General features: G+C 70.5%; 196 protein-coding genes, 2 tRNA genes and 6 pseudogenes (1 of these 204 cut by a window edge). 116 read left to right on the top strand and 88 right to left on the bottom strand.

The features are described from left to right. Positions 1-223: 223 nt before the first annotated feature. A complete protein-coding gene (locus tag PBV52_RS15260; RefSeq protein ID WP_274238905.1) occupies positions 224-583 on the bottom strand; it encodes a hypothetical protein in 360 nt (119 codons plus the stop codon). A 406-nt stretch (positions 584-989) separates the two neighbouring features. Next, positions 990-2,564: a recombinase family protein gene (locus PBV52_RS15255; protein ID WP_274238904.1), complete on the bottom strand. Its 1,575-nt coding sequence runs from the start codon at positions 2,562-2,564 to the stop codon at positions 990-992. A gap of 331 nt (positions 2,565-2,895) precedes the next feature. Here PBV52_RS15255 and PBV52_RS15250 point away from each other — a divergent pair, with 331 nt between their 5' ends. The 14 genes from PBV52_RS15250 to PBV52_RS15185 all read left to right on the top strand — a co-directional run bounded on the left by PBV52_RS15250 (position 2,896) and on the right by PBV52_RS15185 (position 24,913). Beyond that, complete coding sequence (locus PBV52_RS15250) at positions 2,896-4,008, top strand: hypothetical protein (RefSeq protein WP_274238903.1); 1,113 nt, start codon at positions 2,896-2,898, stop codon at positions 4,006-4,008. A 48-nt stretch (positions 4,009-4,056) separates the two neighbouring features. Next, positions 4,057-4,839 (top strand): TIGR03936 family radical SAM-associated protein, encoded by a 783-nt coding sequence (locus PBV52_RS15245; RefSeq protein WP_274238901.1) that lies wholly within the window; start codon positions 4,057-4,059, stop codon positions 4,837-4,839. A 262-nt stretch (positions 4,840-5,101) separates the two neighbouring features. After that, positions 5,102-9,232: a ribonuclease E/G gene (locus tag PBV52_RS15240; RefSeq protein WP_274238900.1), complete on the top strand. Its 4,131-nt coding sequence runs from the start codon at positions 5,102-5,104 to the stop codon at positions 9,230-9,232. 266 nt (positions 9,233-9,498) lie between these two features. Further along, the gene (gene rplU, locus PBV52_RS15235; protein WP_007381993.1) at positions 9,499-9,819 is read left to right on the top strand and encodes a 50S ribosomal protein L21; all 321 of its coding nucleotides are present in this window, start codon (positions 9,499-9,501) and stop codon (positions 9,817-9,819) included. A gap of 14 nt (positions 9,820-9,833) precedes the next feature. Next, complete coding sequence (rpmA, locus tag PBV52_RS15230) at positions 9,834-10,088, top strand: 50S ribosomal protein L27 (RefSeq protein ID WP_030051735.1); 255 nt, start codon at positions 9,834-9,836, stop codon at positions 10,086-10,088. Positions 10,089-10,225: 137 nt separating this feature from the next. Further along, the gene (obgE, locus tag PBV52_RS15225) at positions 10,226-11,671 is read left to right on the top strand and encodes a GTPase ObgE (RefSeq protein ID WP_274238899.1); all 1,446 of its coding nucleotides are present in this window, start codon (positions 10,226-10,228) and stop codon (positions 11,669-11,671) included. 296 nt (positions 11,672-11,967) lie between these two features. Then, positions 11,968-13,341, top strand: coding sequence for an FG-GAP-like repeat-containing protein (locus tag PBV52_RS15220; protein WP_274238898.1), 1,374 nt, complete (start codon positions 11,968-11,970; stop codon positions 13,339-13,341). Positions 13,342-13,391: 50 nt separating this feature from the next. Next, entirely contained in the window at positions 13,392-14,906 is a 1,515-nt protein-coding gene (locus tag PBV52_RS15215; RefSeq protein ID WP_274238897.1) for an FG-GAP-like repeat-containing protein, read from the top strand. A gap of 93 nt (positions 14,907-14,999) precedes the next feature. Beyond that, positions 15,000-16,484, top strand: coding sequence for an FG-GAP-like repeat-containing protein (locus tag PBV52_RS15210; RefSeq protein WP_274238896.1), 1,485 nt, complete (start codon positions 15,000-15,002; stop codon positions 16,482-16,484). Positions 16,485-16,651: 167 nt separating this feature from the next. Further along, positions 16,652-18,211: an alkaline phosphatase gene (locus tag PBV52_RS15205; RefSeq protein ID WP_274238895.1), complete on the top strand. Its 1,560-nt coding sequence runs from the start codon at positions 16,652-16,654 to the stop codon at positions 18,209-18,211. 111 nt (positions 18,212-18,322) lie between these two features. Further along, positions 18,323-19,531, top strand: a complete 1,209-nt coding sequence (locus PBV52_RS15200; protein ID WP_274238894.1) for a hypothetical protein — start codon at positions 18,323-18,325, stop codon at positions 19,529-19,531. Between the two features lie 181 nt (positions 19,532-19,712). After that, positions 19,713-21,212 (top strand): bifunctional cytidylyltransferase/SDR family oxidoreductase, encoded by a 1,500-nt coding sequence (locus PBV52_RS15195; protein ID WP_274238893.1) that lies wholly within the window; start codon positions 19,713-19,715, stop codon positions 21,210-21,212. 147 nt (positions 21,213-21,359) lie between these two features. Continuing rightward, positions 21,360-23,438 (top strand): hypothetical protein, encoded by a 2,079-nt coding sequence (locus PBV52_RS15190; RefSeq protein ID WP_274249394.1) that lies wholly within the window; start codon positions 21,360-21,362, stop codon positions 23,436-23,438. A 248-nt stretch (positions 23,439-23,686) separates the two neighbouring features. Next, complete coding sequence (locus tag PBV52_RS15185) at positions 23,687-24,913, top strand: glycosyltransferase (protein WP_274238892.1); 1,227 nt, start codon at positions 23,687-23,689, stop codon at positions 24,911-24,913. Here the strand turns inward: PBV52_RS15185 and PBV52_RS15180 are convergent. Further along, positions 24,882-26,930 carry a hypothetical protein gene (locus tag PBV52_RS15180; RefSeq protein ID WP_274238891.1) on the bottom strand — a complete coding sequence of 683 codons (2,049 nt, stop codon included), beginning with the start codon at positions 26,928-26,930 and terminating at the stop codon, positions 24,882-24,884. The genes PBV52_RS15185 and PBV52_RS15180 overlap by 32 nt on opposite strands. Positions 26,931-27,050: 120 nt before the next feature. Further along, positions 27,051-28,427: a polysaccharide pyruvyl transferase family protein gene (locus PBV52_RS15175; protein ID WP_274238890.1), complete on the bottom strand. Its 1,377-nt coding sequence runs from the start codon at positions 28,425-28,427 to the stop codon at positions 27,051-27,053. 214 nt (positions 28,428-28,641) lie between these two features. Between PBV52_RS15175 and proB the strand changes: the two genes are divergently transcribed. The 5 genes from proB (at position 28,642) to PBV52_RS15150 (ending at position 33,872) form a co-directional block, all read left to right on the top strand. After that, positions 28,642-29,769 (top strand): glutamate 5-kinase, encoded by a 1,128-nt coding sequence (gene proB / locus PBV52_RS15170; protein WP_274238889.1) that lies wholly within the window; start codon positions 28,642-28,644, stop codon positions 29,767-29,769. Positions 29,770-30,018: 249 nt separating this feature from the next. After that, positions 30,019-30,483, top strand: coding sequence for a hypothetical protein (locus PBV52_RS15165; protein ID WP_274238888.1), 465 nt, complete (start codon positions 30,019-30,021; stop codon positions 30,481-30,483). 101 nt (positions 30,484-30,584) lie between these two features. Further along, positions 30,585-31,871 (top strand): glutamate-5-semialdehyde dehydrogenase, encoded by a 1,287-nt coding sequence (locus PBV52_RS15160; RefSeq protein ID WP_274238887.1) that lies wholly within the window; start codon positions 30,585-30,587, stop codon positions 31,869-31,871. Between the two features lie 176 nt (positions 31,872-32,047). Then, on the top strand, positions 32,048-32,650 hold the full coding sequence (locus tag PBV52_RS15155; protein WP_274238886.1) for a hypothetical protein: 603 nt from the start codon (positions 32,048-32,050) through the stop codon (positions 32,648-32,650). Between the two features lie 121 nt (positions 32,651-32,771). Further along, positions 32,772-33,872 (top strand): hypothetical protein, encoded by a 1,101-nt coding sequence (locus tag PBV52_RS15150; protein WP_274238885.1) that lies wholly within the window; start codon positions 32,772-32,774, stop codon positions 33,870-33,872. An 87-nt stretch (positions 33,873-33,959) separates the two neighbouring features. Here PBV52_RS15150 and PBV52_RS15145 read toward each other — a convergent pair whose 3' ends face one another. Further along, positions 33,960-35,069 carry a M48 family metallopeptidase gene (locus PBV52_RS15145; RefSeq protein ID WP_373921870.1) on the bottom strand — a complete coding sequence of 370 codons (1,110 nt, stop codon included), beginning with the start codon at positions 35,067-35,069 and terminating at the stop codon, positions 33,960-33,962. A gap of 124 nt (positions 35,070-35,193) precedes the next feature. Between PBV52_RS15145 and PBV52_RS15140 the strand changes: the two genes are divergently transcribed. The 8 genes from PBV52_RS15140 (at position 35,194) to PBV52_RS15105 (ending at position 40,251) form a co-directional block, all read left to right on the top strand. After that, a complete protein-coding gene (locus tag PBV52_RS15140; protein ID WP_167364390.1) occupies positions 35,194-35,352 on the top strand; it encodes a hypothetical protein in 159 nt (52 codons plus the stop codon). Between the two features lie 131 nt (positions 35,353-35,483). Further along, positions 35,484-35,648 (top strand): hypothetical protein, encoded by a 165-nt coding sequence (locus PBV52_RS15135; protein ID WP_086869378.1) that lies wholly within the window; start codon positions 35,484-35,486, stop codon positions 35,646-35,648. Between the two features lie 80 nt (positions 35,649-35,728). Then, entirely contained in the window at positions 35,729-36,367 is a 639-nt protein-coding gene (gene nadD, locus PBV52_RS15130; RefSeq protein ID WP_274238883.1) for a nicotinate-nucleotide adenylyltransferase, read from the top strand. Between the two features lie 26 nt (positions 36,368-36,393). Then, positions 36,394-38,091 carry an LCP family protein gene (locus PBV52_RS15125; protein WP_274238882.1) on the top strand — a complete coding sequence of 566 codons (1,698 nt, stop codon included), beginning with the start codon at positions 36,394-36,396 and terminating at the stop codon, positions 38,089-38,091. 107 nt (positions 38,092-38,198) lie between these two features. Beyond that, positions 38,199-38,645, top strand: a complete 447-nt coding sequence (gene rsfS / locus PBV52_RS15120; RefSeq protein WP_274238881.1) for a ribosome silencing factor — start codon at positions 38,199-38,201, stop codon at positions 38,643-38,645. Then, entirely contained in the window at positions 38,642-39,313 is a 672-nt protein-coding gene (locus PBV52_RS15115; RefSeq protein WP_274238880.1) for a histidine phosphatase family protein, read from the top strand. The genes rsfS and PBV52_RS15115 overlap by 4 nt, the downstream gene beginning before the upstream one ends. Positions 39,314-39,441: 128 nt before the next feature. Then, positions 39,442-39,514, top strand: a tRNA-Ala gene (locus tag PBV52_RS15110). 503 nt (positions 39,515-40,017) lie between these two features. Next, positions 40,018-40,251, top strand: coding sequence for a hypothetical protein (locus PBV52_RS15105; protein WP_003976229.1), 234 nt, complete (start codon positions 40,018-40,020; stop codon positions 40,249-40,251). On the opposite strand, the gene PBV52_RS15100 is transcribed toward PBV52_RS15105, so the two are convergent. Beyond that, positions 40,241-41,449, bottom strand: a complete 1,209-nt coding sequence (locus PBV52_RS15100) for a glycosyltransferase 87 family protein (protein ID WP_274238878.1) — start codon at positions 41,447-41,449, stop codon at positions 40,241-40,243. The genes PBV52_RS15105 and PBV52_RS15100 overlap by 11 nt on opposite strands. 112 nt (positions 41,450-41,561) lie before the next feature. Here PBV52_RS15100 and PBV52_RS15095 point away from each other — a divergent pair. After that, positions 41,562-41,634 (top strand) — tRNA-Ala (locus PBV52_RS15095). A 143-nt stretch (positions 41,635-41,777) separates the two neighbouring features. Here PBV52_RS15095 and PBV52_RS15090 read toward each other — a convergent pair. Both PBV52_RS15090 and PBV52_RS15085 read right to left on the bottom strand, forming a co-directional pair. Next, a complete protein-coding gene (locus PBV52_RS15090) occupies positions 41,778-43,391 on the bottom strand; it encodes an NADH-quinone oxidoreductase subunit NuoF family protein (protein WP_274238877.1) in 1,614 nt (537 codons plus the stop codon). Beyond that, positions 43,388-44,704 (bottom strand): cytochrome b/b6 domain-containing protein, encoded by a 1,317-nt coding sequence (locus PBV52_RS15085; protein WP_274238876.1) that lies wholly within the window; start codon positions 44,702-44,704, stop codon positions 43,388-43,390. Before PBV52_RS15085 ends, PBV52_RS15090 begins: the two co-directional genes overlap by 4 nt. Positions 44,705-45,171: 467 nt before the next feature. Between PBV52_RS15085 and leuS the strand changes: the two genes are divergently transcribed. The 10 genes from leuS to PBV52_RS15035 all read left to right on the top strand — a co-directional run bounded on the left by leuS (position 45,172) and on the right by PBV52_RS15035 (position 57,877). Beyond that, positions 45,172-48,045, top strand: a complete 2,874-nt coding sequence (gene leuS, locus PBV52_RS15080) for a leucine--tRNA ligase (protein ID WP_274238875.1) — start codon at positions 45,172-45,174, stop codon at positions 48,043-48,045. Positions 48,046-48,283: 238 nt separating this feature from the next. Next, entirely contained in the window at positions 48,284-49,021 is a 738-nt protein-coding gene (locus PBV52_RS15075; RefSeq protein ID WP_274238874.1) for a hypothetical protein, read from the top strand. A 93-nt stretch (positions 49,022-49,114) separates the two neighbouring features. Beyond that, on the top strand, positions 49,115-49,960 hold the full coding sequence (locus PBV52_RS15070; protein WP_274238873.1) for a DegV family protein: 846 nt from the start codon (positions 49,115-49,117) through the stop codon (positions 49,958-49,960). A 639-nt stretch (positions 49,961-50,599) separates the two neighbouring features. Next, positions 50,600-51,484 (top strand): ComEA family DNA-binding protein, encoded by an 885-nt coding sequence (locus PBV52_RS15065; RefSeq protein ID WP_274238872.1) that lies wholly within the window; start codon positions 50,600-50,602, stop codon positions 51,482-51,484. Then, complete coding sequence (locus PBV52_RS15060; RefSeq protein ID WP_274238871.1) at positions 51,481-54,312, top strand: ComEC/Rec2 family competence protein; 2,832 nt, start codon at positions 51,481-51,483, stop codon at positions 54,310-54,312. Before PBV52_RS15065 ends, PBV52_RS15060 begins: the two co-directional genes overlap by 4 nt. Positions 54,313-54,316: 4 nt before the next feature. Next, on the top strand, positions 54,317-55,156 hold the full coding sequence (locus PBV52_RS15055; RefSeq protein WP_274238870.1) for an arylamine N-acetyltransferase: 840 nt from the start codon (positions 54,317-54,319) through the stop codon (positions 55,154-55,156). Positions 55,157-55,312: 156 nt separating this feature from the next. Beyond that, a complete protein-coding gene (locus PBV52_RS15050; protein WP_274238869.1) occupies positions 55,313-55,558 on the top strand; it encodes a hypothetical protein in 246 nt (81 codons plus the stop codon). Between the two features lie 101 nt (positions 55,559-55,659). Then, positions 55,660-56,649 carry a DNA polymerase III subunit delta gene (gene holA, locus PBV52_RS15045; protein ID WP_274238868.1) on the top strand — a complete coding sequence of 330 codons (990 nt, stop codon included), beginning with the start codon at positions 55,660-55,662 and terminating at the stop codon, positions 56,647-56,649. A 282-nt stretch (positions 56,650-56,931) separates the two neighbouring features. After that, on the top strand, positions 56,932-57,327 hold the full coding sequence (locus PBV52_RS15040; RefSeq protein ID WP_274238867.1) for a nuclear transport factor 2 family protein: 396 nt from the start codon (positions 56,932-56,934) through the stop codon (positions 57,325-57,327). 154 nt (positions 57,328-57,481) lie between these two features. Beyond that, positions 57,482-57,877, top strand: coding sequence for a nuclear transport factor 2 family protein (locus PBV52_RS15035; RefSeq protein WP_274238866.1), 396 nt, complete (start codon positions 57,482-57,484; stop codon positions 57,875-57,877). A gap of 187 nt (positions 57,878-58,064) precedes the next feature. On the opposite strand, the gene rpsT is transcribed toward PBV52_RS15035, so the two are convergent. Beyond that, entirely contained in the window at positions 58,065-58,331 is a 267-nt protein-coding gene (rpsT, locus tag PBV52_RS15030) for a 30S ribosomal protein S20 (protein WP_274238865.1), read from the bottom strand. A gap of 220 nt (positions 58,332-58,551) precedes the next feature. Between rpsT and lepA the strand changes: the two genes are divergently transcribed. Together lepA and PBV52_RS15020 are read left to right on the top strand one after the other, a co-directional pair. Then, entirely contained in the window at positions 58,552-60,420 is a 1,869-nt protein-coding gene (lepA, locus tag PBV52_RS15025; protein ID WP_274238864.1) for a translation elongation factor 4, read from the top strand. A 273-nt stretch (positions 60,421-60,693) separates the two neighbouring features. Then, positions 60,694-62,568, top strand: coding sequence for a long-chain fatty acid--CoA ligase (locus PBV52_RS15020; protein WP_274238863.1), 1,875 nt, complete (start codon positions 60,694-60,696; stop codon positions 62,566-62,568). A 99-nt stretch (positions 62,569-62,667) separates the two neighbouring features. Here the strand turns inward: PBV52_RS15020 and PBV52_RS15015 are convergent, their stop codons facing one another. Next, on the bottom strand, positions 62,668-63,228 hold the full coding sequence (locus PBV52_RS15015; RefSeq protein WP_274238862.1) for a two-component system response regulator: 561 nt from the start codon (positions 63,226-63,228) through the stop codon (positions 62,668-62,670). A 12-nt stretch (positions 63,229-63,240) separates the two neighbouring features. Then, entirely contained in the window at positions 63,241-67,374 is a 4,134-nt protein-coding gene (locus tag PBV52_RS15010) for a HAMP domain-containing protein (protein WP_274238861.1), read from the bottom strand. A 102-nt stretch (positions 67,375-67,476) separates the two neighbouring features. Here PBV52_RS15010 and PBV52_RS15005 point away from each other — a divergent pair, with 102 nt between their 5' ends. From PBV52_RS15005 to PBV52_RS14995, 3 genes are all read left to right on the top strand, one after another. Then, positions 67,477-69,417, top strand: coding sequence for a SpoIIE family protein phosphatase (locus PBV52_RS15005; protein WP_274238860.1), 1,941 nt, complete (start codon positions 67,477-67,479; stop codon positions 69,415-69,417). A gap of 53 nt (positions 69,418-69,470) precedes the next feature. Then, positions 69,471-70,703, top strand: a complete 1,233-nt coding sequence (hemW, locus tag PBV52_RS15000) for a radical SAM family heme chaperone HemW (protein WP_274238859.1) — start codon at positions 69,471-69,473, stop codon at positions 70,701-70,703. Positions 70,704-70,802: 99 nt separating this feature from the next. Next, positions 70,803-71,381 carry a Uma2 family endonuclease gene (locus PBV52_RS14995; protein ID WP_274238858.1) on the top strand — a complete coding sequence of 193 codons (579 nt, stop codon included), beginning with the start codon at positions 70,803-70,805 and terminating at the stop codon, positions 71,379-71,381. On the opposite strand, the gene PBV52_RS14990 is transcribed toward PBV52_RS14995, so the two are convergent. Beyond that, complete coding sequence (locus PBV52_RS14990; RefSeq protein ID WP_274238857.1) at positions 71,359-72,174, bottom strand: DUF3097 domain-containing protein; 816 nt, start codon at positions 72,172-72,174, stop codon at positions 71,359-71,361. The two genes, PBV52_RS14995 and PBV52_RS14990, sit on opposite strands and share 23 nt — an antisense overlap. Before the next feature lie 43 nt (positions 72,175-72,217). Beyond that, on the bottom strand, positions 72,218-72,952 hold the full coding sequence (locus tag PBV52_RS14985) for an MBL fold metallo-hydrolase (protein WP_274238856.1): 735 nt from the start codon (positions 72,950-72,952) through the stop codon (positions 72,218-72,220). 162 nt (positions 72,953-73,114) lie between these two features. Between PBV52_RS14985 and hrcA the strand changes: the two genes are divergently transcribed. The 5 genes from hrcA (at position 73,115) to PBV52_RS14960 (ending at position 77,628) form a co-directional block, all read left to right on the top strand. Next, a complete protein-coding gene (gene hrcA, locus PBV52_RS14980) occupies positions 73,115-74,131 on the top strand; it encodes a heat-inducible transcriptional repressor HrcA (RefSeq protein WP_274238855.1) in 1,017 nt (338 codons plus the stop codon). Further along, positions 74,132-75,271, top strand: a complete 1,140-nt coding sequence (gene dnaJ / locus PBV52_RS14975) for a molecular chaperone DnaJ (protein ID WP_274238854.1) — start codon at positions 74,132-74,134, stop codon at positions 75,269-75,271. Between the two features lie 122 nt (positions 75,272-75,393). Further along, entirely contained in the window at positions 75,394-76,479 is a 1,086-nt protein-coding gene (locus PBV52_RS14970) for a nitronate monooxygenase (RefSeq protein ID WP_274238853.1), read from the top strand. Further along, positions 76,476-77,216 (top strand): 16S rRNA (uracil(1498)-N(3))-methyltransferase, encoded by a 741-nt coding sequence (locus PBV52_RS14965; protein ID WP_274238852.1) that lies wholly within the window; start codon positions 76,476-76,478, stop codon positions 77,214-77,216. The genes PBV52_RS14970 and PBV52_RS14965 overlap by 4 nt, the downstream gene beginning before the upstream one ends. Positions 77,217-77,235: 19 nt before the next feature. Further along, entirely contained in the window at positions 77,236-77,628 is a 393-nt protein-coding gene (locus PBV52_RS14960; RefSeq protein WP_274238851.1) for a VOC family protein, read from the top strand. Here PBV52_RS14960 and PBV52_RS14955 read toward each other — a convergent pair. Further along, positions 77,570-77,962: a hypothetical protein gene (locus PBV52_RS14955; protein ID WP_274238850.1), complete on the bottom strand. Its 393-nt coding sequence runs from the start codon at positions 77,960-77,962 to the stop codon at positions 77,570-77,572. The two genes, PBV52_RS14960 and PBV52_RS14955, sit on opposite strands and share 59 nt — an antisense overlap. Before the next feature lie 9 nt (positions 77,963-77,971). Further along, positions 77,972-79,600, bottom strand: coding sequence for a hypothetical protein (locus PBV52_RS14950; RefSeq protein ID WP_274238849.1), 1,629 nt, complete (start codon positions 79,598-79,600; stop codon positions 77,972-77,974). Positions 79,601-79,710: 110 nt separating this feature from the next. Between PBV52_RS14950 and PBV52_RS14945 the strand changes: the two genes are divergently transcribed. The 5 genes from PBV52_RS14945 to PBV52_RS14925 all read left to right on the top strand — a co-directional run bounded on the left by PBV52_RS14945 (position 79,711) and on the right by PBV52_RS14925 (position 85,990). Next, positions 79,711-80,289, top strand: coding sequence for a hypothetical protein (locus tag PBV52_RS14945; protein ID WP_373921869.1), 579 nt, complete (start codon positions 79,711-79,713; stop codon positions 80,287-80,289). Between the two features lie 74 nt (positions 80,290-80,363). Next, a complete protein-coding gene (locus PBV52_RS14940) occupies positions 80,364-83,576 on the top strand; it encodes a S41 family peptidase (protein WP_274238848.1) in 3,213 nt (1,070 codons plus the stop codon). Between the two features lie 120 nt (positions 83,577-83,696). Further along, positions 83,697-84,050 carry a histidine triad nucleotide-binding protein gene (locus PBV52_RS14935; RefSeq protein ID WP_274238847.1) on the top strand — a complete coding sequence of 118 codons (354 nt, stop codon included), beginning with the start codon at positions 83,697-83,699 and terminating at the stop codon, positions 84,048-84,050. Between the two features lie 21 nt (positions 84,051-84,071). Beyond that, positions 84,072-84,977 (top strand): ribonuclease Z, encoded by a 906-nt coding sequence (locus PBV52_RS14930; RefSeq protein ID WP_274238846.1) that lies wholly within the window; start codon positions 84,072-84,074, stop codon positions 84,975-84,977. Between the two features lie 20 nt (positions 84,978-84,997). Continuing rightward, positions 84,998-85,990, top strand: a complete 993-nt coding sequence (locus PBV52_RS14925) for an adenosine deaminase (protein WP_274238845.1) — start codon at positions 84,998-85,000, stop codon at positions 85,988-85,990. Here PBV52_RS14925 and PBV52_RS14920 read toward each other — a convergent pair. Then, on the bottom strand, positions 85,983-87,206 hold the full coding sequence (locus PBV52_RS14920) for an MFS transporter (RefSeq protein WP_274238844.1): 1,224 nt from the start codon (positions 87,204-87,206) through the stop codon (positions 85,983-85,985). The genes PBV52_RS14925 and PBV52_RS14920 overlap by 8 nt on opposite strands. Before the next feature lie 174 nt (positions 87,207-87,380). Further along, positions 87,381-88,175 carry an IclR family transcriptional regulator gene (locus PBV52_RS14915; protein WP_274238843.1) on the bottom strand — a complete coding sequence of 265 codons (795 nt, stop codon included), beginning with the start codon at positions 88,173-88,175 and terminating at the stop codon, positions 87,381-87,383. Between the two features lie 6 nt (positions 88,176-88,181). On the opposite strand from PBV52_RS14915, the gene PBV52_RS14910 reads away from it, so the two are divergent. Both PBV52_RS14910 and PBV52_RS14905 read left to right on the top strand, forming a co-directional pair. Then, entirely contained in the window at positions 88,182-88,379 is a 198-nt protein-coding gene (locus PBV52_RS14910; RefSeq protein ID WP_274238842.1) for a hypothetical protein, read from the top strand. Between the two features lie 115 nt (positions 88,380-88,494). After that, positions 88,495-89,652 carry a carbohydrate kinase family protein gene (locus PBV52_RS14905; protein ID WP_274238841.1) on the top strand — a complete coding sequence of 386 codons (1,158 nt, stop codon included), beginning with the start codon at positions 88,495-88,497 and terminating at the stop codon, positions 89,650-89,652. A gap of 27 nt (positions 89,653-89,679) precedes the next feature. Here the strand turns inward: PBV52_RS14905 and PBV52_RS14900 are convergent, their stop codons facing one another. The 3 genes from PBV52_RS14900 to PBV52_RS14890 form a co-directional block, all read right to left on the bottom strand. Continuing rightward, positions 89,680-90,480, bottom strand: coding sequence for a VOC family protein (locus PBV52_RS14900; protein ID WP_274238840.1), 801 nt, complete (start codon positions 90,478-90,480; stop codon positions 89,680-89,682). A gap of 128 nt (positions 90,481-90,608) precedes the next feature. Continuing rightward, positions 90,609-90,962 carry a cytidine deaminase gene (locus PBV52_RS14895; protein WP_274238839.1) on the bottom strand — a complete coding sequence of 118 codons (354 nt, stop codon included), beginning with the start codon at positions 90,960-90,962 and terminating at the stop codon, positions 90,609-90,611. A 29-nt stretch (positions 90,963-90,991) separates the two neighbouring features. Further along, a complete protein-coding gene (locus tag PBV52_RS14890; protein ID WP_274249392.1) occupies positions 90,992-91,816 on the bottom strand; it encodes a helix-turn-helix transcriptional regulator in 825 nt (274 codons plus the stop codon). 148 nt (positions 91,817-91,964) lie between these two features. On the opposite strand from PBV52_RS14890, the gene PBV52_RS14885 reads away from it, so the two are divergent. Further along, on the top strand, positions 91,965-93,413 hold the full coding sequence (locus PBV52_RS14885; protein ID WP_274238838.1) for an MFS transporter: 1,449 nt from the start codon (positions 91,965-91,967) through the stop codon (positions 93,411-93,413). On the opposite strand, the gene PBV52_RS14880 is transcribed toward PBV52_RS14885, so the two are convergent. The 5 genes from PBV52_RS14880 to era form a co-directional block, all read right to left on the bottom strand. Next, positions 93,375-93,734, bottom strand: a complete 360-nt coding sequence (locus PBV52_RS14880; protein WP_274238837.1) for an MmcQ/YjbR family DNA-binding protein — start codon at positions 93,732-93,734, stop codon at positions 93,375-93,377. The two genes, PBV52_RS14885 and PBV52_RS14880, sit on opposite strands and share 39 nt — an antisense overlap. After that, a complete protein-coding gene (locus PBV52_RS14875) occupies positions 93,731-95,038 on the bottom strand; it encodes a hemolysin family protein (RefSeq protein WP_274238836.1) in 1,308 nt (435 codons plus the stop codon). Before PBV52_RS14875 ends, PBV52_RS14880 begins: the two co-directional genes overlap by 4 nt. Further along, entirely contained in the window at positions 95,035-95,532 is a 498-nt protein-coding gene (gene ybeY, locus PBV52_RS14870) for an rRNA maturation RNase YbeY (protein WP_274238835.1), read from the bottom strand. Before ybeY ends, PBV52_RS14875 begins: the two co-directional genes overlap by 4 nt. A 15-nt stretch (positions 95,533-95,547) precedes the next feature. Next, on the bottom strand, positions 95,548-96,615 hold the full coding sequence (locus PBV52_RS14865) for a PhoH family protein (protein ID WP_274238834.1): 1,068 nt from the start codon (positions 96,613-96,615) through the stop codon (positions 95,548-95,550). Between the two features lie 163 nt (positions 96,616-96,778). Then, a complete protein-coding gene (gene era / locus PBV52_RS14860; RefSeq protein ID WP_274238833.1) occupies positions 96,779-97,741 on the bottom strand; it encodes a GTPase Era in 963 nt (320 codons plus the stop codon). Between the two features lie 153 nt (positions 97,742-97,894). On the opposite strand from era, the gene PBV52_RS14855 reads away from it, so the two are divergent. Beyond that, entirely contained in the window at positions 97,895-99,226 is a 1,332-nt protein-coding gene (locus PBV52_RS14855; protein ID WP_274238832.1) for an ammonium transporter, read from the top strand. Further along, positions 99,223-99,561 carry a P-II family nitrogen regulator gene (locus PBV52_RS14850; protein WP_274238831.1) on the top strand — a complete coding sequence of 113 codons (339 nt, stop codon included), beginning with the start codon at positions 99,223-99,225 and terminating at the stop codon, positions 99,559-99,561. The genes PBV52_RS14855 and PBV52_RS14850 overlap by 4 nt, the downstream gene beginning before the upstream one ends. A 50-nt stretch (positions 99,562-99,611) precedes the next feature. Here PBV52_RS14850 and PBV52_RS14845 read toward each other — a convergent pair whose 3' ends face one another. Then, positions 99,612-100,088 carry a hypothetical protein gene (locus tag PBV52_RS14845; RefSeq protein WP_274238830.1) on the bottom strand — a complete coding sequence of 159 codons (477 nt, stop codon included), beginning with the start codon at positions 100,086-100,088 and terminating at the stop codon, positions 99,612-99,614. Positions 100,089-100,310: 222 nt separating this feature from the next. Next, the gene (locus PBV52_RS14840; RefSeq protein ID WP_274238829.1) at positions 100,311-101,177 is read right to left on the bottom strand and encodes a helix-turn-helix transcriptional regulator; all 867 of its coding nucleotides are present in this window, start codon (positions 101,175-101,177) and stop codon (positions 100,311-100,313) included. Positions 101,178-101,300: 123 nt separating this feature from the next. Here PBV52_RS14840 and PBV52_RS14835 point away from each other — a divergent pair, with 123 nt between their 5' ends. Then, on the top strand, positions 101,301-102,155 hold the full coding sequence (locus tag PBV52_RS14835; protein ID WP_274238828.1) for an NAD(P)-dependent oxidoreductase: 855 nt from the start codon (positions 101,301-101,303) through the stop codon (positions 102,153-102,155). Position 102,156: 1 nt separating this feature from the next. On the opposite strand, the gene PBV52_RS14830 is transcribed toward PBV52_RS14835, so the two are convergent. Genes PBV52_RS14830 through PBV52_RS14815 form a run of 4 tightly spaced genes read right to left on the bottom strand, consistent with a single transcriptional unit; the run spans position 102,157 to position 106,125 of the window. Then, positions 102,157-103,395, bottom strand: a complete 1,239-nt coding sequence (locus PBV52_RS14830; RefSeq protein ID WP_274238827.1) for an MFS transporter — start codon at positions 103,393-103,395, stop codon at positions 102,157-102,159. Beyond that, on the bottom strand, positions 103,392-104,720 hold the full coding sequence (locus PBV52_RS14825; protein WP_373921867.1) for a GH1 family beta-glucosidase: 1,329 nt from the start codon (positions 104,718-104,720) through the stop codon (positions 103,392-103,394). Before PBV52_RS14825 ends, PBV52_RS14830 begins: the two co-directional genes overlap by 4 nt. 46 nt (positions 104,721-104,766) lie before the next feature. Further along, the gene (locus PBV52_RS14820; protein WP_274238825.1) at positions 104,767-105,033 is read right to left on the bottom strand and encodes a protealysin inhibitor emfourin; all 267 of its coding nucleotides are present in this window, start codon (positions 105,031-105,033) and stop codon (positions 104,767-104,769) included. Between the two features lie 21 nt (positions 105,034-105,054). After that, positions 105,055-106,125, bottom strand: coding sequence for a M4 family metallopeptidase (locus PBV52_RS14815; protein WP_274238824.1), 1,071 nt, complete (start codon positions 106,123-106,125; stop codon positions 105,055-105,057). 339 nt (positions 106,126-106,464) lie between these two features. On the opposite strand from PBV52_RS14815, the gene leuA reads away from it, so the two are divergent. Beyond that, the gene (gene leuA, locus PBV52_RS14810; protein ID WP_274238823.1) at positions 106,465-108,204 is read left to right on the top strand and encodes a 2-isopropylmalate synthase; all 1,740 of its coding nucleotides are present in this window, start codon (positions 106,465-106,467) and stop codon (positions 108,202-108,204) included. 262 nt (positions 108,205-108,466) lie between these two features. Then, positions 108,467-109,165: a TerB family tellurite resistance protein gene (locus PBV52_RS14805; protein WP_274238822.1), complete on the top strand. Its 699-nt coding sequence runs from the start codon at positions 108,467-108,469 to the stop codon at positions 109,163-109,165. Here PBV52_RS14805 and PBV52_RS14800 read toward each other — a convergent pair. Continuing rightward, positions 109,057-109,572, bottom strand: a complete 516-nt coding sequence (locus PBV52_RS14800) for a DUF6234 family protein (protein WP_274238821.1) — start codon at positions 109,570-109,572, stop codon at positions 109,057-109,059. The two genes, PBV52_RS14805 and PBV52_RS14800, sit on opposite strands and share 109 nt — an antisense overlap. Positions 109,573-109,769: 197 nt before the next feature. Between PBV52_RS14800 and PBV52_RS14795 the strand changes: the two genes are divergently transcribed. The 4 genes from PBV52_RS14795 to PBV52_RS14780 are packed head-to-tail and all read left to right on the top strand — an operon-like array spanning position 109,770 to position 115,061. Continuing rightward, positions 109,770-111,857 carry an MMPL family transporter gene (locus PBV52_RS14795; RefSeq protein ID WP_274238820.1) on the top strand — a complete coding sequence of 696 codons (2,088 nt, stop codon included), beginning with the start codon at positions 109,770-109,772 and terminating at the stop codon, positions 111,855-111,857. A gap of 53 nt (positions 111,858-111,910) precedes the next feature. Continuing rightward, positions 111,911-113,146, top strand: a complete 1,236-nt coding sequence (locus PBV52_RS14790) for a sensor histidine kinase (protein ID WP_373921866.1) — start codon at positions 111,911-111,913, stop codon at positions 113,144-113,146. Next, positions 113,143-113,802, top strand: coding sequence for a response regulator transcription factor (locus PBV52_RS14785; RefSeq protein ID WP_274238819.1), 660 nt, complete (start codon positions 113,143-113,145; stop codon positions 113,800-113,802). Before PBV52_RS14790 ends, PBV52_RS14785 begins: the two co-directional genes overlap by 4 nt. Before the next feature lie 47 nt (positions 113,803-113,849). Beyond that, on the top strand, positions 113,850-115,061 hold the full coding sequence (locus PBV52_RS14780; RefSeq protein WP_274238818.1) for an exo-alpha-sialidase: 1,212 nt from the start codon (positions 113,850-113,852) through the stop codon (positions 115,059-115,061). On the opposite strand, the gene PBV52_RS14775 is transcribed toward PBV52_RS14780, so the two are convergent. Then, a complete protein-coding gene (locus PBV52_RS14775; RefSeq protein WP_274238817.1) occupies positions 115,058-115,666 on the bottom strand; it encodes an IS630 family transposase in 609 nt (202 codons plus the stop codon). The two genes, PBV52_RS14780 and PBV52_RS14775, sit on opposite strands and share 4 nt — an antisense overlap. 130 nt (positions 115,667-115,796) lie before the next feature. Continuing rightward, a pseudogene (locus PBV52_RS14770) lies at positions 115,797-116,099 on the bottom strand (maleylpyruvate isomerase N-terminal domain-containing protein); the annotation flags it as partial. A gap of 170 nt (positions 116,100-116,269) precedes the next feature. Here PBV52_RS14770 and PBV52_RS14765 point away from each other — a divergent pair. After that, positions 116,270-117,172, top strand: coding sequence for a hypothetical protein (locus PBV52_RS14765; protein ID WP_244320555.1), 903 nt, complete (start codon positions 116,270-116,272; stop codon positions 117,170-117,172). A 127-nt stretch (positions 117,173-117,299) separates the two neighbouring features. Beyond that, positions 117,300-118,358: an IS630 family transposase gene (locus PBV52_RS14760; protein WP_274238815.1), complete on the top strand. Its 1,059-nt coding sequence runs from the start codon at positions 117,300-117,302 to the stop codon at positions 118,356-118,358. Between the two features lie 75 nt (positions 118,359-118,433). Here PBV52_RS14760 and PBV52_RS14755 read toward each other — a convergent pair whose 3' ends face one another. Genes PBV52_RS14755 through PBV52_RS14735 form a run of 5 tightly spaced genes read right to left on the bottom strand, consistent with a single transcriptional unit; the run spans position 118,434 to position 125,023 of the window. Further along, a complete protein-coding gene (locus PBV52_RS14755) occupies positions 118,434-119,417 on the bottom strand; it encodes a dihydrodipicolinate synthase family protein (RefSeq protein WP_274238814.1) in 984 nt (327 codons plus the stop codon). Further along, positions 119,417-120,436 carry an ABC transporter ATP-binding protein gene (locus PBV52_RS14750; protein WP_274238813.1) on the bottom strand — a complete coding sequence of 340 codons (1,020 nt, stop codon included), beginning with the start codon at positions 120,434-120,436 and terminating at the stop codon, positions 119,417-119,419. Before PBV52_RS14750 ends, PBV52_RS14755 begins: the two co-directional genes overlap by 1 nt. Next, a complete protein-coding gene (locus PBV52_RS14745; RefSeq protein ID WP_274238812.1) occupies positions 120,433-122,421 on the bottom strand; it encodes a dipeptide/oligopeptide/nickel ABC transporter permease/ATP-binding protein in 1,989 nt (662 codons plus the stop codon). The genes PBV52_RS14750 and PBV52_RS14745 overlap by 4 nt, the downstream gene beginning before the upstream one ends. Continuing rightward, positions 122,418-123,377: an ABC transporter permease gene (locus PBV52_RS14740; RefSeq protein ID WP_274238811.1), complete on the bottom strand. Its 960-nt coding sequence runs from the start codon at positions 123,375-123,377 to the stop codon at positions 122,418-122,420. Before PBV52_RS14740 ends, PBV52_RS14745 begins: the two co-directional genes overlap by 4 nt. 17 nt (positions 123,378-123,394) lie before the next feature. After that, positions 123,395-125,023 carry an ABC transporter substrate-binding protein gene (locus PBV52_RS14735; RefSeq protein ID WP_274238810.1) on the bottom strand — a complete coding sequence of 543 codons (1,629 nt, stop codon included), beginning with the start codon at positions 125,021-125,023 and terminating at the stop codon, positions 123,395-123,397. Between the two features lie 258 nt (positions 125,024-125,281). Between PBV52_RS14735 and PBV52_RS14730 the strand changes: the two genes are divergently transcribed. From PBV52_RS14730 to PBV52_RS14715, 4 genes are all read left to right on the top strand, one after another. Beyond that, positions 125,282-126,016: a FadR/GntR family transcriptional regulator gene (locus PBV52_RS14730; protein WP_274238809.1), complete on the top strand. Its 735-nt coding sequence runs from the start codon at positions 125,282-125,284 to the stop codon at positions 126,014-126,016. Between the two features lie 142 nt (positions 126,017-126,158). Further along, positions 126,159-126,569, top strand: a complete 411-nt coding sequence (locus PBV52_RS14725) for a VOC family protein (protein WP_274238808.1) — start codon at positions 126,159-126,161, stop codon at positions 126,567-126,569. A gap of 65 nt (positions 126,570-126,634) precedes the next feature. Beyond that, positions 126,635-128,998 carry an excinuclease ABC subunit UvrA gene (locus PBV52_RS14720; RefSeq protein WP_274238807.1) on the top strand — a complete coding sequence of 788 codons (2,364 nt, stop codon included), beginning with the start codon at positions 126,635-126,637 and terminating at the stop codon, positions 128,996-128,998. Positions 128,999-129,121: 123 nt separating this feature from the next. Continuing rightward, entirely contained in the window at positions 129,122-129,592 is a 471-nt protein-coding gene (locus PBV52_RS14715) for a helix-turn-helix transcriptional regulator (RefSeq protein WP_274238806.1), read from the top strand. Positions 129,593-129,647: 55 nt separating this feature from the next. Here PBV52_RS14715 and PBV52_RS14710 read toward each other — a convergent pair whose 3' ends face one another. Both PBV52_RS14710 and PBV52_RS14705 read right to left on the bottom strand, forming a co-directional pair. Then, entirely contained in the window at positions 129,648-130,583 is a 936-nt protein-coding gene (locus PBV52_RS14710; RefSeq protein WP_274238805.1) for a hypothetical protein, read from the bottom strand. Continuing rightward, a complete protein-coding gene (locus PBV52_RS14705) occupies positions 130,580-131,104 on the bottom strand; it encodes a SigE family RNA polymerase sigma factor (RefSeq protein WP_274238804.1) in 525 nt (174 codons plus the stop codon). The genes PBV52_RS14710 and PBV52_RS14705 overlap by 4 nt, the downstream gene beginning before the upstream one ends. A 90-nt stretch (positions 131,105-131,194) precedes the next feature. On the opposite strand from PBV52_RS14705, the gene PBV52_RS14700 reads away from it, so the two are divergent. Continuing rightward, positions 131,195-131,635, top strand: a complete 441-nt coding sequence (locus tag PBV52_RS14700) for a protein-tyrosine phosphatase family protein (protein ID WP_274249390.1) — start codon at positions 131,195-131,197, stop codon at positions 131,633-131,635. Here the strand turns inward: PBV52_RS14700 and bla (PBV52_RS14695) are convergent. After that, positions 131,628-132,506: a class A beta-lactamase gene (gene bla, locus PBV52_RS14695; protein ID WP_274238803.1), complete on the bottom strand. Its 879-nt coding sequence runs from the start codon at positions 132,504-132,506 to the stop codon at positions 131,628-131,630. The genes PBV52_RS14700 and bla (PBV52_RS14695) overlap by 8 nt on opposite strands. 171 nt (positions 132,507-132,677) lie before the next feature. Here bla (PBV52_RS14695) and PBV52_RS14690 point away from each other — a divergent pair, with 171 nt between their 5' ends. After that, positions 132,678-133,835: an abortive phage infection protein gene (locus PBV52_RS14690; RefSeq protein ID WP_274238802.1), complete on the top strand. Its 1,158-nt coding sequence runs from the start codon at positions 132,678-132,680 to the stop codon at positions 133,833-133,835. Here PBV52_RS14690 and PBV52_RS14685 read toward each other — a convergent pair. Together PBV52_RS14685 and PBV52_RS14680 are read right to left on the bottom strand one after the other, a co-directional pair. Then, entirely contained in the window at positions 133,823-135,304 is a 1,482-nt protein-coding gene (locus PBV52_RS14685; protein ID WP_274238801.1) for an alpha/beta hydrolase, read from the bottom strand. The two genes, PBV52_RS14690 and PBV52_RS14685, sit on opposite strands and share 13 nt — an antisense overlap. Positions 135,305-135,370: 66 nt before the next feature. Further along, on the bottom strand, positions 135,371-135,940 hold the full coding sequence (locus PBV52_RS14680) for a GNAT family N-acetyltransferase (protein ID WP_274238800.1): 570 nt from the start codon (positions 135,938-135,940) through the stop codon (positions 135,371-135,373). A 180-nt stretch (positions 135,941-136,120) separates the two neighbouring features. Here PBV52_RS14680 and PBV52_RS14675 point away from each other — a divergent pair, with 180 nt between their 5' ends. The 6 genes from PBV52_RS14675 to PBV52_RS14650 all read left to right on the top strand — a co-directional run bounded on the left by PBV52_RS14675 (position 136,121) and on the right by PBV52_RS14650 (position 142,694). Next, positions 136,121-136,918, top strand: a complete 798-nt coding sequence (locus tag PBV52_RS14675) for an SCO2525 family SAM-dependent methyltransferase (protein ID WP_274238799.1) — start codon at positions 136,121-136,123, stop codon at positions 136,916-136,918. 71 nt (positions 136,919-136,989) lie between these two features. Continuing rightward, on the top strand, positions 136,990-138,840 hold the full coding sequence (locus PBV52_RS14670) for an SCO2524 family protein (RefSeq protein WP_274238798.1): 1,851 nt from the start codon (positions 136,990-136,992) through the stop codon (positions 138,838-138,840). Between the two features lie 3 nt (positions 138,841-138,843). Next, positions 138,844-139,761, top strand: a complete 918-nt coding sequence (locus tag PBV52_RS14665) for an SCO2523 family variant P-loop protein (RefSeq protein ID WP_274238797.1) — start codon at positions 138,844-138,846, stop codon at positions 139,759-139,761. Next, the gene (locus tag PBV52_RS14660) at positions 139,758-140,738 is read left to right on the top strand and encodes an SCO2522 family protein (protein WP_274238796.1); all 981 of its coding nucleotides are present in this window, start codon (positions 139,758-139,760) and stop codon (positions 140,736-140,738) included. The genes PBV52_RS14665 and PBV52_RS14660 overlap by 4 nt, the downstream gene beginning before the upstream one ends. A gap of 1 nt (position 140,739) precedes the next feature. Beyond that, positions 140,740-141,711, top strand: a complete 972-nt coding sequence (locus PBV52_RS14655) for an SCO2521 family protein (RefSeq protein ID WP_274238795.1) — start codon at positions 140,740-140,742, stop codon at positions 141,709-141,711. 101 nt (positions 141,712-141,812) lie between these two features. After that, the gene (locus tag PBV52_RS14650) at positions 141,813-142,694 is read left to right on the top strand and encodes a DUF6879 family protein (protein ID WP_274238794.1); all 882 of its coding nucleotides are present in this window, start codon (positions 141,813-141,815) and stop codon (positions 142,692-142,694) included. On the opposite strand, the gene PBV52_RS14645 is transcribed toward PBV52_RS14650, so the two are convergent. Beyond that, positions 142,678-142,956: a DUF397 domain-containing protein gene (locus PBV52_RS14645; RefSeq protein ID WP_274238793.1), complete on the bottom strand. Its 279-nt coding sequence runs from the start codon at positions 142,954-142,956 to the stop codon at positions 142,678-142,680. The two genes, PBV52_RS14650 and PBV52_RS14645, sit on opposite strands and share 17 nt — an antisense overlap. Then, a complete protein-coding gene (locus PBV52_RS14640) occupies positions 142,938-143,771 on the bottom strand; it encodes a helix-turn-helix transcriptional regulator (protein WP_274238792.1) in 834 nt (277 codons plus the stop codon). The genes PBV52_RS14645 and PBV52_RS14640 overlap by 19 nt, the downstream gene beginning before the upstream one ends. Positions 143,772-143,885: 114 nt before the next feature. Here PBV52_RS14640 and PBV52_RS14635 point away from each other — a divergent pair, with 114 nt between their 5' ends. The 7 genes from PBV52_RS14635 (at position 143,886) to PBV52_RS14605 (ending at position 147,303) form a co-directional block, all read left to right on the top strand. After that, positions 143,886-144,092 carry a hypothetical protein gene (locus tag PBV52_RS14635; protein WP_079052616.1) on the top strand — a complete coding sequence of 69 codons (207 nt, stop codon included), beginning with the start codon at positions 143,886-143,888 and terminating at the stop codon, positions 144,090-144,092. Further along, entirely contained in the window at positions 144,089-144,304 is a 216-nt protein-coding gene (locus PBV52_RS14630) for a hypothetical protein (protein WP_274238791.1), read from the top strand. Before PBV52_RS14635 ends, PBV52_RS14630 begins: the two co-directional genes overlap by 4 nt. A gap of 84 nt (positions 144,305-144,388) precedes the next feature. Further along, the gene (locus tag PBV52_RS14625) at positions 144,389-145,012 is read left to right on the top strand and encodes a DUF1266 domain-containing protein (protein WP_274238790.1); all 624 of its coding nucleotides are present in this window, start codon (positions 144,389-144,391) and stop codon (positions 145,010-145,012) included. A 4-nt stretch (positions 145,013-145,016) separates the two neighbouring features. After that, positions 145,017-145,148, top strand: a complete 132-nt coding sequence (locus PBV52_RS14620) for a recombination protein O N-terminal domain-containing protein (protein ID WP_274238789.1) — start codon at positions 145,017-145,019, stop codon at positions 145,146-145,148. Then, on the top strand, positions 145,145-145,891 hold the full coding sequence (recO, locus tag PBV52_RS14615; RefSeq protein WP_274238788.1) for a DNA repair protein RecO: 747 nt from the start codon (positions 145,145-145,147) through the stop codon (positions 145,889-145,891). The genes PBV52_RS14620 and recO overlap by 4 nt, the downstream gene beginning before the upstream one ends. 22 nt (positions 145,892-145,913) lie before the next feature. Beyond that, entirely contained in the window at positions 145,914-146,747 is an 834-nt protein-coding gene (locus PBV52_RS14610) for an isoprenyl transferase (protein WP_274238787.1), read from the top strand. A gap of 37 nt (positions 146,748-146,784) precedes the next feature. Further along, positions 146,785-147,303 carry a YcxB family protein gene (locus tag PBV52_RS14605; protein WP_274238786.1) on the top strand — a complete coding sequence of 173 codons (519 nt, stop codon included), beginning with the start codon at positions 146,785-146,787 and terminating at the stop codon, positions 147,301-147,303. Between the two features lie 90 nt (positions 147,304-147,393). Here PBV52_RS14605 and PBV52_RS14600 read toward each other — a convergent pair whose 3' ends face one another. From PBV52_RS14600 to PBV52_RS14585, 4 genes are all read right to left on the bottom strand, one after another. After that, entirely contained in the window at positions 147,394-147,804 is a 411-nt protein-coding gene (locus PBV52_RS14600; protein ID WP_274238785.1) for a Fur family transcriptional regulator, read from the bottom strand. Positions 147,805-147,865: 61 nt separating this feature from the next. Continuing rightward, positions 147,866-148,768 (bottom strand): metal ABC transporter permease, encoded by a 903-nt coding sequence (locus PBV52_RS14595; protein ID WP_274238784.1) that lies wholly within the window; start codon positions 148,766-148,768, stop codon positions 147,866-147,868. Continuing rightward, on the bottom strand, positions 148,768-149,535 hold the full coding sequence (locus PBV52_RS14590) for a metal ABC transporter ATP-binding protein (protein ID WP_274238783.1): 768 nt from the start codon (positions 149,533-149,535) through the stop codon (positions 148,768-148,770). Before PBV52_RS14590 ends, PBV52_RS14595 begins: the two co-directional genes overlap by 1 nt. Before the next feature lie 19 nt (positions 149,536-149,554). Beyond that, a complete protein-coding gene (locus tag PBV52_RS14585; protein ID WP_274238782.1) occupies positions 149,555-150,517 on the bottom strand; it encodes a metal ABC transporter solute-binding protein, Zn/Mn family in 963 nt (320 codons plus the stop codon). A 162-nt stretch (positions 150,518-150,679) separates the two neighbouring features. Here PBV52_RS14585 and PBV52_RS14580 point away from each other — a divergent pair, with 162 nt between their 5' ends. Continuing rightward, the gene (locus PBV52_RS14580) at positions 150,680-152,062 is read left to right on the top strand and encodes a glycine--tRNA ligase (protein ID WP_128428331.1); all 1,383 of its coding nucleotides are present in this window, start codon (positions 150,680-150,682) and stop codon (positions 152,060-152,062) included. 104 nt (positions 152,063-152,166) lie between these two features. Here PBV52_RS14580 and PBV52_RS14575 read toward each other — a convergent pair whose 3' ends face one another. After that, complete coding sequence (locus PBV52_RS14575; RefSeq protein ID WP_274238781.1) at positions 152,167-153,273, bottom strand: endonuclease/exonuclease/phosphatase family protein; 1,107 nt, start codon at positions 153,271-153,273, stop codon at positions 152,167-152,169. A 195-nt stretch (positions 153,274-153,468) separates the two neighbouring features. On the opposite strand from PBV52_RS14575, the gene PBV52_RS14570 reads away from it, so the two are divergent. After that, on the top strand, positions 153,469-154,080 hold the full coding sequence (locus PBV52_RS14570) for a LysE family translocator (RefSeq protein ID WP_274238780.1): 612 nt from the start codon (positions 153,469-153,471) through the stop codon (positions 154,078-154,080). Here the strand turns inward: PBV52_RS14570 and PBV52_RS14565 are convergent. Then, entirely contained in the window at positions 154,077-155,033 is a 957-nt protein-coding gene (locus PBV52_RS14565; protein WP_274238779.1) for a serine hydrolase, read from the bottom strand. The two genes, PBV52_RS14570 and PBV52_RS14565, sit on opposite strands and share 4 nt — an antisense overlap. Then, entirely contained in the window at positions 155,030-155,935 is a 906-nt protein-coding gene (locus PBV52_RS14560; protein ID WP_274238778.1) for a LysR family transcriptional regulator, read from the bottom strand. The genes PBV52_RS14565 and PBV52_RS14560 overlap by 4 nt, the downstream gene beginning before the upstream one ends. Before the next feature lie 145 nt (positions 155,936-156,080). Between PBV52_RS14560 and bla (PBV52_RS14555) the strand changes: the two genes are divergently transcribed. Next, complete coding sequence (gene bla, locus PBV52_RS14555; RefSeq protein ID WP_274238777.1) at positions 156,081-157,022, top strand: class A beta-lactamase; 942 nt, start codon at positions 156,081-156,083, stop codon at positions 157,020-157,022. Positions 157,023-157,045: 23 nt separating this feature from the next. Here the strand turns inward: bla (PBV52_RS14555) and PBV52_RS14550 are convergent, their stop codons facing one another. Further along, positions 157,046-158,101: a chitinase gene (locus PBV52_RS14550; protein ID WP_274238776.1), complete on the bottom strand. Its 1,056-nt coding sequence runs from the start codon at positions 158,099-158,101 to the stop codon at positions 157,046-157,048. Positions 158,102-158,284: 183 nt separating this feature from the next. Here PBV52_RS14550 and PBV52_RS14545 point away from each other — a divergent pair, with 183 nt between their 5' ends. Together PBV52_RS14545 and PBV52_RS14540 are read left to right on the top strand one after the other, a co-directional pair. Continuing rightward, entirely contained in the window at positions 158,285-159,298 is a 1,014-nt protein-coding gene (locus PBV52_RS14545; RefSeq protein WP_274238775.1) for an aldo/keto reductase, read from the top strand. A 25-nt stretch (positions 159,299-159,323) separates the two neighbouring features. Further along, positions 159,324-159,920, top strand: coding sequence for a TetR family transcriptional regulator (locus PBV52_RS14540; RefSeq protein ID WP_274238774.1), 597 nt, complete (start codon positions 159,324-159,326; stop codon positions 159,918-159,920). 4 nt (positions 159,921-159,924) lie between these two features. Here the strand turns inward: PBV52_RS14540 and PBV52_RS14535 are convergent. The 3 genes and pseudogenes from PBV52_RS14535 to PBV52_RS14525 all read right to left on the bottom strand — a co-directional run bounded on the left by PBV52_RS14535 (position 159,925) and on the right by PBV52_RS14525 (position 162,274). Further along, positions 159,925-160,483: pseudogene (locus PBV52_RS14535) on the bottom strand (GNAT family N-acetyltransferase). Beyond that, positions 160,480-160,698 (bottom strand): hypothetical protein, encoded by a 219-nt coding sequence (locus PBV52_RS14530; RefSeq protein WP_274238773.1) that lies wholly within the window; start codon positions 160,696-160,698, stop codon positions 160,480-160,482. The pseudogene PBV52_RS14535 and the gene PBV52_RS14530 overlap by 4 nt, the downstream one beginning before the upstream one ends. Before the next feature lie 145 nt (positions 160,699-160,843). Beyond that, positions 160,844-162,274 (bottom strand): MFS transporter, encoded by a 1,431-nt coding sequence (locus PBV52_RS14525; protein WP_274238772.1) that lies wholly within the window; start codon positions 162,272-162,274, stop codon positions 160,844-160,846. Positions 162,275-162,396: 122 nt separating this feature from the next. Here PBV52_RS14525 and PBV52_RS14520 point away from each other — a divergent pair, with 122 nt between their 5' ends. After that, complete coding sequence (locus PBV52_RS14520; protein WP_274249389.1) at positions 162,397-163,311, top strand: helix-turn-helix transcriptional regulator; 915 nt, start codon at positions 162,397-162,399, stop codon at positions 163,309-163,311. A gap of 51 nt (positions 163,312-163,362) precedes the next feature. On the opposite strand, the gene PBV52_RS14515 is transcribed toward PBV52_RS14520, so the two are convergent. Next, positions 163,363-164,808: an MFS transporter gene (locus tag PBV52_RS14515; RefSeq protein ID WP_274238771.1), complete on the bottom strand. Its 1,446-nt coding sequence runs from the start codon at positions 164,806-164,808 to the stop codon at positions 163,363-163,365. Between the two features lie 64 nt (positions 164,809-164,872). Here PBV52_RS14515 and dusB point away from each other — a divergent pair, with 64 nt between their 5' ends. Continuing rightward, entirely contained in the window at positions 164,873-166,027 is a 1,155-nt protein-coding gene (gene dusB / locus PBV52_RS14510) for a tRNA dihydrouridine synthase DusB (protein WP_274238770.1), read from the top strand. On the opposite strand, the gene PBV52_RS14505 is transcribed toward dusB, so the two are convergent. The 3 genes from PBV52_RS14505 to PBV52_RS14495 form a co-directional block, all read right to left on the bottom strand. Continuing rightward, positions 166,028-167,803, bottom strand: a complete 1,776-nt coding sequence (locus PBV52_RS14505; RefSeq protein ID WP_373921865.1) for a CDP-alcohol phosphatidyltransferase — start codon at positions 167,801-167,803, stop codon at positions 166,028-166,030. It abuts the gene before it with no gap. 284 nt (positions 167,804-168,087) lie between these two features. Beyond that, positions 168,088-170,025 (bottom strand): glycogen debranching N-terminal domain-containing protein, encoded by a 1,938-nt coding sequence (locus tag PBV52_RS14500; protein ID WP_274238769.1) that lies wholly within the window; start codon positions 170,023-170,025, stop codon positions 168,088-168,090. Continuing rightward, complete coding sequence (locus PBV52_RS14495; protein WP_274238768.1) at positions 170,022-171,509, bottom strand: hypothetical protein; 1,488 nt, start codon at positions 171,507-171,509, stop codon at positions 170,022-170,024. The genes PBV52_RS14500 and PBV52_RS14495 overlap by 4 nt, the downstream gene beginning before the upstream one ends. A 120-nt stretch (positions 171,510-171,629) precedes the next feature. On the opposite strand from PBV52_RS14495, the gene PBV52_RS14490 reads away from it, so the two are divergent. Next, positions 171,630-172,859, top strand: a complete 1,230-nt coding sequence (locus PBV52_RS14490; RefSeq protein ID WP_274238767.1) for an ROK family protein — start codon at positions 171,630-171,632, stop codon at positions 172,857-172,859. 431 nt (positions 172,860-173,290) lie between these two features. Further along, positions 173,291-176,011 (top strand): pyruvate, phosphate dikinase, encoded by a 2,721-nt coding sequence (ppdK, locus tag PBV52_RS14485; protein ID WP_274238766.1) that lies wholly within the window; start codon positions 173,291-173,293, stop codon positions 176,009-176,011. A gap of 559 nt (positions 176,012-176,570) precedes the next feature. Here ppdK and PBV52_RS14480 read toward each other — a convergent pair. Beyond that, the gene (locus PBV52_RS14480; protein WP_274238765.1) at positions 176,571-176,861 is read right to left on the bottom strand and encodes a hypothetical protein; all 291 of its coding nucleotides are present in this window, start codon (positions 176,859-176,861) and stop codon (positions 176,571-176,573) included. Between the two features lie 278 nt (positions 176,862-177,139). On the opposite strand from PBV52_RS14480, the gene PBV52_RS51715 reads away from it, so the two are divergent. Next, positions 177,140-178,117, top strand: a complete 978-nt coding sequence (locus tag PBV52_RS51715) for a DUF6602 domain-containing protein (protein WP_373921864.1) — start codon at positions 177,140-177,142, stop codon at positions 178,115-178,117. Positions 178,118-178,273: 156 nt separating this feature from the next. Here the strand turns inward: PBV52_RS51715 and PBV52_RS14475 are convergent, their stop codons facing one another. The 3 genes and pseudogenes from PBV52_RS14475 to PBV52_RS14465 form a co-directional block, all read right to left on the bottom strand. Further along, entirely contained in the window at positions 178,274-178,936 is a 663-nt protein-coding gene (locus PBV52_RS14475) for an HNH endonuclease (RefSeq protein WP_274238764.1), read from the bottom strand. Between the two features lie 484 nt (positions 178,937-179,420). Continuing rightward, on the bottom strand, positions 179,421-180,095 hold the full coding sequence (locus tag PBV52_RS14470) for a YdcF family protein (RefSeq protein ID WP_274238763.1): 675 nt from the start codon (positions 180,093-180,095) through the stop codon (positions 179,421-179,423). Then, positions 180,092-180,631, bottom strand: a pseudogene (locus tag PBV52_RS14465) (UTRA domain-containing protein); the annotation flags it as partial. The gene PBV52_RS14470 and the pseudogene PBV52_RS14465, both read right to left, overlap by 4 nt. A gap of 21 nt (positions 180,632-180,652) precedes the next feature. Here PBV52_RS14465 and PBV52_RS14460 point away from each other — a divergent pair. Together PBV52_RS14460 and PBV52_RS14455 are read left to right on the top strand one after the other, a co-directional pair. Beyond that, positions 180,653-181,015: a hypothetical protein gene (locus PBV52_RS14460; RefSeq protein WP_373922009.1), complete on the top strand. Its 363-nt coding sequence runs from the start codon at positions 180,653-180,655 to the stop codon at positions 181,013-181,015. A gap of 532 nt (positions 181,016-181,547) precedes the next feature. Then, positions 181,548-183,230, top strand: coding sequence for a cellulase family glycosylhydrolase (locus PBV52_RS14455; protein WP_274238762.1), 1,683 nt, complete (start codon positions 181,548-181,550; stop codon positions 183,228-183,230). A 65-nt stretch (positions 183,231-183,295) separates the two neighbouring features. Here the strand turns inward: PBV52_RS14455 and PBV52_RS14450 are convergent, their stop codons facing one another. Beyond that, entirely contained in the window at positions 183,296-183,742 is a 447-nt protein-coding gene (locus tag PBV52_RS14450; protein ID WP_274238761.1) for a transposase, read from the bottom strand. On the opposite strand from PBV52_RS14450, the pseudogene PBV52_RS14445 reads away from it, so the two are divergent. The 3 genes and pseudogenes from PBV52_RS14445 to PBV52_RS14435 all read left to right on the top strand — a co-directional run. Continuing rightward, positions 183,650-183,859, top strand: a pseudogene (locus PBV52_RS14445) (hypothetical protein); the annotation flags it as partial. The gene PBV52_RS14450 and the pseudogene PBV52_RS14445 overlap by 93 nt on opposite strands. A 58-nt stretch (positions 183,860-183,917) precedes the next feature. Then, the gene (locus PBV52_RS14440; RefSeq protein WP_274238760.1) at positions 183,918-184,442 is read left to right on the top strand and encodes an ATP-binding protein; all 525 of its coding nucleotides are present in this window, start codon (positions 183,918-183,920) and stop codon (positions 184,440-184,442) included. 167 nt (positions 184,443-184,609) lie between these two features. Further along, positions 184,610-184,999 carry a hypothetical protein gene (locus PBV52_RS14435; RefSeq protein WP_274238758.1) on the top strand — a complete coding sequence of 130 codons (390 nt, stop codon included), beginning with the start codon at positions 184,610-184,612 and terminating at the stop codon, positions 184,997-184,999. A gap of 115 nt (positions 185,000-185,114) precedes the next feature. On the opposite strand, the gene PBV52_RS14430 is transcribed toward PBV52_RS14435, so the two are convergent. From PBV52_RS14430 to PBV52_RS14405, 6 genes and pseudogenes are all read right to left on the bottom strand, one after another. Further along, positions 185,115-185,276, bottom strand: coding sequence for a hypothetical protein (locus tag PBV52_RS14430; RefSeq protein ID WP_274238757.1), 162 nt, complete (start codon positions 185,274-185,276; stop codon positions 185,115-185,117). A 233-nt stretch (positions 185,277-185,509) separates the two neighbouring features. Next, a pseudogene (locus PBV52_RS14425) lies at positions 185,510-186,292 on the bottom strand (LacI family DNA-binding transcriptional regulator); the annotation flags it as partial. Between the two features lie 648 nt (positions 186,293-186,940). Continuing rightward, positions 186,941-187,414: an excalibur calcium-binding domain-containing protein gene (locus PBV52_RS14420; RefSeq protein WP_274238756.1), complete on the bottom strand. Its 474-nt coding sequence runs from the start codon at positions 187,412-187,414 to the stop codon at positions 186,941-186,943. An 85-nt stretch (positions 187,415-187,499) separates the two neighbouring features. Further along, positions 187,500-188,657: an alkaline phosphatase PhoX gene (locus PBV52_RS14415; protein ID WP_274238755.1), complete on the bottom strand. Its 1,158-nt coding sequence runs from the start codon at positions 188,655-188,657 to the stop codon at positions 187,500-187,502. 239 nt (positions 188,658-188,896) lie between these two features. Next, a complete protein-coding gene (locus tag PBV52_RS14410; protein ID WP_274238754.1) occupies positions 188,897-190,381 on the bottom strand; it encodes an ATP-binding protein in 1,485 nt (494 codons plus the stop codon). Beyond that, positions 190,378-191,205 (bottom strand): response regulator transcription factor, encoded by an 828-nt coding sequence (locus PBV52_RS14405; protein ID WP_274238753.1) that lies wholly within the window; start codon positions 191,203-191,205, stop codon positions 190,378-190,380. The genes PBV52_RS14410 and PBV52_RS14405 overlap by 4 nt, the downstream gene beginning before the upstream one ends. Positions 191,206-191,398: 193 nt before the next feature. Here PBV52_RS14405 and PBV52_RS14400 point away from each other — a divergent pair, with 193 nt between their 5' ends. Then, a complete protein-coding gene (locus tag PBV52_RS14400) occupies positions 191,399-192,004 on the top strand; it encodes a carbonic anhydrase (protein WP_274238752.1) in 606 nt (201 codons plus the stop codon). Further along, positions 192,001-193,752 carry a SulP family inorganic anion transporter gene (locus PBV52_RS14395; RefSeq protein ID WP_274238751.1) on the top strand — a complete coding sequence of 584 codons (1,752 nt, stop codon included), beginning with the start codon at positions 192,001-192,003 and terminating at the stop codon, positions 193,750-193,752. The genes PBV52_RS14400 and PBV52_RS14395 overlap by 4 nt, the downstream gene beginning before the upstream one ends. Before the next feature lie 29 nt (positions 193,753-193,781). On the opposite strand, the gene PBV52_RS51710 is transcribed toward PBV52_RS14395, so the two are convergent. Beyond that, positions 193,782-197,003, bottom strand: coding sequence for a WD40 repeat domain-containing protein (locus tag PBV52_RS51710; protein ID WP_346283452.1), 3,222 nt, complete (start codon positions 197,001-197,003; stop codon positions 193,782-193,784). 109 nt (positions 197,004-197,112) lie between these two features. Continuing rightward, positions 197,113-198,000 (bottom strand): annotated as a pseudogene (locus PBV52_RS14390) (trypsin-like peptidase domain-containing protein); the annotation flags it as partial. Between the two features lie 257 nt (positions 198,001-198,257). Here PBV52_RS14390 and PBV52_RS14385 point away from each other — a divergent pair. Next, complete coding sequence (locus tag PBV52_RS14385; protein ID WP_274238749.1) at positions 198,258-199,184, top strand: oxidoreductase; 927 nt, start codon at positions 198,258-198,260, stop codon at positions 199,182-199,184. A 14-nt stretch (positions 199,185-199,198) separates the two neighbouring features. Here PBV52_RS14385 and PBV52_RS14380 read toward each other — a convergent pair whose 3' ends face one another. From PBV52_RS14380 to PBV52_RS14360, 5 genes are all read right to left on the bottom strand, one after another. Continuing rightward, positions 199,199-199,963 carry an SDR family NAD(P)-dependent oxidoreductase gene (locus tag PBV52_RS14380; protein ID WP_274238748.1) on the bottom strand — a complete coding sequence of 255 codons (765 nt, stop codon included), beginning with the start codon at positions 199,961-199,963 and terminating at the stop codon, positions 199,199-199,201. Between the two features lie 69 nt (positions 199,964-200,032). Continuing rightward, positions 200,033-200,617, bottom strand: coding sequence for a TetR/AcrR family transcriptional regulator (locus PBV52_RS14375; protein ID WP_274238746.1), 585 nt, complete (start codon positions 200,615-200,617; stop codon positions 200,033-200,035). A 54-nt stretch (positions 200,618-200,671) separates the two neighbouring features. Next, positions 200,672-201,022: a nitrite reductase small subunit NirD gene (gene nirD, locus PBV52_RS14370; protein ID WP_274238744.1), complete on the bottom strand. Its 351-nt coding sequence runs from the start codon at positions 201,020-201,022 to the stop codon at positions 200,672-200,674. Continuing rightward, the gene (nirB, locus tag PBV52_RS14365) at positions 201,019-203,625 is read right to left on the bottom strand and encodes a nitrite reductase large subunit NirB (protein WP_274238743.1); all 2,607 of its coding nucleotides are present in this window, start codon (positions 203,623-203,625) and stop codon (positions 201,019-201,021) included. Before nirB ends, nirD begins: the two co-directional genes overlap by 4 nt. Further along, entirely contained in the window at positions 203,625-204,836 is a 1,212-nt protein-coding gene (locus PBV52_RS14360; RefSeq protein ID WP_274238742.1) for an NAD(P)/FAD-dependent oxidoreductase, read from the bottom strand. Before PBV52_RS14360 ends, nirB begins: the two co-directional genes overlap by 1 nt. Before the next feature lie 214 nt (positions 204,837-205,050). On the opposite strand from PBV52_RS14360, the gene PBV52_RS14355 reads away from it, so the two are divergent. Further along, complete coding sequence (locus tag PBV52_RS14355; protein ID WP_274238741.1) at positions 205,051-205,833, top strand: TSUP family transporter; 783 nt, start codon at positions 205,051-205,053, stop codon at positions 205,831-205,833. Positions 205,834-205,870: 37 nt separating this feature from the next. Here PBV52_RS14355 and PBV52_RS14350 read toward each other — a convergent pair whose 3' ends face one another. Then, on the bottom strand, positions 205,871-206,773 hold the full coding sequence (locus tag PBV52_RS14350) for an NAD(P)-dependent oxidoreductase (RefSeq protein ID WP_274238740.1): 903 nt from the start codon (positions 206,771-206,773) through the stop codon (positions 205,871-205,873). Positions 206,774-206,871: 98 nt separating this feature from the next. Here PBV52_RS14350 and PBV52_RS14345 point away from each other — a divergent pair, with 98 nt between their 5' ends. Further along, entirely contained in the window at positions 206,872-207,273 is a 402-nt protein-coding gene (locus PBV52_RS14345; protein ID WP_274238739.1) for a helix-turn-helix domain-containing protein, read from the top strand. Here PBV52_RS14345 and PBV52_RS14340 read toward each other — a convergent pair. From PBV52_RS14340 to PBV52_RS14320, 5 genes are all read right to left on the bottom strand, one after another. Next, a complete protein-coding gene (locus PBV52_RS14340; RefSeq protein ID WP_373921863.1) occupies positions 207,211-207,978 on the bottom strand; it encodes a class F sortase in 768 nt (255 codons plus the stop codon). The genes PBV52_RS14345 and PBV52_RS14340 overlap by 63 nt on opposite strands. Before the next feature lie 83 nt (positions 207,979-208,061). Then, a complete protein-coding gene (locus PBV52_RS14335) occupies positions 208,062-208,580 on the bottom strand; it encodes a hypothetical protein (protein ID WP_274238737.1) in 519 nt (172 codons plus the stop codon). Between the two features lie 336 nt (positions 208,581-208,916). Next, entirely contained in the window at positions 208,917-209,855 is a 939-nt protein-coding gene (locus PBV52_RS14330; RefSeq protein WP_274238736.1) for an aminoglycoside phosphotransferase family protein, read from the bottom strand. Between the two features lie 170 nt (positions 209,856-210,025). Then, complete coding sequence (locus PBV52_RS14325) at positions 210,026-210,628, bottom strand: hypothetical protein (protein WP_274238735.1); 603 nt, start codon at positions 210,626-210,628, stop codon at positions 210,026-210,028. 103 nt (positions 210,629-210,731) lie between these two features. After that, a complete protein-coding gene (locus PBV52_RS14320; RefSeq protein ID WP_274238734.1) occupies positions 210,732-212,378 on the bottom strand; it encodes a M4 family metallopeptidase in 1,647 nt (548 codons plus the stop codon). 110 nt (positions 212,379-212,488) lie between these two features. On the opposite strand from PBV52_RS14320, the gene PBV52_RS14315 reads away from it, so the two are divergent. Next, positions 212,489-212,923 (top strand): gamma-glutamylcyclotransferase family protein, encoded by a 435-nt coding sequence (locus tag PBV52_RS14315; RefSeq protein WP_274238733.1) that lies wholly within the window; start codon positions 212,489-212,491, stop codon positions 212,921-212,923. Between the two features lie 94 nt (positions 212,924-213,017). Here PBV52_RS14315 and PBV52_RS14310 read toward each other — a convergent pair whose 3' ends face one another. Beyond that, on the bottom strand, positions 213,018-215,174 hold the full coding sequence (locus tag PBV52_RS14310; protein WP_274238732.1) for a molybdopterin oxidoreductase family protein: 2,157 nt from the start codon (positions 215,172-215,174) through the stop codon (positions 213,018-213,020). Between the two features lie 406 nt (positions 215,175-215,580). Between PBV52_RS14310 and PBV52_RS14305 the strand changes: the two genes are divergently transcribed. From PBV52_RS14305 to PBV52_RS14290, 4 genes are all read left to right on the top strand, one after another. Next, positions 215,581-217,125 (top strand): amino acid adenylation domain-containing protein, encoded by a 1,545-nt coding sequence (locus PBV52_RS14305; RefSeq protein WP_274238731.1) that lies wholly within the window; start codon positions 215,581-215,583, stop codon positions 217,123-217,125. Next, complete coding sequence (locus tag PBV52_RS14300; protein ID WP_274238730.1) at positions 217,122-218,369, top strand: hypothetical protein; 1,248 nt, start codon at positions 217,122-217,124, stop codon at positions 218,367-218,369. Before PBV52_RS14305 ends, PBV52_RS14300 begins: the two co-directional genes overlap by 4 nt. A 28-nt stretch (positions 218,370-218,397) precedes the next feature. Next, positions 218,398-219,165, top strand: coding sequence for an enoyl-CoA hydratase-related protein (locus tag PBV52_RS14295; protein WP_274238729.1), 768 nt, complete (start codon positions 218,398-218,400; stop codon positions 219,163-219,165). 203 nt (positions 219,166-219,368) lie between these two features. Continuing rightward, entirely contained in the window at positions 219,369-220,718 is a 1,350-nt protein-coding gene (locus PBV52_RS14290; RefSeq protein ID WP_274238727.1) for a cytochrome P450, read from the top strand. A gap of 57 nt (positions 220,719-220,775) precedes the next feature. On the opposite strand, the gene PBV52_RS14285 is transcribed toward PBV52_RS14290, so the two are convergent. Further along, positions 220,776-221,462, bottom strand: coding sequence for a vancomycin high temperature exclusion protein (locus tag PBV52_RS14285; RefSeq protein WP_274238726.1), 687 nt, complete (start codon positions 221,460-221,462; stop codon positions 220,776-220,778). Positions 221,463-221,686: 224 nt separating this feature from the next. On the opposite strand from PBV52_RS14285, the gene PBV52_RS14280 reads away from it, so the two are divergent. The 5 genes from PBV52_RS14280 to PBV52_RS14260 all read left to right on the top strand — a co-directional run bounded on the left by PBV52_RS14280 (position 221,687) and on the right by PBV52_RS14260 (position 228,844). Further along, a complete protein-coding gene (locus tag PBV52_RS14280) occupies positions 221,687-222,574 on the top strand; it encodes a sirohydrochlorin chelatase (RefSeq protein WP_274238725.1) in 888 nt (295 codons plus the stop codon). Between the two features lie 78 nt (positions 222,575-222,652). Then, positions 222,653-223,906, top strand: a complete 1,254-nt coding sequence (locus PBV52_RS14275; protein ID WP_274238724.1) for a deoxyguanosinetriphosphate triphosphohydrolase — start codon at positions 222,653-222,655, stop codon at positions 223,904-223,906. Between the two features lie 182 nt (positions 223,907-224,088). Further along, a complete protein-coding gene (locus PBV52_RS14270; protein ID WP_274238723.1) occupies positions 224,089-225,354 on the top strand; it encodes an NAD(P)/FAD-dependent oxidoreductase in 1,266 nt (421 codons plus the stop codon). Positions 225,355-225,484: 130 nt separating this feature from the next. Then, on the top strand, positions 225,485-227,401 hold the full coding sequence (dnaG, locus tag PBV52_RS14265) for a DNA primase (RefSeq protein ID WP_274238722.1): 1,917 nt from the start codon (positions 225,485-225,487) through the stop codon (positions 227,399-227,401). A 114-nt stretch (positions 227,402-227,515) separates the two neighbouring features. Further along, the gene (locus PBV52_RS14260) at positions 227,516-228,844 is read left to right on the top strand and encodes an RNA polymerase sigma factor (protein WP_274238720.1); all 1,329 of its coding nucleotides are present in this window, start codon (positions 227,516-227,518) and stop codon (positions 228,842-228,844) included. A gap of 155 nt (positions 228,845-228,999) precedes the next feature. On the opposite strand, the gene PBV52_RS14255 is transcribed toward PBV52_RS14260, so the two are convergent. Beyond that, positions 229,000-230,686, bottom strand: the 3' portion of a protein-coding gene (locus tag PBV52_RS14255; protein ID WP_274238719.1) for an ABC transporter ATP-binding protein. It continues 242 nt past the right edge of the window; only the last 1,687 of its 1,929 coding nucleotides appear in the window; the start codon falls outside the window, past its right edge — the gene reads right to left on this strand; it ends in the stop codon at positions 229,000-229,002.

Below are 230,686 nucleotides of genomic sequence, written 5' to 3'. Positions count from 1 at the left end.
GGCCGGGAGGCCGCCCCTTGCTGCCTTTCTCTGCGCCGTTGTCTCTCCCTAATGGGGGCGCTGCCGCGCCCCTACTTGCCCTTGAAGCAGGCTGCTTCCTTCAGTCGGTCTCGACAGAGGCCGGACTGGGCCAAATAGATAAGAGAGGGCGCGAACGTTTTCGCAGGTCGGAGGCTGTGCCGGTACACCCCGGACGTGCTCTGACTACACGCAGCGCGTGTACTCATCGATCCTGGTGGAGGCGGCAGGGGACCGGCGCGCCCTTGCCCTTCTGGAACAGGTGAGACGGAAGCACAAGGCACGCGGCCCCGGAACGGGACGACACGAGGTCCAGTTCCTTGGCGCGGGCCACCGCGTTGCGGGTGCTCTGGTCGGACAGTGGTTTGCCCTCCTTGCCCTCCTTGCCCAGCAGCACGGCCAGCCGGCCAGGCTCGAAGGCTGCGTGGCCTTGCCGGTCTGCCCAACCGATGGCGGCGAAGTGGACACGGTAGGCGAGAGGGTGCCCGGGGTGCTGTGCCATGCGCCGGTACTCGTGCTGGGAGACACCACCCCACGGACGGTTGTGGCCGAAGCTGATCGTCACCGGCTGCCCCCTTCCTGCGGGGAGCGGCTGCACTCGTGCGCTTCGTTGTCGACAAGAGGCGACGCGCAGACCTCACAGGTCCAGACGACTTCGATCGTGATGTTCAAGGGCTGGCGACTCCTGGCGCTGGCCGAGGGCAGCACGGAGCCGCGCCTCAGCGTTGGGTGGAAGTCGCGCAGTACCGTCCTGCGCTTCGGGACGTCCTCGACGTCCCTGCGAGCCCCTCGGGATCGCGGCCCCTCACGGAGTGGCCAGCTCTACCGCCGCTGAACGGCGGGAGCTACGGTGTCCGCTCCCAGAAGGAGCGGGAGAGTCTTCCTATCCGGAGCCCGGCCCGACCGTCAAGCCGGAACACCTCCGGGCCTGGCTGCTGAGCCGCCCGGAGATGTCTGTCCCTGCTCCTTCGTCAGAGCCTTGCGGCGAAGTCGTCACCCTTGATGACCAGGCGTTCGCGTACGTCGCGCGGGATCTTGAGCCGCAGGTGTACGGACGGGGCTCGCACTCCCTTCACCTTCGTGCGGGTCACATCGCACGTGACGCCCACGCGGCGCAGGTCCTCAGCCATGGCCTCCATACCGCCGGCTTCCCACATCTCCCGGAAGGTCTTGCCGTTGTGCACGAGTACCCAACGGTCTTGCGTGGTCTCGGGATCGATGGCGCTCAACTCTTCCGTGAGCTTGTCGAGCGTCTTCTCCGCCCGCTCGCGAGTGAACCGCGTCTTCGAGAAGCGGCCCTCTGGTTCGAGCTCCGCCATGTAATAGGAGATGGCATCTTCGAGCCGCTTGACTTCGGCGCGTGCCTCGGCTCCCTTCGCGTACTCCCGGACCTGGACGGGGAAGTCGCCGAGGACCCGCAGTGCATCGCCCACGAGGACGTCGTACACGTCCTGCGGGTTGGGTGCGCCGAGCCCGCCGCCCTTGCACTTCCCGCAGCGCAGGTAGGTGTAGCTCCGGCCGTTGCTCATGTTCTTCTGCACGGTCATGTTGGTCGAGCAGTCGACGCAGATGAGTACGCCGAGGAACTGGGTCGCTCCGCCCGCCTGTCGGGTGGGCTGGCTCTTACCCCGTCGGTCGAGTGCCGCTTGAAGGGTCTCGAACTCCTCCTTGGTGAAGATCAGGGGGCCGACTCGCATCGGCTTGCCATTGTTACCGAGGACGAGCCTGCTCCGCCGCTTCCCGCCCTGCTTGTTCTCCTCGACCCGGTAGCCCATGAGCGCGGGGTTACGAAGGCGTCGGAGGAGAGTCGACGTGGTGAGTCCTGCCGACATGAGTCCGGAGCGGACGAGACAGAGGGCCATACGTCGGGCGGAGACGCCCCGGAGCGCCATGCGCCGGGCCCAGTGCAGTGCCTTGTGTGCGCTCGGCTCGATGGCGAGCGTCGGCTTCCCGTCCGCCTTCGTCGTGACGTATCCGTACGTCGGCTTCCCGACGAGCCACGAGTCCTGCGTGCGTGCGTAGTCCCACAGAGACGTGACGCGGGTCGACGTGTTCGCCGCCTCGATCTCGGCGATGCCGCCGATGAGCGTGACCATGATCCGGCCCACGGTCGTACTGAGGTCGATCGCGTCGTTCTTCGATACGAGGTTCTTCCCGTACCGCTCGCACCACTCGATCATCGTGGACAGGTCCGTCATGCGACGGATGAAGCGGTCGAGCTTCCAGAAGAGCAGAGCATCGAACTCTGGGGCCCGGTTGTTGAGCCACTCCCCGAGCTCCTTCCGCTTCCACGGCGGAACCTTCGTCGCCGACACGTTCAGATCGGAGGCGACACCGACGACGCGGTACCCCTTCTCTCTGGCCAGGAGACGCAGGTCGAGTTCCTGTCGTACGGGTGAGGTGGTGTCTTCCGTAAGTACGGACAGGCGGACGGAGAGGAGCGCGCGCGGAGCATCCTCGGGGAGCAGAGCCTCCGCCCGCTTCAGGTCCTTCAGGAGAGCCAGGTCCGAGGCGGTCCACTCGCTCTCGATGTCGTACGTCTTCATGGTCGCGGAGCGTACAGGTTAGATGTGGAGCTGTCTTGCTATGGCCGCAGATGGACACGCACATCCAGATCGGGCCGACCGGTAAGAAGCTGCTGCCTCTTACGGTCAAGAACGCCGCGCCGGCGCCTGCGTCGAGTGGTCACGCGCACTGAGGTGAGCGAGTCGCTCGTGTGAGGACCTCTGAGCCCCCTCTTGATCGGAGGGGGCTCAGCTGCGTCCGGCGGGCTGACCGGCTGCGGTCAGCGCGCGCTCGTCGCGCGGTCCGAGCAGTTCCGCGAGATCTCCATCCCCGATCCGCATCCGCCCGGCCCGTTCCGGCGTCTACGACGACATGGACCTCGAAAAACCGCCACCGCAGCGCCAGGACCCCGAAGGGTGCCTGGTCGTCGCGATCCGGATCCCGGTGCGGATCGTCGTGCTCGTGCTGGTCGTGCCGGTGCGGATGGTGTGGGACGCGCTCGTCGTCGGCGGGCGCTTCCTGAACGACACGGTGCTCCGGCCGCTGGGGCGGGCGTTGCTGTGGCTCGGGCGGGCGGTGTTCGTCTGGCCGTTCGTGGCCTTGTGGCGGTACGTCGTCGTGCCCGTCGCGAAGGGGCTCGCCTGGCTCGGGAACGTGCTGTTCGTCATACCTGCGGTGTGGCTGTACCGGTACGTGCTGACTCCCGTCGGGCACGCGTGCGCGTGGCTGGCGCGAGGGATCGGGGCCGGGCTGGAGTGGCTCTACGCGCGCGTGCTCACGCCGGTCGGGCATGCGGTGATGTGGGTCCTCCGGGGGCTCGGTGCGGTACTCGCCGCGATCGGGCTCGGGGTGTTCGGCGCGGTGGCGTGGCTGGTGCGGTATCTGCTCGTCGTCCCCGCCCTGTGGGTGTACGAGTGGATGCTCGCGCCGGTGGGGCGGGCGATCGCCTGGTGCGCGAGGGGCCTTGTGTGGCTCGTGAGCACGGTCGTCACCGGGATCGGGATCGCGCTGTACTGGATCGCGCGCGTGCTGTTCGTGCTGCCCGCGGTGGGCCTGTACCGGTGGGTGCTCGCGCCCGTCGGCCGTGTGCTCGCCGTCATCGGCAGGGAGATCTGGGATGGGCTCGGGCACGCGTGGCGGGTCGCCGGGCGGATCTCGCTCGCCGTCGGACGGTTCCTCGCGAGCCTCTTCCGGTGGATCTTCGTGGAGCCGGTGCGCTGGGTGTACCGGACGGTGCTCACGCCGGTCGGGCACGTCGTCCGGGACGCGGTGCTGCGGCCCGTCGCCGAGGCCGCCCGCAGTGTGGGGCGCGCCACCCGGCAGGCGCTCAGCGCCGCCCGCGAGTCCGTACGGCAGGCGCGGGCCGACTTCCGGCGGATGCTGTTCGGGGAACCGAAGCAGCGGGAGGTGGTGGCCCGGCGGGAACCTCCGGGCCGTGAGACACGTACTCTTGGTAGCAGTACGACCGCTCTCACGAAGGACTGAACGACACTGGGCAAGCGACAGCCCGAAGGCCCGCCGCCCGCACCCGCGGTGCAGCGCATCCGACTGCGCTACACCAAGCGCGGCCGCCTCCGGTTCACCAGCCACCGTGACTTCCAGCGCGCCTTCGAGCGTGCGCTGCGCCGTGCCGAGGTGCCGATGGCGTACTCGGCGGGGTTCACGCCGCATCCGAAGGTGTCGTACGCCAATGCCGCACCCACCGGTACGGGCAGTGAGGCGGAGTACCTGGAGATCGCGCTCACCGAGGCGCGCGATCCGGAGCAGTTGAGAGTGCTCCTCGACGAGTCGCTGCCCGCCGGGCTCGACGTCACCGAGGCGGTCGAGGCCCGGATCTCCGGGCTCGCCGACCGGCTCACGGCGTCGGTCTGGGAGCTGCGGCTCGACGGCGTGGACCCGGCCGACGCCGAGCGCGCGGTCGCGGCCTTCAACGCCGCCGAAACGGTCGAGGTCCAGCGCATGACCAAGAACGGCGTGCGCACCTTCGACGCCCGCCCGGCGGTCGTCCACCTCGAAAGCACCGACGGAACGGAAACGCACAGTTCGGCAGCTGATAGGCCGACCGACCAGGCCTGTGCGATACTGCGGCTGGTTGTTCGGCACGTGACGCCTGCCGTACGACCCGACGACGTCCTGTCCGGTCTCCGCGCCGTGGCCGACCTGGCGCCGCCGGTCCCCGCAGCGGTGACCAGGCTGGCGCAGGGGCTGTTCGATGAAGAGACCGGCACGGTGACCGACCCGCTCGCGCCCGACCGCGAGGCAGCGACGGCCCCAACCGAGGCCGAGACCGCTGCCGCCGCGACGGCGCCGGCGTAAGGAAGGTCCCGCGTAGGGACGCACGTCGAAGCGCCGCCCTCGTACTCGGGAGCCACCTGGGTCGGGCAGCGCACCGACCAGAAGACTTTCGCCAGGCCGTACGCATTCGGCGTACGGAACCGGCGAGACAGGACACAGAGAGCTCCCGTGCGGCGCCCGCGCCCCGGACGGCGGCAGTCGCGCAATGCGCGAGCCGCGGACGTCACCGGCATATCGCCGGACCAGGTGCGGCGCCCGGGAGCCTGACGGGAGAAACGCCCGCATGCTCGAACCGACCGAACCCACCGAGGGTTCCGAACTGAACACGCCCAGCGACACTCTGCCGCCGCGCCGTCGGCGCCGCGCCGCGTCGCGCCCGGCTGGGCCTCCGACGGCCGCCGCCGAGGCACAGCCCACAGAGGTGGTCGAGCCGGCCATACCGGTCGCCGAGGCCGCCGAGGCCGAAGTGACTCCTGAGGCTGCAGAAGCCCAAGAGACCGCAGAGTCCGAAGAGACCACGGAGACCGCAGAGACGGTCGAGGCTGCGCCCGCCGGTCGTACGCGTCGGCGCGCGGTGCGTCGTGCGTCGGCGCCCGCCGGGGCCCCCGCGGCTGCCGAGGTGGCCGAGACAGCCGAGACCGTGGTGCCGGTGGCTGCCGCCGCGTCCGTCGCCGAGGAGAGCCCGGCCGCTGCCGAAGTGCCTGCGGCTGAGAGCGCCGAGGTGACCGAGGAGGCCGCGCCTGCCGGTCGTACGCGTCGGCGCGCGGTGCGTCGCGCGTCGGCTCCTGCCGGTGCTCCGGCGAAGGCGGAGGCCGGCGAGAAGGCTGCCGAGACCGTGGTCTCCGGGGCCGAGAGCGCTGCCGCCGTCGAGGTGCCGGCCGCTGCTGAAGCGCCTGCGGCTGAGAGCGCCGAGGTGAGCGAGGAGACGGCGCCGCGTCGTACGCGTCGGCGTGCCACGCGTCGGGTTTCCGCGCCTGCCGATGCCGAGGCGGCGGTGAGTGCCGAGATCGCCGCCGAGGCGGAGGAGCCTGCCGAGGCTGCCGCGCCGGTTGCGGCTGCCGACTCCGGCGAGGCCGCCGAGGCTGCCGCCCCGCGTCGTCGGCGTCGTGCCACGCGGCGTGTGTCCGCGGCCGACGAGGCCCCCGAGGCCGCAGTTGCCGAGGCTCCCGCCGAGACGTCGGTGACGTCGGAGACCCCCGTGACCCCCGGTATCGAGGCGGAGACCGCCGCGGTCACCGGTGTCGGAGCGCCCGCCGAGGCGCCCGCGGCCGAGACCGACGAGGAAGCGGCCCCCCGCCGCCGTCGTCGTGTCGTCCGGCGGGCCGCCGCCGGGTTCGCCGCGCCCGCTGACGCCCCCGCCTCCGAGGCGCCCGAGGCCCCGCGCCCGGCGCGGCCCGCCGTGGCCGTGTTCCAGGCGCCCGTGTTCACCGAGCCGCAGTTCCAGACGCCCCAGCGGGCCGCCGCCGAGGCCGCCGCCGAGGCGGAGACCGAGGACGTCGAGGAGACCCCGGAGGAGCAGGCGGGCGCGTCGCGGCGTCGTCGCCGGCGCCGGGGTGGCGCGTTCGGTGAGGACGCCGAGGCCCGGGGCGTCGAGGCCGCCGCCGAGGACGAGACCGAGGAGGCCGAAGAGGCTGCCGCGGACGTCGTCGAGGGTGAAGAGGCCGAAGAGGCCGATGAGTCTGAGGAGACCGAGGAGACCGGGTCGCGTCGGCGTCGTCGGCGTGGTGGCCGGCGTCGTCGTCGCGGTGAGGCCGCGGAGGCCGAGGGCGGTGACGGCGAGGAGTTCGCCGCAGCGCAGGCCGCGCAGGACGCCGAGGACACCGCCGAGCAGGAGGAAGAGGACGCCGAGGAGGCGGGCGCCGAAGAGGGTGGCGGTTCCAGCTCCAGCCGGCGCCGGCGTCGCCGTCGTCGTCGCGCCGGTGACACCGGTGTCGAGAGCGAGCCCGGCGAGGGCGACCCCGAGCGCACCGTCGTCAAGGTCCGCGAGCCCCGCCCCGCGCGGGAAAGGGGTGCCGAGCCGTCCGACGAGGTGCAGTCCATCAAGGGCTCCACGCGCCTGGAGGCCAAGAAGCAGCGCCGCCGGGAAGGCCGTGAGCAGGGCCGTCGTCGCGTTCCGATCATCACCGAGGCCGAGTTCCTCGCCCGCCGCGAGGCCGTCGAGCGCGTGATGGTCGTCCGTCAGCACGGCGACCGCACGCAGATCGGCGTCCTCGAGGACAACGTGCTCGTCGAGCACTACGTCAACAAGGAGCAGTCGACCTCGTACGTCGGCAACGTCTACCTGGGCAAGGTCCAGAACGTGCTGCCGTCGATGGAGGCCGCCTTCATCGACATCGGCAAGGGCCGCAACGCCGTGCTCTACGCCGGTGAGGTCAACTTCGAGGCGCTGGGCATGGCCAACGGCCCGCGGCGCATCGAGTCCGCCCTGAAGTCCGGCCAGTCCGTCCTCGTCCAGGTCACCAAGGACCCGATCGGGCACAAGGGCGCGCGTCTGACCAGCCAGGTCTCCCTCCCGGGCCGCTACCTCGTGTACGTCCCCGAGGGCTCCATGACCGGCATCAGCCGCAAGCTGCCCGACACCGAGCGCGCCCGGCTGAAGACCATCCTCAAGAAGATCGTCCCCGAGGACGCGGGCGTCATCGTGCGCACCGCCGCCGAGGGCGCGAGCGAGGACGAGCTGCGCCGGGATGTCGAGCGGTTGCAGGCGCAGTGGGAGGAGATCCAGAAGAAGTCGAAGAACGGCAACGCTCCGACGCTGCTGTACGGCGAGCCGGACATGACCGTCCGGGTCGTGCGCGACATCTTCAACGAGGACTTCTCCAAGGTCGTCGTCAGCGGTGACGAGGCCTGGGAGACCGTTCACGGCTACGTCTCGCACGTGGCGCCGGACCTCGCCGAGCGGCTCTCGAAGTGGACCTCCGAGGTCGACGTCTTCGCCACCTACCGGATCGACGAGCAGCTCGCCAAGGCGCTGGACCGCAAGGTCTGGCTGCCCAGCGGCGGTTCGCTGGTGATCGACCGGACCGAGGCGATGGTCGTCGTCGACGTCAACACCGGCAAGTTCACCGGTCAGGGCGGCAACCTCGAGGAGACGGTCACCAGGAACAACCTGGAGGCGGCCGAGGAGATCGTCCGCCAGCTGCGGCTGCGCGACCTCGGCGGCATCATCGTCATCGACTTCATCGACATGGTGCTGGAGTCCAACCGGGACCTGGTGCTGCGGCGCCTGCTGGAGTGCCTGGGCCGGGACCGGACCAAGCACCAGGTCGCCGAGGTCACCTCGCTGGGCCTGGTCCAGATGACCCGCAAGCGGGTCGGCCAGGGCCTGCTGGAGTCCTTCTCCGAGACCTGCGTCCACTGCAACGGGCGCGGTGTCATCGTGCACATGGAGCAGCCGACGGCTGTCGGTGGCGGCGGCAAGCGCAAGAAGCGCGCGCGTGCCGGTGCCGGTCCCGAGCAGGTGCACGAGGCCTCCGTCGCCGTCGAGCCGGTCGAGACGGCCGAGGAGGAGGCGGAGACCGAGACCGAGGTCGCTGCCGAGATCGCCGAGCCCGCCGCGCTGCCCGAGCCGGCCTTCGCGCCGGACGAGGAGCTGTACAGCAGCGTCGCCGAGGCCGAGGCCGCGGCCGGTCGCGGTGGTCGTTCGCGGCGCCGCGGTGGCCGACGGGTGTCTGCTCCGGCGGGTGCGCCCAGGAAGCCCGAGGCGGTTCCCACGGCTCAGGACGTGACCGTCGCCGAGGAGGTGGCGCGTCCGGTGCAGCCGGAGTCGGCCGCCGAGGCGAAGGCCGAGCCCGTGGCCGTGGAGGACGCGGTCGTCGAGGCCCCGGCCGCTGAGGCTCCGGCCACCGAGGTCGCGGCCACCGCACCGGTCGCCGAGGAGGCCGCGCCCAAGGGACGTACGCGGCGTCGTGCGACCCGCAAGGTGTCCGCGCCCGCCGGATCGCCCGCGGGGGCCGAGGCCGCCGTGGTCACGGTCAGCGAGGCCGCGCCCGAGCCGGAGGCCGAGGCCCCGGCCACGGCTCCGGCGGAGCAGGCCGAGGAGGCTGCGGCCGAGGCGGTCGCCGAGAGCGCCGCTCCGGCTCGTCCGCGGCGCCGTGCCGTGCGCAAGGCCACCGCGCCGACCGCGTCCGAGGAGACGGCCGTCGTGGTCGTCCCGGCCGCGGAGGCCGAGCCCGGCGCCGCTGCTCAGGCCCCGGCCGCCGAGGAGGGCGTCGAGGAGACGGCTCCGGCCAAGAAGACGGCCCGTAAGACGGCCAAGAAGGCCACGGCGAAGAAGGCCGCCACCAAGAAGACCGCGGCCAAGAAGACGGTCGCGAAGAAGGCGACGGCCAAGAAGGCGGCGAAGACCACCAAGACGGCCGCGGCCAAGTCGACGGCGAAGAAGACCACGGTCTCGGCCGCCACAGACGAGTGATGGTCAGCGAAGAGTGACGCTCATCAACGAGTGATACGCCGTGCGGCCGGTCCCTGTGACCGGCCGCACGGCGTTGGGGCCCGGCCCGGTTTGACCCCCTCGGCCACGGCCCCGTAACCTTGACCGTCGGCGTGTCCGTGGATATAGGCACGCCACATCCCCGTAAACCTCTTCCTCCGGAGCACAGGGTGTTCTGGAGAGGCCGCCCGCGTGCGTGGTGGCTGGACTTCGGGGGTGCCGTTTCCGAGCGAGAGAGTGAGATCCGCGTGTACGCCATCGTGCGCAGCGGTGGTCGCCAGCACAAGGTTGCTGTCGGCGACATCGTTGAGGTTGACAAGATTTCCACTGCCAAGGTTGGCGACACGGTCGAGCTCTCGACCCTGCTCGTTGTCGACGGCGACGCTGTGACCAGCGACCCGTGGGTGCTGGCCGGCATCAAGGTCCAGGCCGAGGTCGTGGACCACCACAAGGGCGTCAAGATCGACATCCTTCGCTACAAGAACAAGACCGGCTACCGCCGTCGTCAGGGCCACCGCCAGCAGTACACGGCGATCAAGGTCACTGAGATCCCCGCGGCTGCGAAGTAAGGGACTGAGGAGAAATGGCACACAAGAAGGGCGCATCGTCCACCCGGAACGGTCGCGACTCGAACGCCCAGCGGCTCGGCGTGAAGCGCTTCGGCGGTCAGGTCGTCAACGCGGGTGAGATCCTGGTCCGCCAGCGCGGCACCCACTTCCACCCCGGTGCGGGCGTCGGCCGTGGCGGCGACGACACGCTGTTCGCGCTGCAGGCCGGTGCGGTGGAGTTCGGCACCAGCCGTGGCCGCAAGGTCGTGAACATCGTTCCGGTCGCCTGAGTCCCCTGACTCAAGGCTTCGACCGAACTTTTCGCGAGGCGGACCTCACTTCCCGAGTGGGAAGGCGGGTCCGCCTTTCGCGTGTTACGTAGAAGACAAAGCTGTACGAACCTTTCAAGTGCTGGAGGCACCCCACCATGACCACCTTCGTGGACCGCGTCGAGCTGCATGTCGCCGCGGGTAACGGAGGCCACGGCTGTGCCTCCGTTCACCGTGAGAAGTTCAAGCCGCTCGGCGGGCCCGACGGCGGGAACGGCGGGCGCGGAGGGGACGTGATCCTCACCGTCGACCAGTCGATCACCACGCTGCTCGAATACCACCACTCCCCGCACCGCAAGGCCACCAACGGCAAGCCCGGCGAGGGCGGCAACCGGTCCGGCAAGGACGGCCAGGACCTGATCCTGCCGGTGCCGGACGGCACGGTCGTGCTGGACAAGGCCGGCAACGTCCTCGCCGACCTGGTCGGGCACGGCACGTCGTACGTCGCCGCGCAGGGCGGCCGGGGCGGGCTCGGCAACGCGGCGCTGGCGTCGGCGCGGCGCAAGGCGCCGGGGTTCGCGCTGCTCGGTGAGCCGGGGGACCTCCAGGACATCGTCCTGGAGCTGAAGACGGTCGCCGATGTGGCGCTGGTCGGGTACCCGAGCGCCGGCAAGTCCTCGCTGATCTCCGTGCTGAGCGCCGCCAAGCCGAAGATCGCGGACTACCCCTTCACGACCCTTGTGCCGAACCTCGGCGTGGTGACCGCCGGTTCGACCGTGTACACCATCGCCGACGTCCCGGGGCTCATCCCGGGCGCCAGCCAGGGCAAGGGCCTCGGCCTGGAGTTCCTGCGGCACGTCGAGCGGTGCAGCGTGCTCGTGCACGTACTGGACACCGCGACGCTGGAGTCCGACCGCGACCCCGTCTCCGACCTGGACATCATCGAGGCGGAGCTGCGGGAGTACGGCGGGCTGGACAACCGGCCGCGGATCGTCGTCCTGAACAAGATCGACGTACCGGACGGCAAGGACCTCGCCGAGATGGTGCGGCCGGACCTGGAGGCCCGTGGCTACCGGGTCTTCGAAGCGTCCGCGGTCGCGCACATCGGGCTGAAGGAGCTGTCGTTCGCGCTGGCGGACCTGGTCGGCAAGGCACGGGCCGCGAAGCCGAAGGAAGAGGCCACGCGGATCGTGATCCGGCCGAAGGCCGTCGACGACGCGGGCTTCGCCGTGACGCGCGAGGAGATCGCGGGCGAGCCGCTGTTCCGGGTGCGCGGTGAGAAGCCCGAGCGCTGGGTGCGGCAGACCGACTTCAACAACGACGAGGCCGTCGGCTACCTCGCCGACCGGCTCAACCGCCTTGGTGTGGAAGAGGAGTTGATGAAGGCGGGGGCCCGCTCCGGTGACGGCGTCGCCATCGGGCCCGAGGACAACGCCGTCGTCTTCGACTGGGAGCCGACGGTGGTGGCCGGTGCGGAGATGCTGGGTCGCCGGGGCGAGGACCACCGCTTCGAGGCGCCGCGCCCTGCCGCGCAGCGTCGGCGTGACAAGCAGGCCGAGCATGATGAAGCGGCGCAGGAGTTCGACGACTTCGAGCCGTTCTGAGTCTGAGCGGCGTTCTGAGTCTGAGCAGCGCGCGGCGTTGCCGTGACTGTGGGCCGGGGGCTGTTGCCCCCGGCCCTTCGCGTCTCCTGAACGTCCTGTCTGAACGACGGGAAAATTCCCGGCGTATCTCAGGGCAACCCCTTCGTCCCTCTGTGAGTCGTACTGGGCGGCGTGGATGAGGATCTTGATTTTTCGGGACCCCGCCACCGTCAACTGCCCATCGGATTCCCGGAGTCGACGTGGTCGAGGCTGTTTCACGCAGGACACGGCGTACGGTTGCCATAGCTGTCGCCCTGGTGGCTGCGAGTGTCGGTGTGCTGCCGTCCGGGTACGCCCAGGCGGCGACCGGCACCGTGCGGCAGGACTTCAACGGCGACGGGTACGGCGATCTGGCCGTCGCCGCTCCCAACGCCACGGTGAACGGCAAGGCCAAGGCCGGCTACGTCGCCGTGCTGTACGGGTCCGCGAACGGGCTCCGCGGCACGGCCAAGAAGGTGTACACGCAGGCCTCCGCCGGCATTCCGGGCACCGTCGAGGCCGGTGACCGCTTCGGCTCGGACCTCGTCGTCGCCGACCTGGACGGCGACGGATACAGCGACCTGCAGGTGTCGGCCGACGGCGAGCAGTGGGAGCAGGGCGGCATCGCCCGGCAGGGCAGCCGGACGGTGCTGTGGGGCGGCCCCGGCGGCCTCACCTCGGGGAAGGTGCGGCCCGCCGTCGGCGACGGCAGGTACCAGAGCGGGGGCGGGACCGTCACCGGCGACTTCGACGGCGACGGGCATCAGGACCTGCTCGACAACGGCCGCGTGGAGTACGGACCCTTCGGGCGTGACGGTGTGCCCGCCGACGTGACCGGGGCGGAGCTCGTCGACGGCGACCTCGACCTGGTCGACGTGGTGGCCGGTGATGTGGACGGCGACGGCGTCACCGACATCGTCACCGTCGCCCGCTCGTTCGACGCGGACGACGAGGGCGACCGCGGCGAGCACCTGAACTTCCTGCGCGGCAGCCGCGACGGCCTGCGGCCGCTGGTCGTACTCAGGGACGCGCAGGGCGAGAGGATCAGACCCGGTTACTCCCTGGCGATCGGCGACGTCAACGGCGACCACCGCGAGGACATCGTCATGGGCGGTGGACGGCTCAGGTTCCTCTACGGCACGGCGAACGGCCCGGCCGACTCCGTCGCCCCCCGGAGCATCACCCAGGACACCCCCGGCATGCCCGGAGTCGACGAGCCCGAGGACATGCTCGGCCACGACATCGCGGTCGGCGACGTCAACGGCGACGGCTACGGCGACGTCCTGGCCGGTGACCCGTACGAGGACCTGGGCACGCTGAAGCAGGCCGGCGCCTTCGTCGTCGTACCCGGCGGACCGGACGGACCCACCGGGGCCGGCGGCAGACTCCTCAGTCAGGACAGTGCCGGCGTTCCCGGCACCGCCGAGACGGGTGACCGCTTCGGCGAGCGCGTGCATCTCGTCGACGGCAACGGCGACGGGCGGGCCGAGCCCGTGGTGGCCGCGTTTGCGGAGGACTCGTACGCCGGTGGCGTGTGGGTGTTCCGGTCCGGCTCCAGCGGCGTCACGGCCGAGAACTCCTTCGCGTTCGGCGCCCGCACCCTCGGGACGGTCGCGAGCGGGGCGTGGCTCGGCCACCGGTTCCCGCGCTGATCAGCTTCCCTTCTCGCCGGCCCACACTCCTTCCCTGCGTCAGGAATCACATGGCTTCGCTTTCCCACCGCCGTACTCCGCTCACCCGCCGCAGACGCCTCGCCCTCGCCACCGGCGTCGCGGTCGTCGCCGGGGTGCTGGCGGTGCCCGCCGTCAACGCCGCCACCGGGGCCACGGCCACGACGCCGAGCGTCAAGCGGCTGCACGACGACTTCAACGGGGACGGGTATCCCGACCTGGCGATCGGCGCGCCGGGCACCGCACCGGACGGCGAGACGAGGGCGGGTGCGGTCAGTGTGCTGTACGGCGCCTCCGGTGGGCTGTCGACCTCGCGCAGGCAGGTGCTGAACCGGGCGGCCGACGAATACAACGGCGGGTACGGCACCCGGCTGCAGAGCGCCGACCTGGACGGGGACGGGTACGCGGACCTGCTGTCGACCGTCGGGCAGTACATGATGGACGTCGACAACGGATACGCTCTCCTCGTCAACTGGGGCGGCCCGCAGGGGCTTTCGGCCACGGCGACGACCCTGACCTGGGCCCCGCAGCACGAGTGGCAGGGGGGATTCACCGTCGCGGACGTGGACGGCGACAAGCGCCCGGACGTGGTGACGGGGAGCGCCGACGACTGGAACAGCGACACCCCCGACCAGGACAACGGGGACGGCACGGTGTGGCACGGTCCCTTCACCCGGGCCGGACAAGCCGCGAAGAAGGACTACTTCCGCGTCTTTCCCGACCGGGCGACGAACTTCCACTCGCTGACGGCCGGTGACGTCAACGGCGACGGGGTCGCCGACGTGGTCGTGCGCCTCGGCAGCAACGGGTCGCCCGACTCCCGTGCGGCCGCCCTCCTCACCGGCGGCAGCGGCGGGCTCACCCTCAAGGGCTGGCTCAGGGACGCCCAGGGCCGCATCATCGGCGGCGAGGACGCCGCGATCGGCGACCTGAACAAGGACGGATACGGCGATATCGTCGTCGGCCGCCCCAACGACATGTACGACAGCGCCGAACCCCCCTTCCGCGGCGGCGGGTTGGCCGTCGTCTACGGCGGCCCGGGCGGCGTCTCGACCACCCGCAAGCCGGTGTGGATCAACCAGGACACGGCCGGTGTGCCGGGTGCGGCCGAGCAGGGGGACGGCATGGGCTCGGGCCTGTCCATCGGCGACACCAACGGCGACGGCTACCTCGACGTGGCGACCGGGCTGCCCGGCGAGGACTTCGACGGCCTCACCGACGCGGGCACCGTGCTCGTGCTGCGCGGCAGTGCGAACGGCCTGACCGCCACCGGATACAAGTCGTTCAGCCAGAACACCAGCGGCGTGCCCGGCACCGCCGAGAAGCTGGATCGTTTCGGCGCGGAGACCGCACTGGTCGACGCCAACGCCGACAACAGGGACGGCCTGGTGGTGGGCGACCCCGCCGAGAACGCCAACAACGGTTCGGTATGGGTCTTTTCGGCCACCTCCGGAGGCATCACCGCGGGCGGCTCCTTCTCCTTCGGCTCGGCCACCATGGGCCTGCCCGCGACCGGGGCCGAATTCGGTGCCTCACTGGCGGACTGACGGCGACGACTTCCTCGTACGGCGCATAGATCCCTCTCTTACGACAACTCTCCGTACGACCATCCCCCCACGCAAACGACAGGAGACAGCACCATGAACAGGCGCAAGGGAACCTGGCGCACGGGACTTGCCGTCGTCATGGCGGTGACGGGAGCGGCCGTTCTGCCCGCCGCCCACGCCTCCGGGGACACTCCGTCCGCCACGGCGAAGCCCCAGGACGACTTCAACGGCGACGGCTACGCCGACCTCGCCGTGGCGGCGCCCGAGGCGACCGTCGACGGCAAGACGCGCGCCGGGTACGTGGCCGTGGTGTACGGCTCGGCGAGCGGGCTCAACACCGCCTCCAAGCAGGTCATCAGCCAGAACACCGCGGGTGTCACCGACTCCGCCGAGACCGACGACCGGTTCGGCAGCGCGGTCAGCACCGCCGACCTCGACCGGGACGGGTACGCGGACCTGATCGTCGGCGCCACCGGCGAGGACTCCGTCGAAGGCGGCGCCGAGACGGGGCTCGTGCAGGTCGTCTGGGGCGGGGCGAACGGACTGTCGGGCGGCGCCGCGCTGGCGTACGGGCACAACACCTACGACCGGCTCAGCGCCAAGGACCAGCTCACCGTCGGTGACGTGAACGGTGACGGGGCGAGCGACCTGGTCGTCGTGGAGAGCCTCATCAAGCTGCGGGTCGTCAAGGGTCCCTTCGGACGGGACGGTTCCGCGAGCGGTGGGGAGCAGATCGTCCAGGACGACTCCGACCCCCGCTTCCTGGACCTGGCCACCGGTGACGTCAACGGTGACGGTATCGACGACGTCGTCGGCACGATGAACGACGGCGACGAGTACGACGCCCGGCGCGTCACGTACTGGCAGGGCACGCAGGACGGCCTCGCCGAGGGGGTCGTGCTCCGGGACAGCAGGGGCTGGCGGGTGCAGGGCGGCGAGTCGCTCGGCCTGGGTGATGTGAACGGCGACGGCTACGCGGACATCGTGGTGGGGCGTCCTGTGGACGGTTACGACAGTGACCTCGACACCCCGATCCCGAAGGGCGGCCGGGTCGCCTTCATCCCGGGCTCCGCGAGCGGGCCCATAGGCACCAAGGCGATGTACGTCAACCAGGACAGCGCCGGAGTCCCGGGCGCCGCCGAGCGGATGGACGGATTCGGCTCCGACATCTCGGTCGCCGACGTCAACGGCGACGGGTACGCCGATGTCTCGACGGGCGTGCCCGGCGAGGACTTCGACGGGCTGAGCAACGCCGGCGGCGCCATCGTGCTGCGCGGCAGCGCGAGCGGTCTGACCGGCACCGGCGCCACGGGGGTCAACCAGGACACCACCGGCGTGCCGGGCGCGGCGGAGACCAACGACGCCTTCGGCCGCACCACCCACCTCGTGGACGCGGGCCACGACGGCCGCGCCGAACTCGTCGTCGGCGCACCGGGGGAGAACGCGAACGCCGGGTCGGTGTGGGTGTTCAAGTCCACGTCGGCCGGGATCACCCCGACCGGCTCGTTCACCTTCGGTGCCGGCACCCTCGGCACGGTCGCCGCGAACGCGAAGCTGGGCTCCGGGTTCAACTCCTGATCGACCGCCGGACCCGTTGTGGCAAGGGCACGTTCCCGTGCCGCAACGGGTCTTCTGTTGTCTCCCTATTTGTCATGCACGCGAAGCTCGTAGTTCAGCAGCCAGACCGCCCACGGGCGTGAGCATCCGAAGTGTCCAAGAGGCCAGCGAGGCAGGGGAGTTCGCCGATGACCGGTGTTTCCGGATCCGTATCGCCCGACCGACGTCGCTTTCTGACCGCGGGCGCCGCGGTGCTCGGCGCCGCGGCCTCCGCCCAGCTGTGGCTGCCGACCGTGGCCCGAGCCGCCGAAACACCGCTGCCGGAGGGCGTGTTCAGCCTCGGCGTCGCCTCCGGTGACCCGCTGCCCGACGGCATCGTGCTGTGGACGCGGCTCGCCCCGGACCCGCTGAACGGCGGCGGCATGCCCGACCACGACGTCTCGGTCGAGTGGGAGCTCGCCGAGGACGAGCGGTTCAAAAAGCCGGTGCGCCGCGGTGTCGCGCAGGCCCGGCCCGAGCTGGGACACAGCGTTCACGTGGACGTACGGCGGCTGCGCCCGGGCCGTACGTACTGGTACCGCTTCCGCGCGAGCGGCCAGATCTCGCCCACCGGCCGCACCCGCACCGCGCCCCACCCGCACAGCTCCGGCGGCCGGCTGCGCATGGCGCTGGCCTCCTGCCAGAACTGGCAGCACGGCTACTTCACGCCGTACGCCGACATGCTGGCCCAGGACCCCGACTTCGTCCTCTTCGTCGGCGACTACATCTACGAGTCGACCCCGTCGGCGACGGGCGTGCGCCGGCACGAGGGCACGGGCGAGCCGTACAGCCTGGTCCAGTACCGCAACCGGTACGCCCAGTACCGCACCGACCCGGACCTCGCCGCGATGCACGCGAACGCGCCCTGGGTGGTCACCTTCGACGACCACGAGGTCGACAACGACTTCGCCGGCGAGATCCCGCAGGACCCGGGCAAGCAGCCGCACGACGCGTTCGTGGCCCGGCTGACCGCGGCTTACCAGGCGTACTACGAGCACATGCCGGTCCGTGCGAGCGCCATCCCGAACGGCCCGCACATCCAGATGTACCGCCGCCTGGAGTTCGGCCGCCTCGCCCGGCTCAGCGTGCTGGACACCCGGCAGTACCGCAGCGACCAGGCCACGAGCCAGGAAGGCGCCCAGGACCCCGGGCTCACCATGCTCGGCGCCGAGCAGAAGCAGTGGCTCCTCGACGGGCTGCGCCACTCGCCGGCCCGCTGGAACATGATCGGCTCGCAGATCATGATGGCCGAGACCGACCTCCAGGTCGGCGAGGGCAAGCTCTGGTACTACGACGCCTGGGACGGCTACCAGGTCGAACGAGACGCCCTGATGCAGGAGTTGAAGCAGGTCCGCAACCCGGTCGTGTTCACCGGCGATCGCCACCTGACCATGATCAGCGACCTCAAGGAGGACTACGCCGACCCGAACTCGGCCGTGGTTGGCGCGGAGTTCGTCGGTACGTCCATCTCCAGCAACGGCGACCAGGACCAGGCAGCCTTCCACCAGGAGTGGGACCCGCGCGTGCCGGACAACCCGCACTGGAAGCTGCTCGACGCCCACCGCGGCTACCACCTCTTCGACATCCGCCGCGACGGCATCGACGCGCAGGTGCGGATCGTCGACACGGTGCGCCAGCAGACGGCTACGCCGAGCACGCTGGCGAGTCTGCGGGTCGAGGCGGGGCAGCCGGGCGTCGAGGTCGTGTAACTCCTGTCACTCTGGTGACTCCCGTAACACCCGGTGGGGGACCTGGGACTCATCCGTGTCCCAGGTCACTCTCAGCACAGTCTCAGGAAGCCCTCTTACCGTCCTCTGACCATGGAGACGGACTGTACGAGAGACGAACCCCAGGCCGACGGCAGCGTGATCACCCCGCTGCCCACCGGGACCCGCCTGCTGCACATCGGCCCGCACAAGACGGGCACCACCTCGATCCAGGGCGCGCTGTTCGCGGCGAAGGACGAGATGGCCCGGCACGGCGTCGAGTGGCCGGCCGCCACCCGGCACCCCATGGAGGCGGTCCTGGCCGCCTGCGCCCGCACCGGCATGATGGGCGACACCCCGCCCACCGAGCGGCACTGGGAGCGCCTGCTGGAGCAGGTGCGGGCCACGGGGCGGCGCACGTCGGTGATCAGCAGCGAGTTCTTCGCCGACGCCCCCGACGACGCGACGATCGCGCGGATCGTCGGGCAGCTCGGCGGTGACCGCGTACACGTCCTGGTCACGCTGCGCCCGTTGGCGCGGATCATGCCCTCGCAGTGGCAGCAGTACGTGCAGAACGGCCTGCGCATGGGCTACGGGGACTGGCTGGAGCACCTGCTCAAGAAGCCGCCGTACGACAAGCCCAACCCCAGCTTCTGGCGCCGGCACCGGCACGACCGGCTGGTCGAGCGCTGGGCCCGGGTGGTCGGCCCGGAGCGGGTCACCGTCGTCGTGGTCGACGACCGGGACCGGGAGGGCCTGATGCGCACCTTCGAGGCGCTGCTCGGACTGCCCGCGCATCTTCTGCGGCCCGTTCCGGACGCGGCGAATCGCTCGCTCACCCTCGCCGAGACCGAAATGCTGCGGAATCTTAATAAGGAATTCCGCGCCAATGAACTGCCCGAGGAGCTCTATTCGCAGCTCGTCCGGAACGGCGCCGTGATGCATATGAAGAACACGTGCACTCCCGGTCCCGGCGACGTGAAGATCCGCACCCCGCAGTGGGCCGTCGAGGCGGCCGCCGAGATCGGGGCGGAGATGGCGGAGAGTATCGGGAGGGCGGGGGTGCGGATCCTCGGCGACATGCGCCTTTTGTCGGCCGTGCAGCTGTCCGCCGTGCAGAAGCCCGCGACCCGAACCGACAGGGAGCCGCGCATCGCCCCCGAGGCCGCCGCGCAGGCGCTGTACGGAGCTCTCGCCGCCGCGGCAGCAGCGCCCGTACGGCACACCGCGGCCGCCAAATCGCGTACCGTCCACCAGACGTCGTCGACGGAACTCGTGCGCGTCCTCGGCCACCGCTGCCTCAAGCGGCTGCGCCTTCGGTGACCCTGTGCGGTTACTCACAGCAATTCACCAGGACGTCCGCAGGGCCGCTCGACAATGACCATGCGTACAAGGTGAATGACAGGTTGCGCGCACATATGCAGCCGGGGACGCTCACCTTGCACTGCGGTAACCCCAAGTGGGACCATTTCGAAGTTCCCAGTCGCCACAAGGTAGGTCACCTGTGTCCCAGCACATAGCCAAGCCCCGTACCACCGCAGTGATCCTGGCCGGTGGCACCGGTCAGCGGGTGGGTCTGTCGATCCCCAAGCAGCTGCTGAAGATCGCCGGCAAGGCAGTCATCGAGCACACGCTGACCACCTTCGAGAAGGCCGACTCGATCGACGACATCATCGTGCTGATGGCGCCCGGTTATGTGCCGGACATCGAGAAGATCGTCGCCAAGGCCGGATTCACGAAGGTCAAGAAGATCATCGAGGGCGGCTCGACCCGGAACGAGACGACCGAGCGCGCCATCGACGCCCTCGGCGAGGGCCTGGCCGAGGGCGAGGACCTCAACGTCCTCTTCCACGACGCCGTGCGCCCCCTGCTGTCACAGCGCGTGATCGACGACTGCGTCGTGGCGCTGGAGCGCTTCCAGGCCGTCGACGTCGCCATCCCGTCCGCGGACACCATCATCGTGACCCGCACCCACGGCGAGGACGGTGAGTTCATCACCGAGATCCCGGACCGCTCCCGGCTGCGCCGCGGCCAGACGCCGCAGGCGTTCAAGCTGTCCACGATCAAGCGGGCCTACGAGGTCGCCGCCGGTGACCCCAACTTCCAGGCCACGGACGACTGCTCCGTCGTGCTCAAGTACCTGCCGGACGTGCCGATCCACGTCGTCGCGGGTGACGAGTACAACATGAAGGTCACCCAGCCCGTCGACGTCTTCATCGCCGACAAGCTCTTCCAGCTGGCCTCCACCGCCGCTCCCGAGCAGGTGAGCGAGGAGGCCTACCGCCAGCTGCTCACCGACAAGACCTTCGTCGTCTTCGGCGGCTCCTACGGCATCGGCAAGGACATCGCCGAACTCGCCGAGTCCTACGGCGCCAAGGTGTACGCGCTGGGCCGCTCCACCACCGGCACTCACGTGGAGAACCCGGAAGAGGTCGACGACGCGTTGTCCAAGGCGTACGCCGAGACCGGGCGCATCGACTACGTCGTCAACACCGCCGGTGTGCTGCGCATCGGCAAGCTCGCCGAGACCGACAACGCCACCATCGAGGAGGCGCTGAAGGTCAACTACCTGGCCCCGGTGCAGATCGCCCGCTCCTCGTACAAGTACCTGTCCGAGACCAAGGGTCAGCTGCTGCTCTACACCTCCAGCAGCTACACCCGCGGCCGCGCCGAGTACAGCCTGTACTCCTCGACCAAGGCCGCCATGGTGAACCTCACCCAGGCCCTGTCCGACGAGTGGGCCGGCGACGGCATCCGCGTCAACTGCATCAACCCGGAGCGCACCGCCACCCCGATGCGCACCAAGGCCTTCGGCCAGGAGCCCGCGGGCAGCCTGCTCTCCTCCGAGGCCGTGGCCCGGACCTCCCTCGACGTGCTGCTCTCCGAGCTGACCGGCCATGTGATCGACGTCCGCCAGCAGGACCCGACGGCGCCCGCCGGAAAGGCCTCCGGCTTCGAGCAGGCGCTGGCCAGTGTTCTGGACCGCCAGGACGGCGTGGCATAATCAGCAGTCAATAGCCTTATGGAATTCAGGCCTCTGCGATTCTTCGTTCACGAAGAATTCACAGGGGCCTGAGTCCTTAGCCCCTCAGACCGGCCCCTCTCCCTGAGCAGGTTCTCCGTGATATCCACCGCTATTCGCGTCGCCCGGGTGGGCAGCCCGGCCGAGCTGGCCGCGGCGGCCCTCATGATCCTGGGCTTCCCGGCGCTCATGCTGGCCGCGCTCGTCCCGAGCGTTCCCGCCTTCGCGGCCGCGGCCGCCGTGACGTACCTGGCGGACCACTATCTGCACCGCAAGAGCAGCTATCTGGTCAACCGCCTGAGCAAGGTCCGGGCCGGTCTGTCGATCCGCTTCCTGATCAGACAACTGCTGCTGATCCTGCTGCTGGCCCGGCTCGGTTTCGCGGACGACCTGATCTACTACGGTGCGATCGCCTGCTTCATCGCCTTCTACGGCCTCCAGGCCCCGCACGGCGCGCTGGTCACCCTGATCCGCAACCGCCGCCGTATGCCGGTCGCCACCCGCAACATCGACCTCGCCTCGCGCATCCGCATCCCGGACGCCCCGCCGCGCAGGCTGCTGCACCGTTCCGCGGAGAAGATGCTGCACCTCGACCTCGCGGCCGTCGCGGGCATCCTCGTCTCGGCGTCCCTGGAGTCGGCCGTGGCCGGCTTCATCGGCATCGGCGTCACGGTCGGCCTGGGCTGCCTGTACGTCGGGGCGCTCGTGCCCTACGTCCGCGGCCGCAAGGTCCCGCCGAAGGCCGACACCGTGCTGGCCGCCGTCGACGACTGGCTGGCCGAGTACCGGCCCGAGACGGTGCTGTACTTCTCCGGCTCCAAGGACTCCGCGTACCAGGTCAACATGTGGCTGGAGACCATGGAGCAGCTGGACTCCAAGCCGCTGATCATCTTGCGCGAGCGGGTCATCCTGAACAACCTGGCGCCCACCACGGTCCCCGTGATCTGCGTGCCCGGCGGCGTGCACCTGATGAACCTGGACCTGTCGAACGTGCGCGTCGCGCTGTACGCGGCGAACGTCGGCAAGAACATCCACCTGCTGCGCGTGCCCACCATGAAGCACGTCTTCATCGGCCACGGCGACAGCGACAAGCTGGCCAGCGTCAACCCGTACAGCAAGGTCTACGACGAGGTGTGGACCGCCGGGCGCGCGGGCCGCGACCGGTACGCCATCGCCGACGTCGGTGTCCGCGACGAGGACATCGTCGAGGTCGGCCGCCCGCAGCTGGCGCCGATCCAGACCTGGCAGGGCGTGCCGGAGGGGCGGATCCCGACCGTGCTCTACGCCCCCACCTGGGAGGGCTGGGACGGCAACCCCGGCAACACCTCGATCGTGCTCGCCGGCGAGAACATCGTGAACAAGCTGGTGACGGCCGACCCGCCGGTCCGCGTGCTGTACAAGCCGCACCCCTTCACCGGCACCGTCAGCGCCGAGGCCAAGGCCGCCCACCAGCGGATCTCCGCGCTGGTCCAGCAGGCCGGCACCGAGCGTGCCACCGACCCGCGCTTCACGGCCGACGCCGCCGCGCAGACCGCCGCCAAGGCCGAGCTCGCCCGCATCGAGGCCCGCCTCGCCGAGCTGTCCGGCAAGGGCAAGGGCAACGGCAACAGCAAGGGCGACGAGGCCGAGGCCACCCGCGACGGGCTGGTCGACGTCGCCAAGCACGAGGAGATCGCCCGGCTGCGCGCCGAGTGGAACACCGCGTACTGGCGCTCCTTCGGCAGCTACGAGCACCGCGTCATCACGGGCGCCGAGCCGCGCCTGTACGACTGCTTCAACGTCTCCGACGCGATGGTCTCCGACATCTCCAGCGTGGTCTCCGACTTCATCGCCAGCGGCAAGCCGTACGCCGTCACGGACTCCGCCGAACTGGGTGTGGAGGAGTTCAAGCGGCAGAACACCGCGGTGCGCGCCGCGACGATCCTGTCGAACAGTGCCGCAGAACTGGGCGGCCTGCTGGACGCCGTACGCGACCCGGCGTCGGACCCGCTGGCCGAGGACCGGGGGGACCTCAAGCGGTACCTGCTCGGCCCGGACGAGCCGACGTCCATCGAGCAGTTCAACACCGCGGTGGCGAACCTCGCGATCAAGGCCGACGCGCGCAACGTCGGCCAGGAGTCACGGGCGGCGGCCGGAGCCGCCGAAGGCGACCTGGCGGCCGTACCCGGGCAGCGGTTGTCGGCGGCCGAGGACGATGTGACGGCCTGACCCGCAAGGCCACTTGAAAGGCCATTTGAAAGGCCCACGGCGCGGCCCCCGAGGAGCAAATCCTCGGGGGCCGCGCCGTTTCTAGTGGGCCTCTTACGTTGCCCGAATAGCGTGACTCCATGTCAGTTCCCTTTTGTGATCTGACTCACCAAACCCTGGCCGTGAGGCAACCGCTTGCAACGCCCAGCCGTCTACCAGGTAGCGAATGATGCGATACGGGGGAAATATCCCGTTGACAAGGGGGAAACGTGACCGTCACGCAGCCTGATGTGACTGTGATCATCGGGGCGTACGAAGCGATGCCGTACCTGGTCGAGTGCCTTGCGTCCGTCGAGGCACAGACCATCGACCCAGGGCGCATCGAAGTCATCGCGGTGGACGACGGCTCGACGGACGGCACGGGGGAGTGCCTGGAGGAATTCGCGGCCCGCGCGCCCATGCCGGTGACCGTGATCCGGCAGGACAACTCCGGTGGCCCCAGCGGCCCGCGCAACGTCGGTCTGGGGAAGGCGACCGGGCGCTACGTCTTCTTCCTGGACGCCGACGACCGGCTGGGCCCCGAGGCCCTGGAGCGCATGGTCGCGATGGGCGACAAGAACGGCACGGACGTCGTCCTCGGCCGGGTCGAGGGCGTCAACCGCACCGCGCCGAAGTCGATGTGGGGCAAGACGCTGGACCGGACCGACGTCTTCTCCTCCAACATCAAGTTCACGCTGAGCGCGCAGAAGCTGTTCCGCCGCGAACTGCTGACCCGGCACCACATGCGCTTCGACGAGTCCCTGTGGACCGGCGAGGACGCGCTGTTCACCATGGAGGCCTATCTGCGGGCGGACGGCGTCTCCGTGGTCGCCGACTACACCTGCTACTACCTGGTGGGCCGCGACGACGGCAAGCACGTGACCAAGAGCGGCGGCTACGCCCTGCGCTTCGACTCCGCGCGCGCCCTGATGAACCTGATAGCCGAGCACGTCCCCGCGGGCGACCGGCGCGACCTGCTCATGGTCCGCCCCTTCCTCATCACCCTGCTGCCGCAGTTCGGTCCCAAGTACGCCAAGGACAGCGAGAAGGTCAGGCGGCACAAGCTCGAACTGGCCAAGCCCTTGATGGACGCGCACTGGACGCCGGACATCGCCCGCCGCCTCAAGGTCGAGGAGCGCCTGCGACTGCACCTGGTCGCCGAGCAGCGCCCCGAACTCCTGCTGCCCGTCGTGGAGTTCGTCAAGGCCAAGAAGCAGCCGGCGGCCCTCCTGGAGAAGAAGGGCCGCCGTGTCTACCTCGCCTACCCGCACTTCCGGGACGCGGCGGCCGGCATACCCGACTCCGTGTACCTCGCCGAACCGCGCGAGGCCCGTGTCTTCCCCGGCTATCGGGAGGGCGGCGCGGACTCGTTCCTGCGGCGGGGGGTGCGCAAGGTGCGGCGGATGCTGAAGTCCTCGCGTGAGGCTACGCCGGGTGGGCGGGCTGCTCCCGCGTAAGGGACCGGCGCTGATCCGGGATCTCGGCCGGGAGTTCCGCCGCCAGCCGCTCCTCCATCCGCGCCCGGTGCTCCCGCGCGGCCGAACACAGCGCCTGTACGGCCTCGTTGAAGCGCACCTGTGACGTGGGCTCGGCCGGCCCCAGCAGATGCTGCTTCAACTCCTCCCGTGCCTCGGCGAGTTGGTCCTTCTCCGGGTGCCGGACCGCGTCCAGCAGCTCCGGCACCCCGGTCGCGTCCGGCGTCAGGACGGTCGCCGCGCGCACGGTCGGGAAGGCCTTGCGGAACACGTCCTCCGCGAGACCGCTGGTGTTCGCCACGGCGTACGGCTTCCCGCTCGCCAGGAAGTCGCTGATCACGCTCGACACATCGCTGATGAGCAGATCGGCCTGGTTGAAGCAGGCGTACAGCGTGGGCCGCGCGGCCGTCACCACCTGGTGCTCCCACTCCGGCAGCGAGGCCCAGTACGCCTCCTCCCAGGCGGCCGTGGCCCGTGCCACCGCCTCCGCCCGCCCCGGCTCCGGCGCCGACTGGAGCATCATCCGCTCGACCTGATCGGCGCTCACCCGGACCTCGGTCGTGGTGAGGTGGTCCAACTCCTTTGCACGAAGGGCGAGTTCACCGGTGTCGCGAGGCCGCTCAGCTGCCCGCTCCCGGTTCGCCACCCTGATCAGCTCGCGGATGCGCAGATCGGCCGCCCCGGCTCGCGGATCCACCGACCCCGTCAGCGGATGCGGCTTGTACAGCAGCCGTACACCGGGGTCCGCGAGCAGCTCCCGTACGAGGTTCTCGCCGGCCTCGACCACCGAGGTGTTGCCGGGGTTGCCGTCCCAGCCCTCCCAGGTCGGCGCGTACAGGACGGTCGTGCGCGCCCCGGCCGGCGGGCCCGCGTACGGCTGTACGGCGTCCAGCTGCGGACGGCCGATCTCCACGACGTCCTTGTCCTCGACGCCGACCTCGGCATACGCATACCGCTCGCGCGCCGCGGGACCCGCCACCCACACCTCGTCGTAGGCCTTCGCGTACGGGTTGCAGGACGACAGCTTGTCGCTCTCCCCGTGGTTGACGAAGGTGTGCTTGAGCGTGGGGATGCGCAGGACCTGGGAGGTCTTGCCGGAGTTGGAGGGGTGGATGAGCATCTGGAGCGAGGACTGCTCCAGGTGCATCAGGGTGGAGACCTTCGGCAGGCAGAGGATCGGGACGTCGGTCGGCGCGATCTTCTGCACCATGAACCGCTCCCGCAGCACGATCAGCGGACGGCCGTCCAGCTTCGCGAGCGGCTCCAGCCACATGTTCGCCTGGTACGCCGAGGACGCGCCGCCGGAGAAGTACAGGCCGACCGTCGGCCGGTACTCGGCCAGCCAGGCGTCCAGCCACTCCAGCGCCGCCCGCTCGCCCGCCGGGCGACGGCTCGGCAGCAGCCGTACGAGAAGGTCGTGCAGGCCCAGCAGGGCGAGCCCGAGGGACAGTGCGATGCCGAGGGCCGCGCAGCGGGGGTCGTCGGTGGCCGCCGTGGTCAGCAGGCCCACCGTGGCCGGGAGCCCGAAGACCAGCAGGCGCGGGCCGGGGCGGCGCAGCAGGAGGGGCGGGGCGGGGGAGAGGCGCAGCGCACTGGCGTCGATGTTGCGGGTGACCACCGGCAGGGTGCGGGTGCGGCGGACCAGCACCGAGACCGCCTGGATCGCGCAGTGCAGGGCGTAGAAGGCGAGGAGGCCCGCGACCAGCGGGGCGTACACCGTCTCCCGGTGCTGCTCGCCGAGCCGCAGCAGGCCCACGACCAGCAGCAGGTCCCGCAGCACATGCCGCACGGTGATGTCCGCGTGCGACTTGGCGAACACCGACAGCATGCCGCGCTGCCAGCGCAGCAGCACACCCTCGACGGCCAAGGACGTGACGGTCGCGGCGAGCAGCAGCGGGACGTGCGGGCGTAGCGCTGCCACGGCCTGGGCACCGAAGGCGGCGGCCAGGAGAGCCGTGACGAGCGCTCTCACCGGGAGGCGGGACAGGGGTGTGGGCAACTGCGGTCACTCCAAGGTCGGGGCGGGACGTGGTGCGCCCGGGTTAACGCGCACCGACCTCCGGACGACACGCGAGTGTCCGGATGGTTTGGAGTGACCGAGGCTGCCGGAACGTCGCCCCTACCGTCCCGACTGCAGCGCCCGGCGGATCGGGCCGCCCACCACACGGCGGGCCCGGCGGTAGACGGACGCCGTGGGGAGCCCTGCGCCCGGCTTGCCGGTGCGGGACAGTTCGCGCCTCAACCGGTCGTTGTCCGTGGCGAGTTCGCTGATACGGCTCTGCAGCCAGCCGAACCTGGTGGTGAGCGAGGTGAGGTCGGCGTCGTTCCAGGGGCGGATGCCCGCCGGGAAGGGCAGCGACCGCATGCGCTCCTCGAAGGCGGCGCCGCCGTCGCCGTGCGTGAACGTGTTCTCCAGACCGTTGCCGTCGAGGAAGCCCGTGAACCGCTCGAACCGCTCCTGGTGGCCGCTCATCAGGGCGCCGAAGTCGGCCTCCTCGTACAGCGACGCCGGGTCCAGGTCCTCGGGCAGCTTGTCGATCCGGCGGTGCGGGATGCCGAAGTAGCGGCACAGCTCCAGCGTGCGCGAGTCGCCGCACAGCACCGTCGCGGGTGTGCCCGCGAGCAGCGCGGCGATGTTGCCGTGGATGCGGGAGCCGAAGGAGAAGTCGAACGCGCGCAGATCGTCGATCCAGGTGACCGGGTCGACGTAGACGCGGACCTTGTCCTCCCGGTACATCGGGTGCTCGGGGTGCGTCGGCATCGCCGTCACCAGGCCGTTCGGGTCGGACAGGTCCCGCCAGTGCAACTGCCGTGCGTCGCTGATGTTCTGGCCGATGAAGCGCAGGTTCGGGTAGCGGGCGTGGGCGCCGGCGATGACCCGGTCCAAGCCCTGGGACCTCACCGCGCTGTGCGAGCCGTTGACCGCGATCCGGGAGCCGGGGATGAGGGCCGGCTCCCGCTTGGTGACGGTGAGTTCCTTGCCGTACATGAAGAGCGACGGGCAGCCGATGACCTCGACGTCCCGGAAGCCCAGGTCCTTGAGGTACTTCTCGGTGAACTCGCCCCGGACACCGATCGAGGCACTGCGGTCGAGCACGGTGGAGACGAACTCGCGCACCGCGGGCTCGATGCCCTTCAGCCGTGCCGCGTTGTAGCCGAGCCCGGCCTGCGCGCCGACCCCCACCACGACCACCGGGATTTTCAGCTTGCTGATCAGCCGTGTCAGCCGCTTCAGCTGTGCCTCGAACGAAGGCCGGAAGGCGTTGGCGAGCGGGACGACGAAGGCGTCGTACTCCTCGTTGATGCGGCCGGCCGCCGAGACGTCGGTGCGGATGCCGTTCGAGACGACCTCGGTGCGCGGGGTTTCGAGGATCTTGTGGGTGGCGTCGCTGAAGATCAGGTTGCCGGAGTTGGTGGCGATGACGTCCCGGTGGAGGGCCTCCTCCACGGAAAAGACGTCGTAGGGGCTCTTACCTGAGCGGAGAAGGATGCGCACAGCGTTCAAAATAAGTTTGCCCTGTCGTTGTTTTCTATAGGCAACCAACGCAACCTTTTTGCCGTATGCGACCCGTGAGCAAACAGTTACCGCATGCCTGTCCGGTCACTTGTCCGGTCGCCTGTCCGGGGGCTGGAATCCCCGCGCGCCGAACGATCCGCTTCGCGTAGATTGCCGATCAGGGAACCGGACCACGTGAGGGGAAAGAGCACAGGTGGCAGGGGCAAGGCAGGGTGTGCGCGAGGCCCGCAGGATCGTCGTCAAGGTGGGGTCCTCGTCGCTGACCACCGCGTCCGGCGGTCTGGACGCAGACCGGGTCGACGCGCTGGTCGACGTCCTGGCCAAGAGCCGCAGCGGCGGGGAGCGGGAGATCGTCCTCGTCTCCTCCGGCGCCATCGCGGCCGGACTCGCCCCGCTGGGCCTGCGCCGGCGCCCCAAGGACCTGGCCCGCCAGCAGGCCGCCGCCAGCGTCGGCCAGGGCCTGCTCGTCGCCCGCTACACCGCCTCCTTCGCCCGCTACGCCGTACGCGTCGGCCAGGTGCTGCTGACCAGCGACGACATGAGCCGCCGCGTCCATCACCGCAATGCCTCCCGCACCCTGGACAAGCTCCTCGCGATGGGCGCGCTCCCGATCGTCAACGAGAACGACACCGTCGCCACCGACGAGATCCGCTTCGGTGACAACGACCGGCTCGCCGCCCTCGTCGCCCACCTCGTCCGCGCCGACCTGCTGGTGCTGCTGTCCGACGTGGACGGCGTCTACGACGGAGACCCCAGCAAGCCGGGGACCTCGCGGATAGCGGAGGTGCGCGGGCCGTCCGACCTGGCCGGGATCGAGATCGGCAGCGCGGGCAAGGCCGGCGTCGGCACCGGCGGCATGGTCACCAAGGTCGAGGCGGCCCGGATCGCCGCCGCCGCCGGCATCCCCGTGGTCCTGACCAGCGCGATCCACGCGGCCGAGGCGCTGCACGGCGGCGACACCGGCACCTACTTCCACGCCACCGGCAAGCGCTCCGCCGACCGCCTGCTGTGGCTCCAGCACGCGTCCACTCCACAGGGCTCGCTGACGCTGGACGACGGCGCGGTACGGGCGGTCGTCGAGGGCCGCAAGTCGCTGCTCCCGGCCGGAATCGCCGCCGTCGAGGGCGAGTTCAGCGCGGGCGACCCGGTCGAGCTGCGCGACAGCGCGGGGGACGCGATCGCGCGCGGGCTCGTCAACTTCGACGCCAAGGAGATTCCGCAACTGCTCGGACGGTCGACGCGGGAACTGGCGCGGGAGCTGGGGGCGGAGTACGAGCGTGAGGTCGTACACCGGGATGATCTGGTGATCCTGCAGCCCTGAGCGGTGGGGCGGCAGCCCTGAGCGGTGGGGGCGGCAGCCCTGAGCGGTGGGGGCGGCAGCCCTGAGCGGTGGGGGCGGCAGCCCGGCCCGGCTTCCCGGGCCGAAAACGGGGTGAACGCCCTGCAATCGGAGTCGCCCTGAGGTGGACGTTCCGCAAAAGCGCCCCGCGAGCCCTTGCGGCCTGCTCAACTTTGTCTCAGGGACATTCCGTACGACCACCGAGTCGGTCACTGCGTAAAGGAGGCCGTTGTGAGACGAGTGCGCCCTGGGACGGCGTCCCGCGGTGCCGGTGGGGCCTCGTCCCGTGCGGCCGGTGAGGAGCGCGCATTGACGAGCGTCGCGGCCGGCGACCGGTACGAGGAGCCCGCGGACCTGCCCCGCCTGTGGCACGTCACCCTCAGCGTCTCCGGCCAGGAGGCCCCGCTGAAGGAGCTGCGGCGCGCCCTCGAGCAACTCGCCCACGACCACCCCTTTTTGCTGACCAGCAGGTACGCCACCGACCACGCCGAGATCCGCTACTGGGAAGAGGCCCGCGACCTGCACGACGCGGCCGCCGTCGCCCTGCGCCTGTGGGGCGAGCACCGGCAGAGCGCGGGGCTGCCGCCCTGGGAGATCGTCGGCCTGGAGGTCATCGACCGCGAGACCTACCACCAGCGGATCGCGGAAGGCTACGGGCCACCACCGGCGACCCCCGTCGGCGTCCATCCCTTCTAGCGGCGCGTAGGGGCAAAAGAGGGCGAGAGGCGCGTATCTGTTCCGTCTCGGGAGGTGGGACAGCGGCAGGACGCCGGCCCCGGTCGCACTACCCTTCTTTCATGACCACGCTTTCGCCGTACGACTCCATGTCCCCGGTCACCCAGGCCGCCTACCGCGCCAAGGCCGCCGCCGCCGACCTCGCCCCCCTCCCGCGGGCCGAGAAGGACGACGCGCTGCTCGCCATCGCGGACGCCCTGGAGGTCCGTACGAGCGAAATCGTCGAGGCCAACGCCAAGGACATCGCCAAGGCCCGCGAGGCCGGCACCAGCGAGGCGATCATCGACCGGCTGACGCTCACCCCGGAGCGCGTGCGGGCCATCGCCGCCGACGTGCGGGACGTCGTCGCGCTGCCCGACCCGGTCGGCGAGGTCGTCCGCGGGTCCACCCTCCCCAACGGCATCGACCTGCGCCAGGTCCGCGTCCCGCTCGGCGTCGTCGGGATCATCTACGAGGCCCGCCCGAACGTCACCGTGGACGCCGCCGCCCTCTGCCTGAAGTCCGGCAACGCCGTGCTGCTGCGCGGCTCGGCCTCCGCGTTCGAGTCGAACACCGCACTCGTCCGGGTGATCCGGGACGCCGTGGGCGGGGCCGGGCTGCCCGCCGACGCCGTGCAGCTGGTGCCCGGGGAGAGCCGGGAGAGCGTGCGCGAGCTGATGCGGGCCCGCGGCCTGGTCGACGTGCTGATCCCGCGCGGCGGCGCCTCGCTGATCCAGACCGTCGTGTCGGAGTCGATCGTTCCCGTCATCGAGACCGGCACCGGCAACTGCCACGTCTACGTCGACGCCCAGGCCGACCTCGACATGGCCATCGACATCCTGATCAACTCCAAGGCCCAGCGCGTCAGCGTCTGCAACGCCGCCGAGACCCTCCTGGTCCACCAGGACATCGCCCCCGAGTTCCTGCCGCGCGCCCTGGACGCCCTCGCGGAGGCCGGGGTGACCGTGCACGCCGACGAGAGGGTGCTGGCGTACGCCAAGGACTCCAAGGCGACCGTCGTCGAGGCCACGACCGAGGACTGGGAGAGCGAGTACCTGTCGTACGACATCGCCGCCGCGGTGGTGGACTCGCTGGACAAGGCCGTCGAGCACATCCGCCTGTGGACCTCCGGCCACACCGAGGCCATCGTGACCACCTCGCAGCAGGCCGCCCGCCGGTTCACCCAGCTGGTCGACTCCACGACGGTCGCGGTGAACGCCTCCACCCGCTTCACGGACGGCGGCCAGTTCGGCTTCGGCGCGGAGATCGGCATCTCCACGCAGAAGCTGCACGCCCGCGGCCCGATGGGGCTGCCGGAGCTGACCAGCACGAAGTACATCGTCACGGGAGACGGGCACGTGCGGCGCTGAGCCGCGCCGGCCGCCATGCGCGCCGTAAGCGGTGCTGCAGGGGGGCGTGTCGGAGGCCTGGACGGCGCACGGCGCGCGGCCAGGGCATATGCGCCCGACACGCGCTCCCGGACTGCCCCTGTGCCGCACCAGAGGCGTCTCACAAGGCGGATGAATCTCCATACCGTCTGCCCAAATTGACCCCCCAGGACTACTCTGGATCCGTGCCGGAGGACGTGGGGGGCACGCCGTTCCCTGACGGCTGGGAGCCCGACGACGACCACGACCGCGGGGTGTCGGACGAAGAGTTCGCCTCCGTGGTCTTCGACGAGGCCTTCGTACGGGCGGCCGTGGTGCACGAGCCGACCGCCGTCGAGCGCCTCCTGGCCGCCGCCCAGGCGAGAGCGGAGGCCTCCGAGGCGGAAGCGCGCCGGGCACACGGCCGGGGTGAGCGGTTCGACGACGGGTACGGCCCCGAGGACCGCGCCGGTTTCGGCCATGATCCCGAGCTCGACGATCTGGACGACACGGACATACTCGAGGACCGCTACGGCGCCCCCGGGATGTACGGCAAGCAGGTCCGCTGGCACCGTCCCGTCGCCTGGGTGCTCGCCCTCGTGATGGGGATCGGCATGGTCGCGCTGGCTTTCGCGGCGGTCTACCGCGGGGCCTCCTCCAGCGGCCGGGACCAGATCACGCCGCCTGCGTCCACCGGGCTCGAACAGGGCAGTGGAGTGGCTCCCTCCGCCTCCGCCGATCACTCCCAGCCGGCCATATCGGCCACCCCCCGCACGCCCTGAACGGACCTGATCGCGGGCCTGAGCGTTGCTGAGAGCTGCCTGACCATCCTGGTGAGAACCTGTCAGAACTTGTCGTGTACCAGGGCGTTTACCGGGGCTCCCCGCGACCTACCCTGAAGATATGGGAGGGCCTGGAGACCCACCCGAGGGGACACCCGAGGGCGGCCCCGGAGGTGGCGAGGACGAGTACCGATCCGTCGTCTTCGACGAGTCGTTCGTCCGTGCTGCCCGCCTTCAGGAGTTCTCCGCGCAGGAGCGCATCGCCGACCACGCGCCCGCCGTACGCCGCCGCCCACCGCTGCGCCGGGGCCTGTCCCGGCAGGCGCTGATCCTGGTCCTGTTGATCGCCGTGGCCTTCGGTACGGCGATCTATATGGGTGTACGGCATCCCTATCAGAACCCCGACGGTTCCGGGCCGCTCGCCGAGCCCCTGCGGATGACCGTCATCCCGCTCGCCCCGCAGGGCAAGGTGCCCGGGACGAGCGACACGAACCACCTGTACGCACAGAGCCCCGCCGCGCAGTTCCGCATCGGCGCGGAGGGCATTCCGCTGCCGGCCGCGCGGCGTACCGCGCACTTCTCGGACAGTCAGGTGACGAACGCGCTGAGTATCGCGAAGGACTACATCGTGCGGTCCTCGCTCTATCCCGAGGTGCTCACCGCGGACCAGATCCGTCCGGTGCGGGTGCTGCTCGATCCCGACCAACTGGATCAGTTCGACCAGAGCTTCAGCCATCCTGCCGCGGACGGGCGGCATGCGCCGACCGGGTGGCTGGTTCGGTTCGATCCGGCTCAGGCCGAGCTGGCCGATCGCAAGATCCGGGTGCAGGGGACGCTGCAGGCCGCCGAGACCGACTCGTCGACGCTCGAGGTCACGGCCGATCACACGTTTGTGTATGCGCTGCGGGCGGTGGAGGCCGGTGCGGATCAGACGGCGCGCGCAGATAAGCAGGCTGCTGAGGCGTCGCTGTTCACCGTGCGCCGGGAGCTGCACTTCCGGTTCGACCGTGAGGACCTGCGGCTGAACCAGGCCCAGCTGGTCGTCTCGTATGTCCAGGCGGGGCCGCTGTCGTGTGCCGACGACTCCACGAACCGGCTGCATCCGCTGCTGGCGGGACAGACGGCCAAGGAGGGCGGGCCGGCCGGGACCGACCCGTATGCCACGGGCGGCGCGACGGCGCTGTGCGGGTCGCTGGCCGCGGGGTCCCAGCCGAAGGTGTGAGCCGGGCGGCCCGCGGCGGAGCCGCTGACAAATGCAGCCGCCCCCGCCGCCTCTACCCGTCCCATCCTGCGTCAGGAAGCGGTTCCGTCAGTTCTCGGTGCCGCGGTCGTCCGTGTCGTCGCGCCTCGGCTCGTCCTTCGGCGGGGCGCTCGTGAACCCGCCGAAGCCCCTTCGTACCCGGCCGCCCAGGTCTCCCGCACCGCCGGCGATGTCCGTGACCAGCTTCATCAGGGGGTCCTTGGAGGACTTCACGTGGGTGGCGTAGTGGGACGCGGACTCACGGAAGGAATCGGTGACGGACGTGTCCTTGTCCTCCGCGCGGCGCGGGTAGTGGCCGTCCATGATCCGCTGGTAGTCGCGGGACTCGGCCCACTTCTTCAGCTCGGCCGCGCGGACCGTGGTGAAGGGGTGGGAGCGGGGCAGGACGTTCAGGATCTTCAGGACCGAATCGCGCAGGTCGCCGCCCGCCTCGTACTCCTCGGCCTGCTTCAGGAACGCGTCCACGTTCATCTCGTGCAGGTGGTGGCCGCCCGCGAGCTTCATCAGGCCGCGCATCGAGGACTGGAGGTCCTGGCCGACGAGCAGGCCGGCCCGGTCGGCGGAGAGCTCCGACTTGCGGAACCACTCCCGCAGGGCCGTCACGATCGCCATGATCGCGAGGTTGCCCAGCGGGATCCAGGCGACCCGGACGGCCAGGCTGGTCAGGAAGAGGAGGATCGTGCGGTAGACCGAGTGGCCGGAGAGGGCGTGGCCCACCTCGTGGCCGACCACCGCCCGCATCTCCTCCTCGTCGAGCAGCTCCAGCAGCCCCGTCGTGACCACGATGATCGGCTCGTCCAGGCCGATGCACATCGCGTTCGGCACCGGGTCCTGGTTGACGTACATCGGCGGGACCTTCTCCAGGTCCAGGATGTAACAGGCGTCCCGCAGCATGTCGTTGAGGTGCGCGAACTGCTGTTCCGACACCCGCACCGAGTCGGACAGGAACAGCAGCCGGAGGCTGCGCTCGGGCAGCAGGCCGCTCAGGGCCTTGAAGACCGTGTCGAAGCCGCTGAGCTTGCGCAGGGCGACCAGGGCCGAGCGGTCCGCCGGGTGCTCGTACGCACGCGAGGAGATCCCCGGGAAACGCCTGCGCTGCCTGCTCGGTACGTTCTCGTGCCCGTTGTGCTCGTGGCCGTCGGACATGTCTTCCCCCATGTGCGTGTGGATGGCTCTGTGCGGCCCTTTGCGGAGCCTTGTGCAGCCCTTTGCGCCCCCGAAGCAGAGCCCAGCCTAGGCGGAGTTACCGTGGACGGGCACTACAGCGAAGGAGTTCCGCGCCATGGAGCACAACCCCGCAGCCTGGCTCACCGAGGCCGCGAGCGCAGCCGAGCAGCAGGGGGCGGGGAATCTGCTCCGGGTCGTACTGATCGTGATGGTCGTGGGCTGTGTGCTGACCGCGTGGTTCCTGTTGCGGGGCTACAGGCGGAAGGACGAGTGAGCCCCCGGGAAGGTTCCCCGCGGGCCGTCGGAGGCGCCCCAACGGTGGAGTCGGCGTGATCGCCGTCATGGCGCCCGCTTACGATGAGCCGACATCTTTATCCCGCCCACACCCGATAGGTCACGCCGAAGATGAGCTTCCACAGCGCAGCTGCCCAGTTGGTCACCCTCGCCGCCGAGGGCGAGGAGCACGGGGGCAACCACGACAGCATCAGCCCGTTGCTCACCGGGGGTGGCGCCTTCGTCATCCTGCTGCTCCTGCTGTGGATCACCACCCGCTTCAACCGCGACCGCTGAGTCCCGACCAGGCCCCTCCCGGTCCGCCCGGGCAGCTGTCGGCCGAAGCCCCTCAGGCGGGGCCGGTAGGGTCTGCACGCATGGGAGAGCAGGACATGCCTACCGGCCCCGGAAGCGGCCCGTCGAGCCCCGGCAAGCGCCGCCTCGGCGTCATGGGTGGAACGTTTGACCCGATCCACCACGGCCACCTCGTCGCGGCCAGCGAGGTCGCCGCGCAGTTCCACCTCGACGAGGTCGTGTTCGTACCGACCGGCCAGCCGTGGCAGAAGAGCCACCGGCACGTCTCCCCGGCCGAGGACCGCTATCTGATGACGGTCATCGCCACCGCCGAGAACCCGCAGTTCTCCGTCAGCCGCATCGACATCGACCGGGGCGGCCCGACGTACACCGTGGACACCCTGCGTGACCTGCGTGCGCTCAACCCGGACACCGATCTCTTCTTCATCACCGGCGCCGACGCCCTCGGCCAGATCCTGACCTGGCGGGACTCGGTGGAGCTGTTCTCCCTCGCGCACTTCATCGGGGTCACCCGGCCCGGCCACCACCTCGACGACTCCGGGCTCCCGGAGGGCGGCGTGTCGTTGGTCGAGGTTCCCGCGCTGGCCATCTCGTCCACCGATTGCCGCGCGAGAGTCGCAAAGGGCGACCCCATCTGGTATCTGGTGCCGGACGGAGTCGTGCGCTACATCGACAAGCGCGAGCTGTACCGCGGCGAGTGAGGCGAGTGAGCCGAGAGGGGCAACCGGTGAACGACCGATACGACGCGGGGTACGGGGATGACCAGTACGAACTCGTCGGATACGACGAGTACGGGCGGCCGGTGTACCGACAGGTCCCGCCACAGCAGCAGCCGCCCCAGCAGTCGTACGACCCCTACGCACAGCAGGGGTACGGCTACGACCCGTACGCGACCGGCCGGCAGCAGCCGGTCCCGCCGTACGACCCCTACGGCAGCGGCGACACCGGTCAGCAGCCGGCCACGCCCGCCTACGACCCGTACGGCACCGGCACGCACCACCAGCAGCAGGCCGGCGGGCACTCGGCGGCGTACGACCCGTACGGCCGTACCGCCACCAGCGGTCAGCACCGCGTCGCCGAGCAGACCGCGTACATCCCGCACCAGGCCGGGCCGGTCGAGGAGCCGGTGGCACAGGACCGGGGCGAACGGGACTACCGCACCGAGCAGTTCGCCTTCGTCGAGGAGCCCGACTCGGACTCCGAGGACGTCATCGACTGGCTGAAGTTCACGGAGAACCGCACCGAGCGCCGCGAAGAGGCCCGGCGACGGGCACGCGCGCGTGTGATCGCGCTCGTGGTCGTCCTGGCGGTCGCCGCGGCCGGCGGCGTCGGCTACCTCTGGTACGCCGGGAAGCTGCCCGGCCTGTCGTCGTCGGACAGCAAGGAGGGCACCGCGACGGCCGTGGGCGCCCAGAAGCGGGACGTGATCGTCGTCCATCTGCACAACACCAAGAAGGGCGGCACCTCCACGGCGCTGCTCGTCGACAACACCACCACCAACCGGGGCACCAGCGTCCTGCTGCCCAACTCCCTCGCCCTGGCCGGTGACGACGGCAGTACGACCACCCTCGCCAAGTCGGTCGACGACGACGGATCCTCCGGGACGCGCGACGCGATCGACACCGTCCTCGGCACCGAGATCCAGGGCACCTGGCGCCTGGACACCCCGTACCTGCAGAACCTCGTCGACCTGGTCGGCAACATCGAGGTCGACACCAACGCCGACGTGCCCGACCCGGACGCCAAGTCCAAGGGCGCAGCGCCCCTCGTACGCAAGGGCCAGGACCAGTCCCTCAGCGGCAAGATGGCCGTCGCCTACGCCACCTACAGCGGCTCGGGCGAGGCCCCGAACGCCCAGCTGGAGCGGTTCGGGCAGGTCATGCAGGCCGTGCTGCGCAAGCTGACCTCGGACACGCAGGGCGCGACGACCACCGTGCAGACGCTCGGGATGATCATCGAGCCGCCGCTGACCGACAAGGACCTCGGCGCCTTCCTCGCCAAGCTCGCCGACCTCGCCAAGGGCGGCGACTACAAGACGGCCCTGCTGCCCGTCCAGACCGACGGCACGCTGAGCGCACAGGCGAGCGCCGGCGTCGTCAAGGACGTCCTCGGCGGCACCGCCAAGAGCCCCGACAAGGACGCCGCCGTCCGCGTGTCGGTCCGCAACGCCAGCGGCGTCAAGGGCAACACCGACAAGGCCCGGGTGGTGCTGCTGAACGGCGGCTTCACCTTCCTGGAGGGCGGTTCGGCGTCCACCGCGGCCACGTCCGAGGTCGTCTACGCCGACGCCGCCGACAAGGACAACGCCACCGAGGTCGCCAAGACCCTGGGCCTTTCCTCCGCAGCGGTCACCAAGGGCGACGTGTCCGCGAACGCGGACGTCACGGTGGTCCTCGGCCAGGACTACGAACCGTCGTCCTCGTAGCAGGCGAAGCGCCGGGGCACTCCACGTCAGCCGTTAATCACGTGGGGTGCTGTCGGCGGTCCATGAGACCCTTGAGGTCAACTGACCGCCGACCCGAAAGCCTTGTAGTGACCGCTACCGACCGTTCTCTCGAGCTCGTCACCACCGCCGCCCAGGCGGCCGCCGACAAGCTCGCGCACGACATCATCGCCTACGACGTCAGCGACGTCCTGTCGATCACAGATGCCTTCCTGCTGGCCTCCGCGCCCAACGACCGCCAGGTCAAGTCGATCGTCGACGAGATCGAGGAGCGGCTCCTGAAGGAGCTCGGCGTCAAGCCGGTGCGCCGTGAGGGCGACCGCGAGGCCCGCTGGGTGCTGCTCGACTACGTCGACATCGTCGTGCACGTCCAGCACAGCGAGGAGCGTGTCTTCTACGCCCTGGAGCGGCTGTGGAAGGACTGCCCCGAGCTCGAGCTGCCCGACGACGCCAAGGCCACCCGCGGCAAGGCCGCGGAGCACGCCAAGCTGCAGGCCGACGAGGAGGCCGCCGAGCTGGGTGGTGAGTGGCGGTGAGCGCCACCGGCGAGGTGACCGCGGGCGGGCCCGGCCGGGGCCGCCGCGTCATCCTGTGGCGGCACGGCCAGACCTCCTGGAACGTGGAGCGCCGCTTCCAGGGCACCACCGACGTCGCCCTCAACGAGGCCGGCATCTCCCAGGCCCGCCGCGCCGCCCGGCTGCTCGTCTCCCTCAAGCCCGACGCGATCATCGCCTCCGACCTTCAGCGCGCCGCGAACACGGCCGCCGAGCTGGCCGCGCTCACCGGCCTGGAGGTGACGCACGACGAGGGCCTGCGCGAGACCTACGCGGGCGTCTGGCAGGGCCTGACGCACGACGAGATCATCGAGCGCCACGGCGAGGAGTACGCCGCGTGGAAGCGCGGTGAGCCGGTGCGCCGCGGCGGCGGCGAGCTGGAGACCGAGGTCGCCGAGCGCGCCGCCCCGGTGGTCCTCCGGCACGCCGAGAAGCTGCCCGACGACGGCACGCTCGTCGTGGTCAGCCACGGCGGCACGATCCGGACGACCATCGGCCGCCTCCTCGGCCTGGAGCCCCGGTACTGGGAGAGTCTCGGCGGCCTCACCAACTGCTGCTGGTCCGTCCTGGGCGAGGGCGCCCGCGGCTGGCGTCTGCTGGAGCACAACGCCGGCACCCTGCCGGAGCCCGTGCTCGGCGACGACGACTGACGCCGGAGGTCCCGGCCGGGACGACCCGGGACCCGGATTTCACTTTCCGGCAGGTCGCAGGCTAAAGTTCTTCTTGTTCGCCCCGCCGAGCGGGAGCGGAAACATCATGCGGCTTCGCCGCGTGACCAGGGGCTATAGCTCAGTTGGTAGAGCGCCTGCATGGCATGCAGGAGGTCAGGAGTTCAATTCTCCTTAGCTCCACAGCGAGACAATAAGATCCCGCCGATCCCTTCGATCGGCGGGATCTTCTGGTATCCGCGGCGGGCGCCCGGATCAACGGCCGGGCTTCCGTGGCCGGTTCACGCGCGGCACTCGCCTCGCTGAACTGTTCGGGTCCGGCTTGAGTCACTTGGGCCTCGCAGGCGTATACCTCTCAGGAGACGCTCGGGGTGCGTGTTCGCTCGGTTCGTACGGTCGCGGAGGCTGCCGTGTCCGGACTGGTACTGAGGCGTCGCTGACCGTATTGGTCCGGCCGTGGCAGAATCAAACGGCCGGAAGGGAGCGCGGCCCGACGGGAGGGAGTAGTGATGCCTGCGAGCATCCTCGGAGAGGTCGGTCACCTCTTCGAAGCAGCCTTGACACGGGATACGATCACCCGCCTCAGCTGCCCTTCCTGCGGCTCCGTCCATGTCGCCCAGCTCCTCGGGGACAACGGCGGAATTTCCTACGTGTGCACGGCCTGCGGCCACAGCTGGAGCTGATCGATGGGTGCACACAGGCGAAAGTGCGACTGGTGCGGCAGCGGAACGCCGATCGTCCGTGACATGGAACCGGTGAACCCCGACTACCAGTACTGGTGCGAGGAATGCGCGCGGGCGCTGATCATAAAAGGCGATCCGATCGAGACGTACCGTGAACTCGAGGGCGAACCGATCTACGGCCGTCTCCTCGAAGAACACTGCACGCTCAAGCGCTTCTATTCCTTCGTCACGGCTTGATCTTCGGCGCGTCCTGACCGGGGCCGGGGTCCCTGAAAGCGACCCCGGCGATCACGAGGAAAAGGCAACCCGCTGTCCCGTAGAGGGCGGACAACGTCAACTCGATGCCGCTTTGGCGCAGTTCGTGCCGCCCCGGGCCGTGCGGCACCCACCACAGGGCGTACGAGGAGAAGACCAGCAGCGCGCTCACGGCGGCGGCCCGGTACGCGTGCGTGCCGAGGAGCAGGACGACCGGCAGGCACCAGACCCAGTGGTGCGACCAGGACACCGGGCTGACGAGCAGCGCCGTCACCGCGCATGACGTCACCGCCCAGGACCGCCGTCCGCGCAACTCCGCCGCCACGGCCACGCCCAGCCCTGCCGCGCCCACCACGGCCGCCGTGAGGATCCAGGCGGCCCCGGGCTCCGGAGTGTGCAGCAGCCGCGCGAGAACGCCGCGCAGGGCCTGGTTCGCGGTGTCCTCGGCGTGCCCGACGCGCCCCGCCGCGAACACCATGCGGCTCCAGAAGTGCCAGGAGTCGTACGGCAGTACGGCCGCGGTCGGCAGGGTCGCCCCGATGAACCAGGCGGCCGCCATGCGCGCGTGGCGCAGCCAGGGCCCGCCGGAGCCGTGCCGGTGCCGGGCCACGAGGCCGGTGACGAGCAGGAACACCGCGAACAGGGCGGGCGTCAGCTTGACGGCCGCCGCGAGCCCGATGCCGATGCCGGCCCAGCGGTCTCCTGGGCGCCGTGACAGATCCCACAGCACCAGGACGGCGAGCAGCAGGTTGATCTGCCCGTACCGCAGTGTCGTCCACACCGGCTCGCACCACACGGCCACCGCCGCGACCCACCAGACGCTCTCCACGCGCGCGTGCCCGACCAGTCGTAGCGACAGCCGGACGAACACCACGAGCAGCGCGAGGTTCCCGGCCGTGCCCAGGGTGCGCAGGGCCGCCGTGTCGAGGAGCGTGAGCGGAGTGAACAGCAGGGCCGCGAACGGCGGGTAGGTGGTCGGCAGTCGGGCGGCCGTCGTCCGCAGCGCGTACAGGTCGCCTCCGGCCCTTACGGTCGCGCCCTCGGCCCGGTACACCATCAGGTCGATCATCGACACGTGCGCGGCCCGCTGGGTCATCCAGAACGCGGCGAAGGAGACCAGGCAGGCACCCATGGCGACCGGCGCTCGACGGTGCACTTTGGGTGGCGCGATCACGGTCACGGAACCCGACATTAGTGCCCGTATCGGCGCGAACTGGAAACGATTTGGTGCTGCACCAGGTCGACCGGTAATGTTGGCGTCGCCGCCGGGGAAGCCCGGAGGAACATGGCACGGGGCTATAGCTCAGTTGGTAGAGCGCCTGCATGGCATGCAGGAGGTCAGGAGTTCAATTCTCCTTAGCTCCACAGCAGATCCCGCCGGATCGGTTCGATCCGGCGGGATCTTTTCGTTTGTTCGCAGCCCGTCGCTTTCAGATGCGGTCATGGAAATGAGGGGCCGTCCGGATCGGATGGCCCCTCTACGCGTGCGTGCCCGGGTTCGGGACGCCTCAGCGGCCCAGGGCGCGCCTGCCGCGGCCCTGGGAGAGGACCGGCAGGTTGTTGCGGGAGGAGTCCTGCGCGCGGGTGTCCTCCTCGATGCGCAGGGCGAGGGCGGGGCAACGGCGTACCGCACGCAGGGCCTTGGCCTCGGCGTAGCGCGGCACCTTCGCCTGGGCGACGGTCGGGAAGCCGTCGGCGCCGAGCTGGAAGACCTCCGGGAGGATGTCCGCGCACAGGCCGTGGCCGCGGCACAGCGTCCAGTCGACGTAGATCTTCTGGCGGCTGGGGCCGTTCTCCTCCGCCTCGGCGCCGCCCGGGATGCCCGAAGGCGCCCTGCCGCCCTCGAAGAGCGGCAGAACGCCCTCCACGGGCCGTCCGCAGCCGTTGCCGAGGACGTGTGCCGCGAGGTCGTCGGTGAATGCCTTGATGGTCGACTCCAGGAACATCGCGGAGCCGTCCGGGTGCGAGCACGCGCCGCGCCGCTTGACGTTCTTGGCGACCTGCTTGAGCGCCTCCAGGGCGGCGGGGCCACCGCCGTTGAGGATGTCCTCCAGGCCGCGCGCGGCGGCCGGCAGACCGAGGTAGCAGGGGCCGCACTGGCCCGCGCTCTCCTCGGCCAGCCACTGCGCCACCCGCAGCGACTCGCCCAGCGGGCAGGTCTCCTGAGTGATCGGCAGGATCGCGCCGGCGCCGAGTGCGCCGCCCACCGCGTCCAGGGAGTTGCGGGAGACGATCGCCTCGTTGACCGTCGCCGCGTCGATCCACTTGCCGTGGTAGCCGCCGGTCAGCACGCCCTGCGGGACGGGCGGGGCGCCGGCGAGCTGGAGGACGTAGCGCAGCGGTACGCCCGTGGGCACCTCGATGACCATCGGGCGGGCGACCGCGCCGGAGACCGTGAGCATGACGGTGCCCGGCTCGTCGTACAGACCGGTGTTGCCGTAGCGCTCCGGGCCGATGCGGGCGGCGATGGCGAGCTGCGCGAACGTCTCGGCGTTGGACAGCAGGGTCGGGGCGCCGCCGACGCCGTTCTGCGAGGCGCTGACCTTGCGGCCGGGCGGGATGGCCGGGCCGCCGTCGATGGAGCGGATCAGGGAGGCGGCGGCGCCGGTGACCATGCGCACGGGGTTGCGCTGGACGAACGCGCGTAGCGCGGACCGACGGCTGTTGCTGAGACCGCGCTCGGCGAGGGCGGCTTCCATGGAGCGCTGAGTCGATTCCCGGGTGACCCCCACCACGAGCGTGCGGGCACCCAGGGCCTCGGCGCACAGCAGCGCGCCGTCCAGGATGAGATGCGGGGCACGGTTGATCATCACCGTGTCCTTGCGGCAGGCCGGTTCGTCCTCACTGCCGTTGACGACGACGACCGGCCGTACGCCGCGCTTGATCGCCGCCTCGGCGACCGAGCGCAGTTTCTTGTGGAAGGGGAAGCCCGCGCCGCCGCGGCCCTTCAGGTTGATGTTCTCGGCGAGCTTCGCGAGTTGCTCGCCGCCCATCGGTTCGAGCGGCCCGTGCACCTTCAGATGCATGGGCAGATCGAGTCTTTCGACAAGGTCGAAGCCCGACGTCAGCTGGGGAAGGCCGACGACGCGGACTTCGGGGACGTCGGGCAGGGCCTCGTTCACTTAAAGCCTCCGGAAGGCGTGTTCCAAGGTTCGCCCGAACCCGGTGCGTCGAAGTCGTAGGGGGCACCGGGGAATGTTTCAGTGGCGGGACCGCTGTTGTTGTACGTGTCGTCCTGGTTGTACGTACCGAAGACGGCGTTCGTCTCAGAGGTGTCGTACACATCACTCGAGCCGTAGCCCGAGGCGCCCGAATTGCCATAGACGGGGATGTTGTATCCCGTGTCGTTGAGCGGGTCGTAGGACGACCGGGGCGCCTCGCCCACGGGTGGCGGGGACGGGATCGGCCAGCTGCCCGAGGTGCTGCCCGAGCCGTCGACGCGCGGGATCGCCTCCGTCGGCTGCATGTCCAGGGGCAGGTCCATGCGTGAGGTCTGGTCGGTCATGTAGGGCTGCTGCCGACCCTGGGAGCGGGGTGAGACGGCGCGGTAGGCGGCGGCGAAGCCGCCCGTGGACTCCGCCGCGGAGGGAGCCGTGGAGGGCATGCCGGGCAGCGGGCCCGTCCGCTCGTCGCGCGAGGGCCGTGACGGGCGCTGGTTGTCGTAGCCCGGCAGCGCGGACCCGGACGCGGCCCGCGCGCGGCTCTCCTCCAGGTCCTCGCGGGCCCCGGCTTCGTTGCCGATGATCTGGGCGAGCCGGTCGGCGAACTTGCGCTTGACGGGGCGCGGGGAGGCGCGCAGCGCGAGGGCCGCGGCGACGGCGACCACGCACAGCTCGTAGCAGACCATGAAGAACGTCTTCGCGGGACGGCCGGCGAACAGGCCGTGGATCAGGGCCGCGCACCAGGCCGGGTAGGCCAGCATGTGCATCGCGCGCCAGCGCGCCGCGACCGGCGCCGGGGAGGCGAACTGGTTGCGCAGGGCGCCGGTGACACCCACGAAGATCATGAGCAGGGCGGCCAGGGACCCCAGGCCGATGAGGAAGGCGCTGCCCGGGATCTCGTCGCCGCCGGCGAACACCAGGCTGAAGGGGATCAGCGCGGCGATCGGGCTGGCGTGGTCCAGCGCCAGCTTCACGCCGATGTGCACCAGGAGGAACGCGATCGAGGCCACGGCCGTCACCCGGTGGATGCCCTGCGCGATGATCCGCTGGCGGGTGTTGAGGATCATCCGGTCCTGGGCGACGAGGCCCCAGATGACCGAGCAGGTGAGGCAGACGAGTGACAGGACGCCGGCACCGAAGTTGAGGAACTCCTGGAGCCAGGTGCCGCCGAGCAGCACAACCAGGGGGATGAGCAGCAGAACAGCAGCGGTCGCCACCCCGTAGGCCGACCGGCCCGTCCTGGGGAGCGAACTGTTACTACGACGAGGGTTCATGGGGGCAACTCCGAGCGGTTCGGGAAGGCGGTCCCGCTGCCGCACTCTAAGTGGCTCCATACCGGGGGGTACGGCGTTTGAGTTATTGCGTTGTTATCTACGGGCTGCGAGGGGCTTGCGTTGTCCCTTAGCGACTGTTACGCCAGGTAACAATTGAAGGTTGTTCAGCTTTTCCAGGTCTTCACAACCCTCAGGTACGGAACTCAGGGTGCGGTTGTTCACGCGCACCCCCGTCCGGAAGCCGTCGCGCCCCCGCTGAAAGGTCGTCGCGACGCGCTCCGGCGCTGCGGTACCCTGACGCCATGCGTGCCGTACGCCTTCTGCTTAGCGAGCCGCGCTGATCAGTCCCGACCCCGGGCCACCCGGATGGTCGGAATCGGCGCGGCGTCCCCTCCTGTGCGAGGGGTTTTTTCGTTTCCGGAGAACCGCAGCCGCTGGCAGAGACGACCGATGGAGCTTTGAGGATCATGAGCGAGACGAACCCTGCTGTCACCGCCGAGGTGGCCGCGCCGCACCGCTACACGGCGGCCATGGCCGCCGAGATCGAGGCGCGCTGGCAGGACTTCTGGGATGCCGAGGGTACGTACGCCGCTCCGAACCCCAAGGGCGACCTGGCGGGCGACTCCGAGGTCGTCGCCCGGCCCAAGAAGTTCATCATGGACATGTTCCCGTACCCCTCCGGTGCGGGCCTGCACGTCGGTCACCCCCTGGGGTACATCGCCACCGACGTCTTCGCGCGCTTCCAGCGCATGACCGGCCACAACGTCCTGCACACCCTGGGCTTCGACGCCTTCGGCCTGCCCGCCGAGCAGTACGCCGTGCAGACCGGCACGCACCCGCGCGTGTCCACCGAGGCCAACATCGAGAACATGAAGTCCCAGCTGCGCCGGCTGGGCCTGGGCCACGACAAGCGCCGGTCGTTCGCCACGATCGACCCGGACTACTACAAGTGGACCCAGTGGATCTTCCTGCAGATCTTCAATTCCTGGTACGACGACGAGGCGAAGAAGGCCCGCCCGATCTCCGAGCTGGTCGCCGCCTTCGAGTCCGGTGAGCGTGCCGTACCGGGGCACACGCGCGCGTGGAGCGAGCTGAGCGCCACCGAGCGCGCCGACGTCCTGAGCGGGTTCCGCCTGGCGTACGCCTCCGACGCGCCGGTCAACTGGTGCCCCGGCCTGGGCACCGTGCTGGCCAACGAGGAGGTCACTGCCGACGGCCGCTCCGAGCGCGGCAACTACCCGGTCTTCAAGGCCAAGCTGCGCCAGTGGAACATGCGCATCACCGCCTACGCCGACCGGCTGCTGGACGATCTGGACGCGCTGGACTGGCCCGAGGCCATCAAGCTGCAGCAGCGCAACTGGATCGGCCGCTCCGAGGGCGCCCGCGTCGACTTCCCGATCGACGGCGAGCACATCACCGTCTTCACCACGCGCCCCGACACCCTGTTCGGCGCGACCTACATGGTGCTGGCGCCCGAGCACCCGCTGGTCGAGAAGTTCACCCCGCAGGCCTGGCCCGAGGGCACCCACGACGTCTGGACCGGCGGTCACGCGACCCCTGCCGAGGCCGTCGCCGCCTACCGCGCCCAGGCCGCCTCGAAGTCCGACGTCGAGCGGCAGGCCGAGGCCAAGGACAAGACCGGCGTCTTCATCGGCTCGTACGCGACCAACCCGGTCAACGGCGAGAAGATCCCCGTCTTCATCGCCGACTACGTCCTGATGGGCTACGGCACCGGCGCGATCATGGCTGTCCCGGCGGGCGACCAGCGCGACTTCGAGTTCGCGCGCGCCTTCGAGCTGCCGATCCACTGCATCGTCGAGCCGACGGACGGCCGGGGTACGGACACCTCGACGTGGGAGGACGCCTTCGCGTCGTACGACGCGAAGATCATCAACTCCACCGGTGAGGGTGTCTCCCTGGACGGCCTGGGCGTCGCCGAGGCCAAGGCGCGCATCACCGAGTGGATGGAGCACCAGGGCATCGGCGAGGGCACGGTCAACTTCCGGCTGCGCGACTGGCTGTTCAGCCGTCAGCGCTACTGGGGCGAGCCCTTCCCGATCGTCTACGACGAGGACGGCATCGCCCACTCCCTGCCCGAGTCGATGCTGCCGCTGGAGCTGCCCGAGGTCGAGGACTACTCGCCGCGCACCTTCGACCCGGACGACGCCGACACCGAGCCCGAGACGCCGCTGTCGCGCAACGAGGAGTGGGTCAACGTCACGCTGGACCTGGGCGACGGCCCGAAGCGGTACCGGCGTGAGACCAACACCATGCCCAACTGGGCCGGTTCCTGCTGGTACGAGCTGCGCTACCTGGACCCGCACAACAGCGAGCAGCTGGTCGACGCGGAGATCGAGCAGTACTGGATGGGCCCGCGCGAGGGCCAGCCGCACGGCGGCGTCGACCTGTACGTCGGCGGCGCCGAGCACGCCGTCCTGCACCTGCTGTACGCCCGTTTCTGGTCCAAGGTGCTGTTCGACCTGGGGCACGTCTCGTCCGCGGAGCCGTTCCACAAGCTGTTCAACCAGGGCATGATCCAGGCCTATGTCTACCGCGACAGCCGTGGCATCGCGGTGCCGGCCGCCGAGGTGGAGGAGCGCGACGGCGCGTACTACTACCAGGGCGAGAAGGTCTCCCGGCTGCTGGGCAAGATGGGCAAGTCCCTGAAGAACGCGGTCACTCCGGACGAGATCTGCGCGGAGTACGGCGCCGACACGCTGCGCCTGTACGAGATGGCGATGGGCCCCCTGGACGTGTCCCGGCCGTGGGACACGCGCGCGGTGGTGGGCCAGTTCCGGCTGCTGCAGCGGCTGTGGCGCAACGTCGTCGACGAGACCACCGGTGAGCTGACGGTGGCCGACGCCGAGCCCGACGAGGACACGCTGCGTGCCCTGCACAAGGCGATCGACGGGGTGCGCGGGGACCTGGAGGGCATGCGGTTCAACACTGCCATCGCCAAGGTCACCGAGCTGAACAACCACCTGACCAAGGCGGGCGGGGCGGTGCCGCACTCGGTCGCCGAGGCGCTGGTGCTGATGGCCGCGCCGCTGGCCCCGCACATCGCCGAGGAGCTGTGGCGCAGGCTGGGCCACGAGGACTCGGTGGTGCACCAGGACTTCCCGGTGGCCGACCCGGCGTACGTCGTCGACGAGACCGTCACCTGTGTCGTGCAGATCAAGGGCAAGGTCAAGGCCCGCCTGGAGGTCTCGCCGGCCATCTCCGAGGAGGAGCTGGAGAAGGTCGCGCTGTCCGACGAGAAGGTCGTGGCGGCGCTGGACGGCGCGGGGATCCGCAAGGTGATCGTGCGGGCACCGAAGCTGGTGAACATCGTTCCGGCGTAGGCCTTCGGCGATCGGGCCGGTTCGGACGTGGGCTCGGTGGTCGCCGTGAGGGTGGCGGACGGCTCAGGGGCTGCCGTGAGCGCAGCGGAAGGCTCAGGGGCTGCCTGAGCGTGGTGATTGGCTCGGGGTGATCCCCTACGGGCAGGTTCGGGGTTCTGTTGGAACTCCGGGCCTGCCCGCTGCGTTTACCGTTGAAGAGTGACGCGGTGTGCGTCGCGACCGGTCGGAGGAGGAGCTCGTGGAAGCAGTGATCGCAGTTGTCGCCCTGCTTTTCGTGCTCTTCGTCGTGCTCGGCGCGTATGCCACGGTGAAGGTGGTCGGTGCCGCCAAGCGCCGCGTCGACGAAACCATCACCCACGCCCGGCGTACGGTCGAGGACCACACCCTGCGGGCCAAGTCCTTCGCCCAGCCGGGCCCGGTCGGCGAGATCGCCCAGCTGCGGCTGAAGCTGCGTACCTCCATGCGGGCCACCCAGGACGCGCTGCGCGCGGGCGAGGACGAGTCCCTCAAGGAGTCCCTCGGCCTCTTCCAGCGCCTCAGCGCGCACGGGCACGAACTGGACGCCGAACTGCGGCGCCTGGAGTCCGAGCCGGACCGCGCGACGCTCGGCGAGCGGCTGCCCGACCTGCGCGAGCGCACCGAGCGCATCGTCCAGTCCGCGGATGCGCTGCGCTGGGCGGCCCGCGACCGGGCCCACCGCTTCGCCGGCGACGACCTGGACAGCCTCAGCGCGCAGATCGACGTGGAGACCGGCGCCCTGCGGCACTGGCAGACCACGGAGCCCTCGTCGTCGACGCCGCCGCCCCCGTGGCCGGAGGCCCCGGCCACCGAGGCCGCCGCGACGACCGAGCAGACCTGGCCGGACAGCCCTCAGTCCCAGCGGGCCGAGGAGCCTACGCGGCCCGCCATCACGCCGCCCGGCCCTCGCCCGACCTACCCCTGGCAGAAGAAACCCCGCCCCGAGAGCACGACTTGAGGACGGCTGAGCACGCGCTGATCCGGTCAAGGCATTCCCAGGTGAACGGGGTCGGTCTGCCGCCCGGGCGCTACGCCAGGTAACCTCCAGCTCATGTCCCGCCATGTCGCGATCGTCACCGATTCAACGGCCTACCTGCCGCCGCGGACGATGGAGCGCCACGGCATCACCGCGGTACCCCTGACCGTGGTCGTCGGCGGCCAGGCGCTGGACGAGGGCACCGAGATCTCGACCCGTTCCCTCGCCCAGGCGTTGCAGAAGCGACGCCCTGTCACCACCTCGCGCCCCAGCCCTCAGGTCTTCGCGGAGCATTACCGCAAGGTCGCCGAGTCCGGCGCCACCGGCATCGTCTCCCTGCACCTGTCCGCCGAGCTCTCCGGCACCTACGACGCGGCGGTCCTCGCGGCGCGCGAGGCACCGGTGCCGGTGCGGGTCGTGGACACCGGGATGGTCGCCATGGCGCTCGGCTTCTGCGCGCTCGCCGCGGCCGAGGCGGCGGAGACGGGCGGCACGGTGGACGAGGCCGTCACGGCCGCGGAGAAGCGGGCCGGGGGTACGGCCGCCTACTTCTACGTCGACACCCTCGACTATCTGCGCCGCGGTGGCCGTATCGGTGCCGCACAGGCGTTGTTGGGGTCCGCGCTCGCGGTGAAGCCGCTGCTGCAGCTGGAGGGCGGCCGGATCGGACCGCTGGAGAAGGTACGGACGGCGTCCCGGGCGATCGCCCGCCTCGAGGAGATCGCGGCCGAGCGGGCGGGCAGCGCGCAGGTCGACATCGCGGTGCACCATCTCTCCGCCCCTGACCGGGCGTCGGCGCTGGCGGATCGTTTGCGGGCGCGGGTGCCGGGGTTGGCTGAGCTGCATGTGAGTGAGGTCGGGGCGGTGATCGGGGCGCATACCGGGCCCGGGTTGTTGGGGGTTGTGGTTTCGCCGCGGTGAAGGGGTTGGTCGCGGTGGCGGGCTCTTTGGGGGCCGTCACTCGTGTGGGTGGTGGAGATATCCACAACTGGGCGGTAATCCCCGGGAATTGAGCAAGATCATCGCGAGTGTGGCGAGGTGTCCGATCCTCGTCGCATGGCACTTCGATCACGCACTTGCACCACGACGCCAACCAGTGGCCCGGGCCGAGGCCCCCACTCCGACGGCCGCGCCCGCCACCGACGACGCATGCATGTCCGGGGGCGGGCACGGCAGAACCACGCGTCGGCGGAGGAGTTACGGCGCAGGGCGGAGGTGATTTTCGCCGAACGGGCCGGAGAGTGGCGGGAGTCGGGAGCGGGGACGCCGTCGAGCGGGGAGGAGTATGCCCCGGGTTCGGGTTCGGGTTCCGGTTCGGGGGTGGGGACGGGGGCGGGGGCGGAAGCTGCCTCGCGTGGACCGCGTGGACTCATTTGGGAGGCGCCCGGTTGGCGTGCGGGGGCTGAGGAGTCGGAAGCGGACCTGAGTGGCGCGCCGCGCGCTCGGGCGGCCGTGGGCATGGATGATCGGTACGCCGACTGGTCCGCGGGCTTGGGTGGGCCGCGTGTTGGTGCGGCGAGGCGTACGGATGTTTCGCGGGCTGATGTTTCGCGGGCTGATGTGCCGCGCTCTGAGGTGGCGCTGGGCTCTGGTGTGCTGCTGGGCTCCGGTGTACCGCGCGGTGATACGGCGGTCGGCCCGGACGTGCCGGATGCCGGCGAGGGTGCCGGTACCAGTGCCAGTGCCGGTGCCGCTGCCGGGGCCGGTGACGTGGGTGCTGGGGACTGGCGGGCGCGGGTCGGGCCGGCTCTGCGGGAGCGGATGCCGGTGTGGTTGCAGGCGAGGTGTGGGTTGGAGCGGCGGAGCGTGGTCGCGCTCACCGTGGTCCTCGTCCTTGCCGCCGGGTTCGCCGTGCAGCACTTCTGGGCCGGTCGGGCGCAGTCCGTGCGGGCGCCCGAGGTGGTGCGGGCTGTGGCCCCGCTCGCAGGAGGGGAGCTGGGCAAGGAGGCCGTGGCGGGTGCGTCGAAGGCCGATGCGCCGGGTGCCGTGGGCACGGCCGCGGCGGAGATCGTCGTGGACGTCAGCGGCAAGGTGCGCGAGCCGGGGATCCATCGCCTGCCGGCCGGCTCGCGGGTCGCCGACGCACTGCGTGTGGCCGGTGGGGTGCGTCCCGGCACGAACACCGACGGCCTCAACCGGGCCCGGTTCCTGGTGGACGGCGAGCAGGTGCTCGTCGGTGGTACGGCTGCCGCCCCCGGGGCCGCTGCGGGCACGGGCTCGGCAGGTGCGGCGGTCGCCGGGGCCGCACCTGCCGGGCCGGTCTCACTCAACACGGCCACCGTGGACCAGCTCGACACCCTCCCGGGCGTGGGCCCGGTGCTGGCCCAGCACATCATCGACTACCGCACCCAGCACGGTGGCTTCCGTTCGGTGGACGAGCTGCGCGAGGTCAATGGCATCGGCGACCGCCGTTTCGCCGATCTACGGAATCTCGTACAGCCATGAGGCACGACGTCCGCGCACCCGACCTCGTGCCTTCCCGCGCCGCCGTTCACGCCGCCTCGGGAAACCGGCTCGGCGCCTCCCACCCTCGACAGGAAGGACCGACGGACCTCCGACTCGTCCCACCCGCGCTCGCCGCCTGGGCGACGGCGGCGCTGATGCTTGACGCCCCCACGGTGTGGGTGGGGGGTGCGGTGGTCGTATGCCTGGTCACGGCGGGCGTACTGCTGCTGGTGCGGCGCGGTGGGGTGGGTGATGGTCGTGCGGCGGGGTCTGGGGTGGGTTCCGTGGCCGGGCTGGACTCCGTGCATGGGCGGGATTCCGTGCACAGGCAGGACTCCGTGGCCGGGCGGGATTCCGTGCCCGGGCGGGATTCCGTGCCAGGGCACTTCACGCGGCCGCGTAGGCAGGGCTCAACGCCCCTGCGACTCACTTGGCCGCGTACCTCCGTCGCCGCTGTCCTGCTCTGCGTCGCCGCGGCCGCCGTCTCCGCCGGGCTGCACGGGGCCGATCTGCGGCGGGGCCCGGTGCCCGGGCTGGCGCGGGAGTACGCCACCGTGACCGCCGAGGTCGAGGTCACCTCCGACCCCCGGCTCACCCGGCCCCGGGTCAAGGGGGATCACATGGCGCCGACCGCCGTGCTGATCAACGCGGACGTACGGCGCGTAGAGGAGGCGCACGGCACGGCGGTGATGACGCGGGCCCCGGTGCTGATGATCGTCGACGCGGCGCCGAGGTCCTCTGAGGCGGGGGACGTGGACGGGATGCCGAGGCCCTATGGGTCCGGGGATGTCGACGGGGCGCCGAGGTTTCCTGGGTCTGGGGATGTCGATGGGGCACTGAGGCCCCCTGGGGCTGAGGACGTCGACGAGGCGTCGCCGCCTGGTACCGGCCGACGTTCGCCCTGGCTGAGGCTCCTGCCCTCCACGCGGCTACGGGTGACCGCGACGCTGGCGCCCGCGCTGGCCGACGGGGACCGAATCGCTGCCGTACTGCGGGTGCGGGACCCGGCGGTGCCGGAGATCGTGGGGGAGCCGTCGGCGGCGCAGCGGCTGGCGGGGCGGTTGCGGGCCGGGCTGCGGGAGGCGACCGACGGGCTGCCGGCGGACGCGCGGGCGCTGCTGCCGGGGCTGGTGGTGGGCGACACCTCGCGGATCACTCCGGAACTGGACGAGGCGTTCAAGGAGACCGACCTCGCGCACACGCTCGCCGTCTCCGGCAGCAACCTGACGATCATCCTCGCCCTGCTGATCGGCCCGCCCGGCATGTCCCAGCTGGTCGAGCGCCGTGGTCTCGCGCCCCGCCTCGGCATCTCCCTGCGGACGACCGCGCTGCTCGGCGGAGTGCTCACCCTCGCGTTCGTCGTCGTGTGCCGACCGGACCCGAGCGTGCTGCGGGCCGCGGCCTGCGGAGCCGTCGCCCTGCTGGCCCTGGCGACCGGACGCCGTAGATCACTGATCCCGGCGCTGGCGACGGCCGTACTGCTGCTGGTGCTGTACGACCCGTGGCTGGCCCGCAGTTACGGCTTCCTGCTCTCCGTGCTCGCCACGGGCGCCCTGCTCACGCTCGCGCCCCGCTGGAGCGCGGCGCTGCGGCGGCGCCGGGTGCCGCCGCGGTTGGCCGAGGCGCTGGCCGCCGCGGCTGCCGCGCAGGCGCTGTGCGCGCCGGTCGTGGCGGTGCTGTCGGCCCGGGTGAGCCTGGTGGCGGTGCCGTGCAATCTGCTCGCGGAGTTCGCGATCGCACCGGCCACTGTGCTGGGATTCGCGGCGCTGGCGGCGGCACCGCTCGCGATGCCGTTGGCCAAGGTGCTGGCCTGGTGTGCGAGTTGGCCGACCGGGTGGATCGCGGATGTCGCCCGTACGGGCGCCGCACTGCCCGGGGCGGGAGTGGACTGGCCCGGCAGCTGGACCGGCGCGGCGCTGCTCGCCGTCGCGACGGTGGTCCTCCTGCTCGTCGGCCGACGACTGCTGCGGCACCCCTGGTGGTGCGGTGTCTGCGGGGCGCTGCTCCTGCTGGTGGTCCTGCAGCCGCCACCGCTGACCAGGGTGGTCACGGGGTGGCCGCCGCCCGGGTGGCGGTTCGCGATGTGTGACGTGGGGCAGGGCGATGCGACGGTGCTGGCGGCGGGCGAGGGGACGGGCGTGGTCGTGGACGCCGGACCCGACCCGACACTGGTCGACCGGTGCCTGCGCACGCTCGGGATCACCAGGATCCCGCTCGTCGTGCTGACCCACTTCCACGCCGACCATGTGGCGGGCCTGCCCGGCGTGCTGCGCGGGCGTGCGGTGGGCGCGATCGAGACGACGGGGCACGAAGAGCCCGTGGACCAGGTGGAGTTCGTACGTGGGGAGGCAGCCGCCCGGCGCATTCCGGTGACGCGGGCTGCCGCCGGGGAGGAGCGGCGTACCGGGGCACTGAGCTGGCAGGTCGTCTGGCCGCCGGCACACCCCGCCCTGGCCCCGGACGGCCCGAACGACTCCAGTGTCACCCTGCTCGTCCGCTCGGCCGGGCTGCGGCTCCTGCTGCTCGGGGATCTCGAACCCCCGGCCCAGCGAGCGCTGTTGCGATCGCCGTCGGGGGCGCTGCTGGGCGGCGTGGACGTGCTCAAGGTCGCCCACCACGGCTCGGCGTACCAGGACCCCGAGCTCATACGCAGGGCGGCGCCGCGGCTGGCACTGATCAGTTGTGGTGAGGACAACCCGTACGGACACCCGGCTCCCAGCACCGTCGCGGCGCTGCGGGCGCAGGGCGCGGTGGTGCTGCGGACGGACGAGGACGGGGCGCTGGCGGTCGCGGGTACGGGCGCGGAGCTGCGGGTGGCGGGAGACTGAGGGCATGGATTCCGTTGTGGTTGATGCCTATCTCCGCCGCCTGGGGGTCGAGCACCCGGCGTGGCCTACCGTGGACGTGCTCCGCGAGCTGCATCTGCGCCATCTGCAGACCGTGCCCTTCGAGAACCTGTCGATCCACCTCGGCGAGGAGATCGTGCTGGAGGAGAAGCGGCTGCTGGACAAGGTGGTGGGGGCTGGACGGGGCGGGTTCTGCTACGAACTGAACGGGGCGTTCGGGGCGTTGCTCACCGCGCTGGGTTTCGATGTGACGCTGCTCGCCGCGCGGGTCCACGGGAAGGAGGGGCGGCTCGGGATTCCCTACGACCACATGGCGCTGAAGGTGCGCACGGTGGACGGGGGCACATGGCTGGCGGACATCGGTTTCGGGGCGCACAGTCACTATCCGCTGGCGTTCGAGGCGCGGGGTGAGCAGGTGGATCCGGCGGGTGTGTTCCGGATCGTCGAGGCCGGGCCGGACGCGGCCGGGGTGCGCGGTGGGCACGACGTGGAGGAGGCGGCGGACCTGGACGTCGTCATGGACGGCAGACCGGAGTACCGGCTGGAGCGGCGGCCGCGGGTGCTCGGCGACTTCGTGGCCGGGGCGTGGTGGCACAGCACCTCGCCGGGCTCGCACTTCACGCAGTCGCTGGTGTGCTCGCGGGTGACGGAGGAAGGAGGGCGGATCACGCTCAGCGGGCGCACGTTCAAGGAGACGGCGGCCGACGGGACACGTGAGGAGCGGGAGTTGGGCACGGACGAGGAGGTGCTGCGGGTGTACCGGGAGAGGTTCGGGATCGAGCTGGACCGGGTGCCGACGGTGCGCAAGCCCGACCGGGACGGTTGATAGCGGCCAGTGAGGCTACTCAGGTCGCTCAGGTCGCTCAGGTCGCTCAGGTCGCTCAGGTCGCTCAGGGCGGCGCAGGGCCGCTCGGGGCCACGCCGGCAACTCGTGCGGGGCCCGGCGCAGGTTCGTCTCTCGTGGGTGTCCGAGAATTGCTCCGTGAGTGATGTGAGACATGTGCTGGTGCTGCCCGATCGTGACGCGGCGGAGGAGGTCGCGGAGGCGCTCAGGGAGCGGTTCGGGATCGATGAGGAGCCGCGGCTGGTGCGGGATGCGCTGGCTGGGGAGGACGATGCCGAGGATGCGCAGTGGCTGGTGGTGCTGCGGGACGAGGAGGGGCGGCTGGATCCGGGGAAGCTGGACGAGTTCGCGGGGGAGTGGGACGGCTGGCGGGAGGAGCCGTAGGCCGATCGGTGCCGGTGCCGGCGCAAGCTGGGGGCACGGGTGCAGGCCGGCGGTGACCCGGACGCGCCGCGTTGTCAGTGGCCCGTGCCATGCTTGTCGCGATGGCCAGGAAGACTGCGACTGACGACCTCCTCGCTCCCGTGACTCTCGCCGTGGGTCAGGAGGAGCTGCTGCTCGATCGTGCCGTGCGGGAGGTGGTGGTTGCCGCCAGGGCCGCCGATGCGGACACGGATGTGCGGGATCTGACTCCGGAACAGTTGCAGCCGGGCACGCTGGCCGAGTTGACCAGCCCCTCGCTGTTCGCGGAGCGCAAGGTCGTGGTCGTGCGCAACGCACACGATCTGTCGGCCGACACGATCAAGGACGTGACGGCGTATCTGGGGTCGCCGGCCGAGGAGATCACCCTCGTGCTGCTGCACGCCGGTGGGGTCAAGGGCAAGAAGCTGCTCGACGCCGCGCGCAAGGTGGGGGCGCGGGAGGTCGCGTGCCCGAAGATGACCAAGCCGGCGGATCGGCTGGCGTTCGTGCGCGGTGAGTTCCGGGCGACCGGGCGGTCCGCGACGCCCGAGGCGTGTCAGGCGCTGGTCGACGCCATCGGTAGTGATCTGCGGGAGCTGGCGTCCGCGGTGAGTCAGCTGGTCGCCGATGTCGAGGGGACGATCGACGAGGCCGTCGTCGGACGGTATTACACCGGCCGAGCGGAGGCGTCGAGCTTCACCGTCGCCGACCGGGCGGTCGAGGGGCGGGCGGCGGAGGCGCTGGAGGCGCTGCGGTGGTCCCTTTCCACCGGCGTGGCGCCCGTCATGATCACCAGCGCGCTCGCGCAGGGCGTACGGGCCATCGGCAAGCTGTCCTCCGCACGCGGCGGCCGCCCTGCCGACCTCGCTCGCGAGCTGGGCATGCCGCCCTGGAAGATCGACCGCGTCCGGCAGCAGATGCGGGGATGGACGCCCGACGGAGTGGCGATCGCTCTGCAGGCGGTCGCCGAGGCCGACGCCGGCGTGAAGGGCGGCGGGGACGACCCCGAGTACGCCTTGGAGAAGGCGGTCGTCGCCATTGCGCGAGCGGCGCGGTCGAGGGGGCGGTCCTAGGTCCGCCCGGCGGATCATGCCGTGGCCGCGGGCCTGGCACGCTCTCCCAGCTCTCCCAGCTCTCCCCGCCCTCCCCAAGCTCTTCGAGCGGGGGGCATCCCCCAGCTGCGTCGCCGCCCGTCTCTCACGACCTGATCCGCCGGACAGGCCCCGAGGCCCCGTCGACTCCGTGATCGAGGCGACCGTGGGGACCGAGGTGATCGAGTCGACGAGGTGTCGGTGGAGAGGAGAATCGGGGTATCAGCCGTAACGCATCCATGCGATGGAGAGGTGGCGACGGCCATGGCTGAACACCCGCACGCGGCGCTCGTCCGCAAGGGCTACGACGCCTTCACACGTGGTGACCTGGACAGCATGCGTGGGCTGCTGGCGGGGGACTGCACGTATCACTTCCCCGGCAGCAATGCCCTGTCGGGCGATTACAAGGGTCAGGACGCGGTTCTCGACATGTTCCGGCGGATCTTCGAGGAGACGAACGGGACGTTGCAGGCGGAGCTGCGGCACGTCCTCGTCGACGGCCGGGGGCACGCGGTGTCCCTGCACCACTCCACGGCTGAGCGCCGGGGCAAGCGCATCGAGCAGAACGGGAGCATCGTCTTCCGGATCGTCGGGGACAAGGTCACCGACCTCGACGAGTGCTTCGAGGACCTCGACATGTTGAACAACTTCTGGTCCTGAACCCCTGCCCTGCTCCCACCTGCCCCCACCTGCCCCCCCTGCCCCCCACCTGTCCGAGGGGCCGACCGAGTGATCCAGTGGCCCTTGCCTCCCGGCGGAGGAGAATCGTGCGTATCAGCCGCACCTCGCCGAACTGGGAAAGGTGGCGATCGCCATGGCTGAACACCCTCATGCACAACTCGTCCGCAAGGGCTACGAAGCCTTCTCACGGGGTGACATGGACACCCTGCGCACCCTGCTCTCCGGAGACTGCACGCACCACGTGCCCGGCAGCCACCCGCTCTCGGGTGACTTCAAGGGGCAGGACGCGTGTATCGACATGTACGGTCGGCTGTTCACCGAGACGAACGGGACGTTCCGCGTCGAACTGCGCAACATCCTCGTGGACGGCCGAGGCCATGCCGTGTCCGTGCACGGCTTCACCGCCGAGCGCCAGGGCAAGCGCATAGACGAGAACGGCGCCCTCGTCTTCCGGATCGTCGGAGACAAGGTCACCGACATCGACGAGTGCGTCGAGGACATCGAGAGGGGCAACGAGTTCTGGTCGTGAGCCGTACCCCGTGCATGCCGAAGGCCCCGGCACCCACCCTGGGGAAGGGCGAGGCGCCGGGGCCTTCGGTTGAAGCTGCTGAGCCCGTACCCGCGTGGCGAACGCAGGCCGCGTACAGGCTCGGGGTGCCGGACGGGAGCGGATGAGAGAGGGCCCGCTCGAGTCCCTCCGGCGATCAAATCAAGTGTCAGCCCTTGAGAGCAGAGACCTTCGAAGCCAGCGCCGACTTCTTGTTGGCAGCCTGGTTCTTGTGGATGACGCCCTTGGAGACGGCCTTGTCGAGCTGACGCGCGGCAGCGCGCTGGTACTCGGTGGCCTTCTCGACGTCACCCGCGGCAGCAGCCTCACGGGCCTTGCGGATCGCGGTCTTCAGGGAGGACTTGACGGCCTTGTTGCGCAGCCGAGCCTTCTCGTTGGTCTTGATCCGCTTGATCTGGGACTTGATGTTCGCCACGAATGAGCCTTTTCAGGTTCTGGTACGGGGCCGCACGGGACCCGTACCGGTGATTTTCTGGAGTGTGCCTCGTGCTGAGAGGGCATGAGACACAGCCACCCAGACTACCAGTGGCCCAGCGGACGGCCCAAAACGGTCCCCGGTCGCCGCCCGTGGGACCATGGAAGCTACGTATCGATCCGACCCGAGGCATAAGGCGCCTCAAGAGACAGGACCCTGCGTGCCCGCGACCCCTAACAATGTGCCCGAGCCGAGCCGTACCGACCCGGCTCTGATCCGCAATTTCTGCATCATCGCGCACATCGACCACGGCAAGTCCACCCTCGCCGACCGGATGCTTCAGCTGACCGGCGTGGTCGAGCAGCGGCAGATGCGTGCTCAGTACCTCGACCGGATGGACATCGAGCGCGAGCGCGGCATCACGATCAAGTCCCAGGCGGTGCGCCTGCCCTGGGCTCCGACCCACGAGCCCGGCAACACGCACATCCTCAACATGATCGACACCCCGGGGCACGTCGACTTCACCTACGAGGTCTCGAGGTCGCTCGCCGCCTGCGAGGGCACCGTCCTCCTCGTCGACGCCGCCCAGGGCATCGAGGCCCAGACCCTCGCCAACCTCTACCTGGCGATGGAGAACGACCTCACGATCATCCCGGTGCTGAACAAGATCGACCTGCCGGCCGCGCAGCCCGAGAAGTTCGCCGAGGAGCTCGCCAACCTGGTCGGGTGCGACCCCGACGACGTGCTGCGGGTCTCCGCCAAGACCGGTGTCGGTGTCGACGCCCTGCTCGACCGGGTGGTCAAGGAGGTCCCCGCGCCGGTCGGCGTCAAGGACGCCCCCGCCCGCGCGATGATCTTCGACTCGGTCTACGACTCCTACCGCGGTGTCGTGACGTACGTCCGTGTCATCGACGGTCAGCTCAACAAGCGCGAGCGCATCAAGATGATGTCGACGGGCGCCACGCACGAGCTGCTGGAGATCGGGACGAACTCGCCCGAGATGCTCGGCGCCGACGGCCTCGGCGTCGGTGAGGTGGGCTACCTCATCACCGGTGTGAAGGACGTCCGCCAGTCCAAGGTCGGTGACACCGTCACCAGCCAGCAGAAGGGGGCGACGGAGGCCCTCGGCGGGTACAAGGACCCGAAGCCGATGGTCTTCTCCGGTCTGTATCCGCTGGACGGCTCCGACTACCCCGAGCTGCGCGAGGCCCTCGACAAGCTCCAGCTCAACGACGCCGCGCTGGTCTACGAGCCGGAGACCTCCGCCGCGCTCGGCTTCGGCTTCCGTGTCGGCTTCCTCGGCCTGCTGCACCTCGACGTGATCCGCGAGCGGCTGGAGCGCGAGTTCGGGCTCGATCTCATCGCCACCGCACCCAACGTGGTCTACCGGGTCGTGATGGAGGACGGCAGCGAGCACACGGTCACCAACCCGAGCGAGTTCCCCGAGGGCAAGATCAACGAGGTGTACGAGCCCGTCGTACGCGCCACGATCCTCGCGCCGACCGAGTTCATCGGCTCGATCATGGAGCTGTGCCAGACCCGGCGCGGCACCCTCCTCGGCATGGACTACCTGTCCGAGGACCGGGTCGAGATCCGCTACACCCTGCCGCTCGCCGAGATCGTCTTCGACTTCTTCGACCAGCTGAAGTCCAAGACCCGCGGGTACGCCTCGCTCGACTACGAGCCCACCGGCGAGCAGACCTCCAGCCTGGTCAAGGTCGACATCCTGCTGCACGGCGACAAGGTGGACGCCTTCTCCGCGATCACCCACAAGGACGCGGCGTACGCGTACGGTGTGCGGCTCGTCGCCAAGCTGCGCGAGCTCATCCCGCGGCAGGCCTTCGAGGTGCCCATCCAGGCCGCCATCGGCTCCCGGGTCATCGCCCGCGAGACCATCCGCGCCATCCGCAAGGACGTCCTCGCCAAGTGCTACGGCGGCGACATCTCCCGTAAGCGCAAGCTGCTGGAGAAGCAGAAGGAAGGCAAGAAGCGGATGAAGATGGTGGGTTCCGTGGAGGTTCCGCAGGAGGCCTTCATCGCCGTACTGAGCAGCGATGACAGCGCGGGGTCGGGCAAGGGCAAGAAGTAACCGCTGGTAACGCCGGGTGGCCTGGCAAACCGGTGCAACAGGGGCCCGTCGTACGCAAGTGCGGCGGGCCCCTGCGTGTACGGCGGGTAGCCCTCTGGAGGAAGTGACAGGCCGCTGCCCCTTACGCGGTGGCCGGTCGGCCTTTACTCTGATCCCTGCTCGATAGTTACTCGCGAGTTAAACAACGGCTCGCGAGTGAAAACCGCCGTTATGAGCCGGCCGAAAAGCCGGCTATTGAGCCAGCCGCACAGTCGCGGGCCCCCGGAGGATGTCGTGAGCGACACACAGACACTGATCGAGAACCGTCCGCCGAGCGTGGCGACCCTCTTCCTGGAGCGCGTGGCGGCCACACCGGACGCAGAGGCATATCGCCATCCCGTGCCGGCGGCCTCCGGGCAGGGCCCGGACGAGTGGAAGTCGCTGAGCTGGGCGCAGGCCGCCGAGCGGGTCTACGCGATCGCGGCCGGCCTCATCGAGCTGGGCGTCCAGCCCGAGCAGCGGGTGGCCCTCGCCTCCTCGACCCGGATCGAGTGGATCCTCGCCGACCTGGGCATCATGTGCGCCGGCGCGGCCACCACCACCGTGTATCCGCAGACCAACGCCGACGAGTCGGCGTTCATCCTCTCCGACTCCGAGAGCCGGGTCCTCATCGCCGAGGACGCGGCGCAGCTGGCCAAGGCGCGGGAGAAGCGCGCCGAGCTGCCGAACCTGACCCACGTCGTCGTCATCGACTCGGCCGGCGTCGAGACCGCCGACTGGATCCTCACCCTCGACGAGCTGGAGAAGCGCGGCGCGGCCCGGCTGGAGAAGGACGCCGACCTGGTCAAGGAGCGGGTCGGCGCGATCACCAAGGACCAGCTCGCCACCCTCATCTACACCTCCGGCACCACCGGCCGCCCCAAGGGCGTACGGCTGCCGCACGACAACTGGTCCTACATGGCGAAGGCCATCGCCGCGACCGGGCTCGTCAGCCAGGAGGACGTGCAGTACCTGTGGCTGCCGCTCGCCCACGTCTTCGGCAAGGTGCTCACCTCAGGGCAGATCGAGGTCGGCCACGTCACCGCCGTCGACGGCCGTGTCGACAAGATCATCGAGAATCTGCCGGTCGTGCAGCCGACGTACATGGCCGCCGTCCCGCGCATCTTCGAGAAGGTCTACAACGGGGTCGCCGCCAAGGCCCGCGCGGGCGGTGGCGCCAAGTACAAGATCTTCCAGTGGGCCGCCGAGGTCTCCCGCGAGTACGCCAAGGTCACCCAGGACAACTTCCGGCGCACCGGCACGCACTCCGCGCCGTTCGGGCTCGCGGCCAAGCACAAGGTCGCCGACGCGCTCGTGTACGCCAAGATCCGCGAGGCCTTCGGCGGCAACCTGCGCGCCTGTGTGTCGGGCAGCGCCGCCCTCTCCCCGGAGATCGGTTACTTCTTCGCCGGCGCCGGCATCCACATCCTCGAGGGCTACGGGCTCACGGAGTCCTCGGCCGCGTCCTTCGTGAACCCGGGCGAGGCCTACCGCACCGGCACGGTCGGCAAGCCGCTGCCCGGCACGGAGGTCCGCATCGCCGATGACGGGGAGATCCTGCTGCGGGGTCCCGGCATCATGGAGGGCTACCACGGGCTGCCGGACAAGACCGCCGAGGTGCTGGAGAGCGACGGCTGGTTCCACACCGGCGACATCGGCGAGCTGTCCCCGGACGGGTACCTGCGCATCACCGACCGCAAGAAGGACCTCATCAAGACGTCGGGCGGCAAGTACATCGCGCCCGCCGAGGTCGAGGGACAGTTCAAGGCGGTGTGCCCGTACGTCTCCAACATCCTGGTGCACGGGGCCGACCGGAACTTCTGCACGGCGCTGATCGCGCTGGACGAGCCCTCGATCCTGGCGTGGGCCGAGGAGAACGGGCTCTCCGGGAAGCCGTACGCGGAGGTCGTCGCCGCCCCGGCCACCGTCGAGATGGTCGACGGGTACGTCAGGAAGCTCAACGAGGGGCTTCAGAAGTGGCAGACCATCAAGAAGTTCCGGCTTCTGCCGCGGGACCTCGATGTGGAGCACGGGGAGATCACGCCGAGCCTGAAGCTGAAGCGGCCGGTGGTGGAGCGGGAGTACAAGGGGCTGATCGAGGAGATGTACGCGGGTACGCGCGAGGCGTAGCGCCGTAACGGAGGGGTGGCGGAGGACTGCCGGCGGCTGCGGGTGGTACGTGGTTGCTCGCGCAGTTCCCCGCGCCCCTTTGGGTCGGGACGCGCATCCCTAACCGACAAGTCGGCGTATCTCGTGGACCCTGGCGCGCAGGTCCGTCAGGTTCGCGGGAGTGTCACCGGAGAGTTGGTCCTCCAAAGCTGCCAACTGAGCGCTCAGCTCTCGGCTGTGTACGTGCTCGCGACTCAGCAGGCGCTCCAGCTGCCTGTTCTTGCGGTGCAGGTCGAGGAAGACGCTGACCTTCGCGCGCAGCACCCACGGATCGAACGGCTTGGTCAGGTAGTCCGCGGCGCCCGTCGCGTAGCCGCGGAAGGCGTAGCCCGGTTCGTCCTCCGCGCCGGTCAGGAAGATGATCGGGACGTCCTTGGTCTGGTCGAGCCGTTTGATGTTCGTGGCGGTCTCGAAGCCGTCCATGCCGGGCATGCGGACGTCGAGGAGGACGAGGGCGAAGCGTTGCCGTAGCAGCGCCTTCATCGCCTCCTCGCCCGAACGGGCGCGCACGAGCGGCTCGTTGAGGGACCCCAGGACGGCCTCCAGCGCGATCAGGTTGTCCTCCATGTCGTCGACGAGGAGGATGCCGGCACGCTCGTCGGTCGTTGCCTCAGCGGTCATGGTGAATTGGCCTCATTCAGTCGTCGGCGGTACCGCCGGTTCCTCGGTGGGGGCGTCCTTCGCCGTACCGTCCGCGCCCTCGGGGTCCAGGAGGTCGCAGACGACGGTCAGGAGCTGATCCACGTCCACCGGCTTCGGTACGTAGTCGTTGGCGCCCCGCGCGATGGATTTCTCCCGGTCTCCGGGCATGGCCTTCGCCGTCAGCGCGACGATGGGCAGGTCCGTCCAGCGCGGGGTGCGGCGGATGGCGGAGATCGTCTCGTAGCCGTCCATCTCCGGCATCATGATGTCCATCAGGACGAGTTCGACGTCCGGGTTCCGTTCCAGCGTCTCAATGCCCTCGCGGCCGTTCTCGGCGTACAGGACCGGCATGCCGACCCGGCCCAGGACATGGGTGAGCGCGAAGACGTTGCGGATGTCGTCGTCCACTATCAACACCCGTCGGCCGGGGAGCACCCGGCCTGCCCGGCCCGTCTGCCACGTCTCCAGCTTGGTCGGCGTCGGCCAGGAGTCGTCCGCGTCGTGGGTGCTCGAGAAGCGCTCGGTCGACAGCTGCTCCGGCACCGGCAGCGGACGGTCCTCGGGCACCGGGCCGGTCGCCGCGTGGCCGGGGCTGACGACCGGGACGTACAGCGTGAACGTGGAGCCCTTGCCGGGCTCGCTCTCGGCGACGATACGGCCGCCCAGCAGGCCCGCGATCTCCCGGCTGATGGACAGGCCGAGGCCCGTTCCGCCGTACTTGCGGTTGGTCGTGCCGTCGGCCTGCTGGAACGCCTCGAAGATCACCGGGAGCTTCTCCTGCGCGATGCCGATACCGGTGTCGGACACCGCGAACGCGATCACCTCGTCGCCCTCGCGGACGTAGTGGTGCTCGGGGTCCTTCAGCCGGTTCACCCGTAGCTCGACCCGGCCCGTCGCGGTGAACTTGATCGCGTTGGACAGGAGGTTGCGCAGGATCTGCTGGAGGCGCTGTTCGTCCGAGTACATATCGCGCGGCACGTCCTCGCCGACCGACACCTCGAAGGCGAGCCCCCGGTCCAGGGTGAGCGGGCGGAACGTGGCGTGGACGTAGTCCAGCAGCTTGATGAGCGGCAGCTTCTTCGGGCGTACGTCCATCCGGCCGGCCTCGATCTTCGACAGGTCCAGGATGTCGTTGATCAGCTGGAGGAGGTCCGAGCCGGAGCGGTGGATCGTCGTCGCGAACTGCACCTCCTGGTCGGAGAGATGGCCGTCCGGGTTGTCCGACAGCAGCCTCGCCAGGATCAGCAGCGAGTTCAAAGGCGTGCGCAGCTCGTGCGACATGTTCGCCAGGAACTCCGACTTGTACTGCGAGGACGTCGCGAGAAGTGCTGCCTTCTCCTCCAGTTCGGCGTTCGAGCGCTGCAGCTCCGCCTGCTGCATCTGGAGTTCGTCCGAGCGTTCCTGGAGCTGCATGGCCAGGCGCTGGGACTCGCCGAGCAGGGACTCCGTACGGGAGTTGGCGATGATGGTGTTGATCGCGACGGCGATGGTGTTCACGAACTGGTCGAAGAACGCCAGGTGCACGTCGGAGAAGCGGGAGAAGGACGCCAGCTCGATCACGCCGAGGAGCTTGTCCTCGAAGAGGATCGGGATGATGACGACGCTGGTCGGGGCCGCCTCGCCGAGCCCGCTGTTGATCTTGATGTAGTCCGGCGGGGCCTCCTCGACGAGGATCCGCTTCTTCTCGCGGGCCGCCTGTCGGACCAGGCCGTGCACCGGGAGGCCGCCGGTCTCGATGGTCGTGCCCTGGGCCGAGCCGTACCCGGCGATGAACGCCAGCCCTTTCGTGGGGACGGTGGGGCGCAGAGAGGTGCTCTCCTCGTCCGGATCGGCCAGGAAGAACGCCCCGTACTGGGCGTTCACCAGCGGCGTCAGCTCGCGCAGCAGCAGGTCGGCGACCTCCATCAGGTCGCGGTGGCCCTGCATCAGGGCGGCGAGGCGGGCCAGGTTGGACTCCAGCCAGTCCTTCGCGCGGGTCGTCTCGCGCAGGTTGGCCACCATCAGGTTGATGTTGTCCTTCAGCTCGGTGACCTCGCCCTGGGTCTCCACGGTGATCGAGCGGGACATGTCACCCTGGGCCACGGCGGAGGCGACCTCGGCGATCGCGCGGACCTGGGTGGTCAGGTTCAGCGCGAGCTCGTTCACGTTCGTCGTCAGGCGCTTCCAGGTGCCGTAGACGCCCTCCACCCGTGCCTGGCCGCCCAGTTGGCCCTCGGAGCCCACCTCGCGGGCCACGCGGGTGACCTCGGAGGAGAAGGAGGAGAGCGTGTCGACCATCGTGTTGATGGCGGTCTTCAGCTCCAGGATCTCGCCGCGCGCGTCCACGTCGATCTTCTTGGAGAGGTCGCCGTTGGCGACTGCGGTGGTGACCTGGGCGATGTTGCGCACCTGGGAAGTGAGGTTGTCGGCCATGTAGTTGACGTTGTCCGTCAGGTCCCGCCACACGCCGGAGACGCCCAGCACCTGGGCCCGGCCGCCGAGCCGGCCGTCGGTGCCGACCTCGCGGGCGACCCTCGTCACCTCGTCGGCGAAGGCCCGCAGCTGCTCCACCATCGTGTTGACGGTGTCCTTCAGCTCCAGGATCTCACCGCGCGCGTCGACGGTGATCTTCTTGGAGAGGTCGCCGTTGGCGACGGCCGTCGTCACCTGGGCGATGTTCCGTACCTGCGAAGTGAGGTTCAGCGCCATGAAGTTGACGTTGTCGGTGAGGTCTTTCCAGACGCCGGAAACTCCCCGGACCTGGGCCTGACCGCCGAGGTTGCCTTCGGTGCCGACCTCGCGGGCGACGCGGGTGACCTCGTCGGCGAAGGCGGAGAGCTGGTCGACCATCGTGTTGATGGTCGACTTCAGCTCCAGGATCTCGCCCTTCGCCTCGACCGTGATCTTCTTGCCGAGGTCGCCCTGGGCCACGGCGGTGGAGACGAGGGCGATGTTGCGGACCTGGGAGGTCAGGTTGTCCGCCATGAAGTTGACGTTGTCGGTGAGGTCCTTCCAGACGCCGGAAACTCCCCGGACCTGGGCCCGGCCGCCGAGGTTGCCTTCGGTGCCGACCTCGCGGGCGACGCGGGTGACCTCGTCGGCGAAGGCGGAGAGCTGGTCGACCATCGTGTTGATGGTCGACTTGAGTTCGAGGATCTCGCCCTGGGCGTCGACGGTGATCTTCTGGCTCAGGTCGCCGTTGGCCACGGCGGTCGTCACCTGGGCGATGTTGCGGACCTGGGAGGTCAGGTTCGACGCCATGAAGTTGACGTTGTCGGTGAGGTCCTTCCATACGCCGCTGACGCCCCGCACCTGAGCCCGCCCGCCCAGCTGCCCTTCCGTGCCCACCTCGCGGGCGACACGGGTCACCTCGTCGGCGAAGGCGGAGAGCTGGTCCACCATCGTGTTGACGGTCAGCTTCAGTTCGAGCAGCTCGCCGGTCGCCTCGACGGTGACCGTGCGGGTCAGGTCGCCGCGGGCCACCGCCGTGGTCACCAGGGCGATGTCGCGCACCTGCGCCGTCAGCCGGGACGCCATCGTGTTGACCGCCTCGGTCACGTCCCGCCAACTTCCCGACAAGCCCTGCACCTTGGCCCGCCCGCCCAGCCTGCCCTCGGTGCCGACCTCGCGGGCGACGCGGGTGACCTCGCCGGTGAACAGGGAGAGCTGGTCGACCATCTTGTTCACGGCCCGGCCAAGGCGGCGCAGGTCACCGCGCAACTGGCGGCTGCCGTCGTGCAGATCGACGCGCTGGGTGAGGTCGCCGCCGGCCACCGCGTCGAGCACGCGCGTCGCATTCGCCGCCGGGGCCACCAGGGCGTCGAGCACGTGGTTGACGTCGTTGACCCGGGTCGTCCAGTCGCCCGGCCCCGGGCTCGCCGAGAGCCGCTCGTCGAGCCGGCCGTGCCGCACCAACTCCCGCTTGACTCGCTGCACTTCACGGTTGAAGTGGGTGCTGCGGTCCATGATCTGGTTGAAGACCGCCGTCAGCTCGGCCACCACTCCCTCACCGGCCTCCGGCAGCCTGCGGAAGTCGCCGTCGCGGGCCGCGGTCATCGCGGCGAGCAGCGGGCGCAGTTCCGATGCTCGAATTTGACCGTCTTTCTGTCCGTCTTCGAGCACACGCGTAGCACGGTTCTCACTCATGGCGGCCCACTTCGGTAACTCGGTGCTTATGGGCGTGGCCAGTCTGTCACTCTGTCGGCGTCGACTGAGGCGTATTCGTCCGAACCGTTCGGGGAGCTGTCCATGGGGGCCATTCCGGCGCAACGGGAGACCGTTACCCGTGCCTCTGATGTGCCCGCGCACGGGCGAGGGGGCTCCGAAACCCACACCACCCTCCCCGGCAGCCCGCTCTCCCCGGGCTCCGCCCGCACCCTCGTGCGCAGCGCCCTGACCGAATGGGCCGCCTCCGGTCTCCCCGGCACCGAACACCTCACCGACCGTCTCGTCGACGACGCCGTCGTGGCCGTCAGCGAGCTGGTCACCAACGCGGTCGTGCACGCCGGTACCGATGTCGAGCTCACCTGCCGGCTGGAGGAGGACACCGGCGCCCTCGTCGTCGAGGTCCTGGACCACCACCCCTCGCGCGCCCCGCGCGACGCGGAGATCGAGGCGCCGTACGAGACACCGGAGTACGGGCGCGGCCTGCGGCTGGTGTCCCGGCTCGCCGAGTCCTGGGGCGTCACCTATCGCACCGGCGCCAAGATCGTGTGGGCGCGGCTGCCCGCCGAGGACCCCATCGCGGCCAGGGACGACGTCGAGGCGTACGCCGAGGAGCGCGCGCTGGAGCGCGGGCTGCGCGTCGCCGAGATCCTCGCCCCGGAGCCCCAGCGCGCCGAGCGGGACCGGGACTGGCTCAACCGGGGCGCCCTGTCCTTCCTCGCCGAGGCCTCCGACCTGCTCGCCGGGCAGCTCGACGAGAACCTGGTCGCCGCCCTCGCCGGCCAGCTGATCGTGCCGCGGCTGGCGGACTGGTGCGCGGTGTGGCTGGAGGACGAGATGGCCGGGCGCTGGGGATACCCCCGATCCGGTGACACCGAGGGCGGGGGAGGCTGGACGGCGGACGTCGTCGCGGGCGCCGGGCCCCGGCTCGCCCGTGTCTGGCACGGCTCCGAGAACCTCATCGAGGAACTCCGGCGCGCCCTGGAGAAGGAGCCCCCGCAATCCTCCGACGGCCACCGCACCGGCCCCGTCCCCTATCCCTGGCCCGGTGAGGCGCTCGGCGTGCGCGGGGTGCGCGGCACGGCGCTCGCGTACCGGCTGATCGCCGGCGGCCGCCCGCTGGGCACGCTGGTCATCGGGCGGGCCGACCTCATGCGCTTCCCCGACGAGGTCACCGGGCTCGTCGAGGACCTCAGCCGCCGGGTGGCCCTCGCCATCGGCGCGGCCCGCCAGTACGCCCGGCAGGCCACCATCAGCCGGGTCCTGCAGCGCGGGCTGCTGCCCGGCGCCGTCGCGGAGATCCCCGGGGTGGTCAGCGCCCTGGTGTACGAGCCGTACGACAAGGGCGGCCCGAGCGGCGACTTCTACGACCTCTTCCCGGCCGGCGACGGCCGCTGGTGCTTCGCCATCGGCGACGTGCAGGGCAAGGGCCCCGAGGCGGCCGTGGTGATCGGCATCGCGCGGCCCTGGCTGCGGCTCCTCGCCCGCGAGGGCTACCGCGTCGCCGACGTCCTCGACCGCCTCAACCAGCTCCTCCTCGACGACGCCACGGAGGCCGCCGACGCCGCCGCCCGCGCCCTCGTCGGCCCGGTCCCACCCGGCGACGGCCCGCAGACCCGCTTCCTGTCTCTGCTGTACGGCGAACTGACCCCCTTCGACGGCGGCATCCGCTGCACCCTCGCCTCCGCCGGACACCCGCTGCCCTTGCTGTTGGGCGCGGGCGGCGAGGTCCACACCGCCGCGCACCCGCAGACCCTCCTCGGCGTCGTCGAGGACGCGACCTACACCAGCGAGACCTTCGAGCTGCGCTCCGGCGACACCCTGCTGTGCGTGACCGACGGGGTGACGGAGCGGCGCAGCGGCTCCCGCCAGTTCGACGACGGCGACGGCCTCGCGACCGCGCTCGCCGGGTGCGCGGGCCTGAACGCCCAGCTGATCGCGGAACGCATCCGGAGGCTGGTGCACGAGTTCAGCGGCCGTCCGCCGGAGGACGATCTGGCGCTGCTGGTGCTTCAGGCCGAGTAGGCGGTTTCCCGGGGGCCGGGGCGTACGCGCGCGCGTGCTGGACAATGGAACCCATGCCCTCCGCACTCCCCGACGGCGAGCCCGTCCCCGACGACGGCACGCTCCCCGCGTCCGCGCTCGCCGGGTCCGCCGACCGCCCCCTCGGCTTCTACCTGCACGTCCCGTACTGCGCGACCCGCTGCGGCTACTGCGACTTCAACACCTACACGGCGACCGAGCTGCGCGGCACGGGCGGCGTGCTGGCGTCCCGCGACAACTACGCCGAGACGCTCATCGACGAGATCCGCCTGGCCCGCAAGGTCCTCGGCGACGACCCGCGCGAGGTCCGCACGGTCTTCGTCGGCGGCGGTACGCCCACGCTGCTGGCCGCCGACGACCTCGTACGGATGCTGGGGGCGATCCGCGACGAGTTCGGGCTGGCGCCGGACGCGGAGATCACCACGGAGGCGAACCCGGACTCGGTGGACCCGGCGTATCTGGCCGTGCTCCGCGAGGGCGGCTTCAACCGTGTCTCGTTCGGCATGCAGAGCGCGAAGCAGCACGTGCTGAAGGTCCTCGACCGCACGCACACGCCGGGGCGCCCGGAGGCGTGTGTCGGGGAGGCCCGCGCGGCGGGCTTCGAGCACGTCAACCTGGACCTGATCTACGGCACCCCGGGCGAGTCGGACGACGACTGGCGGGCGTCGCTGGAGGCGGCGATCGGCGCCGGGCCGGACCATGTGTCCGCGTACGCCCTGATCGTCGAGGAAGGCACCCAGCTGGCCCGTCGTATCCGCCGGGGCGAGGTCCCGATGACGGACGACGACGTCCACGCGGACCGGTACCTGATCGCCGAGGAGACGTTCACGGCGGCCGGTTTCGACTGGTACGAGGTCTCCAACTGGGCGACCTCGGAAGCGGGCCGCTGCCTGCACAACGAGCTGTACTGGCGGGGCGCCGACTGGTGGGGCGCGGGTCCGGGAGCGCACTCCCACGTGGGCGGGGTGCGCTGGTGGAACGTCAAGCATCCGGGCGCGTATGCGGCGGCGCTGGCGGCGGGGAAGTCGCCGGGGGCGGGGCGGGAGCTGCTGTCGGAGGAGGACAGGAGGGTCGAGCGGATCCTGCTGGAGCTGCGGCTTCGGGAGGGGGTGCCGTTGGATTTGCTGCGGGAGGAGGGGCTTGCGGCTTCTCGGCGGGCGCTGGGGGAGGGGCTGCTTCAGGAGGGGTCGTACGAAGAGGGGCGGGCCGCGCTGACGCTGCGGGGGCGGTTGTTGGCGGATGCGGTGGTGCGGGATCTGGTGGATTGATCACTCGGGGGAGTGAATCCCCCCGGAACGCCGGTTCGGTCCCTAACCTGGTTCGTAGGCTGCCGCCGACAGGACGCGGCGGATGTGGAGGCCACGGAGATGACCGCTGTGGACGAGCGTGGGATTGCCAAGTTCTTCGAGGAGTTCGAGCCTCCCGAGGGCATCAAGGCCGAGCTTCTCCGGGGGGAAATCGTGATGATGGCGACTCCCGATCTGGTGCACAACCGGATTGTGGCGGACGTGGTGGACCAGATCCCGCGTAAGCGCTGGGAACGGCTCCAGGTGACGGACGTGGACATCATCGATGAGACCAGCGAGCCCATTCCGGACTTGGTGGTGGTGGAACGCGGTGTCGCCCCGGACTCAGGCCGTCTGTTGCCGTCCCAGTTGGTCACGATGGTGGTCGAAGTGGTTTCCAAGACCAGCGTCCAGCGGGACTACGAAATCAAGCGGTCGATCTACGCCGCCGGCCAGGTGGCCGCCTACCTCATCGTGGACCCGATCATGGCGCAGTGCGTCCTGCTCACGAGGCCCGTCGGGAAGGGGGAGAACGCCGACTACCAGAGGCAGCAGATCACCAAGTTCGGGGCGCCGCTGCCGCTGGAGGATCTAGAGCTCGAACTGGACACCAGCGAGTTCGGTACCTACCCCAACGTCAAGCCCCACCGCCACCCGTAACGAAGTCGATCAGCTCCTCCACCCTCCCCAACAACTCCGGCTCCAGGTCCTTGTAAGACCCCACCCGCCCCAGAATCGCCTGCCACACCGCCCCGGTGTTCTCCGACGGCCACCCCAGCGCCCGGCACACCCCCGTCTTCCAGTCCTGCCCGCGCGGCACCCGCGGCCACTCCGCGATCCCCAGGGACGACGGCTTCACCGCCTCCCAGATGTCGATGTACGGGTGGCCCACCACGAGCGCGTGCTCGCTGGTCACCGCCTCCGCGATGCGCCACTCCTTGCTGCCCGGCACCAAGTGGTCCACCAGTACACCCAGCCGCGCGTCCGGCCCGGGCGCGAAGTCCGCGACGATCGACGGCAGGTCGTCGACGCCCTCCAGGTACTCCACCACCACGCCCTCGATGCGCAGGTCGTCGCCCCACACCTTCTCGACCAGCTCGGCGTCGTGCCGGCCCTCGACATAGATACGGCCGGCGCGGGCCACGCGCGCGCGTGCCTGCGGAACGGCGACCGAACCGGATGCCGTACGGGTGGGACGTACCGGAGCGGAGGACGACGGCCGGACGAGGGTCACCACCTTGCCCTCCAGCAGGAACCCCCGCGGTTCCAGCGGGAACACCCTGTGCTTGCCGAAGCGGTCCTCCAGCGTCACCGTGCCCGCCTCGCAGCGGATCACCGCGCCGCAGAAGCCCGTGCCCGGCTCCTCCACCACCAGACCCGGGTCCGCCGGTACCTCGGGGACGGGCTTGGGCTTCTTCCAGGGCGGGGTCAGGTCCGGGGAGTACTGGCGCATTCGGATGACGATAGGAGAAGCGCGGCACGCGCGTCCCGCGAAATCACCGCGACACGCCGAAACGGGCGGCCAAGGCGTCGCGCTGGCGGCGCACGAACTCCGCGTCCACCACCGCTCCGTGACCGGGCACGTACAGCGCGTCCTCGCCGCCCAGGTCCAGCAGCCGGTCCAGGGCCGCCGGCCAGTGCGACGGTACGGCGTCGGGGCCGGCCTGGGGTTCGCCGGACTCCTCCACCAGGTCGCCGCAGAAGACCACCTCGGGAGAGCCGGGAGCGCCCGGCACGAGCACGACCAGGTCGTGGGCCGTGTGGGCCGGGCCCACGTTCGCCAGGAGGACCTGGCGGCCGCCGTCCAGGTCGAGGGTCCACTCGCCGCTCACCTGGTGGTGCGGGCGGACCAGGGCGTCGATCGCCTCGTCCGCCGCGTCCTGGTCCAGGCCGTTGCGTACGGCGTCCGCGCGCAGTTCCGCCCGCTCGTGCGCGAACACCGTGTCCATGCCCACCGCCCCGTACACCTGCGCGCCCGCGAACGCCGCCGCTCCGAAGACATGATCGAAGTGGGGATGCGTCAGAGCGAGATGAGTCACACGGTGACCCGCGAGCCACTGTGCCTGCGTACGCAGGCGCACGCCTTCCGCGAGGCTCGACCCGGCGTCGACGATCAGCGCGCCGCCCTCCCCGACGACCAGCCCCGCCGTGCAGTCCCAGCCCGGAAGCCGGCACCGTCCCACCCCGGCCGCCAGCCGCTCCCACCCCAGCTCTTCCCAAGTCACCGTCATAGGGCGACGCTAACCAACACACCACCGTCGGGCACGGTGGTGCTGACCGGCCTTGCCCGGGGCGTACCCCACCGCCGTACACTGGGCCGGGGACGGCTGGCACTCGGGCGGACAGAGTGCCAGGCAAGGCGCCAAGGGGACGAAACTGGAGGTGTGCGCGAGATGCTGAGTGAACGCAGGCTTCAGGTGTTGCGCGCCATCGTCCAGGACTATGTCGGGACCGAGGAGCCGGTGGGCTCCAAGGCGCTCACCGAGCGGCACAACCTCGGCGTCTCCCCGGCGACCGTGCGCAACGACATGGCGGCCCTGGAGGACGAGGGCTTCATCGCCCAGCCGCACACCAGCGCCGGGCGGATCCCGACCGACAAGGGCTACCGGCTGTTCGTCGACAAGCTCGCCGGCGTCAAGCCGATGAGCCCGCCGGAGCGGCGCGCGATCCAGAACTTCCTCGAGGGTGCCGTAGACCTCGACGACGTCGTGGCGCGCACCGTACGGCTGCTCGCGCAGCTCACCCGGCAGGTCGCCGTCGTGCAGTACCCGTCGCTGACCCGGTCCACCGTCCGGCACGTCGAGCTGCTCTCGCTCGCGCCCGCGCGCGTGATGCTCGTGCTGATCACGGACACCGGGCGGGTCGAGCAGCGGATGATCGACTGCCCGGCGCCCTTCGGCGAGAGTTCGCTCGCGGATCTACGCGCGCGGCTCAACAGCCGGGTCGCGGGCCGGCGCTTCACCGATGTGCCGACGCTCGTCGAGGACCTTCCCGAGGCCTTCGACATGGAGGACCGCGGCACTGTCTCGGCGGTGCTCTCCACCCTCCTGGAGACGCTCGTCGAGGAGAACGAAGAGCGGCTGATGATCGGCGGCACCGCCAATCTCACCCGCTTCGGGCATGACTTCCCCCTCACCATCCGGCCCGTCCTGGAGGCCCTGGAGGAGCACGTCGTCCTCCTCAAACTCCTTGGCGAGGCGGGGGATTCGGGCATGACCGTGCGCATCGGGCACGAGAACGCCTATGAGGGACTCAACTCCACGTCTGTCGTGTCGGTCGGCTACGGTTCGGGCGGCGAGGCAGTCGCCAAGCTCGGCGTGGTCGGACCGACCCGCATGGATTACCCGGGAACGATGGGAGCGGTACGCGCAGTGGCACGGTACGTCGGACAGATCCTGGCGGAGTCGTAAGTGGCCACGGACTACTACGCCGTTCTCGGCGTGCGTCGCGACGCGTCGCAGGAAGAGATCAAGAAGGCCTTCCGGCGGCTCGCGCGCGAGCTGCACCCGGACGTCAATCCGGATCCGAAGACCCAGGAGCGGTTCAAGGAGATCAACGCCGCTTACGAGGTGCTGTCGGACCCGCAGAAGAAGCAGGTCTACGACCTCGGCGGCGACCCGCTGTCCCAGGCGGGCGGCGCGGGGGCCGGCGGCTTCGGCGCGGGCGGCTTCGGGAACTTCTCAGACATCATGGACGCGTTCTTCGGTACGGCGTCGCAGCGCGGGCCGCGCTCGCGCACGCGCCGGGGCCAGGACGCGATGATCCGCCTCGAGATCGAACTCGACGAGGCGGCCTTCGGTACGACGAAGGACATCCAGGTCGACACGGCCGTCGTCTGCAACACCTGTAACGGTGAGGGGGCTGCCCCCGGCACCTCCGCCCAGACGTGTGACATGTGCCGCGGCCGCGGTGAGGTGTCGCAGGTGACGCGGTCCTTCCTGGGCCAGGTCATGACGTCCCGTCCCTGCCCGCAGTGCCAGGGCTTCGGCACCGTCGTCCCGACGCCGTGCCCGGAGTGCGCGGGCGACGGGCGCGTACGGTCCCGCCGGACCCTGACCGTCAAGATCCCGGCCGGTGTCGACAACGGCACGCGGATCCAGCTCGCCGGTGAGGGCGAGGTCGGGCCGGGCGGCGGTCCCGCCGGTGATCTCTACGTCGAGATCCACGAACTCCCGCACCCGACCTTCCAGCGGCGCGGCGACGACCTGCACTGCACGGTGACGATCCCGATGACCGCGGCGGCCCTCGGCACGAAGGTGCCGCTGGAGACGCTGGACGGCCTCGAGGAGGTCGACATCCGGCCCGGCACCCAGTCCGGCCAGTCGATCCCGCTGCACGGCCGGGGTGTCACACACCTGCGTGGCGGCGGCCGCGGCGACCTCATCGTGCACGTCGAGGTCACGACACCGACCAAGCTGGACCCCGAGCAGGAACGCCTGCTGCGCGAGCTGGCCAAGCTACGGGGCGAGGAGCGCCCGCAGGGGCAGTTCCAGCCGGGGCAGCAGGGGTTGTTCTCGCGGTTGAAGGATGCGTTCAACGGCCGGACGTGAGCTGCGGGTCTCGCGGTCGAAAGACGCGTTCAAAGAGCGCTGACCCCCTTGGGAATGTGTTGGCCTATGCCAAGGGGAAGGGTCGATTCGGACTTGTTCGGAGGACGTGACAACATGCCGTCATGTCCTCCGCACTGACCGATCTTTTCCCGCTTCCGATCGTGCAGGCCCCCATGGCAGGCGGCGTCTCCGTGCCGCAGCTCGCCGCTGCCGTGTCCGAGGCCGGTGGGCTGGGATTTCTCGCCGCCGGGTACAAAACCGCCGACGGGATGTACCAGGAGATCAAGCAGCTGCGGGGGCTGACCGGGCGGCCCTTCGGGGTCAATCTGTTCATGCCGCAGCCGGAGTATGCCGACGCCGCGGCCGTGGAGGTCTACGCCCATCAGCTCGCCGGCGAGGCCGCCTGGTACGAGATCGAGCTGGGGGACCCGGACAGCGGGCGGGACGACGGGTACGACGCCAAGCTCGCCGTGCTGCTCGACAACCCCGTGCCCGTCGCCTCCTTCCACTTCGGTGCGCCCAGCAGTGAGGTGCTGGAGGCGCTGCGGCGTGCCGGAACCTTCACTCTCGTCACCGCCACCACCCCGGACGAGGCTCTCGCAGTGCAGCGGGCCGGTGCCGATGCCGTGATCGTGCAGGGGGTCGAGGCGGGCGGCCACCAGGGCACCCATCGCGACAACCCCGAGACCGACGGCACCGGCATCGGGCTGCTCTCGCTCGTCGCACAGGTCCGTGAGGCCGTGAGCCTGCCCATCGTCGCGGCCGGCGGCATCATGCGCGGCAGCCAGATCGCCGCCGTACTCGCCGCCGGCGCCAGTGCCGCCCAGCTCGGGACCGCCTTCCTGGCCACCCCGGAGTCCGGCGCCAACGCCCTGCACAAGCAGGCGCTGACCAACCCCCTGTTCGTACGGACCGAGTTGACGCGCGCCTTCTCCGGGCGGCCCGCCCGCGGCCTCGTCAACCGCTTCCTGCGCGAGCACGGGCCGTACGCCCCCGCCGCCTATCCCGAGGTCCACCACCTCACCTCGCCCCTGCGCAAGAAGGCCGCCGCGTCCGGCGACGCGCAGGGCATGGCGCTGTGGGCCGGGCAGGGGCACCGGATGGCGCGTGAACTGCCCGCCGGGCAGCTGGTGGAGGTGCTGGCCGCCGAGCTGGACGCCGCGGCGACAGCGTTGTCGGCTCTGCCCAAGGGCGGTGCGGGCGCATGACCGCTCCCGTGTTCGTGGTCGAGCACCTCCCGGCCGGCGGTGGGCAGCGCTACGTCCTCGACGGGCCCGAGGGGCGGCATGCCGTCTCCGTCAAGCGGCTGCGGGCGGGGGAGTCCGTCGTCCTCACGGACGGCGAGGGCCGCTGGGCCGAGTGCGAGGTGGTCGACACCGAGGGCAAGGACCGGCTGGTTCTGCAGCTGGGTGCGGTGGCCGAGGAGCCCGTGGAGCAGCCTCGTATCACCGTCGTCCAGGCCCTTCCCAAGGGCGACCGCGGTGAGCTGGCCGTCGAGACCATGACCGAGACCGGCGTCGACGCGATCGTGCCCTGGGCGGCCGCCCGGTGCATCACGCAGTGGAAGGGCGAGCGGGGCGCGAAGGCCCTCGCCAAGTGGCGGGCCACCGCCCGCGAGGCCGGCAAGCAGTCGCGCCGGGTGCGCTTCCCCCAGGTCGCGGACGCGGCCACGACCAAGCAGGTCGCGGCACTTCTCGCCGAGGCCGACTTCGCCGCCGTACTGCACGAGAGCGGTGACGAACCCCTGGCTACGGTCGAACTCCCCGCCGAGGGCGAGATCGTGCTCGTCGTCGGGCCCGAAGGCGGCGTGTCCCCCGAGGAGTTGGCGCTGTTCGAGGAGGCGGGGGCGAAGGCGTACGTCCTCGGGCGTACCGTGCTGCGTACATCGACCGCCGGGACCGCCGCGAGCGCCGTGCTCCTTGCCCGCACCGGCCGCTGGTCCTGACCCCCCGGGGGGAAGCGCCATGGAACTCGCACAGGTGCGGCTGCTCGTCACCGACTTCGCCGCCTGCTGCCGCTTCTACGCCGAAGTACTCGGCCTCAAGCCGCAGTCGGGGGCGGCGCAGGGGCCGTACGAGAAGTTCACTCCCGCCACCGGCTCGGCCGGGATCGCCCTCCAGGACCGGGCCATGATGGCCGGGATCCTGGGCGAGCTGGGCGACGAGGCGAGCGGGTACCGGTCGTTGGTCGTGCTGCGCGTCGACGACCTGGACGCCTACTGCGAGCAGATCGCCTCCCGCGGCGCGACCCTCCTGCACGGCCCCGCCCCCATGACCGACCGGATGCGGGTCGCCCACCTCAAGGACCCGGAGGGGAACCTGGTGGAACTGCAGGAGTGGCTGTTGCTGCGCGGCTGAGGACGGCGTCGAACAGCTCCCAGCCGTCCAACTCGGCGCTCCCCGGCAGGAGTCCGCGGGCTGTCGCCTCGTCGACCAGGCCGCGTACGACACCGGGTTCGCGCAGGTTGAGCAGCTTCCCGGGGCCGGTCGCCACGCATCCGACGTACGAGTAGCCGTCGGAGATGCCCCGGCCCTCGCCCTCCCGGAAGACGATCCGCGTGCGCACACCGTCCAGGGTCAGGTTGAGGACGTCGCGGCGCACGTCACCGTCCCCGTGCTTGTGCCGCACGCTCCAGAGATACGTCGTCCGCTCGTCCACGACGAGCCTGCGCAGCCGGCGGTCGTTACTCATTCGGCCACGCTACGGCGCCGGGCAGAGCTTGGTCTCGGGGTTTTCCGCGGGGATGAGCTGGACGTCCTCGCGGCGGACGGCGAAGGACTCCTGGACCTTGCCGTTGTTGCGGGCCGGGTCCCAGAGCCAGATCCAGTCGCCGGAGGTGCCGAAGGAGACCACCGGGTGGCCGGTGGGGACCGGGCCGTTCTCCACCGCCAGGGGGTGGGAGGCGTCCACCGGGCGCACGCACATGAAGTGGCCGTAGACACCGAAGTAGTCGGACGGCTGGACGCCCCGCCGGGCGGCGTTCTCGGCGGCCCGGCCTGCCGCGCTCGCCGCCTGTCCGGTGCCCAGCGCGACCGCGCTCAGGGCGTAGACGACGATGACCAGCGTCGCCAGCGCGATGGCGAAGAAGCGGTTGCTGGCGTCGCGGCCCAGGTGGAAGTGGCGCAGCCAGCCCACGACCGCCACGAAGAACAGCGCGCTGCCCAGTGCTAGGCCCATCGGCTCGGCGGCCACCAGATAGGTGCCGAGCCGCGGTGAGGGCACCGTCTCCGCGCGGATGTCGAACCGGTCCAGGTAGGCGTCGTGCATCTGCCGGCCCAGCCAGCCCACCATCGACCACAGCACCGGCACGGACAGCGGCACCAGCCAGGCGGCGTGCCGGGTGAAGACGGTGCGGCGCAGCGCGAGGACCACGCCCGCGCCCGTGAACACGCCGACGGCGAGCACCAGCGCGCCCGCCCACAGCACCCGGGGCTGGGTGCCCTGGCCCACCAGGGCCCCGAACGCGGCCAGCGCCGTGGTGCCCGCGGCTCCGGCGGCCCACTGGACCCCGCGGCCGCTGGCCCGCGTCTCCTTGAGCGTGCGGCCCAGCGGCAGCGCCCCCGCCGGGCTGAGCAGCGCGGGCAGCAGCTTCCAGGCGCCCTCGGCCCAGACGACGTACATGCCGCACAGGACGGCGAGGACGACGCCGGCCACCCCCGCCGCCAGCCAGACCAGCCGGACCCGGCGCTCGTGCGGGGTCTCGTCGCGCGGCGGGTCCGCGTCCGAGTGGCCCGGCACCCGCAGTCCGTGCGCCTGGGCGTCGAAGGGGCGGCCACCCAGCGGGCGCGCCGCCAGTTCCGCCGCCGCCTCCTCCCGGGAGCGCGGCCCCGCCGACACGGTCACGGCACGCTGCTCGTCCGCCCCGCCCAGCCAGATCCACACCCGCCCCAGCGTCGGCAGCGCGCGGTGCACGTAATACGTCGTGCGGGCCGGCCGCTCGTACTCGACCAGCGCCGCGTCCCGCACCCAGGCGCCCAACTCGGCCTGTCTGGCGAGCCGTTCCACATCGAGGGTGGCCGTACGCAGGGCGCCGAGGCGGGCTCCGTGCAGGCGGACCTCGACGACGAGCGTGGCGCGGTGCGCCGCGCCGGGTGCCGCCTCGTCGCCCTCCGCCGGCCGTACGGCCCAGCCGCGCTCCTCGAACAGGGCCGTCACATAGGCCACTTCATCCGGATGGTCGACCACGTCGACGAGCATCCGCACGCGGCGCCGACGCGGCGGCGCGGGCGGTCCGGCCGGGTCCGTCACCGTGTCCGCGCCGCTCTGGTCGGCGTCGTCCGGGGTGCGCGGCGCGGGCAGGGCGCGGGCGGGGATCCGTGAGGAGGTCAACGGTGCTCCGGGCGGGATGGGTTGGGCGACACCCGATTGTGCCGTGCGCGAGCAGGGAGTGGCCGTATGTGCCCTACCGCGTCGGCGGGGACAGTGGCAGGCTGCCCTCCATGGGGGCGTTCAGGAGGGTTTGGGGTCGTGCCGGTCGCACGGAGCGCACGCATGTGGCGCGGGTGGCAGGCGTGGCGGGTCTCGCCGTGGTCGCCGTCGGCGGGGTGGTCGCCTGTGATCCGGGCGGGCTGAGCAGCGCGACCGTGGCGTTCACGACCGACCAGACCGTGACCGCGGAGCTGGAGCGGCAGAAGGCCGACGTGCAGTGGCTCAACTGCACGGGCTCGTACGACGACGGCAATGGCAACGGCAATGGCAAGTCCGCCGCACCGACGGCGAGCGAGAACACCGTGGTCAAGGTCGACTGCGAGGGCGAGACCAAGGACGGCAAGGACATCACCGTCACCGGCAGGATCACCCGGGCCGTCAGCGGCGCCTGTGTGCGCGGCGACCTCGTCGCCAAGATCGACGGCAAGGAGTGGTTCCACGTGAACGGGCTGGGCAACTGCGATGCCACGCCCTCGCCCGTCAACCCGCCCGGCAACGGCGGACAGCAGCCCGGGCCCACGGTCACGGTGACCGTCACCAAGACCGTCTACTGCCAGGAGCGCCCGAACTGCTGGCCGGAGGGCAAGTGACCGCATCCAGCCGGGAGTTGGGCAAGTGATCCAAAGGTCTGTCCCCGGACGCCGCCCCTGCTTAAGGTGATCGGGTGACTCAGTCCGCGACGCCCGGATCGTCTTCGTATCTCCGGTATCCGCATCTGCACGGCGACCTGGTCGCCTTCACTGCCGAGGACGACGTTTGGCTCGCTCCTCTCGACGGCGGCCGGGCCTGGCGGGTCAGCGCCGACAACGTGCCGGTCAGCCTGCCGCGCATCTCGCCCGACGGCACGACCGTCGCCTGGACCTCCACCCGCGACGGCGCCCCCGAGGTGCACATCGCGCCGGTCGACGGCGGCCCCGCCAAGCGCCTCACCCACTGGGGCAGTTGGCAGACCCGGGTGCGCGGCTGGACCCCGGACGGCGAGGTTCTCGCGATCAGCACCCAGGGCCAGGCGGGCAGCCGCCGCACCTGGGCCCACACGGTCCCGCTGGACGGCGGACCGGCCACCACGCTGCCGTACGGCCCCGTCGCCGATGTCGTCCAGGGCCCCCACCTGGTGCTCGCCTCGGCGCCCATGGGGCTGGAGGCGGCACGGTGGAAGCGCTACCGGGGCGGTACGGCGGGCAAGTTGTGGATCGACCGTGCGGGCGACGGGGACTTCGTACGGCTTCATGAGGAGCTGGACGGGAACATCGAGTACCCCATGTGGGTGGGCGAGCGGATCGCCTTCCTCTCCGATCACGAGGACGTCGGGGCCGTGTACTCGTCCCTGGCCGATGGGTCCGATCTACGCCGTCACACCCCTGTCGACGGTTTCTACGCCCGGCACGCCGCGAGCGACGGCACCCGTGTCGGCTACGCCTGCGCCGGGCAACTGTGGCTCCTGGACGACCTCGACGGGGCCGAGCCGCGCCCGCTCGACATCCGGCTCGGCGGGCAGCGCACCGACCGGCAGCCGTACCCGCTGAACGCCGCCCGCTCGTTCGGGGCGGCGGCGCCCGACCACACCGCGCGCGGCAGCGCGGTCTGCGTCCGGGGTGCCGTGCACTGGGTCACCCATCGCTCCGGTCCCGCCCGTGCGCTCGCCGCCGAGCCCGGCGTACGGGCCCGGCTGCCGCGCACCTTCCGGGCGGAGGGCGAGGAGTGGGTGGTGTGGGTGACGGACGCGGAGGGCGACGACGCGCTGGAGTTCGCGCCCGCGACCGGGCTCGCTCCGGGTGCCACGCCGCGCAGGCTCGGCGCCGGGCAGCTGGGCCGCGTCCTGGAGCTCGCCATGGCGCCCGACGGGAGCCGGGCGGCGGTCGCCGCGCACGACGGGCGGCTGCTGCTCGTCGAGCGGGAGTCCGGCGAGGTCCGCGAGGTCGACCGCAGTGAGGACGGGGACGTGTCCGGGCTGGTCTTCTCGCCCGACTCGGCCTGGCTCGCCTGGTCGCACCCCGGCCCGCGCCCGCTGAGCCAGCTCAAGCTCGCCAACACCACCGACCTGTCGGTCTCCGAGGCGACCCCGCTGCGCTTCCAGGACTACGCGCCGGCGTTCACGCAGGACGGCAAGCACCTGGTGTTCCTGTCGACGCGGTCCTTCGACCCGGTCTACGACGAGCACGTCTTCGACCTCGCCTTCGTGGTCGGCTCCCGCCCCCACCTGATCACCCTGGCGGCGACGACCCCGTCCCCCTTCGGCCCGCAGCGGCACGGCCGACCCTTCGACGCGCCCGACAAGGACGAGACCCCCGACAGCGAGGGCACCCCGGCCACGCGGATCGACCTCGAAGGGCTCGCCGACCGGATCGTGCCGTTCCCGGTCGAGGCCGCCCGCTACACCAACCTGCGGGCCGCGAAGGACGGCGTGCTGTGGCTACGGCATCCCGTGCGCGGCGCCCTCGGCGCCTCCCGGGCCACGCCCGACGACCCCGAGCCCAAGACCGAGATGGAGCGCTACGACCTGCTCCAGCGGCGCCTGGAGCATCTCGCCGACGACGCCGACCACTTCGAGGTCAGCGGCGACGGCAAGCGGCTGCTGTTGTGGACCGACGGCCGGCTCAAGGTCGTCCCCAGCGACCGGCGGGCCTCCGGCGACGACGACAGCGACTCGAACATCACCGTGGACCTGACGCGCGTACGGCAGAGGGTCGACCCGTCGGCGGAGTGGCGGCAGATGTTCGAGGAGACCGGCCGCATCATGCGGGACCACTTCTGGCGGCCGGACATGAACGGGGTGGACTGGTCCGGGGTGCTGGACCGCTACCGCCCGCTCGTCGACCGGGTGGCCACCCATGACGACCTGATGGACCTGTTGTGGGAGGTGCAGGGCGAGCTCGGCACCTCGCACGCGTACGTCGCGCCGCACGGCGGGTACGGCGGCGGGGCCCGGCAGGGTCTGCTCGGCGCCGACATCTCCCGCCATCCGGACGGCAGTTGGCGTATCGACCGCATCCTGCCGTCCGAGACCTCCGACCCCGAGGCGCGGGCACCGCTGGCCGCGCCGGGGGTCGCGGTGCGGGCCGGGGACGCGATCGTGGCGGTGGCCGGGGTGCCGGTGGAACCGGTGACGGGGCCCGGGCCGTTGCTCGTCGGTACGGCGGGCAAGGCGGTGGAGCTGACGATCTCGCCGGCCGGGGGCGGGGACGCACGGCATGCGGTCGTGGTCCCGATCGCCGACGAGCAGCCCCTGCGGTACCACGCGTGGGTGGCCGACCGGCGGGCCTACGTCCACGAGAAGTCCGGCGGCCGGCTCGGCTACCTCCACGTGCCGGACATGCAGGCGCCGGGCTGGGCCCAGATCCACCGCGACCTGCGGGTCGAGGTGGCCCGGGAGGGCCTCGTCGTGGACATCCGGGAGAACGGCGGCGGGCACACCTCGCAACTGGTCGTGGAGAAGCTGGCGCGCCGGATCGTCGGCTGGGAGGTGCCGCGCGGGATGCGCCCGTACAGCTATCCGCAGGACGCCCCGCGGGGTCCTGTGGTGGCGGTGGCGAACGAGTTCTCCGGCTCCGACGGGGACATCGTCAACGCGGTGATCAAGGCGTTGGGCCTGGGGCCGGTGGTGGGGACCCGGACGTGGGGCGGCGTGATCGGGATCGACAGCCGGTACCAGCTGGTCGACGGCACACTCATCACCCAGCCGAAGTACGCCATCTGGCTGGAGGGCTACGGCTGGGACCTGGAGAACCACGGCGTCGACCCGGACGTGGAGGTGGTGCAGCGCCCGCAGGACTGGGTGGCGGGCCGGGACGCTCAGCTGGACGAGGCGATCCGGATCGCACTGGAGGGTCTGGAGACCAGTCCGGCGAAGACACCGCCGACTTTGCCAACCTCTTAGGGGCGCGGGGCTGTGTCGATATGCGGCTCCGCCGCGTGGGCGCGACCAGCCACGATGCACCCGCACCCGACGACGATACGATGCCCCCCGTAAACCCACCGCCCAACCCCCGGAGGGAAAATGGCAGGGGAGCCGCAGGACGACTGTCTGTTCTGCAAGATCGTCGAGGGCCATGTCCCGGCGACGATCGTGCGGGAGACGGACACGACCGTCGCGTTCCGGGACATCAACCCCCAGGCGCCCACCCACGTCCTGGTCATCCCGAAGGCGCACTACCGGGACGCCGCCGCCCTCGCCACCGCCGAACCCACCCTCGCCGCGGACGTCCTGCGCGAGGCCCGGGCCGTCGCCGACGAGGACAAGCTGGAGAGCTACCGCATCGTCTTCAACACCGGCGCCGGCGCCGGTCAGACCGTCTGGCACGCCCACGCCCACATCCTCGGCGGCCGCGGCATGCAGTGGCCCCCGGGATAGTCGAGGTAGTTCGAAGTCGCCGTGTCCGTACGTGAATTGGTTGTCCTCGGGACAGCGAGCCAGGTGCCGACCCGTCACCGGAACCACAACGGGTATCTGTTGCGCTGGGACGGGGAGGGGATCCTCTTCGATCCCGGCGAGGGCACGCAGCGGCAGATGCTGCGGGCCGGAGTCGCGGCGCACGACCTGAACCGGATCTGCGTCACCCACTTCCACGGGGACCACTCGCTCGGCCTCGCCGGCGTCATCCAGCGGATCAACCTGGACAAGGTTCCGCATCCCGTCACCGCCCATTACCCGCGTTCCGGTCAGCGCTTCTTCGACCGGCTGCGCTACGCCACCGCCTACCGCGAGACCGTCGACCTCGCGCAGGCCCCGGTCAGCGCCGACGGCGTCATCGCCGACACCGGCGGCTACCGGCTGGAGACCGCCCGGCTGTCGCACCCCGTCGAGTCGTACGGCTACCGCCTCGTCGAGCCCGACGGCCGCCGCATGCTGCCCGAACGGCTCGCCGCGCACGGCATCAAGGGGCCGGACGTCGGGCGCATCCAGCGGGAAGGGGTGCTCGGTGGGGTCTCCCTGCAGGACGTCAGCGAGGTCCGGCGCGGACAGCGGTTCGCGTTCGTCATGGACACGCGGCTGTGCGACGGGGTGTACACCCTGGCCGAAGGCTGCGACATGCTCGTCATCGAGTCCACCTTCCTGGACGAGGACGTCGAACTCGCCGTGGAACACGGTCATCTGACCGCCGGTCAAGCCGCTCGCGTCGCGCTCGACAGCGGCGTACGGCATCTCGTGCTCACCCACTTCAGCCAGCGCTACACCGAGCCCGACGAGTTCGAGCGGCAGGCGCGGGCCGCCGGTTTCGACGGGGAGTTGACGGTCGCGCACGACCTGCTGCGGGTGCCGCTACCGAAACGTCGGTAGGACCGCCGTACGATGCTTTGATGTCCGTCCCGAAAGCAGAACTGCACCTCCACATCGAAGGCACCCTCGAACCCGAGCTCGCCTTCGAACTGGCCGACCGCAACCGCGTCGAGCTGCCGTACGCCGACACCGACGAGCTGCGCAAGGCCTACCAGTTCGAGGACCTCCAGTCCTTCCTGAACCTGTACTACGAGCTCATGGCCGTCCTGCGCACCGAGCGCGACTTCGAGGACCTGGCGAACGCCTACCTCGCCCGCGCCGCCGCGCAGGGTGTGCGGCACGCGGAGATCTTCTTCGACCCGCAGGCCCACACCAAGCGCGGGGTGGAGCTGGGGACGGTCGTCGAGGGGCTGTGGCGGGCGCTGGGCAGCAGCGAGGCGAACCACGGCGTCTCCACCCGGCTCATCATGTGCTTCCTGCGCGACGACTCCGCCGAGTCGGCCATGGAGACGCTCCGGGCCGCCGAGCCGTATCTCGACCGGATCGTCGGCGTCGGCCTCGACTCGGCCGAGGTCGGCCACCCCCCGGTGAAGTTCCGCGAGGTGTACGAGGCCGCCGCCGCCCTCGGCCTGCGGCGCGTCGCGCACGCCGGCGAGGAGGGGCCGCCCGCCTACATCACCGAGGCCCTCGACGTCCTCGGCGTCGAGCGGGTCGACCACGGGCTGCGGTGCATGGAGGACCCGGCGCTGGTCGAGCGGCTGGTGCGGGAGCGGGTGCCGCTGACGCTGTGCCCCTTGTCGAACGTACGGCTGCGCACCGTCGACGTCCTCGCCGAGCACCCCCTGCCCGCGATGCTCGACGCCGGGCTGATGTGCACGGTCAACTCCGACGACCCGGCCTACTTCGGCGGGTACGCCGGCGACAACTTCGACGCCGTACGCCAGACCCTCGGCCTGACCGAGGAACGGCTCCGAGAACTCGCCCGCAACTCGTTCCTCGCCTCCTTCCTGGACGACGACGAGGCGCTGCGGGCGCGGTATCTGGCCGAGGTGGAGGCGTACGAGTTCAGGTAGCCGCGGTGAGGCGGTCGGGGGCGGCGGGGGTGGCTTCGGCGCTGTCCAGGGGGATCTCGACCACCTCGACGCCTTCCGCGACTTCGACGGTCTTCTGCGGCCGCCTGCCCAGCGCCACCGCCGTCATCGGTACGGCGATCACCAGCAGCCCGGCCGCCAGCACCGCGCCCATGACCGGGAACCCGGCCTGCGCCGAGAGCACGCTCCCGGTCAGCGGGCCCGCCGCCGTGCCCAGCGACGACGCCGAGCCGACGAGGACCGCCCAGCGGCCGCGCCTGTCGAGGGAGGCGGCCAGGCCGATGACGTACGACAGGACGATCGGGTAGAGCGTGTTCCAGGCGATCTCGCCGGTCGCGAAGGTCGGCAGGTCGGTGGCGGACGCGCTGAGCGTGATGCAGGCCGCGATGAGGGCCGTACCCGCGCCGATGGGCAGCGCGCGACCCAGGCGCGGGCCGAGCGCGCCCGCTCCGGTGACGCCCAGCAGCCCGGCGCCGAGCGCCACGGCGAACACCGCGCCGACCGTGGCCTCCGTCAGATGCGCCTGGGTCAGGCCGATCCGGCCGCTGACGCCCCAGAGGGAGTTCTGGGCGAGGGACCAGCACAGCATGCAGGCGGCGAGGGTCAGGCCCTGGCGGCGGTGGGGGACGGGCGAGGTGTCCCAGCCCTGTCGCGAGGTGGTCGTGGCGGCGGGGAGCCGGCCCGTCAACGGCCATACGGCGAGCGCCGTGAGGGCGATCGCGGCGAGCGGGAGGCCGTGTCCGGGGCCGAGGTGGGGGACCGTCAGATAGACGGCGCCCGCGAGGGCGGAGACGCCGAGGAGGCCGAGCGTGGTGGCCCGGTGCGGGTCGGGCAGGGCGGCCACCCCGGTGGCGGCGACCGCCGTCGCCGTACCCGAGCCGAACCCGCCGACGAGCGCGCCGAGCACGACGGCCGGTACGGCGTGGGTGAGTGCGGCCCCGCCGTAGCCGACGACGGCGAGAACGAGGGCGATGCGTGCCAGGGTCCGTGCCCCGACCCGTTCCACCCGGGAGGCCAGCAGGACGCCCGCCGACGCCGAACTCAGCAGCAGCGCGCTGCCGACGGCGCCGGCCTGGGTCGGGGAGAGCGGAAGTCCGGAGTCGAGCCTGCCGACGACCGTCGGCAGCAGATACGGAGCCAGGTACCCGGCCGTGAAAAGGGCGACGAGGGGCCAGGCAGTGGTGCGGGGGGCGAACACGGGCGTTCCCAGGGCATGCGAAAGGAGCGGCTCAAGAGGGGGAGGGCGCAGGCCGTCGACGGACAGGAACGCGCGAGGAATTTGTATCAAGCAGGGACAGGCGCGAAGAAGGGAGGGGGGTGTGATCTGGGGCACGTTCTGTTTGCGGTGAGGCAATGCGGGTAAGAGGCGCCCTCACCTGCGCCAGTGCACCGACCCGTTGCCGCCGACCCCACCGGGAACCGTCGCCTCGATCTTCGCCCTGATCTCCCGCATCACCGCGACGATCCGCTCCTCGTGCCCCGCCGACAACCGGGCCACCGGCACCGAGCAGCTGATCGCGTCCTGGGCCGGGGAGTCGTAGCGCAGGGCGAAGCCGAAGCCGACGATGCCGGGGACGCTCTCCTCGCGGTCGACCGAGTAGCCGCGCGCCCGTACGGCGGCGAGATCGGCGGCGAGGGGCTCGCGGGTGGTGTGGGTGTGCGGGGTGAGGGACTCGTACGGCCCCTCGGGGAGGTCGCCGTCGGGGCGTTCGGCGAGCAGCGCCTTGCCCAGGGCTCCCGCGTGCGCCGGGAGGCGGCGGCCCACCCGGCTGATCGTCCGCAGGTATTCGTGCGACTCGCGCGTCGCCAGATACGCCACGTCCCGGCCGTCCAGCCGCCCCAGGTGCATCGTCTCGCCCAGCGCCTCGGACGCCTCGTCCAGATACGGGCGTACGGCGCGGACGCGCGGGTCGGAGTCGAGGTAGCTGGTGCCGGTGAGCAGGGCGTGGATACCGATGCCGTAGAGCGAGCCGGTGACGTCGGTGCGGACCCAGCCGCGGGAGATCAGGGTCTGCAGCAGCGCGTACATGGAGCTGCGCGGCACCTCCAGCGCGTCCGCCAGCTCCTGGAGGCGTGCGGGGCGGTCGCCGCGCGCGGCGAGGAGCTCCAGCAACTCGACCGTCCGCGCCGCGGACTTCACCTCGCGGACGCCGCCTGTCTCTGACATGGGGCGATGGTAATCGGGCCGCATCGGATCGACCGCGCCATTGACGGTCATGGACAGGTCGACGTCGGTGGGCTGCGCAACATCCAGCAAGAGCCGCACCGGCGGTGGCTGGAAGACGACGGCTCGCTCCGGGACCGCGACGACGCGGCCGCCATGCGGATCGCCGACCCCGGATGGGGCACGCCGTCGGTACCCCGCTGGTAGGGCCTCGCCGACCGCTCCGGTGAGGTCGTCCGCGGGGGCTCGGGCCGGATCGCGGTGGCGTTGTCGGTGGCGTGGTGCACACTGGCCAGATCAGCATCACGTCAGGGAGCGCACCGTGACCACGCCCACCGCGCCCAACGGAAAGGGACCCTCGCCCCAGGGGCCGTCGTCCAGGGCAGGGAAGCCGTACCGCCGGAGCCAGGTCGACCCCCTCGCCGGCCTGCGCACGCCCGCCGACCCGCCCTGGGACGTGTATCTCACGGGCACGGTCTTCCTCGACATCATCTTCACCGGCCTGGATTCGGCCCCGGTGCGCGGCACCGAATCGTGGGCGCGCGGGATGGGGTCGAGCCCCGGCGGCGTGGCGAACATGGCGACGGCCCTGGCCCGCCTCGGCCTGCGGACCTCGCTCGCCGCGGCCTTCGGCGACGACCACTACGGCGAGTACTGCTGGGACGCGCTGGAGCACGGCGAGGGCATCGACCTGACGCCGTCGCGCACGGTGCCGGACTGGCACTCCCCGGTCACGGTCTCGATGGCGTACGAGGGGGAGCGCACGATGGTCTCCCACGGCCACGAGCCGCCCCCGGAGGAGCCGGCGCCCGACTGCCCGCCACGCGCGCGTGCCGCGGTCGCCTCCCTCGTGCCGGGCCGGCGGGCCCCCTGGATCGCGCAGGCCGCGAGCAAGGGCACCCGTATCTTCGCCGACGTCGGCTGGGACGACACGGGGGCATGGGACCTGCCGGGACTGGCCGACCTGGAGCACTGCGAGGCCTTCCTGCCGAACGCGCAGGAGGCCATGCGGTACACGGGCACCGACTGCCCGCGCGAGGCCGCCCACGCCCTCACCGCGTACGTCCCGCTCGCGGTCGTCACCCTCGGCGCGGAGGGCGCGTACGCGGTGGACGGACGGACCGGGGAGACGGCCGAGGTCCCCGCGATCGCCGTCGAGGCCCTCGACCCGACCGGCGCCGGCGACGTCTTCGTGGCCGGCTTCGTCGCGGGCACCCTGGCCGACTGGCCCCTCGCCGACCGCCTGGCCTTCGCGGGCCTGACGGCAGCCCTCTCGGTCCAGGAGTTCGGCGGCTCCCTGTCCGCCCCCGGCTGGGCCGAGATCGGCGCCTGGTGGCGCAAGGTCCGCTCCCTCGACCGGCAGGACCCCGAGGCCCTGCACCGGTACGCGTTCCTGGCGGATCAGGTGCCGGAGGAACAGGGCAGACCGTGGCCGCTGCGGCGGGCGGTGCCGACGATCGGGTTCCGGCGCTCGGCGTGACGACTGCGGCGCCGCGGCCTTGCGGGCTCAGCTCGGCGTGGCCGGCGTCAGCACCACGAAGTCCGCCATCGCCGGGTCGACGCAGACCGCCAGCCGGCCGACGCCCTCCGCGTCCTCCGGCCCCATCTGCACGCTGCCGCCGTTCTCCGTGACCTTGGCGACGGCGGCGTCGCAGTCGGTGACGTTGAAGACCGGGTGCCAGTACGGCCGCCCGTTCGCCAGCGCGAGGTTCTCCGCGGGCAGCTCCATGAGGCCGCCCTGCATACGCTCCTCGGGCAGCCCGGCCGGCGTGATGAGGGTGTACGCGCCCCCGCCGCCCGGCAGCGGCATGTCGCTGAACTGCCAGCCGAAGACACCGCCGTAGAACTCCTTCGCGCCCGCGGCATCGCTCGTGTACAGCTCGGTCCACGACAGCGACCCCGGCTCGTCGGCCAGCTCGAAGCCCGAGTTCTTCCCCGGCTGCCAGACGGCGAACTGGCCGCCCAGCGGATCGTTGAACTGCGCCATCCGCCCCCAGTCGTCGAGGTCCCGCGGCGCCACCCGCACGGTGCCGCCCGCGCGCTCCACGGCCTGGGTCGCAGCGTCCGCGTCGTCGACGGTGTAGTAGATCATCCAGGCCGACCGCGCACCCTCCTCGGTGAGCTTGCCCAGCCCGGCGACGGTCTTGCCGTCCTTCTTGAACATCCCGCCTTCGAAGTCCTCCGCCTCGCCCATGGACTCGTACTCCCAGCCGAGCACCGCGCCGTAGAAGGCCGCGGCGGCCCGGACGTCGGGGGCGCCGAGGTCGAGCCAACAGGGGGAGCCGGGGGAGAGGTCAGTGGTGATCATGGCGATGCCCTTTCGCAGATCTGTACCACCTCAGCGTGGCACCGAGCACTGACACTCGCCCGCTGACGTTCGCTTCTCAGCGCCGATCAGCGGGGCAGGGGCGGCGGGGGCGAAGAACTCCCCGGACCTCAGCCCGCCGTCACCGTAGCCCGCAGCGCCCCGTCGGGCCCCGCCACCAGCACCGGCGTACCCGGCCCGCCCAGATCCCGCACCGCCGCCCGGTCCTGCGCCGACGGCGCCTGCGCCTCGGTCACGACCGCCGCCGCCTCCAGCGACTTCGCCCCCGACGCCGCCGCCATCGCCACCGCCGTCTGCAGCGCGCTCAGCTTCAGGGAGTCCAGGGCGACGGTCCCGGCGACATACGTACGGCCGGTCTCGTCCCGTACGGCCGCCCCCTCGGGCACGCCGTTGCGGGCCCGCGCGGAACGGGCCAAGGTGATGATCTTGCGGTCCTCGGGGTCGAGCGCGCTGTTGTCGGTCATGACCTGAGCATACGTAGCGACCTGCCGGCCTAACCGGCCACGGGGTACATCGCCCCGCGCCGCCCCTCCGGCGACGCCAGCCACTCCAACTTCGCCGCCGTGTCGGCCTCGTCCAGCGGCGTGTGCAGGACGATCGACAGATCCGGCCGCACCGGCATCTGCAGCACCGTCGACTCCAGGCACAGGAGTCCGACCACCGGATGGTCCAGCTCCTTGCGGATCTGCCCGGCGTCCTCGATGTCCCGCCGCTCCCACAGCGTGCCGAACTCCGGGCTGGACGCCTTCGCTTCGGCCAGTACGGCCTGGAACCCCTCGTCGTCGGGAGAGGCCGAGCAGGCCGCGCGGAACTGCGCCACGAGCGTACGGGCGTTCGCGTCCCAGCTTCTCGGCCGTGACCGGTACATCGGATTCGCGAAGAACTCGATGAGGCAGTTCCACCTCTCGCCGGGCCGCATGCCGAGCACCGCCGCGGCCGCTTCGCTGTGCAGCACGGCGTTGTAGTACTTGTCCATGATGTACGCCGGATGCGGCATCCACGCGTCGATCAGCCGCCGCAGCCCGTCGCACATGTCCTGCGGCGCCGGTGCCGCCACTTCGGGCGCCGGCGGGTTCAGCCCGGCCAGCAGGTACAGATGCCGGCGCTCGGCGTCGCTCAGCCGCAGCACACGGGCGACCGCGTCCAGCACCTGGGGCGACACGGAGATGTCCCGCCCCTGCTCCAGCCACTGGTACCAGGAAGCGCCCACTCCGGCGAGCACGGCGACCTCCTCGCGCCGCAGCCCCGGCGTACGCCGCCGCGCTCCGCCGTCCGGCAGGCCCGCCTCGGCCGGTGTCACCCGGGCCCGCCTGCTCATCAGGAACTCGCGTAACTCGCGCTGCCGTTGGCTCTTCAGCGTGCCCTTGGACACGTAGGGATCCCCCTCACCCTGTTGGCTGGTGGTGCCACCACCAGGACAACTGCCCGCTCCCCACGGCTATTCCACCACCGTCAGTCTCTAGCCCATGGCGATCGATCCCACCAGTCCCCCGACGTCCCCACCGCTCGACACCCCCCGATTATCGACGCGCGACAGACTCATCCTGTTCGTCCTGTGCGCCGCGAACTTCATGGTCGCGCTCGACTTCTCCGTCCTGAACGTCGCCCTCCCCGTCCTCGGCGCGGACCTCGGCATGAGCCAGTCGGCGCTGCAGTGGGCGGTCACGGCGTTCGCGCTGCCGTCCGGCGGCTTCCTGCTCCTCTTCGGCCGCATCGGCGACCTGTACGGCCGCCGCAAGCTGTTCCTCACCGGCCTCGTCCTGTTCGCCGCGGCCTCGCTGCTCGCGACGTTCGCCTGGGACCCGGCGTCGTTCCTCACGGGACGCGCGCTGCAGGGCCTCGGCGCGGCCGTCATCGTGCCGTCCGGCATGTCCCTGCTGACCACCACCTTCGCCGAGGGCCCCGCCCGGGACCGCGCCCTCGGCATCTCCGGGACACTGATGTCCCTCGGCTTCACCGTCGGCGTGGTCGCGGGCGGTGTCCTGACCGACGCACTCGGCTGGCGCTCCACGATGGGCCTGCTCGCCGTCTTCGCGCTGATCGTGCTGCCGCTCGCGCCCGGCCTGCTGCCCGAGTCCCGCACCCCCGACCGCCCGCACCTGGACGTGCCCGGCGCGATCACCGTCACCGGTGGTCTGCTGTCCCTGATCTACGCCCTGACAACGGCCGCCGACCACGGCTTCGGCCGCGCCGACGTCGTCGTGACGCTGATCGCGGGCATCGCGCTCCTGACGGCCTTCGCGGTGGTCGAGTCCCGCACCGACGCACCCCTGGTCTCCCTCTCCATGCTGCGCCGCCGCACGGTGGCGTGGGGCAACCTCGGCGGGCTGATCACCTTCTCGATGATGTCGACGGTGGTGTTCGTCCTCACCCTGTACCTGCAGGAGATCCTGCATCTGTCGTCCTGGGAGGCGGGCCTGGTCTTCGGCGTCCAGGGGATCATGGCGGTGATCGCGGGCTCGCTCACCCCCAGGGTCGTCAGCCGTCTCGGCGCGCGCCGCACCCTTGTCGCCGGGCTCACCGGCCAGGGCGCCTTCATGATCGCCCTGCTGTTCCTGAACGCGCACAGCTGGTCCGTCTGGCTCGCCGTGGTCGCCGTCTCGCTGGCGAGCATGCCTCACGTGGCCGCGATCATCTCCTACGGCCTGACGGTCACCTCGGGCGTCCCCGACGAGGAACAGGGCCTGGCCACCGGCCTGGTCACCTCGACCCAGCAGGTCGGCATCACGATCGGCATCCCCCTGCTGGGCGTCCTCGCGACGACCTCCGACGACCTGCTGTCCGGCACCCGCCTGGTCATGGGGATCGACGCGGCGATCCTCCTGGTAGGCGCGGCCCTGATCGCACTCGGCCTGCGGACCTGGCGGTCGGCCGGTTCAGGGGCGGTCGAGGCGGAGCCGGTCGGCTCTCGGTAGACCGGCCACGACCAGGTCGTACGAGTCCTCGACGAGCTCCCGGACGAGACGGTCCGGGAGCTCGCCGTCGACCGTCACCGTGTTCCAGTGCCGCTTGTTCATGTGCCAGCCGGGGACGATCAGGCCCGGGTGTTCACCGCGCAGGCGTACCGCGTCATCCGGGTCGCACTTCAGATTGACCGTCAGGGGCCGCGCGTCCAGGTTCGTCAGCGCGAAGAGCTTGCCCAGCACCTTGAAGACCGAGGTCTCCGGGTTGAACGGGAAGTCCTCCACGGTCGCGTTGAACGACAGGCAGAACGTGCGCAGCTCCTGAGGGGTCACTCCGGCTTCGTCTCCTCCTGAAGGGGCCCGGCGGGGGCCACCGGCTCCACGAGCACGGTCACGATCTTGTTCCGGCGCCCGGCCGCCGCCTCCGCCGTCAGCCGCAGCTCACGGCTGTCCGGCAGCTCGACCAGCGACGACGCCCCGGCGATCGGTACCCGGCCCAGCGCCTTCGCCAGCAGCCCGCCGACGGTCTCCACGTCCTCGTCGTCGTACTCGTCGAGGCCGTACAGCTCGCCGAGGTCGGTGATGTCCAGGCGGGCGGTGACCCGGTAGCGGTCCTCGCCCAGCTCCTCCACCGGCGGCAGCTCACGGTCGTACTCGTCGGTGATCTCACCGACGATCTCCTCGAGGATGTCCTCGATGGTCACGATGCCGGCGGTGCCGCCGTACTCGTCGATGACGACGGCGACGTGGTTGCGCTCCTGCTGCATCTCGCGCAGCAGGTCGCCGGCGTTCTTGGTGTCCGGGACGAAGGCGGCGGGCCGCATGGCCGTGGACACCAGCTCGCTCTCCGCCTCCCGGCTGATGTGCGTCTTGCGGGCCAGGTCCTTCAGATACACGATCCCCACCACGTCGTCCTCGCTCTCCCCGACGACCGGTATGCGCGAGAAGCCGGAGCGCAGGGCGAGGGTGAGGGCCTGGCGGATCGTCTTGTAGCGCTCGATCACGACCAGGTCGGTGCGCGGGACCATGACCTCGCGCACCAGCGTGTCGCCCAGCTCGAAGACCGAGTGCACCATGCGGCGCTCGTCGTCCTCGATCAGCGACTCCTTCTCGGCGAGGTCGACCAGCGCCCGCAGCTCCGCCTCGGAGGCGAAGGGGCCGCGGCGGAAGCCCTTGCCTGGAGTCAGCGCGTTGCCGATGAGGATCAGCAGGTAGGGGATAGGACCCATGATCCGCGCGAGCGGCAGCAGGACGTACGCCGCCGCCGTCGCCGTGTTCAGCGGATGCTGGCGCCCGATGGTGCGCGGGGAGACCCCGACGGCGACGTACGACACCAGCACCATGACCGCTATCGCCACCAGGAGGGCCTCGGTGGTGCTGTCGAACTCCTGCAGGCAGGCGTACGTGACGAGCGCGGCGGCGGCCATCTCGCAGGCCACGCGCACCAGCAGCGCCACGTTCAGATAGCGGGTCGGGTCGGCGGCGACGAGCGCGAGCTTCTCGCTGCCGCGCCGGCCGCTGCGTACGGCCTCCTCGGCGCGGAAGCTGGAGACGCGCGCCAGGCCCGCCTCCGCGCAGGCGGCGAGCCAGGCGACCACCACGAGGGCGATCGCACCGGAGACGAGGGGGAGGCTCATGACACGGTCGGGGCAGGGGACGGCCCGGTCAGCCCCTTCTCCGAACGCCAGCCGTCCACGATGGCGGCCTGCAGGCCGAACATCTCGGCCTTCTCGTCGGGCTCCTCGTGGTCGTACCCGAGCAGATGCAGCACTCCATGGACGGCGAGCAGCTGGAGCTCCTCGTCCATGGAGTGCTGCGTGGGCGCTTCCGCCCCCTGCTTGGCGGCGACTTCGGGGCACAGCACGATGTCCCCGAGGAGCCCCTGCGGAGGCTCGTCGTCGTCCTTGGACGGCGGCCGCAGCTCGTCCATCGGGAAGGACATGACATCGGTCGGCCCGGGCAAGTCCATCCACTGAATGTGGAGCTGCTCCATGGCGTCGGCGTCCACGACGATCACCGAGAGCTCGGAGAGCGGGTGGATGCGCATCCGCGCGAGCGCGTAGCGGGCGATGTCGAGGATCGCCTGCTCGTCGACCTCGGTTCCGGACTCGTTGTTGACGTCGATCGACATGGTCGTGCTGTGTCTCTACTTCCCCTTGTGCCCGGCCTTGCCGCCCCGGCCCTTGTGCGAGCCGTTCTGGGTGCCGTGCTTGCTGTCGTACAACTCGTACGCGTCGACGATACGGCCGACGAGCTTGTGCCGGACGACATCGTGGGAGGAGAGCCGGGAGAAGTGGACGTCCTCAAGGCCCTCCAGGATGTCCTGCACCTGCCGCAGACCGGACTTGGTGCCGTCCGGGAGGTCGACCTGGGTCACGTCACCGGTGATGACTATCTTCGAGTCGAAGCCGAGACGGGTGAGGAACATCTTCATCTGTTCGGGGCTGGTGTTCTGGGCCTCGTCGAGAATGATGAAGGCGTCGTTGAGCGTCCGGCCACGCATGTACGCGAGCGGTGCGACCTCGATGGTCCCGGCGGCCATGAGCCGTGGGATGGAGTCGGGGTCGAGCATGTCGTGCAGCGCGTCGTACAGCGGTCGCAGGTACGGGTCGATCTTCTCGTACAGCGTCCCCGGCAGGAAGCCGAGCCGCTCACCGGCCTCCACCGCAGGCCGGGTCAGGATGATGCGGTTGACCTGCTTGGACTGCAGGGCCTGCACCGCCTTGGCCATGGCGAGGTAGGTCTTGCCGGTGCCCGCGGGGCCGATGCCGAAGACGATCGTGTGCTTGTCGATCGCGTCGACGTACCGCTTCTGGTTGAGGGTCTTGGGGCGGATGGTGCGGCCGCGGGAGGAGAGGATGTTCTGGGTGAGCACCTCGGCCGGGGTCTCTTCCGGACCCTCCCCGTTCTCACTCGCTCTGAGCATGGCGATCGAGCGTTCCACTGCGTCCTCCGTCATCGGCTGTCCGGTGCGGAGCACCAGCATCATCTCGTCGAACAGGCGCTGGATGAGAGCGACTTCAGCGGCGTCGCCGACCGCGCTGATCTCATTGCCCCGGACATGGATGTCGGCCGCCGGGAAAGCCTTCTCGATCACGCGCAGCAGGGAGTCGCCGGACCCCAGCACGGTCACCATGGGGTGCTGGGCGGGGACGGTGAACTGTGCTCTCGCCTGCCCCTGCGCGGGTGTGTGAGCTGTGGGTGTCTGAGTCATGGGCCGGCTCTGTAGGCCTTGCTCGTCCTCCTCGAAACGACTCGTCCGCCACCGGGGCGGCCTGGCGAATTCCAGGGTACGCCGGGGGACTGACAACGCCGTAGGCCTTTTCGCGGGGGAGGTGAACGGGCCTCGTCCTCAGGCCGGGGGCGAGGAACTGCCCTCAGAAGCCCAGCTTGCGCAGCTGCCGCGGATCCCGCTGCCAGTCCTTCGCCACCTTCACGTGCAGGTCCAGGAAGACCGGCGTTCCCAGCAGCGCCTCGATCTGCCTGCGGGACTTGATGCCGACCTCCTTCAGGCGCTTGCCCTTGGGGCCGATGATGATGCCCTTCTGGCTGGGGCGCTCGATGTAGACGAAGGCGTGGATGTCGAGGAGCGGCTTGTCCGCGGGGCGGTCCTCGCGGGGGAGCATCTCCTCGACGACGACGGCGATGGAGTGCGGCAACTCGTCGCGGACGCCCTCCAGCGCGGCCTCGCGGATGAGTTCCGCGATCATCACCTGCTCCGGCTCGTCGGTGAGATCACCCTCGGGGTAGAGGGCCGGACCCTCCGGCAGGAGCGGGACGAGCAGGTCGGCCAGCAGGTCCACCTGCTTGTCGCCGACCGCCGACACCGGCACGATCTCCGCCCACTCGAACCCGAGCTCCTTGCCGAGCTGGTCGATCGCGATGAGCTGCTCGGCGAGCGTCTTGCCGTCCACGAGGTCGGTCTTCGTGACGATCGCGATCTTCGGCGTCTTCTTGATGGACGCCAGTTCCTTCGCGATGAAGCGGTCGCCCGGGCCCAGCTTCTCGTTCGCCGGAAGGCAGAAACCGATCACGTCGACCTCGGCCCACGTGGTCCGTACGACGTCGTTGAGCCGCTGGCCGAGCAGCGTGCGCGGCTTGTGCAGCCCCGGGGTGTCCACCAGGATCAGCTGGGCGTCGGGCCGGTGCACGATGCCCCGCACCGTGTGCCGCGTCGTCTGCGGCTGGTTGGCGGTGATCGCCACCTTCTGCCCGACCAGAGCGTTCGTGAGGGTGGACTTGCCCGCGTTGGGGCGGCCCACGAAGCAGGCGAAGCCGGCGCGGTGGGTGGCCTCGGGCGACTGCTCGGATGACTGGGTTCGAACGCTCATGGGGCCCATTCTCCCTGATCCACAAGCGCCCGCCGCACCACGGGCACCGCACCTTCCACTCGGTGAGATTTCGGAAACCCCGGCGCAATGAAACCTCACCGAAACACATCCGTACGCGCCCGGAAACGCATGCCCGTGAATCTCTGACGAGCCCCCACCTCGATGGAGACGACCGTGACCCTCGCCGCCGCGCAGGCAGACACCGGCGACACCGCCTGGCTGCTCGCCGCCACCGCACTCGTGCTGCTGATGACCCCGGGCCTGGCCCTCTTCTACGGCGGCATGGTCCGCACGAAGAGCGTCCTCAACATGCTGATGATGAGCTTCGTGTCGATCGCGCTCGTCACCATCGTGTGGCTGGTCTGCGGCTACTCCCTCGCCTTCGGGGACGACGCCGGCGGCGGTCTCATCGGCGGCCTCGAACACGCCGGGATGGCCGGTCTCGGACCGGACAGCGTCCAGGGGACCGTCCCCACCCTCCTCTTCGCCACCTTCCAGCTCACCTTCGCGATCATCACGGCGGCCCTGATCAGCGGCTCGATCGCGGACCGCGCGAAGTTCGGGGCGTGGCTGGTGTTCGTGCCCGTATGGGCGCTGCTCGTATACGTTCCCGTCGCCCACTGGACCTGGGGCCCGGGCGGCTGGATCCTCGACCGCCTCGGCGCCCTCGACTTCGCCGGCGGTCTCCCCGTCGAGATCACCTCCGGCGCCTCCGGCCTCGCCCTCTGCCTGCTCCTGGGCCCGCGGCTCGGGTTCAAGAAGGACGCCATGCGCCCGCACAACCTGCCGATGGTCGTGCTGGGTGCGGGGCTGCTCTGGTTCGGCTGGTTCGGGTTCAACGCCGGCTCCGCCCTCGGCGCCAACGGCCTCGCGGCCGCCGCTTTCCTCAACACCCTCGCCGCCGGCTGCACCGGCCTGCTCGGCTGGCTCTTCGTCGAGAAGAAGCGCGACGGTCACCCGACGACGCTGGGCGCGGCCTCCGGCGCGGTCGCCGGCCTCGTCGCCATCACGCCCTCCTGCGGCTCGGTCTCCCTGCTCGGCGCGCTCGTCATCGGCCTCGCCGCCGGTGCCGTCTGCTCCTACGCCGTCGGCTGGAAGTTCAAGTTCAACTACGACGACTCCCTGGACGTCGTCGGCGTCCACCTCGTCGGCGGCATCATCGGCACCCTGCTGATCGGCGTCTTCGCGACGGCCACGATGACCGGCGGGGCCGAGGGGCTCCTCTACGGCGGCGGACTCGCGCAGCTCGGCAAGCAGCTGGTGGCCATCGTGGCCGTGGCGGCGTACGCCTTCGCCGTCACATACGGCATCGGCAAGGTCATCGACAAGGTCGTGGGCTTCCGGGCGAGCGAGGAGCAGGAGCACACCGGCCTGGACCTTACGGTGCACGCCGAGACCGCCTACGATCACGGGGTCCTGGGGCACGGCGCCCCGGTCACCGCGTCCGTCGCGTCCCCCGTCCCCGCCGCGCAGAAGGTCAAGAAGCAGGCATGAAGCTCATCACCGCCATCGTCAAGCCGTACCGGCTCGACGAGGTCAAGACCGCCCTCCAGGAACTCGGTGTGCACGGTCTGACCGTGACCGAGGCGAGCGGCTACGGCCGCCAGCGCGGCCACACCGAGGTGTACCGCGGCGCCGAGTACCAGGTCGACCTGGTGCCCAAGGTCCGGATCGAGGTCGTCGTCGACGACGCGACGGCCGACGACGTCATCGACGCGATCGTGAAGGCCGCCCAGACCGGCAAGATCGGCGACGGCAAGGTCTGGGCGCTGCCGGTCGACACGGTCGTACGCGTGCGGACGGGCGAGCGCGGCCCCGACGCGCTGTAAGCACGGAGTGCCGGGCGCCGGGACCGCGCCCCGTCAGCGCGTCACGCGCCTCAGTCGAACACGAACGGGCCCGGCGACTGCGGCCCGGTCGCCGTGCAGGTGATGGTGATGCCGAAGACGGTCATCTGCAGCGAGCCGCCGAAGGCCTCCAGGCTGTCGCCGGAGGCCACGGTGCCGCTGAGCGGGCCGACCTGGACGGGGTCGCCGGCGGCCATCGCCGGGTTCTCCGTGCCGGTGAAGCTGGTGGTGCCGCCGCTCGCCTTCACCAGGGTGAGCGTCGAGGAGATCGAGTCCTCCCCGAGCGCGATCGGCGCGGTGATCGCGGAGGACTTGAGGGTGAGGGTGGCGGCGGTGCCGTCCTGTGTCGCCGTGAGCGTCGCCTCGCCGCCGCCGAAGCTGCCGCAGTCGGCGGTGATCGTGGCGGTGCCGGGGGCGACGGCGAGGGCGGCGGGTGCGAAGGCGAGGCCGGTGACCGCGAGGGTCCCGGCCACCAGCGCTGCACCTGCTCCGATGCGTGTGCGTCTCATGGGGATCCGCTCCCTTTCGAGGTGGGGAATTCCTGGTGTGGGGGTGGGGGAATTGCTCGGCAGGTGGATGCGGACACACTGCGTGGGCAGCTGACGTGCACAGTTGAAGTGCACAGCTGACATGGAGAGTTGAATCTGACGGTCCGTCGGAACCGTCGTTTCCATTGATGCGCGTGGGGCGAGGGTCGGCAAGGGTGATTTCCGGCCTCAACTACCCACGAGTCAACTACCGGTCCCCTCAAGCCCCTTGCTGGGTGACATGTCCTGCAGGCCCACCACGCGCAGGAGTTGCAGGCGCTCGTAGGCCTCCGTGCCCGGGCGGGCGGTGTGGACGACCAGGAGGTGGTGGTGTTCGTGGCTGACCATGACCTCGCAGTCCAGTTCCAGGAGGCCGACCAGGGGGTGCACGAAGCGCTTCGTCGCCCGGTTGCGCTGGGACACCTCGTGCTCGTCCCACAGGCGCGCGAACTCCTCGCTCGACGCCCTCAGTTCGGCGACCAGCGCGGCCGGTTCCGGGTCGTCGGGGCGGGCCGCGGCGACCGCGCGCAGGGTGGCCACGTGGGCGCGCGCGTGGCCCGCGAGGTCCTCCTCAGGGAAGAGCGTGCGCGCGGCCGGGTCCAGGAAGAAGAGGCGGGTCAGGTTGCGCTCGCGGCGCGGACGGGACATCACGTCGCCGACCAGCGCCCTGGCCATCGCGTTCTGGGCCAGCACCTCGCCGCAGTCGTTCACCACCTGCGCCGGGGTGTCGTGCAGCCGGTCCAGGATCAGCAGCAGCCCGGGGCGGACATGCGCCGAGGCCGTCTCGCGCCGCGGGGGTTCCTCGCCGGCCAGGTGGAAGAGGTGGTCCTGCTCGACGTCGGTCAGGCGCAGCGCGCGGGCCAGGGCCGTCAGCATCTGGCGGGACGGGCGCGGCCCCCGGGACTGTTCGAGGCGGGTGTAGTAGTCCACCGACATGCCCGCCAGCTGCGCCACCTCCTCGCGGCGCAGGCCGGGCGTGCGACGCCGGGCGCCCGGCGTCAGGCCCACGTCCGGCGGGGTCAGCCGGGCACGGCCACGGCGCAGGAAGTCGGCGAGTTCGGCTCGGTTCACCCCTCAAGCCTGCGGCAGCGCGCCCGGCTTATCCAGGGACTGCCGATCCCCTGATCAACAGGTCTCTCCCGGCCGGAGCGTCCCCGGCCGAGGCTGGTGGCACCAGACCGAGAGGAACAGATCATGGTGACACTGGTGACAGGCCCGACGGGGCAGGTCGGCCGACGCTTCGTCCCGAGGCTGCTGGCCCAGCGGCGGCCGGGGGAGGAGGTACGGGTTCTCGTGCGGGACGCCTCGCGCGGCGAACCCTTCGCCGAGCTCGGCGCCCAGGTCGTCGTGGGAGATCTGCGGGACACCGAGACGCTCGGCAAGGCGGTCGCCGGGGTCGACGCGGTGGTGAACGTCGCGGCGTCCTTCCGCGGGGTGCCGGACGAGGAGGCGTGGGCGGTCAACCGGGACGCGGCCGTGGAGCTGGGCCGTGCCGCGCTGGCCGCGGGCGTGCAGCGGTTCGTGCAGGTCAGCACGGGGATCGTGTACGGCGTCGGGCGGGGTCGCCCGCTGACCGAGGACGACGAGACCCGGCCCGGCGGCGCGATGTGGGGGGCCTACGGCGAGTCCAAGGCCGAGGCCGAGGGGGAGCTGCTCGGCATGGAAGGCCTCGACGTACGCGTCGCCCGGCTCCCCTTCGTCTACGGCGAGGGCGACCCGCATCTCGCCCAGTCCCTGATGTGGGCCAAGAACTGGGCGGCGACCCAGCGACTGCACATGGGCCATCACGCGGACGTCGCCCAGGGGTTGCTGCGGATCCTGCACGCGCCGGGAATCGCCGGCCGCATCTACAACATCGCCGACGACGCCCCCGTGACGGCGGTCGAGCTGCACCAGCTCAACGGCGTCGAGGTGCCCGCCGAGCTGTACACCCGGACCGATCCCGACCCGTGGCTCGTCATCACCTCCACGGAGCGCATCCGCCGCGAGCTGGGTTACCGGCCGCTGTACCCGTCGGTGTACGCCGCCCGGGAGGCGGGAGCCCTGTAGGTCAGTCCACCCCTCGAATCCGCCCCACCAGCACCGCCCCCGCCAGCCCGGCCGCCGCCGCCAGCCCGTACAGAACCCGGTATCCGCCCAGGTAGGTGACGATCGGTGCGGCGAGGGCGGGGGCCGCCACCTGGGGCAGGGCGTTCGCCACGTTGATGACGCCGAGGTCCTTGCCGCGGTCGAGGGCCTTCGGCAGCACGTCCGTCATCAGCGCGAAGTCGACCGACATGAACACCCCGAGGCCGAGGCCCAGCAGCGCCGCCACGACGATCGCGCTCGGCCAGGTCTGCCAGAGGGCGAGCAGGGCCGTGGCCGCCGCCATCAGCACCCCGGACCAGTACACGAACGGCTTGCGCCGGCCCACCCGGTCCGACCAGGCGCCGCCCACCACGACCGTGGCCAGCAGCGTCACGCTGTTCACCGCGGTGAGGATCAGGACGCCCTGCTCGGGGTCGTCGTGGTGCAGGCGGTCCCGCAGGTAGTACAGCAGGTAGAGGATCACCAGCGCGTTGCTGAGGTTGATCAGGAAGCGGGTCAGCCAGGCCCACCCGAAGTCGGGGTAGCGGCGCGGGCTCAGCCAGAAGCCGCCGGTGAACGAACGCCAGGACCACGCCGGCCGGTCCGCGGCCCCGAGTCGGAGATCCCCGTACCGCAGGACGTACGGCAGCACACCCGCCAGCGCGAACACCGCACACGCCGCGTACCCGGCCGCGATCCCGCCCACCGCCGTCGCCAGCCCCGTACCGGCGACCGCCCCGAGGATCTGCGCCGCGCCCAACCAGCCGCCCACCACGCCCCGTTGGAGCCGAGGCACCCGGTCCGGCACGGCCGCCGTCACCGCCGCGAAGGCGGCGTTGAGCGTCAGCTGGACCAGGCACCAGCCGACCGCCATGGTCCACAGCCCGCCCGCCCCGGCGAGCAGCAGCAGCGACAGCGCGCCGCCCGCCGCGCCGGCCACGATCCACGGCGTACGGCGGCCCCAGCGGGCCGTGGTGCGGTCCGAGAGCGCGCCGAAGAACGGGTTCGCCACCAGCGACACGACCGCGCCCATGCCCGTCACCCACGCCAGCAGCGTCTCCTTCGACATCCCCGTGCCGGGCGCGAAGTCCTCCGCCTGCTGGGCGAGCAGGATCTGCAGCGGGCCGTACCAGCCCACCCAGATCGCCACGTTGGCCAGCGACAGCGCCGCCGTCCAGCCCCGGCCGACCCGTTCGACGGGCTCCGCGAGGGCCGTGGTCATCTCTGGGCCCGGAGCAGTTCCCGGTACCAGGCGTACGACGCCTTGGGAGTCCTGGCGAGGGTCTCGAAGTCCACGTCCACCAGCCCGAACCGGCGTGCGTACCCCTCCGCCCACTCGAAGTTGTCGAGCAGCGACCACACGAAATAGCCGCGTACGTCCACGCCCGCCTCGATCGCCTTGTGCACGGCCCGCACATGAGCGTCCAGGTAGGTGATCCGGTCCTGGTCGTCGGTCCCCTCGTACGAGCAGCCGTTCTCCGTGATGACGACAGGGGGGAGCCGGTCGCCGTACCGCTCACGGAATCCGGTGAGCAGCTCCGTCAGGCCCTCCGGCACCACCGGCCAGCCGAAGTCCGTGACCGGGACACCCTCGATCTCCCTTACGGAGAAGGGGAGTTCGGCCGGAATCGTCAGGCCGCCGAACTCGATGTCCGTGCCCTGCGGTGCGCCCACCCGCGTCGGCGCGTAGTAGTTGACGCCGTACCAGTCGATCGGTTCGGCGATGACCTTGAGGTCGGCCGAGACGTCCCCCGGCATCAACTCGCCGAGCCCCGACGGGTATTCACCCAGCAGCAGCGGTTCGGCGAACAGCCGGTTGAGCAGGACGTCGTAGAAGTCCGCGGCCTCCACGTCCGCCGCCTCCCGGGACGCCGGCCACGTCGGCCCGTGCGAGTTGGCGATTCCGATGTCCGTGGCGCCGGCCGCGCGCAGGGCCCGTACCGCCAGACCGTGGGCGAGCAACTGGTGGTGGGCGACCGGGAGAGCGTCGAACATGAGCTGCTTGCCGGGGGCGTGGGCACCCAGGGCGTGTCCGAACAGGGTGTGTTCGGCGGGCTCGTTGAGGGTGATCCACTTCTGCACGCGGTCGCCGAGGCGGTCGGCGACGACGGACACGTACTCGGCGAAACGCGACGCCGTGTCCCGCTCCAGCCAGCCGCCCTTCTCCTGAAGGGACAGCGGGAGGTCCCAGTGGAAGAGGGTAGGGACCGGGCGTACGCCCGCCGCGCACAGCTCGTCCACGAGGCGGTCGTAGAAGTCCAGGCCGCCCTCCCGGCGCACCCTCGGCCAGGAGATCGAGAAGCGGTACGCGCTCACGCCCAGGTCGGCCAGCAGCGCCACGTCCTCGCGGTAGCGGTGGTAGTGGTCGCAGGCCACCGCCGCCGTGGAGCCGTCCTTCACCCGTCCCGGCTCGGCCGTGAAGGCGTCCCACACGGACCGCTCGCGCTCGTCCGCCGCTCCCTCGATCTGGTGGGCGGACGTAGAGACGCCCCACAGGAAGCCGGCCGGGAACTGAGGTATCGGGTTCGTCGCCATGGGCCGGATCATCCGTACCGCTGGTAACAGAAGTCAACGCCCAGGCGTGAACCGCTGGTTACGCACCTTCCTTCAGCACCCTGGAGATCAGCTTCCGCTGCTCGTCGGTGAGCCGGGGGTCCGAGCAGTACACCGTCCTGCCGTCCACGGTGATCTGGTAGCTGAAGCCGTCCGGAACCCCGATGGGGGGCGTGCCCCGGCCGGACGCGACCGCGCGCTCGGCCAGGGCCTGCCACTCCTGGGCGTCGGGCCGCCCCGAGGTGTCCACCTCGGCAAGCCGCTCGATGCCCGCGAATCCGCCCGTGCGCCGTACCTGAATACGCATGGGTTCCTGTCTAGTACGGACTCAGAGGATCCGCACCCCGACCTGCTCCCATGCCTTCTCCACGGCCTGGAGCTCCTCGCCGCCGTCGCCGAAGCGCTCGCGCGCGGCCTTGACGGTCAGCCCCGCGAAGTCGGTGAACAGGGCGCGGTCGCTCAGCTCGCCGCCGGTCAGGACGTCGTACCAGATCTGTCCCGCCTTCTCCCAGGCGTGGCCGCCGAGTGCGGTGGCGGCCAGGTAGAAGGCGTGGTTGGGGATGCCGGAGTTGATGTGGACGCCGCCGTTGTCGCGGCCGGTGCGGACGTAGTCGTCCATGGTCGCGGGCTGCGGGTCCTTGCCGAGGACGTCGTCGTCGTACGCGCTGCCCGGCTCCTTCATGGAGCGCAGCGCCTTGCCGGTGACGCTGGGCGCGAGCAGGCCCGCGCCGATCAGCCAGTCGGCCTCGGCGGCGGTCTGGCCGAGCGTGTACTGCTTGATGAGGGCGCCGAAGACATCCGACATCGACTCGTTCAGCGCGCCCGGCTGGCCGTAGTAGGTGAGGTTGGCCGTGTACTGGGTGACGCCGTGGGTGAGCTCGTGGCCGATCACGTCGATCGGGATGGTGAAGTCGAGGAAGATCTCGCCGTCACCGTCGCCGAACACCATCTGCTCGCCGTTCCAGAAGGCGTTGTTGTAGTTCTCGTCGTAGTGGACGGTGGCGTCCAGGGGCAGGCCGTCGCCGTCGATGGAGTGGCGGGCGTAGGCCTTGAGGAACAGCTCGAAGGTGGCGCCGAGGCCGGCGTAGGCGCGGTTGACCGTGGCGTCCTGGCCGGGGTCGGCGCCCTCGCCGCGGACCTTGGTGCCGGGCAGATTCGTCCGGTGCTCGGCGTCGTAGATGGTGCGCAGCGGCTGGTCCGACGGTGCCTTCGCCGTCGGGGCGGCCGCGAGGGCGAACTCGGTCGTGACGCGGCGCCTGCCGCGCAGCTCGCTGTCGCGCATCAGGGTCCGCTGGGCGGGACCGGAGAGTGCGGGGTCGTCGTTCCGGGCCAGTTTGTCGAGGACATGTGGCGGGACGACGGTGCAGAAGACGGGCTCGAAGCCCCCGTGGGTCGTCATGCCCGGAACCCTTGCACTGAGTCATGTGCGTGTCACTACCCGCAACCATGATTGGTGAAATATGCGGACAGGGAGCCGCACGCTCCGTGACGAAGTGGTATGGCGCACTTTTTGTCCTGTTCGTTCCTCGGGTCCCGCATACTGATACAGCGCCCCGCACGGGGAGCGGCTCGGCTAGCATGCTGCGCATCATGCGTTTCGGGCTGCTCCTCCTTAGCTGCCGCGGCGAGGGCCTGTAGTCATAGGCCGACTCCCTCCCCGCGGAGTTTTGGCGTTGCGTCGTCGGCCGTCCTTCCGGACACCGGGACTTTCCGGACTTCACGAGGAGCCCACGCAATCATGGCGAACCGCCAGCAGCCCAGCCGCATGCCGATTCACAAGTACGGCCAGTACGAGCAGGTCGACATCGCCGACCGCACGTGGCCGAACAAGCGGATCACCGTCGCCCCCCGCTGGCTCTCCACCGACCTGCGCGACGGCAACCAGGCCCTGATCGACCCGATGTCGCCCGAGCGCAAGCGCCGGATGTTCGACCAGCTGGTCAAGATGGGCTACAAGGAGATCGAGGTCGGCTTCCCGGCGTCGGGGCAGACGGACTTCGACTTCGTACGCTCGATCATCGAAGAGCCGGGCGCGATCCCGGACGACGTCACCATCTCCGTACTGACCCAGGCCCGCGAGGACCTGATCGAGCGCACGGTGGAGTCCCTGAAGGGCGCCAAGCGCGCCACCGTCCACCTGTACAACGCCACCGCGCCGGTCTTCCGCCGGGTGGTCTTCCGCGGCTCCAAGGACGACATCAAGCAGATCGCCGTCGACGGCACGCGCCTGGTCATGGAGTACGCCGAGAAGCTGCTGGGCCCGGAGACGGAGTTCGGCTACCAGTACAGCCCCGAGATCTTCACCGACACCGAGCTGGACTTCGCGCTGGAGGTCTGCGAGGCGGTCATGGACGTCTACCAGCCGGGTCCGGGCCGCGAGATCATCCTCAACCTGCCCGCCACGGTGGAGCGTTCGACCCCGTCGACGCACGCGGACCGCTTCGAGTGGATGAGCCGCAACATCTCCCGCCGCGAGCACGTCGTCATCTCCGTCCACCCGCACAACGACCGCGGTACGGCCGTCGCCGCCGCCGAGCTGGCGCTGATGGCCGGCGCCGACCGCGTCGAGGGCTGTCTGTTCGGGCAGGGCGAGCGCACCGGCAACGTCGACCTGGTCACCCTGGGCATGAACCTGTTCTCCCAGGGCGTCGACCCGCAGATCGACTTCTCCGACATCGATGAGATCCGTCGTACGTGGGAGTACTGCAACCAGATGGAGGTCCACCCGCGCCACCCGTACGTGGGCGACCTGGTCTACACGTCCTTCTCCGGCTCCCACCAGGACGCCATCAAGAAGGGCTTCGACGCCATGGAGGCCGACGCGGCCGCCAAGGGCGTGACGGTGGACGACATCGAGTGGGCCGTGCCGTACCTGCCCATCGACCCCAAGGACGTCGGCCGTTCCTACGAGGCGGTCATCCGCGTCAACTCGCAGTCCGGCAAGGGCGGTATCGCGTACGTCCTGAAGAACGACCACAAGCTGGACCTGCCGCGCCGGATGCAGATCGAGTTCTCCAAGCTCATCCAGGCCAAGACGGACGCCGAGGGCGGCGAGGTCACCGGCAGCGACATCTGGGCGGTCTTCCAGGACGAGTACCTGCCGAACCCGGAGAACCCCTGGGGCCGCATCCAGGTCAAGAACAACCAGTCGACCACCGACACCGACGGCGTGGACACGCTGAAGGTGGAGGCCACGGTCGATGGTCAGGACACGGTCCTGACCGGCTCCGGCAACGGTCCGATCTCGGCCTTCTTCGACGCCCTGCAGTCCATCGGCATCGACGTACGCCTGCTGGACTACCAGGAGCACACGATGAGCGAGGGTGCGTCCGCGCAGGCCGCGTCGTACATCGAGTGTGCGATCGACGGCAAGGTTCTGTGGGGGATCGGGATCGACGCGAACACGACGCGTGCGTCCCTGAAGGCGGTCGTCTCCGCCGTCAACCGGGCGGGGCGCTCCGCGGGGGTGCGGCAGTAGGAGGTGCCGCGGCGGGTTGCTGATCGGCTGCGGCGCCGTCGTGGCTTGTCGCGCAGTTCCCCGCGCCCCTTGAAAGGCGTTGTCGTACCTGGCGTTTTGAGGCCCCGTCCGCCGTATTTTGGTGGGCGGGGTCCGCTCATTTCCAGCCATTGACCTGTGCAGGTCACGGAAAGGTCTCGTCCAGGGTGCTGACTCCACGTCCGTGATGTGGCTAACATCACGCAAGCGCGGCGATGTTGCCGCGGCGTTACGGAGGTGCGACGTGCTGCCAGGACGGGGACAAGACGGCCGTGCCGCCAGGCTTGCGCGCATCCTGGGCACCCGCACCGCGTGGTCGGCCGTCGGTGACGGCGAGTTCTTCTGCCCAGGGTGCGGGGGCGACCGCAACTACCAGCGGCTGAGCGGGCACCGCCGCTTCACGTTCCTCGGCGTGCCCGTCCTGCCGCGCGGCGAGACCGGCCCCGTCGTGGAGTGCGCGGCCTGCCGTCACCACTTCGGCACCGACGTCCTGGACCACCCGACCACCACCCGCTTCTCCGCGATGCTCCGCGACGCCGTCCACACCGTCGCCCTCGCGGTGCTGGCCGCGGGCGGCACCTGCGCCCGTCCGGCCCTGGAGGCCGCCGCGGCCACGGTGCGCGCGGCCGGGTTCGACGACTGCACGGAGGAACAGCTGGGCGCTCTGGTCGAGGCGCTGGCGGCGGACACCGGGCGGGTCTTCTCCGAGCCCTGCGGTGCCGGGCTGGCCATAGAGCTCCACGAGGCGCTGGACCCGCTGGCCCCGCACCTCGCACCGGCCGGGCGGGAATCGATCCTGCTCCAGGGGGCGCGGATCGCCCTGGCCGACGGTCCCTACACGCCCGCCGAGCGCGATGTCCTCGCGACGGTCGGCGCCGCCCTCACCATCTGCGGCGAGGACGTGACCCGGCTGCTTGCGGCGGCGGCGCGCACACCGTCGTAGGCCCGGGCGGCGCGGTCTGCGTCGAACTGCGCGCCGCTCACGGCGACGACCAGTACGGCGACGCCGACGAGCACCTGCAGACAGGCGCTGACGACGGCGCGGAGCAGGTACAGCAGCGCGGCGCTCAGCAGCACGAGGCCGCCGGCGATGCCCACGTAGAGCCAGTTGAGCGTGAGGGTGACGTCGGAGTTGTCCGCGCCCGGATCGAACGGCTTCCAGTCGCCGCTGACGTCGATGCCGAGCAGGCAGGCCGCGACGACCCCGACGACGTCGAGGACGAGCAGCCCGACGGCCAGGGCGATGTCCCCGGCGAGGGGCAGCCGGCGGCGTCCGGTGCGCGGGGGCGGCACGTTGGCGCCGCGGAACTGCGGGAGGCCGGACGGCCGTCGGGTGGTGGGGTCGATCACGGCTGCCAGCCTCCCCCGAACGCAGGGCCGGGGCCTGAGTACGGATACTCAGGCCCAGTACTCCCGGGGGAGTAATCGCGTCATTCCGTCTACCGCGGCGGTATCCCCGAACTCGCCCTCTCGCCCGACGATCCGGCCCCTGACCGCCGGGAGTCTGGAGACGACCCAGACACCCGATCCGGAGGGGGGCCCGTCTCATGGGGGCCGTAAGGACAAGTGCGCGGCGACGGCGGGCCGTGCCGTGGCTCGTGCTCGGGCTGTGGATCGCGGTGCTCGCGATCGCGTCGCCGTTCGCGTCGAAGCTGGCGGACGTCCAGCGCGACCGGGCCGTCGACTATCTGCCGGCGAGCGCCGATTCCACGCAAGTGGCCAAGATCCAGGACCGGTTGCCCGGGGGCGAGGCCACCGAGATGGTCGTCGTCTATCACCGGGAAGGCGGGCTGACCGCCGCCGACAAGGCGACGGCGGCCGAGCAGATCGACCGGATCGCCGGCGGGCACGAGCTGACCGGCGAACCGCAGGGCATCCCGTCGAAGGACGGCACCACCCTGATGTACCCGGTGGCCAGCACCGAGCCCGGCCAGGACGAGGACAAGCGCGACGCCCTCGTCAACGACGTCCGGGACGTGGCCAGGGGCGGCGACGGGCTCAGCGTCGACGTCGGCGGCGAGGGCGCGCTCGCCACCGACGCGAGCGAGGTCTACAACTCGCTCGACGGACCGCTGCTGTACACCACCGCCGGGGTCGTGGCCCTGCTTTTGATCCTCATCTACCGCAGCCCGTTCCTGTGGCTCGTGCCGCTCGCCGTCGCGGGCCTCGCCGACTACCTGTCGATGGGCGTCGCCTACGGCCTCAACCAGGGGTTCGGCACGTCCGTGTCCGGCCAGAGCTCCGGGATCATGACGATTCTCGTGTTCGGGGCGGGGACCGACTACGCGCTTCTGCTCGTCTCCCGGTACCGGGAGGAGCTACGGCGTATCGAGCGGCCCTACGACGCCATGGTCGCCGCGCTCAGGGGCTGCGGGCCCGCCGTGCTCGCCTCCTCCGGCACCGTCGCCGCCGGGCTGCTGTGCCTGCTCGCCGCCGACCTCAACTCCAGCCGGGGCATGGGCCCGCTCGGCACCGTCGGCGTGCTGTGCGCGCTCGTCGCGATGCTGACGCTGCTGCCCGCGATCCTCGTCCTGCTCGGGCGGCGCGTGTTCTGGCCGCTCGTGCCGCGCTACGGCAGCACGCCCAAGGCCCGCCGGTCCCTGTTCACCGCGATGGGCAGCTCCGCCGGACGCCGGCCGCTGACCGTCCTCGCGGGCGGTGCCGTCCTGCTCGGCGCGCTCGCGCTCGGCGCCTTCAACCTGCCCGGGAGCCTCAAGCAGCAGGACTCCTTCACCAGCAAGCCCGACGCGGTCGCCGCCATGGAGACGCTCGGCAAGGCCTACCCCGAGCGTGGCACCCAGCCCATCACCGTCATCACGCCGCAGGGCCGCGCCGACGAGACGCTCGCCTCGATCCGCGGCACCCGGGGTGTCGACAGCGCGCGGGAAGGCCGTACCGGAGACGGCTGGACCGAGATCTCCGTCCTCGCCACCGCACCGCCCCAGTCCGCCGGGGAGACCGCCACCATCGAGGCCCTGCGCGAGCAGCTCGACGGCTCCTACGTCGGCGGGCCGAGCGCCGAGCAGCTCGACCTGAAGGACACCAACGCCCGGGACCGCCTGGTCGTCGTGCCGATCGTGCTGCTGTCCGTGCTGCTGATCCTCGTCGCCCTGCTGCGCTCGCTCGTCGCCCCGCTGATCCTGGTGGCGGCCGTGGTCGCGGTGTGGGGCGCAGCGCTCGGCATCGGCGGACTCGTCTTCGGGCCGGTCTTCGGCTTCGAGGGCACGGACCCGGGGCTGGGGCTGCTCTCCTTCGTGTTCCTGGTGGCGCTCGGCGTCGACTACGGCATCTTCCTGATGCACCGGATGCGCGAGGAGTCCCTGAAGGGCGCCGAACCGGCGTCGGCCGCGCTCACCGCGCTGCGTACGACGGGCGGGGTCATCGCCTCCGCCGGGCTCGTCCTCGCCGCCACCTTCGCGGTGCTCACCAACATGCCGATGGTGCAGCTCGTCGAGCTGGGCTTCGTCATCGCGGTCGGCGTGCTGCTGGACACCTTCCTGGTCCGCACCTACCTGGTCACCAGCGCGAGCGTGGCCTTGGGGCGGAAGGTGTGGTGGCCGGGTGCCCTGTCCCGCGAGCCCGAGCGGCCCGTACCGCCGAAGGAACCGGAGCGGGTGCCCGCCGCCGCCCACTGACCGACCGGTGCCCCTCCCTCCCGGAGGGGCGCCCGCTAGCGGAGGATGACCCCGTGCAGGCAACCACCCCAGCGGCGCGCCCCCGTATCGGCGAGCGGATCATGGCCGCGATCAACCGTGACCCCCGCACCGCCCCGCACGGCACCCGCAACGACGCCCTGCTCGGGGTGGCGGCCGCCGTCGTGGCCGTGTGCCTGGCCCTGTCCACCGACGACGGCCGCCGGCCCGACGCCCTCGGCTGGACGCTCCTGGTCGCCGCCCATGTGCCGCTGGTGTGGCGGCGGCGCAGGCCACTGCTCGTGCTCGCCGCGGTGGTCGCGCTCGTCGTTCCCTACCACGCCCTCGACAACAACCACGGCGCGCCCGTCCCCGCCTCCTTCATCGCCCTCTACACGGTCACCGTCACCCAACGCCCCCTCCGCACGGTCCTGGTCGGCGCGGCGGGCCTCGGCGTCTCCCTGACCGTGATGCTCACCTTCGGCGACGACAAGCAGGCCGTCGACCTGCTGCGCATCTACGGCTGGGTCCTCGCCGTGCTCTTCGTCGGCATCGACATCCGCTACTACCGCCAGTACGTCGCCGCCATCGTCGAACGCGCCGAGCGCGCCGAACGCACCCGCGAGGAGGAGGCCCGCCGCCGGGTCGCCGAGGAGCGCCTGCGGATCGCCCGCGACTTGCACGACCTGCTCGCCCACAGCATCACCCTCATCGGTGTGCAGACGTCGGTGGCCGCACATGTGCTCTCCGCCGATCCCGAGCGGCTGGACCGCGAGACGATCGCGAAGGCGCTCGACGACATCGCCGAGACCTGCCGCACAGCGCGCGGTGAGGTACGTACGACGCTGGACGTGCTGCGCGAACAGGGCGCCGCCGGCGAGGCACGCGGTCCGCTGCCCGGGCTCGACGGGGTGCCGGACCTGGTGGAGGCGGCGCGGCTGGCGGGGGCGCGGGTCGAGTCGGAGGTGGGGGTGCGCGAGGCGCCGCCCGCGGTGGGGGCGGCCGCGTACCGGATCGTGCAGGAGGCGTTGACGAACGTGGTCCGGCACGCGGGGCCCGAACCGGCCGTACGGGTCCAGCTGTACGAGGAGCAGGGCGCCCTGCGCGTGTCCGTCACCGACGACGGCCCCTGCCCCGCCACCGGCCCGCACAACCCCGGCTACGGCCTCGTCGGCATGCGCGAGCGCGCCCGCAGCGTGGGTGGCACACTCGACGCCGGACCGCGCGACGAGGGGGGCTTCGAGGTGAGCGCCGTACTGCCGATCGGGAGCGACCGGGGAGGAGAGCGATGATCCGCGTCCTGCTCGCGGACGACCAGACACTGGTCCGGGAGGCGTTCGCCATGCTGGTCGAGTCGGCCCCGGACATGGAGGTCGTCGGCCAGGCGGCCACCGGCCGGGAGGCCGCGGAACTGGCCGGGAGCTCACGCGCCGACCTCGTCGTGATGGACATCCGCATGCCCGACCTCGACGGCATCGAGGCGACCCGCCGAATCGCGGCCGACGAGACGCTGGCCGGGGTGCGGGTGCTGGTCCTCACCACCTACGACACCGACGAGAACATCGTGGACGCGCTGCGCGCCGGTGCCTCCGGATTCCTCGTCAAGGACACCCGCCCGGCCGAACTCCTCGACGCCATCCGCACGGTGGCGGCGGGCGAGTCCCTGCTGTCGCCGGGCCCGACGGCACGGCTGATCGAGCGGTTCCTGCGCAGCCCCTCCGCACCCACGGCGGCCGGGCCCGCATGCCTGTCCGAACGCGAGCGCGAGGTGCTGGCGCTGGTCGCGCGCGGCCTCAACAACACGGAAGTGGCAGAGGCGTTGGGGCTCAGCCCGCTCACGGCGAAGACCCACGTCAGCCGCATCATGGGGAAGCTGGGGGCGCGGGACCGGGCGCAGTTGGTCATCGTGGCGTACGAGTCGGGGATGGTGACTCCGGGAAGCCTGTGACGGACAGGTCAATGCTGACACCCCGTCAAGGGAATCAAGGGAACTCGATGGCCTTCCTGAGCCGCACCTTCAGCCGTACCCACCTGGTCACCCTGGTCACCGCAGTACTCCTGGCCACCCCTCTCACCACCGCCGGCAACGCCTCGGCGGACACCGGCTGCACGTCCTCCGTCCCGTACGTCTCGGGCGAGGGCGGCTACGACACGTACCGCATTCCGGCGACGATCACGACCCGGCGGGGCACGGTGCTGGCCTTCGCCGAGGGCCGGCGCAGCGGTGCTGGCGACACCGGCGACATCGATGTCGTCCTCAGACGCTCCACCGACGGCGGCTGCACCTGGGGCGCGCCGGCGGTGGTCTCCCCCGGGGACGGGGACACGCGGGGCAACCCTGCCCCGGTGGTGGAACCGCGCACCGGTGCGATCGTGCTGGTCACCTCCTACAACAGCGGTGATGTGACGGAGGCGCAGATCATGCGGGGCGAGGCGACGCCGGCGGAGAGCCGCCGGGTGTTCGTCCAGCGGAGCCTGGACGACGGCCGCCACTTCACGGCCCCGCGTGACATCACGACGCAGGTGAAGCCGCCGAACTGGCGCTGGTACGCGACGGGTCCGGGCCACGCGATCGCGCTCCGGAGGGGCCCGTACGCGGGGCGGCTGGTGGTCCCGTCGAACCACTCGGTGGCGCCCGCGTCCGGGTCTGCCGACACCGGGCAGGAGCCGAAGTACTACGGCGCCCACGCCATCTACAGCGACGACGGCGGGCGTACGTGGCAGTCGGGCTTCGTGGACGACTCCTACGACGGTGTCAGCAACGCCAACGAGTCCACGGCCGCCGAACTCCCCGACGGCAGGGTGTACTTCAACTCCCGCGACCAGCTCGGCACGAGCGCCGGCAACCGGCTCGACAGCCACTCGAGCGACGGCGGGGAGACCCTGGACCGCCCGTACACCGTCCAGCCGACGCTGAACGACGTTCCGGTGGTGGAGGGCAGCGTCCTCCAACTCGCCGGCGCCGGAGCCCCGTTGGTGTTCTCCGGCCCGTCCGTCCCGACTGCCCGTCAGTCGATGGCTGTGTGGCGCAGTACGGACGGAGGCGCGACCTTCACGAAGGCGCTGACGCTGTCTCGGCAGCGGGCGGCGTACTCCGACATGGTGCCGCTCGGCCGGCGGACGGTCGGGATCCTCTACGAGACGGGGGAGTCCGGGCCGTACGAGACGATCGAGTTCCGCCGGCTGCCGGTGGCTGACCTGACCTAGTGTCCCGGTCCGGAGATCCTGTCGCAGTAGCGGCAGATGCGGTCGATGATCTGATCTGCGGTCTTGGTCCACTTGAAGGGCCGAGCCTGTTCGTTCCAGGTCTTGATCCACTCTTCGAGCCCGGTCTTCAGTTCATCAAGTGAGCAGAACACGCCGCGTTCAAGGCAGCGTCGTTCCAGCTCCGCGAACCACCGCTCGACCTGGTTGATCCAGGACGAGTAGGCCGGGGTGAAGTGCAGGCGGAACCGGGGATGCGCAAGCAGCCACTTGTGCACCACCGGCGCCTTGTGGGCGGAGAGGTTGTCGCAGATCACGTGGACCGCCAGGCCGGGATCGGTCTGGCGGTCGATCTCGTCGAGGAAGTCACGGAAGTCGACCGCGCGGTGCTGTGCGGACAGCTTCCCGATCACCTTGCCGGTGGCGGTGTTCAGGGCGGCGAACAGGTCCACGGTGCCGTGCCGGACGTAGTCGAAGCTGCGGCGCTCAGGGGTGCCCGGCACCATCGGCAGCACCGGCGCTGTCCGTTCCAGGGCCTGGATCTGCGGTTTCTCGTCGACCGCGAAGACGGCCGTGTTCGCCGACGGGGCGAGATACAGTCCGACCACGTCACGGATCTTGTCGATCAGCAGCGGGTCCGGAGAGATCTTGAAAGTTTCGTGCGCCAGGGCTGCAGTGGTTGCAGGTCAGGAACGCCTTCGGGTCTTCGTAGACCTGGAGGCGGGGGTTGGCGACCAGCGCGCGTAGTTCGCGTTCGCCGAGATAGGTCCCGGCGTAGCGGTCCTCCTCGGCACCGTCGTCGACGAAGGAGCCCGGCGACACCAGCGCCTTCTCCACCAGGACGTGGAAGGCGTCCGTGTCGGTCGCGGCCAGCAGCGCCGAATGGTCCGTCCAGGCGAGATGCGCGATCTGGTGGGCGACGCTCCAGCCGGGCGCCGGGGTGGCGAGCGCCCACTGCTCGGCGCTCAACTCGGCCACCAGCCGGTCGAGTTCCTCGCTCTCCTCGCGCAGGTCGTCGAACACGGGCGTCGGATCGGACACGGGACGCTCCCCTCGGGCATGGCAGCGCCGATGAAAACAAGCAAGCATGCTTGCATAATTGTGGCCGTTCGGTGCACGGCCCGGGGCGAGGGCTGCGCGGACCCTGTGTGCTCAATACACTCGGCGATCGCGCCCATCGCGGCGCACACTCGCATATCGGGGGACGAACGATGAGCAACTGGAACCCGGGCGGACAGCCGCCCCAGGGGCCGCAGCCCTACCAGCCGCAGCCACCTCAGCCCTATCCGCCCCAGCCCTACGTGCCGCCACAGCCCCAGCCGCCCTACCCGGGGCCGCCGGTGCCGCCGCCGGGCGGGCCGATCACCCGGCTGCGGCGGCGGATCGGCCCCATCCACACCGCGCGCAGGGTCTTCACCCCGTCACGGCCGGGCATCGTCTCGGATCCTGAGGTGGCGCGGATGCGGAAGATCAGGACCCTGGTCGGCGTGGGCGCGTTCCTGTGGATGTCCTACGCCTACAAGCTCGCCCCCAAGCTCAGCGATGCGGCGGACGAGCAGGTCGACAAGTCGTGGACCAGCGCCCTCGTGCTGGCGGCGACCCTCCCGGTCGTCGTCGGCGTCCTGTACGGCCTGGCCGCTCCGGCGGCGCGACGGGACCTGCTGCGCCGGGCGGGGCGGTGCTTCGGCGCGATCGTGGCCATGATGGCGGCGGCCTCCGTCTTCCCGATCATCGTGCTCTCAGGGTTCTTCGAGGGCCAGGAACCCCTCGTGGAGGGCCACTTCACCGTGACGAAGGGCCTCATCCTCGCGTTCACCCTCTTCGTCCTCTTCTGGGTGACGCCGTTCGTCGTCTGGGGCGTGGGACTCGCCGTCCAGCACGTGTTCCGCACCGCGGACATCCACGAGACGGTGCCGCCGCTGCTGATCATGGCGTTGGCGTGGGAGATGGCACTGATCGACATGTTCACCGGCGCCCACGAGGGCGTGCCGACGGTGATCCGGTACGTGTTCATCCTGGGCGCCCCGCTCTCCGTCACGGCGGTGGGCCTGTGGGAGCTGCACCGGCTGCGCGTGCACTACGGGCTGGGGATGCGGGGACTGTTGATGCGCTAGGAACGGCGCCTCGCAGGACGTACTAGTGATCTGGTTTTGAGGTCGTGGGTCGCCACGTGAGGCGTCCCCTCTTTCAGATTGCGGCGTTCTGCTGCGGCGGGTAGTGCGCTCGCGCTGTGCTGCGTGGATGGGCGATACCCGGCTGGAACCTGTCGTGTTGTCGGAGGCCGAGCGGCTGACGCTGGAGAGCTGGGCCAAGCGCCGCTCGACCGCCCAGGGACTGGCCGTTCGCGCACGCATCGTGCTGGCGTGCGCGAACGGCTGGAACAACACCGTGGTCGCCGCGCGACTCGGTGTCGGCAGAGATACCGTGCGCCGCTGGCGCACACGGTTCCTTGCCCGGCGACTGGACGGACTCGCCGACGAGCCGCGGCCCGGGGTGCCGCGGACCATCACCGATGCCCAGGTGGAAGAGGTCGTGGTCCGCACCCTGGAGCAGACGCCACAGGGCGGGACGCACTGGTCGAAGCGGGAGCTGGCCAAGGTCGTGGGGATCTCGCCGGCGCGCGTGCTGCGGATCTGGCACGCCTTCGGCCTGCAGCCGTGGCGGACTGAGACCTTCAAGATCTCACCCGACCCGTTTCTGATCGACAAGATCCGTGATGTCGTCGGCCTTTACCTCGCCCCGCCGGCCAATGCCGTCGTCTTCGCGATGGACGAGAAACCACAGATCCAGGCTCTTGAGCGGACCGCACCGGTCCTGCCGATGATTCCGGGAGTGCCCGAGCGGCGGAGTTTCGACTACGTCCGGCACGGGACCGTCGACCTGTTCGCCGCACTGAACACCGCCACGGGCAAGGTGATCACGAAGCTGTCCGCCCAACACCGGGCCGTCGAGTTCCGCGACTTCCTCGACGAGATCGACCGCCAGACCGACAAGAGCCTGGCGGTCCACGTCATCTGCGACAACCTCTCCGCCCACAAGGCGCCCGTGGTGCACAAGTGGCTGCTCGCGCACCCCCGCTTCCAGCTCCACTTCACCCCGACCTACTCGTCCTGGATCAACCAGGTCGAACGGTGGTTCGCCGAGCTGGAACGACGCTGCCTCACACGCGGGGTGTTCTGCTCACTCGACGACCTCAAGACCGCACTCGAAGAGTGGATCAAGGTCTGGAACGACGATGTCAGGCCCTTCAAATGGACCAAGACCGCCGACCAGATCCTCGACCGCATCTGCCGCTACTGAGACAGGATCTCCGAACCAGATCACTAGTTTCTCGCCCCCGCCAGGGGGCTCCGCCCCCTGGACCCCCGCTCCCGCTTACAGCAACCCCGCTCCCGCCAGGAACTTCCCCACCCCCTCCACCTCCTCCGCCGACAACGGCATCTGAGGCTCCGCCGTCGCCGCGCAGGCGATGACGCCCCGCAGGTGCAGCGCCGCCTTGAACGCGCCCAGTGCCGACGAGCTCCCGCCCATCCGCCCCGGGTCCCCCACGGTCACCATGCCGAAGAGGGCGCACAGGCGTTCCTGCTCGACCCGGGCCCGCTCCCAGTCGCCGGCCCGGCACAGGCGGTCGAGGTGGACGTAGCCGTGCGGGTCGACGTTGGCGAGGCCCGGCACCGCGCCGTCCGCGCCGACCGCGAGGGCCGCGTCGACGACGAGCTCCGAGCCGGTCAGCACGCTGAAGCCCGTGACGTCGGGGCGGGTGCGGGCGCCGATGACGACCTCGCGGAATCCGGCCAGGTCGCCGCTGGAGTCCTTCAGACCGGCCAGCGTGCCCTCGGCGGCGAGGTCCAGGATCACGTCGGCGGGGAGTTTGGTGTGGACGGAGGCCGGGAGGTCGTAGGCCACCACCGGGACCGGGCAGGCCGCCGCGATCAGGCGGTAGTGGCGGGCGATCTCGGTCGGGTGGGTCCGGGCGTAGAAGGGCGCGGTCGCCACCACCGCGTCCGCGCCCGCCTCCGTGACCTCCCGGACATGGTCCAACACCCTCGGCGTCGTCATGTCGATCACGCCCGCCAGCACGGGGAGCCGGCCCCCCACGTGCCCCGTCACCGCCTCCACCACAACTCTGCGCTGCCGGTCCGTCAGATACGCCGCCTCCGACGACGAACCGAGCACGAACAGGCCGTGCACCCCGCCATCCATCAGGTGGTCGACCAGCCTGAGCAGTGACGGGACGTCCACCTCGCGGTCCGGTGTCAGGGGCGTGCAGACGGGCGGGACGACACCGGTGAGCGGAAAAGAAAGGGGCGCGAAGCGCGGCCTTAGAAGGGTGGTGGTGGGTGACGGGTGGGCGGTCATCAGGGCTCCTTGGGAAGGTGACTCTGCCGTACGAGGTCGCGGGTGGCCTCGCCCTCCTCCACCGGATGGTGACACCTGTAACGGTGCTCCGGGCTCGACGCGGCCGAGAAGTCCGGCATCACCTCACCGCATACCCCTTCCGCCTTCCAGCACCGCGTCCGGAAGGGGCACCCGCTCGGCGGCCGGGTCGCCGACGGCACCGGGCCCACCAGCGGGATCGGATCGATGGGGTCCAGCAGGCCGGGCGTCGCGGAGAACAGGGCCCGGGTGTACGGGTGCCGGGAGCCGTCGGTGACGTCGGCCGCCGGGGACTCCTCGACGATCCGGCCCAGGTACATCGTGATCACGCGGTCGCTCATCCGCCGTACCGTCTGGATGTCGTGGGAGACGAAGACCAGGGCCAGGCCCAGCCGCTCCTTCAGGTCCAGCAGGAGGTTCAGGATCTGGGCCCGGACCGACACGTCCAGCGCGCTCGTCGGCTCGTCCGCCACCACCAGGTCGGGGTCCAGGGCCAACGCCCGTGCGATCGCGACGCGTTGGCGCTGACCGCCCGAGAGCTGGCCGGGAAGCGCGTCGGTGAGGGCGCGCGGCAACCCCACCAGGGACATCAACTCCCTCACCCGCTCCTCGCGTTGGGCCTTGGTCCCCCGGCCGTGCACGTCCAGCGGGTCCCGCAGTATCTGCCGGACGGGCAGGCGACGGTTCAACGCCGTCGACGGGTCCTGGAAGATCATGCCGGTCCCGGCGCCGACCGCCGTCCTGCGCTCGGCCGGGCTCATCGTCCACAGGTCGCGTCCCCGGAAGGACACCGTCCCCGACGTCGGCCGCTGCACCCCCACCAGCACCTTCGCCAGCGTCGACTTCCCGCACCCCGACTCCCCGACCACGCCCACCGTCTCGCCGGGCGCGATGACGAGGTCGGCGCCGGTCAGGGCGTACACCTTGTCCCGCGTGAACAGCCCGCCGCTGCGCGCCTTGTGCACGACGTGCGCGTCCGACAGCTCCACCAGCGCGTTCACTGCACGACCCCACTCTCCGAGCGATCCGTCGGCGCCGGCACGATCGCCGGGTGATGGCAGGCCGCCGTGTGCGTCGGTGTCCCCACCAGGTCGGGGGCCGTCGTGCGGCACACCTCGCTCGCCAGCGGGCACCGGTCCGCGAAACGGCAGCCCGCCGGGAAGTCCGCGGGGGAGGGGACCACGCCCTTGATCTGCGTCATCCGCTCCTGCGCCGACTCCAGCGAGAGCACACTCCCGAGCAGGCCCCGCGTGTAGTGGTGCGCCGGTGCCTCCACCAGGTCGGCGGTCACGCCGGTCTCCACGATCTGGCCGCCGTACATCACGACCACCCGGTCGGTGACGTCCGCGATCAGCGCGAGGTCGTGCGAGACCAGGATCAGGGCGAAGCCCAGCTCCTCCCGCAGCCTGAGCAGCAGCTCTATGATCTGCGCCTGCACGGTGACGTCCAGCGCGGTCGTCGGCTCGTCGGCGACGATCAGCTTCGGGTCGCGGGACAGGGCCATGGCGATCAGGACGCGCTGGCGCTGGCCGCCGGAGAGCTCGTGCGGGTAGCTGCGCAGGGTGCGTTCCGGGTCGAGGCCGACGAGCGTCAGCAGTTCGTGCGGGGTACGGCGGCCTCCGCGGCGTACGACCTGCTTGAGCTGCGCGCGGATCGTCATCGCCGGGTTCAGGGACGACAGGGCGTCCTGGTAGATCATCGCCATCTCGTGGCCCAGCAGCTTGCGGCGTACGCGCATCGGCTCGCCCACCAACTGCCGCTGGTTGAAACGGACATGGCCGCGGACCCGGGCGCCCTTCGGCTCCAGGCCCATCACCGCGAGGGCTGTGAGCGACTTCCCGCAGCCCGACTCGCCGACCAGGCCCAGCACCTCACCGGGCTGCACCTCGAAGCTGATGCCGTCGACGATGTCCACGCCGGCATGGCGACCCTCGAAGCCGATCGCCAGGTTCTCCACGGCCAGTACCGGCTGCCGTCCGTGGGGCAGCGGCCGCGCCCGTGACCGCAGCCGTGCCGCGGCCTCCGCGAGCCCGGGCAGTTGCAGCACCTCTCCGCTGCCCGGCTCCGGCGCCTCCAGCCGGTCGTCGTCGTCCCGTACGTCGACCTCGCGCGCCGAGGGTGCCGCCCACGCGTCCGAGACGCCCTCGGAGAGGATGTTCAGCGAGAGCACCGTCACCAGCATCAGCAGGCCGGGGAAGACGGTCGCCCACCAGCCGCCGGTCAGCACCATGTTCTTGCCGTCGGCGATGACACTGCCCCAGGAGGGGTCGGGCGGCCGCACGCCCGCGCCGATGAAGGACAGCGACGCCTCGAAGACGATCGCCTCCGCCACCTGGACCGTGCAGAACACCAGCACCGGGGCGGCGCAGTTGATCGCCACGTGCCTGATGACGATGTGCGGGGTGCGGGCGCCGATGACCCGTTCCGCCGTGACGTAGTCCTCGCCGTACTGATCGAGGACGTTCGCCCGGACGACCCGCGCCACCGGCGGCGTGAACAGGAACGCGATCGCGCAGATCAGGACGGTGATTCCGCCGCCGAAGACCGCGACGAGCACGGCGGCCAGCGCGATGCCCGGGAACGCCATCACCACGTCCAGACAGCGCATCAGCGTCTCGTCGACCGCCTTGCGGGAGGTCGCGGCGATGGCGCCGAGCAGGGCGCCGACGACCAGCGCGAGTCCGGTCGCGCCGAGGCCGATCGCCAGCGACCAGCGGGCGCCGTACATCAGCCGGCCGAGGATGTCCCGGCCGAGGCTGTCCTGGCCCATCCAGTGGTCGGCGGACGGGTGCCCGGTGCCGTCGACGGGCGGCTGCTGGTCGAGCGGGTCGTGCGGCGAGAGCAGCGGGGCGAGCAGCGCCATCAGGACCACGACCGCCAGGAAGCAGAACGCGACCTTCGACAGCAGCGGCAGCCGGCGCCAGCCGCGCAGCCGGATGCCGGGCCGGGACAGCGCTTCGGCGAGGCGTTTGCGGTTGAACGTCACGTCGCCTCCCGCAGTCGCGGGTTGACCAGCAGGTACAGGATGTCGATGACCAGGTTGACGACCACGAAGCCGGTCGCCGTCGTGAGGACGACGCCCTGGACCACCGCCGGGTCGCCGTTCTTCACGGCGTCGATCATCAGCTTCCCCATCCCCGGGAGGGAGAAGATCGTCTCGATGACCACCGCGCCGCCGAGGAGATATCCGACGCGCAGGCCGAGCACGGTCAGCGGGTTGATGAGCGCGTTCCTGAGGACGTTCCGGCCGACGACCACCCGCGGCGGCAGCCCGCTGCCGATCGCCGTCCGCACGTAGTCCTTGTCCAGCTCCTCCACCACCGCCGTGCGCACGATCCGCGTCAGCTGCGCCGCCACCGGCAGCGACAGGGCGAAGGCCGGGAGGGTCATGGTCTTCAGCCAACCGGTGAGGGAGTCCGCCGGGTTGATGTAGCCGCCGGTCGGGAACCAGCCCAGGTCGACGGCGAGGTACTGGATCATCAGCAGCGCCAGCCAGAAGCCGGGGGCGGCCACCCCGGTGAGCGAGACGACCCGGATGATCTGGTCGGGCAGGCGGTCGCGGTAGATGGCCGCCGTGACGCCGCCGAGCAGCGACAGGACGACCGCGATGCCGAGGCCCAGGAAGGTGAGCTGGAGGGTCAGCGGCAGGGCGGTCATGACCTGGTCGACGACCGGCGCTCGGGTCAGGGCGCTGATGCCCATGTCGCCGTGGAGCAGGTCGCCGATGAAGGCGACGTAGCGGACGGGGAGGGGATCCAGCAGGCCGTTCTCCTCGCGGAAGTCGTGCAGCTGCTGGGCGGTGGGGTTGGCGCCCTGGAAGAACGCGGACGCCGGGTCGACGTCCGAGAACCGCATGACCAGGAACACGAACAGCACGATGCCGAGCATCAGCGGCACGAGCAGCGCGACGCGACGGGCCAGGATCCTTGCGACGGTGACCACTCAGGGACTCCTCGGCGCTAGGACCACTTGGCCTGGAGGAGGTTGATGCCGGGATACGGCTGGGCCCTTATGCCGGTGAGCTGCTTCGGGTTCCAGGCCGTCATCAGCTCGTTGTGGACGACCGGGTAGAGCACGGCCTGTTCGGCGACGACGTCGATGTAGTCCTGGATCATCGTCTTCTTCTTCTCGGTGTCCGGCTCCTGGGTCGCCCGGTCCATGTCCTTGAAGAGCGCCTTGGCGACGGAGTTGCCGGCCCACCGCGTGTACTGCATCCACAGGTTCTCGGGGCCGTAGTTGTAATGCATGATCAGGTCGGCGTCGAGGCCGAACTGGTTGGGGTTCGAGGCGGCGGCGACGACCTGGAAGTCCTGCTTCTGGTCCATCTTGGTGAAGACGGCCGTCGTCTCCTGCGGGGAGAGGGTCGTCTTGACGCCGATCGCGTCCCAGGACGCCTTGATGGTCGGCAGGCAGTCGACGATCCAGCTCACGTTGACGGCCAGGATCTCGATCTCCAGCCCGCTGACCCCGGCCTCCTTCAGCAGCGCCTTCGCCTTGTCGGGGTCGTGGTCGTAGACGGTCTTCGCGCGCCGGTAGCTGGGGTTGGCCTCGTTGAGGAAGGACGACGACGGCTTCCCGTGCCCCTTGAGGGCGACCTCGATCATCTTCTCGGTGTCGATGGCGTAGTGCAGCGCCTGGCGGACGCGTACGTCGTCGAAGGGCTTGTGCTTGGTGTTGAACATCAGGAACAGGTTGTTCATGCCGGCCCCGCCCGCGACCGTCAGCCCGCCGCTCTCCAGCTGCCCGATGTTGGCGTACGGGATGTTGTCCGCGATCTGCGCGCCCGCGCTGGCGCCCGAGATCCTGGCCACCCGCGGCGCCGCGTCCACGATCGTCAGCCAGTTCATCTTCTTGAAGGCGGGCTTGCGCGGGCCGTTGTAGTCGGGATACGCCTCGAAGGTGGTGTTGGACTTCGGGTGGTGCGCGGTCTGCCGGTACGGCCCCGAGCCGATCGCCTTGCCCTTGATGGCGTCCTCCCAGGCACCTGGCTGGGAGAACACGTGCTTCGGCATGATCTTGGCGAGGGTGAGCCGCGAAATCCCGTCCGGGAAGGGGAACTTGAGCACCAGCTCGACGTTGTGCGCGTCGATCTTGCGGACTTCCTTCAGCCAGCTCGCGAAGAAGCCCTTTGCGAGGGTCTGCGTCTTCGGGTCGAGGATCCGGTCGAAGACGAAGACCACGTCGTCGGCCGTGACCGGCTTGCCGTCGTGGAACTTCGCGCCCGCGCGCAGGGTGAACTTCCAGGACGTGGCGTTCGGGTCGGCCGGCACCTGGGTGGCGAGCGCGGCGTACGGCTCCCGGGAGATCGGGTCGGTGTCGAGGAGCCCCTCGTAGATGTGGTTGTTGGCGGCCATGCAGAAGGCGGACGCCGTCTGGGTGGGGTCCCAGCTGCCGTCGTTGCCGTAGCCGATGACCGCCGTGAGCGTCCGGTTCTGGCCACCGCCCCCGCCGGTCTCGTTGGTGGACTCGGGCCCCGAGGAACACGCCGACAGCGACGCGGAGACGGCGGCGGCCGCGCCCAGCGCGCCGGTGTACTTCAGGAACGACCGGCGGTGCAGCGCCGGCACGTCGGGGGTCACGTCGCGCACGGGTCCTCCAGCGGATGGTGTGTGCTCCGGCGATGGGTTCGTGCTGTGGTCCGGGAGGGAGATACGACGTCCTACGTCCTCCCGGTCAGCGCGACCATAGGTGGGGTGGTGGGGGCGGTCAAGGGATCTCACACGAATGGCGCATCTGTCACAGGTCGGACCAATGGCGCTGTGAAATGGCGTGAGTTGACCCCCCGTCAGGGACGTACTCCGCAGACATGGGACGTGGGACGTCCAGGTGCGCGTACCATGCGCCGCATGCCCGGGCAGCCCAGGAACAGCCGTACGTCCGAGGAGTCCAGGAACAGCCGGATCCAGCGCCAGGTCATGCAGCTGATCATCGACCGCAGGCTCCAGGCCGGCGCCCTCCTGCCCACCGAGGCCGAGCTCATGGACGACCTCGGCGTCAGCCGCAACTCCGTCCGCGAGGCGCTCAAGGCGCTCCAGGCCCTCGACATCGTGGAGATCAGGCACGGCTACGGCACGTATGTCGGCCAGGCCTCGCTCACGCCGCTGATCGACGGCCTGACCTTCCGCACGCTCGCCCGGCACGACCACGACGACTCGGGCGCGCTCGCCGAGATCCTTCAGGTGCGGGAGGTGCTGGAGGAGGGGCTGATCCGGCGGGTGGCGGCGACGGTCACCGAGGGGGAGCTGGACCGGCTGGAGGCGGTGGTGTCCCGGATGGAGGTGGCGGGGCGGGCCGGGCGCGCCTTTCCCGACCTGGACCGTGAGTTCCATGAGCTGCTGTACGCCTCGCTCGGCAACGACCTCGTGCCGCAGCTGTTGGCCGCGTTCTGGACGGTCTTCCGGCGGGTGTCCGGGGCGCGGGGGCGGCCCGACGATCCGTCTCCCGATCTCACCGCCCGTTGGCACCGGGACATCGTGACGGCCCTGCGGGCGCGGGACGTGGAGGGGGCGCAGCGGGCGATGACGGTTCACTTCCGCGGGATCGCTGCGCGGGCGGGGCAGGGGTCGAGGGGGGTCGGGTGACGCCGGGTTCCAGGTGACGCCGGGTTCCCTCGCCCCCGCTGGGGGGGCAGAGCCCCCTGGCGGGGGCGAAGGAATCGGCGGGTCCTGGCACGGGTCAGGAATCGAGAAGCGCCGCCCCCCTGCCGCCGCTAGCGTGACGGGCATGGACATCTCGATTCACGCCAGCTTCCTTCCGCACGACGACCCGGAGGCCTCCCTGGCCTTCTACCGCGACGCCCTCGGCTTCGAGGTCCGCACCGATGTCGGACAGGGCAAGATGCGCTGGATCACGGTCGGCCCCGTCGGCCAGCCCGGCACGTCCATCCTCCTCGCACCCCCCGCCGCCGACCCCGGGATCACCGAGGACGAGCGCCGCACCATCGTCGAGATGATGGCCAAGGGCACCTACGGCTGGATCCTGCTCGCCACCTCCAATGTCGACGACACCTTCGAGAAGGTGCAGGCGAGCGGCGCCGAGGTCGTCCAGGAGCCGACCGACCAGCCGTACGGCATCCGCGACTGCGCCTTCCGTGACCCCGCGGGCAACCTGATCCGTATCCAGGCCCGGGGTTGAGCCCACCCCCGTCCCGCGCCCTCACCGGCAACGTTCCCGACCGAGTTGCAGATGGAGATTTCACGATGACCGAGCCGCACGTTGCCGACAGCCACGACCTGATCCGGGTACACGGCGCTCGCGAGAACAACCTCAAGGACGTCAGCATCGAGATACCGAAGCGCCGGCTGACGGTGTTCACCGGCGTCTCCGGCTCGGGCAAGAGCTCGCTGGTGTTCGACACGATCGCCGCGGAGTCGCAGCGGCTGATCAACGAGACGTACAGCGCCTTCCTGCAAGGGTTCATGCCGAACCTGGCGCGGCCCGAGGTCGACGTACTGGACGGGCTGACCACGGCCATCACCGTCGACCAGCAGCGGATGGGGTCCGACCCGCGCTCCACCGTCGGCACCGCCACCGACGCCAACGCCATGCTCCGCATCCTCTTCAGCCGGCTCGGCAAGCCGCACATCGGCCCGCCCGGCGCGTACTCCTTCAACGTCGCCTCGGTCTCGGCGAGCGGCGGGTTCACGGTCGACCGCGGTGCCGACAAGACCAAGACCGAGAAGGTGAGCTTCAGCCGCACCGGCGGCATGTGCACGCACTGCGAGGGCCGGGGCACGGTCTCCGACATCGACCTCACCCAGCTGTTCGACGAGGCGAAGTCGCTGTCCGAGGACCCGTTCACCATTCCCACCTACACGGGGGACGGGTGGGTCGTGCGGGTCATCGCCGAATCCGGGTTCTTCGACAAGGAGAAGCCGATCCGGCAGTACACCAAGAAGGAGCGGCACGACTTCCTCTACCGCGAGCCGACCAAGGTGAAGATCAACGGCATCAACCTCACCTACGAGGGGCTGATCCCGAAGATCCAGAAGACCTTCCTCGCCAAGGACCGCGAGTCGATGCAGCCGCACATCCGGGCCTTCGTGGACCGGGCGGTCACCTTCACCGAGTGTCCCGAGTGCGACGGCACCCGGCTCAGCGAGCTGGCCCGCTCCTCGAAGATCGGCAAGGTCAACATCGCCGACGCCTGCTCGATGGAGATCCGCGACCTGGCGGAGTGGGCCCGAGGGATCGAGGAGCCTTCGGTGGCGCCGCTGCTCGCCAAGCTCCAGCACACCCTCGACTCGCTGGTGGAGATCGGCCTCGGCTACCTCTCGCTCGACCGGGCCTCGGGCACGCTCTCCGGCGGCGAGGCGCAGCGCACCAAGATGATCCGCCACCTCGGGTCCTCGCTCACCGACGTGACGTACGTCTTCGACGAGCCGACCATCGGCCTGCACCCGCATGACATCCAGCGGATGAACAACCTGCTGCTGCGCCTGCGCGACAAGGGCAACACCGTGCTGGTCGTGGAGCACAAGCCGGAGACGATCGCCATCGCCGACCACGTCGTCGACCTCGGCCCCGGCGCCGGTACGGCGGGCGGCACCGTCTGCTTCGAGGGCACCTTGGAGGGGCTGCGGGCGAGTGACACCGTCACCGGGCGTCATCTCGGTGACCGGGCCGCGCTGAAGGAGACCGTCCGCAAGGCCACCGGCACGCTCCCGATCCGCGGGGCGACCGCGAACAACCTGCAGAACGTCGACGTCGACATACCGCTCGGCGTGCTCTGCGTCGTCACCGGCGTCGCCGGCTCCGGCAAGAGCTCGCTCGTCCACGGTTCCATCCCGGCCCCGGAGGGCGTGGTCTCCGTCGACCAGACCCCGATCCGCGGCTCCCGGCGCAGCAACCCGGCGACGTACACCGGACTGCTCGACCCGATCCGCAAGACCTTCGCCAAGGTCAACGGCGTGAAGCCGGCGCTGTTCAGCGCCAACTCCGAGGGTGCCTGCCCCACCTGCAACGGCGCCGGTGTCATCTACACCGACCTGGCGATCATGCAGAGCGTCGCCACCACCTGCGAGGACTGCGAGGGCAAGCGGTTCGACGCCTCGGTGCTGGAGTACCACCTCGGCGGCCGGGACATCAGCGAGGTGCTCGCGATGTCGGTGACCGAGGCCGAGGAGTTCTTCCGCGCGGGCGAGGCGCGGATTCCGGCCGCGCACAAGATCGTCGAGCGGATGGCGGACGTCGGGCTCGGCTACCTCACCCTCGGTCAGCCGCTGACCACGCTGTCCGGCGGTGAGCGGCAGCGGCTGAAGCTGGCCGTGCACATGGCCGACAAGGGCGGTGTCTACGTCCTCGACGAGCCGACGACCGGTCTCCATCTCGCCGACGTCGAGCAGCTGCTCGGCCTGCTGGACCGGCTGGTCGACTCCGGCAAGTCGGTCATCGTCATCGAGCACCACCAGGCCGTCATGGCGCACGCCGACTGGATCATCGACCTCGGCCCCGGCGCCGGCCACGACGGCGGCCGGATCGTCTTCGAGGGCACCCCCGCCGACCTCGTCGCCGAGCGCTCCACCCTCACCGGTGAGCACCTCGCGGCCTACGTCGGCGGCTGACCCGCGATGTGTCTCGCCTCGGCACCGGTGATGGCCCTCCTCTCGTCCCGCTCCCGTCAGACGCGGGAGTGGACGAGGTGGGAGGCGGCCGGGGAAGATGCGGGTGTGCGATCCAGCCACTCGATGCCTGAGGAACAGCGCCTGCGCACCCTCGTCGCGCTGCGCCGCGTCCGCGACCGGATGGACCGGGAGTACGCGCAGCCGCTGGACGTCGAGGCGCTCGCGCGCGGCGTGCACATGTCGGCCGGGCACCTCAGCCGCGAGTTCAAGATCGCCTATGGCGAGTCGCCGTACGGCTACCTGATGACCCGGCGCATCGAGCGCGCGATGGCGCTGCTGCGCCGGGGCGACCTCAGCGTCACCGAGGTCTGTTTCGAGGTCGGCTGCTCGTCGCTGGGCACCTTCAGCACGCGCTTCACGGAGCTGGTCGGCATGTCGCCCAGCGCGTACCGGCGCCAGGCGGCGGACGCGACGGCGGGGATGCCGTCGTGCGTGGCGAAGCAGGTGACCAGGCCGCTGAGGAACCGGGCGGCGCCGTTCAGCCTGGCGGCCGCGGTCAACGGAGCGGTGCCGGCCGGCGAGCCGCGGCCGTAGTGACGGCGGGCCGGGGGCGCCGTCCCCTGTGCGGCGCCCCCGGCCCCGTCGGTGGCTACGGCAGGGTCCGCTGGTAGTACTTGTCCTCGTCGGAGTCGTAGACCAGCTTGCCGCCGGCGTCGTAGCCCTTGACGTGCGGCGCGAGGGTGACCTGCTCGTTCAGCACGCCGGACGCCACGAACCGGCCGTGGTCGAGGGCGGCTTCGGCGCTGGAGTCGCCGTAGGACACCGTCACCTTGGCCACCGACGGTTCGACGGTGCCGATCACACCCCATCGGAACGGAAGCTTCCAGTTGCCCCGGTCGAGGAACGACTGCTGGTAGAGCTTGCCGCCGTTGGGGTCGATGAGCACCGGGCCTTCGTCCGGGATGGCGTCGGCGTCGTTGCCGAAGCCGGTGACGCCCTGGGTCTCGCCGTTCTTGATGTTGCAGATCAGGTAGATCTCCTCCGGCTTCTCCCGCACGGCGACGACGTACATGCCGTCGCCGGGCGTGTTGGAGTCGCCGGTACTGCGCATGGCCAGGATGATCCCGTAGTCCTCCGGCGTGCCCGGGTCCGTGTCGCCCGCCATGGCTCCCGACCGCTGGTAGGCCAGGCACTTCTCCAGCCCGTCCGCCGCCCGCTCGAAGGTGATCCCGTCGAGGAGCTGCCCGTCCGTGGCCGGCCGCGCGGGCCCACTCGGTGTCGGGGACGGCGTCGGCGACGGGGCCCGCGTGGCACTGACCGAGGGCGTCGGGGTCGTCGCCACGCCCCCGCCCGCACCCCCACCGCTCAGCGCGTACGCCCCCACCGGCATCGCCGCCAGCGTCACCAGCACCGCCCCGGCCGCCGCCACCCGGCGCCGCCGCTCGACCACGCCCCGGCGCCGGATCGCCGGATACGGCGCCGGCGACGGCTGGATCGTGTACGCGTCCTCGGCGAGCAGCTCCCGCAACTGCTCCTCGAAGTCCGGCTCGCTGTGTGCTCCCTGGCGCTGCTCGTCGTCGTTCACCTGCTGCCTCCCTGCCCGGACGGCGTCATCCGAGCGAGCCCCGGATACGTACGCAACTTCGCCAGCCCCTTCGACGCCTGGCTCTTGACCGTGCCGACGGAGCAGCCGAGCACGTCGGCCACCTCCCCCTCTGACAGGTCCTCCCAATAGCGCATGACGACCACCGCCCGCTGTTTGGGCGGCAGTTGGGCGAGCGCGCCGAGCAGCGCGCCCCGCTCGTCCACGCCCGCGTAGCCCGCCTCGCGCCCCGCCGTCTCCGGTGGCGCGGCGGTCAGCGACTCGGCGACCCGCCGCTTGCGGAACCGGTCACTGTTGCAACTGACCAGCATGCGCCGGACATACGCTTCCGGATTGTCGGCGCGTGCCACCCGCCGCCATGAGCGGTACGCCTTCGCCAGCGCCGTCTGCGTCAGGTCCTCGGCATGGTGCGCGTCGCCCGTGAGCAGATACGCGGTCCGCACCAGGTGGGACCACCGTGCCCTGACGAATTCCTGGAACTGGGCCTCTTGTTCGGCCTGCATCAAGCACCCTCCCTCGCCCTCCAGACCACCGGTGCGGCGGATTCGGTTGCCCGGGGCGCGGGGCCGGGTTCGAATGGGCGTGTGGAGAGTGTGACCGACAGCGAGAAGCACTGGGACGAGCGGGGACCGGGCGTACTCCGGCTGCCCTCCGGGCGACTGGTCCGCGGCCGGGGGCTGCGCCGTCCCCTCGAACCGGGTGCGCCGACCCCGTCGTACGGCGTCTATCTCCTGGCCAAGCCACCCCCCGAAGTCCCCTGGGAATCCCACTGGATCCGCTGGCCCGACTTCCGCCTCCCGGCCGACCGTGCGGCCGCCCGCACCGCACTCGCCGAGGCCTGGAAGCGGGCCGCCGCCGAACGCGTGGAGATCGCGTGCGGCGGCGGTCGCGGCCGTACGGGGACGGCACTGGCGTGTCTGGCGGTGCTGGACGGCGTACCGGCCGAGGAGGCCGTGGACTTCGTGCGGCGGGGCTACGACCGGCACGCCGTGGAGACGCCGTGGCAGCGGCGTTACGTGCGGCGCTTCAGCTGAGCGTTTCCGCCAGGAGCGCCGCCGTCTCGACGATCAGGGCGTGGTCCAGCGCCGCGTCCTGCTCCGGCTTCGTCGTCTGGACCGCCAGGACGAGCGGTGTGCCGTCCTCGGTCCAGGCGATCCCCACGTCGTTGTTCGTGCCGTAGAAGCCGCCGCCTGTCTTGTCCGCGATCGCCCATGTCTTGGGCAGGCCGGCGCGGAGGCGGTTGCCGCTGGTGGTGTTGTTCAGCAGCCAGTGGGTGAGGAGGTCGCGGTCGGGGCGGTTCAGGGCGTTGCCGAGGACGAGGCGGGCGTAGGTGCGGCCGATCGCGCGGGGGCTCGTGGTGTCCGTGACACGCCACGGCTCAGCCGAGTTCAGCTCCGTCTCCCAGCGGTCGAGGCGGGTCACCGGGTCGCCGAGGGAGCGGGCGAAGCGGGTGACGGCGGTGGGGCCGCCGAGTTCGCGCAGGAGGAGGTTTCCGGCCGTGTTGTCGCTGAACCGGATGGCCACGTCGGCGAGTTCGCCGACGGTCATGCCGGTGGCGAGGTGCTTCTCGGTCTCCTTGGAGTTCTCGACCAGGTCGGCCGCCGTGTAGTGGATGCGCTTGGCGAGGACCTCGCCGTCCCGGTCCAGGTCGCGCAGTACGGCCGCGGCCGCCAGGGTCTTGAAGAGGGAGCAGACCGGGAACCGTTCGTCGGCGCGGTGGCAGACGGTCCGCTTGGTGGCGAGATTGTGGGCGAACACGCCCAGCCGGGCGCCGTGTTGCTCCTCCAGCGCGCGGAGGCGGGCGGTGACGTCGTCGTCGCCGGGGGTGGCGTGGGCGGGAATGCCCGCTGTCAGGGCAACCGCGGTGGCGGCGGTGGCGGCCGTCAGCAGCTTGCGTCGGGTCATCGGGGACCTGGGCGACTTGGGGGTCGTAGCGGCGTTTAAGATCTTGCTCTCCTTCGCTCGTGGGCCTTCGACGATCTCTTCAGTGATCGACGCGCTGTCTCATCCCTTGGTTGCGGCGCCGTAGACCATCGGCGGACGGCGCTGCGGTGCCGCGCTCGCCACAGTGGCCGTATGGAGAAGACCAAGGGGATCAGCAGGGCACGATTTCTGGCGGGGGCGGCGGCCGTCGGGCTGGCGGGGGCGGTGCTGCCCGCGGGGCAGGCCGCGGCGACCGGACGGGAGCCGGAGCGCAGGGGGCTGAAGCGCAAGGGGCTGAAGCACAGGGGCGTCGTCTACACCCTCGGGGAGGGCGAGACACCCGGGACCGCGTGGAGTGCCGCCCGGATGCGCGAGGACGTCCGGGTGATCCGCGACGAACTGCACGCCGACACCCTCGACGTCACCGGCGACGGCGTCGACCGCCTCACCGCCACGGCCGCCGAGGCCGCCGAACGGGGGCTGCACGTCTGGCTCCAGCCGACCCTGGGGGACGTACCGGAGCGGGACATCCTGGAGAGCATCGCCGAGTGCGGCCGGTTCGCGGAGCGGCTGCGCCGGCAGGGCGCGAGCGTCGACTTCAGCGTGGGCTGCGAGTTCTGGCTGTTCGTGCCGGGGATCGTGCCGGGGGAGACGGTCCTGGACCGGGTCGACAACCTCCTCAAGGGCACGGTCGACATGGCGCAGATGCAGCGCCGCCTGGCCCGCTTCACCGCGAAGGCGGCGGCCGTCGGGCGCTCCGTCTTCCACGGCCGGCTGAGCTACGCCGCCGCGCAGGACGAGGAGTTCGAACCGGTCGACTGGAACCTCTTCGACATCGTCGGTATCGACTACTACTCGTCCCATCGCCAACACGCCGACTACGTACGGGAGTTGCGTCGCTATCTGCGCTGGGGCAAGCCCCTGGCCATCACCGAGTTCGGCACGTGCGCGTACGTCGGTGCTCCCGAGGCCGGCGGCATGGGCTGGAACATCGTCGACTACACCAAGGAGCCCAACGAGATCAAGGGCGACCTGGTGCGCAGTGAGCGCACACAGGCCGCCTACATGGTCGATCTGCTGGAGGTCTTCGAGTCGATGGGCCTGTACGCGGCGATGGCCTTCGAGTTCGTCACCCCGGACGCCCCACACCGCCCCGACAACCCTCGCTACGACCTCGATCTGGCGAGCTACGCCATCACCAAGCCGATCAAGGACCGCCCCGACGACCCGGCCTCGGACTGGCACTGGGAACCGAAAAAGGCGTTCCACGCGCTGGCCCGCCACTACCGCAGGTGTGCTCAGTCGCAGTAGAGATCCCCGGCCGGCCGCTGTCCGGTCGCCAGGAAGCGGGAGGCGGTGGCGTCGCCGCATGCGTTGCCGTTCTCCAGGTAGGCGCCATGGCCGGTGGAGTTCACCGTGACCATGACGGCCCGCCTGCCGAGGTCTTCGCGCAGCTTCAGGGCGCCGCTCAGCGGTGTGGCCACGTCCCGCTCGTTCTGGACGAGGAGGACGTTGGACGGGCCGTGCTCGGTGGCCCGCACCGGCGCCTCCTTCGGCTGCCACGGCCAGGCAGCGCACATCATCGCGTTCCTCGGCATGCCAGCGGTCAGCGGATACTTCGCCCGGCTCGCGGCGACGCCCTTCTCGTACTCGGCCGCCGACCTGGGCCAGGCACCGTCGTTGCAGATGGTGGCGGCGCCGACCGCGGCGCCGTTCTGCAGCGCGGGCAACGGCGGCAGCTGGGGGGCGGGCGGCACCTCGCCCTTCTGCGCGGCCAGCATCAGCTCGGCCAGGACCGGGTAGTCGTCGGGGTCGTAGAGGCTGTCCAGCATGGTCTGGCGCAGTACGTTGCCGTTCAGCTCCGCCGGGTTGGCGTCGGGCCAGGGGATCGGCTCGCGGTCCAGGCGGGCGGCGAGGCGGAGGAAGAGCGGGCGCACCTCGGCGGCGGTGTGGGCGAGCCGGTACCGATTGCCGGGCGCCGACGCCCACTTGGCGAACTCGGGGAAGTTGTCCTCGACGCCCGCCTCGAACGCCTGCAGCCAGGCGCGCTCCGCCCGCACCGGGTCGGCGTTGTCGTTGCTGTCCAGCACGATGCGGTCGGTGCGGTGCGGGAACAGCTCGAGGTACGCCGTACCGACGTACGTGCCGTACGAGTCGCCCCACGCCGTCAGCTTGCGTTCGCCGAGCGCGGCCCGGATGCGGTCGATGTCACGGGCGTTGTTCTTGGTGCTGATGTGCTTCATCAGCTCGCCGCCATTGCGCGCGCAGGCGTCCGAGACGCGCCGGGCGTAGGCCATGTTCTCGGTGACGGACCCGTCGGGGGCGGGCCACGGGCGCGACTTCGACAGGGCGAGGTCGCCCTCCTGAAGGTCACAACTGACCGGCGCCGAAGGCGCGTTGCCGCGCGGGGCGAACCCGATCAGGTCGTAGGCCTCCCGTACCTCCCGCGGCAGCCGCTGCCCCTTGTCCGAGGGTTCGCCGAGGCTCGTCCCCCCGGGTCCGCCCGCGATGATCAGCAGGGCGCCCCGGCGGGCCGACGGCTTCTCGCTGGGGATACGGGAGACGGCGATGTCGATCTTCGGGCCGCCGGGGTCGGCGTAGTCCATCGGTACGGAGACGGTCGTGCACTCCTGTCGGGCGTCCAGGCCGCTGCCCTCGCACTTGGTCCATTTCAGCGGCGCGGGCACACCGGTGGCGGACGCGGTGAGCGGGGTGACGAGCCCGAAGACGACTCCGGAGGCGACGGCGATCAGGGCGGCGCTCTTGGTGATCTGCTTCATGCACAGCAGCCTGGCGGGGATTGACGGAACGTCACATCCCGGTAACTCCCGGATCTTCCCGGGGGATTACCCCAGCTTCGCACCTACCCCCGGCCCCATCCCCAACCCCAGCCCCAGCCCCAACGTCATGATCAGCCGGTCCTCCCCGGGCCCCAGGTAGTCCCGGTGCACCCCTCCCTCGGTCGAGAACCCCAGCGACCGGTACAGCTGGATCGCCGCCGCATTCGTCGGCTCCACGGTCAGCCTCACCTCATGGACCCGCTCCCTGCGCAACTGCCGCAGCACCTCGAGCATCAGCCGCTTGCCCAGCCCACGGCCCCGCTGGTCGGCGCTGACGGCCAGGCTCAGGACCCAACACACGTAGCCGTCCGACGTGTTGACGAAGAGGACATAGCCGTGCAGGCAGGCGCCGTCGTCGAGGACGAGGAAGCGGTCGCCGTGCGCGTCGAAGTGCTGGCGCAGCACGAAGTAGGGGTACGGCTCCTCGGGGAAGACCTCCCTGTCCACGCGGAGGAGTTCGGGCAGATCCGCCTCGGTGACGCCCCTCATGGTCAGCGGCCGCTCGGCGCTGTCGGCGAAGAATGCCTGGTCAGTCGTGCCGCCCGGGAAAGGGAAACGTTCCTCCGGTACAGCCATCAGCCGCCCCCTGTGTGATGGAATGGAGTCACTCGTACGGGTGAGTACCTGTTGCCTGCCGTTTCAGGTGCTCAGCCGAGGTCCGCCCATCTTGAGGAGCGCCGTCCGGGTCTTCAAGACCGCACGAAGTTAATGCCTCAACGCGCTCCCGATGCGCCTGCTTTTGGTACCGTTGGTGGAATGACCCAGAGATCGTCGGGGGGCGTCCAGGTGAAGAATGCCGATGTGCCATGGGACGAGGCATTCGACTCGATCGCCTACCTTGATCACAATTACCGCGACTTACAGGAAGAGGACGCGGAGATCCTGCAGATCATCCGGGATCATTTCGGCGATCATTTCCGGAAGCAGGGCGTCGGGCCGGTTTCCGGTATCGACGTGGGCGCCGGCGTCAATCTCTATCCCGCACTGGCCATGCTGCCGTGGTGCGACGAGATCACCCTCTTCGAGCGCTCCTCCTCGAATGTGGAGTACCTGGAAGGCCAGGTCGACTCCTACGGGGAGAACTGGGACAAGTTCTGGACCGCCCTGTGCCGGAAGAAGGCCTACCGCTCCCTTGACGCGGACCCGCGTGAGAAGTTCCGCAAGGTCGTCAAGGTCGAGCAGGGTGACATCTTCGAACTCAAGCGGTACGAGGGGCGTTGGTCCGTGGGGACCATGTTCTTCGTCGCCGAGTCGATGACGACCTCCCCCGGCGAGTTCGCGCTGGGTGTGGAGCGTTTCATGCGCTGCCTGGCCCCCGGTGCCCCGTTCGCCGCCGCTTTCATGGCGCATTCACAGGGTTATCACGCGGGTGAGCATTTCTTCCCCGCGTGCGACGTGGGAGAGTCTGACGTGTACGCGAGCCTGGAGCGGTTTGCGAGGGACTTCAAAGTCAGGCCGCTCAAATCCTCGCCGCGGGTGCGCGAGGGGTACAAGGGCATGATTGTCGCCCACGGTTGGCGCCGTAATTCGGACGTGGACATTCCGGTCAACTGATCGGCGAATCTTCACAATAGAAGAGTGAATTGCTCAACTGATGGCAGGGCGGCCTGTGTGAGGGGCATGGGATGCAGATCAAGCCACGCCAGCATCTGCTGGACATCTGGCAGGCGATCGCTCGCCACTCTTTCGACGGGGGAGAGTGGGACTGGGGCGAATGGGGCGGAGTGAGCAGCGTTGCCGACGCCGAGCGGCTGCTCTGCCTGCTGTACCCCGCCACGGAGATCCCCGCGTTCCGGCTGGACGACCCGGACACCACACAGGACGACGTCCAGCAGGCCCTGAAGAAGGCCGGCGGACGGCTGGACCTGCCGGCCAACATCGTCACGGCCGCGGCCGAGTTCATGCGGACCCACACCGGCGAGGACAAGCGGCCCACGTTCGCCGGGGGTTACTACTTCGGGTCCCGGGACAAGACCAAGGAACTCACCGAGGAACAGCGCCGACTCGGCGTGGTCGACTCGTTCTCCATGTCGATCACCCTGTGCCTCGCCACGCTCGGCTTCCTCAAGGTCTACGAGACCAGGACCCGGCGCAGCGACATCAAGGAGACGATCGCCGAGCTGCGCCAGGCCACCAGCAACCGGCTCACCGCCGCCATGGTCAGCCTGCTGCGCTCCTTCATCGTCAACGTCTTCGACACCGACTCCTCCCAGGGCCGTACCCTGTGCGAACTCCTCGGCCAGGGGCGGCTGTCGCAGCGGCAGGTGCTGAACAAGTTCCAGACCCGCTTCCGTCCGCTGCGCGCGGCGATCAACGAGAGCGTGTTCCTCGGCATCGACGTCCAGGAAGGCCTCAAGGACGAGAACCAGCTCTTCGAGTGCGGCTGGGCGTGGACCATGGTCAAGGACGCCCCCGAGGTCGAGACCACTGAACCCATCGGGCCGCAGCCCGAGGGTGTCGCCAGCGCGGTGCCGTATCTGTACTTCACCGTGGTCGCGCTCGACGGTATCCAGGACCTGTTCTCCGACCGCACGCTCACCCTGGGCCTGCTCAACACCGAGCAGCAGAAGCTCGCCGAGGCGCTCCGGCTGCGCTGGGAGCTCACCCAGCAGTACTGGTCCCGCATCGCCCGCTTCAACGACGACCGCTGGCCCCTGGAGGACATTCCCTGGCGTACGACGGGACAGAAGCTGGAGTCCGAGTACTTCTCCCTCTCCGTCGCCGCCATCCTCGTGCACGACCTGATGCGGCGCCGGGCCACCGACGACGACCTGACCCGCACTGTCGGCGTCATGGAACGCCTCGCCGAACGCGGCCGCATCACCAGCCGGATGACCCGCGAGGACCCCATGGTCCACCAGCTGCACAACGTGGGCGTCGCCCTGCCGTTGCAGGGCAGCGAGCGGATCGGCCCGCCCATGACGTGGTCCATGACCGACTTCTCGGCCCAGCTGCTGAAGCGGACCGTCCAGCTGTGCACGCTGTCGCGCAACCTCGCCTCGCACGACCGGCTGCTCAGACTCGCCGAGGACATCTTCGACCACATGTGGCGGCGCCGTATCCGCGACGGCGAGGGCGTCGGCCTGTGGGACAACATCCACGCCGCCTATCCCGACGCGGAGATCCACAAGCGTCGCGTCCCGGTGTCGTGGAGCATCACCGAGCGGGTCACCGAGGTGATGGTCCAGGCCCACGAGATGTACCGCCAGCCACCGATCCGCAGCCTCGAACTCACCGAGCTGGCAAGGGCGTTGCTCAGCGAGTCCGCCCACCTCCTGGGCAACGAACAGATGGAACCCGCGCCCACGGACGCCGGCCGGCACGGAATGGAACTCAGGAACATCGAGGTCAAGTTGCGCCGCGCCCGCAGCCTCGTGGACGAACAGCCGGGTACGGCCTACGCGTTGACGCTCGACGTGCTGGGACAGCTCGACTCGCTCGCCCGCGCCCGCGAAGCCGCGGACCGGGGAGTGTGAACCGTGCTGATCTTCGCCGCCTCCGACAAGGGAGGCACGGGCCGCTCCGTCACCAGTGCCAACCTCGCCTACCACCGGGCGCTGGCCGGGGACGACGTCTGCTACCTGGACTTCGACTTCGGCTCGCCCACCGCGGTGGCCGTCTTCGACGTGGCCGACGCCCGCGAGGCCACCGAGGACCGCGGCCTGCACGCCTACCTGATAGGCGAGGTCAGCGAGCCGGAACGGATCGACGTCTGGGCCAAGACCGAACACCAGGTGCTGCGCGACCCGCCGCCCGGCTGCGGCCGGCTCGTGCTGATGCCCGGCGACCTCAGCGGCGGCGAGTTCGCCACCACCGACGACAACCTGCGCCGGTGCGTCGACCTGCTGATGAAGCTGTACCACGAGTTCGACCTGGTCATCGTCGACCTCAGCGCCGGCCGCTCCTACGCCGTCGACATGGCCCTGGAGGCCACCGCACAGCGCGAGATGAGCGAGCTCACGGCCCGCTGGCTGGTCTTCCACCGCTGGACCCGCCAGCATGTGGCGGCCGCCGCGAGCCTGGTCTTCGGCAGGCGCGGCATCGTCGCCGGCGGCGTCCACCGCGGCCACGACGAGGAGGCGCTGCGGGGCGCCATCCGCTTCGTACGGGCCGCCGTACCGGACCCCGAATCGCCGCTGTGGTCCCAGGTCTCGCCCACCCAGTCGGCGTGGATGCGCAAGACCGACGGCGACCTCAAGCAGCTCGCCTCCACCGCAGGGATCGGCTACAGCCAGGTCCTCGGCTCCGTGCCCCTCGAACCGGTCCTGCAGTGGCGCGAGCAGCTCATCACCGACGTGGACGTGCTCGACAGCCAGATCGCCAACCAGGAGACATGGCAGGCGCTGAGCCAGCTGGCCGCACGGCTGACCGACGACAAGTACTGGGAGGAGGCATGACCGAAGCCGTCTTCCGGGAGACCACCGCCGAGCCCGTCACCAAGTCCGTACCGCTGTCCCATCTCTCCCTGGAGCTGGGCCACCTCTACATGGAGGACTTCGAGGCCGGGCCCGACCGGCTGCGCGAGCACTTCGCCGAGGTACGGATCTGGGTGGACGCCGTGCGTGCCTCCGCCGCCCGCCGCAGCAAGCGGCCGCGCATCAGCACCTGCTTCCTGATCGACGACTACTTCACCCGCTTCTCCACCCCGGCCGAGCTGATCCCGATGGTGCTGAAGGAGGCCGAGAAGGCCGGCCTCGTCATCGACTACCTCGCCCGCGAGTCGGCCTGCGCGGTCGCCGACCGCATCGAGCTCGCGGAATCGGTCATGCACCGCCTCGTCGAGTCGCCGCCGCCGGGCAGCTACGGCTCCCGTCCGCCCGTCAGCCAGACCGGCTGGCTCGCCAACGGCCAGCGCACGCCCACGATGTCCCGCAGCGCCCTGGGCGAGGTCAAGGGCTGGCAGCCGCCCCAGGAGACCGCGGCCCGCAACCACTCGGTCTTCATGGATGTCGAGCTGTGGTCCGAGAAGGACGGCCGGCGGCTGTGGTCCTGCCCTTTCCTGGCCGCCGTATGGCAACTGGCCCGGCTGGGGCTGTTACGGCACCTCGGTGAGCCCGTGCTGGAGCCGCAGGAATGGAAGAGCGAGGAGTTCCCGCACGACTGGGACCGGCTGCCGCCGCTGATCAAGCTCACCCACACGACAGCGGCCTTCAGCGCGTACCGCACCTGCACGCTCATGCCGAACCGGTTCCTCGCCGTCGAGGACGCCGTCCGGCTCATACTGGACCAGATAGACGTCGACGCGGGGGCGCTGCAGCAGGTCGCCGACCGGTCCGCCGGTGAGGGGATGGCGGTACCCGCCGCCGTCGCACAGCGCGCCACCTACGTCTTCTACGAGGAGCCCGGCGACTCCTCCGCGGTCGAGGGGACCTGAGATGACGGCGGCCCTGGGACAGTCGGCGCGTTCGGTCCTCGCCTGCGGTGAGGTGCGTACCTGTCTTCTGCCGTCCTTCCAGGCGCTGGACGGCCGGGCCGCCGCCCAGCTGCTCAGGCTGCGCGCCGACGAACACGTCCGGGTCTCCGAGCGGCCCACCATGTACGCCCTTTCCCCCGAGGTACTGACCGGGGTGGACTGCCGGCTGCCCACCTCCAACGGCAGCAAGGTCCGGGCCGTCGGCACGGTCGTCGCCCGCGCGGCGCTGACCGAGGGCCGCCTGTTGCAGTCGACCGCCTACTTCAGCACCCCGGCCGCCGGCCCCGACATCCGGCGCCCCTGGGGGCAGTACCTGGTACGGCCGGGCCTGGTCGAGCCGTTCGGCAAGCTGCCCCAACAGGCCACGGCGGAGGGCGTGTTGCGTGGTGCCGGGCGCGGTGAGCTCGACCTCGGGACGATCGCCGAGGGCCTGCTGACCCAGCTCCGCCGCCACGCGCTGCTCGACCGCAGGGTGCCCTTCAAGTCCCGGCCCACGCACCTGCGTTGGGTCGCAAGGCGGCAGCCCGAGGGCGAGCGCGCGTCCCTGACGAACTTCACCGTGGCCGAGGGCGGACTGCGGACCATGGAGTTACGGCTGCCGGAGGACGTCCCGGCCGCCGCCGCAGCCGGTCTGTGTGAGGATCTCGCCCTGCACGACTGGCTTTTGACGACAGTTCAGCAGATGCTGGACAACAGCCGGATCGGCGCGGCGGACGGGCCCTCGGTCGTCGAGGCGCTGCATCCGATCGTGGTGCATCTACTGCATCTGTGGATGCCGCGCGCACACGTGGACCCCGCGCTGGGGCACGTGTGGGATGTGCTGGAAGAGAAACCGGGGTTCTCCCGTCAGTGGGAGAAACTCAGCCGGCGCATCAGAGACCGACTGGCCCTGCAGGCCGTCACGATGCCGCACCAGGCGCTCAGCCCGCGCTGAGGGGCGGAACCCAACCACATACAGACGGGGGACAGGACATGAGTGGAGCGCCATTAGGAGCAGGGAACAACGGAGGTCACCCGCCGCGCCCGGAGCCGCGCATGCCCAAGATGTTCTGGCGGATCGTGATCACCGCCTCGGCGGCGGGCGGCGCCTTCCTGCTGACCAGCATCCTGGACCAGGACGACGGGAACATCTGGCAGTGGGTGGCGTCCATCGTCATCGGCAGCGCGGCGCTGATCGTGCAGTTCCTGATCGACTTCGGGGAGCGGTTCGAGAAGGTCGACACGCGCTTCAACGAGATCCTCGCCGCGACGACGCTGTTCAGCCAGGTCGACGGTTCGGTGCTGCGCTCCGACGAGGTGACCCGGCTCGTCCTCGGGTACACCAAGGTCCGTGAGCGGGGCGGCGACATCGTGCAGGCCTTCGCCGAAAAGGAGCTGGGCCGGCTCGCCAAGACGATGGAAGGGCTCGGCAGCGGCAGCGCGGACTGCCCCGGCGAGAACAACGAGTGGCTGATCGACATCACCGACTGCGTCAAGATGACCCTCGACGCCACCAGCACCTCGGTGGACCGGGAGTTCTGGACCAACGGGTCCGCCGAGCGGTATCTCGCCGCGCAGGAGAAGGCGATCAAGAGGCGGGGCGTGGAGATCCGGCGCCTGTTCGTCGTGCGGGACGCGGCGGAGGTCACGCCGGAGCTCAGAGCCCTCTGCGAGCGCCACCGCAGGCGCGGCATCGAAGCGCGCATAGTGGTGCGGTCACTGATGGAGTCGAACCCCAAGGTGGACGACTTCATCATCTTCGACGGCGAACTCTGCTTCGAGACCAAGCCGGACCAGGAGTCCAACCCGGACCGTACCTGGCTGAGCGCCGAGCCGGACCACATCGAGGACCGCGTCACCCAGTTCGACAAGCTGTGGGCGGAGTCGGAGCGGCAGGCGGGTTCCCAGCCGCAGCCGACCGTCACTTCAGGGACGTGACGAACCCGCTCCAGGCGTGGGCGGGGATGAGGAGCACGGGGCTGTCCGAGGCGAGCTTGGTGTCTCGGACAGGGACGGTACCGGGGACTCCGTCGGCTACCTCGACGCAGGCCTCGCCGCCGTCGCCTCCGCTGTAGGTGCTCTTGCGCCAGCGGGCGGCGCCGGGGAAGTCGTACGCGACCTCGATGCAGGCCTCGCCGCCGCTGCCTCCGCTATAGCTGCTTTTGCGCCAGCGTGCGTTGCTCAGGTCGTACTCGCGCATCGTCTGTAGTCCTCTGCTGCCGACTCGATCAGGGCCAGGGATGCCTCCCGCGACAACGCGGTGGCCCTAAGGAGATCGTAAGACGCCCGGACCCGCTTCACCACTGCCGGGTCGTCCAGCAGACTTCCCGAAAGCACGCCCTCTGTATAGACAGTTGGCGGGGCGTCCTCGAACTCCATGAGCCACATCATCTTGCCCATCTCCGGGTGCGCCCCAGCCGCGAACGGCAGCACCTGCACCAGCACCTTGCGCTCCCGCATCAGCGTCGCGATGTGGTCCAGCTGTCGCGCCATGATCCCCTGGGCACCGACCGGGATGCGCAGGGCTGCCTCGTGCAGGACCGCCCAATACACGGGCCGTGTAGCGTCCTTGAGGAGCTGCGTCCGGTCCATGCGCCCCCTGAGCAACTCCTCGATGTACTCGTCGGCGGCGAACGGATTGCTCGCCAGGAAGACCGCTCGTGCGTAGTCCGGCGTCTGGAGAAGCCCCGGGATCACCATCGGCGCGTACTCGCAGATCTCCGTCGCCAGCCGCTCAAGCTCCGCCGCATGCGCGAAGTACTCCGTGTACGGCTGTTCCTTGATGAGCTTTCGCCAAAGCCGCTCGAAAATACCGTCGGTTTGTAGCGCCTCATCAATCCGCTGGGCCACGTCCAATTGTGGTTTTCGGATCGCCTGTTCGAACTGGCCGATGTAACCACCGGAGACAAATACCCGGAGCCCCAACTCCACCTGAGTGATCCCGGCATCCTCCCGCCGCCGCTTCAGCTCCGCTCCGAAGAACTCCCAGGCCGCCTGGCGCGAACCATTGGCCATGGCCAACCCCCTTGTGCTGCCCTGCACTTGTAGGGCACAGACTCCTGCCGAGTGTAGGCGTCGCAGGTCAGGATGGAGATGAAATGAGTGAAACCCAAATGGGAGGGGAGTCACGTGACGGCACGACACTCGGCGCGCTGCGTCGAAGAAGCGGAGGAAGCAGTGAAGGAATTGCGGGCGGCGCTGGAGAAGGCAGGAATTACGCTCCCGACACTCCGGATCGATCCGGCGAGTCTTGCGCGTGAAGCCCCTTGCCCGCTCGTCGAATTGGGCCGCTGTTCCGTCGAGACCGCGCAGCGCCTCGCGGCGGTGCTGCGATGAAGCCGCCGATCGGGGCGTATGTCGTCGACACCCGTTCGGGGAGAATCGGCATCGTCATGGGTCACGAGGGGCCGTACGTCCAACTCAGACCGTACGGCGGCGGCAAGGAATGGGACGCAGAGCCGGCGTCCGTACGTACGGCCAGCGCCGCCGAGCGGCTGCGCGCGGCGACCGCGTACGCGAACGCACGCAGCCGGGGTGAGGTTCCTTGACGTAGGGACGGGCGCATAGGGTGCGGCGGCATGAGCTTGTGGAGATGGAGGAAGCGAGGGCCGAAGGCGTCTCGGCGCTACCCCGTGCCACTCACCGTGCACCAGCTGTGGATGGTGTCGCTGAGCGCGCCGGTGAGCCGGGACCGTGACGCCTCGCGGACCACGCTGTACCCGTTCACGCGGATCGACGACGACAGCGCCCGGCGCTGGCTGGCCGACCAGTGGGAGATCACCTCGCGTGAGCAGCTGGTCGGCCGGCTCGACGACCTGTCCCGCAGCGGCTACCGGGCCCGGGCCTACCGGCTCACCGGCGTCTCGCCGCTCGCCTGGGACGCCGCCCTGTACGTCGACATCGCCCGCCGTGGCTTCGCCTGCGGGCTGATCGGCGAGGCCGACGCCTGGACCGCGCTGAAGAACATCGTGCCGGCGGTGGCGGGGACGTACGGCTCGTGGCGGGAGTACGCCGCTCACTACCTGCTCGGGCGGAAGGTGTGGCGGGACGGGTTGCGCGGCACGCAGGACGCAGGTTTCGCGGCGCCGCAGGCGGCCGCCGACGCGCACCTCCGCTCCCTGCTGGACCCGGAGAATCGTTCCAGCCCCTGGAACCTCGCCCCCTGGGACACCATCAGCCACCCCGACCGCACACTCCCCCACTCTCGGCTTCGCTCAAGCGGGGGGACCCCCATCTCCGGGCGTACGAGAGAATGACCCCATGAGCCTGTTCCGCGACGACGGCATCGTGCTGCGCACCCAGAAGCTGGGTGAGGCGGACCGGATCATGCTGTGCTGCCCCGGGGGACAACCCCCGGACCCCCGGCCGAAAGCCCACGGGGGTGCGCGATGAGTCTCTTCCGGGATGACGGCATCGTCCTGCGGACCCAGAAACTCGGCGAGGCGGACCGGATCATCACGCTGCTCACTCGGGGGCACGGGCGGGTGCGGGCCGTCGCCCGGGGGGTGCGGCGGACCAAGTCGAAGTTCGGGGCGCGGCTCGAACCCTTCTCCCACGTCGACGTGCAGTTCTTCGCGCGGGGGAGTGAGCTGATCGGGCGCGGGCTGCCGCTGTGTACGCAGAGCGAGACCATCGCGCCGTACGGCGGCGGGATCGTCACCGACTACGCGCGGTACACGGCCGGGACGGCCATGCTGGAGACCGCCGAGCGGTTCACCGACCACGAGGGCGAGCCGGCCGTTCAGCAGTATCTGCTCCTGGTCGGGGCGCTGCGGACGCTGTCCCGCGGCGAGCACGCCCCGCACCTTGTTCTCGACGCCTTCCTGCTGCGGTCGCTCGCCGTCAACGGCTACGCCCCCACCTTCAGCGACTGTGCGAAGTGCGGGATGCCGGGACCGAACCGCTTCTTCTCGGTCGCCTCAGGAGGCTCGGTCTGCGTCGACTGCCGGGTGCCCGGTAGCGTCGTACCGTCGCCGCAGACCCTGGAACTGCTCGCCGCGCTGCTTACGGGAGACTGGGAGACCGCGGACGCCTGCGAGCCGCGGTACGTCCGGGAGGGCAGCGGGTTGGTGTCCGCCTATCTGCACTGGCACCTGGAGCGCGGGTTGCGCTCACTTCGGTACGTCGAAAAGTAGAAGCAAGGGAGACGAGAGGCACATGGTCGTACGCGGGATCCTGGGGCGCCAGCGCCGCGAGTACAAGACGCCGCAGCCGCACCCGTCCGGTGCCCGCCCGCCGAAGCTCCCCGGCGAGCTCGTCCCCAACCATGTGGCGATCGTCATGGACGGGAACGGCCGCTGGGCGAAGGAGCGCGGGCTGCCGCGCACCGAGGGGCACAAGGTCGGCGCCGAGCGGGTGCTGGACGTCCTCCAGGGCGCGGTCGAGATGGGCGTGGGGGCGATCTCCCTGTACGCCTTCTCCACCGAGAACTGGAAGCGGTCGCCGGACGAGGTGCGCTTCCTGATGAACTTCAACCGGGACTTCATCCGCAAGACCCGGGACCAGCTCGACGAGCTGGGGATCAGGGTGCGGTGGGTCGGCCGGATGCCCAAGCTGTGGAAGTCGGTCGCCAAGGAGCTCCAGATCGCCCAGGAGCAGACCAAGGGCAACGACAAGCTGACGCTGTACTTCTGCATGAACTACGGCGGGCGGGCCGAGATCGCCGATGCCGCGCAGGCCCTCGCGGAGGACGTGAAGGCGGGGCGGCTGGACCCGTCCAAGGTCAATGAGAAGACCTTCGCCAAGTACATGTACTACCCGGACATGCCGGACGTGGACCTGTTCCTGCGCCCGAGCGGCGAGCAGCGAACCTCCAACTACCTTCTCTGGCAGAGCGCTTACGCCGAGATGGTCTTCCAGGACGTGCTGTGGCCGGACTTCGACCGCCGTGACCTGTGGCGGGCGTGCCTGGAGTTCGCCTCCCGCGACCGGCGGTTCGGCGGGGCGATCCCGAACGAGGAGCTGCTGGCCATGGAGGGCAGGCAGGAGTGATGTCCGGTGCCGTGGGCGGGCCGCTAGGGTTCCGCCCATGGATCACCAGGGGCGGGACATCATCCAGGACGCGGACGCCGTCGAGCTGGCCTACCGGCCCTCGCGCGGGGACTTCCTCAGGGCCGTCCTGGTACGGGAGCGCATCCGCCGGCTGAACCTGCTGCGCTGGGCCCTCGTCGCGCTGTTCGCGTCGCTCGCCGTCACGCAGGCGATGTCGGGCTGGTCGTCCTCGGTGCTGTTCGGCGCGCTGTGCGCCGTCATGATCTGGGGCATCCCGCACCTGCAGGCCCACCACGGACTGCGTACCGTCAGCTGGCAGGGCGACTACCGCACGACGGTCACCGAGACGGGGGTCACGACCGTCACCGATCACGTCACGCTGGCTCAGCGCTGGTCCGTGTTCCGGGGCTACCGGGAGACCCGTGACCACCTGGTCCTGCTCAGCAGGGACCCGAACATCCTGCTGGTGGAGGTGCTGCCCAAGCGGGGTGCCGCGGACCCCGCCGACATCGACCGCCTGCGCATGCTGCTCGGCCGCCATCTGCCCCGCGTGTAAGGACGAGGCCCGTTCAGGGCCGAAGCGGGGGTCTGGGGGCGGCAGCCCCCAGGGGACGGGACGGGTAGGGGCGGCGGGGGCGATTCCCGCTCAACCCGTGGCGCACTCCGCACACGTACCGAAGATCTCCACCGTGTGCGCCACGTTCACATAGCCGTGCTCGGCCGCGATGGCGTCCGCCCACTTCTCCACCGCGGGGCCCTCGACCTCGACGGCCTTGCCGCAGACGCGGCAGACCAGGTGGTGGTGGTGTTCGCCGGTCGAGCAGCGGCGGTACACCGACTCGCCGTCGGACGTACGCAGGACGTCGACCTCGCCGGCGTCGGCCAGGGACTGCAGGGTGCGGTAGACCGTGGTGAGCCCGACCGAGTCGCCCTTGTGCTTGAGCATGTCGTGGAGATCCTGCGCACTGCGGAACTCGTCGACCTCGTCAAGGGCCGCCGCCACGGCTGCACGCTGCCGGGTGGCTCGGCCCTTCACGGGCGGTCCTGCCGTCGTCACCGGTTTGCCTCCTCACGTCTGCGCCTTGCCGGGCCATTGTGCCAGCCCGCACTGTCGGCGTTCAGACGCCGACTTTGCCGTCGGTCCCCCTGCTGGCCGGAATTGCACACTCCGCAGGGTCGCCGGAGGGTTGCGCCGCGGCGAGGGCGCGGGACCTGCGGCGGGCCAGCGGGGTCGCCAGCGCCGTCAGCGCGATGAACGCGCCGATGGTCAGCAGCACGATCGTCGCGCCGGGCGGCACGTCCTGGTAGTACGAGGTCACGGTGCCGCCGATCGTCACCGTGACGCCGATGGCGACGGCGATCGCGAACGTCGCCGCGAAGCTGCGGCTCAGCTGCTGGGCCGCAGCCACGGGGACGACCATGAGCGCGCTGACCAGCAGCAGGCCCACCACTCGCATCGCGACCGTCACCGTCACCGCCGCCGTGACCGCGGTCAGCAGGTTCAGGGCGCGCACCGGCAGCCCGGTCACCCGGGCGAACTCCTCGTCCTGGCTCACCGCGAACAGCTGGCGGCGCAGGCCGAGCGTGACCAGCACCACGAAGGCCGCGAGCAGACAGATCGCCGTCACGTCCGACTCGCTCACCGTCGACAGCGAGCCGAAGAGATACGACGTGAGGTTCGCGTTCGAGCCGGTCGGCGCGAGGTTGATGAACATCACGCCGCCGGCCATACCGCCGTAGAACAGCATCGCGAGGGCGATGTCGCCGCGCGTCCGGCCGTACCAGCGGATCAGCTCCATCAGCACCGCGCCGAGGATCGAGACGAGCGTTGCCATCCACACCGGGGACCAGGACAGCAGGAAGCCCAGGCCGACGCCGGTCATCGCGACATGGCCGATTCCGTCGCCCATCAGGGCCTGACGGCGCTGGACCAGGTAGATGCCGATCGCGGGGGCCGTGATGCCGACCAGGACGGCGGCGAGCAGGGCCCGCTGCATGAAGGCGTAGTTCAGGATCTCCATCAGCTCAGCAGTCCCGTCCGGAGGGGTTCGGCGTCGTGAGCCGCGTGCGGGTGGACGTGGTCGTGGCCGGGCAGCGCGTGCTGGCCGACCGCCTTCGGGGGCGGGCCGTCGTGCAGGACACAGCCGTCGCGCAGGACGACCGCCCGGTCGATCAGTGGCTCCAGGGGGCCGAGTTCGTGCAGGACGAGGAGGACCGTCGTACCGGCCGCGACCTGTTCCCTGAGCGTGCGGGCCAGGACCTCCTGGCTGGCCAGGTCGACGCCCGCCATCGGCTCGTCCATGATCAGCAGTTCGGGTTCGGAGGCCAGGGCGCGGGCGATCAGCACGCGCTGGTGCTGGCCGCCGGAGAGGGCGTTCACGGAGTCCTTGGCGCGGTCGGCCATCCCGACCAGCTCCAGGGCGCGCTGTACGGCGGCGTGGTCGGCCTTGCGCAGGACGCCGAAGCGGGTGCGGGACAGGCGGCCCGAGGAGACGATCTCGGTGATCGTGGCCGGGACGCCGCCCGCGGCGGTCGTGCGCTGCGGGACGTACCCCACCCGCGCCCAGTCGCGGAACCGTGCCCGCGCGGTGCCGAACAGCTCGATCTCGCCGGTGGCCACCGGCACCTGGCCGATGATGCTGCGCACGGCGGTCGACTTGCCGGAGCCGTTGGCGCCGAGCAGCGCGACGACCTCACCGCGGCGCACGGTGAGGTCGATGCCGCGCAGGACGGGGCGCGAGCCCAGCTCGGCGTGTACGCCGCGCAGCGAAATGACGGGCTCGGTCATGCCGTCCTCCGTAGGTTGATCACTTGGCTCCCAGAGCCGTCTTCAGGGCCGTGAGGTTGGCCTCCATGACCGCGAAGTAGTCGTCGCCCTTGGACTTGTCGGTGATGCCCTCGAGCGGGTCGAGGACGTCCGTCTTCAGGCCCGCGTCGTCGGCGAGGGTCTTCGCGGTCTTGTCGGACACCAGTGTCTCGTAGAAGACGGTGGTGACGCCGTCGGCCTTGGCCTCCTGCTGGAGCTCCTTGATCCGGGCCGGGCTGGGCTCGCTCTCCGGGTCGAGTCCGGAGATGGCCTCCTGGGTCAGGCCGTAGCGCTCGGCGAGGTAGCCGAAGGCGGCGTGGTTGGTGAAGAAGACCTTGGACTTGGTGTTCTTCAGGCCGTCCGCGAAGTGGGTGTTGAGCTCGTCGAGCTTCTTGACCAGCGCGTCGGTGTTCTTCTTGTAGTCGGCCGCGTGGTCCGGGTCCGCCTTCTCGAAGGCCGCGCCGACCCCCTTGGCGACCTCGGCGTACTTCACCGGGTCGAGCCAGATGTGCGGGTCGCGGGCGTGCTCCTCCTCCTCGGAGGGCGCCTCCTCGCCGCCGTGCTCGTGGCTGTCCTCGAGGTTGCCGTGGTCCTCCAGCGTGGTGAGCGAGGCGGCGTCGATCTTGGTCTTGACGCCGGACTGCTCGACGGCCTCGTCCACGGCCGGCTGCAGGCTCTTGAGGTAGAGGGCGGCGTCGGACTCCTCGATCTGCGCGCGCTGCTGGGCGCTGACCTCCAGGTCGTGCGGCTCCTGGCCGGGCGCGGTCAGGCTGGAGACCTTCACATGGCCGCCGCCGATCTGCTCGGCGAGGAAGGCCATCGGATAGAACGACGCGACGACGTCGAACTTGTCCGTGTTGCCCGCTGCCGCGCTGTCCGTGGAGCAGGCGGAGAGGGTGCCGAGACCGAGGGCGGTCACGGCCGCGAGGGCAACCCCGGATATGTGGTGTCGTCGTACGTTCATGACAGTCATTTTCAGCAAAGTTGGAAACCATTGTCAACAAGCGTGAGCGGCCGTCCACAGAGCGCTACCGATTTGGTTGAGGGGGAGCCCCCGCCGGTACCCTGAAGCATTCGCTGTGAAGCGCCTCGCTTCGTCGCCCGTCGTCGTAATGAAGAGAGCACCGTGGCCGCCGACAAGATCGACACCATCGTCAGCCTGAGCAAGCGCCGTGGCTTCGTATTCCCCTGCAGTGAGATCTACGGAGGCCAGCGCGCCGCCTGGGACTACGGACCGCTGGGTGTCGAGCTCAAGGAGAACCTGAAGCGTCAGTGGTGGCGTTACATGGTGACGTCGCGCGAGGACGTGGTCGGTATCGACTCGTCCGTGATCCTGGCCCCCGAGGTCTGGGTCGCCTCCGGTCACGTCGCCACCTTCACGGACCCGCTGACCGAGTGCACCTCCTGCCACAAGCGGTTCCGCGCCGACCACCTGGAGGAGGCCTACGAGGCCAAGAAGGGCCACCTCCCGGAGAACGGCCTCGCGGACATCAACTGCCCGAACTGCGGCAACAAGGGCCAGTTCACCGAGCCCAAGCAGTTCTCGGGTCTTCTCTCCACCCACCTCGGCCCGACGCAGGACAGCGGCTCCATCGCCTACCTGCGCCCGGAGACCGCCCAGGGCATCTTCACCAACTTCGCCCAGGTGCAGACCACTTCGCGTCGCAAGCCGCCGTTCGGCATCGCGCAGATGGGCAAGTCCTTCCGCAACGAGATCACGCCCGGCAACTTCATCTTCCGCACCCGCGAGTTCGAGCAGATGGAGATGGAGTTCTTCGTCAAGCCGGGCGAGGACGAGAAGTGGCAGGAGTACTGGATGGAGCAGCGCTGGAACTGGTACACCGGCCTGGGCCTGCGCGAGGAGAACATGCGGTGGTACGAGCACCCGAAGGAGAAGCTCTCCCACTACTCCAAGCGCACCGCTGACATCGAGTACCGCTTCCAGTTCGGCGGCAACGAGTGGGGCGAGCTGGAGGGTGTGGCCAACCGCACCGACTACGACCTCGGCGCGCACTCCAAGGCCTCCGGCCAGGACCTCTCCTACTTCGACCAGGAGGCCGGCGAGCGCTGGACGCCGTACGTCATCGAGCCGGCGGCCGGTGTCGGGCGCGCGATGCTGGCGTTCCTGCTCGACGCCTATGTCGAGGACGAGGCGCCGAACGCCAAGGGCAAGATGGAGAAGCGCACGGTGCTGCGCCTGGACCACCGCCTGGCTCCGGTGAAGGTTGCCGTGCTTCCGCTGTCGAGGAACCCGGAGCTGTCGCCGAAGGCCAAGGGCCTTGCGCAGGCGCTGCGGCAGAACTGGAACATCGACTTCGACGACGCGGGTGCGATCGGTCGCCGTTACCGCCGCCAGGACGAGATCGGTACGCCGTACTGCGTGACGGTCGACTTCGACACGCTGGACGACAACGCCGTGACCGTGCGTGAGCGTGACTCGATGAAGCAGGAGCGCATTTCCCTGGACCAGATCGAGGGGTACCTGGCGAGCCGCCTCGTCGGCTGCTAGTCGGTTCAGCGTCTGCCCGGCTTTGTTCGTTGCCGGGTGCGCGTTGTCTGTGGCTTGTCGCGCAGTTCCCCGCGCCCCTTAGGTGGGCGCGGGGAACCGGCGTTTCAGAGGTCCAGGTCGGCGTAGAGCGCCGCGTGGTCCGAGGCTGCGTCGGCCCTGGTCTTCACCGTGTCGAAGTGGTCGATGCCCTTCGCGGAGATTCCGCGGGTTTCGAGGCCGACCTGCTGTACTTTCGGCCACATCGGGGGCGGCACCATGAGGTAGTCGATCTTGTCCCCCTCGTTCTTGCATGTCCCGTGCGTGCCGGAGAACTTTCCGCGATAGGCGGGGTGGTCCATCACGTCCCGGAGGTCGGTGTCCCGCAGTACCGCGACGGCTTCACTGTCGGGGTTGTCGTTGAGGTCCCCGGCGACGACGACGTGCGGGGTGCGTTCCTGCGCGGCCCGGTAGATCTCCGCGACGCGCTTGGCCTGGGCGAGGCGCAGGTCCGGGTTGTCGTCGGCCTTGCTCTTCAGGTGGTTGCCGAGGACCACGAGCGGCGTGTCGTCCAACTCGATCTCGAACTCCGGGCAGTCACGGCTGAACAGGCGCCTGTCGGCGCGTGCCGGGTTGGTGTCGAAGACGTGGGACCGGACGGTCGTGATCGGGTGGCGGCTGAAGATCCCGATGTCGATACCGCGGGGGTCGTTCCCGTCGATCAGCATGCTGTAGGGGTACGGCCGCCGGCCCAGCGCCTTGCCCAGGACCTGGGTGTTGAAGCGCTCCAGGGTGAGCCGGTCCTCGACCTCCACGGTGAGCAGGACGTCGGCGTCGACCTCGGCGACGACCCGGCCGGTGTTGTGCACGGCGGCCCAGTCGAGGTTGTCGCGGACGAGTTCCACCCAGCCCGTCCACGCCGCGCGGCCCGTCGCCTTGATGTCGATGGCGGTGGAGTTCCCCTCGGGCCGGGGGTTGAACAGCGTGTGCCGGCCGCGGGTCTCGTTGACGACGAACTGCCGTGTGCTGTCCTTGTCGCCCTTGTAGATGCCGTGCTTCCTGATGAGCTCGGCGATCCGGTCCTCGTCGGCCGCGTAGTTCTCCTTCTCCAGAAGGGAGACCAACTCGGCGTAGTCCTCCAGGACTTCCTGCCGCTCCTTGTGGTCTGTCATTCCGAAGACCTGGGGGCGGCGGAAGAGGTTCTCGGCGTTGAAGGTGGCAATACGGACGGCCATGGCGCGCCTCCTCGGGCGGCGCAGAAGTACTGCGGGGCCGACGGCAGGCGCCGCCGGGGTGACCGCACGCCGACATCTCCATTGTCCGAGCGGACGTGAACCGTGTCGAACGGAGCGGCGGCCGCTGATTGGTCCTGCTGTGCGGGAGGCGATTGGCCCTGTACCCCGGACCACGGCGAGGACAGGGTGGCCCGCATGAGTATCGCGTTCCTCCTCACCACCCTCGTCGTGGTCGCCACCCCCGGTACCGGCGTCGTCTACACCCTGGCCGCCGGACTGTCCCGCGGCCGTCGCGCGAGTGTCGTCGCCGCCTTCGCGTGCACGCTCGGGATCGTGCCGCACATGCTGGCCACCGTCACCGGAGTCGCCGCTCTGCTGCACGCGAGCGCGACGGCTTTCCAGATCCTCAAGTACGCCGGTGTCGCCTACCTCTTGTACATGGCGTGGGCGACGCTCAAGGACAAGGAGGTCATCGTGGTGGACGAGGGCGCGGCGCCGCTCTCCTCGGGGCGCGTGATCGTGCGGGGCGTACTGATCAACATCCTCAATCCGAAGCTGACGATCTTCTTCTTCGCGTTCCTGCCCCAGTTCGTCGACCCGGGCGAGGCGAACGCCCTGCCGCGCATGCTGGCGCTCGGCGCGGTGTTCATGCTGGCGACGTTCGTGGTCTTCGCGGCGTACGGGGTGCTCGCGGCCTCCGTCCGCAGTCACGTCATCGCCCGGCCCCGGGTGATGGCATGGCTGCGGCGGTCCTTTGCCGGGTCGTTCGTGGCGCTGGGGGCGAAGCTGGCGGTCACGGCCCGCTAGCTCTGGACCCACCTTGAGCGGAGTTCGTCGCGCAGTCGCCGGGCGACCTGGCCCATGAGGGCGTCGGCGCCCGGCTGTCGGCCGGCGGCCACCCGGGACTCGGTCAGCACGGCTATTGCGTAGCTCTGGCCGTCGGCGTGTTCGACGACGCCGACCTCGTGGCGCAGGTTGAGCAGCATGCCGGTCTTGGACGACCAGGTGGAGGCGTCGGAGTCGAAGTCCGGCGCGAGGCGGTTGCGTACGAGGTTGTTGGCCATCAAGTCGCGTACCCGGGCCGCGATATCGGGGTGGATCGCCGAGGGCTCGGGGCGGCCGCCGCCCTCGGTTGCGGGCCGCGACCGCCACAGGGCCTGGAGGAGGTCGACGAAGGCCCGTGCCGTACCGGTGTTGGCGCGTGAGATGTCGAGTTGCGGGACCCGGTGGCCGCGCCCCGGGGTGCCGGCGTCGATCGCGAGGGCGTGCGCGAGGTGTACGTCCGCCGGGTCGAAACGCTCCACCGGGGTTTCCATCAGCTCGCGCATGGTGTGCCGTACGGCGATGCCGCGCAGCCCGAACTCGTGCAGCACCGCCCCCACTCGGTCGGGCGGCGTGAGTGCGAAGAGGGCGTCGGCGGCGCTGTTGTCGCTGATGCAGGTGCTGAGATAGAGCAGGTCCTCGACGGCGATGCGGGCCGCGTGGCGGAAGCGGCTCAGGCCCGTCGGGCCGGGAGTGGTGATCCGGCCCGGCGGCACCTCGATCACCTGGGAGCCGTCGAGGTCCCCGCGCCGGATGCGCTCCAGCGTCACCAGGGCGAGCGGGATCTTCACGAGGGACGCGACGGGTAACTCGATGTCGGGGTCGATGCCGATCTCGTCGCCGCTCTCCAGGTCCCGGACGAGGAACGAGCCGTACAGACCGCCCTCGCGCAGGTCCCGGCGCAGATCCCCGAGCAGTCGCTCGGTGCTGGTGGTCATGCTGCCGCCTCCGAGGGCTCCGTCGCGTCGAGGCACCGGGCGATGCCCCGCGCGCATGCCTGTCGTACGCGGACCGCGTCCACGTCCGCCTCGTCCGCCACGGCCAGCGAGAACCCGCGTGCGAAGCCGGAGCCCAGCTCGCCGACCGGCCGCCAGTGCAGGCCGAGTTCGCGGGCCTGCGCGGCCGAGCACAGCAGTGCGTCGCCGTGGCTGAGCACGTCCGCCGCGGCGGTGGCCACGGCCGGTGCGACGGCCAGCTGGGCCGGGCGCAGCCCGACGGCGTCGCGCAGCCGGGCGAGCCGGTCCCGGACGTGCGGCACGTCGTCCTCCGGCTGGAGCCACACGCGCCGGGGCCGCCGGTCGCGGTCGGCCCGGCCGGGGCGCAGGGTGTCCAGGTAGACCGGCCCGCCGCCCGGGTCCTGCGCGACCGCAAGCCCCAGCGGCACCGTCCAGGTCGCCTCGGTGGGCGTCACCGCAAGCAGCGCCGCACGCACCTGCCGGGACGTGACGAGGTCGGCCCGCTCGGCCGGTCCGGCGGGAAAGGGGTCGAGGAGGACCCCCTGCTCGTGCGCCTCGGCGATGAGGCGGGCGAGGGCTGCGGTCGGGCAGACGGCGGGGACGGCGAGCCGCAGCGGCCGGTGCCGGGCGGCCTCCGCCTCGTGCTCGAACCGGTCGGCGAGCCGCACGAGTTGCCTCGCCGTCGGCAGCAGGTCCCGGCCGAAGGGCGTCAGCGTCACCGTCCGCGAGGACCGGTCCAGCAGCCGCTCGCCGAGGCGTTGTTCCAGCGCGGCGATACGGCGGCTCACCACCGACTGGGCCGTCCGGGCCGCCGCCGCACCCACCGTGAAACTGCCGTGCTCGCTCACACTGACGAACGCCCGGCATGCCGCGACAAGATCCACGAGCCCCACTATGCCAAAACAGCATGGAGCCGAGCGTTCGAGTCTTGGACCTCGGCGACCCGATGGCCCCAGAGTGGTCGCCGCCCAGGGATTTCCCCGGGCACGCAGGTACCGCATGCCCCTCGACGGCTTGGAGGTCCATCCCATGACGTATCCGCTTCGCATCCGCCGCAGCGCCGCCTGGGCGGCGGCAGGCTTACTCGCGCTCGCCGCGCTTCCGGCGTGCGGTCAGCAAACGGCGTCCGGGGCCGGCTCACCTGCCGGTGCGGCGCGATCCGCGTCGCCGTCGGCGGCTGCGAAGCCCGTCGCCGGTGCGTTCCGGGCGCTGGAGCGGGAGTTCGACGCGCGGCTCGGGGTCTACGCCCTGGACACCGGCACGGGCCGGTCGGTCGGCTACCGGGCGGACGACCGGTTCGCTTACGCCTCCACCTTCAAGGCGCTGGCGGCAGGTGCCGTCCTCCGCAAGTTCGGCACGGACGGCATCGACAAGGTGGTCACCGCCTCGCGCGACGACGTGGTCGCGGACTCGCCCGTGTCTGAGAACTTCGTCGAGAAGGGCATGAGCCTGCGGGGGCTGTGCGCCGCGACGCTCTGGTACAGCGACAACACGGCGGTCAACCTGCTCCTCGACGAACTCGGCGGTCCCGACGGCCTGGAGAAGGTGCTTGAGGATCTCGGCGACGACGTCACCGAGATGGACCGGTACGAGCCGGACATGAGCGAAGGCAAGCCGGGCGACATCCGCGACACGAGCACACCGCGCGCGATGGCGGGGAGCCTGCGGGCCTTCCTGCTCGGCGATGCCCTGAAGCGGGACGAACGCGAGCTGCTCCGACGGTGGATGACGACGAACATGACCGGTCACACACTCATCAGGGCGGGCGTCCCCGACGGCTGGGAGGTCGCCGACAAGAGCGGCACCGCCGGATACGGGGGACGCAACAACATCGCCGTGCTGTGGCCGGACGACGGTGGCAACCCCATCGTCATGGCGGTCATGTCCACCCGCGGCGAGCAGGGCGCCGAGCGCCGTGACGCCCTGCTCGCGAAGGCCGCCACCGTGGCGGTCGAGGGCCTCGGCCGCTAGGGCCTGTCCGCCTTCTGCTCCGGTCAACGCCCTTGCAGTGACCTCACGTTGTCGCCGAACGTCCAGTTCTTCGAGCCGTCCCAGTTGATCGACCAGGTCATCAGGCCCTTGAGCGAGGTGCCGTAGTGCCGCCAGGCCTGGGCGACGAGGGACGGGGACAGGTAGCCGCCGCCCGCGCCCGACTGCGCGGGCAGGCCCGGTACCTGCTTGTCGTACGGCACCTTGACGGTCGTCCCCTGCACGACCAGGCCCTTGTCGAGGCAGTCGGTCTGGGCGACGAAGCCCTCGACGGTGCCGGCGGAGTAGGAGTCGCCGGAGCAGCCGTACATGCTGCCGTTGTAGTACTGCATGTTCAGCCACCACAGGCGGCCGTTGTCGGCGTACTTCTTGATGACGGGGAGATACGCGCCCCAGATCGAGCCGTAGACCACGCTGCCCCCGGTGACGTACGCCGTCTCCGGGGCCATCGTCAGGCCGAAGCCGGCCGGCATCCGCGCGAGGACGCCGCCGATGATGCGGATCAAGTTGGCCTGGGACATGGACAGTTGGGTGATGCTGCCGCTGCCGACCAGGCCCGTCTCGATGTCTATGTCGATGCCGTCGAAGTTGTATTTCTTGAGGATCGGGACGATCGTCGCGACGAACCGGTCCGCGACGGCGGTCGAGCTGAGGTCGATGCCGGCCGCCGCGCCGCCGATCGACAGCAGGATCGTCCGGCCCGACGCCTTCGCCGCGCACATCTGCGCGGGCGTGGCCACCTTCACGCCCGCGTCCATGCCGTCCTCCCAGAGCGCGGTGCCGTCGGAGCGGATCACCGGGAAGGCCGCGTTGATCACGTTGTAGCCGTGCGCGGCTATCCGGGAGTCGGTGATCGGGGTCCAGCCGAAGGGCGGGTGGACCCCGTTGGCGGCGCCGTCCCAGTTCTCCCAGTAGCCCTGGAGGACCTTGCCGGACGGCTTCGGCTGCACGGCACAGGTGTCGGCCGTGGGGGCGGCGGAGGCGGTGGCGGCGACGGGGAGTTGGGCGAGGCAGGCGGTCGCCAGGGTGGTGGCGAGCAGGCGCAGGGCGCGGCGGAGCATGCGGGCCTCCCGGTGGGGGTGCGGTGAGGTGTCGTAGGCATGACAGTGCTCGTGGTCCAGACCTCCCGTCAATAGGTCTGGACCATTCTGGATGACTGGCTTCCCGGCAAGTATGGAATGACAGCTAACAGCTAACAGCTGACAGATATTGAAATCTGTCAGCTGTCATGTCAGAGTGCATGCATGACGAAGACGCAGACCCGCACCCTCGGAACCACCGGCCCCCAGGTCTCCGCCCTCGGCCTCGGCTGCATGGGCATGTCCGGCATGTACGGCGAGGCGGACCGTGTCGAGTCCGTCGCCACCATCCACGCCGCCCTGGAAGCCGGCGTGACCCTGCTCGACACCGGCGACTTCTACGGCATGGGCCACAACGAACTGCTGATCAACGAGGCCCTGCGCACCGCCCCGGCCGCCCTGCGCGAGAACGCGCTGCTCAGCGTCAAGTTCGGCGCCCAGCGCGGCCCGGACGGCGACTGGTACGGCTTCGACGGGAGGCCGACCTCCGTGAAGACCTTCGCCGCGTACTCACTCCAGCGCCTCGGCGTCGACCACATCGATGTCTACCGCCCCGCCCGGCTCGACCCGGACGTGCCGATCGAGGAGACCGTCGGCGCCATCGCGGAACTGGTCGAGAAGGGGTACGTCCGCCACATCGGGCTCAGCGAGGTCGGCGCGGACACCATCCGCCGGGCCGCCGCCACCGCTCCGATCGCCGACCTCCAGATCGAGTACGCGCTCATCTCCCGTGGCCCCGAGCGGGAGATCCTGCCCACCCTGCGCGAGCTGGGCATCGGCGTCACCGCGTACGGCGTGCTCTCCCGCGGGCTGATCTCGGGCCATGTCACGGCCGGCCAGGAGTATGCGGCGACCGACTTCCGCGCCCACTCGCCCCGCTTCCAGGGCGACAACCTCCAGCACAACCTCACGCTGGTCGAGTCCCTGCGCAAGATCGCCGAGCAGAAGGGCGTCTCCGTCGCGCAGATCGCCATCGCCTGGGTGCTCTCCCGAGGTGGGGACATCGTGCCGCTGGTCGGCGCCCGCACCCGCGAGCGGCTCGGCGAGGCCCTGGGCGCCTTGGACGTGACCCTGGACGCGGCCGACCTCGCCGCCATCGAGGCCGCCGTACCGGCGGACGCGGCGGCCGGCGAGCGGTACGCCCCGGCCCAGATGGCCATGCTCGACAGCGAACGCTGATCGCGGTGCCGGGTACCGTCTAGGCATGCCTCCGACCAGCGAGACCCTGACCGCCGAGCGCATCCTCGAAGCCACCGAGGAGGTGCTGCGCCGCCACGGACCGGCCAAGGCCACCGTGGTCGACGTGGCCCGCGCGCTCGGCGTCAGTCATGGCAGCGTCTACCGGCACTTCCGCACGAAGGCGACGCTGCGGGACGCGGTGACGAAGAGGTGGCTGGACCGTACGTTCGAGTCCCTCTCCGGGATCGTCACCGCCGAGGACCTCGACCCGGAGGCCCGCCTGCGCGCCTGGTTCGCGGGCCTGTTCGCCGCCAAGCGCCGCAAGGCGGGCGACGAACCCGAGCTGTTCGCCACGTTCTCGGTGCTCGCCACCGAGAACGGCGAGGCGGTCGGTGAGCACATCGCCGACCTGACCGGCCAGCTGACCCGGATCGTCCAGGCGGGCGTCGACGCGGGCACCTTCACGGCCGCCGACCCCGCGACCACCGCCCGCGCCCTCTTCCACGCCACGGGCCGCTTCCATGACCCGCGCTATGCGCGTGACTGGGAACAGCCCGGTGTGGAGGGGGAGTTGGCGGCGGTCGTGGATCTGCTGGTGCGCGGACTGCGGGCCCGGGACTGAGCCGTCACGGGATGTCGAGGTCCTTCGTCGTACGCCCGAGGTAGGTGACCGGGCCCGGGTCCGGGACGGAGATCTCATGGAAGCCCAGGCGGTCGCAGAAGGCCCTGGCCCTGCCAGGTGGGGAGCAGGTCGATGTGCAGGTGGGCCGGGTAGGCCGCGACCTCCGGGACGAGCATGCGTTCCGGGTGGTGCAGGAGCCGGATCATCGCCTCGTCCGGGGTGCCCGGCGGCCCGGACGGCTCGGGGATGGGGGTCCCCCCGCTCGAGCGAAGTCGAGAGTGGGGGAGCTCGGCCGCCGACGGGAGCCACTCGGTGCGGAAGCGCTCGACGAAGCGGGGTGTGTCCGCGGCGCCGAGAACGTAGCCGACCGCCCGGCCCGCCCCGTCGTCCAGGACGAAGGCGAGGTCCGGTTCGAGGACGACGTACGGGATCGCGAAGATCGTCGGGAAGATGCCTGGGGCCTTGTAGTGCGGCCGACTGTCGCCGCCCTCGTGTGCCGTGCGGACGCAGATGTCCTCGACGGCCTCCCGGTCCGCAGGCCCGTACCGACGGATGCGCGTCATCGGTCCGACTGCGCCTCCGTCGGATCCACCGTCGCCTGGTGCGCCTCCGCCAGATGTTCCTCCGCCTTCAGCCAGGGCAGGAACTGCGCCCCCTGGCGCCAACCGCAGGTGTCACATCTGATCGTGCGCTGCGCGCCCTTGCGCTGTACCCGTACGACGTGCTCCCGTCCGTGTTGGTCCCAGCGGCTCACCTTGCTCGTGTTGATCTCCAGCATGACGCCTCCAGCGTCCGAGGACATCGAGTCCGCGTGCGCAGCCCTGAGCGGCCCTGCGCAGCAAGGAGTGTGCAGCAAGACCAACATCAAGAGGGACTCTTCCCCGGCGAGTTGACCAACCTGTGGCCACACCCTCACAAGTCCCTCAGCCGATCGTGCGCGGCAGACGCAGGCTGAGCAGCCCCGTCAGCGCCACTCCGGCCAGCTGGACCAGGAGCGTGGTGACCAGGGCGTCCTGCATGCCCAGCGTGGGGATCAGGGAGAGGAAGAGCGTGCCCAGCGTCGCCACACCCAGGGCCAACGACGACTGCTGGGTCGTGATCATCACCCCGCTGCCGACGCCCGCCCGCGCCGCCGGCACCTCGGAGAGGACGATCCGGAAGACGACGGGGAGTTGGAGGGCCTGGCCCGCGCCGGCGATCGCCGCCCCGGGGAGCAGTTCGACGAGGCCGAGGTCCGGCCAGGAGCGCCAGGCGGCCAGGGCCATCAGGGCCACGCCGACCGCCTGGATCGCCGCACCGGCGGTCACGACCCGGGTGCCGTAGCGGGCCACCAGCCGCGGACCGGCCAGCGAGACGAAGAAGAACACCACCGCCATGGGAGCCAGTGCCAGTCCCGCCGCGACCGGGCCCCGGCCCGCGCCCTGCTGCAACGCCACCGCGATCACGAACATGAATCCGCTGAAGCCGATCGAGAACGGCACGATCATCACCAGGCCGCGCCGCAAAGACGTGAGCTCGAACAGGCTCGGCGGCACGAGCGGCGTACGGCCCTGACGGTCCGCCCTGCGCTCCACCGCGTAGAACGCCCCCGCCGCGAACGGGAACGCCGCCAGCGACAGCCACGTCCACAGCGGCCAGCCCGCCGCCCGGCCCTCGGTGAGCGGGGCCAGGAGCGTGAGGAGGGAGACGGCGAGCAGGACCGTGCCGGGTCCGTCGACCGGCTCGGGGTGCTGGGAGCGGGTCTCCGGGACGGCCCGTGCGGCCAGGAAGAGGCCGACGAGGACGACGGGCACGTTCACCAGGAACACCGAGCGCCAGCCGGTGCCCGCGATGTCGGCGGCGACCAGGACTCCGCCGAGGATCTGCCCGGCGACCATGGAGAGCCCTGCGGTGGCGCCGTACAGGCCCATGGCCCGCGCGCGGCGCTGACCGGCGGTGGCCGCCTGAATGGTCGCCAGCACCTGCGGCAGCATCGCCGCCGACGCCGCGCCCTGGGCGACCCGTGCCGCGACGAGGGTCCACGCGCTGGGCGCAAGCCCGCACGCCAGCGACGTCAGCCCGAACGCCGCCATGCCGCCCAGGAAGAGCCGGCGCCGCCCGAACAGGTCACCGAGCCGCCCGCCGAGGACGAGCAGCACGGCGTACGCCAACCCGTAGCCGGCGACGACGAGTTCGAGCACGGCCTCGCTCGCCGCGAGGTCGTGGCCGATGGTGGGCAGGGCGACGTTGACGATGAAGAAGTCGATGAGGGGAAGTGCCGCGCCCAGCAGCACCGTGAAGAGCCCGAGGCCACCGAGTGCGGGTGGCGCCGCGGTGGCGTGGGCGGCTTTGCCTGAAGTGATGGTTTCAGTCACGGTGACGAGCCTGCGCCCGCTGTGAGACTGGTACCAGAGTGTCCTTATCCTGGTAGCGGAAGCACCTGGAAACAGGGTCGGGACGGCGGCAGGCTGGAGGCATGACGACCATGGCCCGGGAGATGACGACCGTGGCTCAGGAGACGGCGGTCAAGGCCCAGGAGACGGTGACCGAAGCCCCTCGCGGTACGGCCGCGTCGGAGATCCGGCGCCATGAACTCGCCGCCTTCCTGCGCCACCGCCGCGAGCACATCACCCCCGAGCAGGTCGGCCTGCCCCGCGGCCGCCGACGCCGTACACCGGGCCTGCGCCGCGAGGAGGTCGCCCAGCTCGCGGCTGTCGGCGTCACCTGGTACACGTGGCTCGAACAGGCCCGGGACATCCAGGTCTCCGTCCAGGTCCTCGACGCCCTCGCCCGCACGCTGATGCTGGACCCCAGCGAGCGCTCCCACCTCTTCCAGCTGGCCGGCGCGGTCGATCCGACACCGGCGACGACCTGCCCTTCGGTGACCCCCGCGATGCGGGCCGTCCTGGAGCAACTGGAGCCGTACCCGGCCTGTCTGCAGAACAGCCGCTACGACATCCTCGCCCACAACCGCACGTACGGGCTGCTGCTGTGCGACCTGGAAGCGGTGCCGCCCGAGGACCGCAACTGCATGGTCCTGTCGTACACGCACGACGAGTGGCGCTCGTCGATCGTGCACCTGGAGGAGACCCAGCGCCTCATGGCCGCCCGCTTCCGGGCCGCGATGGCCGGTCATCTGGGCGAGCCCGCCTGGAAGATGCTCCTGAAGAGGCTGCGCACGGAGTCCCCGGAGTTCTGCGAGGCGTGGGACCGGCACGAGGTGGTGGCTCACCGGAGCAAGCGGAAGGAGTTCCTCAACCGGCATGTGGGGCGTATCGCCGTCGACCACACCGACCTGTGGCTGAGTCCGGAGGTGGGGCCGCGGATGGTGACATACGTACCTGCGGACGAGGAGTCGAGGGAGAAGCTGAAGAAGCTGCACGAAATAACGCTGGCAAGGGCCGTGCCCTGAGGGGGCGCGGGGGCCTGCGCGACCAGCCCCCACCGACCCGCAGTCGCCGAACTACGCAACCACCCTCGACGCCTCGCGCACCTCAGCCGACTCCAGCCGCTCAGCCGTACGTTCAGCAGTACGCCGCGCCCACGGCCCACTGGTCACCGCCCCCACGACGAGAACCATCAGCCCACACCCCGTGAGGATCCACCACCCCGGCTCAGCGGCAGCGACAAACGCGTCCTTGTACGACGACGTCCCCACGCCGGAAGCCAACACCGCCCCGACCACCGCCACACCCAGCGTCTGCCCCAACTGACGGCTCGTGGAGGCGACGGCGGCCGCGACCCCCGCCTGCGCACGCGGCATCCCGGAGACGGCCGTATTCGTGATCGGCGCGTTGACGAAGCCGAACCCGATACCGAACACGGCGTACCCGAGAACCAGCGTGGCGTCGGACTTCTCGGCGTCGAAGAGGGCGAACATCGCCGCGCTCGCCGTCATCGCGCTGCCCGCGATCAGCAACGACAGCCGCGGTCCCCGGCTGCCCACCAGCCGCCCCGACAACGGCGCGCACAAGAACGTCGGCACCGCCATCGGCAGCATCCACAGCCCCGCGTGCAGGGCGTCCAGCCCTCGTACGTTCTGCAGGTACAGCGTCGACAGGAACAGGAACCCGCCCAGCGCCGCGAACGCGCCGATCGCGATCAGCGTGGCCCCGCTGAACGGAGCCGACCGGAAGAACCGCAGGTCGATGAGGGGTTCGGCGCGGCGCGGCTCGTACCGGAGGAGAGCCAGGAGCGCCGCGAACGCGACCGCCGCGAAGGGCAGGACCGTCATGAAGCCGGTGTTCGGCGCCTCGATGATCGCGTACGTCAGTGAGCCGAACAGCGCGATCACCAGGAGCTGGCCCACCGGGTCGAGGCGGCGGGCCTTGGGGGCGCGGGACTCGGGGACGTAGCGCAGGGTGAGCAGGAGGGCGGCGAGTCCCACCGGCAGGTTGACCCAGAAGATCGCGCGCCAGCCCACCGAGTCCACCAGCAGGCCGCCGACCAGCGGACCCGCGGCCATCGAGATGCCGACCACCGCACCCCACACGCCGATCGCCCGGGCCCGCTCGCGCGGATCCGTGAAGGTGTTGGTGATGATCGACATCGCGACCGGGTTGAGCATCGAACCGCCCACCGCCTGCACCATCCGGAAGGCGATCAGCGAGTCGAGGTTCGACGCGACGGAGCACAGTGCCGAGCCGATGGTGAAGAGGACGAGGCCCGTCATGAAGACGCGCTTGCGGCCGACTCTGTCCGCCGTGGAGCCGGCCAGCATGAGCAGCGAGGCGAGGACGAGGGTGTACGCGTCGATCGTCCACTGCAGGCCCGAGGTGCTCGCGCCGAGGTCGCGCTGCATGGCGGGCAGGGAGACGTTGAGGGCGGTGGTGTCGAGGCTCACGATCAGCAGGCTCATGCAGCAGATCGCGAGGACCAGCAGTCGGCGGCGGTGGCTGAGCTCCGGCATCCTTGAATAGTACGCCTAACTAACGAATTTCGCCGCACCCCGTCCGGTGCGTGAGAATGGGTGGATGCCCACGACCGTTTCGCCCACCGTCTCGCCCCTGCAGATCGGGCCGCACACCGTCCAGCCGCCCGTCGTCCTGGCCCCCATGGCCGGGATCACGAACGCGCCCTTCCGGACGCTGTGCAGGGAGTTCAGTCGCGGCAAGGGGCTGTTCGTCAGCGAGATGATCACGACCCGGGCGCTGGTCGAGCGCAACGAGAAGACCATGCAGCTGATCCACTTCGACGCGACCGAGAAGCCGCGCTCGATCCAGCTGTACGGCGTCGACCCGGCCACCGTCGGCAAGGCCGTCCGCATGATCGCGGAGGAGGGGCTGGCCGATCACATCGACCTGAACTTCGGGTGCCCGGTGCCGAAGGTGACCCGCAAGGGTGGCGGGTCCGCGCTGCCGTTCAAGCGGAATCTGCTGCGCGCGATTCTGCGGGAGGCGGTCAGCGGGGCGGGTGACCTGCCGGTCACGATGAAGATGCGCAAGGGCATCGACGACGATCACATCACCTACCTCGACGCGGGTCGGATCGCCGTCGAGGAGGGGGTGACGGCCATCGCGCTGCACGGCCGTACCGCCGCCCAGCACTACGGCGGCACGGCCGACTGGGACGCCATCGCGCGGCTGAAGGAGCATGTGCCGGAGATCCCGGTGCTCGGCAACGGCGACATCTGGTCGGCCGAGGACGCGGTACGGATGGTGCGGGAGACCGGGTGCGACGGAGTGGTCGTCGGGCGGGGGTGCCTGGGGCGGCCGTGGCTGTTCTCGGATCTGGTCGCGGCGTTCGAGGGGCGTCCTCAGGCCATCGCGCGGCCCGCTCTTCGCGAGGTCGCCGACGTCATGGTCCGGCATGCCACGCTGCTGGGCGAGTGGATCGGGGACGAGACGCGTGGCGTCATCGACTTCCGTAAGCATGTGGCCTGGTACCTGAAGGGCTTCGCGGTCGGTTCGGAGATGCGCAAGCGGCTGGCGATCACGTCGTCGTTGGAGGAACTCCGCTGCGGACTGGATGAGTTGGACCTGGATCAGCCTTGGCCACTCGGTGCCGACGGGCCACGCGGGCGTACGTCCGGCAACAACCGGGTGGTGTTGCCGGACGGTTGGCTGAAGGACCCGTATGACTGCGCGGGCGTGAGCGAGGAAGCGGAGCTGGACACGTCCGGGGGCTGATCAGTCCTTCGAGGCGTGCGGGGTAGAGCCGTACGCCGTCAGGAAGCGGTCGCGGAACGCGCTCATTTTCCAGACGGGGGCCTTGGGGGCGGGCTGGAGGCCGTCCGTCCAGTTCCAGGCGGCGATCTTGTCCAGCAGCTTGGGGTCCTTGGCGACGATCGAGATCGGTACGTCGCGGCTGGCCTTGGTGCCGCTGACGCGGGACATCGGCTGGTGGTCGCCCAGGAAGACCAGGACCGTGTCGTCGGTGCCGTAGCGCTCCAGCCATTGGGTGAGGCTGGTGACCGAGTACGAGATCGACTTGCCGTACTCCTGCTTGGAGCGGGTGGAGTCGGAGATGATGTCCGACGGCTTGGTGCCGGACTTCTGGATGGGCTTGAAGAGCGAGCCGTCGCCCAGGGCGTCCCAGTCGACCATCTTCGGGATCGGCGCCCAGGGCTGGTGGCTGGACGTCAGGATGATCTCCGCCATCAGGGGCTTGTCGCGCTTCTTGCTGTGGACCTGGCGCTGGAAGGCTTCGAGGGCGTACTGGTCCGGCATGGTCGACCAGCTGAACTTCGGTCCCTTGTAGCCGAGTTGGAAGGCGTTGTAGACCTTGTCGAGGCCGTAGTACTTCTGTTCCGGCCAGCCCTTCTGTATACCGGGCATGACGCCGACCGTGTCCCAGTCGCCGGTCTTCTGGAAGGCCTTGGTGAGGCTGAGGTGGTCGCTGGCCATGACGGTGCGGTAGCGCTGCTGGTTGTCGATCCACAGGCCGGACAGGGTGGTGGAGTGGCCCAGCCAGCTGCTGCCGCCGTACGTCGCCGACGTCAGCCAGCCGCTCTTCGCGTGGAAGCCGGCCTCCGCGAGTGCCTTGGTGCTGGTGTCGAGGGTGCTCGTGACGCCGGGGGCGATCTGCGGGTCCTGCAGTGCGCTGCGGCCGTAGCTCTCGATGAAGGTGAACAGGACGTCCTTGCCGCGCAGGTCCGGTACCAGCTGGTCGGGCGGTGTGTTGCCGAACGCGTCGGACTTCGCGTCCCTCGCGAACGCCGCCTCGTCGCGGAGGGTGTCCATCGCCCGGTGCGCGTGGACCTTGATGACACCGGCGGTGTGGTCCGCGGCGATCGGTACGCCGGCGACCTGCAGCCCGAACGCCGTGCAGGTGATCCAGACGGTGCCGGCGATCAGGGCGCCCTTGGAGGCGGGTGTTTTGTGGCGGGCCAGGAGGTTGGCCATCCGGACGGTGGCCAGGGCCACCAGGGCGATCAGGGCGATGACGAGGAGGATGACGCCGATCGTGAGGAGGAGTGCGGTCGTGCCGCCGAGGGAGTCCTTCAGGTACGACTGGGCGTCGTCGAGGAGTTCCCAGTCCAGGATGATGTTGAAGTGCCGGCCCAGGAATTCGTTGTAGCCGATGTCGAGGACGTTCAGGGCGGTGAGTGCGCCCAGGGCGGCGCCGGATATCGCCGCGACGATCACGCGGGGGCGGCGGGGGAGGCTGAGGAGTACGGCGGCGCCGATGATGGCCTCCGCGGGGAGGCGGGTGAACTCCCTGGCCTTGAGGTTGCCGAGGGTGTTCGGCATCTGCAGGCAGACGTAGATGAGGAGGGCGGCCAGGGCGGTGAGGGTCCAGCGGAGGTAGGTTCCGGCCGTGCCGCCGGCGGCCGCCGGTTCGTCGTTGGCGGGTGCGGCCTGATCGGTCGGCGGTGCCTCCGCGGCGTCTTCGCTGACGGGTGCCTCGTCGGTCAAGTCGTCGTTCTTGCCGGGCAGTTGACGTAGACGCGTGAAGACAGGCACCCGAAGGTCCTTCCGTGCGAGGCCCCTGGTGGAGTGGTGTGGCGGGCCTCGCTGGGGAGGTGGCGGGTCCGAGGAGGTGCGGGCACGCCCCCACGCCGCCCGGCACGCCGAGAGCACGCACCGAACGGCGCGGGAACGCACCCGCACCTCCTCGGACCCGCCGGGCCCGCCGTCATCCCATACGGTCGGCCCCCAGCCGTTGTTCAGCCTCGGTGCCCCAGCGCTCGGCAAACACCCGGCAAACGCCAGGCCAACTGCCCCGCAGGCGCCCCACAGCCGCCCCGCTACGCGCCTCCCACCGCCGTCAGCAGCGCCAACGGAGCCGCCGCCGAGCGGGACTCGCGCATGCACGCGTGCGGGTACGGCACCGGTTCCGCGTGCGTGTCGCGGCCGTACCCGGCGAGGACCTCCGGCAGGCGGTGGCCGGTTGTCGTCGCTGCGTCGACCAGGGCGTGGGCCACCGTGCGGGCCTCGTCGTGCAGGCCGTAGCGGGCCAGGCCCAGGGTGATCAGGGCGTTGTCGTGCGGCCAGACCGAGCCTCGGTGGTAGGAGAGGGGATGGTAGGCCGGTTGGCCGGAGGCCAAAGTGCGTACGCCCCAGCCCGAGAAGAAGTCGGGTTCGAGGAGGCGGCGGCCCACCAGCTCTCCGTACTCCTTGTCCAGCAGGCCGGACCAGAGCAGATGCCCCGCGTCCGAGGCGAGTGCGTCCACCTGGCGGCCCCCGCCGTCCAGCGCCAGAGCGGGGAACGAGTGCTCCGGCATCCAGAAGTCCTGCTGGAAGCGGTCGCGGAGGTCGGCCGCCGCCTGTTCCAGGAGCGCCGCGTAGGTCTCGTCCTGCCACACCGTGCGGGCCAGCCACGCCGTGCGGCGCAGGGCGTCGTAGGCGTAGCCCTGGGCGCCCGCCGCCATCACCGGACCGGCGGGGCGGGTGCCGTCGGCCGAGCAGATGGCGCCGGGGGAGTCCTTCCAGTTCTGGTTGGCGAGGCCGCCCTGGTCGGCGCGGTAGACCAGGTAGCCGCGCGAGGTCAGGCCGCCGTGGTCCAGCATCCAGCCGATGGCCGCGCGGGCGTGGGGTTCGAGGCGGCGGGCCAGGGTCGGGTCGGCCGTGTGCTCGACGTACGCGCCCAGCAGGATCAGGAACAGGGGCGTCGCGTCCACCGAGCCGTAGTAACGGCCGTACGGCACCTGCCCGAAGTGCGCCAGCTCGCCGTGCCGTACCTCGTGCACGATCTTGCCGGGCTGGGAGACCGCGTCGATGCCGGTCTCCGTCGCCTGGGTCGCGGCCAGCGCGGGGAGGGTGGCTGCGGCCAGTTGGGGGCGGTAGGGCAGGGCGAAGAGGGAGGTGAGGAGGGCGTCCCGGCCCAGGAGGGTCAGGAACCAGGGGGCTCCGGCCGCCGGGACGCGGAGTTCCTCGCCGTCGGGGCCCGTGGCCGGGACCTGGAGCGAGGCCAGGTCGGCGAGGCCGCGGGCGCAGGCGGCAGCCAGCTCGGGCCAGCCGGTCGGGAAGGCCACGCCTTCAACGAACTCGCCCTCCAGGGAGAGGAGTTGGTTGGAGAGGGCGGCGGGGGAGCGGGGTACCCGCAGGGGGCGTTTGTCGCCGTGCGGGCGGGCCATCACCCGCAGGGTCAGCTCAGCCGTGCCGTGCGGGTCCAGCTCCAGGGTCCAGACCAGGCGGCGGGCGCCGGTGCCCGTCTCCTCGACGGCGTCGGGGGCGGGGTCGGCGGTCACGGACGTGAGCGAGCGCCATTCGCCTCGCTGGTACGTGAACTCCACGCCGTGGTCGAGGACTTGGCGGGAGCGGGTGGCGCCGGTCTTGGCGTACGTGCGGTGGTCGGAGCGCAGCTCGAACTGGTCGGTGAAGTCCGCGTCCGCGGTGATCGCCAGGCGGATCGTCGTCGGCACCGGGCGGTTGCTGGTCACGCGCAGGGACTCGATGAACGAGCCGTCGCCCACCGCCTGCTCTCGGAAGAGGGTGTAGGCGGGGGGTTCGTTGCGGCCGCCTCGCGGGACCAGGACACACCGGGTGGTGTCGCCGTCGGCGACCGGGCTGAGTACCTCGGGCACGGCCCCGTCGACGGTGAGCTGCCAGCGGCTCAGGTGCCGGGCGTCGCGTACGAATAACCCGTCCGGGGAGCCGACGCCCCGAACGCCGCTGATGTCGCCGCCGTCGCCCACGGCGGCGAACGTCCCCCCGTACACGAGCAGATGATGCCGGTCCGTCATCCCCGGTCCCCTCCCTTGAGCTCATTGACTGCGAAATCTGTGGCGTCGTGCCGATGCGGGTGCGTGTCCGTGTCCCATGCGGGCTCGTCGTGCAGCAGGTCGAGCGCCAGCGCTGCGGTCCAGCCGAAGCCGGTGGCTCCGCAGGCCTCGCCGGTGTACGGGTCCACGTACTCGGCGAAGTCGGTGGCCGAGGCGAGGTCCAGCACCGCAGTGCGCAGGGCGCCGGCCCGCTCCCGTTCGCCGTGCGTGCGCAGGCCGCGCTCCAGCAGCCAGCCGGTGTTGAACCAGGCCGGGCCGCGCCAGTAGCGGTGCGGGTCGAAGGCCTCGCCGAGGAGGTCGTACGACGGGGCGAGGCGGGTCGTGTCGCCGAGGCCGAAGTGCGGGCCGTGTGCCGTGCTGACCAGGGTGGCGGCGATGTCGGGCGGGAGGGTGGGGAGGAGGAGGGGGATCAGGCCGGAGACGCTGCGCTCGGGGATCAGCGCCCCGGCCGGCCCGTCGCTCCGCACGCCATCGCCCTGCACGCCGTCGCTCCGCACGTCACGGCAGAAGAACATCCCCTCCGCCGGGTCCCACATCCGCTCGATCAGCGCCGCCGTCAGCCGCTCGGCGCGGGCGTGCCGGGCCGTGCCCGTCGCGCCCAGCTCCCGCGCGATCCGGGCCAGCGCGTGCTCGGAGGCGATGAGCAGGGCGTTGAACGCCGGGTCCTCGACCGCGAAGTCACCGGAGCCGTCGGCGTACCCGCCGTCCCGGTACTCCGTCGCCAGCCGTACATACCGCCCGTAGTCCAGATCCGTCGGCCGGTCCTCGGCGGCCCCGTGGTCGAGGTCGGCGCGGCGGAAGGAACGGGCGGGGGCCGGGGTGATGCGGGCGAGCGGGGCGTCCCAGCAGGGGCTGTTGTCCATACCCTGTTCCCAGGGGTGCACGACGGACGCGAGGCCGCCTCCGCCGAGGTCGCGCCGGTGCAGCAGATAGCGGTGCCAGGCGGCCAGGCGGGGATACACCCGGGTGAGGAAGCCGCGCGCCCGGGACAGTCCCGGGTCGGCGCGGTGCACCAGCCAGGCCGCCAGCGCGTGCACCGGTGGCTGCACGATGCCGGAGGTCTGTACGGTGCGCGGGGCGCCCGCAGCGCGCCCCGCGGTCGAGGAGCGCCAGAAGTCGGGGCTCGGGAAGTAGGCGTCGAGCGGTACGGAGGGGTTGAAGACGATGTGCGGGATACGCCCGTCGCCCCACTGGGCGCCGAGCAGCGTCTCCAGCTCCGTCTGCGCCCGCAGCGGCGACAGGTGCCGCAGGCCGATCGCGATGAACGCCGAGTCCCAGGACCACTGGTGCGGATACAGGCCGCGCGAGGGGACCGTCGAGGCGCCGGTCCAGTTGGCCTCCAGTACCTGGGCGGCCCTGACGTGCAGCGCATCCGGCACAGGCGGCGGATCGTATGCAATGTCACGCTCGGCGCGACGGGCTGTGAGCTGGGCAGTGCGATCCACTCGGGGCTCCCCGAAAGACGTCCGGCTGACCGGTTCGGTCATGGCTACCGTAGGGTTACGTCTATTTAACACGCAAAACTCAATATGTAATGCAGGGTTGAGAAACACAAGGGGGTGCGCATGACTGGGCAGCCGGGACGGACGGGCAGGGCGACGAAGAGCGGCGGTCAGGCCGGCGCGGGGGATCTGCTCGAACTCGTGCGCAGCGGGCGCGCCACCACGCGCGGCGCCCTCCAACAGGCCACCGGACTCTCCCGCGCCACCGTCGGCCAGCGCCTCGACCGCCTCTTCCGGGCGGGGTGGCTGCGCGAGGGGGCGGGCGGCCCCGTGGGCTCCCCGCTGGGCGGCCGCCCCTCCATCACCCTGGAGTTCGACGACGCGCACGCGGTCGTCCTCGCCGCCGACCTGGACACCCGGCACGCGCGCGCAGCCGTACTGACCCTGACCGGCGAGATCCTCGCCGAGCACAGCGGCACGCTGGTCATCGAGGACGGGCCGGACGCGGTGCTGGGCGAGCTCGGGCGCTGGTTCGCCGAACTGCTGGAGAAGGCCGGGCGCCGGGCCGACGAGGTGGGCGGCATCGGGCTCGCGGTGCCGGGGCCGGTGGACAGCGAGACCGGCCGGGTCGTCCAGCCGCCGATCATGCCGGGCTGGGACGGCTACGACATACGCGGCCGCCTGGCCAGAGCCTTCAGCGAGCACACGGGGGCCGGGCCGCTGCCGGTCCTCGTCGACAACGACGCCAACCTCATGGCGTACGGCGAACAGCGCACCGGATACCCGAACTGCTCGGCGTTCGTGCTGGTCAAGGTGTCGACCGGAATCGGGGCGGGGGTCGTCGTGGACGGCTCCGTGTACCGGGGCATCGACGGGGGCGCGGGCGACATCGGGCACATCCGGGTGGGCGCCGAGGCGCTGTGCCGGTGTGGTTCGTACGGCTGTCTGGCCGCCGTCGCCAGTGGCGGCGCCGTGGCCCGGCGGCTGGCCGAAACGGGGGTGCCCGCGGCCTCCGGATCGGATGTGCGGGACCTGCTGGCCGCCGGAGACCCGGGGGCGGCCGCGCTGGCACGGGAGGCCGGTCGGCAGGTCGGGGACGTGCTGGCGACCGTCGTGACGCTGCTCAACCCCGGGGTGCTGATGATCGCCGGGGATCTGGCCGGAACACCCTTCCTCACCGGCGTACGGGAGCTGCTGTACCAGCGGGCGCTGCCGCGCTCCACCGCTCATCTGGACGTCGTGACCTCGCGGCTGGGGGAACGGGCCGGGCTGGTGGGGGCCGGGGCGCTCGTCGTGGAGCATCTGTACGCGCCCGAGCGGGTGGAAGAACGGCTGGTCGCGCTGGGTGTGTGACGGCCGTTCGGACCGGCTGTGTGACGGGCACGTTTCCGTCCCGGACGCACGTCCGCATGGTGAAATCCCGGCGGCTGTGGCAGCGTGATTCTCGCCACCCTTGATAAGGGTTCCGCTCAGATGAGCGGATCTTGAGCGGCTGCACTTCTCCAAGGGGTGGCACTCGGTGCCACCCCTTGATCGTTCATCGATCGAAATCAAACGTGCGGTAAGGCCGCTCATCTGAGCGGAAAGCCGCACCCGTGGGCGCTCTTGCGTTCAAGAAGTGAAAACATCCACTCGTCTCGGCTTGCCAAGCTTTGACTTTCGATCCACTGGCGGACGGGTGGTTACAGGCGCATGACGCGTGAGTAGACATACCCAGGCGCCTTCGATCTGGGTATGTTCCTCGCCGTCAGGGCAGCCACCGCGTCCTCGAGGGAGTCGAGACCGTGTCGGAAAACAAAGAACCCCACGTAGCGAAGTTCGTTTACGACTTCACCGAGGGAAACAAGGACCTCAAGGACCTCCTGGGTGGCAAGGGCGCGAACCTCGCCGAGATGACCAACCTGGGACTCCCCGTTCCCCCCGGCTTCACGATCACGACGGAAGCCTGCAAGGTCTACCTCGACAGTGGCGAGGAGCCGGCGGCACTGCGTGACGAGGTGAGTGCGCACCTCGACGCCCTCGAGACGAAGATGGGCAAGAAGCTCGGCCAGGCCGACAACCCCCTGCTGGTCTCGGTCCGTTCCGGCGCCAAGTTCTCGATGCCCGGAATGATGGACACGGTCCTCAACATCGGACTCTCCGACAAGTCCGTGAAGGGCCTCGCCGACCAGGCCGGCGACGAGCGGTTCGCCTGGGACTCCTACCGCCGCCTCATCCAGATGTTCGGCAAGACCGTCCTCGGCGTCGACGGCGAGCTCTTCGAGGACGCCCTCGACAGGGCCAAGGAGGCCAAGAAGGTCACGGTCGACACCGACCTGGAGGCCGCCGACCTGAAGAAGCTGGTCACCGCCTTCAAGAAGATCGTGAAGAAGGAGGCCGGCCGGGACTTCCCGCAGGACCCGCGCGAGCAGATGGACCTCGCCATCGAGGCGGTCTTCAACTCCTGGAACACCGACCGGGCCAAGCTGTACCGCCGCCAGGAGCGCATCCCCGGCGACCTGGGCACGGCCGTCAACGTCTGCTCCATGGTCTTCGGCAACCTGGGCCCGGACTCGGGTACGGGCGTCGCCTTCACCCGTGACCCCGCCTCCGGCCACCAGGGCGTGTACGGCGACTACCTCCAGAACGCCCAGGGCGAGGACGTGGTGGCGGGCATCCGCAACACCGTCCCGCTGGCGGAGCTGGAGACGATCGACAAGAAGTCGTACGACCAGCTGATGCAGATCATGGAGACGCTGGAGAACCACTACAAGGACCTCTGCGACATCGAGTTCACCATCGAGCGCGGTCAGCTGTGGATGCTCCAGACCCGCGTCGGCAAGCGCACGGCGGGCGCCGCCTTCCGTATCGCCACGCAGCTGGTCGACCAGGGACTGATCGACGAGGCGGAGGCGCTCCAGCGCGTCAACGGCGCCCAGCTCGCCCAGCTGATGTTCCCGAAGTTCGACGAGGAGGCCAAGGTCGAGCAGGTCGGCCGGGGCATCGCGGCGTCGCCGGGTGCGGCGGTCGGCAAGGCGGTCTTCGACTCGTACACCGCCGTGAAGTGGTCGCGCTCCGGCGAGAAGGTCATCCTGGTCCGCCGGGAGACCAACCCCGACGACCTGGACGGCATGATCGCCGCCGAGGGCATCCTGACCAGCCGTGGCGGCAAGACGTCCCACGCGGCCGTGGTCGCGCGCGGCATGGGCAAGACCTGTGTGTGCGGCGCCGAGGAGCTGGAGGTCGACACCAAGCGGCGCCGGATGACGGTGCCGGGCGGGCACGTCGTGGAGGAGGGCGACGTCATCTCCATCGACGGCTCCAGCGGCAAGGTGTACCTCGGTGAGGTGCCGGTGGTCCCGTCCCCGGTCGTGGAGTACTTCGAGGGCCGGATGCACGCGGGCGCCAGCGACGCCGACGAGCTGGTCGAGGCCGTGCACCGGATCATGGCGTTCGCCGACCGCAAGCGGAGCCTGCGGGTGCGCGCCAACGCGGACAACGCCGAGGACGCGCTGCGCGCGCGGAGGTTCGGGGCGCAGGGTATTGGCCTGTGCCGTACGGAGCACATGTTCCTCGGCGACCGCCGCGAGCTGGTCGAGCGCCTGATCCTGGCCGACACGGAGGCCGAGCGCGAGGAGTCCCTGAAGGAGCTGCTCCCGCTGCAGAAGCAGGACTTCGTGGAGCTGTTCTCGGCGATGGACGGCCTGCCGGTGACGATCCGTCTCCTCGACCCGCCGCTGCACGAGTTCCTGCCCGACATCACCGAGCTGTCGGTCCGCGTGGCCCTCGCCGAGTCCCGTCAGGAGCCGCACGAGAACGAGCTGCGGCTGCTCCAGGCGGTCCACCGGCTGCACGAGCAGAACCCGATGCTGGGTCTGCGCGGTGTGCGCCTCGGCCTGGTCATCCCGGGCCTGTTCACGATGCAGGTACGGGCGATCGCCGAGGCCGCGGCCGAGCGCAAGAACGCCAAGGGCGACCCGCGCGCCGAGATCATGATCCCGCTCGTCGGCACGGTCCAGGAGCTGGAGATCGTCCGCGAGGAGGCCGACCAGGTCGTCGCGGAGGTCGAGGCGGCGACGGGCGTGCAGCTGAAGCTGTCGATCGGCACGATGATCGAGCTGCCGCGCGCTGCCCTCACGGCCGGTCAGATCGCCGAGGCGGCGGAGTTCTTCTCCTTCGGCACGAACGACCTCACTCAGACGGTGTGGGGCTTCAGCCGGGACGACGTGGAGGCCTCGTTCTTCACGGCGTACCTGGAGAAGGGCATCTTCGGTGTCTCCCCGTTCGAGACGATCGACAAGGACGGCGTCGGCTCCCTCGTGAAGCTGGCCGCGGAGGCGGGCCGCAAGACCCGCCCCGACCTCAAGCTCGGCGTCTGCGGTGAGCACGGCGGCGACCCGGAGTCGGTCCACTTCTTCCACGAGGTCGGCCTGGACTACGTCTCCTGCTCGCCGTTCCGGATCCCGGTGGCGCGGCTGGAGGCGGGGCGCGCGGCCTCGCAGTCGGAGGGCAGCGACCACCGCTGACCTCCCCCTGACTCCGGAGCCGTCGTCCGTCCCCGACCCTCAGTACCGATGGGCGGCGGTTCCGGTGCACGAAGGAAGGGCGGCACCCTGTGCGGGGGTGCCGCCCTTTCGCGCATGATCTGCGGAGGCTGTCAAGCTATGTCGCTGACCAGGGCAAACAGCGTTTGGTGGCGTTGGCAGCCGTTGAACCTGCGTGAGGACGTTGTGCCCTCGTTGTGCCCTCCACACGCGGCTGAGTCCCCTTCACGGGCCGTCACCACAGAGGCCCCGGCCCGCCAGTGGAGTACGCGGGGTCGTAGAGGGCGTGTGGCCTGGCAGACGGCGCATCTGTTCCGTAGACGGGTGTTCTGAGTACGAACATCGAATACAACACCGAGATTTGGCAGGAGACTTCATCGTCCCGAAGCAACTCGCTGGAGCGCTCTCCCATGGGCTGGGGTGCCTCTCACCTGCTGCGGTGGTCCGCAGGTGTTCCGAGCTCGTCCGCCGCTGTCCGTCGGCGTTGTCACGCAGTTAGACACTCACCCCGAAGCTGGCGTGGCTCCCCCAGAGTCTGTCCTCACGGACCGAGCACGCCCAGCGCGCCGAGTATGAGGCAGGCGGTACCGAAGAGGAAGAACCCGCCCACGGCGATCATGGCTGCGCCGAGCCTTCCGACGCCGGCACTCCTGCCCTCTTGCGGCGCCAGCGAGCCCAACGCCTTCTGTCTGAAGTCGAGATACGCAGGCAGCCGTCCGGTCCGCCGCAGCATCCGTCCGACACTGATGAGCGCTATACCAAAGATCAGCGTGAGCAGGCTCGTCTGGAGCTGGTAGGCCGGGTCGTGCCCGTCCGATACAGCGATGATCACGGAAGTCCCCCAGGACATCCAGGCAGCGCGGCCGCCCGGCGGAAAGAAGCGCCCCATCTTGCCTGACGGCTACCCCTGGGGGAAACCCGTATGGCCGGGGGGCTGTGACCTGGGGGTTCGCTGCTGGCGGCTGTGGGTCGACTGTCACTGTCGGTCGCCGTTGAGTGGCCTCGGGGGGCGTCGGACGGCCCAGGGACGGCCCAGAGACGATCACACGCGAGACGACGGGCTTGCTCATCGGGTTCACGCCAGGTAGCGGCCGGGTGCTGTACTGGCTCATGGACAAGCGCCAGCATGACGCCATGCCAGAGCCATCTTCGCAACCCCACGCTCCCGAGACGAGCGCCGTTCATCACAGGTGGCTCCGAGCCGTGGAGCACGACATACAGCAGGAGTACACCCGGCTACATGGCGCAGCCCGCTCAGATCCACAGCGCGCTGGACACGGCGGTGAGGGAACTTGGGCACGAATTCTTAGCGAATGGCTTCCGCCAACTTATGAGGTAGCCACAAGGAAGTACATTGTCCCCGAGGAGGGAGATGATCTATTTGAAACTGACCTAATCATCTTTCAGCCCAGTTACCCGCGGGCCTTGCGAGTTCGCGAAGAGGTATTGGCGAGCGGCGTCGCAGCCGCTTTTAGTGTTAAGCTAACGCTAAACAAGAACGGAATCCGAGATGGTTTTGATCGCGCAGCCAGGATCCAAAGAGGGATCAAACCACGGATAGGTAGCCCCCGGGAAGAAATGTCTCCACCTTTCCCGGTCGGACTCCTCGCCCATTCGCATTCATGGAATGGAGATCACCAGAAAGCTCACGTGCAAGCAATTTGCATTGAAATGGATAACATTTACGCGCGACATCCAAGAGAGAGCCTGGACCTGCTCTGCATTGCAGACCTGGGAGTGTGGTTCGCATCGCGTATGCCTTTTCTTCCTCAGGCGATGGTCAGGCATTTGAGCGCGGAAGCAGGGGCCAAACGGGACGCCGGATCGGCAATGACGTCTATGATGGAGAGGCAATCAGACTCCCCTACGGTTGCTGTACTTATAGCAGCTCTATACGAACGGCTTTCACTGACGGACCCGACACTACGCCCACTCGCGGACGGCTTTAAGGCATACGGTGACTCTGGGGGCGGGGGAGGTCAGCCGCGGTTCTGGGATCTGAAAGATGTATTCAGCGAAGACGTGCAGCGCGCACTCTCTCAAGGGATTGTGCAATCCAAGGACCTCAATTGGTTGCATTTGTACTAACGCCAGGCTGGTCGACCGCGGCCACCACCGATCGCCCTCGGACGGCCCAAAGACGGCCACCCAAGGGCTGGGTCGTTGCCCACGCCCTGTACGGCTGCGTTGCATTCGTCTTTCCACTGGCCTTACACCCAACCGTTCATTCGAAGGTGGCGCACTCTACATCGAAAGCTCTTCACATACCATCAGATGAAGGTCTGCTGAAGCTTCTGAAATCTCCTCTAAAATATCCCGCCGCTTCAAGGCTTCCGGGAGAGGGAACGGTGCGCTCTCGACTTCATCACACCAGTCGGCCACATGGTAAAAGATTGCTCCAGCCAGATCCGAAACTTCTGACTCACCCCAGGCCGATTGGAAGTCAGCTACAGCGCCGATCGCCCATGCGAGTTTATCCACTGCGTCCGACTTGTTTTTTTCGATTTTCTCGCGTGATGAGGATCGACGAGACTTGATTGCCGCATATTCCACTTCAACCGGAAGCCACTCCGTAAACCTCCCTCTAAGCTCCTGGTAGGCAGCGAGCATGTTGGCTTGCCCGTTTCGATTGGCAAGGCTGATCGACAGGAGGGGGTTCAGGTTCGCCTTGTATTGACGCATGGCCTTTCGATCTATAGGACCATGTGGGTCGTCGAAACGCGTATGACACGTCGGGCATAGCGCAATTAGATTTTTGAACTCATGCTTTCGCACTTTCGCCCACGGGATGATGTGCGCAATCTCGACAGGCGTGGACTTGCAAGTTGGAATCGCGCAGCGATGGCCAGCTTCAATGAGCACTCGTCGGCGCAGCTCGCTCGGAATTTTGGGTCTCGACGTTGCCACGCCATGCATGGTAGCCAAATGGACTGACAGAAAGCCTACCTTTCAACAGCAAGCCTCCCCAGCTCCCATCCCGTCCGCCGTCGACCCACACACCGTGGAGCAGGCGTGGTTCATGGCGCCCAGGTGGAGCGCGCCACTGTACGAACGACCTGGACGCCATGGGCCGCGTCTGCTCGGCTCTGCCTGGGTCGACGGTGGTCGGGATGGGAGCCCCCACGCACGCCACTACGGGCCCGCAGTCGGCGACGGCGCCCCCTCCATCCCGGTGTCGGCCGATCCCCCGCCGGAGGCATCTTCTTGTGCCCGCGGATGATGTCCCGCCCTTGCCCGCATGCACGCAGCGCGCCGCCGGGCGCGGCCAGCCGGGGCGCAGACAGGAGGCAGGCCGCGCCGCAGAGGCGGCGCGCCCGCGCCGTGCGCGGGCCTTGATGAGGCAGGGAAAGTGCAGAACGAAGCTCAGGGTGGGCTGCTGCCCGCCCTGGCATCACGTGCCGGGGCGGGCAGCAACGTCAGCTGGCATGAGTCGGCTAGTGAAGCCTTCGACGCACAGTCGCTCAAAGGCGGCTACGACGGTGTCTGGTACATCTTGCTCGATGGCCAGACCCAACCTCGGGAAGACGAGCACTCGTTGCAGGGCGCCAACGATCATGTCGATCACCATGCGGGCGTCCCCGATGGAGTCGGCGTACTCTTCCAAGCCCATCGGCGTGGACGCGCACACCACTTCGACCTCGGGCCACATCTTCCGCATCATGGCGTACGAGCGCCGTTCTTCGTACGGCTTGGTCACGAGCAGGACGGACGAGACCTTGACGTCGGTCTCCGCCAACACCGCTTTCGTGAACTCGATGTTCTCGCCGGTGTTCGTGGCACGCGGTTCCAGGAGTACTGCGGAATCGGGCACCCCTAGCTGCAACGCCCGCTCACGGTAGTGGACAGCTTCACCGCGCGGCATGCGCGCCCTGGTCGTGGGGCTGGTGGCCCCCGTGAAGACGATGACCGGAGCCATGCCCTGGTGGTACAGCTCCGCTGTCACGTCGGCCACGCCTAGGTCGTGGCTGCCAAGCCCCACGGCCACTGAACACGGCCGTGCGTCGTGGTGCATGAAGTGGTAGTCCCACAGGAGTCGAGCATCCGCCCATACCCGTGCCGAGATCATTCCTGCCCCTTCCTGTCCTGTGCCGAGTCGGGAACCTTGAAGTCGTACTCCCACGCGAAGCGAGAAGCCGCGTGGACGCCCACGGCGAACTCAACCACCGTGCCATCTGCCGTGTACGTGGTCCGATGCAGCTCGACTACGGGCTCGCCGGCGGGGAGCTGTAGGAGCTGTACTTCGTCCGCAGTCGGGATGCGGGCGAACAGGACCTCTCTCATGTGGTCGATCTCGTATCCGGCGTCGTAGAGGACCCGGTATCCGCCGCCACGGCCGGCAGGGCCCGGGGTGGGGTCGACGATACGTGTCCCCTCGACGTGCTCCGGCCTGTAGTAGCTGGTCAGGGTATGAGTCGGCTGCATCCCTTCCTTCACGAGGCGGGCGCGTGCGTACACCTCGGAGCCGACTGGGACGCCCAGCCCCTCCGCTACGAGGCTGTCCGCCTCGACACGGCTCACGGTCTGCGTCTGCTCGTTGCGCTTGTACGCGCGTCCCGATGCGACACGGTCAGCAATGAACGCGACTTCGTCACCGTCGCGCACGGCGAGCCTCCCGCCGCGCACCTGACCATCGATCTGCGTCACCACTTCCGCGACCCGCATGTGTCGCCGGAGCTGCGGTACATGACCGCCGACGACGAGCCGGTCCGTACGGCCGTGCTGCACACCCCCGGCATCACGGACCTGGTCGACGCGACCGGCACAGCGGTGGCCGCGTTCGCTTCCGGTCCCAGCGCCGGAGCGGTCACGGTCGCCGACGGATGCGCCGGCGGGCAGCATCGAACCGTTGACCGGACTACCGGAGGACACGCCGGGAGCGAGCGCATCCCTCGCCTGAGTTCGCCCACGGACACGGCATGCGCCACTGCCGCTACCGAGGACAGCCGAAAGCCCACCTGCAACACGTCCTCACGGCCATCGCCGTGAAACATCGAACGCCTCAGCGGTCAGCCAGCGACCGAGGAAGCCTCTTCGCCGAGACCGCCGACCGCTTTCCAGACCTTCCTGGACCAGAACGAGATCCCCCGGTCAAAACCCTGGCGAACCCTCGGCAGCTGAGCCCGACCATCCAAGATCCCCGACAGAGTCAGGCTGAGCAACGTTGCGTGAAGGAACGGCCGCTGGAAGCGCCTCGATGGCCAGTGGCTTGTCGGGACTTTCCGGTCCGCTGCTCGCGGGCCGGCCCGGTCGGCATCGACGGCAGATGAGCAGGGAACCCCGACGAGCTTGCGTGACGCCGGGCCTGACGCCCCATGGGGAGAAGCGCTTCGACACGCAACCTTTCGAACTCGATTGAGATTCCATGCGGATTAGCCCGTTCTCTCCGTCGTCAGGTTGCGCTAGGCTCCCCCAACCTGTCGAAGCGCTTCGACGATGACGCCTTCGACATGAGGGAAGGGCTTTCGACTCAATGGAGAGTTCTATGCCGAGTTCAACCGGTTTCACTCGTCGCCAGGTCATGACGACCTCCGCGGCCCTCGCCGTCACGGCGTTGTCCATCCCGACGGCCGCCCAGGCCGCTGCCCGGTCCACTGCTTCCGCCGCGTCGGCGTCCGCGCTGGACGTAGTCGCAAACATGCAGCCCGGCTGGAATCTGGGCAACAGCTTCGAGGCCATCGGCGCCGACGAGACGGCGTGGGGCAACCCGCGGGTGACCCAGGCGTTTTTCCGCAGGCTGAAGGCGCAGGGCTTCAGAAGCATCCGGATCCCGGTGACCTGGGGCCAGCACGAGGGCCCGGCTCCGACCTATACCCTCGACCCGGTGTTCCTGGCCAGGATCAAGCAGGTGGTCGACTGGGCCTTGGCCGATGGTTTTTACGTTCTGATCAACATGCACGGCGACGCGTGGCAGTGGGTGCCGAACATGCCGACCCAGCATGACGCGGTCCTGGCCCAGTACACAGCCACCTGGCAGCAGATCGCGGCCACCTTCCGGGACGAGCCGCGCCGACTGCTTTTCGAGAGCATCAACGAGCCCTTCTTCACCGGCAGTTCCGGCGATCAGCAGAACGCCGTTCTGATGAACGAGCTCAACACGACATTCCACTCCGTCGTGCGCGCGACCGGCGGAGGCAATGCCGACCGCCTGCTCGTCATGCCGACCCTCGGGGACACCCCGGATCAGCCCAAGATCGACACCCTGCTCGCCACCTTCTCCGCGCTCGACGACCCCAACCTCGTGGCCTCGGTCCACTACTACAGCTTCTGGCCCTTCAGCGTGAACCTCGCCGGCTACACGACCTTCAACGCGGCCACCCAGCAGGACCTGACCGACACGTTCGACCTGCTGCACAGGGCCTTCGTGGCCAAGGGGATCCCGGTCGTCGTCGGTGAGTACGGGCTGCTCGGCTGGGACTCCGGCCCCGGCACGGTCGAACAGGGCGAGACGCTCAAGTACCTCGAGTATCTCGGCTACTACGCGCGCTACCGGGGCTTGACCACGATGCTGTGGGACAACGGCAGTCGCTTCAACCGCCGCACCCTGCAATGGAACGACCCGAGCCTCTATGCGCAGATACGGTCGAGCTGGACCGGGCGCTCCGGCACCGCGTCCACCGATCAGCTCTTCGTGCCCAAGGGCAAGACCCCGACGGACGCGACGATCACGCTGAACCTCAACGGCACCAGGCTGCTGCGGATCGATGTCGGCACCCGCCCCCTGATCCGGGGCGTGGACTACACCGTCAGCGGCAACACGCTGACGATCGCAGCGGCGACGCTCAGCCGGCTGACCGAGTCGCAGGAGTACGGCACGAATGCCGTCCTGTCCCTCCGGTTCACGGACGGAATTCCTTGGGCCGTCAACGTCATCACCTATGACAAGTCGGTACTGACGAGCGCGACGGGTACGACAGCCTCGCTGGTGATACCCACCGCGTTCAACGGCGACAAGTTGGCGACGATGGAAGCCGTCTATGCCGACGGCACCGCCGCCGGTCCGCAGTCCTGGACGACGTACAAGCAGTTCAATGTGGCCTTCGCACCGGACTACACCGCAGGCACGATCACCTTGCCGACCGCGTTCTTCGACGGTGTCACCGACAACACCACCGTGACCCTCACCTTCCACTTCTGGAGCGGGGCGATCTTGACGTACACGCTGACCAGGTCCGGCACCGCGGTCACGGGCACCTCTGCCTGAAAACGGGTCCACCAGGAATGAGGCGATATCCCAGGTGGTGAGTTCGGCACGTTTCTTGTAGCAGGTCAGGGCGGCGGCGAGGCCGAGGAAGGCGAGGAGGTGGCTGCCTTTTCGTTCGTACCGGATGGTGAGGCGGCGGTAGCCGAACAGCCAGGAGACCGCTCGATCTCCCAGCGGTGCCGCCCGAGCCGTTCGGAGGACTCGATGCCCGGCCGGGCGATCCGGGCGACGATGTCGCGTTCCCGCAGCCAGGAAAGGATGTCGGCGCAGTGGTAAGCCTTGTCGGCGCGGAGTTTGGCGGGGTGCTTGCGGCGCGGTCCACGCCGGGACCGCACGGCCGGTATCCCTATCACCAGAGGCTTGAGGGCCAGGCTGTCGTTGGTGTCCGCGCCGGAGGTGCCGACCACCAGCGGGACGCCCTGAGCCTCGGACAACACGTGCAGCTTGCTGCCGGATTTACCGCGGTCGACCGGGTTGGGCTGGAGAACGTCACCACCGAGGCGGAGATCCACGCCTTGGACCGTGTCCTGGTCGTCATCTCCGTCGACCCCGAGATCGGCGAGCCGATCCCCAGCGACACCGCCGGCCCTCGGCTGCGCCAGTACACCGACGAAGTGGAGCAGGTGCGGCGATCTCGGCAGCAAAAGGATTCATCCTCCCACTTGGCCTTCGTGACAGGATCTGGGTGTGACGACGTTGTTCCTGACGGTTGGCCTGCCCGGGGCCGGAAAGACCACGAGGGCTCGGCAGCTGGCCAAGGAGCACAGCGCTCTGCGGCTGACGCCGGATGAGTGGATGCTCCCGCTGTTCGGCGATCCGCAGCCGGAGGGGAAGCGCGATGTGCTGGAAGGACGGCTGCTCTGGCTTGGTCTGGAGGCGCTCAGGTTGGGAACCGACGTGGTCCTGGATTTCGGATGCTGGTCTCGTGACGAGAGATCCGCGATCCGCTGGTTGGTGATGTCTGTGGGCGCGTCTTGTCAGCTTGTGTATGTGCCGGTGGACCATGAGACCCAACGTGCTCGGGTCGCCCATCGCCAGTCGACCACCCCTCATCAGACCTTCGCGATGAGCGAGACGGACCTCGTGCACTGGAGGACGCTGTTCGAGGAGCCCGATGTCGCGGAACTCGAGGGCCATGGGGTTGGAGGTCCGCCTCCTGGCTGGTCAGGTTGGCTGGAGTGGGCTACCGATCGGTGGCCGTCACTCGCGTGACCGTCCGGCCAACCTTGGTGCCGGTACTGGGGGCGGGAGCCTGGGGTAAGCCGTGGGCGCACGTGGATGGTTCGACAACCTGGCCGTGCCAGGGGCGCCGGGCTCAGAAAGATCCCTCGTTCTCGTCTGCGCAGGCACCCCTTGGACCACACCACCAGGAGGAACCAGTGTCATACCCGCAACTGCTCACCCCCGAGGAGAAGCTCGCCGACGCGAAGAAGCTGTTGAGCCTCCCGCGTATCGTCGTGATCTGCGGCTCCACCCGCTTCATGGCCGAGATGAACGAGGCCGATCTGCGGGAGACCAAAGCCGGAAAGATTGTCGTCAAACCGGGCTGTGACATGAAGTCGCCGCACGAACTTTGGTCCGATCCTGTCGAGGCCGAGGTGCTGAAGGTTCGACTCGACGATCTGCACCGGGCGAAGATCCGGCTTGCTGATGAGGTGCTCGTAGTCGGCGACTACATCGGAGACAGCACCCGAGCCGAAATCGCCTACGCCCGGTCGCTGGGCAAGCCCGTGCGGTTCACGCACCCCGAAGTCGACCCTGACGCCTGACCGCCCGCTGCCACCTCGACAACCAGGGCCGGCAGCCCGCCGCCTGACCGTCTCGCGGTGGCTTCGGCCGCCGCCCACCTCACACCCTCCGCAGACATCCCTTGGAATTGATCATCTAGGGACGGTTCTCGTTGCGGATCATGCGGCGGAGGCTGGTGCGGGCTGCGGTGAGGCCGTCCTCAAGCTCGGTGACTCGCTGCCGGAGCCCGGTGTTCTCCGTGGTCGCCTGCCGTTCCGCCGTGGACAGCCGCAGGTTCTCCTGCAGCTCACCGATCACTGACCTCAGGCGGCCGACCGATCCGCTTCATGCCAATCCGTTCCATGCCCCAGGTGGTGCGGTGTCTGAACAGCGCGATCCAAGGCAGCGGCTCGCGTTCGCCCGCTTGCCTGCCTCCTTGGCTCGCGCGTCCGCTCGGATGGAGGCGGGTTCCTCGGCGGACAGCCGCGGGTGGTCCTTTGGGGCCGCGGTGGAACTTCGACCAGATCGGGCCGGGACTGGAGCAGCGCGGGTCAGGAGCGGCAAGGTGCCCTGGTGGTGCTTCGTATGACGAGGTGTGGTGTGACGACGACTTCTCGTTCGTCGTCCGCCGCCTCACCCTCCAGCCGGGCGACGGCCCGGCTCACGGCCCGGCGCGCCAGCTGGCGGGCTTCTTGCCCGACCGTGGTGAGTTGGACGTGGGCGAGGCGGGCGAGGTGGCTGTCGTCGAAGCCGACGACCGAGATCTCGTCGGGCACAGGGATACGGGCGCGCAGGAAGGTGTCGAGGACGCCGATGGCGCAGTGGTCGTTGAAGGCGAGGACGGCGGTGGGGCGGGCAGCCTCGGCGAGGAGTGTTCGTGCGGCTGCCGCACCGTGGTCCTCGGTCAGCCCGCCCGGCACGAGGCGGACGCGGTCGGTGAGGCCGTGGTGCTTCATGGCCGACTTGTAGCCGCGGCGCCGGTCGGCAGCGCCCGGCGCCCTGCCCCCGTCGATGTGGACGATGTCGCGATGGCCCAGTGCCACGAGGTGGTCGACCGCCTGGCGGGCGCCCTCGTCGTCGGCCGCGCGGACGACGTCGACGCCGTCGGTGAGCGGACGCAGCCGGCGGGCCACGGAGACGACGGGAAGCTGCGCCGCGAGTTCTGCCAGCCGGGCCGCCGGGGCATGGGGGCTGAGCAGGATCAGCGCCTCGCAGCGGTCGGCGAGCAGCGTCTCCACCGCCTCCTGTTCGCTGCGGCTCGCGGCGACGGCGCTGAGCGCGATCTGATAGCCGGCCGCCCCCGCCGCGGCGTAGAGCGCCTCAACCATGTCGGCGTGGAAGGGCTGTCGCCTCTACGCGCAACCCGTCACCCGCATCGTCCGCCTCACCGTCGACGACGTCATCGACGACGTCATCGACGACGGGGCTACCCTCACCGTCCGGCTGGGAGACCCGCCGCCCCCGCTTCCGGAACCCGTCGCTGACCTCATGCGGGCATACGTCCAGTCCCGCCAGCACCTGCCCTACGCCAGCAGTGGAAGCTCACAGTGGCTCTTCCCCGGTCGCCGGCCCGGACAGCCCATGAATCCGGTCAGCCTCCAAGTCCACCTGCGAAAGATCGGCGTCCCGCCACAGCGCGGCAGGCGGCTTCCACTGGACTCCGCCAGGGCGAGCTGTTCGGCCTGGAAGACGAGGAGCCGGCCGAGACCGTCATGGTCAAGCAGCAGCTGATCGGCCTCGACAAGGGCGTGCCGTACCTGGGGGAGCCGAAGACCAAGCAGAGCTACAGAGCAGTGCCTCAGGGGCAGTCTGTCGTCGACGAGATCGAGTGGCACCGCAAGGAGTTCCCGCCCAAGGTCGTGCACATCGAGGACCGGGCGAACCCGCGGAAGCCCGTGTGGCGCCATGCTCGGCTGAAGCCAGCCATACACCCTGTGCGGGGGTGCCGCCCTTTCGCTGCTCCGGAGGCTTGTGCCCGTCCGTCAGCTGTCGCAGCCCACGCCGTCGTTGTCGCGGTCGAGGTGGGAGCCGTAGCCGGGCTCACCCCGGTGGACGGGGGCGGCACCGGCCGCCCGGGCCTCGCTGCAGTTGCCGTAGTAGACGTCGGCGCCGGACGAGTCGCCGTCGCCGTCAGAGGCGGAGCCGCTGTCCGCCGCGGGTGCCGCGGTGACCGTCGTGGTGACCTTGACCGTCTTCGTGGCGGTCACCGTCGGCGCCGGCTCGGGCTCTTCCGCGGGTGCCGTCATGGTCGTCGTGACGGTGACCGTGGGGCGCGGCGAGGCCGCCGCGGGCTTCGCGTCGGTGGACTTCGAGTCCTGTCCTGACGCGCCGCCGATGCCCATGCCCAGGAAGAGGGCCAGCCCCAGCGCGGGAAGGGCGTAGCGCTTGCGGGCCCATCCGGGGGCCGGGCGGAAGGGCGGCTGCGGCATGGGTGCCGAGGTGTACGGATTGGTCATGTCATCCCCCCACTGGTGGTGCGTGAGGGGATGACCGTAATGCCCAGCGACCAGATGTGTGGGATGTGTGTCTGTTTCGTAATCGCTATGCGCGGAAGGGGCCCGTCACCTCATACGTGATCCCGCCCGACGAGCTGCCGCTCGTGCCGCGCTGGCTGGAGAAGTACAGCCGTGTTCCGTCCGGGGAGAACGCCGGGCCCGTGATCTCCGAGCTCGACTGGCCGTCGATCCGCAGGAACGTGGCGACGATGTCGTCCGGGGTGATCAGGCAGATCTCCATGTTGCCGCCGTCCTCGGCGACGAAGAGGTCGCCGGAGGAGGAACCGGTGATGTTGTCGACGCCGGTGAGCGGGGCCGTGCCGTTGACGAGGGAGTCGTCGTACGCCAACTCGTAGGTGTTCGACGTCAGGTTGAGCTGCCAGACGCGGTTGTCGCCCTTGGTCGTGAACCACACCGTGTCGTTGGCGTAGTGGCACCCCTCGCCGCCGTTGAAGGACTTGGAGCCGGAGACCTGGGAGCGGGTGGCCGTCGGGGAGCCGTCCGGGTCGGGGACGTTCGCCCAGCTGAAGGAGCCCGAGGTGCCGCTGCCCGCGACCATGACCTGGAGGGTGCCGGAGGAGAGGTTGCCCCAGGTGGTAGGGACGAAGCGGTAGAAGCGGCCGTTCGTCTCGTCCTCGGTCAGGTAGATCACCTGGCGCACCGGGTCGGCGGCAGCCGCCTCGTGCTTGAAGCGGCCCATCGCGTCCCGGCGGGTCGCCGTGTTCACGCCCCACGGGTCGGTCTCGTAGACGTAGCCGAGGGACACCTCCTCGCAGGACAGCCAGGTGTTCCACGGGGTCTTGCCGCCCGCGCAGTTCTGACGGGTGGAGGAGAGGATGCGGTACGCGGCTGTGATCGCGCCCGTCGAGGAGAATTTCACCGCGCTCGCGCCGCCGGAGGGGTTGATCTCGGAGTTGGAGACGTAGATCCAGCCGCTGCCGTCGGCGTAACAGGCGCCGCCGTCGGGGGCGTTGTGCCAGGTGTACGACGTGCCGGTCACCGTCTGGCCGGACCGGGCGATGACACGGCTGGTGAAGCCGCTCGGGAGTCTGATGCCGTTGGCGTCGGGGGAGCCCAGCGGCCCGTAGGGACCGGTGCCGGGCTGGGCGGGCGCGGCGTACGCGGCGCCGCGCGACAGGGTTCCGCCGAACACGGCGGCAGAGCCGCCGAGGACGGCCGCACGCAGGAGGCTACGACGTTCCACTCTCACTCCAAGAGGTGCCGTACCGCCCCGCCGTCGGTCGACGACGGGGTCGTGCGTGGGGGGCGGCATGGAACCTAGGGGCGCATGGTGGACGGACCGTGGCCAACGCATGACCGCCGGACGGCATACCTGAGAGCTGCCCGTGTGCCGCCCGTGAGTGCTCAGGTGAGTGCCACCCGCGTGCACTCTCCGGAGTGCAGCTGCCCGCGTGCGCCCCCCTGAGTGTCGCCCGTGTGCGCTCACGCCCGCAACGCCGGCACCGCCCGCTTCCGCTGCCCGGCTCCGTCGAGGCCCGGCCCGTGCACCTCGCGCGGCGGCTCCGCCGACGGCAGGCGGATCACCGCGTCCAGCCCGCCCGCGGCCGAGGCGTGCAGGCTCGCCTCGCCGCCGCTCGCGTGCGCGAGCCGTTGGACCAGTGAGAGGCCGAGTCCCGTGCCGCCCTTGGGGGCGCCCGGCGCGCGCCAGAAGCGGTCGAAGGCGCGGGCGCGCTGTTCCGGGGTCATGCCGGGGCCCTCGTCGGTGATGTGCAGGTCGACCCAGGCGGGGCGGGCGTCGCGCAGGGCGCGGCGGGCCGGTACATGGAGCCGTAGCTCCATGGTCACGGTGCTGCCCGGCGGGGAAGCACGCAGGGCGTTGGACAGCAGGTTGTCCACGATCTGCTCGACCCCGCCCGGCACCGCGAGCACCGGTCCCACGCTGCCGGCGAACAGGACCAGGCAGACCCCCTGTTTCGCGAACAGCGGCTGCCAGGTGCGGTGCCGTTCCGCACAGACCGCGCCCACGTCGACCGGGCCGGGCGTGGCGGCGTCCTCCTCCAGGCGGGCCATCGCCAGCAGGCCCTCGACCATCCGGGAGAGCCGGTCCGTCTCGGTCACCGCGGCCGTGAGACTGCCCCGGCCGCGGTCCAGGATGCTCGGCTCCAGGTTCTCCAGCCTCAGCCGCAGCGCCGCGAGCGGCGTCTTGAGCTGATGGGAGGCCTCGCCCGCGAACGCGTGCTGGGCGGCGAGGAGATGGGCGAGCCGGGCCGCCGTACGGTTGAACGCGGCGGCCAGGCGGCGCACTTCGGGCGGCCCCTTCGTGATCGTCACCGGCGCGGCCAGGCCGCCGTCCGCCAACTCGTCCGTGGCTCGCTCCAGTTCACGGATGGGCCGACCGGTCCAGCGGGCGATCGCGAACCCGACCACCGCGACCGCCGTCAGCACTCCGAGCCCGCCGAGGCCGAGCAACAGCCAGACGTGATGGACGCGTTCGTGCACCGTCCGGGTCGGCAGCGTGAGCCATACGGCACCCTGCAGTCCCGAGCTGTGCCGGATCGGCGCGGCGACCGAGAGGTACTCGACCCCGCCGATGGTCGACGTGCGGACGTCCACCGTGGAGGTGCCGTGCAGGGCGGCCGCGATACCGGGGCGGGAGGCGAGGTTGGACGACATGACGGCGGCCAGCGGGTGCGAGGTGGCGAGCAGGGTGCCCGCGGCATCCACGACCACCACCTTCCCGCCGATGCGCTCGGCGCAGTGCACCACCCGGCGCGGCAGGTCCCGCTCGGCACGGCCCGCGCTCAGGGACAGCGAGGCGTACGCGGAGACCGACTCGGCCTCGTCCTTCGCCGCGCTCACCACCCGCTCCCGCTCGCTGCGCGAGTAGACGAAGCCCAGCGGGATCTCCAGGCAGAGCAGGACGAGCGCGGCGAGGGAGAGGTAGCTGAGCAGCAGCCGACGGGTCACGGCGAGGACACCTGCTGCCCGCCCGGCTCGGCCTGCACCGCCAGCCGGAAGCCGACCCCGCGCAGCGTCTGGATCCATCCCGGGTCACCCAACTTCCGCCGCAGCGAGGCGACATGGACGTCCAGCGTCTTGGTCGGGCCCTCGTAGTGCGGATCCCAGACCCGGTCCAGGATCTGCTGCCGGGAGTAGACCGCACCCGGATCCTCGGTCAGCAGCGCCAGCAGCTCGAACTCCTTCGGGGTGAGCGTGACGGGGGCCTCACCGACCCAGACCTGCCGGGTGCGGCGGTCCACGACGAGCGGGCCGGGGGCGTACGAGGGTGAGGGGCCGGGTTCCTCGAACGACGGGGGCGACGGCGGCAAGGGCGGTGACGAGGGCGAGGGTGGTGACGAGGGCGAGGGTGGCGAGGAGGGCGACGGGAGCACCGGGGGTGGCGGGGTGCGAACCGGCTCCGCCACCGCCTCCGTGCGCTGGGTCCGCCGGGTCACCGCCCGCACCCGCGCCACCAACTCCCGTACGCTGAACGGCTTCGCCAGATAGTCGTCCGCCCCCAGCTCGAGCCCCAGTACCCGGTCGGCCTCCTCACCCCGCGCACTCAGGATGATGACCGGCACGTCCGAGACCTGCCGGATGCCCCGGCACACGTCGATGCCGTCCATGTCCGGCAACCCGAGGTCGAGCAGGACGACATCGCCGTACGGCCTTCTCAGCCCCTCGGCCCCGGTGGTCACGTGATCCACCGTCAGCCCGAAGTGACCCAGACCCTCGGTGAGCGGCTCGGCGATCGTCTCGTCGTCCTCGATGAGCAGCACTCGTATGCCCATGCGTCCTGTCTCTCCGTGAATTTGCATTCTCTGCCCTGACGTCGACACGCTACAAGAGACAAGCGCTTGCGGGGCGTTGCGGCAAAGAATGTCCAATTACTGGACTCGCTCTGGCTTTCACTTAACCTTCCTCTGGTGTGAGCTCCTCTACGGTGCTGTTCAACTGGCCGAACTCCCAGCTGAGGAGGCATCGTTGAAGGCGTTGCTGGAGCGTGCCCGATCGTTCAGGCGTCGGGTGGATTTCGAGAGCGGTGAATACCGAAAACTGGCCGAGGGGCAATATCCCGAGGCGCTCTTCATTACCTGCTCGGACTCGCGGGTCATACCCGCCCTGATTACCGGCGCACGGCCCGGAGAGATATTCGAGCTGCGCAACGCGGGCAATATCGTGGCGCCGTACGGGAGCCCCGGTGCGTCCGGGGAGGCCGCCACCATCGAGTACGCACTGGAGGTGCTCGGGGTTCAGGACATCATCGTGTGCGGTCACTCACACTGCGGCGCGATGGGGGCGCTGAAGTCCGGCGACGACCTGTCCGCGCTGCCGGGCGTGGACGCCTGGCTGCAGCTGGCCCGCCCCGAACTGGCACCGGTCCTCACGACCGCCTCCGACGACCCGTCGCTGCCGGACGTGGCGCAGGGCAATGTCGTCAACCAGCTTGCCGTACTGCGGACTTACCCGGTGGTGCGGCAACGGCTGGACGGGGGGCGGCTGCGGCTGCACGGCTGGTACTACGAGGTCGACACCGGGCAGGTGCACGAGCTGGAGGGGGACGGTCGGTTCCGGGTGCATACCGGATGAGCGGGGCGCATGCGCGCGGGCGTACGCGCAGCAAGGGCAGCGCGCTGAAGAAGGGCGGCGTGCAGGAGAAGGGCGGCGCGCCGAAGTGGGGCGGCGCGACGTCACCGAAAACCGGGGGCGCCAAGCCCGACCTCGCCAACGAGATCACCGCCTCCCTCGTCGTCTTCCTCGTCGCCCTGCCCCTGTGCATTGGCGTGGCCGTCGCCTCCGGTGTCCCCGCCGAGCTCGGGATCATCTCCGGGGTGATCGGCGGCCTGGTCGTCGGAGTGGTCCGGGGCAGCACGCTGCAGGTCAGCGGGCCGGCCGCCGGGCTCGCGGCGCTGGTCGCGGAGACGGTGCTGGAGCACGGCGTGGCGATGCTCGGCGTGATCGTCCTGTTCTCGGGCATCCTGCAGATCGTCCTCGGTGTCGTACGCCTCGGGCGGATGTTCCAGGCGATCTCCCTCGCGGTGGTCCAGGGGATGCTGGCCGGCATCGGGCTGCCGCTGATGTTCAGCCAGGCCTACCCGATGGCCGACGCCAAGGCCCCCGGCACGCCGATCGAGAACATGGCCGGGATACCGGGCCTGTTCGCCGACATCCTGACCGACTCGCAGGCGATGATCGCCACGCTGCTCGGCGCCGCCACGATCGGCTTGAGCTTCCTGTGGAAGAAGGTGCCGGGCCCGGCGAAGAAGGTCCCGGCCGCGCTGGTCGCGGTCGGTATCGGCATCGCGGTCGCCGCGCTGCCCGGCGTGGACGTGAAGACGCTCCAGGTCGGCAATCTGCTGGCGTCTGTGCAGGTGCCGGGGGCCGAGCAGTTCGCGGGCCTCGCGGAGCCCGCGATCCTCACCTCCATCCTCACCTTCACGGTGATCGCCTCGGCGGAGAGCCTGTTCACCGCGGCCGCCGTGGACCGTATGCACAGCGGCCCGCGCACCCGCTACAACACCGAACTCATCGCCCAGGGCGCCGGCAACACCGTCGCGGGCATCCTCGGCGCCCTCCCGATCACCGCGGTCGTCGCCCGTAGCTCGGCCAACGTCCAGGCCGGTGCGAAGACCCGCATCTCCCGCACCCTGCACGGCCTGTGGCTTCTCGCCTTCGCCCTCCTGCTGCCGCAGGTCCTCGCCCTGATTCCGATCTCGGTGCTCGCGGGTGTCCTCGTGCACAGCGGCTGGAAGCTGTTCGCGCCGGAGGAGTTCCCGAAGATGTGGCGGCAGGACCGGGGCGAGTTCGTGGTGATGACGGTGACGACGCTGGTCATCGTGGCGACGGCGCTGCTGGAGGGTGTCCTCGTCGGGTTGGCCGCCGGGATCGTGCTGGCCGCCCTGCGCATGTCGCAGACGGTGATCCGACAGCACATCGAGGACGACACCGCGAAGGTCGTCATGGCCGGCAATGCGACCTTCCTACGGCTCCCGCAGGTCATCGAGGCCCTGGAGTCCGCGGCGGCCTCGGGCAGGCCCCGCATCCGCCTGGACCTGACCGGCGTGACCCATCTGGACCACGCCTGCCGCAACCAGGTCGAGGAGTTCACCGCGCAACAGCGGGGGCTGGGGCTGCGCGTGGAGCTGCTGATGCCGGGGCCGGCGAAGACGGAGGTACCTGCCGCCGCCGCGCCCGCGCCCGCGCCCCCGGCCAACGTCGAGTCGGCCCCGCTGCCGGGCCCCGGCGCCGAGTGGTTCTACCTGGACACACGGCCGCTGTCCGACGAGTACGGGCGAGGGTACGACGACTATGCGCAGCGGCCGCCGCTGGTGGGGTGAGTGCCGCCGCCACCCTCCGAGCCGGCCGGTCAGGGGCAGACGGGCTCGGAGGGGACGGGGACGGGCTGGCTGTCGCGTTCCGCCCGGGTGAGGTCACGGCCGCCGAGCACCCGGCAGAGCGCGTCGGCCCAGCTGTCGGGCCGTAGCGACAACGGGTAGATGACGCTGGAGACGCCGGCACGGTAGTAGAGCAGGGTCTCGCCGTCGGGGGTGGCGTCCAGGAAGTAGTACTTCGGCGTCTCGACGTTTCTTTCGCTGTACGGCCCGAGATCGAGTGATGCCTCGTAGCTCCGCTTGCCGAGCCGGTAGATCCGGATCTTGTTGTTGGCGGCCAGCATGTAGCGTCCCTCGCCGGTCACGAAGCCGGCGGCGGCGGGGAAGTCGAAGCTCGGCAGGGGGCCGATCTTCCTGCCCAGCGGGTCGGTGTCCCACAATTCGATGTTCCGGCTGCGGCGCAGCAGGGCGAAGTGCTCGCCGCTCGGGTCGAAGGTCGCGGCGATGTTGTCGTTGTGGTTCGTGTCGTACCGGACCGTCTGGCGCCCGCTGGGCAGATCGATGACCCGCAGATACGGGTCGCCGGTGACGACGACGGACACCCGGTCCGCGGCTGGGTAGGAGGAGACCTTGATGTTTCGGCGGGTGACGTCCTGTTCCGTCACCACGCGCCCCAGGGCGTTCAGGTCATAGTCGTCGACGGCGCGGCCCGTTCTGCTGTCCCATCGCTGGATCATCGTCCCGGTGGCCGTGACGAGGCGGCCGGTGTGGTCGAAGAAGTAGTCGAGCAACGGCTGGTGTCCGTCGCTCACGGGCTCGGGCGGCATGACGGTCGTGACCACGGACACCTGCCGGAGCGACTTCGCGTCGCGCACCGCCACCTTGTTCACGCCTGCGCGCTCGGCGAGCAGGGTGCCGTCCTTGGTGAAGACGGTCAGGTCCTCGCCCTCCCAGTAGGGCTTGATCCGTGGCGCCTGAGCGATCACTTCGCTGCTGGTGCCCACGGTCCGGAGCTGTATCGACTCCCCGCCGCTGGGCAGGGCGACCACCCTCCGGCCGTCGGGCGTCAGGTCGACCCGGTGCATGTCCTGCGCCGGCGAGGTGGCCACCTCGGCGCAGAAGATCCCCGTGCTGTTCCCGGTGACGAGCAGTAGCTTCGAGCCTTCGCCCACGAGCCTCGCGTACGAAAGCAGTTTCGCCCCGCTCTCGTCCGGTTCGCGGAACGTCGCCGTGACCATGGACAGCCGTAGATCGACGAGTTTCCTGGTGCCGGAACCAAGCGCGAGATAGCGGCCACCCGGACCGAGGGCGATCGGCGTGCACAGGGAGCTGTCCACGTTCACGAACTGCCCCAGCCTGCTGCCGTCGGATGTCCGCACCCCCGTGTAGACGGCGGTACGGTCGCCGCCTTGCTCGGAACGGCAGGTCACCGCGGAGCTGCCGTCCCCCGAGACCACGGCCTCCTCGAACGAGTCGGCGAGGACCCGGACGCTGCCGGTACGGCGATCGATGACCAGCAGCCGTTGCTTGGCGTCGGCCATCACGGCGAGCGCGATGAGCGTGTCGTCGTCCGGCCCGAACCACAGGCGCTTCAACTGACCGCCCCGTGCCTGGGGCACGGTAATCCTGCCGCCGAAGGCGCGCCGGTCCACATCCCACCACGCCACGCTCGTCCCGCCGGCCGCCGCCAACAGCCGCCCGTCCGCAGACAGTTGGGCGAACTCCGAGTCGGTCGTGCCGGCTTCGAACTCCGGCCCCTCGACGGGCAACTGGTGGTGGTCGCCCGCCAGGGAGTGTCCCCCCGGGCGCACGTCGTACCAGACGAGCGAGCGGCCCGCCATGTAGCCGACCCGGCCGCCGTCACCCGAGACCAGCGGATACACGACGTACGGCGGCCCGTTCAGCTGCTCTGTGCGTACCGTTCCGCCCATCGCGTGGACGAAGAGCGTCGCCCTGCCCGTGTCGGTGCGGGCCAGCATCACGTCGCCGTCCTCGCTCGCCCGGAAGTCCTCCACGGCGCCCAGCGTGCCGGACAGGATGCGCGAGGCCGACCGGTACTGGGCGTAGTACCGCAGCAGCGCGTTCTTCGCCTCGTCCGTCGGCGACGTGCGGTAGGCCGCGAGCGCCAGCTGGATCGCCAAGGCCGGGTCCTGGAGCCGCTGGTCGGTCGAGATGCTCGCCAACGCCCGGGAGTTGGCCGCAGCTTCCTGTTCCTCGCTGACCGCGCGCTGGTAGAAGAACAGTGCCCCCAGGACGAGGGCCGCGGCCGTGATGAGCCCGATCGCCGAGAACAGCCCCCGCCGGCGCCGGACGGCTGACCTGCGTCGGCGGTGGCCCCGTTCCAGGAAGTCCCGCTCGGCGTCGCCGATGTCGTCGGCGCGTTCGGTGAGCCAGCGTTGTGCCGTGGCCAGGGCCACGGCGCTGGGCAGCAGTTCGGCCGGTTCGCCGGCGCCGCGCCAGCGGTCCAGGTCTAGTCGCACGGTCTCGCGCCAGGCGAGGAACTCGTGGTCCTCGGCCACCCATGCGGCCAGCTTCGGCCAGCCGGTGATCAGCGCCTCATGAGCGAGCTCGACGGTATCCCCCTGGCCGGTGACCAGCAGCCGGGTGGCGGCGAGACGCTGGGCGATCTCCCATTCGGCGGGGGCGAATTCGGAGCGGGCGGCGGGTCTGCGGGCGACCGCGCCGGACCCCGCCACCGGGATCTGAACCAGGCGGGTGAACAGGCGCCGGGCGTTCGGCTCGTCCGCCTCCGTCACGGTGTTCGCCCAGGCTCTCTCCGCCTCGCGGCTGAGGGCGCCGGTCACCCCTTCGATCCGCTCGTACGCCTCGTACGTCAGCCGCCCGTGCACGGTCTGCTCGCGCCACAGCAGGTCCAGGGCCATGACGAGCAGCGGCAGGGCTCCAGGCGCGTCACCGGTGTCCTTCAGGATCCGGTCGTCCAGCCCCTCGTCGTACGTCACGTTCGGAGTGGCGGCGATCGGCGCGGTGATCACCTCACGCAGCTGCTCGCGGTTCATGGGGCGCAGCGCGTGGATGCGGTGGCCGACGAGCGGGCCGAGCCAGGGAGCGGCCAGCGCGGGTTCCAGGAAGTCGGCGCGCAACGTGATCAGGATGCGTAACGACTCGGGCAGGTTCTCGACGGAGAGGACGTCCGTCAGCGCCGCGACGTCGGCCGACGCGGCGGTGAGCGCCTCCTCGCACTGGTCGATCACGAGCAGCAGGCGTCGGCTGTCCGTCCGCTCCAGGACGCGGGTCACGACCCCGTGCAGGCCGGGTGCCCCGTCGGACCCGAGGAGGCCGGCCAGCTGCTGGATCCTCTCCAGGCGGGTCACCTCGGGCAGGTCCAGGTTCGAGCAGCGGCAGCAGAGCTGCGGCGAGGGCGGTCAGCGGGGTGCCGTAGGAGGAGGTCGGCCGCAGGACGACGGCTTCGTAACCCTCCTGACGCAGGCGGGGGATGACGCCCGCCCCGGCCAGCGAGGACTTGCCGGAGCCGGAGGGGCCGACCAGGGTGACCGCCTTGTGCCTGCGCACCAGGTCGGCCACCTCGGAGGCCTCACGCTCCCGGCCGAAGAAGAACCTCGCGTCGGTCTCGCCGAAGGCGGCCAGGGGGTGGAACGGCGACTCCGGTACGGCGAGGCGTGCCAACTCGGGCCGGGATGCGAGCAGTTGGTCGGCCGAGACGAGATAGGCGGCGGCCGGATCCTTGGCCTCGGCCACCACCACCATGCCGACCACGCCGACCAGTTGCTCGTCCCAGACGGGGCCGCCGCTGAACCCGGGTGCGATCCGGTAGCCGTTGCGGGACGTCATCTCGGTCTGGATCCAACCGTCGCCCTGCCGGCCGAGGAGGCGTCCCGAGTGCCACACTCCGTTGTCCCGCCCGGCCGGAAAGCCGAAGGCGGCGATCGGGTGGTGCCACACCTCGTCCGCCCGGACGAGACGCACGGGCCGGGCGCCGGGCAGCGGCTCGTCCAACCGCAGGACCGCGATGTCCTGCTCGTCGGACCACTCCTCGACCCGCGCCGTCACCGACGCCGACGTGCCGCTCAACGGCAGGTCGACCTGGATCCGCGCTGTCTTCGGGGGCCGGCCCTCCGGGGCGCCGAGGGCGGCGGTGACCACATGGGCACAGGTGAAGGCCAGGTCACCGGTGACCAGGAAGCCCGCCCCGACGGGTAACCCCACCTCGTCCCGGACCCGCAGCACGGCACCGTCGAGCGCCCTGGGCCCGACTGCCTCTCCCGGCGCGGTCATACGTCCACCTCGCCGACACCGACCGGCAGCTCCACCACAGACACGCCGTGCATCCCCCGCATCGCGTATGCCGTCACAGACTTAGGGAGAGCGATGCTAGTGCCGTTCGAAGAACGCCTGTGCCCTGTTCCCTGTCATGTCCGCGAGGCCCTCACACCGCGCGTATCCCAAAGGCTGCCGAACTGGCCCCGGCAGCCGTTTCGGCGCAGTCTGATGAGGTACCTGGGCCCGGACCTGCCCGCGGAAGGAGTTCCGTCATGTCCGGCTGGACCGCGCACGACATCCCCGACCAGAGCGGCCGCGTCGCCGTCGTCACCGGGGCCAACAGCGGACTCGGGTACGCCACCGCGCGCGAGCTGGCGCGCAAGGGTGCCCGGGTGGTGCTCGCCTGCCGGAGCGAGGCGCGCGGGACGGCGGCCGGGGTCCGGCTGGTCGGTGAAGTGCCGGGCGCGCAGGTCGAGTTGAAGCGGCTGGATCTCGGGGATCTCGGCTCCGTGCGGGAGTTCGCTGCGACATGGCCGTACGACCGGCTCGACCTGCTCGTGAACAACGCCGGGGTGATGGCGTTGCCGTACGGCACGACGGTGGACGGCTTCGAGACGCAGTTCGGGGTCAACCACCTCGGGCACTTCGCGCTGACCGGTCTGCTGCTGCCCGCGTTGCTCGGCACGCCGGGCGCGCGGGTGGTGACCGTGGCCAGTTCCTTGCACGCGCTGTCCAACATCGACATCGACGACCTCAACAGCGAGCGCCGCTACCGGCGTTGGGTCGCCTACGGCCGTTCCAAGACCGCCAACCTGCTCTTCACGCACGAGCTGGCGCGCAGGCTGGCGGTGCAGGGGGCGGACGTGGTGGCGGCCGCCGCCCATCCGGGGTACGCGGACACCAATCTGCAGACCGAGGGGCCGCGCATGGAGGGGCGCCGGGTCGGCGAGTGGTTCGTGCGGATCGGCAACCGCGTCCTCGCCCAGCCCGCCGAGGCCGGCGCGCTCCCCGTCCTGTACGCGGCCACCGACCCCGCGGTCCGCCCCGACTCCTTCACCGGCCCGTCCTTCGCCAACTGGCGCGGCTCACCCGCCCCGTCCTGGCGGGCGCCATGGACGGTCAACGACCGTGCGGGTGAACGGCTTTGGGAGGAATCGGAGCGGCTGACCGGCGTGACGTACGACGCTCTGAAGGTGTGAGCACGGGTGAGTCCTCACGCCGTCGCTCCGCTGTCCACCACCAGGTCCGCGCCCACCACCGACGTGGCGTCGTCCGAGGCCAGGTAGAGGACGGCCGCGGCTACCTCCTGCGTGGTCGAGATGCGGCCGAGGGGGAGGGTCGCCCGGGCGCGGTCGGCTCGGTCGGCCTCGGACTCGCCCGGGTGCAGCGACATGGGGGTCTCCACGGCGCCGGGGCTGACCGCGTTGATGCGGATGCCGTCGCCGATGTGGTCGAGGGCGGCGCCCCTGGTGAGGACGGAGACCGCGGCCTTGGTGGCGGCGTAGGCGGCGGCGCCGGGGTGGCGGGTGTGGACGCCGAAGGTGGAGGCGATGTTCACGATCGCGCCGCCGGCCGGCTGGGTGCGCATCTGGCGGACCTCGGCCTGAAGAGCCAGGAACACGCCGGTGACGTTGATCGCGAGCTGGCTGTGCCAGTCCTCCTCGGGGAGGTCGGCCACGGGGGCGCCGCCGCGGAAGACGCCGGCGTTGTTCACCGCCACGTCGAGGGAGCCGAAGGCGTCCACAGTGGCGGCCACGGCTGCCTGCAGATCGGCGGCGCGGGAGACGTCCGCCGTGACGGCCAGTGCCTTGCCGCCCGCCCCTTCGATCAGGGCGACCGTCTCGTCCAGTGGTTCGCGCCGCCGGCCGGCCACGACGACGTGTGCGCCCTCGGCGGCGAGCGCGAGGGCGATAGTCCGTCCGATGCCGGAGCCCGCGCCGGTGACGAGGGCGGTCCTGTCGGTGAAGCGGCTGGTCATGATCTCCCCTTTTCTTGACCGATCGGTTCAGTATGGCGGCAGAAAAAAGGCGCCGCCCGCCTGGTGGTCTCAGTCGAGCAGCGCCAAGGCCTGTTCCGCCGCGTCCCGCACCCGCGCCGGGTCCGGCGACGCCTTGCCCACGACCCGAAGGCCCTGCAGCAGCACCAGCAGCATGCGCGCCAGGGTGAGGGGATCGCGGTCGGCCGGCAACTCGCCCTGCGCCTGCGCGCGGGCCAGCGCCGAGTGCAGCACGGTCTCCAGCTGGTCCCAGTTGCGCTCCACCTGCCGGGCCGCGGCCGGGTCGTGCGGGGCGAGTTCCGCCGCCGTGTTGGTGACCAGGCAGCCGTTCAGGCGCAGTTGCCCGTCGGCGGCCTCGGCCGCATACCGCCGTACGACCGCCCGGACGGCCGGCAGTGCGGGCCCCTGCTGGGACAGCTCCCGCACGATCGGCGGGAGCCCTGCCCGGTCGTAGCGCTCCAGCGCCTTCAGATACAGCTCGTGCTTGTTGCCGAAGGTCGCGTAGATGCTGGCGCGGCCGACGCCGAGGTGCTCGACGAGGTCGGACATCGACGTCGCCTCGAAGCCGCGCTGCCAGAACAGCTCAAGGGCTGCCTGCAGCGCGGCTTCGGGATCGAACTCCTTGGTCCTGGCCACGTGACGCAGCCTAGGTTCAATAAGAACGATCAGTCAAGAAACCTGCGGATGGAGCTACGCCGCCCGCACCTCGTACGCCGCGATCCGCACCGCCTCGTCGTCCAGGCACTGCCCGGTCTCCAGGTCGAAGCGCTGCTTCAGCAGCGGCGAGGCCACGAACGGGCGGCCCTGGTGGGTGCCGGTCAGGCCGCGGGAGAGGACCGCCGCGCCGCCGAAGGGGTCGCGGTTGTCGATGGCGTACAGGGCGCCGGTGCGGTCGCGGAACAGGGCCACCTGGCGGCCGTCGGGGAGAAGGGCAGCCACACCGCGGCCGGGGAGCAGCCGGGCCAGGTCGCAGACCGTGAACCAGTCGTCCTCCAGCTTGAGCTGGACCTTCAGATCGGTGGTCTCGGGTGCCAGGGTCATCGCTGGGCGCTTCCTTCCAGGACGTCTTCAGCGGGGCGCATGCCGATGGACAGCAGCGGCAGGTCGGGCTTGATCTGGTCGCGCTCGGGGATGAAGCCGACGACCGGGTCGGGGGTGTCGGGGGCGTTCACGAAGGAGACGAAGCGGGAGAGCTTCTCGGGGTCGTTGATGGTCGTCGCCCACTCGTCGGCGTAGTGCGCCACGTGGTCGGCCATCAGGGACTCCAGCTCCTCGCAGATGCCGAGGGAGTCCTCCACCACCACGTCCCGGACGTGGTCCAGGCCGCCGGGGATCCGCTCCAGCCAGGTCGAGGTGCGCTCCAGCCGGTCCGCCGTACGGATGTAGAACATCAGGAACCGGTCGATCAACTTGATCAGCTCGGCGTCGGACAGGTCCTGGGCCAGCAGGTCCGCGTGGCGCGGGGTGGCGCCGCCGTTGCCGCCGACGTAGAGGTTCCAGCCGTTGGCGGTGGCGATCACGCCGAAGTCCTTCGACTGGGCCTCCGCGCACTCGCGCTGGCAGCCGGAGACGGCCGACTTCAGCTTGTGCGGGGAGCGCAGGCCCCGGTAGCGCAGCTCCAGGTCGATCGCCATGCGGACCGAGTCCTGGACGCCGTAGCGGCACCAGGTCTGGCCGACGCAGGACTTCACCGTGCGCAGCGCCTTGCCGTACGCGTGGCCGGACTCGAAGCCGGCGTCCACCAACCGGGCCCAGATCAGGGGGAGCTGCTCGACGCGGGCGCCGAACATGTCGATCCGCTGGCCACCGGTGATCTTCGTGTAGAGGCCGAAGTCGCGGGCGATCTCGCCGATCACGATCAGGCCCTCGGGGGTGATCTCACCGCCGGGGATGCGCGGGACGACCGAGTACGAGCCGTTCTTCTGGAGGTTGGCCAGGAAGTGGTCGTTGGAGTCCTGCAGGGAGGCCTGCTCGCCGTCCAGGACGTAGCCGCTCACGCCGATCGTCGGGGCGAGGGAGGCGATGATCGAGCCGACCGCAGGCTTGCAGATCTCGCAGCCGTCGCCGCCCTTGGCGCCTTCGCGGCCGTAGCGGTCCAGCAGGTCCTGGTAGGTGTTGATGCGCAGGGCGAGGACGATCTCGTACAGCTCCTCGCGGGTCTGCGAGAAGCAGCCGCACAGGCCCTTGTCGACCTCGACGCCGCTGGCCTCCAGCTCGGCGTTGACGAGCTGGCCGAGCACCTTGACGCAACTGCCGCACGTCGTACCGGCCTTGGTGCACTTCTTCACCTCGGGCACGGTGGTGCACTGGTGGTCGGTGACCGCGGCGCGGATCGTGCCCTTGCGGACGTTGTTGCAGGAGCAGATGATCGCGTCGTCCGGCAGCGCGGTCGGGCCGAGCTGGACGGACTCGCCGGCCCCGGCGGGCAGCACCAGCGACTCGGGCGAGACCGGCGGGACCGAGCCGGTGAAGGCCTTCAGCGTGCCGTACGCCTCCGCGTCGCCGACCAGGATGCCGCCGAGCAGCGTGCCGTCGCGGCCGATGACCAGCTTCTTGTACAGCCCCGCGCGGGAGTCGGAGTAGACGACGTCCAGGCAGTCGTCGGTCGCGCCGTGCGCGTCGCCGAAGGACGCCACGTCCACGCCGAGCAGCTTCAGCTTGGTGGACAGGTCGGCGCCGGTGAACTCCGCCTCGTCCTCGGCGATCGTGGCCGCGGCCGTCTCGGCCTGCTCGTAACCCGGGGCCACCAGGCCGTACACCCGGCCGTCGGAGGCCAGCGCGCACTCGCCGATCGCGAAGACGTGCGGGTCGGAGACCGTACGGCACTGCTCGTCGACGGTGATGCCGCCGCGCTCGCCGACCGTGAGGCCGCAGTCGCGGGCCAGCTGGTCGCGGGGGCGGACACCGGCGGAGAACACCACCAGGTCGGTGGCGAGTTCGGAACCGTCGGACAGCTTCATGCCGGTGACGGCACCGGCCTCGTCGACGACGATCTCCTGCGTGCCCACACCGGTGTGGACACTCAGGCCCATCTCCTCGATGGTGCGCAGGAGGGCCGCGCCGCCGCCCTCGTCGACCTGGACGGGCATCAGGCGCGGCGCGAACTCCACGATGTGGGAGGTGAGCCCGAGGCCCTTCAGCGCACCGGCCGCCTCAAGACCGAGGAGACCGCCGCCGACCACGGCACCGGTCGTCGCCGTCTTGGCGTACTCCTCGATGGCGAGAAGGTCCTCGATCGTGCGGTAGACGAAACAGCCCTCGGCGTCCTTGTTCGGGACCGGCGGGACGAAGGGGAACGAGCCGGTGGCGAGGACGAGGGTGTCGTACTCGAAGACCTGGCCGGACCTGGCCGTGACCGTCTTCGCCTCGCGGTCGATCGTCTCGGCCGGGTCACCGACGTACAGCTCGATGCCGTGCGTCTCGATGAACGCCATGTCCGTCATGGACAGGTCCTCGGGCGTCTTCCCCGAGAAGTACGAGGTGAGGGCGACGCGGTCGTACGCCGGACGCGGCTCCTCGCACAGCACGACCACGCGGTGCGTGGCGGTCAGGCCGCGCTCGGCGAGCGCTTCGAGGAAGCGCTGGCCGACCATGCCATGGCCGACGAGCACGATCGTGGGGGTGGCCCCCAGGGTGGCGGTCATCAGGAGCCTCCATCGTTGGTAAGCAGGTGGAGCAGGGGGCCGTCGTCGGGGAGCGGCTCTGCTCCCTCCCAGGCGCGGGCGAGCGCGCCGACGGTGCCGAGTTCGCCGACGAGGACCCCGCCGACCAGGCGGTCGTCGCGGACGACGACCTTGCGGTAGGTGCCTCGGGTGGCGTCCGTGAGCTGGACGACGTCGTCCCCGGGGCGCGGCTCCGTCTCGCCGAACGCGGCGAGGTCGAAGGCGCTCTGACCGGGCAGCGTGAGCCTGGTCAGTGAACGGGTGCCGGTGTACCGGGCGTGCGCCCGCCCGGCCAGCAACTCGGCCAGCACCTCGGCCTGTTCGAGGGCCGGAGTGGCCAGCCCGTAGACGTTGCCGTCGTGCTGGGCGCAGTCGCCGATGGCGTGGATGTACGGGTCGGAGGTCCGCAGCTCGTCGTCGACGACGATCCCCTTGCGGACGTCCAGTCCCGCGGCCTGAGCGAGGCCCGCGCGCGGGTGCACGCCGCAGGCCAGGACCACGATGTCGGCGTCGAGGGCGTATCCGTCGGCCATCTCGACCGAGCGGACGGCGCCGCCGACGCAGCGCACGTCACGTACCCGCAGGTCGGTGTGGACCTCGACGCCGAGGTCCCCCAGGTGGCGCCGGACGAGCTTCGAGGCGCTCGGGTCGAGCTGGCGCTCCATGAGCCGCTCGGCCTGCTGGGCGAGGATGACCTGGGCGCCGCGTTGGGCGAGCGCACGGGCCGCGGAGACCCCGAGGAGCCCGCCGCCGATGACGACCGCCTTCACTCCCGGCCGGACCGCCTTGGACAGGCCCAGGCAGTCGTCCATGGTGCGGAAGGCGTGGACGCCCTCCGGCAGGACGTGGTCGGGGGTGAACAGGCCGCGCAGGGGCGGCAGCACCGGGTTCGAGCCGGTGGCCAGGACCAGCCGGTCGTATGCGATCTTCGCCCCGTCCGCGCACTCGACGGTGCGCTCGTCGCGGTCGATGCCGGTGACCCGGGCGCGGGTGAGCTCCGCGGGCGCGGGCAGCGCGATCACGTCGGGGCTGTACCGTCCGGCCAGCACTTCGGCGAGGAGCACCCGGTTGTAGGGGCGGTGCTCCTCGTCGCCGATGAGCGTGACGGGCGTGCCGAGCTCACCGAGCCGCCGGGCGAGTCGTACGCCCGCGAGTCCGGCGCCGATCACCACCACACGCGTATTCGAGGTCATGCACTTGAGCGTGCGTTGCCGGTGTTACCCGACCGCATCACGTCTGTTTCCCGCGAGGAACGCTGCCCTCAGCGGCGGCGGAGCGTGGGTGTGAGGGTTCGGAGGGTGCGGCGGGCGCCGGCTGTGAGATCGGATCGGGACAGGAGGGGGCCCAACCTCAGATGCTCCTCATTTACGTGGACCGCACACGCATCATCCGCCTAAGGTCGCGATCATGCCCGACATATCGCTGACCATGGTCGCCGCCCTGTGCCTCGCAGCCCTCGCGGCCGGCTGGATCGACGCCGTGGTCGGCGGCGGAGGCCTGCTCCTGCTTCCGACGCTGCTGCTCGGCCTGCCCGCGAGCACCCCGGCCGCGTACGCGCTCGGCACCAACAAGGCGGTCGCGATCGTCGGCACGACGGGCGCCGCGGTGACGTACGCCCGCAAGGCGCCCGTGGACGTGCGGCTCGCCGTACGCATCGGGCTGGCGGCGCTCGCGGGCTCCTCCGCCGGCGCCTTCTTCGCCGCCGGAATGAGCACCGAGGTGCTCAAGCCCGTGATCATGGTGGTGCTGCTCGCCGTCGCCGCCTTCGTGATCCTGCGCCCCGCCTTCGGCACGGCCCCGGCGACGGGTCCGGCCACCCGCCGCCAGGTCCTCGCCGCGATCGGCCTCGCGGGCCTGGGCATCGGCTTCTACGACGGCCTGATCGGCCCCGGCACCGGCACCTTCCTGGTCCTCGCCCTCACCGCCGTACTCCACCTCGACCTCGTCACCGCCTCCGCCACCGCCAAGATCGTCAACTGCTGCACCAACGCCGGCGCGCTCGCCACCTTCGCCTGGCAGGGCACGGTGCTGTGGCAGCTGGCCGCGCTGATGGCTGTCTTCAATCTGGCGGGCGGCATGCTGGGGGCGCGTACGGCGCTGAAGAAGGGCAGCGGATTCGTCCGGGTCGTGCTGCTGACGGTGGTGTTCGCGCTGGTGGCGAAGCTGGCGTACGAGCAGTGGGCGGCCTAGCCGCAGGATCTACGCCGCAGGACTCACGCCGCAGGATCTACGCCTGCCGCGCATCCAGCAGTGCGACCGCGCCGGTGGTGTCCTCGTCGCCGTGCCCCGCGGCGAGCCACCGCTCCAAGAGGGACATGTACGGCGTCAGCAGCTCCGGGCTCACGCCCTGCTCCTCGGCCGTGGCCAGCAGGGTGGCGTTGCCCGCGACCTGCATCGCGAGGTTGGAGACGACGTCCGTGCCGTAGTCGCCGCTCTGCAGCTGGTCGGCGGCCTTGTGCGCGGCGGGTGCCATCGCGCCGAGCCACGACACCAGCAGCGGCGCGAAGTCCTTCGGGGCGATGTCCTCCCGGCGGATCAGCGCGAAGGCGTGCAGGACGCCCGCGAACATGCCGCTCATCGCGCTCAGCAGCGCCACGTCGTGCAGCGCCGCGAAGCCCGGGTCCGCGCCGACGTACCGGGTGCCGGCCGGGACGGCGAGGGTGTCGCCGTGCTCCTCGAAGAGGCCGGGCGAGCCGCTGTAGAGGACGTAGGCCCCCGACTCCGCGTCCCCGATCATCGGCGGTACGGCCATGATCCCGGCGTCCAGGAAACGGGCGCCGCGCGCTTCGGCCCAGGCGGAGCGGGAGCGGCCCTGGGCGGGCGTTGTGGTGGTGAGGTTCACCAGGTCACGGCCGGCCAGGTCGGCACCTTCGAGGGCCGCGCCGACCGAGGCGTCGTCGAGCAGACAGACGACGACCAGCCGGCTTGCGGCCACCGCCTCGGCGGCGCTCGCGGCGACGGCCGCGCCTTCGGCGGCCAGGGGCTCCGCCCGGGCCGGGGTGCGGTTCCAGACGGTCACCGGGTGTCCGGCGCAGAGCCAGGCGCGGGCCAGGGCGGTGCCCATGTCGCCGGTGCCGAGGAGGGTGAGCGGGGTCGAGGTCGTAGGGGACTCAAGTGCGTTGTCAGTCATGGCGTTTAGGCTCGTCGCAGAGGAACTGCCTGCTCAAGTACGTACTTTGGAGTGGGTGGTTACTACGGGGGAAGTGTCCAGGCAGGGGAGGGGAAGGCATGGCGATCGGGCGACGGCCGGGGTCGTACGTCTGCGGGATCGACGCCGCGATGGACGTGGTCGGCGGCAAGTGGAAGGTGCTGATCCTCTGGGCGCTGAACGAGCGTCCGCACCGTTTCGGCGAGCTGCGCAGGGAGCTGCCGGGGGTGACCGAGAAGGTCCTCGCCGCCCAGCTGCGGGAGCTGGAGGCCGACGGCATCGTCCACCGGGAGGCGTACGACGAGGTGCCGCCGCGCGTCGAGTACTCGCTGACACCGCGCGGCACCTCGCTCAACGCGGCGCTGGACCCGCTCGGGGAATGGGGCCGGGAGAACATCCTGGACGGTCGCGCGCAGCGGTCAGCGGCCTCCGGTGAGGTGCGCGAAGACGACGACGTTGCCCTGATACCCGGTCGTCCGTGAGTAACCGCCGCCGCAGGTGATCACCCGCAGCTCGGGGCGTGGGGCCGGGCCGTACACCTTCTCGTCGGGGAAGGCCTTCGCGTCGTACACCTCGACGGCGTCGACGGAGAAGAGCGCCGTGCCGCCGTCCCGCCGGTCCACCTCGATCGTGCTGCCCTTCTTCAGGGCGCCCAGGCGGTAGAAGACGGCGGGCCCGTCGGCGTTGTCCACGTGGCCGGCGACGATCGCGGTGCCCGTCTCACCGGGCGTGGTGCCGGCCTCGTACCAGCCGGCGAGGTTCTTCCGCTCGGAGGGCGGGACGTCGAGACTGCCCGTCCTCGTCAGGCCCAGGCCCATGAGGGGTGCGTCGACGCGTATGGAGGGGATGCGGATGCGGTCGGGAGGGGAGGGGGGGAGGGCGGGGTCTGCGGAGTGCGGGTTTGCGGAGTGCGGGTCGGTGTGCGGGTCGGCGTGCGTACCGCTCGCCTCCCCGGCCCGCCCGGCTTCCCCGGCCCGCCCGGCTTCCCCGGCTCCGCCGGCCTGCGCCGCCGACGGCTGTGGGGGCGGGGCGTGTGTGTCGGCGCCGCCGCTCAGCAGCCAGGCGCCGGAGCACAGGGCGAGGCCGGTGACGGCGGCTATGGCGGCGTTGCCGACGCTGCGGCGACTGCGGTGACGGCGGTGACTGCGCACGCGAGCCTCCTCGGACTCTCCTCGGGCCGCCCTCATCCCCCTCCGGGCCGCGAGGGGCGTCGGACCCGGAGGGGGAGGGGACGTGCGGTACCGGTGGACGGACAAGCGGAGGGTGTCCGTCAGATCCCGTCGCCTCTCGCCCGGCGATGCAGGAGCCAGGTACCGCCCGCGGCGGCGACGGCGAGAGCCGCCACGCCTGCCGCGGTCTGCACGGGATCGGGGCCAAGAGCGCCGCCGACCCCCGTCTTCACACTTCCTCTCGGATACACCTGTTCGTCACGCGGGGACGTCAGCGTGACCACCAGGTCCCCCGTCACCCGCCGGCCGTCCTCGGCGCAGGTCGCGACGATCTCGTACGTTCCCGGCTGCGCGCTCGGCGGCACCCGGAACCGCCCGGTCGCGCCCTGCTCGTGCGGCGCCAGCGTGAAGGAACCCGCGCCCACCGCGCTGGCGTCGCCCTCCGCCGTGGCGCCGTCCCCGCAGCCGGCCGTGCGCACCGTGACCTCTCCGCCCGGCACGACCGACGCCGGGGACACCTCCAGGTCATCCCCGTCGCCGCCGTACGCGGGCGGGACGACGAGCCCCACGGCGCCGACGGCCAGCGCGGTCCCGGTCAGCAGACGGGCGGTACGTCGCATCGATGCTCCTCCGCACTCAGCGGGGCCACGGCCCGCGACATCACCATGTGCCGCTGCGTCGGTCGCGCCCTGCCCTTCCGAGGTAAGTGGCAGTGGGGCGGGAGCGCTTCCTGAGGGAACGCCGAAATTGGGGTGAACGGGTGTCGCAGGGGCGGGAGGAAACCACCGATGCGGTGGTGTTTCAGCAGGTCATCGCCCTGTCTTGGGCAGGTCGTGGAAGAGAACCCGATGGGCGCAGGGCCGGGGGTGTGAACGGGTGACCGCTGTCGGCGCCGGCGGTTCAGTCGCGCCTGCCCAGTTGCGCCTGCCCAGTTGCGCGTGCTCAGTCGCGCGTGCTCAGTGGCGCCTGCCCTCCTCGTACTCCGCCAGCACCTCCGCCACCGCCCGCCGCCCCACCGCCGCCAGCACCGGATTCGTCCCGTTGCCGCACACGTCGCCGTAGTAGTGCTCCGCCATCAGCCCGAAGCACAGCGCCCACCCCCGTCCCCGCGCCCACGTCGCCTCGTCGACGCCGGCCGCCTCGCGGAACACCTCGCGGGTTTCGGCGTCGAAGACGGTCCACGCCGCGATGGTGTCGGCGGCCGGGTCCCCGACCCCGAGGCCGCCGAAGTCGATGACGGCGGTCAGGCGGCCGGAGGAGGTCAGCAGGTTGCCCGGGAGGAGGTCGCTGTGGAGCCAGACGGGGGCGGCGTCCCATGGGGGGAGGTGGAGGGTGTCCTCCCAGGCCGCGGTCGCCGTTGCCGCATCCAGCGTGCCGGCGGCGTCCAGGTCGTGGATCGCGGCCCGGACGTACGTGTCGTGCTTGCTCGCCGGGTCGCCTCGGAAGGACAGCGGGCCGTCCACCGCGTCCACCGTCCGCAGCGCCGCCACGAACCGGCCCAACTCCCCGGCGGCATCGCGCAGTTCGGCGAGCGGTGCGTCGTAGGCGTTCTCGCCGTCCAGCCAGTCGTACACGCCCCACGGCAGTGCGTAACCGGCGCCGGGCTCGCCCTTTGCGAGCGGTGTGGGCACGGCGAGGGGGAGGTGCGGGGCCACGTGCGGCAGCCAGCGGTGTTCCCTGTCGACCTGGCGGGCCCCGCCGGGGAGCCGTGGCAGCCGTACGACCATGTCGGCGCCCAGCCGGTACATGGCGTTGTCCGTCCCGGCGGAGGCGACCCGGGTCACCGGCAGCCGCGCCCACTGCGGGAACTGCTCCGCGACCAGCCGGGCGACCAGCGCCTCGTCGATGTCCAGTTCGTCGGCGTGCATCTTGCGCGGCTTCGTGGGCGATGGCATACGGCTCCGTGGCGGCTCGGGGAGGAGGGGAGGACGGCGATCCGCGGGATGGGTCGGCGGCAGCGGAGCGTATCGGGGCCCAGGACAGCGCAGCCACCGCTTTTACGTTCCCCACGGCGTAAGAGAGAGGGGGGACCGGCACGGCCGGTCCCCCCTGTCTCTTCTCTCTGTCAGCGCCAGACCAGTTGCCAGGTGCCGTCGTCCTCGTGGACGTACTCGGCGCGGATCTCCCTGCCGATCGCGGTCACCACAGGACGTCCGGTCTCCAGGGACACGACCGTCTCCTCGAACATCTCCGCCACGCTCTTCCAGCGGACGACGCCCCACAACTCCAGGTCCTGGTCGATCTCCAGGACCGCTCCTTCGGTCGGCCCCTCCCGGTGGTCCACGACGAGCTCCGTCCCCGACAGGGTCCTGGCCAGCGGCACCCACCGGACATGCGCCGTCGCCCCGACGACGGACTCCTCGTTCCCGTCCTCCAGACTCCAGGCCACCTCCTGCTCCATGTCCCGCTGCCCGAGCCGCATCCCCTCCGCGTCCAGCGGACAGTGCCCGCCGGGCAGCAACCCTCCCGGCCCGCCGGGCCGCGCCCAGGTCGACACCCCGTTGTGACGGGAGAGCCAGACCCGCAGCTCCGGATGGAGAGCGAACCGGTTCTCGGCGACCTCACTGATCTGCCCCGCCGTGGCGGGCGGGTTCAGGACGCGCAGTTCGTCCGGCGCGTTGGCTGCCAGCCATAGATCGAGGCGGTCGAGTACATCGTCGAAAGGCACGGTTCGTCCTCACGTCTGGATGCGGAGCGTGTGGATGCTGTCTGTTCAGGACCCCTTCCTACAAGACGATGGCGTGGCGATCGGACACACCCGGTTCCGGCGTTCAGCCGACGGCCACCGCACTCCAGGCCGCCGCCACCGCGTTGTACTCCGTGCTTGCGGCCCCGTACAGGTCCTTCGCCGCGTTCAGCGTCGCCGTACGGGCGCCCGCGTAGTTCGTCGAGGACGTCATGTAGACCGTCAGCGCCCGGTACCAGATCTTGCCGAGCTTGGCGCGGCCGATGCCGGTCACCGAAGAGCCGTTGCAGGTGGGCGAGTTGTAGCTGACACCGTTGATCGTCTTCGCGCCGCTGCCCTCGGCGAGCAGGTAGGCGAAGTGGTTGCCGACGCCCGACGAGTAGTGGACGTCGAGCGTCGCGGTCGTCGCGCTCCAGCAGTCCACCGAGTTGCCGTCCTTCGACGGCTTGTCCATGTAGCGCAGGGCGTCCCGGCTGAAGCCCGACCGGACGATCTTCTCGCCGATCAGATAGTCGCCCGGGTCGGAGGAATTGGCCGCGTGGAACTCCACCAGCGTGCCGAAGATGTCGGACGTCGCCTCGTTCAGGCCGCCGGACTCGCCCGAGTACGTCAGCGCCGCGGTCTTCGACGTCACCCCGTGCGTCATCTCGTGGCCGGCCACGTCCAGCGACACCAGCGGACCGAGCTGGGTGCCGTCACCGTCGCCGTACGTCATGCAGAAGCAACTGTCGTCCCAGAAGGCGTTGTTGTAGGCGTTGCCGTAGTGCACGCGGTTGAACGAACCCTTGCCGTCGCCGGCGATGCCGTTGCGCCCGTGGACGTTCTTGTAGTAGTCCCACGTCACGTCCGTGCCGTACTGCGCGTCCACCGCCGCCGTCGAGCGGTTGGCCGTGGTGCCCGTGCCCCAGTGGTTGTCGGCGTCCGTGAACACGGTCGACGGGGCGCGGTTGAGGCAGACGGTCAGGAGGCACAGGTCCGTCTTGTTCGCGGCGTCACCCGTGTAAGTGCCGCCGCGCGTCGCGTCCTTCAGCTGGTACGTCGATCCCGACTGCGTCGTCTCCAACGGCACCGTGCCGCCGTACAGCGACTTCCCGTCACCGGACGCCGTCTCGATGCTGTCCCACGCGTCGATCCGGGTGCCGGTCAGGGCGTCGGTCAGGACCGTGCGGGCGACCGGGTTGCCGACGGAGTCCTGGGCGACCGCGTCGGTCCGCCAGGCCAGCTTCGGGGTGCCGTGCAGGACGTCGACGACCAGCTCGGGCTTGGCTGTCAGCCGCTTGAGCGTCTCGCCGAGGTTCGCGGCACGCAGCAGCCGCGCCGCGAGGTCGGCCGCCTTCGGCGCCGAGATCCTGGGTGTCACGCTCGACAGGGAGATCGGGCTCCTGGTCGCGCGCGAGGCACTGCGGTACGTACCGTCCTTGGCCAGGTGGACGACGAAGTCGCCGCCGAGGACGGGGAGTTGACGGTAGGTGCGGTCGTAGCGGACGTGCTGTGTGCCGTCCGCGTCCACGATCACGTCCCGCACGGTGGTGTCCTGCGCGGCGGTCAGCCCCAGGCTCGCCGCGTGGTCCGTGAGGACCGACGCGGCGTTCTCGAGCGCGGTGGCCCTGGTCGGACTGTCGTCCGCGCCGGCGGTGGGGGAGAGGGCGGTGGCCAACAGGGTGGCGCCGGCGGCGGCGATGCCCGCCGTGGCAAGACGGGAACCCCGGATGTGCGGCCGTATTCGGCTCATCGGTCTCCTTGAACTGGGCGGCGCAGAGGATGCCCAAGATTCAAGGGGGCGTGCACATGCCATGACCAGGGTGAATACGTGGAGGTGTGTGAGGGGAGAGAATCGTTTCCGTGACCCTCTCTCCTCGACTCCCGTTCTTCGTCTACGGCACCCTCCGCCCGGGAGAGCCCAACCACGACCACTTCCTGCGCGGCCGCACCCTCACCGAGGACCCGGCACGACTCGTCGGAGCGGTGCTGTACGACGGCCCGGGCTACCCGTACGCCGTCGAGGAACGGGGCGGCAGCGGCACGGTGTACGGCGACCTCGTCACCGCCCGCCCCGAGGAGTACCCCGCGCTCCTGGCAGCCCTCGACCGCCTGGAGGAGTACGCCCCGGACGACCCGCGCAACCTCTACGACCGCATCGCCCGCCAGGTGATCCGCGACTCCGACGGAACGGCCGTACAGGCCTGGGTGTATGTCGCCGCCCCCGCCGTCGCCGCCCGCCTGCGCGCCCACGGCAAGCTCATCGAGAGCGGCGACTGGACGACCCGACCCAGCTAGGCGAGTTGGACCCTCCACGGCCGCGGATCGCCCGGCCTGGACCGGGCCGTCCGGCTGAGTCAGGCGGCCGCGAGGCCCAACGGGCCCTGTTCGGCTACGACTTCACGGCCTCCAGCCGCACCGCGCACGCCTTGAACTCCGGCATCCGCGACGTCGGGTCCAGGGCCGGGTTGGTCAGGGTGTTGGCGCGGCCCTCGCCCGGCCAGTGGAACGGCATGAAGACGGTGTCGGGGCGGATGCCGGTCGTGATGCGGGCGGGGGCCACCGCCCGGCCCCGGCGCGAGACCACGGCCACCGGATCGCCCTCGGCCGCCCCGAGCCGCGCCGCCAGCCGGGGGTGCAGCTCCACGAACGGGCCCGGCGCGGCGGCGTTCAGCTCGTCGACGCGGCGGGTCTGGGCGCCGGACTGGTACTGCGCCACGACCCGCCCGGTCGTCAGCAGCACCGGGTACTCGTCGTCGGGTTCCTCGGCGACCGCCCGGTGCGAGACGGCGGCGAACCTCGCCCGTCCGTCCGGCGTGGCGAACCGGTCGAGGAAGAGGCGGGGCGTGCCGGGGTGCGCCGGGCTGCCGGGCTCGGAGTCGAGCGAGGCGTCCTCACCGTCCTCGGGGCCCTCGGCGTCCCCCGTGCCCGGCACCGCCGGACACGGCCAGAACACTCCGTTCTCCTCCGCCAGCCTGCCGTAGGTGATCCCCGAGTAGTCCGCCGCTCCGCCCGCGCTCGCCCGGCGCAGCTCCTCGAAGACCTCTTCGGGGTCGGTCGGGAAGCCCTTCTCCAGGCCCTTCTCGCCGCCCAGCCGCGCCGCGAGCTCGTGCATGACGTCCAGGTCGCTGCGGACGCCCTCCGGAGCGGTGATCGCGCGCCGCCGCAGCAGCACCCGGCCCTCCAGGTTGGTCGTCGTGCCCGTCTCCTCCGCCCACTGCGTGACCGGCAGTACGACGTCCGCGAGGGCCGCCGTCTCCGACAGCACCACGTCGCACACCGCAAGGAAATCAAGGGACTTGATGCGCTCCTCGATGTGCGCGGCACGCGGCGCCGACACCACCGGGTTGGAGCCCATCAGCAGCAGCGACTTGATGTCCGAGCCCAGGGCGTCCAGCAACTCGTACGCACTGCGCCCCGGCCCGGGCAGGCTGTCCGGGTCCACGCCCCACACCTCGGCGACATGCCGCCGCGCCGCGGGGTCGTCCAGCTTGCGGTAGCCGGGCAGCTGGTCGGCCTTCTGGCCGTGCTCGCGCCCGCCCTGCCCGTTGCCCTGCCCGGTGAGGCAGCCGTAGCCGGACAACGGCCGGCCCGCCCGTCCCGTCGCCAGGCACAGGTTGATCCACGCGCTCACGGTGTCCGTGCCCTTGGACTGCTGCTCGGGCCCGCGCGCGGTCAGCACCATCGCGTTCTCCGGCTCGCAGAACATCCGTACGGCTTCGCGGAGTTGAGGGACGGACACCCCCGTGATCCGCTCCACGAACTCCGGCCAGTGCGCCATCGCGGCGGCCCGCGCGTCCTCCCAGCCGACCGTGCGCTCCCGGACGTATTCCTCGTCCACCCGCCCCTCGGCGACGACCAGGTGCAGCAGGCCGAGGGCCAGTGCGAGGTCGGTGCCCGGCCGGGGCATCAGGTGCAGGTCGGCCTGCTCGGCGGTCTTGGTGCGGCGCGGGTCGACGACGATGAGCGTGCCGCCGTTCTCCTTCAGCTCATTGAAGAAGCGCAGCGACGGCGGCATCGTCTCCGCCAGGTTCGAGCCGACCAGGATCACGCAGCCCGTCTTCGGGATGTCCTCCAGCGGGAACGGCAGCCCCCGGTCGAGCCCGAACGCCTTCATGCCGGCCGCGGCCGCCGACGACATGCAGAAGCGGCCGTTGTAGTCGATCTGCGAGGTGCCGAGCACGATCCTCGCGAATTTGCCGAGGCTGTACGCCTTCTCGTTCGTCAGACCGCCTCCGCCGAAGACCCCGCACGCGTCCGGGCCATGTTCCGTACGCGTGCGGTGAAGGCCCTCGGCGATGCGGTCCAGCGCCTCGTCCCAGGTGGCGGGCACCAGCGTGCCGCCCGAGCGCACCAACGGCGAGGTCAGGCGGACGCTCGACGCCAGCACCGCGGGCGCCGTACGGCCCTTGCCGCACAGCGCCCCCTTGTTCACCGGGAAGTCCGGGCGCTCGACCACCGCGACACCCCCGTCCTGCAGGGGCGTGAGGTTCATACCGCACTGCAGGGCGCAGTACGGGCAGTGCGTGGGCGTCACGGAGTTCGGCATACCGTCCAGCGTGAGTCGGGCGTGTTACATGCGGGACGGATCCCTGTTACGCGGCCGGGACGGTGACCTCCCCGTCGCCGCCCGGCCGCCGTGAGGCGCACAGGCGCCCTGCCCTCAGTCGCCGCCGGGGGGTGAGGAAGTTGCCGCCGTTGCGTAAGTCGGCTCGCGTGTCTCATTCCGTACCGTAGTTGGCCGATCACACCTGGTTGAGAGTTGAAGAGCCGGGGCTACAGTCGAGGCCCAGGCACGGCGCCAGGCCGTGTCCGCAACCTGGCGCAGCACGTCTCCGTGCGTGCACTCCGCACGCATGGCCGCACGCATGCACTCCGTACGGCGTTCGACATACCGGGCATGCCCGCACGGCAAACCGTCATCTCGAAACAGCCCGCCAGGAGGTCCCCCGACCATGCCCCTGCGCCCTCCCGGCCCCCTGGGCCACCTGCCTCCCCGCGACCAGCGCCTGTTCTGGCAGTACGGCCGCGGCCCCACCGTCCCCGTCCCCGACCCGCTCGTCCACCGCGCCGTCGAACGCCGGGCCGCCGCCGCCCCGCACGCCATCGCCGCCGAGCACCTGGGCGACCGCATCACCTACGGCGAGCTCGACCGCCGCGCCGACGCCGTCGCCGCCCGCCTCGCCCGAGAGGGCGTACGCCCCGGTGACCACGTCGGACTCTTCGTACGCCGCTCGATCCCGATGCTCGTCGGCCTGCTCGGCATCCTGAAGGCGGGCGCCGCCTACGTCCCGCAGGACATCGGCGTCGCGCCCCCGCACCAGCTCGCCCACGTCGTCCGCACCGCCCGCACCCGCGTCGTCCTCACGGCCGCCGAGCACGCCCACCGGGTGCCGCTGCCCGACGGCCACCTGATGATCACGCTGGACGAGCCACAGCCGTACGCCCCGCGACCCCGCACCGCGCCCCGGCCCGACGACGGCTGCTACGTCCTCTTCACCTCCGGCACCACCGGTCGGCCCAACGGCGTGAAGGTCACCCACCGCAACGTCGCCAACATCCTCCTCACCGAACCCGGCGGCCTCGGCATCCGCCCCGGCGACCGGGTGGCCCAGCTCCTCAACGTCGCCTTCGACATGGCCGCCTGGGAGGTCCTCGGCTGCCTCACTCACGGCGGCACCCTCGTCATCCGCGGCAAGGACGTCGCCGCGGCCGCCCGTACGGCCGACGTGCTGATCGCGACCCCGACCGTGCTGTCCGGCATCGACCCGGCGACCTGCCCGCGCGTCCACACGGTCGCCGTCGCCGGTGAGCCCTGCCCGCGCCCGCTCGCCGACCGGTGGGCCCGGCACGCCGCCTTCCACAACTGCTGCGGGCCGACCGAGACGACCATCGTCAACACGATGCATCTCCATCACCCGTGCGACCCACTGCTCACCATCGGCCGCCCGACCCCCAACAACACGGTCTACGTCCTCGACGCCGACCGCCGCCCCCTGCCCCTCGGCGAGGTGGGGGAGATGTGGGCGGGCGGCGACTGCGTCTCGGCCGGCTACCTGGACAACGACGCCCTGAACGCCGAGCGCTACGCCCCGGACCCCTTTCTCGGCGCCGGCCGCCGTATGTTCCGCACCCGTGACCTCGGCCGCTGGACCCCGGGCGGCGAGCTCGAACACCTCGGGCGCACCGACGACCAGGTCAAGGTGCGCGGCTTCCGGGTCGAGCTCGACTCCGTCTCCTCGGTGCTGGAGTCGGTCGAGGGCTGTCTGCGCGCGGTGACCTTGCAGCGGGACGCGCGGACCCTGGTGTCCTTCGTCTGCCCCGCGGACGTCGACCCGGACGGGGCCCGCCGCGCGGTGGCGGAGGCGCTGCCGTACTACTGCGTGCCCGAGAGTGTCATGCCCCTGCCATCACTGCCGGAGACCGACCGCGGCAAGATCGACAAACCGGCGCTGCTGCGGATGGCGCAGGAGCGGACGCTTCAGGGGGCGGCCCGATGACCACGTCCCTCAACCGTCCGGCCGTCGATCTGCCGCCGCTGATCCCAGGCCCGCGCCGCCTGCTCAAGCACCCCCGCCTGATGCACCACAACCGCCTGGCGGCCCTGGTGCTCACCGCCAACCTGGCCTTCCTGTGGGCAGGTTGGCCCCTGTCGACGCCGACCCTGGGCCACGCGGCACTGGCGAACCTCGCCCTCGCCGTCCTCGTGCGCCAGCAGTACGTGATCAACCTCTTCTTCAGGCTGGCCACTTGGGCGCCGACCACCTGGCCGCTGAAGGTCCGCTGGTCGCTGGGCAAGGTGTACCACTTCGGCGGGCTGCACGTGGGCGGGGCGCTGGCGGGGACGGCGTGGTTCCTGGCGCTGGCGGTCACCACGACCAACGGCCCGCTCATGGCCGTGAGCTGGACGTTGCTGGCCCTTCTTGCGCTGATCGTCGCCACCGCGCTCCCGCCCTTCCGCTCCCGCCACCACGACCACTTCGAGAAGATCCACCGCTTCGGCGGCTGGACGGCCCTGATCCTGTTCTGGGCGCACACCCTGCTGTCGTCGTCCGGCCCCGTTCCGCTCACGGTGCTCGCGCTCGTCACCTTCAGCGTCGCCCTGCCCTGGTTGCGGCTGCGCAAGGTGGACGTACGCCTGGAACGCCCCTCCCCGCACGTCGTACTGGCCCGCTTCGACCACGGCGAGACCCCCTTCGCGGGCTCCTCGACGGCGATCAGCCGCAGCCCGCTGAAGGAGTGGCACTCCTTCGCCAACGTCCCGGCACCCGGCGAGCCCGGCTTCCGGCTCACCATCTCGCGCGCCGGGGACTGGACGGGCGCCTTCATCGACGACCTGCCCGCCCGGGTCTGGGTCAAGGGCATCACGACGGCCGGAGTCGCCAACATCGAGACCCTGTTCAAGAAGGTGGTCTACGTCGCCACCGGCAGCGGCATCGGCCCCTGCCTCCCGCACCTCCTTGCCGCCGAGGTCCCCTCCCGCCTGGTCTGGGCGACCCGCGACCCGCGCACCACCTACGGCGACGCCCTGGTCGACGAGATCCTCGCCGTCCAGCCGCACGCCCTGATCTGGGACACCTCCCGGCACGGCAAGCCCGACATGGTGAGGCTGGCGTACGAGGCATACCGCGACTTCGGGGCCGAGGCCGTCATCTGCATCTCCAACAAGAAGCTCACCTGGCAGGTGGTGCACGGCCTGGAGCGGCGCGGGATTCCGGCTTACGGCGCGATCTGGGACTCGTAACTCCGCACTCTGCGCAGGGGAGCTGAAGATGAACAACCTCAAGATCGAACGCGACGGCGCCGTGGTGACCGTACGCCTGCACCGCCCGCACGTGCTCAACGCCCTCAGCAGCGACCTGCTGGCCGAACTCCTCGACGCACTGCGCCCGTTGGACCAGGACCCCCAGGTGGGCTGCTTCGTCGTCACCGGCTCGGACAAGGTGTTCGCGGCCGGCGCCGACATCAAGGAGATGGCGGGGAAGACGGCGGCGGAGATGGCGGCCGAGGACTACTTCGCGGGCTGGGAGGCCTTCACGGCCCTGCGCACCCCGAAGATCGCCGCCGTCAACGGCTATGCGCTGGGCGGCGGTTGCGAGCTGGTGATGATGTGCGATCTCGTCATCGCGGGGGAGTCGGCGGTCTTCGGTCAGCCGGAGATCAAGCTCGGCGTGATCCCCGGCATCGGCGGCACCCAGCGCCTGACCCGACTCGTCGGCCGGGCGAAGGCGATGGACCTGATCCTCACCGGCCGCACGATGGACGCACGGGAGGCCGGAAGCTGCGGTCTGGTCTCCCGGGTCGTCCCGGACGACCAGGTCCTGCCGGAGGCCCTGCGAGCGGCGGCGACGATCGCCTCGTACGGCCGCGCGGCCGTCACGGCGGCCCGCGAGTGCGTCGACCAGGCCCTCGAAACCGGCCTGCGTGACGGCCTCCTCTTCGAACGCCGCGTCTTTCACGCCCTGTTCGCGACCGATGACCAGAAGGAGGGCATGACCGCGTTCCTGGAGAAACGGGCGCCCGTCTTCAAGGGGCGCTGAGGCTCCCGCCATGCGGTGTGGCCGGCGGTGCGATGTGTACGGTTCCGTCGGCCACATCCGCGGCCGTCGGCGCGCTGACCCACGCGGCCGTGTCGCAGCCCTTCCCGTCCCACGTGGCGTAGGACACGTTCATGACAGGATTGCGTTGGGGAAAGGTCAGGGAAGGCATAGGGGCGCCCATAACCGCCCTGAAGGGATGACCCGTGCCGTCCACTGCGCCTCCCCCCATACCTCGAGCCGCAGGATCGCTCCCGTTCATCGGCCACGCTCTGAAAATGCGCGACAACCTCGGCTTCATCGACTCGCTGCGCGACACACGGGAACCACTCGTCGAGATCGTCCTGCAGCCCGGGACGCGCACCATCGTGGTCCAGGACCCGGCCCTGATCCACCAGATGCTCAAGGCCCTGGCGCCCACCCTCGACAAGGGCCGGCTCTACGACAAGCTGGGCCAGCTGCTGGGCGACAGTGTCGTCACCGCCACCGGCCGGACCCACGTACGCAAACGCCGCCAGGTCCAACCGGCGTTCGCCCACGCCGAGATCAGCCGGTACGTCGACATCATGCGCGCCGAGGTGGCCACCACGGTCGCCGGCTGGGAGCCCGGGCAGAACCTCGACGTACGCGAGGCGATGGTCGGGCTCAGCCTCGACATGCTGGCCAAGACGGTGTTCGCCGGCAGCCTCGACGACGCCGTCTTCCGCCGGCTGCGCAGCGACCTGTCGGTGGTGTTGAACGACGTCGGTGTGCGCATCATGCTGCCCGACTGGGCCGAGCGCCTGCCGCTGCCTTTCAACCGCCGCTTCGACCGGGCCCGGGACGGCGTACGCGCCACCATCAACACCGCCGTCGACGAACTGCAGGCCTCCGGGCACGACACCGGGGACATGCTCTCCATGCTGCTGCTGCGCGCCGTCGACGAGGAGACCGGCGAGCCGCTGACCGGGCATCAGATCTGCTCCGAGATCCTCACCCTGGCCGTGGCGGGCACCGAGACCACCGCGTCGGTGCTGTCCTGGACCCTGTACGAACTCGCCCGTCACCCGGAGATCGAGGCCCGCATCCTCGCCGAGCTGGACGAGGTCGTCGGCGAGCGGCCGGTCGCCTTCGACGACGTGACCCGGCTGCCGTACCTGAACCGGGTGATCACCGAGACCCTGCGGCTGCACCACCCCGGCTGGCTGGTCACCCGCCGCACCACCGAGGAGACCCGGCTCGGCGAGTGGACGCTGCCCGCCGGCACCGAACTGGCCTACTGCCAGCACGCCCTGCACCGCGACCCCGAGCGCTTCCCCGACCCGCACATCTTCGACCCGGACCGGTGGACCGACCCCGCGCAGGAGCCTCCGCCGGGCGCGTTCCTGCCCTTCGGGGACGGCAAGCACAAGTGCATGGGGGACCGTCTCGCCCTCACCGAGATGGTCACGGCGCTCGCGACGATGCTGCGTTCGGTACGGCTGGAACTCGCCGAGGGCCAGGTCATCCGCCAGGTCGCCCGGCTCACCGTACGGCCGCGCGCCCTGCGGATGACCGTCCGTCCCCGAAACAGCTGAGGGCTCTGCTCGAGATCGTCCAGTTCGTCGAGGAGAGCGGTGAACTCGTCGACGCCCCTACCGCTGCGTGGCGAGCGCCTGGGTCACCCCGGGTTCCTTCCGCCCGAGGAACCGGGGGTCCGGCTCGAAGACGGCGTCCAGGGCCGCCTTGCCCGCCGCGAAGATCTCCCGGGTGCCGCCGTAGTACCAGGTCGCGTCGTGCTTGGCGTCGACCCCGACGCCGTACGACGCCACCCCCGCCTCCTGGCACAGCGCGACCGCTCGCCGGATGTGGAAGCCCTGGCTGATCAGCACCGCCTCGTCGACGCCGAAGATCTTCTTCGCGCGGACGCAGGAGTCCCAGGTGTCGAAGCCGGCGTAGTCGCTGACGATGCGCGAGTCGGGCACGCCGTGCCTGGTCAGATACGTGCGCATGGCGTCGGGCTCGTCGTAGTCCTCGCGGCTGTTGTCGCCGGTGACGAGGACGACCTCGATACGGCCCGCCCGGTACAGCTCGGCCGCCGCGTCGAGCCGGTGCGCGAGGTACGGCGACGGCTCGCCCTCCCACAGACCGGCACCGAAGACGACGGCGACGTCGGTGCGCGGCACGTCGGCCGTCGTGCGCAGCCGGTCCCCGGTCACGACGTACATCCAGGTGGCCGGAAGCAGCGCCAGCACGCACCCCGCCATCACGGCCTGCACCAGCCGCCGCTGCCCCGCACGGGTGCGTGGCAGTCGTGGTCGGGACAGCTTCGGTCGGCGCATCTGGTGGGTCCCTCCCCGGTCGACTGACCGCCTCTTCTCGACAGTCAGGGACGTCCTGTCAGCCCCCGCGGTTCACCACCACCTACGTGACCAGGTTCACTTCGCCCCTCGAACGCGCAGGTCACACCACCTCACACCGCCCTGGCACCCCACCGTGAACCCGGTGTAAAAACCCGTTATTCAGGCGCAACGGGGAGGCAACGTCGCGCCGCCACCATCGGTTCATGACGGCGTCGAACCCGATTCACGACGAGTCCACGACCCTCCCCGGCCCGGGGGCCCACCTCGACAGTACGGCGCACATCATGAACCGGATCAGCAGCCAGCTCGCCAGCCAGCTCAGCCTCGTCTCGCTCGACGGCAGGCGGCGCCCGCACCCGCCCGCGCTCGTCGTCGTGGCCCACGGCAGCCGCGACCCGCGCGCCCTGAGCACCGTACGCGCGCTCCTCGACAACGTCCGCGCGCTGCGCCCCGGGCTGCCGGTCCACCTCGGCCACATCGAGCTGAACGAGCCCCTGCTCCCGGACACCCTCGCCTCCCTCGGCGACCGCGAGGCGATCCTCGTCCCGCTCCTGCTCAGCCGCGGCTACCACATCAAGCGGGACATCCCCGAGATGGCCGCCGAGTCGCAGGTACGCGCACGCGTGGCCGGCGCGCTCGGCCCGCACCCCCTGCTGGTGGAGGCCCTGTACGCCCGCCTGGTCGAGGCCGGCTGGCGCACCCGGCTGGACGAGCCCACCCGCCGCAGGAGCGCGGTGGTCCTGGCAGCAGCAGGTTCCCGCGACCCCGAGTCGAAGCTCGACACGGCCCACACGGCCCAGCTCCTCGCCAACCGCCTGGGCGTCCCGGTGGTCCCCGCGTACGCGACGACGGCGGCCCCGACGGTCCCCGACGCCATCCGCGCGCTGGCCGCCCGAGGCCGCACAAGGGTGGCGGTGTCCTCCTACTTCACGGCCCCCGGCCGCTTCGCGACGGAGTGCGCGGAGGCGGCCCAGTGGATCGCCTCGGCCCCCTTGGGCACACACCAGGCGATGGCACGCCTGCTCCTCCACCGCTACGACCAGATGCTGACGACGCCGGCCACCACAGCACCGGAATTGGCATCGGCTTGAATCACCGGGCGACGGAACGTCCTTCCTGGGCGAAACACCGTCCCCCCATTTGTCAGTGCCTGCCCGTACTGTCGGTGCATGTACTACGACGAGTCGGCAGTCGAACGCTGGGCCCCCGAACCCGACAAACGCCCAGGCCGCACGGCCTTCCAACGCGACCGCGCCCGCGTACTGCACAGCGCAGCGCTCCGCCGCCTCGCCGGCAAGACCCAAGTGGTGACACCCGGAACCCACAGCCACGCCTGGGACCCGAGCCCCCGCACCCGCCTCACCCACTCCCTGGAGTGCGCCCAGGTCGGCCGCGAGCTGGGCGCGGCCCTCGGCTGCGACCCCGACCTGGTCGAAGCCGCCTGCCTCTCCCACGACCTCGGCCACCCTCCCTTCGGCCACAACGGCGAAGTCGCGCTCAACGAATTCGCCGAGGACTGCGGCGGCTTCGAGGGCAACGCCCAGTCCCTGAGACTCCTCACCCGCATCGAACCCAAACGCTTCACCCCGGAGGGCTCGGTAGGCCTCAACCTCACCCGAGCCACCCTCGACGCCGCCACCAAGTACCCCTGGCCCCGCGGCGCCCACCCCACCGCCCCGACGTCCCCGAAGTTCGGCGTCTACGAAGACGACCGCCCCGTCTTCGACTGGGTCCGCAAGGACGCCCCCGCCGCCCGCACCACCTTCGAGGCCCAGGTCATGGACTGGTCCGACGACGTGGCGTACTCCGTGCACGACGTCGAGGACGGCCTGCACGCCGGCCACATCGACCCCAACTGCCTGCACGCCGAGCCGGAACGCCAGGCGGTCTTCGCGGTCGCCGTCGGACGGTACGTCCCTGAGGACACCGACCCGGCTGAACTCTCCGCCGCCCTCGACCGGCTCCAGGAAGAACCGTGGTGGCCGCACGGCTACGACGGTTCGGCCGTCGCCCAGGCCCGCCTCAAGGACGCCACCAGCCAGCTCATCGGCCGGTTCTGCCTGGCCGCCGAGAGCGCCACCCGCGCGGCATACGGCAGCGGCCGGCTCACCCGCTACGGCGCCGAACTCGTCGTACCGCACGAGACCCGAATGGAGTGCGCGGTCCTCAAGGCCGTCGCCGACCGGTACGTCATGCAGCGCGCCGAGCAGGAGCGGCTGCGCGCCGACCAGCGGATCGTGGTCGCCGAACTGGCCGAGGCGCTCACCGCCCGCGCGCCCGAGGGGCTGGACCCGCAGTTCCGGGCCCTGTTCGACACGGCAGCCGACGACCGCGCCCGCAAACGCGTGATCGTCGACCAGATCGCCTCCCTGACGGACGCCTCGGCCCGCTCCCTGCACACGCGGCTCACCCAGCGGATCTAGCCGATCTGGCGGGTCCGGAGCGCACCGTTCAGGGCGCGATCGCCCGCTCGTGACGGGTGAGACGCCCGGGGCGAACGGGCACTCGAAAGTGACCCTGCGTGGCCTGATCGGGTCACCCCCTCTTCCCGCATCACGCTGCGTGCGGGACGCTCGTGTGGCGGCACCTTACGAGGAGGCATCAAGTGGTCGACGCGGATCAGACATTCGTCATCGTCGGAGGCGGACTCGCCGGAGCGAAGGCGGCCGAGACGCTCCGCGCGGAGGGCTTCACCGGGCGGGTGATACTGATCTGCGACGAGCGCGACCACCCGTACGAACGGCCGCCCCTGTCCAAGGGCTATCTCCTCGGCAAGGAGGAGCGCGACAGCGTCTTCGTGCACGAGCCCGCCTGGTACGCGCGCAACGACATCGAGCTGCACCTCGGCCAGACCGTCGACGCGATCGACCGTACGGCGAAGACGGTGCGGTTCGGCGAGGACGGCACCGTCGTCCACTACGACAAGCTGCTGCTGGCCACCGGCGCCGAGCCGCGCCGCCTGGACATCCCGGGCACGGACCTGGCCGGCGTCCACCACCTGCGCCGCCTCGCGCACGCCGAGCGCCTCAAGGGCGTCCTCGCCTCGCTCGGCCGGGACAACGGGCACATCGTGATCGCCGGCGCCGGCTGGATCGGCCTGGAGGTCGCGGCGGCGGCCCGGGAGTACGGCGCCGAGGTCACCGTCGTCGAGCACAACCCGACCCCGCTGCACGGCGTCCTCGGCCCCGAGCTGGGCGCCGTCTTCGCCGAGCTGCATCGCGAGCACGGGGTGCGCTTCCACTTCGGCCGGCGGCTGACGGAGATCGTCGGCCAGGACGGCATGGTGCTGGCCGCCCGCACCGACGACGGCGAGGAGCACCCCGCGCACGACGTCCTGGCGGCGATCGGCGCGGCCCCGCGCATCGGCCTCGCGGAGGCGGCGGGGCTGGAGATCGCCGACCGCGCCCATGGCCGCGGCGTCGTGGTCGACGAGCGGCTGCGCACCTCCGACCCCGACATCTACGCGGCCGGCGACGTGGCCTCCTTCCCGCACGCCCTGTTCGACACCCGGCTGCGCGTGGAGCACTGGGCCAACGCGCTCAACGGCGGCCCGGCGGCGGCGCGGGCGATGCTCGGGCAGGACGTCACCTACGACCGCGTGCCCTACTTCTTCTCCGACCAGTACGACCTGGGCATGGAGTACTCCGGCTGGGCGCCCCCGGGGACGTACGACGAGGTGGTGATCCGGGGCGACGCGGGCAAGCGGGAGTTCATCGCGTTCTGGGTCAAGGACGGCCGGGTCCTGGCCGGGATGAATGTGAACGTGTGGGATGTCACAGACCCCATTCAGCAGCTGATCCGCTCGAAGGCACAGGTGAACACCGAGACCCTGGCGGACCCGCACATTCCGCTCGAAGACCTCGTCCCGTAGGTGTCAGTCCACCCCCGTGCTGCATTTCCCGGGGGCGCTGCATCCGACAGCCGCTGCGCGGCGGGCCGGACCCCCGGCCGGGAGGGCATCTGGCCCCGGGAGTGTCAGTTCTGCCCCGTAGAATCACCTCGTGGCAGGACGGATCAACGACGAGGACGTGAAGGCTGTTCGGGACGCGGTCCCGATCGACGCCGTGGTGTCCGAGTACCTCCAGCTGCGCGGCGCGGGCGGCGGGAACCTCAAGGGGCTCTGCCCCTTCCATGACGAGAAGTCGCCGTCCTTCCAGGTCAGCCCGAGCAAGGGGCTCTTCCACTGCTTCGGCTGCCAGGAGGGCGGCGACACCATCACGTTCGTGATGAAGGTCGACCACCTCTCCTTCTCCGAGGCGGTCGAGCGGCTCGCCGCCCAGGCCGGCATCACCCTGCGCTACGAGGAGGGCGGGTACAACCCCTCCCACCAGCGCGGCGAACGCATCCGCCTGGTCGAGGCCCACAAGATCGCCGCCGAGTGGTACGCCGAGCAGCTGGCGACCAGCCCCGAGGCCGACACCGGCCGCATCTTCCTCGCCGAGCGCGGCTTCGACCAGGCCGCCGCCGTCCACTTCGGCGTCGGGTACAGCCCCCAGGGCTGGGACCACCTCACCCGCTACCTCCGCGGCAAGGGCTTCACCGACAAGGAGCTCCTCCTGTCCGGGCTCGCGCAGGAGGGCCGCCGCGGCCCGATCGACCGCTTCCGGGGCCGCCTCATGTGGCCGATCCGGGACATCGGCGGGGAGGTCGTCGGCTTCGGCGCGCGCAAGCTCTACGAGGCCGACAACGGCCCTAAGTACCTCAATACCCCCGACACGGCCATCTACAAGAAGTCCCAGGTCCTCTACGGCATCGACCTCGCCAAGAAGGACATCGCGAAGGTCAGCCGCGCGGTCGTCGTCGAGGGCTACACGGACGTCATGGCCTGCCACCTCGCCGGGGTCACCACGGCCATCGCCACCTGCGGTACGGCCTTCGGCGGCGACCACATCAAGATCCTCCGCCGGCTGCTGATGGACAACGGCTCGGCCCGCGTCATCTTCACCTTCGACGGCGACGCGGCCGGCCAGAAGGCGGCCCTGCGCGCCTTCGAGGACGACCAGAAGTTCGCCGCCGAGACGTACATCGCGATCGCGCCGGACGGCATGGACCCCTGCGAACTGCGCCTGGCCAAGGGCGACGAGGCGGTCGCCGACCTGGCCGAACCGCGTACCCCGCTCTTCGAGTTCGCGCTGCGCCAGATCGTCCTGCGCTACGACCTCGACACCCCGGCGGGCCGCGCGGCGGCGCTGGACGAGGCGGCGCCGATCGTCGCCCGCATCAAGAACAGCGGCGCCCAGCACGAGGTGGCCGTCCAGCTCGCGGGCATGCTCGGCATCCTCGACACGCAGTTCGTGGTGAAGCGGGTGGCGCAGCTGGCGCGTTGGGCGCGGGACCGGGGCGGCAGAGGACAGGCGCCGACGTCCGGCCCGGGATCCCGCAACCCGCAGCAGCAGTACGACGCCGCCTCCGGGCCCCGCACCTCCGGCCCGGCCCTGACCCTGCGCAACCCCGTCTACGCCACCGAACGCGAACTCCTCAAACTCGCCCTCCAGCGCCCCGAGTTGGTCTCCCCGGCGTTCGACGCGTACGGCGTCGACGAGTTCACCGCCGCGCCCTACGCCGCCGTACGCCAGGCGATCATGGACGCGGGCGGCGCGGAGTACGGCATCCAGGACGCGCAGGAGTACCTGGTCCGCGTCCGCGAGGCGGCCCCCGACGACCAGGTCCGCGCGATGGTCACGGAGCTGGCGGTCGAGGCGATCATGCGCAGGACGGTCGACGAGAACTACGCCGGCGAACAGCTCGTGACGGTCCGCCGCCGCGCCGTGGAACGCCGCGTCCGCGACGTCCAGAGCCAACTGACCCGCCTGGGCGCGGGCGGCGACCCGGCCCAACTGGCCGCCGTGCAGAACGAGCTGTGGGTGTTGCAGCAGTACGACCAGGCATTGCGGGGGCAGGGCGCGGCGGCGCTCTGAGGGAAACGCGAGGATTCGCGTACGACTGGGTAACCGCCCGGTCACGCACCGGACTCAAAAAGTCGCCGCACGCCCCTCGTGGCGGCGATGTGTCGTACTCCACACTGGGTTCCGGTGCCTGAGTCCTCGGAGCGCGGCCGATCCGTTCCCCACGGGTCCCACACCCCCGCGGTTCCGCTCATCGCGTACGGGACGGACAGCGGCGAGGCCGCCGACTCCGCCCTCGAAGCAGCGCTGCCGTATGCCTCGGCAGCGATCATCCTGGAGGTCGCCCCCGTGCAGACCCAGACCCTCATCCAGACCGACGTCGCCACCACCGCCGGCGCTGACAGCACCGAGCCGGATGCGGAGGCCGACGTTCTCGCCGCGGTGCCGCCGCAGAGCCGTGTCGCGCACCACCCCGAGGCGGAGCCGGAGGCCTCGCCCGAGCCCGCGGAACCGCCCGCAGAGGCCCTGGACGGCGCCGACGCCACCGACGCCACCGAGCCGGTCGAAGCACCGCTGCCGGCCCGCGCCCGTGCCGACAACAGCGGTCCCTCCTCCGACCTCTTCCGCCAGTACCTGCGGGAGATCGGCCGCATCCCCCTGCTCACCGCGGCCGAGGAGGTCGAACTCGCCCGCCGCGTCGAGGCCGGCCTGTTCGCCGAGGAGAAGCTGAGCAGCACCCCCGATCTGGAGAGCCGGCTCGCCCTCGACCTGGACCGCCTGGTCGTCATGGGCCGGATGGCCAAGCGACGGCTGATCGAGGCGAACCTGCGGCTCGTCGTGTCCGTGGCGAAGAGGTACGTCGGCCGCGGCCTGACCATGCTGGACCTCGTCCAGGAGGGAAACCTCGGCCTGATCCGGGCCGTCGAGAAGTTCGACTACGCCCGCGGCTACAAGTTCTCGACGTACGCCACCTGGTGGATCCGCCAGGCCATGTCCCGTGCCCTCGCCGACCAGGCCCGCACCATCCGAGTGCCGGTCCACGTCGTCGAGTTGATCAACCGGGTCGTCCGCGTCCAGCGCCGCATGCTGCAGGAACGCGGCTACGAACCGACGCCGGAAGAGGTGGCCGCCCACCTCGACCTCCTGCCCGAGCGCGTCAGCGAGGTCCTGCGCCTGGCCCAGGAACCCGTGTCCCTGCACGCCCCGGTGGGCGAGGAGGACGACGTGGCGCTGGGCGACCTCATCGAGGACGGCGACGCGACGTCGCCGGTCGAGTCGGCGGCGTTCCTGCTCCTGCGCGAGCACCTGGAAGCGGTCCTGTCGACTCTCGGTGAACGCGAACGCAAGGTCGTCCAGCTCCGCTACGGCCTGGCGGACGGCCGCCCCCGCACGCTGGAGGAGATAGGCCGCATCTTCGGCGTGACGCGGGAGCGGATCAGGCAGATCGAGTCGAAGACCCTCAACAAGCTGAGGGACCATGCGTTTGCGGATCAGCTGAGGGGCTATCTGGACTGACGCCGTCTGCGGGCCGGTGGGGGCTGGTCGCGCAGTTCCCCGCGCCCCTTAGGTGCGTGCAGCTAACGCCCCTTCAGGGGCGCGGGGAACTGCGCGACCAGCCACAACGGACCCGCAGCCGCCCCACGACACCACGTGGCATCCCCGAACACGACTCAGTCCACCTCGGCCACCGCCTGAGCGAACTGCGCCTTGTACAACCGCGCATACGCCCCGTCGGCCGCCAACAGCTCGCCGTGCGCGCCCTGTTCCACGATCGCCCCGTTCTCCATGACGAGGATCGTGTCCGCGTCCCGGATGGTCGACAGCCGGTGCGCGATGACGAACGACGTACGCCCGTGCGCCAGTTTCGCCATCGCCTTCTGGATCAGCACCTCGGTCCGCGTGTCCACGGAACTCGTCGCCTCGTCCAGCACCAGGATCACCGGGTCGGACAGGAACGCCCGAGCGATGGTGATCAGCTGCTTCTCACCCGCGCTGACCCCCGACCCCTCGTCGTCGATCACCGTGTCGTACCCGTCGGGCAGCGTACGGATGAACCGGTCGGCGTGGGCGGCCCGCGCGGCTTCCTCGATCTCGCCCCGGGTCACCTTCCGCGAGGCCCCGTACGCGATGTTCTCCGCGATCGTGCCGCCGAACAGCCAGGTGTCCTGCAGCACCATCCCGATCCCGGCCCGCAGTTCGTCCCGGGACATCCGCGCGATGTCGACCCCGTCGAGGGTGATGCGCCCGGACGAGACGTCGTAGAACCGCATCAGCAGGTTCACCAGGGTCGTCTTGCCGGCACCCGTGGGCCCGACGATCGCGACCGTGTGCCCGGGCTCCACCGCCAGCGACAGGTCCTCGATCAGCGGCTTCTCCGGGTCGTACCGGAAGGACACCCCCTCCAGCGCCACCCGTCCCCGCAGCTCCTCCGGCCGCACCCCGGGTACGGGATCCGCCTCCTGCTCCTCCGCGTCCAGGAGCTCGAAGATCCGCTCGGCGGACGCGACACCCGACTGCACGAGGTTCGCCATCGACGCGACCTGCGTCAGCGGCATCGAGAACTGCCGCGAGTACTGGATGAAGGCCTGCACGTCACCGATCGACAGCGAGCCCGACGCGACCCGCAGACCGCCGACCACCGCAACCAGCACGTAGTTGATGTTCGACACGAACAGCATCAGCGGCTGCATGATCCCGCTGTTGAACTGCGCCTTGAACCCGGCCTCGTACAGCGCCTCGTTCTGCTCGGCGAACTGCTTGGCCGACTCCTCCTGCCGCCCGAACACCTTCACCAGGGTGTGCCCGGTGTACATCTCCTCGACGTGCGCGTTGAGCTTGCCGGTCGACCGCCACTGCTGCACGAAGTGCGGCTGCGACCGCTTGCCGACCCGTGTGGCGACCACGAACGACAGCGGCACGGTCACCAGCGCGACCAGCGCCAGCAGCCACGACACCCAGAACATCATCGCCAGCACACCGATGATGGTGAGCACGGAGTTGATGAGCTGGCCCATCGACTGCTGCAGCGTCTGCCCGATGTTGTCGATGTCGTTGGTCGCCCGGGACAGCACCTCACCGCGCTGGCGCTTGTCGAAGTACGACAGCGGCAGCCGCGACAGCTTCACCTGGACGTCCTCGCGCATCCGGTACATGGTGCGGTTCACGGCCCGGTTCACCAGCCGCGTCGCCACCGCCATCAGCAGACCGGCGACGACGAACACGGCGAGCGCGAACAGCAGCACACTGCCCACCGCGCCGAAGTCGATGCCCTCGCCCGGCGTGAAGTCGGTGCTGCGCAGCATGTCGGCGATCTGGCCGTCGCCGCGCTCCCGCATCGCCGCGAGGACCTGCTCCTTG

Origin of the sequence: Streptomyces sp. T12, assembly GCF_028736035.1 — a bacterium.
In the GTDB taxonomy this organism is placed as follows: Bacteria; Actinomycetota; Actinomycetes; order Streptomycetales; family Streptomycetaceae; genus Streptomyces.
Note: the sequence above shows the minus strand (reverse complement) of the source record. Positions and strands in the feature narration are given on the sequence as shown.

Bases quoted from the DNA above. Each gene is read 5' to 3' on its own strand.
- PBV52_RS15255 (WP_274238904.1), bottom strand. From the start codon at position 2,564: ATGAAGACGTACGACATCGAGAGCGAGTGGACCGCCTCGGACCTGGCT.
- PBV52_RS15250 (WP_274238903.1), top strand. From the start codon at position 2,896: ATGGACCTCGAAAAACCGCCACCGCAGCGCCAGGACCCCGAAGGGTGC.
- PBV52_RS15240 (WP_274238900.1), top strand. From the start codon at position 5,102: ATGCTCGAACCGACCGAACCCACCGAGGGTTCCGAACTGAACACGCCC.
- rpmA (WP_030051735.1), top strand. From the start codon at position 9,834: ATGGCACACAAGAAGGGCGCATCGTCCACCCGGAACGGTCGCGACTCG.
- obgE (WP_274238899.1), top strand. From the start codon at position 10,226: ATGACCACCTTCGTGGACCGCGTCGAGCTGCATGTCGCCGCGGGTAAC.
- PBV52_RS15215 (WP_274238897.1), top strand. From the start codon at position 13,392: ATGGCTTCGCTTTCCCACCGCCGTACTCCGCTCACCCGCCGCAGACGC.
- PBV52_RS15210 (WP_274238896.1), top strand. From the start codon at position 15,000: ATGAACAGGCGCAAGGGAACCTGGCGCACGGGACTTGCCGTCGTCATG.
- PBV52_RS15205 (WP_274238895.1), top strand. From the start codon at position 16,652: ATGACCGGTGTTTCCGGATCCGTATCGCCCGACCGACGTCGCTTTCTG.
- PBV52_RS15200 (WP_274238894.1), top strand. From the start codon at position 18,323: ATGGAGACGGACTGTACGAGAGACGAACCCCAGGCCGACGGCAGCGTG.
- PBV52_RS15160 (WP_274238887.1), top strand. From the start codon at position 30,585: ATGACCACGCTTTCGCCGTACGACTCCATGTCCCCGGTCACCCAGGCC.
- PBV52_RS15150 (WP_274238885.1), top strand. From the start codon at position 32,772: ATGGGAGGGCCTGGAGACCCACCCGAGGGGACACCCGAGGGCGGCCCC.
- PBV52_RS15145 (WP_373921870.1), bottom strand. From the start codon at position 35,069: ATGGGGGAAGACATGTCCGACGGCCACGAGCACAACGGGCACGAGAAC.
- PBV52_RS15140 (WP_167364390.1), top strand. From the start codon at position 35,194: ATGGAGCACAACCCCGCAGCCTGGCTCACCGAGGCCGCGAGCGCAGCC.
- PBV52_RS15135 (WP_086869378.1), top strand. From the start codon at position 35,484: ATGAGCTTCCACAGCGCAGCTGCCCAGTTGGTCACCCTCGCCGCCGAG.
- nadD (WP_274238883.1), top strand. From the start codon at position 35,729: ATGGGAGAGCAGGACATGCCTACCGGCCCCGGAAGCGGCCCGTCGAGC.
- PBV52_RS15105 (WP_003976229.1), top strand. From the start codon at position 40,018: ATGGGTGCACACAGGCGAAAGTGCGACTGGTGCGGCAGCGGAACGCCG.
- PBV52_RS15085 (WP_274238876.1), bottom strand. From the start codon at position 44,704: ATGAACCCTCGTCGTAGTAACAGTTCGCTCCCCAGGACGGGCCGGTCG.
- leuS (WP_274238875.1), top strand. From the start codon at position 45,172: ATGAGCGAGACGAACCCTGCTGTCACCGCCGAGGTGGCCGCGCCGCAC.
- PBV52_RS15070 (WP_274238873.1), top strand. From the start codon at position 49,115: ATGTCCCGCCATGTCGCGATCGTCACCGATTCAACGGCCTACCTGCCG.
- PBV52_RS15060 (WP_274238871.1), top strand. From the start codon at position 51,481: ATGAGGCACGACGTCCGCGCACCCGACCTCGTGCCTTCCCGCGCCGCC.
- PBV52_RS15055 (WP_274238870.1), top strand. From the start codon at position 54,317: ATGGATTCCGTTGTGGTTGATGCCTATCTCCGCCGCCTGGGGGTCGAG.
- holA (WP_274238868.1), top strand. From the start codon at position 55,660: ATGGCCAGGAAGACTGCGACTGACGACCTCCTCGCTCCCGTGACTCTC.
- PBV52_RS15040 (WP_274238867.1), top strand. From the start codon at position 56,932: ATGGCTGAACACCCGCACGCGGCGCTCGTCCGCAAGGGCTACGACGCC.
- PBV52_RS15035 (WP_274238866.1), top strand. From the start codon at position 57,482: ATGGCTGAACACCCTCATGCACAACTCGTCCGCAAGGGCTACGAAGCC.
- PBV52_RS15015 (WP_274238862.1), bottom strand. From the start codon at position 63,228: ATGACCGCTGAGGCAACGACCGACGAGCGTGCCGGCATCCTCCTCGTC.
- PBV52_RS15010 (WP_274238861.1), bottom strand. From the start codon at position 67,374: ATGAGTGAGAACCGTGCTACGCGTGTGCTCGAAGACGGACAGAAAGAC.
- PBV52_RS15005 (WP_274238860.1), top strand. From the start codon at position 67,477: ATGGGGGCCATTCCGGCGCAACGGGAGACCGTTACCCGTGCCTCTGAT.
- hemW (WP_274238859.1), top strand. From the start codon at position 69,471: ATGCCCTCCGCACTCCCCGACGGCGAGCCCGTCCCCGACGACGGCACG.
- PBV52_RS14995 (WP_274238858.1), top strand. From the start codon at position 70,803: ATGACCGCTGTGGACGAGCGTGGGATTGCCAAGTTCTTCGAGGAGTTC.
- PBV52_RS14990 (WP_274238857.1), bottom strand. From the start codon at position 72,174: ATGCGCCAGTACTCCCCGGACCTGACCCCGCCCTGGAAGAAGCCCAAG.
- PBV52_RS14985 (WP_274238856.1), bottom strand. From the start codon at position 72,952: ATGACGGTGACTTGGGAAGAGCTGGGGTGGGAGCGGCTGGCGGCCGGG.
- hrcA (WP_274238855.1), top strand. From the start codon at position 73,115: ATGCTGAGTGAACGCAGGCTTCAGGTGTTGCGCGCCATCGTCCAGGAC.
- PBV52_RS14970 (WP_274238853.1), top strand. From the start codon at position 75,394: ATGTCCTCCGCACTGACCGATCTTTTCCCGCTTCCGATCGTGCAGGCC.
- PBV52_RS14965 (WP_274238852.1), top strand. From the start codon at position 76,476: ATGACCGCTCCCGTGTTCGTGGTCGAGCACCTCCCGGCCGGCGGTGGG.
- PBV52_RS14960 (WP_274238851.1), top strand. From the start codon at position 77,236: ATGGAACTCGCACAGGTGCGGCTGCTCGTCACCGACTTCGCCGCCTGC.
- PBV52_RS14955 (WP_274238850.1), bottom strand. From the start codon at position 77,962: ATGAGTAACGACCGCCGGCTGCGCAGGCTCGTCGTGGACGAGCGGACG.
- PBV52_RS14945 (WP_373921869.1), top strand. From the start codon at position 79,711: ATGGGGGCGTTCAGGAGGGTTTGGGGTCGTGCCGGTCGCACGGAGCGC.
- PBV52_RS14935 (WP_274238847.1), top strand. From the start codon at position 83,697: ATGGCAGGGGAGCCGCAGGACGACTGTCTGTTCTGCAAGATCGTCGAG.
- PBV52_RS14925 (WP_274238845.1), top strand. From the start codon at position 84,998: ATGTCCGTCCCGAAAGCAGAACTGCACCTCCACATCGAAGGCACCCTC.
- PBV52_RS14915 (WP_274238843.1), bottom strand. From the start codon at position 88,175: ATGTCAGAGACAGGCGGCGTCCGCGAGGTGAAGTCCGCGGCGCGGACG.
- PBV52_RS14910 (WP_274238842.1), top strand. From the start codon at position 88,182: ATGGTAATCGGGCCGCATCGGATCGACCGCGCCATTGACGGTCATGGA.
- PBV52_RS14900 (WP_274238840.1), bottom strand. From the start codon at position 90,480: ATGATCACCACTGACCTCTCCCCCGGCTCCCCCTGTTGGCTCGACCTC.
- PBV52_RS14895 (WP_274238839.1), bottom strand. From the start codon at position 90,962: ATGACCGACAACAGCGCGCTCGACCCCGAGGACCGCAAGATCATCACC.
- PBV52_RS14890 (WP_274249392.1), bottom strand. From the start codon at position 91,816: ATGAGCAGGCGGGCCCGGGTGACACCGGCCGAGGCGGGCCTGCCGGAC.
- PBV52_RS14885 (WP_274238838.1), top strand. From the start codon at position 91,965: ATGGCGATCGATCCCACCAGTCCCCCGACGTCCCCACCGCTCGACACC.
- PBV52_RS14875 (WP_274238836.1), bottom strand. From the start codon at position 95,038: ATGAGCCTCCCCCTCGTCTCCGGTGCGATCGCCCTCGTGGTGGTCGCC.
- ybeY (WP_274238835.1), bottom strand. From the start codon at position 95,532: ATGTCGATCGACGTCAACAACGAGTCCGGAACCGAGGTCGACGAGCAG.
- PBV52_RS14865 (WP_274238834.1), bottom strand. From the start codon at position 96,615: ATGACTCAGACACCCACAGCTCACACACCCGCGCAGGGGCAGGCGAGA.
- era (WP_274238833.1), bottom strand. From the start codon at position 97,741: ATGGGCCCCATGAGCGTTCGAACCCAGTCATCCGAGCAGTCGCCCGAG.
- PBV52_RS14855 (WP_274238832.1), top strand. From the start codon at position 97,895: ATGGAGACGACCGTGACCCTCGCCGCCGCGCAGGCAGACACCGGCGAC.
- PBV52_RS14850 (WP_274238831.1), top strand. From the start codon at position 99,223: ATGAAGCTCATCACCGCCATCGTCAAGCCGTACCGGCTCGACGAGGTC.
- PBV52_RS14845 (WP_274238830.1), bottom strand. From the start codon at position 100,088: ATGAGACGCACACGCATCGGAGCAGGTGCAGCGCTGGTGGCCGGGACC.
- PBV52_RS14835 (WP_274238828.1), top strand. From the start codon at position 101,301: ATGGTGACACTGGTGACAGGCCCGACGGGGCAGGTCGGCCGACGCTTC.
- PBV52_RS14830 (WP_274238827.1), bottom strand. From the start codon at position 103,395: ATGACCACGGCCCTCGCGGAGCCCGTCGAACGGGTCGGCCGGGGCTGG.
- PBV52_RS14825 (WP_373921867.1), bottom strand. From the start codon at position 104,720: ATGATCCGGCCCATGGCGACGAACCCGATACCTCAGTTCCCGGCCGGC.
- PBV52_RS14820 (WP_274238825.1), bottom strand. From the start codon at position 105,033: ATGCGTATTCAGGTACGGCGCACGGGCGGATTCGCGGGCATCGAGCGG.
- PBV52_RS14815 (WP_274238824.1), bottom strand. From the start codon at position 106,125: ATGACGACCCACGGGGGCTTCGAGCCCGTCTTCTGCACCGTCGTCCCG.
- leuA (WP_274238823.1), top strand. From the start codon at position 106,465: ATGGCGAACCGCCAGCAGCCCAGCCGCATGCCGATTCACAAGTACGGC.
- PBV52_RS14795 (WP_274238820.1), top strand. From the start codon at position 109,770: ATGGGGGCCGTAAGGACAAGTGCGCGGCGACGGCGGGCCGTGCCGTGG.
- PBV52_RS14785 (WP_274238819.1), top strand. From the start codon at position 113,143: ATGATCCGCGTCCTGCTCGCGGACGACCAGACACTGGTCCGGGAGGCG.
- PBV52_RS14780 (WP_274238818.1), top strand. From the start codon at position 113,850: ATGGCCTTCCTGAGCCGCACCTTCAGCCGTACCCACCTGGTCACCCTG.
- PBV52_RS14765 (WP_244320555.1), top strand. From the start codon at position 116,270: ATGAGCAACTGGAACCCGGGCGGACAGCCGCCCCAGGGGCCGCAGCCC.
- PBV52_RS14760 (WP_274238815.1), top strand. From the start codon at position 117,300: ATGGGCGATACCCGGCTGGAACCTGTCGTGTTGTCGGAGGCCGAGCGG.
- PBV52_RS14755 (WP_274238814.1), bottom strand. From the start codon at position 119,417: ATGACCGCCCACCCGTCACCCACCACCACCCTTCTAAGGCCGCGCTTC.
- PBV52_RS14730 (WP_274238809.1), top strand. From the start codon at position 125,282: ATGCCCGGGCAGCCCAGGAACAGCCGTACGTCCGAGGAGTCCAGGAAC.
- PBV52_RS14725 (WP_274238808.1), top strand. From the start codon at position 126,159: ATGGACATCTCGATTCACGCCAGCTTCCTTCCGCACGACGACCCGGAG.
- PBV52_RS14720 (WP_274238807.1), top strand. From the start codon at position 126,635: ATGACCGAGCCGCACGTTGCCGACAGCCACGACCTGATCCGGGTACAC.
- PBV52_RS14715 (WP_274238806.1), top strand. From the start codon at position 129,122: ATGCCTGAGGAACAGCGCCTGCGCACCCTCGTCGCGCTGCGCCGCGTC.
- PBV52_RS14705 (WP_274238804.1), bottom strand. From the start codon at position 131,104: ATGCAGGCCGAACAAGAGGCCCAGTTCCAGGAATTCGTCAGGGCACGG.
- bla (WP_274238803.1), bottom strand. From the start codon at position 132,506: ATGACCCGACGCAAGCTGCTGACGGCCGCCACCGCCGCCACCGCGGTT.
- PBV52_RS14690 (WP_274238802.1), top strand. From the start codon at position 132,678: ATGGAGAAGACCAAGGGGATCAGCAGGGCACGATTTCTGGCGGGGGCG.
- PBV52_RS14685 (WP_274238801.1), bottom strand. From the start codon at position 135,304: ATGAAGCAGATCACCAAGAGCGCCGCCCTGATCGCCGTCGCCTCCGGA.
- PBV52_RS14680 (WP_274238800.1), bottom strand. From the start codon at position 135,940: ATGGCTGTACCGGAGGAACGTTTCCCTTTCCCGGGCGGCACGACTGAC.
- PBV52_RS14675 (WP_274238799.1), top strand. From the start codon at position 136,121: ATGACCCAGAGATCGTCGGGGGGCGTCCAGGTGAAGAATGCCGATGTG.
- PBV52_RS14670 (WP_274238798.1), top strand. From the start codon at position 136,990: ATGCAGATCAAGCCACGCCAGCATCTGCTGGACATCTGGCAGGCGATC.
- PBV52_RS14660 (WP_274238796.1), top strand. From the start codon at position 139,758: ATGACCGAAGCCGTCTTCCGGGAGACCACCGCCGAGCCCGTCACCAAG.
- PBV52_RS14655 (WP_274238795.1), top strand. From the start codon at position 140,740: ATGACGGCGGCCCTGGGACAGTCGGCGCGTTCGGTCCTCGCCTGCGGT.
- PBV52_RS14650 (WP_274238794.1), top strand. From the start codon at position 141,813: ATGCCCAAGATGTTCTGGCGGATCGTGATCACCGCCTCGGCGGCGGGC.
- PBV52_RS14645 (WP_274238793.1), bottom strand. From the start codon at position 142,956: ATGCGCGAGTACGACCTGAGCAACGCACGCTGGCGCAAAAGCAGCTAT.
- PBV52_RS14640 (WP_274238792.1), bottom strand. From the start codon at position 143,771: ATGGCCAATGGTTCGCGCCAGGCGGCCTGGGAGTTCTTCGGAGCGGAG.
- PBV52_RS14630 (WP_274238791.1), top strand. From the start codon at position 144,089: ATGAAGCCGCCGATCGGGGCGTATGTCGTCGACACCCGTTCGGGGAGA.
- PBV52_RS14620 (WP_274238789.1), top strand. From the start codon at position 145,017: ATGAGCCTGTTCCGCGACGACGGCATCGTGCTGCGCACCCAGAAGCTG.
- recO (WP_274238788.1), top strand. From the start codon at position 145,145: ATGAGTCTCTTCCGGGATGACGGCATCGTCCTGCGGACCCAGAAACTC.
- PBV52_RS14610 (WP_274238787.1), top strand. From the start codon at position 145,914: ATGGTCGTACGCGGGATCCTGGGGCGCCAGCGCCGCGAGTACAAGACG.
- PBV52_RS14605 (WP_274238786.1), top strand. From the start codon at position 146,785: ATGGATCACCAGGGGCGGGACATCATCCAGGACGCGGACGCCGTCGAG.
- PBV52_RS14595 (WP_274238784.1), bottom strand. From the start codon at position 148,768: ATGGAGATCCTGAACTACGCCTTCATGCAGCGGGCCCTGCTCGCCGCC.
- PBV52_RS14590 (WP_274238783.1), bottom strand. From the start codon at position 149,535: ATGACCGAGCCCGTCATTTCGCTGCGCGGCGTACACGCCGAGCTGGGC.
- PBV52_RS14585 (WP_274238782.1), bottom strand. From the start codon at position 150,517: ATGAACGTACGACGACACCACATATCCGGGGTTGCCCTCGCGGCCGTG.
- PBV52_RS14575 (WP_274238781.1), bottom strand. From the start codon at position 153,273: ATGGCCGTCCGTATTGCCACCTTCAACGCCGAGAACCTCTTCCGCCGC.
- PBV52_RS14570 (WP_274238780.1), top strand. From the start codon at position 153,469: ATGAGTATCGCGTTCCTCCTCACCACCCTCGTCGTGGTCGCCACCCCC.
- PBV52_RS14565 (WP_274238779.1), bottom strand. From the start codon at position 155,033: ATGACCACCAGCACCGAGCGACTGCTCGGGGATCTGCGCCGGGACCTG.
- bla (WP_274238777.1), top strand. From the start codon at position 156,081: ATGACGTATCCGCTTCGCATCCGCCGCAGCGCCGCCTGGGCGGCGGCA.
- PBV52_RS14550 (WP_274238776.1), bottom strand. From the start codon at position 158,101: ATGCTCCGCCGCGCCCTGCGCCTGCTCGCCACCACCCTGGCGACCGCC.
- PBV52_RS14545 (WP_274238775.1), top strand. From the start codon at position 158,285: ATGACGAAGACGCAGACCCGCACCCTCGGAACCACCGGCCCCCAGGTC.
- PBV52_RS14540 (WP_274238774.1), top strand. From the start codon at position 159,324: ATGCCTCCGACCAGCGAGACCCTGACCGCCGAGCGCATCCTCGAAGCC.
- PBV52_RS14530 (WP_274238773.1), bottom strand. From the start codon at position 160,698: ATGCTGGAGATCAACACGAGCAAGGTGAGCCGCTGGGACCAACACGGA.
- PBV52_RS14520 (WP_274249389.1), top strand. From the start codon at position 162,397: ATGACGACCGTGGCTCAGGAGACGGCGGTCAAGGCCCAGGAGACGGTG.
- PBV52_RS14515 (WP_274238771.1), bottom strand. From the start codon at position 164,808: ATGCCGGAGCTCAGCCACCGCCGCCGACTGCTGGTCCTCGCGATCTGC.
- dusB (WP_274238770.1), top strand. From the start codon at position 164,873: ATGCCCACGACCGTTTCGCCCACCGTCTCGCCCCTGCAGATCGGGCCG.
- PBV52_RS14500 (WP_274238769.1), bottom strand. From the start codon at position 170,025: ATGACGGACCGGCATCATCTGCTCGTGTACGGGGGGACGTTCGCCGCC.
- PBV52_RS14490 (WP_274238767.1), top strand. From the start codon at position 171,630: ATGACTGGGCAGCCGGGACGGACGGGCAGGGCGACGAAGAGCGGCGGT.
- PBV52_RS51715 (WP_373921864.1), top strand. From the start codon at position 177,140: ATGGACAAGCGCCAGCATGACGCCATGCCAGAGCCATCTTCGCAACCC.
- PBV52_RS14470 (WP_274238763.1), bottom strand. From the start codon at position 180,095: ATGATCTCGGCACGGGTATGGGCGGATGCTCGACTCCTGTGGGACTAC.
- PBV52_RS14455 (WP_274238762.1), top strand. From the start codon at position 181,548: ATGACGACCTCCGCGGCCCTCGCCGTCACGGCGTTGTCCATCCCGACG.
- PBV52_RS14420 (WP_274238756.1), bottom strand. From the start codon at position 187,414: ATGACCAATCCGTACACCTCGGCACCCATGCCGCAGCCGCCCTTCCGC.
- PBV52_RS14405 (WP_274238753.1), bottom strand. From the start codon at position 191,205: ATGGGCATACGAGTGCTGCTCATCGAGGACGACGAGACGATCGCCGAG.
- PBV52_RS14395 (WP_274238751.1), top strand. From the start codon at position 192,001: ATGAGCGGGGCGCATGCGCGCGGGCGTACGCGCAGCAAGGGCAGCGCG.
- PBV52_RS14385 (WP_274238749.1), top strand. From the start codon at position 198,258: ATGTCCGGCTGGACCGCGCACGACATCCCCGACCAGAGCGGCCGCGTC.
- PBV52_RS14380 (WP_274238748.1), bottom strand. From the start codon at position 199,963: ATGACCAGCCGCTTCACCGACAGGACCGCCCTCGTCACCGGCGCGGGC.
- nirD (WP_274238744.1), bottom strand. From the start codon at position 201,022: ATGACCCTGGCACCCGAGACCACCGATCTGAAGGTCCAGCTCAAGCTG.
- nirB (WP_274238743.1), bottom strand. From the start codon at position 203,625: ATGACCGCCACCCTGGGGGCCACCCCCACGATCGTGCTCGTCGGCCAT.
- PBV52_RS14360 (WP_274238742.1), bottom strand. From the start codon at position 204,836: ATGACCTCGAATACGCGTGTGGTGGTGATCGGCGCCGGACTCGCGGGC.
- PBV52_RS14355 (WP_274238741.1), top strand. From the start codon at position 205,051: ATGCCCGACATATCGCTGACCATGGTCGCCGCCCTGTGCCTCGCAGCC.
- PBV52_RS14350 (WP_274238740.1), bottom strand. From the start codon at position 206,773: ATGACTGACAACGCACTTGAGTCCCCTACGACCTCGACCCCGCTCACC.
- PBV52_RS14345 (WP_274238739.1), top strand. From the start codon at position 206,872: ATGGCGATCGGGCGACGGCCGGGGTCGTACGTCTGCGGGATCGACGCC.
- PBV52_RS14340 (WP_373921863.1), bottom strand. From the start codon at position 207,978: ATGAGGGCGGCCCGAGGAGAGTCCGAGGAGGCTCGCGTGCGCAGTCAC.
- PBV52_RS14335 (WP_274238737.1), bottom strand. From the start codon at position 208,580: ATGCGACGTACCGCCCGTCTGCTGACCGGGACCGCGCTGGCCGTCGGC.
- PBV52_RS14330 (WP_274238736.1), bottom strand. From the start codon at position 209,855: ATGCCATCGCCCACGAAGCCGCGCAAGATGCACGCCGACGAACTGGAC.
- PBV52_RS14320 (WP_274238734.1), bottom strand. From the start codon at position 212,378: ATGAGCCGAATACGGCCGCACATCCGGGGTTCCCGTCTTGCCACGGCG.
- PBV52_RS14310 (WP_274238732.1), bottom strand. From the start codon at position 215,174: ATGCCGAACTCCGTGACGCCCACGCACTGCCCGTACTGCGCCCTGCAG.
- PBV52_RS14305 (WP_274238731.1), top strand. From the start codon at position 215,581: ATGCCCCTGCGCCCTCCCGGCCCCCTGGGCCACCTGCCTCCCCGCGAC.
- PBV52_RS14300 (WP_274238730.1), top strand. From the start codon at position 217,122: ATGACCACGTCCCTCAACCGTCCGGCCGTCGATCTGCCGCCGCTGATC.
- PBV52_RS14295 (WP_274238729.1), top strand. From the start codon at position 218,398: ATGAACAACCTCAAGATCGAACGCGACGGCGCCGTGGTGACCGTACGC.
- PBV52_RS14285 (WP_274238726.1), bottom strand. From the start codon at position 221,462: ATGCGCCGACCGAAGCTGTCCCGACCACGACTGCCACGCACCCGTGCG.
- PBV52_RS14280 (WP_274238725.1), top strand. From the start codon at position 221,687: ATGACGGCGTCGAACCCGATTCACGACGAGTCCACGACCCTCCCCGGC.
- PBV52_RS14275 (WP_274238724.1), top strand. From the start codon at position 222,653: ATGTACTACGACGAGTCGGCAGTCGAACGCTGGGCCCCCGAACCCGAC.